The sequence below is a fragment of the Brasilonema sennae CENA114 genome (assembly GCF_006968745.1).
GTDB classification, from domain to species: Bacteria; Cyanobacteriota; Cyanobacteriia; order Cyanobacteriales; family Nostocaceae; genus Brasilonema; species Brasilonema sennae.
The window spans coordinates 3,711,030-3,941,715 of record NZ_CP030118.1 but is presented as its reverse complement, the minus strand read 5'-3'; the positions used below and the strand labels follow the sequence as shown (position 1 = coordinate 3,941,715).

Here is a 230,686-nt window from a genome sequence, read left to right as displayed (position 1 = left end):
TCCTGGTAAGATGTCGTGAAAAATAGTTGCCAATTCATGATGGGCAGTTAAAAGCGGTAAACCAGTAGCCAAACCTAAGCTAACTAGCAACCACCAGGGCTTATGTTTATGGCAGAGTTTGTGAATAACATAGTGGCTTGCAAAAGCTAGGTAAGCTGCCAAGATGTAGAGGAAGTTGAAGTTATTGTTATCTCGAGTAGCCAACATTGCTACAACGAATATCACTGTGACAATGCCCGGAACAAGGAAACCTTTCTGATGTAAATCTACCCTTCCTGAGACGACAGGAAATATATCGCTGATACCAACAAAGCTAATCTGTTCACACTCAAAAACGAATTCTGGACCCTTGCGACCAAGTTTGATCTGGTCATGTACTTGCAAAATTTGAGAACCTTGTAAGCGCTGACCATTAATATAAATACCATTACGGCTTTCCAAATCGGATATTTCCCATTGAGGCAGATCACTGGGAGAACCAGACGAGAGGGGGGAAATTTTTAAATGCTGACGGGACACTTCCTGGTATTTCGTGGAATCTAAAACAATGTCACAACAACTAGCATCTCGTCCAATTACTATTGGTTTATCAGATAAAACTATGTTCTCAGTTTGTTGCGACTCACTTTCTATACTAGAGTTTATTTGTATTAAAAAGCATTTGTAACGGTGAAGTCCTGCCATGAAATTACTCCTAAAGTTGTGTTTTTTATCAAGAAAAATGCTACGGCAACGTTGTTTTTTTGTTTGAGAACCTCAGAAAGATTTGCAACCACTATATACTTTGATAACTTAGGTATTAACAAAAGTTTGATGATCACAGAAGTTAAGCATGAAGAAGCTTTTCTTCTGTATTCTTAATAGGTGTAAGCAAAGTTATTTTATGCAGAAGTAAGGTTAGGCTCACAAACTAGAAGTCTGTAGATAGACAAACTGCAAAGCGTCCAAACTGGAGCAATCCAAGCCGGACGGGTTGCAAATGATGTGAATGTCGTCTTGGTTGTGCCAAACCTGCCGACAAAGCTAACTTGTCTGAATGCATAAGTGGGTGCATTTGTACAGTGCTTAAGTCCTAAGTTAAACCAGGAATGTTGACCAACAACCAACAATTAACAACTTACACCAGAATTTGTTTATACTGGAAGCAGTAAGATTTAAGAAATTTTAAATTTTACTCACAGCTTGCTTATGCTATGTATTATAAGTCGTCGCGCTCAGTTTTCGGCAAGTCATCGCTATTGGTTGCCAGAACTGAGTGAAGCAGAAAATATTCAGAAATTTGGTGCTTGTTCAAGATTTCCCGGATATGGACACAATTATGTCTTATTTGTCTCCCTGGTTGGAGAATTGGATGAATATGGCATGATTCTCAACTTGTCCAACGTCAAACACGTTATTAACCGAAAAGTGACGAGTATACTGGACTTTTCCTATCTCAACGATGTATGGTTAGAGTTTCAACAAACTCTACCCACCCCAGAAAACATTGCACGGGTAATTTGGCAACGACTAAAACCTGATTTACCTTTAGTGCGTATACAGCTTTTTGAGCATCCCGAACTTTGGGCTGATTATTTAGGAAACGGCATGGAAGCATACCTCACACTCAGCACTTATTTTAGCGCCGCCCATAAGCTAGCTCATCCTCGTCTTAGCGGCGAAGAAAACTTCAAGATTTACGGTAAGTGCGCTAATCCCAACGGTCATGGGCACAACTATCATTTAGAAGTGACTGTAAAAGGGGAGATTGATCCACGCACTGGGATGATTGTTGATTTGGGCGCTTTGAATCAAGCTATAAAAGAGTACGTTATTGAGCTATTTGACCACAGCTTCTTAAACAAAGACGTTCCATACTTTGCTGAAGTTGTTCCCACTGCTGAGAATATTGCACTTTGTATCAGTCAACTGCTGCGATCGCCCATTCAGGAATTAGGAGCGACACTATACAAAGTAAAATTAATGGAAACTCCGAATAACTCCTGTGAAATTTATTGCACTGAGTCAGATTCAAACTCAGTCAATGCTGCACAAAATCAACCTGTGTTAGTACGCTTGTAGGGAGTCAAGATTTGTTCACAAGTATTTGAAAGGGGCGCTTTAGTTTCACTAGTACAGCGCGGCGTAAATAAGCATACCATTCAAAATCTCTGAAAAGCTTACACTCTATTCATTTTGAATTTTGAATTTTGAATTCCGCGCAGCGGTACTAGTCGCCCCAATTCAAGCTTATTCCACAGCAAAACCCGATAGCTGACGCATTTTCGGTGTATGAAACTCAATAATATCATGTCCGGAAAAATACTTATCATATAGCAGGGAGCAGGGAGCAGGGAGCAGGTGAGACAGCGCTGCGGGAGGGTTTCCAACGCCAGATACCAAGTGAGGGAAACCCTCCTATGGCACAAAGTGCCACGCTGCGCGAACAGTACTGGCTCCTCCGCAGGCGACTGCGAATCCGAAGGGGAGCAGGCTGGGAATTGTCCCGTGGTTTCCATGTTTTCTCATTAGTTGATGTCCTAATCTACCTGGCAACTGCTATATCTCATTTTTCTTTTTTCTTTTTTTGAATTTTGAATTTTGAATTTGAGCACGATCGCCACTTGTCATGAGTCCACTTCAAAAAGGGCGCGAGGAAGTCCTGACTGGCGAAGAATAGACTGTAAAGTGCCAGTACGTAGCTTATCGTGAGCAGGGACAGGAACAGTTATTGTTGAGTCTTCTGTTTGCAATTGCATAATTATATGACTACCACGCTGGCGTACTTGTACAAAGCCATGCTGCTCTAGAATTTTGCAAACTTCTCCACCAGAAAGAACACCTAGCTTACCCAACGCTCACCTCTAAGCGTGTCACAAAAACCTCTGTATGCAGTCGTTCTTGGATTTCAGCAGCGGCTGCTGTTTCAAAGAATAGCTCTAACGCTTCAACTAAGTTATCCCGTGCTTCCTCAATTGTGCTACCTTGACTCGCGATATCAAGTTCAGGACAAAGCGATACATAGCCATCTCCCTCGCGCTCAATGATTGCGGTGAGTTGTTTTGTTTGTTTCATTTTTTGTCTGGTGGTTAAGCCAACCAATTTGCGAAAATAGAACCACTCCCAATTAATGATTTGGGATTGCGATTTCGCAAGTATTATATATCCTTTTTTTGATGGCGTTATGACAAGTTAGCTGATAAACAGTAATTAAGTTGGGGGCTATTTGCTTGGGTTACTCACGTGCTGAACGTCGCAAAGAGGTATAAATCACCCATGCTACAAGTCCAAAACCAGCATTTAGCAATAAGCGGCTAAGTATAAATGACACAACATCACGGTCAAAAAGCTGAGATATATTCAACAAGCTCAGACTTTTGACTAAAAGAAATAGCCCAAAAAGAGCATTTCCAGCCAGCAACAAAGCTAACAGCACTTTGATACGTTGTTGGAAGCGCTGTTTAGGTGTGTATCCAGAGATCAGCATGATTGGAAGTTCGCCTTGCACCCTTCGCAGTAACTGCTGTAGTCGCCAAAACATCCACAACAGAAACGGGAACAAGCCATAATTGAGCAAATTTAGTGGTATTGGATAGCGATCGCTCATAGATAGAACATTTACTAAACCATGACAAATCACAGCATTGAGCCAAGCAGCAGGCAAAAACTGCCGATATCCATACAAAGAAATGTTTTCGCTAATACATATTGCCAGGACATACCCCCAAGGGGCAGAAAACATGGCATGAATTGGTGTGCTGATAATTCGCTCAAAAATTGGTGCCGTGTCGTGAGAAAGGTAAATCCAATTCTCTTGGGCAGTGAATCCAAGGGCAACCGCTATGGTAAATAGAAAAACAGAAGTGGGGCGAAATCGGTATCGAGGTTGGAAAAGGTAAGTTGGGACAATCACCGCTACCAGCTTACAGGTTTCTTCTACAGGACCGACTTCTATAAGTTGTCGCACAACAACACCTGGGAAAACACGCTGCATTCTTTCCCAGTCAACAACATTGTTGGCGACTGTTTCAAAAACCCCTTCCAACGCCAGAGCAAGAATACCAGATATTGCTCCTAACACAAAGAAAAACAGCAGCCGCATCAAAGAAGGGGCAGAAGGGATGCGGTAATAGTAGTAAAGCAGAAGTAGTAGCGGTGGTATGACTGCGCACAACAATTCCATGTAGGAACGTAGCATTTACGTCTTTACGCTTGAGCAATAATAGTGCGGTGACGGGGACTGTTAGGAGTGATGGTGGGAGTTTTAAACCCCGCCTCTACAATCACTTGCTCAATATCCAACGTAAAATATTCATCAAGATACGGTTCAGTGCTTTTGAGCAGCGTCAAAATGTAAGGCGGCATCTTCTTGTAAATTTCAGATTTGGGATTCATATCCATAATTGCCAGATGTCCACCCGGACGCAGTAGGCGTCTGGCTTCAGCAAAAATCTGTTGAGTTGCTGCTTGAGGCAGTTCGTGGCACATCAGAAAAATGGAAATTAAATCAAACGAGGCATCTGGTAGCCCAGTAGATTCAGCAGCCGCATGAATCCAGTTAACATTAGCATGGTGCTGCTCACTACGGTAGTGAGCAACGGCTAAGAAGTAGGGAGATAAGTCTAAACCCGTAATTTTGGCATCAGGATAAACTTTTTGTAGAGCAAAAGTACTCAAACCCACACCGCATGCCATGTCTAGAATGTCTTGTGGTTCTTGGGGAATTTGCTGTTTGATGATCTCATGGTAACTTTGGCGCAGCATGGGATCACCCTTTGCCCCAGCATCCCGCCAAATTCCAGCGTGGACGGTGCGGGCAGCAACTTCAAATTCCAACGCAGCTTCCCAACTGAGATTTCCTGTTTCGTAAGCGTGGAATGGGCGGAAGTAGTATTCTGGGTAAGTAACTTGGGGATTTTGTACTTTAGCGAAGTCAGCTTGCCAATTACGCGCTTGTAGGGTTTGTGCTTCTTCGAGCCAATTCACCCCTATTTTCTTAGCGCGTTTAATCATCATTTGCCTAGCTTGATGCTTGGCTAAACTGGCTAAAGGCTTGATTGCCAGAACGCCATTTACAAAACGCGAAGCTAATCCAGGAGTATTTTTTACAGCCGTGTTCATCACTAATGTTGATCAAATGAATTGTCTACCTTTGCAATCAGGAGAAAGCCTGTCTATATGAATCATATTGCAGAAGTATGTATTTAGAAGTGAGAACCACCAGATCAACACCAGATGTACACAGGTGAATTACCAGTCCTCCTAATTCCCATTTTTCGGCTTGAGTGCAAGCAACATCTCAACTTCGGTAGTTGTTTTGTCGGGGCTAGTAGCGGTCAAACCCAAACCACGAATGGAACTTATGATCGCACTTGTCTCGGGAGTCATCGGCTGCTGTTGTGCAGTGGCAAGACGATTTAACAGAGGTACGGTTTTGTCCATATCTAAGTAAAAATATCCACCGTTAGGCCTTTGGAGAGTGCTAGTAACAGCTTTGAAATTGTTGCTACCTTGTAAAGACTCACCTTTACGATCTGCTAGAGTCTCAGCTATAGGACCACCAATAGTGACAAATACGGAGTTATTATCTAGCCACCCGTGTGCTAATAAAGCTCCTTGTTGAGGAATCAGCCATTCTGTGACTTCTTTACCGCCGATGTTTCTTTTTGCTACATTGACTGATTGTGCTTTAACAAAGTCATCCAGTTTGTTGAGAGTGCTTTGAGCCATTTTGCGATCGCTTGTGTGGAAAACTAACGCTCCCCCAAAACCAATCTGCGCCAACACACCTTGATTTGATGGAATAGCAGCAAAACCGAATTCTCCATCCATCCACCCGAAAATTTCTTTATCCAGGTCAATATTGACTAATTTCAGTTGCGATCGAGCTTGTTCAAGCGTAAGCTTCAACTCAGGAGTATCTTTTGATTGTTGCACAAGCGCTGACCACCAGTTGCTGATCCCTTTTCCGCTCAACATGGCGATTGTATCAGCAGGAAATTGAGATACCACATCAGCAGAACTGTTTTCATACTGATATTTGACCAATTCTGGGTCTAACTTGGCAATGGCTTTCATCCGCACACCCGTATTATCAATTCCTACATTCGCCACCATAGATTTCATCTGCTTTAACTGCTTCATGCTTTCTGGAGAAATCGGCGTGGCGTTCGGATTTGCGGTTATTAATTGCTGTACCATGCTGCGATAATCCGGTACATAAATTTGCGCCAGGGTGTTGTCTACATTGACACCTCTTGTTAACATATTGTTTGCACCTTCTTTACTTGCAAAGGAAGGTTCACCTTTGTAAGTGTCAATTGCGTGCTCTACAGATTGCTTTTCCGGAGCAATGACAACATAAGTCGTATTTAAAACAGCAGTATAATTGTGATCATTCTTACCAGTTGTTTCTATGATTTTTTCGCCTTTGTAGTCAGTTTCCTCTACTTTGACTTCTTTTTGTGCCTTCAATTTATTAGCAAAATTCAAGGCACCCAATTTATCTTTGATTCCCACTACCACCAAAATTTTAGGTTCCTGTGCTGCTTGCAGAGTATTCTGTGCAACAGGTTTTGCTGGACTTGAGGGTAGCATGGCAACCATAACACCACCAACCCAAGGTTTTAAATCTTGTTCGTAAGAAATATTGCTATCAGTAGACAGTTTTTTCTTGAAGTTCTCCAAATTTTGTGCGACTATCTGTTGTGCTTCAGGAGTGCCAAATTGCTCTAACTTTGCCCAAACTTTTGGCTCAGTAGAAATGTAAGTTGCCAAAATTGCTTCATCTGGCACGATTTTAGCAGCGCCCAAAACATCAGAAATATCTCCAGAGGGACCACCCTTCAAATACATATACGCTGCTATTCCTCCTGCCACAACTACGGCAGTACTAACAGCAGGAATTATAAATTTTGACCGACTTTCGGGCATTGTAAATGTTCCCTTTTGCTCAACGAATTATCCTAGATCTTAGTAAGAATGTCATTGTGGATTTTGCGGATTCACTAAACAAGGCTGCACGCTATTTATCACGATTTAGTGATCAGATTGTCAATCGGAAAAAATATGAGTATAATAGCGATCTAAGTAGTACTTCAAAAGCGTCAAGAACAAATCCACAAATGATATTGTTCTTTATCTGAAAAATATATACCTTTTGGTGGTAACAAGCTATTCTAAGCTATATAAAACCATCAGGATATTATTACAGAATTTAAATTGCTTAGGGGCAAAACACTGTATGTTCAATGACAACAGTGTACAAAATGTTTAGGGTGTATCCTAAGTTGACATAGGGATAACACGCGATCAAGCTGTTTTTCCTTACAACATTCATAAGGAATTTTCAGGGTTACCAAGATTCAGTAAACATCAATGTCACAACATTTTTTTGATACAGAAAAAACACAGTATAAAACTTTTGAGTTACCTGGGGCAAAACCGCATTACAATCCAGATCATCCGGGACTTGTAGAGCATATTTTTTTAGACCTCAGTTTGGATATCGTTAACAAAAAATACCAAGGTCGTTGTAGCATAACACTTAAACCAATCCGCGACGGTATTGACCGTTTAAATTTAGATGCTGTCAACTTAGGTATCGAATCAGTACAAGTGGATGGAAAAACGCAAAACTTTGACTACGATGGACAACAGTTATCTATCCAACTCGAACCACCTACACAAGTTGACAAGTCCATTGTCATTGCGATCGATTACTCAGCAGACAAACCACAACGCGGTTTGTACTTTATCCAAAGCGACAAACACTATCCTCATAAACCCTCCCAAGTTTGGACTCAAGGAGAAGACGAAGACTCCCGCTTTTGGTTCCCTTGCTTTGACTACCCTGGACAACTTTCTACTTCCGAAATTCGCATCCGCGTCCCCAAACCCTTGATAGCAATTTCTAACGGGGAACTTATTGCTACAGATGAACTTGGTAACGACAAAATCTACCACTGGTCACAGCAGCAAGTTCATCCGACCTACTTAATGACTTTAGCAGTTGGTGATTTTGCCGAAATTCGTGATGAGTGGAACACAATACCCGTCACCTACTACGTTGAAAAAGGTCGCGAAGAAGATGCCAAACGTAGTATGGGCAAAACTCCGCAGATGATAGAGTTTTTGAGCGAAAAATATGGCTATCCATACCCTTACCCTAAATACGCTCAAGTCTGTGTTGACGACTTCATCTTTGGAGGAATGGAAAATACATCTGCAACACTGTTAACCGATAGATGTTTGCTAGATGAAAAAGCAGCATTAGATAACCGCAACACAGAAAGCTTGGTTGTCCACGAACTAGCGCACCAATGGTTTGGTGATTTGTTGGTGATTAAGCACTGGTCTCATGCTTGGATCAAGGAGGGGATGGCTTCTTACTCCGAAGTTATGTGGACAGAGCATGAGTACGGTGCTCAAGAAGCCATATACTATCGTTTACAGGAAGCTCGTAGTTATTTAGCTGAAGATAGTAGTCGCTATCGCCGTCCAATGGTCACTCATGTTTACCGGGAAGCGATTGAACTTTATGACCGTCACATCTACGAGAAAGGGTCATGTGTTTATCACATGATTCGGACCCAATTGGGCGAAGAACTGTTTTGGAAAGCAATTCAGACATTTGTACGGGATAATGCCCACAAAACTGTGGAAACAGTTGATTTACTACGGGCGATTGAAAAAGCAAGTGGGCGCAATCTGTTATTTCTTTTTGACCAGTATGTTTATCGCGGTGGTCATCCTGATTTTAAAGTCGCTTACTCCTGGGATTCTGATACCAAGCTGGCTAAGATAACCGTGACTCAAACTCAAGCAAGTGTCGGAAATAACAGCGATTTATTTGACTTAAAAATCCCTATCGGTTTTGGGTACGTCCAACAACCAGACTCCGAGACTTCCTCTTTGACTGCTTCACAGACTAGATCTTGTGACCTTAAAACTTTTACAGTACGAGTGAATGAACACGAACAAAGCTTCTACTTCCCTCTAGAGCAAAAACCTCAATTTATCAGCTTTGATGTGGGGAATCACTACCTGAAAACGGTGTCTCTGGAATACCCACTACCAGAATTGAAAGCGCAGTTGGAATTTGATCCCAACCCTATCTCCCGCATCCTAGCAGCGGAAGCTTTGGCGAAAAAAGGCGGTAATAAAGCCCTAAAAACGCTGTCTGCTGCACTCAAAAATGAACCCTTCTGGGGTGTACGCGTCGAGGTGGCTAAACAACTCGCAGAAATCAAGCTTGATCAAGTCTTTGATGAGTTGGTTGTTGGTTTAAAGGATGAGAGTTCATACGTGCGCCGTGCTGTGGTGGAAGCACTTGGAAAGGTCAAAACTCATGAAAGCTATAAGGTGTTGAAAGAACTGTTGGAGGTAGGCGATCCTAGCTACTATGTAGAAGCCACAGCAACTCGTGCTGTAGGAGTCATAGCGGCTGGGACAACAGAAGATAAACCAAAGGAAGCAAAGGTAATCAAGCTGCTAAAATCCGTTTTGGAAGAGAAGGCGGGTTGGAATGAGGTCGTACGCAGTGGTGCGATCGCAGCTCTTGGCGAACTCAAAACCTCAGAAGCCGCTTTAAATCTCCTCATGGAATACACCCACCTTGGTGTACCACAACCCTTGCGTTTAGCCGCAATTCGTGCTCTTGGAAAGATTTCTGTTGGTCAAAATAGTGCGAATGTGGAACGGGTTTTAGAGCGATTGACAGAAATTTCCAACGAAACATTCTTTTTAACTCAAATAGCAGTAGTCGCAGCCCTTGGACAAATGGAAATCGCCAAAGCAATCGGAATTTTGCAAGCTTTGGCTGACCAAACACCAGATGGGCGCGTACGTCGCTACGCTGAGGAAGAGATTTCCAAGGTGCAAACCAACATTGGTTCCGAAAAAGCGCTTCGTCAGTTACGTTCTGAACTTGACCAACTTAAACAACAAAACCAAGAACTCAGAAGCCGCTTAGAAAACTTAGAAGCAAAATCTAAGCCGTAACAGATATAACAGCGCTTCAGTGTTTACTGATTCTATGGGGTAGCCAATATTGCTTACTATTGACCACTAAACCGCAGATTTGGTGGTCAATACTTTGAGTGGGAGTTTGAATTCTCCACTCATGCTCTGACCTTCACAATAACTGCTTTGAATATTTCTGCTTTCTTCAAGCATCTTTTCACATTTGGGCGTAGACAGAGTTCAAAACGTCCTTTTTTTTACAATTAGATTTATTAAGTTGCTGTAAATTTTGTCTTCTTTTTTCATAAGTGTATAAAGAAAACAGCATACCATAATGTTGATAGCAGTCGTGTAAAATTTATACAATCATTATAAAGATTTGATAAAGTTCAGATTTTTGCAGTAAAAATTGGCTTCAGAAATATTACTATTTGATAAATGTAATTCAATTTAAGTGTAAAAATCACATAGAAATTATGTACCTTTTTTGAAGGTAAAAAACTTTTTCTGTGTTTGTACGGCAGTGGTTATAAATCTTACAATATGCCAAGATGATACTGATATCTCAGCCACTTGATTATGACTATTGGAGGAATACAAAAACGCTCAAATTCTTTAGTGTGTAGGAGGATATATTTAAAGTTTTTGAGTGCTTTTTGACAATTGAAAAACATTTGATTTCTTGTACAAAAGTTGTGCAGGGTAGTCCCCATGCGTAAACCTGTTATCACGATATTTTACCAATTTAATCCTTGGAACGCCACAATTGGAGGTATACAAACACTCATAAATACATTCATCAAATACGCTCCCAGCCAGTTTGAGGTAAAACTCGTAGGAACTAATACTGATCCAAAAAAGCCTGTTGGTAAATGGCAACAAGCAGAATTTGCAGGTAGAGAAATTGCTTTTTTGCCCTTATTTACACTGGAAGATGATAACGTCCGAAGCTTAATTCCAACAACCCTAAAATATACAGCAGCTCTTTTAGGGCATCGTTTTGCTTCCGACTTTATGCATTTTCACAGGATAGAGCCAACAATCGCAGCTCTTAATTGGCAGGGGGAAAAAACTCTGTTTATCCACAATGATATACAGACGCAAATGCAAGCTGCTGGTAATAAAAAAGCTATTCTTTGGCGAAGATTTCCAGCTGCATATTTTGCATTAGAAGGTCTGTTAGTTCGCCAGTTTAGCCAAATTCTCTCGTGTAATACTGATGCAGCGCAACTATATAAGCAGCGTTATCCTCGCTTGCAAGACCGAATTGCGTACATCAAAAATTCTTTTGACAATGGAATTTTTTACCCGTTAAGAGAAGATGAACGAGAAATTAAAAGGCGAGAACTGGCGTCTCGGCTAGGTGTGGATGAACAGACTCGTTTTATTTTATTTGCTGGGAGGCTTCATCCTCAAAAAGACCCGATTCTGCTAGTACGTGCGTTTGCTACTTTAAACGAGCCTCATATTCATCTACTTGTAGCGGGGGATGGCGAGTTAGGAGTAGAAATGCGTGCGGAAATTGCAAGACTAGGACTTGTAGATAAGATTACGATGCTGGGAGCAGTGACTCAAAGTCAACTCGCAGAGCTTCATCGTGTCTGCAATGTTTTTGTCCTCAGCAGTGCATACGAAGGTCTACCTTTGGTGGTTTTAGAAGCGCTTGGGAGTGGGACTCCAGTCGTCACGACTCAATGTGGTGAAACCCCAAAATTACTAACTGCTGAGAGTGGGGTTGTTTGTTCCCAACGAACGCCTAGCTGCATAGCAGATGCTTTACGGAAAGTGCTTCTACATCCAGGAGATTATCCGACAGAATCTTGCGTGCAGACTGCGAAGCCTTATGCAGCTAGTACGGTTGTTGAACAGGTTTACAGCGAAATGTTAAATCGCTGGGAACAGCGTAATAGCATTGCTCTTCCGGTCTGAACACAACGTGATATCAAAACAAAAACTAGGAAAGAAACAAAGACAAAAAATTATAGTTATCAGGGAGAGACAATGCTTTTTTAGAGTTCAGAAATTGAAACAGAGAAACAGAGATTTTTTGTGTTCCCATCTTCTGTATTCTTGTTGTTTTATGTGTTACAAAATGTAACTTAATTTCGATTTGTACATACTTTTCCATCGCAAAACAAGCACGGCTTAACTAGTATGAAAATTGCTGTCATTGGTGCAAAAGGTCTACCTCCCAAACAGGGCGGCATTGAGCATTACTGCGCAGAAGTGTATCCTCGTATGGTCAAACAAGGACACTCTGTTGATTTATTTGCCCGCTCCTCTTATACGGACAGTTCCTGGCAAGACCGTTACGACTATCAGGGCGTCCAAGTTATCTCCTTACCTGGTTTCGGTTTAAGAGGAGTGGATGCTTTTGTGACGTCAGCACTAGGAGCACTAGCAGCTTCCACCACAAAATACGATATCATTCATTTTCACGCTCTTGGTCCATCTCTATTCACTTGTTTACCAAAACTTATCAATAGTGCAAAGGTTGTCGTAACCTGTCAAGGTTTAGATTGGCAACGTGCTAAGTGGGGGAGTTTTTCAACTCGCGTGATTCAAATGGGAGAGAAGGCTGCAGTTCGTTTCGCTCACGGACTGATCGTCGTGTCTAATGTCCTCCAAACCTACTTTTCACAAACTTATGATCGGGACACAGTCTACATCCCCAACGCCCCAGCCAGGTATGGTGAATCTGATCCCAATTTTGGTTACGGTACTCAATTAGGTCTTGAGCAAAAGCGCTATATTGTCTTTTTGGGTAGACTCGTACCAGAAAAATGTCCTGACTTGTTAGTTGACGCCTTTAGTGCTTTGAATCCTCCTGGATGGAAACTTGTTTTAGCTGGTGGTGTGAGCGATACGAAATCATTCACTTCACAACTATTACAAAAGGTCGCAAATAATCCAAATATTGTCTTTGCAGGCGAACTGAGGGGACGACGTCTTTGGGAAATTGTCCGAGGAGCAGGGTTATTTGTCCTTCCCTCTAATCTAGAAGGACTACCTCTAGCAATGTTAGAGGCGATGGAGGAAGAGATACCAGTTGTTGCAAGCGACATCGCACCTCACAAGCAATTAATTAGTGGAGGTCGCGGAAAATTGTTTGAAGCTGGAAACCTCAACTCTTTAACTCGCACTTTAAACTGGGCAATAGATCACCCAGAAGAATTAAGAGCAATGGCTGTACATGCAAAAAAACATGTACAACTGAATTACAGCTGGGATCACATCACGAACGAAACCCTAAAACTCTATACAACACTTATTACCTCCCCCGAACCAGTACGTATTTACCAACAAAACCAAACTGGACTTGCGGAGGTTATGGGGAAAAAATAGTGGTTTGTCATTTGTGATCCTACAGCACCAAGTAAGTTTCCAACTGGACAGCAACTGGTCAGATTTGTCCAAAAGGAGGCGCTTTGTGACCTCTTAGGCGACTGGTGAGTAAGGCGTGGCGTCAGCCGGCGCTGATCGCAGCGTATACTGTAGAACTTACGGCACACTTGTGTCGTAAGTATAGGGTGAACTCAACCAAGTTATTTGTTCAAATTTTCATGAGTCATGAGTTATGACTCATGACTCATGAAATAAGGGAGAAAGATGTTATGGAAAAAGGAATATCAAGTGTACTAGCAGTGCTGACGCGACGAAGTATTCCCGCAGTCGCTGCATTTGTTGCTGTGATTGGTGGGGCGATCGCATATCTTTCAGTCACCCCAAGTAAATATGAAGCTTATGCGCGACTGATGCTGGACGACAAAAGGGTGAGTGTCTCAGAATTAGGTCGTGATCTCACTCAAGTCTCTGCAAACGCACCAGGAATTAGTCCCTTGGCTGATCAAGCAGAACTGATCAAGTCGCAACGTGTTCTTGAACGAGCGATCGCGATTGCTTTTCCCAAGACTTACGGTGATTTATCTAAAAGTCCTGTATCAACTACAGAACTTGCTCGTAATTTAAAAGTTAAAATTGTTCCCGCAACGAATATTTTGGAACTAAGTTATCAATCTCGCGATCCTCAGCTCGCAGCGAAGCTACTCAACGCCATTTCTCAAGCGACGGTTGAGGACAACACAAAAAGTATTGGTCTTGAGGCTACAAAGGTTAAGCAATTTTTGGAACGCAAACAAGTACCCGAGGCGGAAAATAAGCTGCTACAAGCTGAAGCGCAAGAAAACAAATACAGAAAATTGAGCGGTATTGTCTCTGTTGAAGAACAAACAAAAAGCTTGGTGGAAAGTATAGCAACTGTAGAAGACCAAGAGCGTACTCTCTCGGCTCAACTTCAAGAGATCAAAGCGCGAGATGCATCCTTGCAGCAAGTTACCAAAAGTACAAACCTGAACAACGCCTATTCATCCGTTCGCAGCGGACAAGACGAAGAAATTAAGAAACTGCGAGCTAAGTTATCAGAACTGGAAAATAAAATCATTGAAGCTCGTTTGCGCTTCACAGATGATCATCCAGCTGTGGCAAACTTAGTTGGAGAACGGGATGCCTTGCGTGCAGTATTATCAGAACAACTGGGTCGCGTATCCTCAAAAAATCAAAGCGACTCCACAAATAATTTCGCTGGTGATCAACTCTCTCAAGATTTAAACTCCAAATTTATCCTCAATAGAATCGAAGAGTCTGCAGTTAATGATAGGGTGAAACTTCTCCAGCAAAAGAAAGTTGAACTCCAGAATCGTCTGGCTCAACTACCCATGAAACAGCAACAACTCACTGTACTAACCCGCAAACGGGAAGAAGCCGCAGTATCTTTGAAGTTCCTCCAAGGCAAACTGGAAGAAGCACGGCTGACAGAAGCACAAAAGGTGAGCAACATTCGTACGATCGAAAATGCTGTTGCACCATCATCACCATCTGAACCCAAACAGAAAGTGGTATTAGCACTTGCTGGTGTGTTTGGAATAATGCTAGGTGTTGGCGTTGTGTTACTTCTAGAGGTGATGGATAATACACTACGCGATCCTGCCGAAGCCGAAGAACTACTACAGCTACCATTGCTAGGAATTTTACCACGTTTACCCGCTAAAACGCTTGTTCTTGACCCAGCCAGTCAATTCTTAGATAATATGGAGTTGATTGAACCTTACCGCACACTCTTCAAAACTTTAGAGTTTCGCAAATCGGAACAATTGCGGGTGATTGTTGTCAGTAGTACTATATCTGGAGAAGGTAAATCTATAGTCGCATCACACCTTGCTGCTGTTGTAGGTATGCTATCTTGGCGAACATTGATTATTGATGCAGATTTGCGAAGACCTTCCCAGCACACACTGTTCAACCTAGCCCCTGGTCCAGGGATTACCGATGTGTTAGAAGGAAATGTATCCTTGCTGGATGCTGTGCAGCCAACAGATATTGAGAACCTAGATGTATTGACTTGTGGCAATCAACACGCCCGTCCCTCGCAATTGCTAGAGTCAGTCGCGATGAAATCCTTGATGGCAGAAGCATCTGAAAATTATGATTTAGTTATAATAGATACACCACCCTTAACTGCTTGTGCGGATGCATTAACATTAGCTCAAGAAGGTAATGGACTTATGCTGGTTGCACGTCCAGGCTTCACGGATAAAGAAGTTCTCTCAAGATGTGTACGGGATTTAACACAAAATCGGATCCCTATCCTGGGAGTCGCGGTGAATGGAATGACACATTTGACACAAAGTTACCGTTATCCTAGTTATCGTTACCGACCTCGATTACCCAAATCTCAGAAGCAATTGATTGGTGCAAGATCTGAGACTAGAGATTCTGCGAACAGTATGAGGCAGAGGTAGTAATGTTGACCAAACAACGCTTGGGTCCTTCTTCTCGTCTGGGACTCTTAATTGGGTTAGCAGGTGTGGTAGTTGGTTTGGTAACAGGATTCTTGATCGGAAGTACCAAACCTCTTTACTTGGGCTTAGCTTTGGGTGCAATACCATTTCTTTTTTACTTTTTTACTAGCTTTGAACAAGTTGTTCTCGGACTTTTAGTTTTACGTACCTCTCTAGATCCTTTCTCTGGGCAACAACTACCAGCGATGTTTGCTCTTGGGTTGGATGTTCTGACTTTGCTTTATGTAACAGTAATGTTATTGAGAAGGCAAACTGTACAGACTGACCGCTTTTTGTGGTTTTTTGCTGGCTGGGTTCTTTTACAAGGCTTGTGGGTGGTACTCCTGTGTTTGGGAGGGTTGGGATTAGCTGCTGGGTATTTGTCAGACAGCATCCGTGAATGGATTCGTCTTTTTTCGTGGTTGATGGTTTATCTGTTGGTGATGCAGCTCAAAGACCGAATTCCTCCTGAGAAAATGATCTCTGTGCTGTTCTTAGCTTTGGTAGCACCGCTCGTGGTAGGGTTGATGCAGATGTTCATACCTTCTGTCTTACCCGCTTTTCTCTCAGCGCAAAACTATGATAGTGATTCATTAGCATCTGAAGGTTTTCGCATCAAAGGGACGATTGGTCACCCTAATGGGTTTGTCACTTTGCTGTTACTATTTATTGGTTTAACCTGGTGGAAACTCAAGCAATCAAGACAAAGCTTTGTGTGGTTATTGTTGCTAGGTTTACTAGCATTTTTTTATGTGAGTACTAAGGCATTATTTGGCTTGATGATGATTGCTACCTTTGTTGTGGTTTTAGTTGCTCCGAAATTAAGCCCAGTAAACCTCATAGGTGGAGTTTTATTTGTAGCGCTTGTCCTGGGACTATTTGCCAGCACCGAGTTTGGACGAGAACGCCTAAGTTCACTCGCCAATACACCCCTACTCAATCCAAATATCGATGTGTCGCGAGCTATTCTACTTTCACAAAGCGATAACAACAGTTTTAACTGGCGAATTTCCCAATGGTATACATTGCTAAATGCTTGGCGTCTGCATCCCTTTTTAGGTTACGGTTTGGGATTGAGTATCAATGTATCTACTAATAGGTTGCTTCCTCACAATGATTATGTCCGAGCTTTAGTAGAAGGTGGGATACTTGGTTTTGTAACTTTTTTAGTGTTTATTGTGGCTCAAGGTGTGCGTCTTATCCAGCTTATGCGATCGGCACCACCTGGCAGCGCTCAACGTGAGTTATGTTCAGTTATGTTCGCTATTTGTCTAGCTATCCCTGTAGGAATGATTACAGAAAATATCTGGAGTCATACAACTCTGTTTTTTTATTGGTTCACTTTAATGGCAGTCGCAGGCTGGAACTGGAATGAACACCCTGTAGAGAGCAGTACTACTACCGCTTCGCGGAATTCAAAATTCAAAATTCAAAATTCAAAATGCTTATGATGTAAGTTTTTCGTTGATTTTGAATGGGTGCTTTATTTCCGCCGTCGTGTACTACGTTGATCCGTTCTCCAAAGCGTTTTTACTGATGATAAAAATTATGGCTTGGAAACTTTAGAATTTATGTCAGCGAAAAGACTAAATCTTATTCAGGTTTATCGAGGGTTGGCAGCAGTACTTGTAGTACTTGCCCATACAGATCTCATATATAACCAGAATTTGAATCAAAACTTTTTATTTAAGATAACCACTTTTGGAGGGTCAGGAGTGGACTTTTTCTTTGTCTTAAGCGGTTTTATCATGTTTTATATTCATCAGAAGGATATAGGTCATCAAAACCAATTAGGAACATTTTTGTTTAAACGCTTTACACGCATCTACCCGCTTTACTGGGTTGTCTTAACAAGTAAAATCTTTGCATCTTTCATATTGTTTGATAAATCTAATATCAAGGATATTGGTATTGGAGAATTTATCAAAGCTTTTCTGCTCTTTCCCCAAGACAGACAAATTCTTTCATCAACCTTTCTTGGAGTGAGTTGGACACTCAGCTTTGAGATTTTCTTTTACCTTATGTTTGCACTCTTGATTGCGTTGAAACCTCAGTTTTCTTTTCCGATAATTATCGCTTGGTTATCAGGCGTATTTTTTCATTTTATTGGTATTCTTCAATTACCTCAAAATAACATATTACTTCAATTTGTATTTTCGGAGTTAAATCTGGAATTTGTTTTAGGTTGCTTCGCTGCCTATGCTTTGTTAAGCCAAAAAATTAGTAATGGAATACCATTTATATATGTAGGGATTTTTCTGTATACGTTATCAGCTATCGATTATTTCTACAAATTTTTAGGAGTATCATCTGTTATGACATTCGGCATTGCTTGTACACTTCTTGTTGTAGGTGGTGCTTCTTTGGAACTGAGAAAAACTATTAACGTCCCTAATCTTCTTTTATTTTTAGGCAATGCATCATACTCTATCTATCTAGCACATGGTTTTTTCATCAACCAGATAACGAAAGTTTTGAAGAAATTACCATTTAATATTTTTCAAAACCTGGTATTCGCAGATGTGTTAGGATTTCTTTTTGCAATTATAGCTATCATTTGTGGATGTTTGATATATTTATATATCGAAAAACCATTACTCACATTTTTCAAGCCAAAAGCAGTGACAACCTAGCCTAAATCAGTTTCTATAATTTATTTTATAGGATTATTATTTTATTTCTACTGAACTAGGTACAGTTAAAAGTTAAGCGTTGCCCTTAACTAGTAAATTCATAAACAAAACCGGATTCCTATATTGTCTATAAAATCGTTTAAGAATGACCACAAAAACTATTAGTCCCATCAATAACACTCAATTAAGTAAAAGAGGTGAACGATCCTACCGAGTTGTCTTAGTCCATCCCAGCACTGGAGTTAACTGGAGTGGTGGATCAGAAATTGTGGCGATTGAACTGACTCGTCGTCTGAGTTCCTACTTTGAAGTCGAACTGCTTAGTGGCGCTGATTGTGGACCTTTTAGCCACCCCATTCCATGTATTCCCCGTTCTCATGCTTATCATGCTGTGCGTCACCCTCTGGTTGCTCGACTGATGGGTAAATTCTCAACTCCTGAGATTGTGGTGGAACATCTAACGAGTTTTTTTCCTTGCTTACTCCACTTGCTTAGACATCCTGCTGACCTCATTTTTCCTCACAATGATTATGGTGGATTGGCAATGGCTGCTTGTGTCAGAGCGCTGACGGGGACGCCGATACTTTTTACTGAACACAATAGCTCAAATGCAGAGGGAAAATGTTTGCAGCGCAATCTTCGTTTTCGTCCAGATCATCTTGTTGTGTTGGATGAAGCGACAGCAGCATTCGCCCATAATTTGAAACCGACGCAACGAACAAGTGTGATTCCCAATGGTGTGAATCTTGAGCGATTTACACCAAAAGGAACAGCGATTAATCTTGATTTACCAAAACCAATCGCCCTGTGTGTGGCTAGTTTAAGCCGGAAGAATCATAAGCGAGTTGAACTAGCCATTCAAGCAGTAGCTAGCTTAAGCGAGGTTAGTCTTTGTATATGTGGAGATGGACCGGATCGCGCATACTTTCAAGCGCTGGGAGATCAGTTGCTGGGATCGCATCGGTTTGCGATTCGGACTTTCCCCCATGATCAGATGCCTGAAGTTTACCGCAGTGCGGATGTCTTTACACTCCCTTCCATTAACGAGCCATTCGGGCTTGTTTACTTAGAAGCTATGGCTAGCGGGTTACCCGTTGTCGCTACTGACGATGAAATGCGGCGATATCTTGTTGGTGAGAGTGGTATTCTATGTGATGTTACCAATATGGATATTTACACAACTGCTATCAAAGACGCGCTGAGTGGTGACTGGAGTCAACGTGCTAGACAGAATGCTGCTCGCTTTAGTTGGGATGCGATCGCATTACGTTATCGCGATCTGATTTTAGAAATGATTTTGCAGTCCAAGAAAAAAGTGTCGTTATCAACTCATTAAATACAAGAGGGTCATATGCCGAAAGTTTCTGTGATTATTCCAGCTTACAATGCTATGGCTTACCTAAAAGAAACTGTGGAGAGTGTGTTCAAGCAGACGTTCACAGATTTTGAAGTCTTAATTGTTGATGATGGAAGTTCTGATGGAACAGTTTCCTGGGTTTCTCAAATAAAAGATCCACGAGTTCGACTGATTTCGCAGCAGAATCAAGGTTCATCTGGAGCACGCAACACAGGAATTTCTGCTGCGCTTGGAGAGTATATCGCGCTTTTGGATGCTGATGATATTTGGGAGCCAACCAAACTGGAAAAGCAAGTGCGATATCTAGAAGAAAACTCATTAGTTGGTTTGGTAGATACATGGACAGTTTTAATTGACCAACAAGGCAAGTCTACAGGAAGAGTTGTTGTTTCTCACGCAGAGGGAGACGACGTATGGAAGCAGCTTGTTCAGTTTAAAACAGTATGCGCTTGTGATAGTACACCTTTGATTCGTCGCAGTTGTTTTGAAACGGTAGGGTTATTTAACCGAGAATTACCATTTCTTGAAGATTTAGATATGTGGATTCGCCTTGCTTCGCGATATCGTTTTGCAGTTATAAAAGAAGTCTTAGTTCGCTATCGCCAATATCCAGGTAGTAAGTCTACAAATTGTCAAGGAACTTTGGAAGCTTTTCGGACAATTGTTGAGAAAGCTTTTGAGTCAATTCATGCAGATTTATTACCTTTAAGAGAAAAAGGATATGGTCGGATTTCTCTCTACTTAGCTTGGAGAGCGATCAATAATAAAGATTATGAACAAGCTTGGCAGTTTAATCGTCAGGCGATCGCTCATCATCCACAACTTATTTTTTCTTGGGACTTCATCCGCCAAATCATAGCTTTGACACTCTTGAAAACATTTGGGCATCAAACCTATGACAAAATGAAAACAGTTATTCAAATATTGCGCCGAAACACATCAACGGATAATGGACAATGGAGAATAGGAAATAATTAGTAGTGAGTGAGGGAGTGAAGAAGTTAGGGAGTGAGAGACAAACTTTGAGTCTTTTTTTTCTTCCTTCTTGCCATACAATTCACCTCTTGTGTTTTACCTTTAGTTAGTTGAAAAGAATTAATGTATTCACAAAAAAAATAAAAATATGCCAAAAGTTACTGTTATTATTCCGGCATATAATGCCATGAAATATCTCCCACAAACAGTGGAGAGTCTTCTGAATCAGACACTCACAGATTTTGAAGTATTAATTATTAATGATGGCAGTTCAGATGGAATTGTTGAATGGGGTTCTCAAATCACAGACTCGCGAATCAGACTGATTTCCCAAGAAAATCAAGGCACAGCTGCGGCAAGAAATAAGGGAATTGTTGAGTCGAAAGGCGAATATATTGCCTTTTTGGATGCTGATGATATTTGGGAACCAACTAAATTAGAAAAACAAGCCCAATGCTTAGATGATAATCCTTTGGTAGGTTTGGTAGACTGTTGGACAGCTTTTATAGATGAGAATAGCAAGCCCACGGGTTTAGTCATGAGGAACGATACAGAGGGTGATGTCTACAAGAAAGTTGTAGAATCATGTGACAGTCCTGTTTGCTGTGGAAGTTCACCAATGGTACGTCGTTCTTGTTTCGACATCTTGGGCTTGTTTGACCGGGAGAGTTACATTGAAGATGTAGATATGTGGATACGTATCGCCACTCGCTATCACTATGGAGTAGTCAAAGAACCTTTAGTGAGGTATCGCCAGCACCCAAACAACAAATCAAAAGATTGTGAATCAATGTTAAGAGGTTTTCGCCAGTTAATTGAGAAAACCTATAGCTCTTTGCCCACAGATATTTTATACCTCAGACCGAGGAGTTATGGTCGATTGTATGTTTTTTTAGCATGGAGAGCTATTGATACAAAAGATTATAAACAGGCTTTTCATTATACTCAGCAAGCGTTTGCAATGTATCCTCAACTAATTTTGAAACCGTGGTTTACTCGCCTAAATATAGCGATCGCAGTCATGAGATTCCTTGGACCTGATGGATATGAGAAAATACGGTCTTTTAATCGCAGTCTACGTCGAGGTTTGTTCGCTCGTGCAACATAAAGAAGAAAGAATTCGGAATTTAGAATTCGGAAGAAAATTGTCCGACTATTTTTTGAGTTAACTAAAGAACCTTTTAATTCATCTTTTTAGGATAGCCTGAAAAGATGAATTCTTTGCAAAAGAAAAGTCCAACTTATTTATTTTTGGAGTTGTTGTGGGACTTCGTAGTAAAGTCATCAAGGGTGGAGCCTTGATGGTCATACGCCAAGCTTTGGGTATCTTACTCAGTTTAATTGGCGTATTATTCATCACTAAAGTGATTGGGCCGGCTCAATATGGACTTTATGGAGTGAGTTATGGAATTGTAAGTTTTCTTGGTGGTTTGGGTATATGGGGCTTGGATGTTTATTTACTACGTAAAACATCTAACCCAGACCAACAAGATTATAACCAAGTTTTTACTCTGTTGCTGTGTATTAGCAGTGTCTTTACACTCACTCTTGTATTAGGGCAACACATTATTGCCCAGATGCTGAACGTTCCAGAATCCGCACCACTGTTGGCAACTTTGGGTTTAACGTTACCTCTTTCGCTGTTAAACCTGCCTTTGACAATCAAACTGGATCGAGACTTAAATTTCCAGCGTGTTGCCTATATCGAGTTAATCAGCCAAGTTAGCTATTATGTAGCAGCTTTACCCCTGGCACATTACCTAGCACCTAAAGAACTTGGTGCTTGGGCACCTGCTGGTGGTTTGTGGCTGCAGCAAATCACTATGGTTTTACTAACTGTCTTTAGTACTGATCTGCGCCCACGCTTATGCTGGAAACCCAGTTTAATACGGGAGATGTTGGTATATGGTTTGAGTTACTCAAGTTCAACGTGGATTTGGCAATTGCGATCGCTCGTCAATCCAGTTATTGTAGGACGTTTTGCTGGGCTTGAAGCTGTTGGTTTTATCGCTTTAGCGATTCGCATAGCAGAAATGCTGGCTTTTGCCAAGTCTGTCACCTGGCGTTTGGCTATGGCGGCGCTTGCAAAATTAGAGAATGATCCACTTCGTTTACGTAAGAGTATTGAAGAGGGAATGCGTCTACAAGCACTAGCTGTTGGTTTGCCAATGGCGGCTTTTGCAATAGTAGCACCTGTTATATTACCAGTCGTTTTTGGGAAAGTTTGGACTCCACTGCTGCAAGTTTTTCCGTTGATTGCAATTGGCTATATTGCTAATTCTATTTTCAACTTACATTCGTCAGTCCTTTATCTGTTGGGTAAAAATCTTTCGGTCACTTGGTTTCATACAGCACACATAGTACTTTTTGCCGGAAGTGCCTTTTTACTTGTACCGTACTTAGGGATGGTTGGTTATGGCTGGGCAGAAATAGCTGCATTAGGCAGTTATATAGTTATTCATATATTTATAGCAAAAGAGATAGGTAGTCCAAATTACACAGTAGCTCTTGGATGGGTGACTATATCGGTTGCTGTTCTGATTTTGAGTACAGTGAATGAAACAGTCCGTTACCTATCTTGCGTGCTGCTGCTGCTTCCGCTGCTATCAAGTAAAGAGAGAAACAGCTTGATTGGCTATTTTCAAATACTGAGATCTTAGAGGCGATTTGTAAAGTGAATTGATGTTAAGGTTGTATAAATATGGGAATTATTGAACCTTTAAAAGACGGGTTTTTAGAAATTATCCCAGAAGGTGAAGGCAGCGATTATTGGCATATTGCTGCAATCCATATTAATGGAGAAGTTTTTTGTCCTAGCCCCCGTATTTATCCTTCAACAAATGTTGCGTTCGCCAAAGCACGACGAATTTTTTATTGGATATATAATCATCAAATAGAAACTCAAGGCTTGGGATGCTATTGCGAGGAGTTAAAGATAACCTTGTGGCGTCAACCCAAATTGCATGCTAACCAAACTGACATCTTGCACCTGGTCAAACAAATGTCAAAATCATGACATATTATTTGACTCCGTTCTCATCCGCCTAGGACTGTAAGTCCCAGGCTGCATACGCTAAGTCCATTGAAATGGACTGAAAAAGCTAGAACTGATTTTTGAGTAAATATAAACACTGTTTCATATAAGTATTAGTAATTTACTCGTAATGGTGCAAGATCTCAACAAAGGCAAATCTAGCAAATTAGTACACTGGAGATTAGCTCAGCAAGGATAATAAAAATGCAAATTTGTCAAGAACTCTCCCTTCCAAACATGGGCTGCGGAACTTGGGCATGGGGTAACCGACTGCTTTGGGGATATGACGAAAGCATGGATGACCAGTTACAAGCCGTCTTTAACCTTTGTGTGAGCAACGGTGTAACTTTATTTGATACGGGTGATTCTTACGGAACTGGGAGATTGAATGGGCGAAGCGAGTCACTCCTGGGACGATTTTCTAGAGAATATCTCGGTTCAGGCAAAGAAAATATTTGCATTGCAACCAAGCTTGCTGCTTATCCTTGGAGATGGACACGCCAATCAATGGTGTCGGCTTGCAAGTCATCTGCCAAGCGGCTGGGAAAAAATGTGGATTTGGTACAAATGCACTGGTCTACGGCGAATTATGCTCCTTGGCAGGAAAGAGGACTTTTGGATGGTCTTGCTGACCTTTATGAGCAAGGACTCGTCAAGGGTGTGGGCTTATCCAACTATGGACCAAAACAACTCAAACGGGTACATCAAAGATTTGCAGAACGAGGAGTTCCAATCGCGACTTTGCAAGTTCAATACTCGCTGCTGTCCACGTATCCCGTTACCGAATTGGAAGTTAAAGATGTTTGTGATCAGCTTGGAATCAAACTGATTGCCTACAGTCCTCTTGCATTAGGGCTGTTGACAGGAAAGTACTCCCAAAAAGGTCCTTTTCCAAAAGGCATTCGAGGTTTGCTGTTTAGACAGATGTTACCAGGAATCAGTCCACTTTTGGCAAGCTTACGAGAGGTGGCTCAATCTAGAAACAAAACTATGTCACAAGTAAGCATAAATTGGTGTATTTGTAAAGGGGCTATTCCCATTCCTGGCGCAAAGAGTGTGGAACAGGCAAAAGAGAATATTGGTGCTTTGGGTTGGGAACTAAATTCTGGTGAAATAGCAGAGTTGGATCAAGCGGCTGCAAGTGCAGACAAAAAAATGGTGCAAAATATTTTTCAAACTCGATAAAATGTTGCCAGAAATCTCGCAAGATAGTTTATATGCTCAACAATGAACAGTGAGGAGTGAACAGTGAACAGTAAACAGTGAAAACTGGTAACTGGTAACTGGTAACTGGTAACTGGTTTGAGCATGATAGACGTGGTTCGGGGGCATGAAGTGGCTCAAACTCAAAAGAATACGCACCAAACGCAGGGACAAGAGATTTATCCAGAGGACTTTTCATGGTCTTTTTGGTTTGCTTTGCCACTCTACCCCTTTGGCAAACGGCGGACTATTCGCAAAGAAGTTCTCAAAGATACAATTTGGACTTTTGACCAGCTTCAGGGCATTTTCTATGTTGTCGTGCCGATTCGCATGACCATTGTTAAGTTAGATGAAGGGGGACTGCTCGTTTATGCACCTGTCGCGCCGACGAACGAGTGTATTCGCCTTGTCAATGAGTTGGTTGCAGAACACGGCGATGTTAAGTATATCATTCTGCCAACTGTCTCTGGTTTAGAACACAAAGTCTTTGTTGGTCCGTTTGCGAGATGCTTCCCAAATGCACAGGTTTTTGTTACTCCTAAGCAGTGGAGTTTTCCGCTGAATCTTCCACTTAGTTGGTTAGGCTTACCCTCCAAACGCACTCAGCTACTCCCAGAAGACAGTAGCCAAACTCCCTTTGCTGACGAGTTTGACTATGCAATGCTAAGTCCTATTGAGCTTGGTCCTGGTCGGTTTGCGGAAGTTGCGTTTTTTCATAGGCGATCGCACACCTTACTCGTCACAGATTCAGTGGTTTCTGTACCAGAAGAACCACCGGCGATCGTCCAATTAGATTCATACCCCTTACTGTTCCACGCCAAAGACAAAGCGTCTGACATAGTTGAAGACAATCCAGTAAATCGCCGTAAGGGATGGCAACGTATTTCGTTGTTTGCTTTGTACTTTCGACCAAGTATGGTAGAAATTATGCAATGGGGTGAGGTATTTCGTAACGCCTTTCAAGCACCGGAACGTTCCAAGAAAGCTTACTTTGGGTTGTTTCCCTTCCAATGGAACTCAGATTGGAAGTCCTCATTTGATGCACTGCGAGGGAATGGTCGTTTGTTTGTCGCACCAATTTTACGAACTCTCATTCTCAACCGCGCACCAAAAGAAACTATCAACTGGGCTAATAAAGTAGCGAGTTGGAATTTTGAGCGAATTATTCCTTGTCATTTTGACTCACCAATTCAAGCACAGCCGCATCAGTTTCGACAAGCATTCTCCTTTTTGGAAGAGTCTTCTGGTAAAGGGTTCAGCAGTAGCAGTGATTCTTTACCAGAGGAGGACTTTAAATTACTCAAGCAACTCGATAAAGGTTTAAATAAGTTTGGTATTTTACCGCCAGCGAAGGAGTTGAAATAAGTCGTATGTAGGCATGATTGTCATAATTCATTATTCGTCATCTTCTTTTTGAAACAATTCAAACAAACCAATTGTGCCGACAAAAAAAGTATAAGTGCCATATTGTAGTGGCGTCTTTTTTCTTGAAGGTGCAAAAAAAGCTGCGACAACTCCTTCAAGGAAATGGATTGTGACTGCAAAACGTTCAATCCAAAAAACTGGATTCAGGCTGCTTGGTACTTTCGTGTTAGTTAGGACTGCATAAATATTCCATAATTCCAATCCAATTGCACTTGTTATGAGAACTGTAGATAGAACTTTTACAAAGGTAAAAATATTGTTGTTTTGATAGTTTAATTTCATGGTATTTACTAGGAATTTGGTGTAAATTACTCTTAATACTCGCTGAAGTTATGAGCGGTTAATGCCTATTATCTAATATGTGGTTCAATTAACTGAAAAAACTCTAACTCAGATCTTGCACCTTCCCGTAAGTACGCCTTGAACTTCAGTTCAAGGCTGATAATCAAAGTCCGTTAAAACGGACTGGAATGTATATTAAGTAAGCTTTAGCTTACTTGAAGCTCTGAGCCAATAAATTTATTTATTGGCGGATCCAAAAGCTGGTGCTAGATCTTAGTTAAGCGATGAAAAGAGGTGAGTGTGTCAACAAGTCAGAACCCAATAGGGCAGCTTTTGTTAAAATCGCTCCTTCGCTTCCTGATTGGAAAAAACAAACTGCAGTTTTATGAAACAATAGATTGGCAACACCAGAGCGATTGCCTACGGCAGAGCTACGCTTAACGCTTCCGACAACCAAACTTAATTTATCCACATTATTACAGCAGTCAGAATTTTCACGGTATACAAGGCGGGTACCTTAATTCTGTAGCAGCGATAACATATGATCCAGTCACTGCATTTGCTTCGCCACCAAATGAAGCGTGGATTCGTCAGCAGTTAATTGGTGTTATTAAGAATCAGCCAAGGAAAATTCTTGATCTTGGTTGCGGCACAGGTTCGGCTACATTGATGTTAAAGCAAGCTTTTGGGCAAGCGAACGTTATTGGATTGGATTTGTCTCCTTATATGCTAGTCGTGGCGGACTACAAAGCGCAGCAAGCGGGGTTAAATATAGAGTGGCTGCATGGACTAGCGGAAGCCACAGGTTTTGAAGAAGCTTCTTTTGATTTGGTGACAGCTTCCTTTTTATTACACGAAACACCACCCAAAATTTCTCAGTTAATTTTGCGAGAATGTTTCCGCCTTCTGAAACCAGGAGGACAATTGATTATTTTGGATGGGAATCAAAAAAGGCTGCGTCATGCGAAATGGTTGATCAAAATCTTCAAAGAACCTTATTCCACAGTTTATGCTGCAGAGAGTGTAGACGATTGGATGAAGGCGGCTGGATTGGAAGCAGTGCAAACAGAATATGTTGGTTGGATCAATCAAGTTACGAGCGGTATTAAAATTAATTAATGCCAATCACAGCTAGACTCCTTTTTATGTTTGAACAACAACCAGAACATGTACGACTTCATATTAAAGAGTTAGCCACACAAGCCTCAGAAAAATCAGAGCCATCCGCATGGTTTGATGTCTTATATGTCGAAGCTAAAGGTGATGCGGCGCAAATTCCTTGGGCAAAGTTAGCCCCCCACCCCTATCTGCAAGATTGGTTGACTACTCATGCACCATCTGCAGCTCAAGGGCTAAGGGCGCTGGTAATTGGCTGTGGCTTGGGAGATGATGCAGAAGCTTTAGCAAAGCGAGGGTTTGAGGTAACTGCCTTTGATATTTCCCCCACAGCTATTGCCTGGTGTCAGCAGCGATTTCCCGATTCGACTGTGAATTATGTAGTTGCAGATTTGTTGGCAATTCCCTCACAATGGCATCTTGCCTTTGACTTGGTTTTTGAATCTCGCAATATCCAAGCTTTGCCCTTGAATGTGCGCTCAAAGGTTATCTCCTCAGTCGCCTCTGTTGTTGCGACTGATGGAACGCTGTTAGTGATTACTCGTTTTCGGGAGACAGAAGCCGAACCCTCTGGTCCGCCTTGGGCATTGTCAAACTCCGAACTGGCACAGTTTGAAAATTTGGGATTACACCAACGAGAGCGTCTTCTGTTTTTAGCGTCCCAGGAGACTGACGTTAAACACCTGCGGATTGAATATCATCGCAAGAAAATAATCTAGGACGCTTACAGCGTAAGACTTTTACCAAAAATCCTCATTTCAGGCATTCTGGAACGAATAAGGTGAAGCGATCGCCTTTGTTATCTGACAACTGGTATTCCAACAGACAAGTTTCATCAAGTTCATAGGCGCGTTACATCCATACGCATTACCTCACCCTGCCCTGTCGGGCATCCCTCTCCGAACTCCGGAGAGGGAAAGATTTTAGCGAAGCTAAAAGCGAGGGTGAGGTCGAGCCGCAAGTTGCTATCATACGTATCACCTCACCCTGCCCTATCGGGCATCCCTCTCCTTAATAAGGAGAGGGAAAGATTTTAGCGAAGCTAAAAGCGAGGGTGAGGTCATTGAGCCGCAAGTTGCTATCAGTAGAATTTGGGTTACCTTTAAAGTACCAAATCAATAGTTCAGTAGATTGCTGATGACTCAGGAAGAATTGCTGCGGGTAATTGAACAAGCGGCGAGTGAGGGAGCGATGGAACTCGACCTCTCCGGCAATGATTTGACAGTTTTACCGCCATCTATTGGCAAGTTGACTCAACTCAAAAAACTGATTCTCGGCAAATATAAGTATGATGACGAGGGCGATATTGTTGGTACTATCGGGAATAACTTGAGTACTTTACCTGCAGAAATAAGACAGCTTCATCATCTTGAAGAACTTCAGGTTGTTGCCAATCGTTTAAGCAGTTTGCCACAGGAATTTGGACAACTCACCAACCTGCAAACGCTCCACCTCAGCAACAATCAACTCAGCTCACTGCCAGCGGAATTTGGACAACTTACCAACCTACAAACGCTCGACCTTTGGGACAATCAACTGAGTGCACTGCCAGCGGAATTTGGACAACTCACCAACCTGCAAACGCTCGACCTCTACTACAATCAACTCAGCTTACTGCCAGCGGAATTTGGACAACTTACCAAGCTGCAATCGCTCAACCTCAGGAGCAATCAACTGAGCGCACTGCCAGCGGAATTTGGACAATTCACCAACCTGCAATCGCTCAACCTCAGCAGCAATCAACTGAGCGCACTACCAGCGGAATTTGGACAACTCACCAACCTGCAAACGCTCGACCTCTACAACAATCAACTCAGCGCACTGCCAGCGGAATTTGGACAACTCACCAACCTGCGATCGCTCAACCTCTACTACAATCAACTGAGTGCACTGCCAGCGGAATTTGGACAACTCACCAACCTGCGATCGCTCAACCTCTACTACAATCAACTGAGCGCACTGCCAGCGAAATTTGGACAACTCACCAACCTGCAATCACTTGACCTGGGTAGCAATCAACTGAGCGCACTGCCAGCGGAATTTGGACAACTCACCAACCTGCAATCACTCGACCTGGGTAGCAATCAACTGAGCGCACTGCCAGCACAAATCAGGCAACTGACAAAACTTGAAAAATTGGATCTTCGTGGAAATCCAGTCCCCATTCGACCTGAAATTTTGGGATCGAAAAAGTTGTCAGAAAATCCAGGCGATGTGAATGAAATTCTCAATTTCTATTTCCGCCTGCAAGATCCAAATGAAACCGAACCCCTTTATGAAGCGAAATTCTTGATTGTTGGCGAAGGGGGCGCTGGGAAAACTTCCTTAGCTAAGAAAATTGCAGACGAAACTTACGAACTCCAGTCGGATGAGAAATCCACTCAAGGTATTGATGTCATCCAGTGGAACTTCACACAGCCCAATGGACAACCCTTTCGCGTCAATATTTGGGACTTTGGCGGACAGGAAATCTATCATCAAACTCACCAATTTTTCCTGACAAAGCGTTCTGTCTATGCCTTAGTTGCCGATACTCGTAAGGAAAACACAGATTTTTACTGGTGGCTCAAGGTTGTTGAACTCTTGAGCGACAATAGCCCAGTTGTGATCATCAAAAATGAAAAACAAGACCGGAAGTGCGAAGTCAATGAGCGGCGATTGCGAGGAGAGTTTACCAACTTAAAAGAAATTCTAGCAACCAACTTAGACGGTAATCGCGGTTTATCAGAAATTAAAAACGCCATTGAGAATTACATCAGCAGGCTTCCCCACGTCGGCACACCTTTGCCAAAACTCTGGGTGAGAGTCCGTTCAGCCTTAGAAAACTATTCCCGCAACTACATCAGCCTTGAAGAATACCGCACCCTTTGCCGAGAGAATAAACTAACTGACCGTGAAGATATGTTGCGCCTTAGCCGCTATCTGCATGACCTCGGCGTTTGCCTTCACTTCCAAGACGATTCTACGCTCAAACACTATGTCATCCTCAAACCGGAATGGGGTACTACTGCTGTCTACAAAGTGTTGGACAATGATACCGTCAAGAAAAATCTCGGATGTTTTACCCAGGACAATCTTGCCGATATTTGGAAAGATGGCGAATATGCGCAGATGCAAGAAGAACTACTGCAATTGATGATGCGGTTCAAACTCTGCTATAAAATTCCCAATCGTCCTGACAATCGTCCTGACACCTATATTGCACCTCAACTACTTTCCGCTAATCAACCCGACTACACTTGGGACGATACCAACAACCTGATTTTGCGCTACAAATACGAATTCATGCCCAAAGGTATCCTCACCCGCTTCATCGTTGAGACATACCCTTGGATTGATGAACAAAAACTCGTCTGGAAAAACGGCGTTGTTCTCAACAAAGACCAAACCCGTGCCGAAGTTATTGAAAACTATAATCAAAGGGAAATTAAAATTCATGTCGCCGGAAACCGCAAGAAAGAACTGCTAGCAGTTGTCACCCACGAACTCGAAAAAATCCATCAGTCTTTTGAGCGTTTGGAGTATGAAACTCTTGTTCCCTGCAATTGCGAGAAAAAATCTAAAGGTAGTCAGACGCCCCATTATTACACCTTAAACGTTCTGCGCGATTTTTTTAACGACCGTGAGTACCTAATTCAATGTCAGAAAAGCCGTCAAATGGTAGATGTCCGAAAGTTGATTGATGATGTTATGAACCAACCATTCGATGCAGATAGGGAACTCAACTCGCAAGCAGCACCGTTGCAACAGGAACTGGAACAGGAGAAAAAAGCATTGTTGACGCCAACCAGAAACCTCGTTTTCATCAGCTATAGTCATAAAGATCAAAAGTGGTTTAACGATATCAAAATTCATCTAGAACCATTAATTAGAGAAAAGAATTTGCAACTGTGGGATGATACCCAAATCCAGCCTGGTGCTGTGTGGCGAGATGAAATTGCCGAAGCTCTCGCTGCTGCAAAAGTTGCTTTATTGCTGGTTAGTCCTGATTTTTTAGCATCAAACTATATCAGTAAAAATGAATTACCACCTCTATTAGAAAACGCTGGAGCAGGAGTCACAATTGTTTGGATACCGTTGCGTTTTAGCAACTACAAAGAAACAGCAATTGAAAAGTATCAAGCAGCGCACTCTACTGATAAACCATTGAACGCCATTCCCGCAAATAGACGAGATAAAGCTTGGGTAGAAATCTGCAAGAAAATCAAAACAGCAGCGAACCTTTAGTGAGTGCGATTTAGTTAGTGCGATCGCCCCTTAATCACTACTATTTGTTTGTCCTTTTCTTCCTGCTCAAATTCAGCAGATATTGACTGAATTTCCTCTGGTGCAATATTTGTCTGCTCAGATACAGAGCGATCGCTTTCTAATTTACAGTCCAACCATACCTTCCAGTAGATGAGCAAGTCCCTAAAAAACGCTATCACACGATAAGTGCTAGTAGGTAAGATTGTTATGCATGAAATTTCACCGCAGAGCGTGCAAGCCGCACAGAAACACGCCTTGCAATCAATTGAGCATGGTAAATCGGTAGAAGAGGTTGGTAAGCGGCTGCAAACCAACGACCAAAATAAGCCGGAAATCGGTCAAAGCATTGAAGCGTCTGGAAAAACTATTCAGAAGCAGGCGCAGGAATCTTTGGAAAAGGCACAGCAATTAAAAGATGATCCTTCGGTGAAAGTATTTTCGGAATCTGCCCAGGCACATATAAATGCTTCTCAAAATCATATTGAGGCTGTTAAAGTATTTCAAAAGCAAGTGCGAACTCATTTAGATGATCACAAGCGCAGTAAATCCAACCATGAATAAACAGTGCGATAAGCCTCTGGTTTGGAGAATTCCTTACCTGCGCTTAACCTTCACCGCCCTAGACTCCACTGTGAACGCTGGAACGTCTTGCAGTTCAGTTTCACTCAAACTGTATTGTTCACAAACTAAGCTTAGACGAGTCCCTGTGATTTTAACAGCATTGACCGAATGAGTCAGATCGCCTTGAAAATACAGTAGCATGTTAGATCGTGGTTTAATCTGCCCGACTTGCTGTTTGTGGCGGCGCAGCACGAGTTCTCCGCCTTGCAAGTTTGGCGGTACTTGCACATAAAGAACACTAACCACCACAGGAGGCTCAATCGTTTTGCAGTAAGATCGCAAAGAGCGATCAATATGCGGATCGACGCGGGAGCCTTCTTTGAGCAGCAGCGGGTTAAGATAGAAAGCGTTGCAGTTCGGCTCTAGCGCCTGGTCGAGATAGGGCTTGAAGAAAGGAAAGCGCCGTTCCACTTCCGCAATTTCGCAACGCTGGAATACCACAGAAAACCCCTTTGTGTCAACAAAGTCGCGGTTAAGGTTGTTGGTTGCAAAATAGGGGGACGCTAAAATCTCTCCTCGCAAGTCGTTGAGGTAAGTGATTGGGAAGGCGTCTTGGTGCTGAGAAAAGTAGTTCAAGTGTTCAAAAAGTTTAGGAGTTTCAAGGTGATGAGGCAAATGTATGGTATTGGGTAAGAGCGGCGGTGATACGATCAAGGCAATTGTGTTCTACTGATATGCATCAAACCTTTATCCCTGGCATTACTCCACCTACAGTACAGTCTCAACCTTCCTGGTGGTTTGCGTTTGTTGGCAATAAATTGCTGGTTCGCTCCGAAGGAAACGTCAGCCAAATTCCCAATTTAATCAGTTTAACAGAAATTGGCTTGACACATGTGCGAACTCAATTCCTTGGCACCCTGGATGGTCAACCTTGTTACTCGGCAGAATTGCCCAAGGATGCGATTGTCCCCGATGGGATGGTCTTGCAGGGATTGCGCGAATTATACGGAACATTAGATGAACAGTTATATGCATTAAGTGGTCGCGCGATCCAAATCCTGGAATGGGATCGCACTCACCAATACTGCGGGCACTGTGCGACTCCCACAACCCAATTATCCCATGAGCGTGCCAAACGTTGCCCCAACTGTGGATTAGTGAATTATCCTCGCCTCTCGCCTGCGATTATCGTTCTCGTTTCTCGGGGTGAAGAACTCTTGTTGGCTCGCGCCCCTCGGTTTCCGCCAGGGATGTACAGCTTGCTAGCTGGCTTCGTAGAACCAGGAGAATCGTTAGAAGAAACGGTGGTGCGCGAAGTCCGGGAGGAAGTAGGAATTGAGTTGAAAGATATTCGCTATTTTGGCTCGCAACCTTGGCCATTTCCCAACTCACTTATGATTGGATTCACAGCCACTTATGCAAGTGGTGACATCGTCATCGAACCGCAAGAATTGGTAGATGCTGCCTGGTTTAGTAAACACAACTTACCACAAGTTCCTCCTAGGTTGAGTATTGCCCGGAAGCTTATCGACTCCTTTGTACTTTGAGCAAGTCCCTATCGCTCTTGTATGACTCTGGAGAGTGAATAATTGGGGCGACTGGAAGTCGCGGCTACACAAACAAAGTCCCTTCGGGTTCGCCAGTCCTGCCAAGAGTTGTGCCTTGCGGAGCCAGTACTGCAGGAGGGTTTCCCTCACTTGGTATCTGGCGTCGGGTTCCCCGCGTTGTGGCAACTAGCCCCGAAGGGGGCGCTACGCAAACGGAGAGGGTTTCCCGACAGAGGGATCTGGTCTCACCAGATGCCTGCGACGGGAAACCCGTCTATGTCCTGCGGACACGCTACGCTATCAGCACTGGCTCCGCAACGCACTGGCTCTCCAAAGCTCGGAGAGGGGAGCGTTTGCGGAAGCTTATGCGGGGTGAGGTGACGACTGTATTGCACCGAAGTGAGAACCGCTAAGTAGGTCGGTACAAATAAAGTTAACTAGTCAAGGCAGTCATTAGTCATTGGTCATTAGTCATTGTAAGAATTTCAGCGTTTTCACATTTCGTAACATAGTTCAGTTTATTCTTACCTACCTACTTATAACCTAAAAATAAGGTCTCATATTTAATCTGACGAGAGTAATAAAAGAGCGCTATAGCGTTCCGCCACGCTGAGAGGATTTTTCTGTTCCCACTCGCTGCTCAAACATTCAAAATTATCAATTCAAAATTCACGCATTAAGAATTTTTTTGGAACTTTGAATTTTGAACTTTGAATTGTTTTGTTCCCTGTTCCCTCTTAATAATGATTCAAACAATTATTGTTTATGTGATCATTGGGCTGATTATCACTGGGATTTTAGTCAGTCCCACCTTAGTTAAACAAAGAAGAAACCGTCTTAAACATCGTCCTTTTCCCCCACTTTGGAATGCGATTATTGAAAACAATCTTCCCATTTATCTGCATCTTTATTGCTTCTTCCCTGTTAAGCGTTAAGCGTTAAGCGTTCCCTGCCCTGACGAGTTAGTTCACCAAATCAAACCGGATTCCTATACACTGCAAATTATGATCGTCGCACAGATAAATCCATCAAATTCGCCAGCTTGTAAACAATCCGCGCACCGACATTACCATCCCACTCAGCATCACCAACTTCGCACAGATCAAAACCAATAATTTTTCTACCACTATTTACCAATTCACGAAACAAACAAAAAGCTTGCTCTAATTCCAGTCCACCCGGAACAGGAGTTCCTGTACTTGAACAGTATTTTGGATCTAGACCATCTACATCAAAGCTAATGTAAACATATTCAGGCAAATGAGTGATAATTTCTCGACACAACTCCATCCAAGTCGTTCCCGAATACAGCTTTTGTTTCATGGCTGGGTCATAATAAGCGACAATTCGACCATGAGATTGGTTAATCATTTGCACTTCATCATGACAAATATCACGCAAGCCTACCTGAACTAACTTGGAAATTTGTGGTAGCTTCATCGCATTGAACATGATGGACGCATGGGAAAACTCAAATCCCTCATAGGCGTCGCGTAAATCTGCGTGTGCGTCTATGTGCAAAATGCCATAGTTTGCAAAGCGTGCTGCTAATGCTTGGAAGTAACCTAAGGGTGAACTGTGATCCCCACCAATCACAGCAACTCGTTTACCATTTTCAATTGCTTGCTTAGACTGTTCAAACAACCATTGATTTACCTGTTGACAAGCTTGATTAATTTCTGCTAACACAGGTGTTAAATCTGGTGTATCTGTCAGGGGTTTACCTTGCTCAAGTCGCTCGATAATTTTTGCCGCTAAAGTGCGATAATATTCGTTCTTCTCTAAAATATCCTGAGGAATTTCTACCATGAAAATTCCCTGTTTCCATCCATCAGGATTATCGAAATCGAACAAATCCACTTGAGCCGACGCATCCAGAACTCGCTGTGGTCCTTGGGCAGTGCCTGCGCCATAGGAAACGGTCACTTCCCAGGGTATACCAAAGATAATCAGGTTTGCAGACTCGTAATCAAATGGTAAAGCAAAAAGGTTGCCATTAATTTGACCTATGCTACTGGGATTGTACTCTTGGAGTTGATGGCTCATGTGGGTAGATAAAACACCGCTTAGTGGACACCTGCACTATTGTAGCGAACCATAGCTTATGGTATCTTGCTTGTCAGACGCAGCCTAGGCAATGTGGCTATCCACAATTATTAAGGTAGCGGGCGCCAAGAGCCTTGCCCTTCTTCGCCTAGAGACTTGGGTCTAAACGTGTAAAAATCCGGCAACCTATGCCAACTGATCGCTTGGCAATACGCCTTTATGCGTCTGTTACTTTGCGCAATCACCCTGATAATAGGTTTTGCACAGGGTAAACCCTGAGCGGACTTGTGCTGAGCGTAGTCGTTCGCGTAGCGTCTGGTGGAGGAGATAGCAGCCGAAGGGTACTTCTCCTCCATAGTGCTGCCCCTAAAAATCCGATCGCCTTTATTTGTTTGCCAATCGCTTATGTCTCGTACCAGGTCAGCCATCAACCTTAATATTATTTTTTCGTCATTCTATAACTATATCTTAAGGAAGACAGAAAACAAGCATAGTAAAACTTATGACTATACACAATATGTTAGTGGACGTGACTATATATTTGAATCGACTGATAATCAGACAATAGGTTATATGACTGGAATTCGTGCAGGTGTCCAACGCGGGGATTATATCATTTTATGTAACAGTTCTAATACTTGTCGATATCAAGTTGAGGACATTGATTACTATTCTGAACCACCCGATATGTGGATAGCCTTACTTCAAGAAGTTGACTTTGAATAGTAGAGATTTTCATTTTTCCAGGATTTAAAGCCGAAAGCCCACGACGCGTCTTTCCATATGCGCACTAGTATATCATGTGTGTGATATTGTCAATATATTGAAACTCTATCGCTTTATGAGTAGAGTTCTCCTAACTCTACCAATTCTGAATTTTGACTCCTTTCATTGAACTTTAAAATTCTTTCTCATGAATTCCAAAGCAAAGGTGAGAATTTATTTTTTCATAGAAAATACAAAAGCCATAATTATGTCGGGAAACATACAGTTTTTTTTGAAATAGAGAGACTCTTTTGAGTCATTGCAAAGATTAGATATATCAACTGACACATACTTAACAGTATTGTGTTGTTTTTATGAACTTTCGGAAAAATACTAGCATGTTATTGTAGAAAATATCGTAGAATATCAGGTAAGCATTCGTTGAAATAAGCATATACAAACTTGAGTTCAATTAAGTTTGTTGAAAAAGCCATCTACCACTTCAGATAAAAAATCCAGTTTGTGATCTAGATTATTGCATGTTTTGAGACCAGGGACAATTTATAAGTAGGTAGCCACAAGTAAACCTAACTACGTAACAAAACAAAAAGAGGTCAAAACTATTGCGATTGCGCTTCTATTGCGGGAAGCCCTCTCCGGGGTCTACGTTCCACTCGCAATAATATACTGAAAAAATTTCCCGCTTACCTACTTAACAGTTAAGACTGTGATAGTTTTTATTATCAGAGTAAAGCTTTGGAAACTCAACCAATTGGTATAGTTCGAGTAGTCTAGTAGACAAGTAAAACCCTATAAATAGGATAGAGTTAGTTACTGTGTGTCAATCACTCATCTTGATTATTTCAAGTTGCATAAATTTTTAATAATTAATATACCTCTTGAGAGATTTCCAGTGTATTTACTGATTTGAAAATCAATTTCTAAAAATAACTTTTTGAATAAGATCAAGCATCTAAAGGAAATCCCTGTAATCATGACCTCAAAATCATTGAACTACAAGATCTCAGAGTCGTCGATAGTAGTAGCTGCTGTAGAGCAGATATCGTCAGATCTTGGTGGCGAAGCAGTCATTCTGAATCTCAGATCAGGAGTCTACCACGGACTCAATGAACTAGGAGCAAAGATTTGGAACTTCATTCAGCAACCCAAGGCAGTGAAAGATATTAAACACAAGCTTCTGGAAGAATATGAAGTAGAACCAGAAGTTTGTATGAGAGATATTTTGGCACTGCTGGAAGAATTGAAAGCTGTAGAGCTAGTTAAAGTTAACAATGAAACAGTTGCGTAACTTTCTGAAACTTTCTGGGAGCGATCACTCTCTTTTAGCAATCACCTTTATCTTGCTAGGGGCAATTAGGTTGGGGCTGTTTTTTCTCGCCTTTCGGAATTTACTAAAGCTCTTGCAAAAGATAAATCAGCAAAATATTCGTTTCCCATGTTCGACTCAGAAAAGTCAAATTTCTGTAGGCAAGATTGTTTGGGCTGTTAACGTAGCAACACGCTATACGCCTGGTGGGGCAAAGTGTCTGGCTCGCGCCTTGACGACTCAGTTTCTCATGAACCGCTATCATTACTCGTCTGAATTACGTATAGGTGTTGCTAAAGAACAGGGAGGACAATTAGAGGCTCACGCTTGGATTGAGTATCAGGGATGGGTTGCGATCGGCAATCTTCCTGATCTCTCACGCTTTATCCCAATGCCATCTCTCGAAGGAGTCAAGCTATGAGCGGAATTATGGGAATTTACTGCCTGGATAAGCGCCCTGTAGATCGGGAAGATCTAGGACTAATGGTTGAAGTCTTGGCTCACCGGGGACCTGATGGTGCAGATATCTGGGTTGACGGATCTGTCGGTTTAGGGCACCGGATGCTGTGGACAACACCAGAATCTTTGCTAGAAAAACTGCCATTAGTTAACCAGACAGGTGATTTAGCAATTACTGCAGATTGTCGAATAGATAACCGGGATGAACTTATCCATGTGTTACAATTTGATAAGTGCCCATCCGAAAAAATCACGGATAGCCAGTTAATATTGGCGGCTTACGAAAAATGGGGTGAGTCCTGCCCAGAACATCTTTTAGGAGACTTTGCGTTTGCGATTTGGGATCGGCACAAGCAATCCCTGTTTTGTGCTCGCGATCACATGGGTGTTAAACCCTTTTACTATTACCATCAACCAGGTAAAATCTTTGCTTTTGGTTCTGAAATTAAGGGACTTTTATGCCTGAAGGAAATACCGCATAGGCTAAATGAAGTAAAGGTAGGCGACTATCTGGCATCCATATTTAACGATAAGTCCAGCACATTCTATCAAGATATTTTTCGTCTTCCTCCTGCCAGTTGCATGACGTTGAGCGCCAAGAAAATGCAAATTCGCTCCTACTGGTCACTTGACTATTGCCGTGAGTTGCAATTAGGATCAGATGAGGAATATGCCAAAGCATTACGTGAAATCTTTGCTGAAGCAGTGCTGTGTCGTTTGCGTAGCGCTTTTCCAGTTGGTTCTCATCTTAGTGGTGGGATAGATTCCTCTTCTATTACCTGTATGGCACGGCAATTGCTGATGGAAGAAGAAGAAAATCGCCAATTGCACACTTTCTCCAATATCTTTGATGCAGTTCCTGAATGTGATGAGCGCCCCTTTATTGAGGCTGTTTTGGCTCAGGGGAATATAGTTTCTCATTATGTTCATGCTGATAGGCGGGGTCCTTTATCAGATTTAGATCAAATTTTTCAATATCATGATGGAGCGATTCCTGCACCTACACATTTTTTGGTTTGGGGATTAAATGAAGCAACTCACAAAGAGGGGGTTCGTGTTGTTTTAGATGGCTTTGACGGTGATAATACCTTGTCTCATGGCGAAGCTTATCTGACTGAATTGGTCAGAAAAGGACAATGGTCAACTTTCGCAAAGGAAGTCGATGATTTACACAAGCTTGCTAGTGTTTCACCACGTAAAATTCTTCAATACTATGCTTTTACGTATCTCGAAGAACTGGCACGCTCTGGGAGATGGGTTACTTTTGCCAAACAAATCAATCAGATCCTGCAATACTTTAACGTCTCACGGCGATCGCTTTTCCTGCACCACGGCTTTAAGCCTTTGCTTCCTCAACCAATACGACAGGCTTGGCAATTGCTGCGCGGACACAATCAACCAGCAAATAATGACCGCAACCAAATCGTTAAGCGTAAATTTGCCAAGCATATCAGTCTCAAAAAGCGTATTCAGGTTCTCAAGAATTCACAGTCTAATCAACCCCTTACTGAAAGAGAACAGCATTGGCGGGGTTTGACTTCGGGCGTATTGACACAAGCCCTAGAAGTATCAGATCAGTATTCCGCAGCATTTTCCATTGAGACGCGCCACCCTTTTATGGATAAGCGTTTGATTGAGTTCTGTTTGTCTCTACCACCTGAACAAAAGTTTCGCCAAAGTTGGTCTCGCTTTATTATGCGTCGTGCCATGTCAAATGTTCTACCAGAACAAGTGCAGTGGCGTCGCAGCAAAGGCGATATGAGTTCCAGCTTTTTGTATGGACTATTGGAACATAATCGGGAGCATTTGGATCGAGTGATGCAAAATCATTTACATTCCATCACTGATTATGTGGATGTCAAAGCCCTACGTAAAATCTATGAAGAATTAATATCTATAAAAGACATTAAGTCCTCTGAAAGCGTAACAGACTTACTGTTCTGGCAAGTAGCCATGTTGGCTTTTTGGCTAGATCACACCCAACTCAAACAATAGAATTAGTTGGAAGTATAAATTACGCTCAATCTTTATACGTACTCATATTGAAATTGGGTGCATCTACCCAAATACACAATACTTCACAACAGGATTGAAAACAATGAAAAAAACTTACGAAGCCCCTAGACTTACCAATCACGGTAACGTGAGCGAGATCACAGCTTTTAGCTTTAATTCTAGTGCAAAAGATACCTATTTTGGACCGCCAATGGCTAGTGTTCCTCTTCAAAGTGGTACTGGTTCACTTGATGGTTGTGTCAAAAATAGCAGCGGGCAATGTATCTAAGAAGCAGCTTTAGAGTTCAAGGTATGCTGTAGCATCCTTTACAAGGAATAAGCCAGTCATTAACGCCCTTGCAACTCTAAGTCTTCTTTGTTGAAGCTAGTTTCTCCTAAGGGAATAGCTATGAAGATTCATAGCTATTCCCTTAAATTCTTCCCGAACAACCAAAAAGGTGACTCAAAGGTGTTTGCTTACTCTGCCTATAATCTCTGTATTCATTCAAAATTGGCTTTTCCTGAATTGATGCCCAGTGAACTAATACCAGAAATTACCAGGCAACAGCCAGATGTAGTCATTTCCAAGGGGCAGATCGGTGACTTTGAAAATGAAGCTGCTAATGGTGGCTTAAGGCTAGTAGGGTTTTTAAAGTTAGAAAACTCAACAGTAGGAAGGTTTTTGGTAGAGTTAGGACACAAGATTGTTGTTGAACCAGACCCAGGAATTGATGAGGATTTACTGCGTCCTTTTATTCTCGGACCAGCTATTGCAGTACTGCTCAGGCAACGAGGACTGCTTGTTCTTCACGCCAGTAGCATTGCCGTGAAAGGTGGAGCAATAGCATTTTTAGGTCATTCTGGATGGGGTAAGTCAACGCTAGCCGAAGCATTCCACACTAAAGATTACAGTATCCTCACGGATGATTTGATGGCTGTCAAGATGGATACTGACCAACCCATCGTATTTCCAGGATTTCCCCAGATTAAATTATGGTCTGATGCAGCCACTTCTTTAGGGCATACTCCGGAAAATTTGCCCCTACTACACTCAATGACGGAAAAGCGGGTTCTCCGCTTTTCCGAAGGTTTTTGCCAAAAACTGCTGCCGTTAAAGCGTCTTTACGTGCTCGACAAAGGAACTAAACACACCATTGAACCGTTGCATCCTGCAAATGCTTTCATGGAGTTGGTGCGCTATTCCCGCGCTGTCAATTTATTACAAACTCCAGACTTTACCAAGACACATTTTGAGCAGTGCCAGAAGCTAGTTAAGCAGGTACCTGTGTGCCGACTGCAACGGCAATTTTCTTTAGATGCTCTTCCGGATTTAGTGAAGTTGATAGAGGAAGATATTAAAGAGGGTGTTTACACTAGCTGAACTGTCAAAAATAACTTTTTTCCACAACCTGACTTTAGATTCAACACTAGCAGCGGCTATTTAACCTATTAATATTTTGTTTTTGTAGAAAAATAAACTATGCAAGCAGGCAAAATATTAAAACAAAAACTCCAAAACACATTACGCTTTTTGCCTGCATTGCGCCTAGTTTGGCAAAGCAGTCCCAGTTGGACGATCGCTCGCGTCGTCCTCTTGGTGATCCAAGGCATACTGCCTTTACTAACAATCTATCTCGCTAAACTCATCGTCGATACGGTCGCTGCCAGCCTCAACACAGCTGACAAAGCAGCAGCCTTTGGTCAGGTATTATTCTTAATTGTCCTAGCAGGTGTAGTCACCCTAGTCACTACGCTTTGCACCTCCTTAACAGAACTGGTCAATACCGCCCACTCGCAGCAGGTGAGTGACTATATGCAAGGTATTCTCCAGGCTAAATCAATAGAAGCTGATCTAGAATATTACGAAAATCCCCAATACTACGATACTCTGCAACGTGCTCAACAAGAAGCTCCTTACCGCCCTCCCCAAATCCTGAATCGTTTGGCACAGGTGGGACAAAATAGTATTTCCTTGCTAGCAATGGTTGGCTTACTGTTGTCACTTCATTGGGGAATTGCCTTAATGTTATTTGTTGCTGGTCTCCCCTCTATGCTAGTAAGGGTAAAATACACTCGTGTTTTGTACCGTTGGCAGCGTAAAGTCACACCTCAAGAACGACAGTCGATGTACTTAGCTTGGATGCTGACATCAGACCAGTTCGCTAAAGAAATTCGCTTGTTTAATTTAGGCTCCTACTTCAGTCAATGGTATCTGCGTATCCGACGGCAAATATATAAAGAAAGCCTAGTCATTTTCACCGCACGTTCTCTGGCTAACTTTGCTGCTCAAGCTGTAGCAGCAATTTTAATGTTTGCTGTCCTTGCCTTCATCGTCAATCAAGCTATCCAAGGTGTCCTCAAACTAGGGGATCTGGTCTTGTATTATCAAGCATTGCAACGTGGACAGAACGATATTAAAGGTCTATTGAGTAGTGTGTCTGGTTTGTATGAAGACAACCTATTTCTCGCTAACCTTTATGAATTCCTTGACCTGAAACCCAAATTGGTTGAGCCTTTACATCCTGTGCCTATCCCCCGACCGATGCAAAGTGGCATTGTTTTTAATCATGTCAGTTTCCAATACTCTACCACTACCCGTCAGGCACTTAAGGATATTAACTTGATTATTCGACCAGGGGAAGTCGTAGCATTGGTGGGAGAAAACGGTTCCGGCAAAACTAGCCTCATTAAACTCTTATGCAGATTATACGCTCCAACCTCTGGAAGTATCACTATTGATGGCATTGACCTGGGCCAATTTAAAATTGCAGAATTACGTCAAGAAATTAGCGTGATTTTCCAAGACTATGCTAAGTACCACTTCACAGCTCAAGAAAACATTTGGTTAGGTAACATCGACTTACCACCGCACCGTGAAAGCATAATTGCTGCTGCCCGTCGTTCTGGTGCTGATGATGTTATTACTCATTTACCTCAAGGTTATGACACCATCCTGGGCAAGTTATTTGAGCGAGGAGAAGAACTGAGCATTGGTCAGTGGCAGAAAATAGCATTGGCAAGGGCATTTCTCCGGGACTCTCAAGTGATTGTTTTGGACGAACCTACTAGTGCGATGGATCCCAAGGCTGAATACGAGGTGTTTGAAAAGTTCCGCCAACTGATCAAAAATCAAGCTGCTATCCTGATTAGCCATCGCTTATCAACCGTCAAAATGGCGGATCGTATTTATGTGATGGCAAACGGTTCAATTGTCGAAAGTGGAACTCATGACGAATTGATGCAGTTGGGCGCTACCTATGCCCACTTGTTTGAAACCCAAGCCCAACAATATAGATGAAAACTCTATGTGGCAAGAAACCCTCTCTCAACTTAGTGAAGCAGAATCACCACTTTCTAAGTCATTACCGAAAATCTATAGCATTCCGATTGCTGCCGAAGCCCTAGCTCATTACAGTCGTGAACTCCAAATAGCTGAACCTGCTGAGGCATTGTGTAGGTTAACTCAAGCCATTGCCTGTAGTCCTAGTTGGGCAGAAATGCCTCCAAGCGTATTGATTGCTCGACCGACTCCCGAACCTGTACTTGCGGTGTTGGGCTGCTTTGATGAAGTTGCTAAATTCCGAATTTGGACACAGTTGCAAAGCTTGAATCGGGATCTAGCTCGGATGCGCTATGTTAGCTATGGTCAAGCTGAGCTAGACTGTCAGCGCTTGGCTTATCAGTTAATTGATCGCTTTGGTCATGAGGAACTGAAACGCTTTCACTTCACCGGCATTCCTCGCGGGGGACTGATTGTACTGGGTATGCTGGCTTATTGTTTAGGACTCACGAGTGAGCAATTACAGCCACCGAAATCGCCGGATGTGCCTTGGGTGGTAGTGGATGACTGCGTGTATACAGGATCGCGATTCTACGGCTTTGTGCAATCCCACTCGCAGCAGAAGATGATCTTTGCCCATCTGTACTCTCATCCTGAGTTGCGTTCGCGCATCATAACTTGTGAACCTCACGTCCTTGCTTGTGTGAGTGCACACGATGTTTATGACTACGCACCTGAAGAATTGGGCGATGATTACCAAGCTTGGCAGAAACACTCGCTCTTCAACCTTAGCGGTTTCCGCTATTGGGTTGGAAAAACTGACCATGTGTGTTTCAGTTGGAATGAGCCAGATCGCTTTTTTTGGAACTCTATTACGGAAAAAATCGAAGGTTCCTGGTTGCTTCTTCCAAAAGACGTTTGCTTGAAAAATCAATTTAAGGGTGCTTCCAAGCTTCTGAATGTGCAAATTCAGCCTGGGGCAACCGGATCCCTCAAGCCTGCGGCACAGGTTGTCTTTGGTCAGTATGGGGAGCAAATTGTGATTGGCAACCTTGAAACACAGCAAAGCTTTGGACTAACTGATTTGGCTGCTGATATTTGGTTAGCTATTGTTGAGCACGGCAATTTGGAAGAGGTCATAACAGTGTTATTAAAAATCTACGACATTAATGAAACCACGCTACGCTCTGATGTGGATATTTTTATAGATCAGTTGTACGCCGAGGGTTTGCTAATTAAATTGGATGATCGCTAATTCAAAATTATGCTCCTATCTTTACCCTTAAGCAAGCTTATACGCAAATATTGAAAAGCCAAAAATAAGATACACCTATTACAACTTATTAATGAAAATGCAAACTTTACCAAGACCATATATCAGGAATTTCGAGACAAATATTCGCCCCGAAATAGAGCTACTTCTTTGTTGCGTCCGCCCACAGGTTGATGATGCTATTAGCGAACGCATCAAATCCTTGGTTAAAGAAAACATTGACTGGCAATACTTAATCCAAATAGCACATGGACACGGTGTCATACCCTTAGTGTATACCCGCCTCAATGCTGTCTGCCCAAAAGCTTTGCCCGACTCCGCTTTGAACCAGCTACGTAGTCTTTTCGGTGCGATCGCTGGGCGTAACTTGTTTTTGACTGGAGAACTCATAAAACTCCTAGAACTTTTGAAGGAGCAAGGGATTATAGCAGTACCTTATAAAGGGCCAGTTTTAGCTACCTTAATATACGGTGATGTAGCTCTACGGCAATTCGGTGATTTAGATATTATTGTCGAAGTGCAAGATATTTTTGCAGTCAAGAAATTGCTGCTTGATCAAGGATATCGACCCAATGTTGAAATGACTCATGCAGAAGAAATTGCTTATCTGCAAGCTAAAACTGAGCATACCTATGACTTTATTCACGATGACAAAGGAATTTTTTTAGAAATTCATTGGCGAATTGCACCAAAGTACATCACTCCCATCGAACCTAAACACTTGTGGCAAGACTTGGAACCATTCTCATTGGCTGGCACAACTATATCCTACCTGCCCCTAGAAGACTGGCTACCAATTTTATGCGTACATGGGTCTAGACATATGTGGGAAAGGCTGTCATGGCTGTGCGATATTGCTACACTCCTTCACAAACACCCAGATCTAAATTGGGAAAAAGTCTTCAAACAAGCTAGCACTTTTGGGTGTAGACGGATACTGTTTTTAGGGCTTTTCTTGGCACATGATCTTTTAGGAGTTGTCTTGCCTACAGAAATTTGGCAGCAGGTAAAAGCTGAACCGATGGTAAGTGCGATCGCCCCCCGAGTATACAATCAACTTTTTGATCAAGTCAGGACTTCCGATAGATTTCTGGGTAGAACTCTCTACCATATTCAGGTGAGGGAACGCTTGCAAGATAAAGTTCTTTACATCCAATCTTTCTTCCACTGGTTAATGAGTGGGAATGCCTCAGTTTAATGTGAGTTCAAAGCATCAAACATTATGGCTGATAAATTCTACAAATATAGTGTAGGGGGGTAAGGTATATTCTGATTTATTGTACTAATTAATTTAAAAGCAAAAATAGAAAATAGAAAATTTATAATCGATGAAACGACGATTTTTTTTGCTAAGTGCAGGTACATTAACATTCTCACAACTGCTTGTTAACTGTGCTGAAAACAACCAGGCAACCCCAATTAACCAGTCGCCAAAAGATTCAAGTGGTAAGCGAGAGCTTAATAAGTTTCGCAAGAACTTGAATAATTTTCCTAATGAAAATATTTCTTATCCAGCTGATGCTGGAGTGATTGACGTCATGAAGGACTATGGCGCTCGCGGAGATGGAAGGACAGATGACACTACCGCCATTCAATCTGCTATTAGCGCTGCTGTTGGAACGAAAAGGATAGTATATTTTCCAAAAGGAACATATTTGGTTTCAAATACTATTTCTGCAAAAGATACTAATGGAGTTTGGCGCTGCCGCCTAATTTTACAAGGATACAACAAACAAAATACTATTATAAAATTGAAAGATAATTGTCCCGGTTTTACAGACTCAAAGAACCCAAAAGATGTTCTGCAAACTGGGAGTGATAATCCGATTGCTCAAGACGGTCCTCAGGCAGGAGGAGGTAATCAAGCATTCAATAACTCTGTTTTGAATTTAACTATTGATATTGGAATAGGTAATATTGGTGCAAGAGGGCTAGAGTATCTTGCAAATAATCAAGGAATTTTAGAAAATGTCACTATAAAATCCTCAGATCCTAAAATGTTGGGAGATATAGGACTTGCTATGATTCGCTTTGGTCCTGGTCCATGCTTGATTAAAAATGTCACAATAATTGGATTTAATTACGGAATATATGCTTTTGGGATGGAGTATGGATTGACTTTTGAAAATATCGCAATTGAAGGGCAGCGAGTAGCAGGTATATATAATAATGGACAAGTTATGGCGATCCGCCGATTAATTAGCTACAACGAAGGAACTATTCCAGTCATTAAGCTTGATGGCGCAGGTTTTCTAGTTATGGTAGATTCTGAATTAATTTGTTCAGGAAATACTAAAAATTCAGTTGCTATTGATAGTGTGGGTGATAATTCAGAATTTTTCTTAAGAAATGTAAAAACCTCTGGTTACCGAGTTGTAAGCATAACAAAAAGGAGACAGTCTGAGAAGACAGAAAATCCTATGATCGAGTATTCTTCACTACCTGTCAAACAACTGTTCTCCTCAACTCGAAAAAGCTTGAATCTTCAAGTAAAAGAAACACCAAATTACTACAATAACAACTTTTCAGATTGGGCTTTTGTTGGTCCTCCAACAGGAGGAGATGATACCTCCAATATCCAAGCAGCACTAAATTCTGGTAAACCTGTTGTCTACTTTAAGTCAGGGCTTGGTTATTTTATAAGTACAAAATTAGTGATTCCATCAACAGTCAAGAAAATTGTTGGTATGAAAGCAACTATACTTTTTTCTAAAAACAACACTTACTTTAGAGACAAGAGTAAGCCAAAAGCGCTATGGGAAGTAGTTGATGGTAGTGATTTGTTGGTCATTGAAGCCCTAGATTGCACTATTTTTAATACCAATACTGAAACAGCGGGTTGTTATTTTATGCACAATAAATCCGCTAGAAGTATCGTGCTTAAAAGGATTCCTGCGGGATACGGTGCTTACAAAAATGAAACGCCAGCATCAGGTGTACCACTTGGCGAGCTTTATATAGAGGACTATTCTGGAACTATCAGAATTAACGTTCCTCAAAAAGTTTGGGTGAGACAATTTAACCCAGAGAACTTTGAAGATGGGTACAACGCCAAGGTCACAAACAATGGTGGAGATCTCTGGATTCTTGGTTTCAAAATAGAAGGACCTGGTTCCGCCATTGAAACAAATAATGGTGGTCGCACCGAAGTACTAGGCGGGGAAATATACGCCTCAGGATATGTTCCCCCTGCTGGAAAGGCTTGCTTCCTTGTCAATAATTCTTCTGTCAGCTTTTCTGTTGGCACTTCGGGTGTAAATCAGTATCCAGTAATTGTCAGAGAAACAAGAGGCAAAGTTACTAAGAATTTGAATCATCGTGATTTGCCATCTAGAGGTGGTCCCTCTGTTGCCTTACCATTGTACTCAGGGCAAGTAACGCGAAAAAAAGGGATGAAATAAGTTTGGGCGATCGCTCGCACTCGACTCCCTAATGTCAAGTTTTCTGTCAAATCTACTACTTTCTAGACATTGTTTAAGGGGTGCTGATGTGCTTGTCGAGCCAGCCGCCGCTCATGCCATTGTAGACTAATCAAAATAGCCACAGTAAGGGTTTGACCCGCCTCTTCCATCTGAGTGAAAATCAGACCAAAGACAAACAGAGTCAGCGTCAAAAATTTGCAAAAATCATCCACACAAACACGAGACCATAAGACATAGCCAAGATACAGATAAGCCCCTAGACCTAAAAACCCTAAGTCTCCCCAGACGCCAAGCCAGCTAAATAAAGGCATAAACATTGAAGACTCCTTGGCAAGCCAACTTGCATACACTTTATCCCAGACTTCTATACTCACAGGATGAGTTGTAGCCCCTAGCGGACCTAATAGACTCCAATAATCGCGGAAAAACCACCCTCCTAACCGTCCCACGGTATGACCTGGTCCAAGACCAAACAACCAATTTAAGGGTGACTTATAGTAAGAAACAATCATGGGAACTGCTGCCATTTTAGTCCTAACAGCCTCACCATCAGGACCGTAAAGTTCTGTTCTGCTAAACCAATATTTAAATGCTTCCAAGCCTTCTATTTCTAGGTTTTCCATGCACCAATAAAAACCTATAATAAACAAAGTAAAAATTATTATATACATTAGTGCTTTGCCAAAATCATTGTATTTAAAAAATACCAAAAGCATCCAGGCTACTACAAATACTATTAACACCTGCTTGGAGTCGGAAATTAATAATTGCCAAAACGCAAGGAGTAACAAAAATCCTCGTATCCAAATAGAGACAGTCTTAGCGTTCAGCAAATAATACAAACCAACGGCTAATGAAACGGAGCAAGATACATAATTGCCAGCGCCTGACAAATAAAAAACACCTTGAACAGCGTCCTGGGGAGTGTATTGGGCAACACTAATCTTACCCATATCTATCAGAGGTTTCTGAATTAAAGCTACTAATAGGTTAATTAAGGCAGAACCTAGCAGCCAAGCTCTCAACTTTTGAAAACTTGCTGGCGTTAAGGGTATACAAATTATCGTCAACAGCATCAAAAAAGGCTCACAAAGTATCATGAAATCCAAGAATACATTAATCGCACCTGCCTTATTCAAAAGCGCACTGGTAAGTATGACCCCAAGAAAGATAAAACACGCAGTTATAATTTCCCATGTAGTTGCTATTTGCTTGCTATCCTTGGTTCGGGTCTTGGTTATCGCAACTATGAGAGCAAATGGAACCAACAAAAAATGTGCAAAATTGATGACTTTAGGGACACCTGCTGCACTAATAATACGGGGGTAGAAAATACTTATAAAAGCAATTATTATGAGTGATAAACTAGTAAGGTATACTTGTTTACGTGGTTTCCAAAAATGTTGATTTATAGAGTTTTTTGTATTGATCATTCTTAGGTTTCTATTCTTTCAGAAAAGAACTGCATGAGTATTTTTACTGGTTTATAACGAAAAGTTAACTTATTGCTCACTCTAGTAATTATAATTATATTAATGTGGAATAAAAGTTGATATATTGATATGCGGCATTTGATTTGGAAAAAGAATAATCGGGATATTTATAATCAGAATCAGGCTGAGCTAGGCATTGAATAATAGCTTGTGAAAGATTTTCAACGCTATCGTTTTGTAGTTCAAAATAAGTGCAGTTAGAGGAGCCTATTTCTCTAAAGATAGGAATATCTGAGCAGACTACTTTACATGAAAGATATAGTGCTTCAGCTAGTGGTAGGCAAAAACCCTCTGTAGAAGAAGGCACTACTAATAGTTCACAGTTTTGATATAGCCAACACAGTTCATCATCATCTATTGATGAAAGCATTAGCACGCGCTCTTCTAAAGAAAGTGTACGGATTTGATGACAAATGTTTTCTGTTTCAGGTCCAGAACTACCAACGAGAATCAGCTTAGTTGAATCTTTTAGCTGATTATTTTTTAATAACAGAGAATATGTCTGTATTAAGATATCTAAATTTTTGTTCTTACGATGCTGAGCAACGGCAAGTAAGAAAGGAGTATTAATACTACTTTCTATATTCTTGGGTACTCTTGGTTTAATCTGACTAAAATCTACATAGTTATAAACGACAGTAGTTTTTTTCCGTTGCTCAATGTGGGGGAAATAAATTTTTAGGAATTCTAGTGTTTGTTTGGAAACGCAGGAAAGTCCATCGCTATTGTTGATGCACTGTTTCAAAAATAACTGATTGAAGATAACATTTGGGTAGCCAAAGTTTTCTGGGTATTCATAAGGATATAGGTCATGAATAGTGGTCACGACTGGACAGGGAAAAAGTGAGCGAAGAAATGGAAGTGGAAATGAAAGATGGACGATATTAGAATGGAGTTGTTTGGCGAGTTTTGGTAAACCAAATAAAAACCAGAGATTTCTTGAAACTGAGCTATTTTTAATGTCTACGCTCAGTAAATTAATTTTTTGTGAAGACAGATTAAAAGTTTTTTCAAAGTAATCTTTTTGCCATGCTCCTACAACTAAAGTAACTTTGGTTACTTGGTCGGTATCAACAAGACATTGAGCAAGATTTACAGCGTGTCTGCAAACGCCAGTCGGTTTTGTAGGTCTGTGTAAAGCAGCAATTAGGATATGCATATTAGGGCGTTATTTTTAAAATTTGAATGTACTTAGCGATACGCCTTTGGCGTCTGCGTTCCGCGCAATCGCAATTCAGGCTGCTTCGTTATTTTTTCTTTCTGGGCTACGATTTCTTCATAAACCTCAGCCAAACGTTCTCCCTTAACTTGCCAACTAAAAGCCTCTGTTGTTAACTTCTGTCCGGCTTGACCCATACGTAGGCGTAGTTCTGGGTCTTTAGCGACACTAATCATTGCTTTAGACAAGTCATCGACTGCCTGATCCGGATGATTTGCAGAAATTTTGAAGCCAGTTTCCTCAGTAACCTGCAAAGCTGGTCCTCCCAAGTCCAGACAAATGACCGGACGCCCTGTTGCCATTGCCTCCATACACACCAACCCCCCAGAATCGTGTAAACTGGGATGAACTAGCACATGGCACTCGCCTAGCTTTGCCAAAGTCTCCTCACGGGGTAACTCGCCCCAGAACTTTACCTGTTGAGCAATTCCTAAATCTTGGGCAAGAGTGTGAAGGCGATCGCGTTCCGAACCGTCTCCCAAAATCCAGTACTCGGCATTAGGCAGGTTTGCCTGGGCGAAGGCACGCAGTCCCAGATGAAACCCTTTCCAATGCAACAGTCTACCGATGCTAATAAACCTTACTGGCAAAGCGTCTGGCATCCCGTACTCAGCAAGATTGGCTATTTCTTCCTTCGTCAGCCCTATCGCAGATAAAACCTCCACATTACTGACACCCATTTTGTACAGTCGCTTAGCCGTATCCTCAGTTGTAGCGCTAACGACAGCACTTTTTTTAGCAGTCAGATGCACAAACGGATCAAGTTCCCCTAAAAAGCGAACAAAGTCCCTCATAATTTCGTAAGTCTTTGCACGCCAGCTAAAATCTCGCCAAAACTCTTTTGGCGCAGATTCGCCGCCACCAACAGGTCCCCACACAAAAGGAACTGGCAGCAGTGAAAGAAAGCTAGGATTTGAATACTTGACAAAAGTAACGTGCTGTGCGACTTCAAAGCCGATTTCACGATGTAGACGGCGGGCTACAAAGTATGCTTGGATCTGCCAAAGATAGTAGTGGATTTGCATCGCACCGCTTGACCCCCAGCGCCAGAGGCTACCCAAGATGGGAAGATTGAAATATACGAAGTGTAAGTTAGGCACTGGGTTGCGGGCTAGCTCGGCTTCAATTGCTTCCCCACTTTCGTCAAATCGAGTTAAAACCCAAACTTCGTGATATTTAGCGACTTCCCGAACAACATTCCAGCCCACGCCGCGCTCAGATCCCTTGCCTGGTTCACACGAGTAGGCGGACATCAGAATTTTCATATCTAGAGCGCCTCTTTAAAATAGATTGAACAATGAAAAAATTAAGTTTTACTATAAAAACACTAGTGCAAGATTTTTTTAGCGATTAAGTTTTAGCAACTCCTTTAAATTCCTTACAAGCCTGAACTTTCTCATAAATTTCAGCAATTTGTTCTCCTGCTTTTTCCCAGGTAAACAGTTTAGCTCTTGCAAGTCCTTTGTTGACTAATTCCTGATAGGAATCAGGATGATTGTGAAGATGACACACTGCATCTGCAATTGCTTGATAGTCGTTTGGATCAACTAATACTCCCGCATCTCCTACTACTTCAGGCATGGCTGAAACCTTGGAGGTAATAACTGGAATTCCACAAGCCATTGCCTCTAAAAGGGTTATGCCAAATCCCTCATGGAGTGAAGGTGCTATTAACATATCAGCGGCGTTATAAATTTGAATTAGGGTAGATTTATCTGGCTTGCCTAAGTAGCTGATATGATTTTCTAGCCCTTGAGTTTTGATGAATATTTTTTGTTCATCTGTAAAGTCTGCACCCACTTTCCACAAGTGGATAGACAAGCCTCGCTGCTGCAAAGTTTCTATGACTTTAAGAATGGTAGAGAGATTTTTACGCGGATGATTGGAGCCTACATTTAGTAAACAAACTGTTTCTGGTGAAATTCCATATTTTTGCCGTAAAGACTCAGCTTGTTCTTTGGGTAATGGTTGAAATGCGGCTTCAACTGCATTAGGTATTACAGAAATACGTGCAGGTTCAATATCCATTATTTGAGTCGTATCTTTGGCTGTTGCAGAAGAAACAGCGACGACATGATCGGCGTACTTCATACCTTTGACAGCATGTATCCACATACCACGACTGAGGAAGGGCAGTTCCACTGAACCTTGAAGATTATCGTGAGAGTAAAAGTTGACGAGATCGTGACAGGTGACGACAACAGCTTTATTTTTCTTTTTTAACCAATAAGTGATGTGCGCCTCGCTGGGGTCGATGATATGAAAAATATCTGCAACTTGCTGCTGCACTTGTTGAGGAAAGCGCCAGAAACGTTCGTAGTATTTCCAAACTCTGAGTAACAGAGAACGACTTTTTCTGTCAACAGGTTGCGGTTTGAGATCAACAATCTCCCAGTTTGGTCGGACAGATCGCAGTCCTGAAATTATGTTATCGGCATAGACATCCATGCTAGGTTCAGGCATCATCCGCGCAATCACTACACGCATTGGTAATCTTTTACCCTCAAAACATCATCAAAGCTAGATTTAAGACACTGCTATATGAGCTTTTCATGTCTCATCGCATATGCCGCATTGTTTGGCTCCAGTAATTTTTGCCATAGGTTAAGCAACCGCTCTGCAATCCGTTCGTGCGTGTAATGCTGATACACTCTGGTCATGCCATAGCGTCCAGTTTCTTCGCACCACTGTTGATCGCGGATCATGCGCTCCAATATTGCCGCTAGTCCCTGAGCATCTCCTTCTGGAAAGACTAAATCGGTTCGCCCAATCACGTTGGGAATTTCGCCAGAATTAGAACCAATGACTGGCACACCCATTGCCATTGCTTCAATTAGCACATGACCAAACTGCTCTTTCCAAGTTGGGGAAGTTCGTGAGGGCAAAACTAGGACATCAAATTTGCTGATTTCTTCTGGGGCTTTGTCGTGGGGTACTGCTCCTTGCCAAGTAACTAGATCGGCAATCTGGTGAAGAAGCGCCTCTTGTCTGAGAGTTTCTTCAAAAGAACCAGAGCCACAAAGGATGATTTGGCAGTTGAGTCCTTGCTGTTGGAGTTGGCGGACAGCTGCAAATATGACATCAACGCCTTTTTCAGGTACTAACCGCCCCAGGAAACCAATGTGAAATTTATCTTTGTGCTGGTGCGATGGCGATCGCCTATCCGGAGTAAATAATTGAGTGTCTACTCCCATCTGAGGCATGACTTCCACTAACCCAGTGTAACCCCATTGACGCAGCAACTCCGCTCCATCACGATTGCCAGCAATTATCAGCTTTGCCGTACTCATGACAAATTGGCGCAGCCAACGGCGCGGAAGCGGAAGTTGTCGATCCATGTTTTCCCAACCAAACACGACTAAGGGTGTCTTGGTGAGTCGGCTCCAAATTGCTAGCTCAAGCGCACAAATAGAAAAAACTTCTTCCTCTACCTGTACCACGTCTGGTCGAAAGTCGTTGAGTACTTGCCAAATTTTCCAAGGCGCGTAAATATGAGCGCCGCCTCGACCTGGAAAAAGGACAGGTGCTGAATAAGTTTTGATATTGGGGTAGGGTGTCTCTAGTGGAAGTAGGCGATTCCACTCCAATGCTTTCCAGTTGCTAGGAGCAAGCAAACCGACTTGTGCTTTGCCAGTTCGGGCGAGCGCCTCAAGCTTTCCCTGGTTCACACCAACAACATAGGCGTGGCTGACAAACAGTATGCGTAGGGATGAGCTGGTCATTATAGCTTCTCTCCTGTTATGAACGCTGACCTACCAAAGGGTCTGACTGCACAGAATTAACTGGCTTGTAGCGGGGTGCAGATATTTTTTTCCCTTCAATAATGACAGCTTCATCAGTTCGACTAGAGCGTTCAATTGCTCGCACATCCTCTATCTCACTTTCAAAAGCCTGTCTGCTAGCAACCTCAAAGCCAATTTCAGACATAATCCGTAGTAACGCTGGAGTGTCATACATACACTTATGAGGAAATCGAATAAATGGTGCTAGTTTCCGCTTTAGCGCCCCATCACGAGGAGAATCATAGCTCACATAAAGTTCATCAAGCATTTCGTCGGCAGCGATTTCACCTTGCGTATACTTGTTGACAATAGCTCTCAAGTCTGGCACGATAATCCGAATAATGCCATTAGGCTTTAAGACACGGTGGCATTCTTTTAAGAAATGTTGTCCTTCGGTTTTAGATAGATGCTCCAGAGTATGAGAGCTATAAACTACATCGACTGAATTATCTTCCCAAGGAAATTTCTTCCTCAGGTCGTGCATAAAAATTTTATCTGACCAGTCAAAGTTGATAATTTTGAATGTTTTATTGATTATAGAAAAGACTGGTAGCTTTGCGATCCAAGCACCTAGTGCATAGTCTACATTTACCCAGCCACTTGGAATATGAGAACCACAACCAAGATTTAATTTGAGCATTTGATATATCCCTTTTTGCTAAGAGAACATTAGATGTGTGACGGTGGATTAACCACGTATAAAACTTGCAGTTAAGTTTCGCCTAAATAACCATCTGGCAAAACTCTTAAGTCGGCTTGATCCATACACTAGGTTAAAAAAGGCTGCAAAAAACGCGTTTGGTAGATATTCACCCCATTGCACCAGCCACTTTTGAGGTAAAGAGTTAAAGTGGGTGTGAAATCGTGGGTTAGCAACTAGGTGCTGATGAATTTCTTTTCTCTCTATTTTGGATTTGTTTGTCAGACGGGCATGCAAGTAGCGAGAGTTGGACACTAGCACGCTGAACTTTAAATCGGTTAGCTTTTGTGCGATCGCTGCACCATAAACATTTGTTACAAACAGTTTCTGTTCTTGGTGAACCCGCTCCATAATAACTAAATCTTTCTCCAAAAAATCTGGTGTCACGCTGACTAGACTTGTTGTGTTTGCTCCATGCAAGCGAAACTTACTTAGTACCTCTGGTGCTGCCCCAATCGCTGTGATTAATGGAGCGAAACGGAATATAAGACTGTCTGCATTGCGCTTAAATGCTTCATTGAGTGGAAATATTAAGTCAGCTACTTCGCGTCGGACACTCAGTGCAGAAGCTGGAGGTATATTGTCAACTAATCCACCATTTACCAAAGCAGACGGTGCCAGCCAGCCTGAAGCTAAACGCTGGAACATCGCAGTAGGTTTTATGAAGTTCCCTTGGAAATCAATCTGAATAACATTGTGAATAGCAAAGCCACACTGAGGATCTGACCGAAAAACCTCCAGAGTCTTTTGCAGCTTGTTATCAATCCAGACATCATCTGCATCCAATAGGCAAATGATTTGACCTTTGCTTTCCCGGTATGCTGCATTTAAGGCGGTAGCTACACCACCATTTGGTTTTCGTACTAGCTTGATTCGGGAATCTTTTTGAGTATAGTTTTCGATGACTTCACAAGAGTTATCGGTAGAGCCATCATCACAAACTATGATTTCATAATTGGGATAAGTTTGGCAAAGTACGCTTTCGAGAGTTTCGCTGATGTATCTGGCGTAGTTGTAGTTAGCAATCAACACTGAAACCAACGGTGCATCTGAAAGTGGCGAAAGGTCTATGGGTTGAAGTTTCTTATCTTGCAGTTCTTGCATACTTAATTCTTTTTTTAAAAATAATTACCCGACTTTTTACTCGCTTAGCAGTTTTGCAGAATGCATAGCTGGTTTTCTTGCAAATAGGGACTTGACAAATTGCTTCAGGGGACTGACTCCATACACCTGATTAAACAACAGTGTAAAAAGCGCATCTGGTAAATTCCATTGGAATAGCCACCTTTGAGGTTTGAACCAGCTAAATTCAGTACTAAACTGTGGGTGTGAGATCAAATGCTGGTGTACTTCTCGGCGTTGTTTGCGTGAGATACCTTTAAGGCGAGCAAGCAAGTAGCGATACTGGCAAATTGCTAAGCTATACCGCAAATCCCTTAATTTGTCTGCAATTTCCGTACCATAAACCTTTTTCAGAAGCTGTTTTTGTTCCTGATGGATATGCTCAAGGGCAGAGAGCGATCGCTCCATACTATCTACTGTTATGGGTGCTAGACTTGTAGTATTTGCTCCATGTAAACGAAACTTGTTTAACACTTCTGGCACAGCCCTGACTTCCGTCACAAGTAAAGCCAGAAAAATGATCAGACCATCTACATGGCGCTTCATTGCTTCGTTTATTGGAAATATCAGACTAGCTATTTCCCTGCGAATACTAAGTGCAGAAGCAGGAGGAAGATTTTCAATGAAACCACCATTTTCTAAAACATCTGGTGCCATCCAGCCTGAAGCTAACTGCTTCATCATAGGCGTTGGTTTTATATTTTTCCCCTGCCCATCAATTTGAATGACGTTATGAATGACAAAACCGCACTTGGATTGAGATTTCAGTTTTTCTACTACCCTTTGCAACTTTGTAGGCATCCATAGATCATCTGCATCTAGGATACAAACAATTTCTCCTTTGCTTTGTTGATATGCTGCATTTAAACCAGAGGCGATACCTCCATTCTGCTTACGGATTAATTTAATTCTGGGGTCTTTTTGAACATAGGTTTCGATAACTTCACAGGAGTTATCGCTAGAGCCATCATCACAAACTATAGCTTCAAAGTGTGGGTAGGTTTGGCAAAGTACGCTTTCTAAAGTTTCACCAATGTATCTGGCGTAGTTGTAGTTTGAAATCAACACTGAAACCAATGGATTTTCAGGAAGTAGAGGTAGTGCGATCGGTTGCAGCTTGTTAGTTTGTAAATCTTTCATAAAACCTCGTGGGATGTGTGGAAATTCAGAGGCTTTAGCCCTGGGTTAGTAACATTTACTCTCTGGCTAATATTGATCGGCTACGGCGGTAAGTAGGTGGGCAAATACTGCATAACCTGCTCACTCACTGCGCTACTTCTTTCTCAAACAAGCTCAAGGCTCGTAACGCTGCCTGATCCATGTCGTAGTATTTATACTCGGCAAGGCGTCCAGCAAAGATAACTGTACCGTTAAGTTTCTCCACCTCTTTCAAGTAGAGGTCATATCGGTCGCGGTTTTCCTCACGCGGAATCGGGTAGTAAGGGTCATTTTTACCTGGTACGTATGCCTGGGGATACTCCATGACCAAAGTTGTTTTGGGTGAAGTTTGCCCCGATAGATACTTTTGTTCGGTGATGCGGGTGATGTCGTATTCGTTGGGGTAGTTAACTGTACCTACTTCCTGGTAGTGTTCTTGATCTAAGGTGTCAAATTGAAAGCGCAGGCTACGATAAGGTAGCTCGCCATACATATAGTCGAAGAAAGTATCAATTGGACCAGTGTAAACCATCCGGTTGAATTTGATGTCGTTAATGACTTCCCGGTAGTCCGTTTGTAGCAGTATCTTGATATTGGGGTGAGCCAGCATCTGGCGGAACATCTCGGTATAGCCGTACTTTGGCATCGCTTGGTAAGGATCTTGGAAATAGCGATTGTCTCGGCTGATGTAAACTGGAACGCGTCCTGTCACACCGCGATCAAGTTCCTCTGGTTTGAGTTGCCACTGCTTAGTTGTGTAACGTAAGAAAACGTTCTCGTAGATGTAGTTAGCTAAAAACTCTAAATCTCCACTAGCGCTTTCACGCAACTTGAGAATCGGTACTTTGACGCCAAAACCGAAGTGTTCTAAGAGTTGTTCCTCTAGTTTTTCAGCGTAACGGGGAGGAAACAGCGCGTAAAGTGAATTTAAATTAAATGGGATAGGAACTTTCTTACCTTCCACTACACCAAGCACATGGTGAAAATAGTGTCGCCACTCGGTGAATTGGGATAAGTAATCCCAAATTTTTTTGGATTTAGTGTGGAAGATATGGGGACCGTATTTATGTACTAAGATGCCATGCTCGTTGTAGTAATCGTAGGCATTGCCGCCGATGTGGTCTCGCTGGTCTAAAATTAGTACTCTCTGCCCTAGTTGATTGGCGATTCGCTCAGCTAGCACACAGCCTGAATATCCGGCCCCGACAATTAACCAATCAAATTTCATGGTTTACACTCCCTTGTAAGGACAGTTGAGGTTCAAAGGAAAGTTGAGGTTCCAAGGAAAGTTGAGAGTATATTTCTGGTAAATACTCTTTCATTGCAGGTGTTTGCGGTCCAAATGAAAAATGTCCAGCAAACACGTTGTGAATAACAATCATTGCTCTCGACAGTTGTATACAGTCTTTACATAGATATGCTTCATCCATACCTAGCCCGCCTTGTTTTAATGGAGTTCTGAAGCCACCTATTTCTTGCCAAAATTCTTTTTCAAAAAGAATGGCACCAATGCTGAAACGATGTGGAGATGGTGAGTATTTGAAAGGTTGGGAGGCAATGTAATGGGCTACTTTATCAAATGGTAGGCTCTTTTTCCATAAGTACTTGGCTGCTTCTCCATCATCAGAAGCCTTAATGCCGCCAGCTGCATGCTTCAATTCGCCAAATTTAGCTTTGTATTCATCCTCAGCACCGATAAATTTGAGAAAATTGATGTAGGAATAACCATTAACATTCAGTAGCGGAGCACAAAAACCTGGGTCATATAACCCCTCTTTTTTGACAGATAAATATCCTTCTAGGATTCGTTCAAAAAAGTTTTCTGATATAAAAACATCCTCATCTATTTTATAGATCCACTTGGCTTGTGTATGCTTGGCGATCGCCAAGTTCTGAACTAGTGAAACTTTGTTAGTTTTTGTGTACAGATAAGACCAGCCATTAACTGCTGACATTTCCGCTAGTTCTTCAGAATATAACCCAGAGGAGAGGATACAGACATCAATATCAGGTGGAACAAACTTGGCAATTCTTGTCAGAGTCAGCGGATACAAAAAACTTTTGTAACCAGCAAGTACAATCAAAAGGCGATCGCTTTTCTTACTTCTGTCAATGAAAGTATGAGAACCACTAAAATTTAGCCACTCAATGCTTTTTTTGTGCAGGTTCCCACCTGCTGTGGACATCACTTGGGATGACCAATCGCGAAGGTTCAATAGTTTTTTTACTCTGATAGCAAATTTGTCTGTCACATATCCCTCCCTAATCCAATTTGTCTAGACTTCAATAGCTGGTTGATATAGGTGCTGATGCATTCGAGCTACAAACGACTGATACACTGACTCAGGGGAGAGTCTTTTGGCAACGTCATCACACCTGTTTTTTGAATTTCAAATTCCTAAATAAGTTGGTTCATAAATTTTTTTTAGCCTGTATTTGCAATGGTCACAATGACTATTTATGTTCATGTCAAGTGTCCACTAGGCGCGAGGCCGGTTCAGTCTCTGTTTTCGCTCTTATACTACGCTTTAGCCTGCCTACTATGACCCTTAGATTATGAGTGGCATTAAGTATGTTTGGATTAAGGACTATTCTAAAAAGAGGATGACTTCTGGCAAGTGAAGCTGGAAACCAAACACCCTTGAATGGTTGACTACCAAAACTCAGCAGTTTCAAACAATTAACAAAATTGTAAGCAGGTGCTAGTTCATAGAGTACTTTTTCGCCCTGATCGTCAGCAATTAAAAAGGAACCGAATACTTTTGCCTCTATAGGAGAAGGATCATAAACAAAAGATTCTATTAATAGATCACTAGCTCTGAGAAACTGATCTGTTGCACAATTGCTATCACTCAGATTTGTTGTAAGCTGCTGTGCAAACTCAACACCAGCATTTTGAAGGACATATAGCCCCCAGTTGATTGCTTTTTCATTTTTCTGATAACGCAGGATGGGGACATACTGATTATCAGATTGTTCATATCTCATTGTGCCACCATGATCTGCGGCAACCAAAAGCTCGAATAAGTGTCTGTATTTAGAAATATGGTGGCGATCTGGTTTTTCTACATTATAGAATGCTAATAAATGATCGCTTCCGAGCGCTTTTGCCTGCTTTTCTAGAGCAAAGTAAAACCCATGAACTCCTGATTCTGGATAGAGTCCAGCGCTTCTCAATAATTGACTGAAGGAACGCTGGGCGCGCCCAAGCCAGCCGATATCAACAATGGCAAAAGATAAACCATCGCCTAATTTTTCCTGACGGAAATAACCAATTGCCTTCTCACGATAGACAGCAGATGTCGAGAGAATCAGTTCTATTACCTGTGGATCGCGAAAAGCTTGCTCAAGTTGGCTGCGTTCTTGACGACTAAGATTAAGATTCCACTTGGATGGAGGAAACTCAAACCGAATCAAAACATCTTCGATTTGCTGTGGTGTCAGGTTCACCCGCTCACAAACCGAATGAACCGATAAAAACGTCGTGCTATCTAAAATCCAACCCAGTTCGGCTTCACCAATCTCCATCAATGAAGGGGCGTGCCAAGCTTGCCGCGAGCCATACAGGTAGCGACAATCGATATCGTACCCCCAGTTCTGACAAATCACTTGTGCAATCTTGTGGAGAATCTGCCCATCTCTAGCAACAAAGTAGAGTCTTTCAATTCCTCTTTTTTTGGCTGACACCAAGCACCAGTAAACGAAGCCAAACAAAATTGGCGCAATCACGTTGGCTGTTGTATCCCAGATAATTTGCTTGTCTGAGCTAGTTTCTTTTGAATGCAAGCGGGTAAGTTTAGTAGCACCAGCTAGCTGCGAGCGAAATTGCAAAGGTAGCTGGGAGTCATGTGCAATCAGTTGTTCGTATCGATTTAGGTGGCTTGGCATGAAGGTTTCACCGACTAGCTTTTTGTATCAAATAACTACAGGCTTAGTGTTTATGTCTATTAGACCTCTCAAAAATGGCTATGAAACCTTTACGGCGCTTGCACTAAAAATCGATTTTTGGAGAGGTCTATTCAAGTAGTACTGAGGTGTGGAGCCAGAATTAAGCAGGCTCACTGAGTTGCTTGAGTAAAATGCCGCGTCTTAACTTACCCCCAATGACCCTAAGATGATGAGTCATGTTCATTGTTCTTTCATTCATAAATATTCTGAAAATCGGATGACTTCTTGCAAATGATGCTGGGAACCAAACGTTCTGATGAGGCTGTTTACCACGAAGTATCAACCTAAAACAATCAATCAAACTGTAAGCAGGTGCCAGCTCATAAAGTTTATTTTCACCTTGATCTTCAGCCATCAAGAAAGAACCAAATACTTTTGCTTCCTGGAAAAAAGGATTTTGAACAAATTCTTCGATTAACACATTAGTTGCCCTGATAAATAATTCGACTGGACAGTCTTGCTCACTCAAATTGGTTGTCAACTGCTTGGCAAATTCAACAGCGGCATTTTGAAGGACATACAGTCCCCAGTTGATTGCGGCTTGATTTTTTTGATAACGCAGAACGGGAGTATATTGATCGCCCTGTTGTTCATATCTGGCTGTGCCACCATGATCTGCGGCGACAAACAACTCGAATAGGCATCTGTATTGGCAAATGCGATCGCGATCGCCAACGGGTTTGTCTCCATCATAAAAATAAGTGAGTAACTGGTCGCTAGCAAATGCTTTCACTCGTTTTTCTAGAGCAAAGTAAAATCCATGCATACCTGATTCTGGATATAATCCCGCACTTTTTAATACTTTGCTAAAAGAACCCAGCGATCGCCCAGTCCAACCAATATCAACAACTGCAAAAGGCAAACCATCACCAATCTGTTCCTGACGGAAATAACCAATTGCCTGTTCACGATAGCTAGTAGCAGTCGCCACAATCAACTCCACTACCTCCGGTTCACGAAACGCTAGCTTGAGTTGATTACGTTCCTGACGACTGAGATTATGATTCCACCTGAATTTCGCAAAGCCAAACCGTGCCAGCACATCTTCAATTTGCTCTGGCGTGATGTTCACCCGCTCACACACCGAATGCACTGACAAAAAAGTTGTATCATTAAATATCCATGTGTATTCGTCTTCACCAACTTTCATTAATGAAGGTGCGTGCCAAGCTTGCCGCGAACCATACAAATAGCGACAATCAATTTCATATCCCCAATTTCGACAAATCTCCTGAGCAATTTTGTGGAGAATTTGTCCATCCCTGGCAACAAAGTAAAGTCTTTTAATTCCTCTTTTTTTGGCTGACACCAAGCACCAGTAAACGTAGCCAAACAACATCGGCGCAATCACGTTGGCTGTTGTATCCCAGATAATTTGCTTGTTTGGACTAGTTTCTTTTGAATGTAACCGAGTAAGTCTACTCATTCCAGCTAGCTGTGAGCGGAAGGGCAAAGGTAGCTGGGAGTCATTTGCAATAATTTGTTCGTATCGATTTAGGTGGGTTTGAGAGATAGGCTCAACTCTAACCCCCTGTTTTTTTGCCATTTTCACATCAGAGTGTAAGTTGTCTCCAATATGATTTAACTGCGAAGCTTTGACTGACTCCTTTGCTAGACAATGTTGAAATAATTTACCATTTGCCTTGCTGACACCTACTTCGGATGAGACATACAAACAGCTACCTGGTGTCCAGACATTATTTTCTTTGAGGAAAGTCCGAATCGTTTCCTCAGATAAATACATATCAGATATGTAGATGACCCGCTCATTTGCTTGCTGTAATGCTTGTATTCTTTTTTGAATGGCGGGTACCGGACGCAAAGAAGCCAACTCTAATGCAATTTCTTTGTGCATAGCTTGTTGCGCTTGAGTTGTTGACCAACCCAAAAAACCAGCTAATTGTTGGTAGATTTGTTCTACAGTCACTTCTCCGGTTTTCGATGCAACTCTTGCTGCGCTTTCTGCTTTTATCCGCATCTGCTGCCAAGTGTCTGCTGATATTTCGATTAGTTTTTGTTGCCTTAGTTGTTTTCCCAATTCCCAAAATAAGTCTGTTGGTTTTGCCCAAACCCGAATTAAAGATGTTTCAAATACGTCGAATGAGTAAACTGTCTTTTGCATGAGAATTTCACCAATTTTTTTAGGGTATTCAATCAAAAGTGCAAGGCTTGATTTATTTTTTTCTTGACAGTTTGAGTTAGGAAAACTGAGTGTATGGAGATTTGTGATTTAGTTATGAAACATACTGCTAACAGAACTTTCTTTGTGAATGCGGAAGATTGTCTCACCGATGAGATTAGCGACAGATAAGACTGTCAATTGTGGAAAGCGGTTCTCGTCCACCAGGGGAATGGTATTTGTAACGATAACTTCTTCAAAGTAACCGCTTGATAGACGTTCATGGGCAGGAGGTGAAAAGACTGCATGGGTTGCACAAGCATAAACTTGCCGTGCACCTTCCTTGCGAAGTAGTTTTGCCGCTTCAGTTATAGTACCTGCTGTGTCTATCATGTCGTCCACAAGAACAGCCGTTTTACCTTGCACCTCACCAATGAGATTCATAACTTCAGCAACATTGTGTACCTGACGACGCTTATCGACAATGGCAAGCGGTGCATCGTTGAGTTGCTTGGCAAATGCTCGTGCACGCCCTACTCCGCCCACATCAGGAGAAACGACAACGATATCAGAAAGTTGCTTGCTTTGCAGGTAATCTAGCAGGATAGGAGAGCCGTAGACATGATCTAGTGGAACGTCGAAGAAGCCTTGAACTTGAGCAGAGTGCAAATCCATCGCCAGAACGCGATCAGCACCCGCTTTGGTAATTAGGTTTGCTACTAGTTTAGCCGTAATTGATTCCCGTCCAGCTGTCTTACGATCTGCTCTGGCATAGCCAGAGTAGGGCAACACTGCTGTGATTTGCCTTGCTGAGGCGCGACGACAGGCATCAATCATGATCATCAATTCCATGAGATGATCGTTGACTGGACGACAAGTGGGTTGAATCAGATATACGTCGCAACCTCGGATTGATTCCAGAATTTGGATATAAATCTCTCCATCAGCAAACCGTTTACAGACTGTAGGAGTCAGTTCCATGCTCAGATATTGACCCACTTCCTGAGATAGTGGGAGATTGGCTGAGCCAGAAATCAGGCAAAGACGGTTATTCTCAGAAGTAATTGAGGTCGTGGTTGAAAGTGTTAGAGTTGGAGCGAAAATCATATTACTCCTCCAATATGTTTCCTGTAAGGCAATGCTTGAGCGAACTGTACTGTAGAGATCGTAGTGTAGAGAGCATTAATATGTTGTTTAAACTCATTTAGTTAGCATCAGATATATTTTGTTTAAGTTTGAGGAATTTCATATCAAAATTTAAAGCTCCGTATAACACATATCGAGCTAAGGCAATTAAATAAACTTTAACAGAAGATTTACTAGGCTCCAGCCTTAGGCTCCAGCTTGCATGAATTAAACTACTTTTCCACAATTTTTTCTTTGCTAAATCTAAGTGTAAGAAACGAGCTAGCTCTGTAATCTCGGAATATTTATTATCATTAAGTTCCTCTCGAAGTTTCTCTGGCAACTGACGCATACACATATCAATTGCATCCTTACACTCTTGAATATTTTTACCGGTGAGGATTAGACGACTCGTATCACTTCCTGAATGAATCCGATAATAAGCGACTTGCCTATCTAGAGTTACCACTTTGCCATAAAGACCTGCTCTGAACCACATTTCCCAATCAGCAGTATGGAAACGTGGTTCATAGAAGCCACCAATCTGCTCATAGACTTTACGAGGTACAACCGCAGCAGGTGTTTGAATTACGTTTCTCACAGCCTCTATTTTTAGGAAGTCTACTACAACTCCGTCTATATTGGAGAGTAGCGGCTCAATGCGGATCTGCTCATTTTTTTCATTTACAAAAATTGCTGGGCTAATAATTAAGGTTACATCCGGATGCGATTGTATGAGACTTTCGTAGGATGAGTAAAAATTTGGTGCAACGAAATCATCACCATGAAGTATGTGGACAAACTGTCCTACACTACGCTGAATACAGGTGTTGAAATTACGAATTGCACCTACATTTTGAGGTTGACGATAGAAAGATACTCGTCCTTTACCAATTTCTCTAACCACTGCTTCTGGGTCATCTTTGGTTGAGCAATCATCGATAACCTCAATTTGCATATGCTCTGATCCTAAATCTTGAGATAAAACACTCTCAAGAGTTTGAGCAAGATAATTAGCGCAATTGTAAGTGGGAATCATTACAGACCAGAACGGTCTGTGAACTTCTTCAGGTACAGAATAAATTTGAGGATATTTTATTTTTTTGATTTGTTTTAACTGCATCATAATAATTATTGGATAGACATTCACAAATACTAACTAATTTTCACCAGATACTATAATTCTGGGAACTTCCATATCCCAAATTACTGGAAATTTGCGACTTACTTCATATGTAAAAGATTCTGGATACCATCCATAAGCAAACCATCTGCCTTCTTCATCTTGAATAAAGTTCGTTCCGTATAAACCAGTTTTTTCACTACCAGGCACAAAAATAAATTCTGAGGAACGCATAAAAGAGCCTTCAATTGTGTCACAAGTATAACAATAAATGCATGAATCACTTAAATCTAGATGGTTGTAGTAGTTTATTGCTTTTGGGTTTATAGTATGCATCCATGCAGAGAAGAAAAGATAGTATTTTCCATTTTTAAATATTATCTGGGGTCTCTCAAGTTCATAAAAAATGCCTTCATCAAGTTCATTAAGTTGAGGATAGAGCAATGGTTGAAGTAATTTATAAGGTCCTTCGATAGACTGAGATACTGCAAGACCTACACAACCACGATAAAGTGGATGACCCTTGGGAACTACGGCGGAAAAAATGAGATAGTACTGGTTAGTGAGATGACATTTAAAGATATATGGATCTCGACACTGACGATGCTCAAGAAGGCAACCAAAAGTTGTACAACTTCCGTAAATATTATTATCTGGAACTATTAAAACTTCAGAACTTTTATGCCTTTGCCAATTATAGCAATCTTGTGAAACAGCAAGACCAATAGTTTCCATTAGCAGATTTGGAGCTTTAGGCGATGCAGAGTAGAATAGATAAAACTTATCATTTTCCTGAACGCAAGAACCAGCTAACATCCTACCATTTCGCCATTCACACTTATCTGGCTTCAAAGCGTAATTTTTCAATGACCATCTCTTCAAGTCTTTAGAAACAAACTGTAGAATTATTCCCTCTGACCAAAATGGTTCATAAAATGCTAAACTAGCTAAGCTGAATAATATATACTCGTCACTATTTTTCACAATCCAAGGATCCCAGATCCTAATCAGGTGGCGCTTGTTAAGTAAATAGAGTATTCTAATCACAAACACAGGATATTTTTCAAACAACCAGCATATAAAAAATTGACGTTTTTTTTGAATTATTGCCCTAATTTTTGCTAGATTTTTATTCATATCATTAATAACCATAGTTTCGGATTTGCCATTTGTGTGTCAATTATAAATAAATGTACATATTTTACACTTCCTTTATTTAAATAGAGAAAATAAAAAATCCTTTAAAAGGATACCGTCAAATTTTCATCTACCAATAACCACTTACTTGTATGCCAAAGCATTCCACCTGTACCGTTTTTAGGTGGTTCTAAATAGACAATTTTTAACTGAATCAACTCATCATCAAAGAAGATAGCATCATGTTCAGACTCATTCCTAACACCAAAAACAATTTGATACTCACCAGGAGCCAATGATGGCAGATTAAAATCCGTATCAATTATTACTTTTCCTGATAAAGGCTTTGTAAATTTGAACTGTTGATCATCTAGGAGATGTGAAGTGAAGACTTTTCTACCTTCATCATCTACTAAAAAGAAACCAGGGTTGATTCTACTTACCTTCTCAAAAAAATAGAATTCAAACCTTAATCTATAGCTTTCTCCCCATGCATACTCATAAACCTCTTGACCTTTATCATTTACCCAAAAGGGGCGCTTCAGTTCAAATCTGCCGCAATTTGAGCGCATTACCGCTCGGAAATTTGAAGTTTTAGCTGCTGATAAATAAGCGCTTGTAACATTATCAATGTCTCCTTCACTGTAAACTTGACCACGCTGAAGCATTATTCCCTTATTACAATATGTTTTTATTGCACCCAAGTCGTGGCTAACAAATAGAACTGTTCTACCTTCTTTCTCCGAGATATCTCTCATTTTTTGCATACATTTTTTCCGAAACTCGCTATCTCCTACTGCTAACACTTCATCTAGGATCAAAACCTCTGGCTCTAAATGAGCAGCAACAGCAAATGCCAAACGCACATACATACCTGATGAATACCGTTTCACTGGCGTATCCAAAAATTTTTCTACTTCTGCAAACGCCACAATCTGATCAAAGTTGCGTTTAATGTCCTCCTTGCTCATGCCCAGAATTGCGCCATTGAGAAAGACATTTTCTCGACCGGTTAACTCTGGGTGAAAACCTGTGCCTACTTCCAACAGACTTGCTATGCGTCCTTTAATCGATATCTTTCCATTGGTCGGCTCCACAATCCGGCTTAAAATCTTCAATAAAGTCGATTTTCCTGCACCGTTGCGACCTATGATACCAACCCTGTCGCCCTGCTTGATTTCAAACGAAACATCCTTCAACGCCCAAAACTCTTCACGGGTAGGCTTAGATGTCTTCTGAGCAGGTTTCAGTAATTTCTTACCAAGAGACTTTGTCCCATCTGTGATCTTGTCACGCAAAGAATTATAGCTACCACTTCCTCCTGTCTGCTGGTGACTGAGAACGTACTTTTTACTGAGATTTTCAACTCTAATGGCTGTATCCGACACCTTATCCACTCCTCGCTAAATTACGTCAGCAAACTTGCGTTCCGTTTTACGGAAATACCAGATTCCGCTCCACAGCAGCACCACCACAAAAGCAACAGATAGCGCAAACCCTGGTAAATATATCTGCGATTCTCCGCCCAAAATCGCCCAGCGGAAACCGTCGATCACCCCTACCATTGGGTTGAGCGAATACAGCAGCAGCAACTGTTCAGAAAACCGTTGAGCAATAACCTTGCTGCTAAACCCCACAGGTGAAACATAAAGCCCAAACTGAACAATAAACGGCACAATGAAGCGAAAATCTCGATACTTCACGTTCAATGCTGCTAACCACAACCCTGCTCCAATTGACGCTCCAAACGCAATCAAAATAAATATTGGCAGAGTTAGAATGCGCCAGTCTGGCACAAAGTTATACCATGCCATCAGTGCCAGTAAAATCATCCCAGAAACCAAAAAGTCCACGAAGCTGACAATCACTGCACTCGTCGGCACAATCAACCGGGGAAAGTAGACTTTGGAAACCAGGTTAGCGTTATTAATTAAGCTGTTGCTGCACTCAGTCAGCGCACCAGAAAAAAACTGCCAAGGCAACAGCGCTGAATATACCAAAATTGGGTAAGGTGCATCACCCTCAGATGGAAGCTTAGCTATATTGCCAAATACAACTGTGAACACAACCATTGTCAAAAACGGTCGGATTAGTGCCCAAGCGAGTCCGATCGCCGTTTGTTTGTAGCGCACTAAAATGTCACGCCATGCAAGAAAGTAGAACAGTTCCCGGTATGTCCACAGGTCTTTCCAGTACTGCTTTTCAGCCCGACCTGCCTCGATTGTGAGTTCTTTTGTGTTCATCTACTTACCTGTATATTGCATTAATCGAAACAATGCGTGGTTGCAGCCAAAAGAATGATTTGAAAATTCAGAGAAAACACTGTTGTTATTCCTCTTATTACTTCTTTACACACACCCTAATATCAGGAAGTATTTGTATCTTTTTTACGTCTTCATCTAATCTTTACAATAGATTTGGCATAAAATTTCTGGTAGTTCTCGCACAGCAATGTAGAACAGGCAATAGCGCTAATTATCAAATTTCTTAAAAACCTTATGAACCAAGCACCAACTCTAAATTTCTTTGCCAGCTAGGTAAAGCTAACCCAAATGTACGAGAGATTTTCTGAGTATCTAACGAGGAATAAGCTGGTCGAGTTGCTGGCGTTGGATATTGTTGTGAGGAGATTGCTAGCAAGTTCTTTAGCTTGTGCTCACTGCGTTTGGAGTCAAATTCAAAAATCGCTTTTGCAAAGCCATACCAACTTGTCTGACCACTAGCAGTGAGATGATATATCCCACTATTTTTGTTCAAAAAACCAATCAAATCCTGTGTTCCTTGAGAGAGAATTTGTGCTGTGAATTCTGCAATCATCCGGCTCCAAGTTGGTGCTCCCACTTGATCATCTACAACTTTTAGCTCTTCACGTTCCCGTGCTAATTTTAGCATCGTGAGCAAAAAGTTTTTACCTCTCAAGCCATAGAGCCAACTTGTTCTTAGAATCAAATGAGGCACACCAACTGCTTGAATTGCCTTTTCACCAGCTAGTTTTGTTTTTCCGTAGATATTTTGCGGCTCAGGTTCGTCTTGCTCTGTGTATGGTGTCGCTTGATGACCGTTGAACACGTAATCTGTAGAATAATGAATCACTCCTGCTCCCAACTGCTTGGCTGCTTCTGCAATGACACCTGGTGCAGTTCCATTGACAGCCATTGCTAATTCTGGTTCTGACTCTGCCTTATCCACAGCAGTGTATGCAGCTGGATTTACAATTAAGTCAGGCTGAACTTCACGAATCACATGACGAATGGTGTCCGGTTGAGAAAGATCCATGAGTAGACCACAGGAGGAGATTTCACGTCCCACAGCAATCACTTCTCCAAGAGTCATCAAAGTTCGCTGTAGTTCCCAACCAACTTGACCTGTGCTTCCTGTTAAGAGTATTCTAGTCATGCAAACACTTCAGCCTCTTTCAGTCGTTGACCGGCTTTATCTTTAGCAGAAAGAATGGGTTCTTCTTTGAGGGGCCAGGCGATGTTCTGGAGGGGCCAGGCGATCGCTAAATCTGGGTCATTCCACAAAATGCTACGTTCATACTCTGGCGCGTAATAATCTGTTGTTTTGTAATGTGTCTCAGCATATTCTGAAAGCACCAAGAAGCCGTGAGCAAAACCTGCTGGTATCCATAGTTGCTGCTTGTCCTTGGCGCTCAGATGAACCCCTACCCATTGACCGAAATATTTAGAACTCATCCTCAAGTCCACAGCGACATCAAATACTTCACCAACTACAACTCTCACCAATTTGCCTTGAGGTTGCTTAATTTGATAATGCAGACCGCGTAATACGTTCTTAGCTGAACGAGAGTGATTGTCTTGTACAAAGTGTTCTACAAAATGAGCCTTCTGTTGCCAAACCCGTTCATTGTAACTTTCGTAAAAAAAGCCACGCTCATCTTCAAAAACTCGTGGTGAAATCACTAATACATCAGGTATTTCGGTCTGTATAACCTTCACAGTCCTACCCTCTCAGTTTCTGCGTTCTTCCTTCTTGCAAGTCATTAGCTGATTTTACCTTGAGTCGTACGGATATCATCATTGATCATATCCATTAGATAACGCCCATAGCTGCTTTTCACTAATGGTTTAGCGAGCTGATAGAGTTGGTCTGCATCGATATATCCTTGGCAGTAGGCAATTTCTTCAATACAAGCTATTTTCAAGCCTTGTCGTTGTTCCAAAGTTTGAATAAAGCTAGCAGCCTGATGAAGAGATTCATGAGTACCCGTATCTAACCAAGCGTAGCCTCGACCTAAAATTTCAACTTTCAGTTGCCCTCTGCGGAGATACTCTTGGCTCAAATCAGTGATTTCTAGTTCATTCCGGGCTGAGGGTTTAAGTTGAGATGCAATTTCACAAACCTGAGCATCATAAAAGTAAATACCTGGTACAGCATAGTTAGACTTGGGAAACTTTGGCTTTTCCTCTAAACTCATGACTTGACCTGCTGCATCAAATTCAACCACTCCGTATCGCTCTTGTTCAGCGACTCGATAACCAAAAATCAGTCCCCCCTCACGCAACTGAGCCGCACGAGTGAGTACATCAACTAGACCATGTCCGTAGAAGATATTATCACCTAAAATCAGACATACGGGGTTGTTGCCGATAAAATCTTTACCTAGGATGAATGCCTGTGCTATTCCTTCAGGCTTTGGTTGCTCAACATAGCTAAACTTAAGACCCCACTGGCTACCATCCTGTAGAAGTTGTTGAAACAACGGTAGGTGAGCAGGTGTAGAGATGATGAGAATTTCACGAATCCCAGCTAACATGAGAGTAGACAAGGGGTAGTAAATCATTGGCTTATCGTAGACAGGCATCAGTTGTTTGCTGACCACTTGAGTCAGTGGATACAACCGTGTACCAGAACCGCCAGCTAAAATTATGCCCCTCATGCTTAACTGCTCCTCAGGTATTTCAGGATTTCGCTTTTGTTGATAAAACTGTTTCTCTGTCTCCGTAGTTCTCCTGAATCCAACTTTGGTAGGCACCAGATTGCACTTGCTCAACCCACGTTAGATTGCTTAAATACCACTGAATTGTTTTCAACAAACCACTCTCAAAATCCTCCTTTGGTTGCCAGCCCAACTCTGTGCTGATCTTACTACAATCAATTGCATATCTTCGGTCGTGTCCTGGGCGGTCTTTGACAAAAGTTATCAAACAGGAGTGACACAAACCTGGTTTGGGAGCTAATTCATCGAGGATTGCACAAATTTTCTCAACGACTGCTAAGTTTGTTTGCTCATTATTACCACCAATGTTATAAGTCTCTCCAATAGAGCTATTTTTTAAAACTAGGTAAAGAGCTTCGCAATGATCCACAACATACAACCAATCTCTGATATTCTGTCCATCACCGTAGATTGGTAAAGGTTTCCCGTTTAAAGCATTGAGAATGATTAGAGGAATCAGTTTTTCGGGAAACTGGCGTGGACCATAGTTATTGGAGCAGTTGGTGATTAAAGTGGGGAGACCATAGGTGTGATAGTAAGCTCTGACAAGATGGTCAGAACCTGCTTTTGATGCAGCATAGGGACTATTAGGAGCATATGGAGTGTCTTCCCGAAATGCTGGATCTGTTGGACTCAATGTGCCGTAGACTTCGTCTGTAGACACATGCAATAAACGGAACTGCTCTCGCTTTTGCAAGGATAATTTTTCCCAGTAAGCTCTGCTAGCTTCTAGAAGTTGGAAGGTTCCTACTACGTTTGTTTGAATAAAATCCTGAGGACTGAGAATTGAACGATCAACATGGCTCTCAGCGGCAAAGTTGATAATGGTGTCTGGTTGGTACTGCTTTAGAACATGAGGTATCAGTTCAATATCACCAATGTCTCCACGAACAAAATGATATCCTGAATCATTCTGCAAATCTTCTAGATTTTGAGGATTGCTTGCGTAGGTCAGTTTGTCGAGATTGATAATATTAGCCCAAAGTTTTTTTCTAGCTTTCAAGATGAAGTTAGAACCGATGAAACCTAATCCACCAGTCACTAAAAAAGTTTGCATCTTCCTAGTTTGTTGTTGATTACAGCAGTTTTCGCAAGTTAAAACTTTGCTCGAAAACTCTGTTTTACATACATAGCTTAACTTTGGGCAACCGAAATCGCTACAAAATTCCATCAACAATGGGTTGATTTTTTACATTTGTAGCTCCCGTGACGATAAAGTAGGGTGCTTATACCAGTTAAAAAAAAGAATGCAACAGATGAAGCCAAAGCCACTCCCCAACCCTCACGTTAGTCGGCACAACGGGCGTGAGGGTGCGCCGTCTTCGCCAGTGGGGTATCTGTCGCAAACATTTTTTAAAATGGTATTGCTTCCTACTTCATCATGGCAGTGTCGGCACTCACCACTTCAGGGTATGTCCTACAGCCCTATGCCCGAAGGGCACGGCTGCAAAAGTGTCTGAGCAGAAGATACAGAACACTCAGGAAATTTTTATGACTAAAGTCTCCTGGTACTACTTTGTGTTGTATTCTGAAACCCACTGTATAAATCGTTCGCTATGGATTAACAGTGAGTATCACATAATAACTAAGTTCTTCTTACCCAGTCACAATGTCTGCTAGCAATGAACTTTGTTATTGAAAAGAATGAATCACTTTAATATCACCACACTCACCAATCTACTAATCTCTCCATCCTAAGTATCGTTCACGAATATGGAATGGTGTACTGATCAACGAAGTTGAAGTCAATAGTTGCTTAAAAGCCAACCAAAGAAATGGTGGAATAGTCTTGGTATAGCGTTTGCAAAGGCGACGGGGTTCTTGTATCCATCGATAAAGCCATTCCAAACCAGAATCCCGCACCATGCGTGGTGCTCTTTTATGGAGACCTGCATAAACTGGGAAAGCACCACCCAGCCCAACCATGACTGCTTGAATTCTGTCCTTGTGCTGCGCCATCCAATTTTCTTGTTTGGGACATCCTAAACAGACAAACACCAAACCAGCTCCGCTGGAATTGATTCTTTCGATAAGTGCTTTATCTTCTGTTGGTGTCAGGGGACGAAAAGGCAAAGGTTCCATCGCTGCAATATTCAGGTTGGGAAATTCCTGAGTTAACCTTTCTCTCATCTGAGAAAGAACCTCTGTTTGAGAACCCATAAAATAAACACTGACATTCGATTCTTGAGCAAGCGCACACGATGCCTGTAGAATATCGATTCCTGCTACGCGGTCTTGGTATTTTACCCCCAAAAGTTTCATCATCCACACCACAGGCATACCGTCAGGAGTGACGAGGTCTGCATTCTTCAGTACAGTACCAAAGTCTGGATTCCAATATGCCTCCATTAGCATATGTACGTTTGCAACACATACAGTTTTACTTTCATGTGCGATCGCCCATCGCAACATTGTTCGTATCTGATCATCTAAGCGTAAGGCAGTAATCGGAAAATCTAATACTCTTTGAGTCGGTAGAAAAGCTCTTCCTACCATAAGTCACTCCTTGTGTCTAACAGAGAACAAATCATCTTTACGACCATCCCAAACTTTGAAGTGTATCAGTCTATCTCACTTGACTGACTCATTTCAACTTTTAGTACACAGTCGAAAGTTAACACATGGAGATGCAGTAGCTTTTACTAGAAATCGCCGACTTCCCTGGTATGAATTTATTTACATTAGCCTGTATTTTACTTTACTCTAAAAATCTACTTCTTTAAGCATATTTTATGAAACTTTACATTAACTTTATATCAAAATTACATTGATTTTATATTTTTTTCTATTAAAAAAAGAAAGATTTGATGAGTACATATATTGAAATTTGCTCAGCAAAATCACAGACAATCAAAAAAACAAGAGCTAACACTGAATCAGGAAAACTAACTGTGATTTTAAATACATTTTCTTTGCTCTAAATCGAGCAATTCTTACTTGATCAAGTTAATAGAGTCTTATTTATCGTTCAACTTTGACACCTTATGTAGCCTGCCGTGACAAACTATGTTGTCTTTGCTAAGAAATGAAAAAATCAGGGGGAAGATTAAATTTTCTTCCCCCTGTCTTTGCTTTTTCTTTTTTCCTTGTTTTCTACTATCTGCTTGATTGTCTTTTTCGAGTTTACTGCCTTCTTTAAGTCTTTTCCGAAGCATTTGCTGTTGTTTCTTAACTTGTCTCTGCCTTGCAGAACCCCCTCTACCTTTGTCATTTCTACCTTCTTGCCGAGGAGATTCCCATCTTTTTAGTCGCATATTGCTCATCCTTTAATAACTTGACAAATAAAATAAGATTGAAATAATGAAACCTCTGTTAAGACCAAGAAATAAGCTAAATTTTTAGATTTATTTATATTATTATATAACACTTCATATTTATTCGATCTTCAAATTCAATAAATATCACTGGAAAATTGATATATATTATCTAAGTAGCAACGAAGCGATCGCAGAATTTATCTTTTAAGTTTTTTTAGCTTGACCTACTTAAGCACTACAGTTTACACAATTTTTACACTATATATCATTCTTCACTATGTCTTAACGGTTATCCGGAATTATATCTATATATCCACACAAAAAACACATAAAAATATCTAATCCACTTCATTCTTGGCATAAAAGGTTGTGACTATGCATACACTGAAGTTGCCAGCCCTAATTTGGTTTAAAGTGATCTATATTCTGCACCTATACATGTACATAATATCAAATTACTATGAAGTCTGGCATTATCGATTACCACAACCTGTCCGGGTTCAAGTGTCGAAAGCAAACAAGTTTCCAGCCAGGTTTCAAACAGTATTCGATTACACACTCCAACAAAAGCGAAGGGAGCTATTAAATTTTGCTTACATAGTTCTGCAATCATGTTTACCCCCCCTCACGTCGCCCTGATTTAAGTGCATGAAAGCGCTGCCCTTTTTGATTCCAACCATAATCATACTTGAGAGCGGTGATCCATCCCAGACTCATCGAGGTATAAAATTTTATCTGGGGGTAGTGTGGACAACTGCTCTACAAACGCCTGCTGTTTGCCTTCATCGCGCTCACGGTAGCCGTAGATCTTTTTTTTCGAGTGAAGCCAATTTTCTTCAATGCCGGTGAGACTGTGCATTACAGCGGTTTTCAGTTGAGTAGACTACAAATATAGTAAAATAGAGGGGCAGTAAAAATACTCATAAGTAAATGCCTGCTCCTTACTCAACGGATGTACGCCAACGTGTGATTGATGCTTATAATGCTAAAGAAGGGTCGGTTCGACAACTCGCCGACCGATTCAAAGTGAGTTTATCGTTTGTTCAACGTTTGATATGTCGCAATAGTTACACAGGACAAGTGACTCCGAAACCTCATGCAGGTGGTGCGATTCCTAGCCCCTAAGAGGGGCGCTACGCAAACGGAGAGCTAAGCGCCAGAGGCGCACGCTACGCGAACGCTTAACGCCAAAATAACGGTTGAGGACTTACCAACAGTGCAGCAGTTAGTGGATCAACAACCGGATGCCACATTGTCAGAATTATGTGAGCGTTTGGCGAAACACAATGGGATTCAAGTCAGCGTACCGACCATGCATCGTGCTGTTCAACGGTTGGAGTTAAGCACTAAAAAAAAACACTTTATGCCAGTGAGCAAGACAGCCCACGAGTTGAACAAATGCGCTTTGAGTATCGGGATTGGGTGTTGAGCGTTGATCCACATAATTTGGTATTTGTAGATGAATCAGGTCTAAAGTTGGGAATGACCCGGCTATATGGGCGTGCACCACGTGGTGAGCGGTTGTACGACTCTTGCCCCAGAAATCGAGGAAAAAATATATCATTAATCGGGGCACTGAGTGTGGATGGACTTATTGCCACCATGAGTATTGCGGGTAGTGTGAACACCAACGTATTTGTAACCTACGTCCAAGAGGTTTTGGCACCTCAGTTGTGGGTGGGAGCCATTATAGTGATGGATAATTTGTCGGTACACACTGCTGCGGTAATTCAAGAGGTGATTGAAGCTGTTGGTGCAAGGGTAGTGTTTTTGCCTCCTTATTCACCGGATTTATCCCCAATTGAATTGTGCTGGTCAAAACTCAAACAGTGTTTACGTACTGTAAAAGCGAGAACTACTGAGGCACAAAACCCACGCTTTAACGCAGATTATTACTAAGCAAATCTCCTCTGATGATGCTTGGGGTTGGTTCGCTCATTGTGGTCTATTCATCTGAAAACCGCTGTAAGTCATCAAGTTCGATAGATTGGATGACCTTTTGAGGAAGGTCGTAACTGTAGGCTTTGGACATATAAGAATGCGATAAGCAGGAGGCTTGACACTACTTTGTATCGCACTCTACAGGATAAAAAAAGGGACTACTTCTAGTTTCTGATCAAACCGCCTTGGCGGTTGCTATATCTTGCGATCACTTGCATTTACTGATACTTTTAACCCTGACATTTTCTGACATCGAGTACAACATCTAGATTTTTTGGTTTCCAATTGTTGTGGTTTCCGTCTATATGGTGTAGATGTACTCGTTCTTCACTTGTACATTTTAATGCACAATATCCACATGTATGGTTTTGCTTTTTGAGAGCTTTAGAGGTTTCTCCGTCGTAGAGCTTACTATTGCGTTCGCTCCAGTACGTTAGGTCGCCGTCGTAGGGTGATTTATTTCCTTTAAAATTGACGTGTTTATTTTCGGAGTAAGAAACCTTGGGAAATGCGATTTCAATCAGTTTATTGGTTGATTCTCCCGTTTGCTTTGTTTCTTTATTGAACACTTTCCACGTTCTGTGATTTAACAAGCAAAGTGAGAATTTTGAGGAATCCATATTGCAGAACTTGTGGTAGTTTCTCCATCCTCTAACTATTGGTGCGAGCTTTGCAGCTTTTACCTTAGCGCCATAATTTGAGCTATTAACGATGGCTTTTACCTTATGACGAAACTTTTTATAGTTATCCACTCAGGGAGTACATCTAAATTTTCCGTTGCTTTGCACTCTAAAATGCCACCCAAGGAAGTTAAATCCATCTGTCGTTGCGGTTAGTTTTGTCTTTTTCTCACTTACCTTTAACCCTCTTGCTCCTAAAAACTGGCTTGTTTTTTCAAGTATTTTTGTTGCATTGTCTTCGGGTTTTAAAATTATTACCATATCATCGGCGTCTCGCACAGATTGGTGAATATTTTCTATTCCGTGGAGGGCGATGTTAGCTAATAGTGGGCTTACCACACCACCTTGGCATGTAATCCATTTCAGGATACGTTTCCGTGTGCCCCACGGTACGCGGATTACTCCAAAAACTTTTTAATTTTCGACAATCGCTTGAAAATCTTAGCTGTTTATCGAGTTCTCGCTGCTCGTTACCCCTAAAATTCCTAACTCAAAATGTGTCTTAACTGTTTCACGATGTTAGAGGAGTTTCACCCCGGCATTTTGATTATAACAAGTTTTGACTAAAGCCGTCGTAGAAGGACGGAGCTTTAAACCCAGTTTTTTGGTAAAAAACCGATAGTGACCGTTGAAGAAAAGCAACAAGGGTGTTGCGATATAGCGCAACACCCTTTTGTTGTTAGTTGAAATCAAATCCTGGCATCGAGCTATTGTCGCAGACAGCTACCCACCTACTATCGTCGCCGCTGCAGCGTTTCACACCTGAGTTCGGGATAGAATCAGAGTGGTTCCACCGCGCCATTGACACCAGGAAAACCTTGGGGGAAATTCAAAATTCAAATCTAGTTGATTTTGAATTTTTTCAAACCCTGAAGACTGCACAGAAACGCGATTAGCAATTGTTGTTGAAGTCAAGCCCTCGGTCTATTAGCATGGGTCGGCTGAACACATTACTGCATGTACACCTCCCACCTATTAACAGGTGTTCTGCCTGTGACCTTACTGGCTAATGCCATGAGAGTACTCATCTTGAGGTGGGCTTCCCACTTAGATGCTTTCAGCGGTTATCCGCTCCGCACATGGCTACCCAGCGTTTACCGTTGGCACGATAACTGGTACACCAGCGGTGCGTCCCTCCCGGTCCTCTCGTACTAAGGAGGGCTCCTCTCAATACTCTTACGCCTGCACCGGATATGGACCGAACTGTCTCACGACGTTCTGAACCCAGCTCACGTACCGCTTTAATGGGCGAACAGCCCAACCCTTGGGACGTACTTCCGCCCCAGGTTGCGATGAGCCGACATCGAGGTGCCAAACCTCCCCGTCGATGTGGACTCTTGGGGGAGATCAGCCTGTTATCCCTAGAGTAACTTTTATCCGTTGAGCGACGGCCATTCCATTCTGTGCCGTCGGATCACTAAGACCGTGTTTCCACCCTGCTCGAGTTGTTGCTCTTGCAGTCAAGCTCCCTTATTGCCTTTACACTCAAAGCACGATTTCCAACCGTGCTGAGGGAACCTTTGTGCGCCTCCGTTACCTTTTAGGAGGCGACCGCCCCAGTCAAACTGCCCACCTGAAATTGTCTCCTTTCCGGATCACGGAAACGGGTTAGAATCCTAGCTTCGCCAGAGTGGTATCTCACTGTTGGCTCCACACTCCCCACAAGGAATGCTTCAATGCCTCCCACCTATCCTGCGCAAGCCAAGCCCGGACCCAATTCCAGGCTACAGTAAAGCTTCATAGGGTCTTTCTGTCCAGGTGCAGGTAGTCCGTATCTTCACAGACACTCCTATTTCGCCGAGTCTCTCTCCGAGACAGTGCCCAGATCGTTACGCCTTTCGTGCGGGTCGGAACTTACCCGACAAGGAATTTCGCTACCTTAGGACCGTTATAGTTACGGCCGCCGTTCACCGGGGCTTCGGTCGCCAGCTTTACCTTTCGGCTGACCAGCTTCCTTAACCTTCCGGCACTGGGCAGGCGTCAGCCCCCATACTTCCTCTTACGAGTTGGCGGAGACCTGTGTTTTTGGTAAACAGTCGCCTGGGCCTCTTCACTGCAACCCACTCACGTGGGCACCCCTTCTTCCGAAGTTACGGGGCTATTTTGCCGAGTTCCTTAGAGAGAGTTATCTCGCTCCCCTTAGTATTCTCTACTCCCCCACCTGTGTCGGTTTCGGGTACGGGTACTGAGCTTTCATCACATTCACAGCTTTTCTTGGCACTAACATAACTACACGACCTCCGTAGAAGTCTCCCAATCCAGTCAGGGCGTAGCTTACTTTCATGCGCACTGCAAATGCTCCCACTCAATAGTCAGGGATTGTTGACCCTGTGTCCATCGACTACGCGTTTCCGCCTCGCCTTAGGTCCCGACTAACCCAGAGTGGACGAACCTGGCTCTGGAACCCTTGGGGTTTCGGGGTATTGGATTCTCACCAATATTTTCGCTACTCAAGCCGACATTCTCACTTCCGTTTCGTCCACACCTGCTCGCCGCTAGTGCTTCTTCCTAATACGGAACGCTCCCCTACCAGTTCAGTTCTCAGTTACCAGTTAACAGTTATTACAAACTTTTGGTTCATTCATAACTGATAACTGATAACTTTTTACTAAAATCCACAGCTTCGGTACATCGCTTAGTCCCGTTCATTTTCGGCGCAGGAGCGCTTGACCAGTGAGCTATTACGCACTCTTTTAAGGGTGGCTGCTTCTAGGCAAACCTCCTGGTTGTCTGTGCACTCCCACCTCCTTTGCCACTTAGCGATGATTTGGGGACCTTAGCTGGTGGTCTGGGCTGTTTCCCTCTTGACGATGAAGCTTATCCCCCACCGTCTCACTGGTTGTGTGTACATCTGGTATTCTGAGTTTGTCTCGATTTGGTACAGCTTTCGCCGCCCGCACCGAAACAGTGCTTTACCCCCAGACTATAATCACAACCGCTGCGCCTCAACACATTTCGGGGAGAACCAGCTAGCTCCGGGTTCGATTGGCATTTCACCCCTAACCACACCTCATCCGCCGATTTTTCAACATCGGTCGGTTCGGACCTCCACTTGGTGTTACCCAAGCTTCATCCTGGACATGGTTAGATCACCCGGGTTCGGGTCTAAAAACACTGATTCGCGCCCTCTTCAGACTCGCTTTCGCTTTGGCTACAGTTTTTCACCTTAACCTACCAGTGCCTTTAACTCGCCGGCTCATTCTTCAACAGGCACGCGGTCATCCGTTGAATCGGACTTCCACTGCTTGTGGGCGAATGGTTTCATGTTCTATTTCACTCCCCTCATTGGGGTTCTTTTCACCTTTCCCTCGCGGTACTGTTTCGCTATCGGTCACACAGTAGTATTTAGCCTTACGAGATGGTCCTCGCTGATTCACATGGGATTTCACGTGCCCCATGCTACTCGGGATACAGCTAGTATCTTTTTGTTTTTGACTACAGGACTCTCACCTTCTCTGGTACAGTTTTTCGCTGCTTCGTCTAACATAAGGATTCCTTGTTGCTGTCCCACTACCCCAAAAAGCAAGCTTTTTGGTTTAGGCTTTTCCCCTTTCGCTCACCACTACTTAGGGAATCTCTTTTGATTTCTCTTCCTCCAGCTACTAAGATGTTTCAATTCGCTGGGTTGGCTCTTTCCTGTCTATATATTCAACAGGCAGTTCTTGGGGTTGCCCCATTCGGACATCTCCGGATCTATGCTTGCTTCCAGCTCCCCGGAGCGTTTCGTCGGTCACCACGTCCTTCTTCGCCTCTGTGTGCCTAGGTATCCACCATTCGCCTTTCATTGCTTGACTACAAACAATCATTGCTTTTTGCTTGGAGTTTTAACTGTTAATAACAGTTAACTACCTGACATTTTTCGCGTTTCTATGCAGTTTTCAAGGTTCTTTTGCTGGAAATACCCCAGCATTCTTGCTTTCAATCACAAGATGCTGAATCTTATCCAATTCTATATACTCTTAATAAGCTAATACAAGAGTTATTAACTAAAAAACTAACAAAATTAAATCTGTCATTCAGAAATAACAATTTAGTTTTTCTAAGAAGTTTACAGTTAGACAACTTAGGTGAACCAATAATAGTTTGAAAGCTTGCACTATTGACTAATGAACGACCTCGGGATAGCTTTTGAGTTACTAGCTATTAACTAACTGTTTCTAACTATCTCAAAAGTGGGTCTCCCTAAAAAGGAGGTGATCCAGCCACACCTTCCGGTACGGCTACCTTGTTACGACTTCACCCCAGTCACCAGTCCTACCTTCGGCGTCCCCCTCCTCGAAAGGTTAGGGTAACGACTTCGGGCGTGACCAGCTTCCATGGTGTGACGGGCGGTGTGTACAAGGCCCGGGAACGAATTCACTGCAGTATGCTGACCTGCAATTACTAGCGATTCCTCCTTCACGCAGGCGAGTTGCAGCCTGCGATCTGAACTGAGCCGTGGTTTATGGGATTTGCTTGCTATTGCTAGCTTGCTGCCCTTTGTCCACAGCATTGTAGTACGTGTGTAGCCCAGGACGTAAGGGGCATGCTGACTTGACGTCATCCCCACCTTCCTCCGGTTTGTCACCGGCAGTCTCCCTAGAGTGCCCAACCGAATTGCTGGCAACTAAGAACGAGGGTTGCGCTCGTTGCGGGACTTAACCCAACATCTCACGACACGAGCTGACGACAGCCATGCACCACCTGTGTTCCGGCTCCCGTAGGCACTCTTCCGTTTCCAGAAGATTCCGGACATGTCAAGCCCTGGTAAGGTTCTTCGCGTTGCATCGAATTAAACCACATACTCCACCGCTTGTGCGGGCCCCCGTCAATTCCTTTGAGTTTCACACTTGCGTGCGTACTCCCCAGGCGGGATACTTAACGCGTTGGCTACGACACTGCCCGGGTCGATACGGGCAACGCCTAGTATCCATCGTTTACGGCTAGGACTACTGGGGTATCTAATCCCATTCGCTCCCCTAGCTTTCGTCCCTCAGTGTCAGTTATGGTCCAGCAGAGCGCTTTCGCCACCGGTGTTCTTCCTGATCTCTACGCATTTCACCGCTACACCAGGAATTCCCTCTACCCCTACCATACTCTAGTCACTCAGTTTCCACTGCCTTTATCTGGTTGAGCCAGATTCTTTGACAGCAGACTTGAATAACCACCTGCGGACGCTTTACGCCCAATCATTCCGGATAACGCTTGCATCCTCCGTATTACCGCGGCTGCTGGCACGGAGTTAGCCGATGCTGATTCCTCAGGTACCTTCAGTACTTATTCCCTGAGAAAAGAGGTTTACAACCCAAGAGCCTTCCTCCCTCACGCGGTATTGCTCCGTCAGGCTTTCGCCCATTGCGGAAAATTCCCCACTGCTGCCTCCCGTAGGAGTCTGGGCCGTGTCTCAGTCCCAGTGTGGCTGGTCATCCTCTCAGACCAGCTACTGATCGGTGCCTTGGTGCGCTCTTACCACACCAACTAGCTAATCAGACGCGAGCTCATCTTCAGGTGATAAATCTTTCACCGTTAGGCACATCCGGTATTAGCAATCGTTTCCGACTGTTGTCCCGAACCTGAAGCCAGATTCTCACGCGTTACTCACCCGTCCGCCACTAAGTTCCGAAGAACTCCGTTCGACTTGCATGTGTTAAGCATACCGCCAGCGTTCATCCTGAGCCAGGATCAAACTCTCCGTTTTGATTCTGAGTTTATCAAGGCTCCGGAAACTAATTTCCGAAATCTTTGCTTATGTGTTTCGTAGTTTCACTAATCAGTGAAACTGCTAATCTATTCTTTGAATCACGAGTCTTAGTGCTTTAGACTTTCAAACTATTTATTTTTCTTTGGTTCGGCGTGTCTTTGTTTTTGACACTTTATTTAAGATAAACTCTAAATTTTCTTTTGTCAAGGGGTTTATCAAACTTTTTCTTGTTCCTTTCGCTAGTGGTCTGGCAAGCCAACTTTGCAGACCATCCACCACTTAATACTTTTAGGTGCAACTGGCTTACAGTAAGCTTTTCATAGTCCAGTGTGTTTACTTTGGTTGTGACGGTAGCTTTAGTGCAGATTTTTCCAGACTGGGAAGCTAGACTGTGTGGCTCCTATAAATCAATATTAGGACTTAGGCACACTGTAAGTATTCTTGGCATTTTTGGCGTCTTTGGGATTGCTAGTTAACCATAGGGGCGATTTTTGCCTAAGTCCAGAATATTTTTAGTGATTTGTGCTTCAACATAGCTTACTCATCACAAGCTACCCATCTCCGCATTTTTGAGTTTCAAGACAAAAATCGCACTGTTAACTTACTTCTGGTCTGATCTAACTTTTCCTGGGTCGTCGTAGTCTCTTAGAATTTATCGGTCCTAAAACCTTGTTAAGGGCACGCAATTGTTCAGCTGTACCCATAGCTATCAGAACATCTCCTGGTACAAAAGCTGTTTCAGGAGTGGGACCACCAATGAGTTCACCACTAGCGCGGCGGATCGCAAGTAACAGTGCTCCAGTTTTGGCTCGCAAGTTTGCCTCTCCTAAAGTTTGACCTACAAAAGGACAGGTCGCAGGGTCTAGCAAAAATTCCTCCATATACAATTCTCTGTCTGTACCAGATATAATGCCATCAACAAAATCCATGACCTGGGGTCTAAGGGCTGCAGCTGCCATGCGCTTGCCTCCAGTTATATAAGGAGAAACTACAGCATCCGCACCAGCACGTTGTAACTTTTGCAAAGCTTCCTCTGTACTGGCGCGCGCGATCGCCCGAATTTTCGGATTAAGCGTTTTCGCGGAAAGAACTACATATAAGTTTTCTGCATCTGAAGGTAATGCCGCTACGATACAAACCGCCCGATCAATGCCAACTTTCCACAAAGTTTCATCCAATGTGGCATCTGCTTGATAGACTATGTAATCTTTTTGTTGAGCTATTTGTACAGATTCGAGATCAGAATCAATAATGACAAAAGGAACATTTTCTGCCCTAAATTCTATAGCAATTTGGCGACCTGTGCGGCTAAATCCACAGATGATATAATGCTGCGTTAAGGATTCCATCAAGCGCCTCTGTTGTCGTATTCTAATTCCTTGTTGAAAGTAGCCTTCAATAATAGCTTCTGTAAATCGGTTGACAATGTAACCAATACTAATAACACCCATCAAAATCAAGGCGATGGTAAATAATCTTCCTCGTGGTCCTAGCGGTCGGATTTCACCGTAACCAACCGTAGATAATGTGATAACCGTCATGTAAGCTGCGTCTTCCCAAGACCAATCCTCCACAAACTTGTACCACAAAGTGCCAATGAAAAAGACTCCGGCAAGAGCTATCACCCCTGCTTTTAACTCTTTCTGGATACGTTGGTATTTTTGTTCAAGTGTTGAATACACGGTTTTTTTCCATTGCCACTCGTTTGAGAATATCTGAGTGCTAGCTTAAGATGAGGTTTGTAAGAAGATTTTTTTCAAGATTCTCATAGAAACTAGTATCCAACGGTAGGATAAAAAATTTCAGGAGTAAGTAGTGAGCATACAAACTCTGATTTCACAAGCGACGACTCCGTCTAGCCCCTTTGATACCGATAGCTTCAATCAAGTTGTCATGTCCACCTATGCACGGTTTCCCATAGCCTTAGAACGGGGTGCTGGATGCCGTGTTTGGGATACACAGGGGCGAGAATATCTTGACTTTGTAGCAGGTATTGCCACTTGTGCCTTGGGACATGCCCACCCTGCATTAATTGAAGCAGTAACACAACAAGTACAAAAACTACACCACGTTTCTAATTTGTACTACATTCCTGAGCAGGGGGAATTAGCAAAGTGGATAGTCCAGCACTCCTGTGCTAATCGCGTATTTTTCTGCAACTCCGGGGCAGAAGCCAATGAAGCTGCGATTAAACTGGCTCGCAAATACGCCCATACAGTGCAACAAATTGAAAAACCAATCATTTTGACCGCACATGACAGTTTTCACGGAAGAACTTTGGCAACAATTACCGCCACAGGTCAACCGAAGTATCAAAAAAACTTTGAACCTTTAATGCCCTGTTTCCACTATGTACCCTACAATGACATAGAAGCAGTGGAAGTAGCGATTAGCGAACTCGATGAAGGTGATTATCGCGTAGGGGCAATTTTGATAGAACCATTGCAGGGAGAAGGCGGTGTACGACCAGGAGATATTGCCTACTTCCAAAAGCTGCGGCAGATTTGCGATGAAACTGGTGTTTTGCTGATTTTTGATGAAGTGCAAGTCGGCATGGGGCGCACCGGTAAGTTATGGGGTTACGAGTGTCTTGGTGTTGAGCCAGATATCTTCACGAGTGCCAAAGCCTTGGGCGGTGGTATCCCCATCGGGGCAATGATGTCCAAATCATTCTGTGATGTTTTTCAACCAGGAGAACATGCGAGTACCTTTGGCGGAAATCCTTTTGTCTGTGGAGTTGCCCTGACAGTGTGTCAAACTTTAGAGCAGGAAAATATTTTACAAAACGTAGAAGAACGGGGTGAACAGCTGCGAGTTGGTTTGCAGGCGATTGCAGCAAAATACCCCAATCACATTAGCGAAGTACGCGGCTGGGGTTTGATCAACGGTATGGTATTAAATGCACAAATTGCCCTAACAGCAGCAGACGTTGTGAAAGCAGGAATCGACGAGGGCTTATTGCTTGTTCCCGCAGGTCCTAAAGTCATTCGGTTTGTGCCACCGTTGATTGTGACAGAAAAAGAAGTTGAGGAAGCATTGCAAGCTGTTGACAGGGCAATGGCGAGTGTCACAAAAGAATGAACAAGAAAAATGGTGGCACTGATGAAGTTAGTAACCTTCAACACTAACAGAAATCTGTCCTCAATAGATATACGTGTAAAAACCTAGCGTTTGGACGCTTGTTAGTTTCAGCTTCGAGTAAGGCTTGAGCCACGTGATTAAAAAAAATCATACGTGGTTTTTAGGGGAGAGAGATACGCTGACGTATACTCTCTTACCCAACTAATCATAAGTGGTGAATCACATGCTTAAGTTAACTCAACCAAGCTAAATTGCGATTCTGGCAACATCAAAATCTTTTATCCTAGTAATAACTCCAGTGCTTTTATTGATGGTATGGAGATATTTAGGTGACTCATATCTTCGAGCACCTAGGGCGAACAATTCGTTTGATGAAGAGCAAACCAAGCCACTGAAGCCACTATTCCAAGGTTGAGCGTTAAAGGTTAGTGGGGTTGTTTGGTTTTTGCTATTTATTTGTAACAAACTTGTTGTGCCTTGGCGATCAACACTAATCCCATAAAGATTTCCATCTGGACATTCAGCGACAGTAGTAACCCGCACATTTCCAGATAGTTTATCTTCATCTGTAATTTGGCCTGTTTGAGAGTTAATACTCACTATACTCATGGGGGATGTACCATTTCTTTTGCCGACTAAAGCACCCAGAGAGCCGTTTTTACGGGTGAACAAGTCAATAATCGTCTCTTGCTTTTTGAGTGCTGAAATCGTTACAGTTTTTGGAGAAGCACCCAAAACAAGGAGGCGAGTCAATTGATCGGCTCTGTTGTCTGTTGTACTAGTAGTGGCTACTACCTGTGTGCCATCTTTTAAAATAGCGAAACCAGTTATTTGGTCAGCGAACTCCAGAATAGGTGGGCTTGTCAGTATCAGACCACGGTTTAAAGACCGGACAACAAGAGGTTGGCTAGTGGATAGAGCAATAACTTTGCTAATAGTTTGCTCTATATTTTCGGTACTCTCTATTTCAGGAGTTGCTAAATCATCAGTGATGGTAGAACCAGCAACCAAACCTAAGATGTCTGAACTCGGCGTTTGTGCCAAAGTTTTGTTTACGAACGTTCCTACGGTAGCCACTACAGTGGTGGCGATCGCTGCCTGACCAAACTGTCTGCGTGTTAACTTCAGGTTCATATTTGATGCTTACAATTATTGCGTCTGAGTTATCGAGTCAGGAAAAAATAGTAGATTGCGCCCTTATTAATTGTTAATTCCAGGCTTAGGCTCTTGCGTGTTTATCATTTGCTATGAGCCATGAGGCAACTATATTAACTGAATCCAACGTGCTACTGATGGTACGTTATTGTTGTTAGTAATAAACATCATGTAGTATCCAGGTGGTGCCAGGTTACGGTTACTTGTTGCCGTAACGCTGAGAGAACTGTTAGTTCTAGAGTTAATTGGTAAGTCTACTAGCCGTTGTTCGGTGTCTAGACCATGAGTTGTTGCCATTGGTCTAATTAAATGAACCCACTTGATGCTTGCAGCTTGGGGTGTCTGGATCGTGATTCTTCCGCCGTATCCCACTAATTGAGGAGCGCTTTGAATAGTAGGTCGTGTTTGTGACATGTAAGCTGGACTATAAATTTCTATTCGCGATTCATAAGAACCACGCTCAGGGTTTCCCCCAGCTGTCACAACTCTGCCATCTGGCAGAAGCAGCGCCACAGAATGATAGACACGACCGTTAACATTTGGTGTCTCTACCGCTGTCCAAGTATTTGTTGCTGGATTGTAAATCTCTGCTGGCAGCGTTGATTGTCCTATATCCTCGTTCATTCTGCTGCCATTACACACAAACACCGTGCGATCAGGCAACAATACTGCATTGTGGTGCATTCTAGCGTTGAGCAGAGAAGGTGCTGCAGTATAGGTGGGGCTACTAGGATTGAGATTGATAATATTAACGCGATTAGTTGCCATGCCACTATCATTGCCGCCACCAATAATCATCACCTTTTGGTCTTGAGCTGGTGGTAGTAACACACTGGCCGATTGGTTGCCGTAATCTGACTGTTGCAACCCAAACACCGACTGCTCTGTAATAGGTCGATTGAACCTACTAGGTAGGGTCAGAATAGTTGGTGAGAGACCATTGTTGCCTCCGAGTTGAGCACCGGAATAGAAAATTTTGCCAGTACTAAGTAGAAAAAGGTGCGCGTAGAGCGCGAAACTACTAGTGGGTTGTGAAAAAATCGTCCAACTACTACCGCTAAAAATTTCTGGGTTTGTGTCGAGATTGCCATTTACATCAAGACCTGAGATAGCAAAGATTCTACCGCTACCCAACGTTAGTACGGTAGGATACCAGCGACCTCTATTCATTGATGCGACTCGTGTCCATGCCTGAGTTCTGGGATCAAACGTAAAAGCAGCTGTCTCTCCAAAAAACGGGTCATACTGTATGGTACCGCCGGCAACCAGCAGCTTACCGTTGGATAGGAACGACTGAGCAGCACAGAAAACGTCTATGGGATTGCCAGCATTATCCAGAGGGATCTTTGGACGTAAGAAGGTACCGTTACTTACATCCCATAAAGCTGCACCAAGAGCCGAATTTGCTACATTGTTCGGATCATTACCCGAACCTGCAAAAAACAAGACTTTACCCGTGTTCAGTAAAGCGGCATGAACCGGATTAATTGGACAGTTATACGATAAAACTTGCCAGGGCATTGTAGTGAGATTTTCCGCTAGAGAAAAAGGACAAGTAGGTACACAGTAATTAAGTAGATTTCAACTTATTGCATATAGGAGCAATAGGCAGCATTAAGCATCAAAGTTGTTATAATTTATTGCAACTTTGAATTTGTCTCGCAACACAAGTTACCAGACACTTAGAAAAGACATTATTACCCTGATAATCTAAATATTTTTATCTTCAGGATTACCACAACTGACTTATTGCACTAACAGCCAGAACTTTATTTCTTAAAAATTGGCTAATTTGAAATATAGCTGCCTCAAAAAAAAGGGACAAGCTAATTTGAAATTAGAAACTGCGGAATGGAATTTTTACGTATTCCTCGTACTCCCCGTAGTCTTTAAGTATTGCACCCTTTAACGTTGCATTTTGCACTCCGCACTATTTGACTTTTGCACGTTTTTATGCAGTATTCCAGACTCTTTCACACTACACTTTTTCACTTTGGACTCCATATTACTGAAGATTTTCTATCAAAGTGTATCAATTAATCATTAAAATTTACTTCTACCAAATTGTATAGCTGAATTAACAATATTTAATTTGGTATTCGAGAAATTAAATATTAGGGAAGAAAGAAAGTAGTAACTTATTAACCAGTCAATACTCAATGAAGAAAATTTAAGTATTTGTCATAAAAAATTTAAAACCTCAGCAAATCTAGAAGTTGTTAATAAGTCAATACTACATTAAAAGAATTTAAAGTTTTTTCATACAAACTTTAAATTATCTAAAAAGTAAAGTATTGATTCTATTACGAATTAGTTAATGTGTCTGTCATTCTTTGCAGCTTTCTCCCCACCTCTTCCATCGTGTACAAGAATGTGAAAAAGCGCAGTAGCTCATTGATGGGAAAATCTGTATATCGAATAGCTTGTAAATGATTCAATTGCGCTGATGCATTGGTGAGAGCAACTTCCATATTTGATAAACATAAATGAGATTGATGCGACTTAACAGCGTGTGCCAAGGCGAACATGGCACTTCTAGTTTCCTGTGCCAGTTGGGTCAGTTGAGGTGAGAGCATATGCCAAAATGTATCGTGCTCTCGGGCAAGTACAGTATGTTCCATTGTCAGGATATGCTCCCAAATCCTTCGGACTAAAAACTCCCAAGCTTCATTGACTTGCTTTTCTGGCGGTTGGCGTGTTTGTCCCTGTCTAACTTCTTTCCATAGCTGCCGTCCTTTCTGTAATGAACTAATAATATTGGCTTTTATCTCATCGGCTTTGGAACGCTGATAATTTCCTGTTAATGCACCGTCCACAACCAATCCGTAAAACTCCTCTAAAGCCACCAAGGTTTGTGACAGACAACGCCTCAGTTCTATTCCCGCAGAAGCAGGAAAGATCAAATTATTTACCAACAGTGCAACAAAAATCCCCAACAGAGTTTCTAGAAACCTGCCCCAAGCGTAGAGCCAGGGAGACTGGTTGTGACTCAATATAACAATTGCGGATAAATATCCCGCCAACTTCGCCGTCTCATTGAATTTCCAGTAGTTAGCCAGAAGTATAGTCACGAATACACTGATTCCCAATGACCAAGGATTGCTACCTAGGGTAATGGCAAAGATGGCTCCACCAATGGCACCAATCGCTGTTCCTATTAACCGCTGAATTCCCAATGTCAAAGTACTGCCATGGGTTGATGACATCACAATAATTGCAGCGATGACTGCATAAAAAGGATACTCCCATCGCAAGCACTGAGCAACGACCAAAGAGATCACAGATGCTATTGCCATTTTCAGTGCCATTTTGGCTAGTATCCCATCGGGAGAACAAGCCCAATTGTTTAATGCTGTGATGATTTGTCTCGGGGATTTGTGTTGACTTGTACTTTGGTTATCTGGAGGAGGAAAGGTCTTATGGGGTTTTACCATATTTATGAAGGGCGAAGTGGCTGCTGGTTTTTTACATTTCCACAGGATGCTGACCGTAAAATGGTAATGCTTCTGACCAGTTAGGACATTTCCCTTGTTGCCAATCTAAATATGCTAGTTGCAATACACTTGTGACTGTCGCTCCTAATCCGGATTCTGCTTTAATAAGTTGATAAGTGGTATTCCAGGTAGCTAATTTTTCTTGCCAGACTTCAGGTGTCATGAGGGTATCTGGCAATAAGCTGGTAAGTCCAGAAATATTTGGTGTCGATTGATAAATAGCACCGAAAACTTGACCGCGTTGAGCAGGCATTTCCACAGCAATGTCGCTTTGTGATCTTACCCCCGGTTCGGTTTCCATTGACACAGAACAGAAGTGAAAAACTTGTGAATAAGCTACAGCTGCCAAAGTAGAAATAGCAAAGACAGGAAGACCTAACTGTTGCCCCAAAGTACGGGCAGTAACAACCCCAATACGAGTCCCAGTAAAACCTCCTGGTCCTTTTGCGACGGCAAGAAATGCCAAGTTTGCCCAAGTTTGGGGCTGGATAAACTCAATTAAATATTGATGCAAATGACTTGATAATTCACGATCTAAATACCAAACTTGAGAACGTATGTCTCCTACAAAGTTACTTATTACCAAACCTAGTTCACGAGTTGTGGTATGGAGTGCCAGCCCGTATTTTGTTGGTTCAAGATGTTGTAATTCAGTGGTCAAAGCTTGTTCAAATAATGGTTAAAAATATAATCACATAGACAGATGCGACTACCACAAAAAATAGCAGTAGCCGCGTTAAAGACACAACAGAATCTATAATCAGGTTGGTACTAACTCACCAGGACGCAACTTCGACCACTTACCCGTTTCCCGCTTAAAACTGAGACAGCCTACAACGTCCCATTCCATTTCAATCATATCTTCCTGTGTACGGATATTGACATTGATGGAAGGTTCATTCGGCTCAAAATTTGGTATTTCGGTCAAGTGGGGTTGTTGGTGCTGAGTTTCTACCGCATGGTAGGTGAGACAGGTGTCTACATAGTGGCAATTTACACAAACACACATAATTGAACCAACTCCGGGGACCTTTATTGATAATCTAGCTTAAGCACCATTGTTATTCACTAGTCGCTGGGTTTATTTTTATTACAATGAACGGTTCAGTTCCTTCTCTGCTGTCACCAGAAAATTGGCCATTTAGTTTGGAATTCTTGCCACAAGCAGCTTACATAGTAGGTGGTGCTGTGCGAGATGCTATTTTGGGAAAAACTCGCGAATATCTGGATCTAGATTTTGTTGTCCCATCAGACGCTGTAAAAGTAGCCCGCAAAATAGCGACACACTACAAAGCAGGCTTTGTTTTATTAGATCCACAAAGGCAAATTGCTCGTGTTGTGTTTCCTAACGCTACAGCAGACTTTGCTCAACAGGAGGGCGAATGCCTAGAAACAGACTTGCACAGGCGAGATTTCACAGTAAATGCGATCGCATATAATCCTCACACTCAAGAAATCATTGATCCCCTGCAAGGTTATCTAGATTTGCAACAGCGTCTTTTGCGAATGATATCACCTGCTAATTTAGTAGACGATCCATTACGATTAATGCGGGCATATCGGCAAGCAGCACAACTTGGTTTTACGATTGAGCCAAATACCGAAGCTGAAATTCGTTCTTTAGCATCACATATAACAATAGTTGCCCCCGAAAGAGTCCGGGCAGAATTAAGTTATATGCTAGTTAACGCTAAAGGAACTCTTTGGATTACAAAAGCATGGGAACATAATTTACTTGTCCCTTTCTTTAAATACGCGACAAAAGAAAGTGTAAGTTTATTAACAGTGCTTGACAAAGTTGCTTTCCAACTTGCCCAAATGTGGCAGCAGTTTGGGGTAGAACTTGATCAATACATACGGGATACAGTCAAAACCACTTGGTTGGGTGTTGCAAAACTTGCAACTCTAGTCAACTCAGAACCCAAAATAGCAGAAATAGAGTTGATGGAATTAACTTATAGCCGTGCTGAAATAAAAGCGGTAAGCACCGCTTTAACGGTCTTACCGCAATTAAAAAAGCCTCTAATGTCTTTACGAGAACAATATTTTTTCTTCCAAGAAGCGGGATCAGTTTTCTCTGCCAGTGTTGTTTTAGCACTAGCAGATGGAACATCGTTAGAGGCGCTTACACCATTAATCACCCGCTATCTTAACCCTGATGATCTGGTCGCTTATCCCATACCACTATTGAGTGGTAGACATATTATGTTAGCACTGAATATTCCAGCTTCGCCACTAGTTGGCAAACTTCTTACTGAAATTGCAGTAGCGCAGATTGAGGGCAAGATTTCCACAGCAGAACAAGCTATAAAGTTTGCTACTAGGTTGTTAGGTAATGATTGAAATTTCCTTAGAGAAAAACGGACTTAAAGTCTTTTGTCAAAATCTTCTGTAATTATGGATACAGTGGGGTCTTATCTATTCCTCCAACTTGACTGAGAGGCCAAAAGCGAACGATCGCACGTCCAATAATATTCTCACGCGGAACAAGACCCCAGCAACGGCTATCATAGCTACTATTGCGGTTATCGCCTAACACTAAGTATGAGTTCGGGGGTATCGTGACTGGTTGGGATAGGAAAGACGGTTGCGGGCCTGATGTACAAACATCAACGACTGTACGCTGTGTCGGTGATAAATACTTGTCTTCTGAAAGAAGTTTGTTATTTATATAAACTTTACCATTCCTGAGTTCAATCTTTTCTCCCGGTAAGCCAATGACACGCTTAATAAAGGCATCTTGGTACTGTTCTCTTTGTAGTTCTTGCGTAGGAGAAAATACTACAATGTCACCTCGTTTTGGACTAGAGACTTTATAACTTAATTTATCGACAATAATCTTATCTGCCTCCCACTGATTTGGAGATCCATGCAAGGTTGGTTCCATTGAACCAGAAGGAATCCAACGAGCTTCGGCAACAAATGTGCGAATTCCTAAGGCTAGGACTATGCTTAAGATCACTGTCCTACTAAGTTCTGCGAGCCAAGAATTATTGGGTGCTTGGTGACTAGAGTTATTTTTAGACACTTGATATGCTGTGAAATTACAAAAGTAATGGCTTTGGTGCAGGTGATTCACTTGCCTCAGCAGGGATGCTGTATTTGTTTATCTTACACTTTGCAAATTAGGTGTTAGGGTAATGTGGTCATCTTGAGGGAGTTTATTTATTAAAATTTATAAAGTTTTTGTTACGAAAAACACAAAATGCCTGCAAAGAATCCAACTAAGTTTAACCTATATAAATAGTTATCTGTCACGCTCAGTTCTTTTTTTAACGCAGTAGATTCATGTCATCTCCTACCAGTTTGCTGATTCGTCGCGCTCGAATAGTTTTACCCAATGGTGAATCGGTTGTTGGGGATGTGCTGACAAGCCATCGCACAGTAGTCGAAGTTGCACCAGAAATTTCCACCACAACGCCAACTATAGAAATTGACGCACAAGGGTTAACTTTGTTGCCAGGAGTAATTGATCCACAAGTCCATTTTCGCGAACCAGGGCTGGAACATAAGGAAGACTTATTTACCGCGAGTTGTGCTTGTGCCAAAGGGGGAGTCACTTCCTTTTTGGAAATGCCGAATACACGTCCTTTAACAATTACTCAGCAAGCTCTTGATGATAAGCTACAACGAGCCTCACAAAAGTGCTTGGTTAATTATGGCTTTTTTATTGGGGCAACGACAGACAACTTGCCTGATTTGCTTTTGGCAAAGCCAGCTTGTGGAATCAAGATTTTCATGGGTTCAATGCATGGACAATTACTAGTTGATCAAGACGCTGCACTGGAAGCTATATTTTCTAAAGGCGAACGTTTGATTGCTGTTCATGCTGAAGACCAAGCCAGAATTAATGAACGTCGCAAGGAATTCGCTGGAACTCATGATCCAGCCGTTCATTCCCAAATTCAAGATAATCAAGCAGCGCTACTAGCAACTGAGCAAGCATTAAGACTTTCTAAAAAATATCAACGTCGTTTGCATATTCTGCATATGTCAACTGCAGAAGAAGCAAACTTGTTGCGTGAGGATAAACCAAGTTGGGTGACAGCAGAAGTGACACCCCAGCATTTGTTGCTTAATACCACTGCGTATGACAAGATTGGTACCTTGGCGCAGATGAATCCGCCTTTGCGATCGCCCCACGATAATCAAGTCCTTTGGCAAGCTTTGCGTGATGGCGTGATTGATTTTATTGCCACAGATCATGCACCTCATACAATAGATGAGAAAGCTCAAGAGTATCCAAACGCTCCCTCTGGGATGCCTGGTGTAGAAACTTCTCTACCTTTGATGTTAACCGCTGCAATGCAAGGACAGTGTACCGTAGCTCAAGTTGTTCACTGGATGTCACAAGCGGTAGCCAAGGCATATGGTATTCCAAATAAGGGGGCGATCGCTCCTGGTTTTGATGCCGATTTAGTTCTTGTAGACTTGGACACTTATCGTCCTGTGTTACGCGAGGAATTATTGACCAAATGTGGTTGGAGTCCTTTTGAAGGCTGGAATTTAACTGGATGGCCTGTACTAACTATAGTAGGTGGTCAGATTGTATATGAAAAAGGCAAGGTAGATACAAAAGTGCGGGGTCAAGCTTTAACTTTTAATCATTAGTCAAATTATTCTGCTTTGCTCTGTAGAATTAAGAGAAAGACTGTTTGTTTCTGCCTACTACTTGTCGACTTTTAGCACTTTTGATACTTATACTGAAAAGTTTTCAGTTTTTGCAATACAACCGGGATTAGGATTACGAATGTCCGTGTTAACCCCACAGCTGCATCTATAATCGTTAGTTATCAACCAGGTGTGATTTTAGATCAGCACATGCGAACAGCCAGAGGCTTGATGCTGCGCGTACGCATCTGGTCAATCTTAGTGACGTTCTCCCCACCGCGTCGCGGATGGGGCTTCTACAAGTCGCCTTGTAGAAATTTCCTGCTAAGCCCTTCGGGCACGCTGCGCGAACATTGGTGAACCAGCGATAATTAGATTTGCATCCTCTTATCCCCGGGAACGATACCTCCACAGGCAGTTTAGAGACTTCGCTCCTGACATACCACGGAGTCTTGTTATGTAGCGAATCCAAATGAATTCTATGTTTGAGTTACGTTTCCCAACGTTTGCACTGTTCACCTACAAAGTAGTCCGTTTGTGTCAAGTGGTTGGTCGTCACCAATGCTGCCTCACTAGAGCTTCTAATTGCTACGGGCATTTATATGCTACCACGCCTGTTCTAACCATTCCGGATACGTTGAAAAATGTTCGGACATCCTTTGAGGATGTACCTCATATTTTTCCCGCTATCCATCCCCACTGCACGGTGGATGGGGAATTCCGCCGAACTGCGTTAAAACTGCGCCAAAGATAGTTTTGCCACCCGAAGTAACAACAAAATCTGTTATGAAAGCTATCTTTAATGCTCTGATTAACCTAATTGACAGTACACAACATCAACCAAGCGCTTAACACTATTATGTATCGGGTACTCTCTAGCGCTAAAACCATGATCCAGAGACTAAAATCTGACCATGTTTGTCTTGCCTAACAAGCGATGACGATTGCGTTCTCCTCATGGAGATGGTACACAAACCGCACTGCCTTATGCTTGAACTTTCTGCGGTCTAAAGACACCCAAAAAGTTTAAGATTGATATCATTTCCGGTTAATGTCCCACCAGTCAAATTTTAATACAATTTGACTAGAATCAGCTAAGTAGAAAAATGGGTACTCATCATAATAACTTCCTCAATCAAAATCCTTTAGTTCGGGCAATACACACTGCTGTAAAAGGAAGAGCTAGATATAAGGTAAATGGGCTTTATCGTTCGGAAGCTCTCAAAAGATATCTTGAATTGCGATTATCGGAAGAGAAAGACGTTAAACAAGTGCGTGCCAATCATGATACAGGAAATGTTCTTGTTCTTTTCCACTCAGATTTAAGTGCAAATGCTATAGCCTGGCTTCTTGAAAAAATTGTCTTGGATTACACAAAACAAGGCAGAAAATTACCTCTAAGGACATCTTACATAAGCATAGCGCCAGAAGAAGCAATAATATTACCTATAAACAAAAGAAAATTAAATAACTTGACAGTTGGTGCTCAGAAACAAGAAAGCACCCAAACGCGTGTCAAAAAACAATTAGAGCAAGCGGGCAGTCAACTTATTTTAACATCAGGAACAACTGTGTGCACTCTTGTTTTATGCACCGGACTGCTACATAGATATGGTCTTGATGAACGCATTTTACTAGCAATTCAGAAGCTGCATACGCCACTTCTTGATCGCATTATGGTTGGTATCACTTTTCTTGGCCAACCAGTCGTTTTGCTGTTAATTTGTTTGGGATTGAGAATAGGACTACAGCGTTATAATCGTCGCACTCAAGCAACTACCTTGAGCATAGCTGCAATTGGTGCTATGGGTTTAACTTTTTTCCTAAAACGGCTGTTTGGTAGAGCACGTCCCGACTTGTGGGACTGGATTATTAATGTAGGTCATCACAGCTTTCCTAGCGGTCATGCAATGGGGTCAATAGTGATTTATGGCTTTGTAGGCTATATTTTGGCAAAGGAATTTCCTCAATGGCGAGAACAAATTTTGGCCTTGACCGTTGTCTTAATTGTTGCAATAGGTTTTAGTCGGCTTTATCTTGGTGTACACTGGCCCAGTGATGTAGTAGCTGGCTATGCGGCAGGTTTAGTGTGGTTGATTGTCTGTATTAAAAGCTTGGAACTATGGCAAAAATTTCAGTCATCAGGTAAAGATCTACACACAATTTTCGGACTGAGAGATTCACACAAAGCTGAAAAGGTACAGATTACATACGCCTAGTAACGATTTCTTCACTAAGAACGCAATTATGGGGTGTAATTTCCATTTGCCGAGTTTTTTCATCTCCATAACTCAAGCGTACACTGAGATAGCTGTCTGGTTTATAGGGCATACGTTCCGCCCACTCAATCGCGACAATTCCTGGTGTAACTTCAATGCCTTCCCAGTAGGTTTCTAAGTTTAATGCGGGGACTTGATTTGATTCCAAACGGTATAAATCCAGATGGTAAAGGGGAAGACGTCCCTGTGTGTACTCGTTAATCAGGGTGAAAGTTGGGCTGACTATTGGATCAGTAATGCCCAAGCCTTCCCCGATCCCTTGTACTAATGTCGTTTTGCCAGCACCTAAATCACCTTCTAGTAAAATCACATTACCAGCATTTAGTGATTGAGCAAGAGTTATTCCAAGCTTTCGCGTCGCGGTTATATCTGCCAGAAAAATTCTCATCATCACTCACCCCCCCCTTGGCTTAATTCAAAATAACGACTATGTCCTACACGCAATTTACAGCTTCTTTGTAGAAGGTGCTAAATTAAAAATTATTTTTGTTGGTGCAGCTTGTTCCTAAGAACTACTCTAAATCAGTGAATTCGTTTCAGATCAGGTTTCTAGCTATAGACTGTTGCTTAGGACAACAATCAATTCACAATGTACGCGCTTTAAAGGCGTGTACCCCTGGCTTGTGCTAACGAGTTTGGCCACTACTATAAATCCCCAACTAAAAATGTCTTTTATTTGGAATTTTGAATTCTGAATTTTGAATTGTTTAGATGCCCTCCACTGTACCACCGCCACAACACTCGTGCTAATTGTTGAGAGTTATGACGCACGCAACCTGTTTCATCTTCATGCATCACGTTAGCTATCACAATTCGGCGTCCCAACTGAGCTATGGCTTCTCGATCTAAGAAAACAGGATGGGAGTTTTGTTGAGCATACCGCGTCAGTGCGAGTTCGCTAGGAGATTTTTTGTGTACCAGTACGGCATTAAATAGTGGTCTACCACAAGCAGCATCAATCGCCCTAATGTGATCAGCAACAGTGTATCCCTGAGTTTCTCCAGGCTGTGTCATTATATTACAGATGTAAATGCGTGGTGCGTCCGAGGCGGCGATCGCATCAGCAATTTCTGGTACTAACAAATTGGGAATGACGCTGGTGTAAAGACTACCAGGACCCATAATAATGTAATTAGCTTCTTTGATTGCCTTGATAGCTGCTGGCAAAGCTGGCGGATTTGCGGGGATGCAGCCAATTTTGACAATACTACCACCCGCTTCGGTAATTTTAGATTCCCCTTCTATATGGCGACCATCGGCTAACTCAGCCCAGAGGCGCACATCGCTGAGGGTTGCTGGCAAAACTTGTCCTCGAATTGCTAGGACTTTAGAACTGGCGGCGACACCTCTTTCTAAATCGCCAGTAATGTCACTCATCGCCGTCAAGAACAAATTGCCAAAACTGTGACCAGTCAAACCATCCCCAGCTTTAAAGCGGTACTGAAACAGTTCTGTCAGTAACTTTTCTTCGTCAGCTAATGCTGCTAAACAATTACGAATATCTCCTGGTGGTAGCACGCCAAATTCCTGACGTAATCGCCCTGAAGAACCCCCGTCATCAGCCACAGTGACAATCGCGGTAATTTTGGCGCTGTAAACTTTGAGACCTCTAAGCAATGTGGAAAGTCCCGTACCACCACCAATGACTACAATTTTTGGTCCCCGGTACAATCGGCGATGTGCCAGCAACACATCAATGAGATCCTCATCACCTTCTGATCTGAGTACCTGAGTAATTGAACTTACTGTCCGAGTTTGTCCCCACAGAAGCAACAACAAGCCGCCTACTATCACCAAAGGACCGCTGATGTAATACGGTACAATATCGGTGATCACTCCCAGAATGCGCCTCAAAAACTTAATTGCCCAAAAAATTGGCGTTAGCCTAATCCAGATAGCTAATCCCAGACTTGCTAATATCATGCCTCCAAGACTGATGAGCAACCATCGTTTTACTGATAGTCCAGGGGACAACCACTTGAACCACTGGTTTACTCGATAGGAAGTGCGACTGCGTGACTGCTTTTGCAGCGCTTTAAGGGCAAGTCTTAGAAAACCAATTGACATACCTGATTTATAGCAGTATTACTAACAATGATTAACAGAAAATGTATACCACCTGGTTGAAATTCGGATGTGGAATTGTTACAGTTTTCAATCCTATTGGACTAAAGGTACATAGTCTAAATTGCCAGTATACCGAGTTAATAGGCTTTGTGGTCAAAAAAATAACAAGTCAATGGAACAGCGAATTTTAGGAATAGATCCGGGACTAGCAAGTTTAGGATTTGGGGCGATTATATGCCAAAAAAATCAAGACAGGGTGCAAGAAAATTCACTCAACCTACTCGACTTTGGTGTTATCAATACGCCAGCCAATACAGAAATTGGACAGCGGCTATGTACGTTATACGACGATTTACACACCCTGATCAAAGAATTTCAACCTGAACTGGTAGCAATAGAGAAATTCTTCTTCTATCGTATGGCAAATACCATCTCCATTGCTCAAGCGCGGGGAGTGATCATGTTAGTTTTAGGGCAACATGAATTACCAACAGTAGAGTTCACTCCTGGCCAAATTAAGCAAGCGTTAACCGGATATGGTAACGCTGAGAAACAGGAAGTTCAGCAAGCTGTGGCGCGGGAATTGAATTTAGAATATATTCCTCATCCAGATGATGCAGCTGATGCATTGGCTGTCGCGCTGACAGCATGGTTTCAGATTTAGTTGTCTTTTGCGAAAAATCAGGCAAGTCTAATGTAGAACTGAAAACTCAAGGATAGAGTGTTTCATCTTTAATTCGTTTTTTCTTTCGCCCCAGATCTTGAAGTTAAGAGACTGAGGCCTTAAAACAATGCCTGATTTGTGCTTGTGCACTAGATCTGATAAAGGAGTTGTATGAAGGTTACTTTTTAACCAGATTCGCCAGTAAAATATCTGTGAACCACAGTTTTGGCAATCTTTTAGGTTATAAAGATTATTCAAATTGTTGAGCTTGAGAAGAAGATTCAAACTTATATCCGACGCCTCGTACAGTTTGAATTAATGCTGGTTGGCTGGCATCAATCTCAATCTTCTTACGAATTTGACCGATATGGACGTCTACAACTCTTTGATCGCCGACGTACTCATAGTCCCAAACCTCCTGAATCAGTTCAGAACGCCGCCAAACTCGACCAGGATGGCTAGCTAAAAAATGCAACAGGTCAAATTCCAAAGCAGTTAAAGGCACTGGTTGAGTGTTAAGCGTAACTTCCCGCCGTACGGGGTCAATCATTAGTTTTTCAAATACTAACCTCTTCTGTTCTGCTGTAGTAACAACACGCTGACGCCTTAAAATGGCTGCTACTCTTACTTCCAATTCCCCTAGACCAAAGGGTTTGGTCAGATAATCATCAGCACCTTTAGAAAAGCCGCGAATCTTGTCGGCTTCGTCTGCACGACTTGTTAACATCAGTACAAAAACTCCATTACGGCTTTGCATCTCTTGGCAGAGGTTAAATCCAATCACGTCCGGTAAATTTACATCTAAAATTACCAAGTCTGGGTTAAATTGCTCAAACAGCGCTAGAGCTGTTTTACCATCTTCGGCAGATTCTACCTGATAGTTTTGCCTAATTAAGAAGCGTTGGATTAAGTTCCGAACCGCAGGGTCGTCATCAACTACAAGAATCTTGGCAGGAGCCATGACCATCACTTTGCACAAAAATTTATAGGATAAAGCGCGAATTCCATCAAGAAAATGGTTTTCGCATTGGAGACAATATGTATCTACAAGGCCAAGGTATGATTTCCCTGATTATTTAAATACTAGTTTAATCAGGATTATCCACAATTAGGGCGTAAATATTTTGGTAATGCTGCCCATTGCTCCAGTATTTGACTTTTTTGTCAATTTTGTGTCCACAAAGCAAATCCTCTAACCTTAGCCACAACACCTGGTTCAACTCGGACACAAGCTTATCCCAGATGTGCGATCTTAAAACCCTTTAATTTTAAATCGAGATGTGACTTCATGGCACGAGAAAGCAAAAGACTCTTATTTACAACTCACGTTTAAGTGCTGTAAATTGTTGAACCTGAAATACAAGAGATTTTTTCATCGTAAAATTGGCTTTTAGGTATTTTTTGCTTAAATTCTAGAGTAAAGCCCTACTTAATCAACGACATGAGGGGATACACGGAGCTATGCCTATATGTTAAAGTGGCTATAGTTAAAATTAGCAAACTAGTGTGGCTTGCCTGTGTTAATATCCGGGTGAACTATACGAATTGACCTAAACCAATGTTTAGGTCAAGATAAAAATATAGTATTTTTTGTTTAGCAAAACATTGCCGCTGACTTAGGCTAAAGTAATAAACTCCCATGAGTGACGATCACAATCCATACGAAAAACTTGGGCTATCAGAAGATGCGAGCTTTGATGAAATTCAAGATGTTCGCAATCATCTATTGGAGCAACACAGTGGCGATGCTAAACGTCTGGAAGCCATAGAAGCTGCCTACGACGCAATTTTAATGGAGCGCTTAAAGATGCGCCAGGAAGGCAAAATAAAAGTGCCTGAACGCATCCGATTTCCAGAGCGTCTAGTGCCATTGCTTCCAAAAGAAAGTCAAACTCCTCGCCAACAGTCACCAGCGTGGTTGCAACGCATTCTAGATAAGCCAACATTAACAGATACTTTGTTGCCTGGAGCTTGGTATGTTGGATTAAGTGCAATTAGCGTTTTTTACCCAGCTGGTAGCGATCAAGTATTGCAATTAACATTAGTCCTAGGGGTGTGTATCAGTATTTACTTTCTTAATCGTAAGGAAAAAAAGTTTGCTAGAGCGGTTTTGTTAACGCTAGTTGGTCTGACTACAGGCTTACTTGCAGGAGGGTTGGTCGCCACATGGCTTATTCCTCAAGTACAGATTATGAATGTGACAGCAAATCAGTTTTCTACTATAGTCACATTCGTCCTATTATGGTTAATGAGTAGCTTTTTAAGGTAAATTGGTTTTTGAATAATAGGTCGTAAAGAACAGATTTCTTAATCCAACTCCAGTTCAGCTTGTTTGTTGTCGGGTTGTTTCTAGAGCTAGATTTACAGCAGAACTAAGATCCTGGACAATAAAATTTGGCTTGTAAAGTTGTAGTTGAGAGCGATCGCGAATGCCACACTCCACAGCTATCATCTTAATGTTGTGTTTTGTGGCAGAAATGATATCAGCTTCTGTATCCCCCACCATCCAGATATCCGTGGCAGGGGGGAGTTCTTGTATTGCCCGTTCCATCAACAAAGGTTTATCATCAATGTCACGGGTTTTGACATAGTCGTTACTTAGGCAGTAACAACGATTTTCTGGGAAAAATCTCCTTAAATCGTGTTGGTTAAAGGCATAATCTAATTCCCGAAATCGACGCATTGTCATAACTGCTAAATCAATTCCTGCCTGTTCTATTTTTAATAAAGCTTCTACAGCGCCAGGAGCTAAGCTGTCATAATGAAAGTAAGGTTCTGTGTGCACAGTTTTTCGCCGCAACTGAGAAAATTCTTCTGCCTGCGCTTCATCTAAACCAGAAATCATACCAATTTTTGTTTCAGAAACGCGCGATCGCTTCAACTGCCAGAATTCTGCTTTTCCTAATTGTTGTACCTGTTGGTTTGGACGTTGGATTTCCTCCAAGCAAAATTGGTAAACACGGTAGTAGCGCTCAGAAACGTCAATAATAGGACCATCAAAATCTGTAATTAGTCTTAACATTTTTAATTAAAATGTAATGTTTACTTACAGAATATCCCAAATCATGGTGTTTTATGCGCTTGAAAAATTGATCAGTCAATTTTAGATTTCTAATATGTCATATCAAATCCGCTTGTATCGGAATTACTTCTCCTTCCTCTCCACGCCAGTCACCTCTGTCGGGAAACCCGTCATTCGCGCTGGATCCTCAGCGTCCTCTGCGTCTGGAGCGGTTTTTTAATCATTCAAATGCTACCGGATTTTATATCCTACTAAATTTTAAGACCAGTCATGAAATTGAGAAAAATGAGCCTGCCAAACTACTTAAGCCCCAGAGGCGCATCCTAAGCTTAGCCTACCGGATCACTAAGGGTCTTGTGTGAACAGCCGACTCATTTTTTGAACATTTCATCCCAGACTAGCGCGTTTGATTTGTTCATTTTCAATTGCTGCAAATAAAGTCCGAAAATTACCTTCACCAAAACCTTGAGCTTGGTACCGACGCTCAATAAACTCAAAGAAAAAAGTCGGCTGTCCAAAGATAGGCTGGGTAAAAATTTGCAATAGTACAGGAGTTATATTCTTGTTCGAGTTAAAACAAATTTCTTCTTTCCAATCTACCAAAATTTCCTGTCCAGCAATAGTATCCAGTTCGTCGCTCGTAATGGGAAGTCCTTTTCGCTGTCGAATTTGTGAGTAGTAGTCTTTAGGAACTGGGAGTAACGATAAACCAGTAGCACGGAATTCGGCTATTGCATGAACTATATTGCGTGTTCGTAAAGCGATATGTTGAATTCCTGATCCTCGGTTTAGGTTCAAAAATTCTTGAATTTGAGAATTGGCTGAACCTGGCTGATTTATTGGCAATTGTACATCACCGTTACCCGAAACCATGACCTGGCTATGCAAGCCAGAGCGAGATGTTTGAATATTAAACCTCTGCTGTCCCTGAAAATTAAGGATATTTTCGTACCAAGCCACTGCATGCTCTAAATCACCTGCGTTTACATTTAGCACGATATGGTCAATGCCGGTAAACCAAGAAGATGAGGAGGAAAACAGGGAAGGATGTTTTTCTACACTGCCACACCCTTTGATTATCTCACTCTGTGTTTCTCGCTGTTCTGTCCCCCTTTTGGTTTCTATCAACGTATGTGTAAGGGAACCCCAAGCAGCTATTTTGCTGCACTTAATATATTCCTGACCATATTCGTATTGCTGGATGGGTTGCAGGATTTTCGCCCCGTGGACTCTGGCAAGGGAAATAATTTCTTCTAAATTTTCAACACAAAAAGCAACATCTGCCACACCAGCCGGGTGGTGGCGCAAAAACTCAGCCACTGGACTGGTGGGTAATAAAGGGGAAGACAGTAAAAAGTAGATTGCACCACTTTTGAGCACTTGCGTGCAGGTGTCAAAGGTATTATTCTCCCCAGCTTTCCAACGAATGTTGTCTACCTTTTCGAGAAAAGTTGGAAATACGGCAGAACTTTTCTCGACTACTTGAAAACCCAAATGGCGTACAAACCAATCGCGCCACACTTTGGCATCTTCGACATAAAAGTGAACGTGATCAATTTTCATGCTCTTTGAAAATCCAGCACAATTGTTTATCTGTTTGTAAATTTTGCCTCTTTTAGTGGATTTTCAAGTCATTCCTAAGCAAGAATCTGGCTGGTTTCTTTAACACAAGTGAGGAATGAAGACTCATTGAGCTTTGTCTGGGTTAAATACTTGTGGAGGTACATCAGAACTGCCAACACCATCTTGTTCAGTTTGAAGTTTTGGAGAATTCGCCTGTATATTTTGTAAATTTTCTTTTAGCTGAGTTTGTAGCCAGTGTTCAAATAGTTCGTTGAGCAGTCGCTGTCGCATTTCTTCATCTAACTGAGATGGCAAAAGCTTTTCTAGACGTACAACCACAATCCAATCCCCCAAAGGTGTTGGTGGTAAAAGTTGACCAGGCTGAACTGATGCCAGCATATTTGCCAACACTGGATGGGGAACTCCCAATTCCACTGGACCGATTAAGCCACCTGTTTGAGCCTCAGGACCTTGAGAATACTCGCGAGCGAGTTCGCTAAAAGACTGTTCTCCTTCCTGAATTCGGAAGTAAAGCTCTTGAGCGATACAAATATCTTTCACCCGAATCAGAGAATAAACAACCCGATCTAACTTTGCTTTACGCTGAAGAAAGTAGGACTGTGACTTATCTGCCCAAGTGCTTCGCTTGAAGTTTTCTAGTTTGATATTACGTGTGGCTAGATAGTCCACTTGTTCACGGTTTAGACCACGAATTTGTAACCATGCTTGCAGGTCATCTTCAGAATTCAACTGATGCTGTTGGTAGAATTGCTTATATGCCTGAGTATTTTCTTCTGCTGTCAGAGTATGGTTAGCGATCGCATTATCGACAATAATCTCTCGCATCAATTGCGGCAGTATTCCGTACTGCTTCAGTAGGGGAATGAGTTCGTTGTTGTTAATGGCGCGATCGCCTACTTGTAGAACTGGAATCATAACCTCCTAACTGTTATTACTACTTTAGGCTAAATAGAGTCAATAAACTCTTCAGGTTTTTTCAACATATCTTAATAATAGTATTTCTAGTTTAACTATACTGACTATTGACAAGTAACTTTATATCTGCTTCGGTTTCCCATCTATCATGAGAGTGATCGAAACAGAGGTTATAGAAAAATCGCCCCCAGATTCGGTGTGAGGGCGAATGAAAGTGGAAGAAAAATAAAAGCCTCAGTTATGATTTTGACTAGATACTCAGATTTGGCTGTGACCAATTCTGAGTTCCTAGCAAGTCATGACCTTCGCTAAGTAACGTGTTGTTGTTAAGTCCAGCAAGACCTACACGCGGATCAAGGCTAAGAGGTTTTCCTAACCCTAGGAGGATAATTTCATCATTGTCGATCGCAGGTGGTCGTCCCACAGAGAAAGGATAGTTGTTGTCATTGGCAACTAAGATAGTATTTTGATCAATCACCAGCACATTTTCGATGGTTTGGAATGGGAAGGTGAACTTTGTGCTGCCATCTTGATTTAAGTCATTTGGATCTTGAATGTTGAGTAGATCTGCTACTTCTTCTTTTGCCACATATCCATTGACATCTTTTTGGGAGAAATCAACCTTATATATTTTCTTGAATTGGGCGGTATCTGCTTGTCCGTTATCACGCTCAATCACTAGGTATTCGTTATCGTTGACAACAGTCAAGTCACCAATTGCATTAGTGGGATTTTCCAGATGGTAATAACCAACTAAACCCTCATACTGTTTACTGGCAACATCAAACTTATGAATTCGTAAGGCATCGTTGGGATCACCAAGAACCGATCCCTCTAATAGGGGATACAGTTTGGTTTTGTCAGGGCTAATTGCTAAGCCTTCAAATCCCTTCGAGCTGGCAAGGTTAGATGGGGCAAGATTTGCGAGAACATCGGGGTTGTCAGGTGATCGCACAAACTCACCAGTAATTTGGTCACGGACTTTGTCTCCGGTACCAGGGAAATCAGTGAAGTAGCCATCCACCCCTAACTTAATAAACTGCTGGAACTCCAGTTCTGGGTTTTTGTTATAATCTGCTGCCAGGTACTGACTTTCATTACGGAAGGTGTAGGGATGTACCAGCAAACCCGCAGCATGGGCATCTTGTATCAGCGTTGTTGGGGGTAAAGTGTTTTTATCTGCGTCGTTGAGGAGTCCATCTCGATTAACATCATCTGCTTTGCCATCACCATCAGCATCAACACCTTTAACCGAGACAATCATCCGCTTCCAGGGACCAATCCCATCCGCGTATGTGGCAACTTCTTTCAAACCCTCAGCAGTGCGTAGGTCACCATAAGTTCGAGGATCGCCACTCACCACAAAATCGTAAGGCTGCTTCTCGATCAGTGTACCGTCGAGCTTAATATCTTCTGCATCCAATAATTGGACCAGCGGTACATCTATTTTCTGGTTGAGTTCTTTTAGATTCCCAACTTCAAACGACTGGATAAAAACCCGACTTGGATCAGTGAAATCATTTTTCTTCAGAGTCTCAACCAATGGTTCTTCCAAGGACAACCCGACAGAATCGTGGTAAGTAGGGTGCTTGGTTTCTGGGTAGATGCCAATTTTACGACCTGTTTGGGTTTCTACCTGCTTAACCAAATCAATGATTTCTTGAAACGTAGGAATTTCAAACTGACCATTATAGGATTGATCCCGGAAGGAAAGACGTTCTTTTGCCCGCAGGGTCTTAATTTCTTCCAAGGTGAAGTCGTCAGCAAACCAACCTCTTTCGGTCACACCGTCAATAACTTTAGTCGTATAACGATTAGTAAACTCTGGTCGGCTTGCTACATCAGTGGTATCCGTTATATTGACTTCATGGCGAGCAATCAGTACTCCGTCCTTAGTTGATACCAAGTCTGGTTCAACAAAGTCAGCCCCTCGTTCAATCGCTAATTTGTATGATTCTAGGGTATGCTCTGGACGTTCACCACTAGCACCTCGGTGACCAATCACAATCGGAGGTTGACCATTTAAGGTATTGAGTTTATAAAAGTTTGGCGTGGAAATCGGAGCTTCTAATAATTTACCTGTCTGATCAACGTGCAATAGGTAAGGTCCAAATTCATCCCCAATCCAGATACTTCCATCAGAACTTAAGACAAAAGATTCTACATCAAAATCTGCACCTGTTAGCAAACGATCTGTAGTACCTTCGTTAACGATTTTGAATGGAACTTGTTTATTTGGGTCAGATAGCTGAATAAAATTTAGAACCTCAACACGACCGTCACCCCCTTCTGTACCTCGAAAACTGGGGTTAAGCTGATAGATTCGTAACAAAAAATCAGCGCTGTTGCTCTTTGCCCCAAAACCATTGTCAGGGAGGAACCAATAATTGTTTTTGTCGGCAAACTGTACAGCACTGAAGCCTTGGACAGGTTGTCCTTGAAAAGGTACTGTTCTGCCATTAGTATTGCCTGTAATAAACTTTCCAGAAGATGAACCTTCAGCAAATGTATCTGCTGGTAGTGAAGCAAATCCTTTGAGTGTTACGTTTGCCATAGTTTTTCCCTAGTTTGTCGCAACTTATATTTTTTAGCGGTAGATATACTATGTGTTTGGAATTAGGTTTTGATTGACAGCACAAAAACCAGATTTCCTTTCTTGTTTCCCATAGATGCTTATAGGAAATAGCTGACAAAAATCTGTCAAGAGCAAAATGTACACAAAGCAAAAATTTACATTGTGTACATCTCTATCGAAGTTCTCACATATAGGTTAAGAAGAAGAAATGCTTTGATTAAAAGTATTATTTTTATCTACATATGGCAGTTATACTCATCCCTCTGAATGAGTGAGAAGTTTATATCAAGTTTGGTTCAACACCTATAATGTAGGTAGATTAAGCTATTAGAACTAAACTCAACACTTGAGTCTAGTTTCTAAAAATAGCAATATTTTCACGATTTTACGTTGAAACGCGACTTAAAGTTGTGGATATCTTAATATCAAATGTCTTTGAAAGTGAGGAGCTAGCTTATTATCCAACAAAGAAAATTATATTCAAGTCATAAGCTTGTGAAATTCCTTGGAGATATAACTAGATGAGGGTAACAAAATACTTTCAAGTTGTTTGACACAAACTAATCAATTTTTTGAATTTGCTTAAACTCCTTATCCAAAACGTCCAGAAGTGTAGTCACGCGTACGAGAATCAAGAGCATTGCCGAAGATTTGATTTGTTGATCCAAATTCAACCATTTGACCAATTCGACTTTCATCAGTGCTGAAGAAAGCGGTGAAATCAGAAACGCGAGCGGCTTGCTGCATATTATGAGTAACAATTGCAATTGTTAGTTCATTGCGTAAACTATGGATGAGCTCCTCAATTTTCATTGTTGCTATTGGATCAAGAGCCGAACAAGGCTCATCCATTAAGAGAATTTTTGGTTTAACTGCTAAAGCACGAGCAATACATAGACGCTGTTGTTGACCACCAGAAAGCCCTAAAGCTGATTTCTGTAGTTTATCTTTTACTTCATTCCAAATAGCAGCACCTCGCAGAGCATATTCAACTATTTCATCTTGTTCTGCTCTCGGACGCCATCCAGCAATTTTTATACCGTAAACGATATTATCGTAAATGCTCATCGGAAAAAGGTTTGGCTTTTGAAAGACCATACCTATTTGGCGGCGTAGCCGATTTAGGTTAACACGAGAACTGTAGATATTTTGACCATAAAATTCTACGCTGCCATCTACTTTTACTGCTCCTTCTAATTCACTAATGCGATTAAGGCATTTAATGAATGTAGATTTACCACAACCGCTAGGACCAATAATTGCGGTGACTTGGTTTTCGTAGACATCCATTGTTACGCCTTCTAGTGCTTTGGAAGTTCCATAGTAGAAGCTAAGGTTCTTGACTTTGATTGCTGGGTTTAATTTACTCATACCATGTTAAATATTACAAAAATAGTTGACAAAATTACTTCAGTTGTGATTATACATTTCTCTTTCTTATGAAAATACGAGAGAGAATACTGATTGACATAATTATCCCAACTAAGACAACAGAAGCAGTCCAAACCAATGCTGTTTTTTCTGGCGAGGGATCGTTGTATAAGTTAAAAATTAACACCGATAGGGAAGCTGTTGGACCCAATAAGTCGCTTGACCAATCTAAACTGAACAAAGCAGTAAAAATTAAGGGTGCTGTTTCACCTGCCGCACGAGCTACGGCTAACAAAACCCCTGTGGTAATTGTGGGAATTGCTGCTGTGAGAACAACGCGCCAAGTCGTCTGAAAACGAGTTCCTCCCAAGGCAGCTGAACCGAGACGTACAGAAGTGGGAATAAGTTTTAGGGCTTCTTCTGTTGTTAATACAATCACGGGGAGCATGAGAACTGATAATGCAAAACCACCGGCGATCGCACTAAATTTCTTAGTTATTAATACAATAACAGCGTAAGCAAAAACACCGACAACAATCGAAGGAACTCCAGTCAGAATAGAGGCGACAAAGCGAACAGTACGACCAATGCGACTTCCTTTACCAATTTCTGACAAAAATATGCCTGTCATGACTCCAGTCGGAATACTGAACAGCGCCGCAATGGCTACCATTTCTAAGGTACCAACAATCGCATTCCCAAATCCATCGTTTATGACTGATGTTACAAACATAGATGGTTTAATGCTTGTTATACCCCTTCCGATAATTTCCCACAGCAATGACAGTAAAGGAATCAGGGCTATAGCTGAAAGCAAGAATGCTATCACAGTCATGCCATTGTTAAATATCTGCCTTATGGGTGGTAGAGGACTACATATCTCTGCTGCCACTGATTTATCTATCTCAGACTCTTGATGACTGGTCATATTCCTTACGCTTTTAGAGGTTCATAATGATTTGCAACTTCCGCATCTTGCTTTAGAAAGAGAATACGTAGGACATTCTACCAGGATTTGACACTTGTTATTTGTGTTCCCAGTATCTTGAAAATAAGCTTTCTATTTGGTCTTACCCCCTACAAACTGCACAACCACTAAAGCACAAATATTGACAACTAAAGTCACAACAAATAGGATCAAGCCCAAATATGTTAAAGCACCAACGTGCAATGGATCTTGAGCTTCAGCAAATTCATTGGCTAGTACAGAGGGAATTGAGTAAGCTGGATCAAGTAGTGAAAGACTCACCTGAGCCGAGTTACCAATCACCATAGTCACGGCCATTGTTTCTCCTAAAGCTCTTCCTAGGGCGAGCATTGCTGCACCCACAATTCCAGAAAATCCAGCAGGTAATATTACCCTAAAAATAGTTTCCCAACGAGTAGAACCCAGAGCCATTGAGCCACTGCGTAACTCTTTAGGAACAACTAATAAGACTTCACGACTAATTGCTGCCATCGTCGGCAAAATCATAATCGCAAGAATTATGCCAGCAGTCAACATATTGAACCCAGCAGGACTTGGTGTATTAAATAGTGGTATCCACCCGAAGATGTTGGATAGCCATGTTTGTAGAGGTACAAAACTTGGAATAAAAACGTAAACGCCCCACAAACCAATAATGACGCTGGGAACAGCGGCTATGAGTTCTACGATAAAAGCTATGGTTGTGCGTGCTGAAGCAGGGATAAAATTTTCACTCGTGACTAGGGCTACTGCTATCCCTACGGGTACGGCAAATAACATGGCGATCGCGCTGCTAACCAAAGTGCCATAAATATATGGCAAGGCACCAAAAACGAGATTACCTGTATCCCATTGTTGATTCCACAAGAACCCTAGTCCAAACTTATTAATAGCTGGAAGAGCTTTTTCAAAGATGATCCAACTCATCCAAAACAGGACAGTAACCGTTAGGGCAGCAAACGCATAAACTAGCCACGTAAATCCTTTATCTATCCAGAAATTTTTACCACTGCTAGCTGTTATGTCTATACTTTCATCAATCAAACTAGGTTGATTGTTATTAGCAGGTTCAGATGAATTTGCCATTACGAATCAGAAAATTGAAGAAGAACTCAGTTGTAAGAACGCAGAACTCAGAAATCTTGAGTATGTGGATACCGAACCCCAACGAAAGTGAACACTTCCGTAGACGGTGGGGATTTAAACTCTTACTCATCAGCCCAGTCGTACAGAAGTTTATTCTGACTTCTGACTCAGGAGTTGCTGAGTTCTTTTTTGTTAAATTATGTTCATGATTTTGGAGTGGGCAAATAGCCCACCCTGATAGAGGAAAAAGTGTCAGATGACACATTATTTGATCGCGCTGTTCACTGTCTGTATGACTTTTTGAGCCACAGGATCTGGAATACGAGTGTAGTTTAGGTCATCATTAATTTGTTGACCATCTGTTAGTACCCAATTCACAAAGTTCTTGACAGCTGTTCCTTGGGCTGCATTGGGATAACTTTTATATATCAACAACCAGGTTAGACCAACGATAGGATAACCCTGTGTTGGATCGTCAACAAAAACGCGGAAGTTGGCTGGAAAACTTACAGTTGATAAAGCTTGGTTGGCAGTTTGTAAAGAAGGAGCCACAAATTGTCCTTGTTTGTTCTGAATTTGTGCTACTTTGAGCTTATTTTTCAGAGCAAATTCATACTCAACATAACCGATAGCACCTGGAGTGCGAGTGACTGAACTTGCTACACCTGGATTACCTTTTGCTTTTATAACATTTGGGATAGTCCAACTTGGAGATTTACTGGTGCCAACTCGTCCCTTAAAATAGGGACTTATAGAAGTCAAATGGTTGGTAAAAATGAAAGATGTACCACTACTATCAGCGCGAACAACAGCTTTAATCGGCTGACTTGGTAGATTCACACCAGGGTTATCAGCTTTGATTTGAGGATCATCCCACTTGGTAATTTGACCAGAAAAAATAGCTGGTAGTGTCTTGCGGGACAATTTGAGATTATCTATTGGAAGATTGTGAACAACTGCAACAGCACCACCTGCGGTAGGTACTAGGATAACACCATTTTTTACTTTACCCATCTCCGCATCAGTCATCGCAGAATCACTAGCACCAAATTGAACAGTGCCAGCAATCACTTGGTTAACACCAGCACCGCTACCAACGGCTTGATAGTTAACTGTTAGGTCTGGATATTTCTTTTTGACTTCACGAGCATAACGTTCGTAGAGTGGAGCGGGAAAAGTTGCTCCTGCACCATTAAGGGTTTCTGCTTGGGCGATCGCCCCAAAAATCGCTCCAAAACTAATAGCACCCGTAACAACTGAAACACTAACTACACGACTCAAAACATTAGTTGAAAATGTCATATTACCCCGTTATTAATAAGTAATTTTGTGTTGATTAACAATGACGCAAATAACCTACTATACTAATGGTTAACAAAAGGTTAAATGAACAGAAAAATAAATTTAAATATTCCTCAACATCTGTTTAAGACGTTTTAAAATTTTATTCAATCAAGACTGACTCTGATCCGTGAAGTCAAAGTCTCAGAGTTCAAAAGCAATATCAAACTGGCTGGTGTTCCCACCCCAGATTTATCGTTAACTCTTGATTTTTGTTGATGTTACTTTCATCAAGCTTAAAGGACTAATAACATGCACAGTCCATTGAAATTTTCCTGCGCCAGATTAATTTGCTTTTTATCATCAACATAGACTATCAAATACTTTTCTATCGTCTTTACTGAAAAACTTACCAATCAAAACTAACAACTCGTTAAAAATCAAGAATAACGATCAATACAGTTCAGATAAGACTAAAACTGTTATCAAAACGTCAATGTAGAGACGTTGCATGCAACGTCTCTACACGTGTGCTTCGCTATCACCGACAATCCTTAACTGAACCGTATTGGAATAACAATAAGTATTATTTTTAGTAACAAAAAAAGAACATTTCCAACTTATAAGAAAAGTCGAAAATCTTGTTCTTCACGTAAGCGCAAGCACACGCAATCATGCGTTAGCCGTAAGGCTTGCCATAGGCATACAAAGCAGCGTCTGGGGAGGAGATACGCGTAGCGTGCCACCAGGGCTTATGATTTAGAATTGCTATACTCACTGTTCACTATTAGTCTGAGTGTCTGTTTGAGTGGAAGGTTCATGCCAGAATTGCAAATAAATGAGTTCTAAATCATTGCCAATTTGAGAAAATAAATCGATTTGTCGCACTCGCAAATAAAGAAAAATTCGTATAAAGAGAAAGGCAAAAACTGTAATAGCTATAGCAGTTGTAGAGCTAATTAGTGCTTGAGCAAGACCAGGTGTAACTTTAGAGAAATCAGTAAGATTGAAAGAGTTAGTTTTAAGGTTAGTGAAAGTGTTGATTAAACCCTCAGCTGTACCTAATATACCTAGCAAGGGGGCGATTGCCGCCACGCTTTTCAGGACTATATCACCTTTACGCATTTCTACGAATTCTTTATCACAAGCGGCTTTGATTGCCAAATGAAAGGTTTCAGGAGAGGGTTTTTTGAGTCTAAGAGGTTCTACTAAAAACCTGCCAATGGCTAAAGTCTGAGAACTTTCTGCAATTTCTTCTGCTTCTTTTAAATCTACCTTTGCTGTTGTCAAAACCTCACGCACGACCTGTTTTTCTTGAATGATTAGCCTGAACCAGAACCAACTGCGTTCCAAGATGCATACCGAAGTGACTATAAATAAGCCCAACAAAGGCCACATAACAAGACCGCCTGCTAGGAAGATGTCGTATGCTTGGGTCATATTTTCATCAGGTAAACGTTTCTTGGTAAAAATTAATGCATATCTTGGTTAGAATATCCGAATTTCTTATTTTTGTTAATAGTCAAAACATGAAAAGTGGCGATATGCACAAGCTAAAGCGTCCGGCTTATCGCCCCCCAGGAATACTGCAAACTCTGTTTGCATTGCCCCTAGCGAAGCTTTGTAATTATCATTGAACAGTTACTGCCGCTTCTAATTCCAGGGCTTTAATCAGGGCAGACGCATTTTCTTCTCCCCATCCTTGGTTAACCGCTGCTTTGATAGTTTCTCTGACAATTGCGGCAGCAGGCGTGGGAGAATTCAAATCTTGGGCAAATCGAGCAATCAAATTCGCATCTTTGAGCATGTGCTTTAATGCAAAACTTGGTGTAAAATTGCGCTCCACTAGCATCTTGCCCATGCCGTCAAAAATCGGAGAGCGAAAATCCACCACATGCAACACATCGAGAACGTCTTTTGGATTCAGTCCGGCTTTAGTCGCCAGAACCATTGCTTCTCCTAACGCTTGGATTTGAGTTGCCACAATCGAGTTACCGATGAGTTTCATCGATGTCCCTTTGCCAGTGTCGCCCAGGTAATGTATCGTTTCGCTTAACGGCTCTAAAATTGGTTTGACTTGCTCAAATACGTCACGCTTGCCACCAACGACAATCCACAATCCCCCGGCAGCAGATTCGTTTTTACTGCCGAAAACGGGAGCATCGAGAAATTCAACTTGCTTTTCGGCATAAGCTGCGGCTTGGCGGCGGGAGGTGTCAGGATGAACTGTACTCATGTCGATCCCAATTTGTCCGGATCGCACGTTCGATAAAATGCCATCTTGCCCAAAGACAACTTCTTCAACCGCGTTGTCATTGGCTAGGCAATACACAATCGCCTCAGCATTTTCAACGGCTTTTGCAGGTGTTTGAGCTTGCGTTGCACCTTGTTCAACCAGAGGTTTACAGGATTCTGGGTTACGATTCCAAACTGTGACATCATAACCCGCTTTCAGCAAGTTCGCTGCCATACGACTGCCCATGATGCCAAGTCCTAAATATGCAATGCGTTTCATAATGATGTCTTACTTGAAGGAAGTTTCCAACTATACTTATGGCACAGACAAGCGTGTCAACCTCAACTTGTTTGTACCCTCCCTTCACATCATCGAAATTTTGAGGATAAAATCATCTTCCAATCGATAGACTCAGCAGCAATCAAGACCAGCGTAGCAGTGAATCCTCTGGCCTTTTTGTGAAAATGCATCGAGTGAAGTGACACAAGATTTGATTTTGAGGAGATATGCGTAACTCACACCTGCGAAATTGCGATCGCTGTTTCGGCGTTGCAGTTTATGAGAGATGCGATCGCCCCCAGAGGGAAGCTTTGCACCATCACACTTGGTCTGAATAGTACATCTGTACATTTAAAAACAATCTTATCATTTAGCATCTTCAACCAATTGTTGCTACTCTTAAAGCAGGAAATTACGATTTCTTCACAGATTTATATCTTAAGCCTAAACTTCATGCTATGCTCATCGAATTTAGTGTCGGCAACTACAGATCGTTTAAGGAGCAAGTCACCTTTAGCATGGTGGCAGCTAACCTTGTTGCGCAAGACAAAAAGCTTGATGAAAACAATGTTTTTGAAGTAGATGATGATTTAACACTACTTAAAAGCGCTGCAATATACGGCGCAAATGCAAGTGGGAAAAGTAACCTGGCTAAAGCTTTAAATTTCATGAGATGGTTCATGGTTAATTCTTCTAAAGAGACTCAAAGCACAGAAAAAATTAGTGTTGAGCGATTTAAACTCAGCACTGAAACCGAAGCTAAACCATCTTTTTTTGAAATAGTATTTTTAATGGATAGCAAGAGATATAGATACGGATTCGAGGCAACTCGTGACAGAGTTGTCTGTGAATGGTTATTTTATGTTCCTAAATCAAGAGAAACTAAACTTTTTGAGCGCAAATTAGACGATATTAGTATTTCTAAAACATATAAAGCTGATGGTATTCAGGAGAGAACAAGACATAATGCTCTCTTCTTGTCTGTATCTGCTCAATTTAATGTCAAAATTGCAGAAAAAATCTTAGATTGGCTGACAAACAGTATCAATGTTGTCTCTGGAGGTGATATAGGTAAAGGATACACAGTTAGTTGTTTAATAAATAACGAAAAGAAAGATGAAATTCTTCAGTTGCTCAAAAAATTAGATTTGGGATTTGGCGATATAAAGGTAGAACAAGTTGAGGTTACTGTTGATTCTTTGCCTAGTGAATTGCCTAATGAAATAAAAAACTTCATTCTAAAAAATGGGGGGGCAAAAGCAACATTAATTCAAACACTGCACCAAAAATTTGATAATCAAGGAAATATTCTATCTACAGAACTGTTTAATTTAGATGTTCAAGAGTCTGAAGGAACTCAAAAAGTTTTTGCTTTAGCAGGACCTCTTGTTGACACACTAAAAAATGGTAAAGTTATAATCATTGATGAATTTGATGCTAGAATTCATCCTTTGATCAGCCGTGCCATTGTTGAATTATTTAATTCCAATGAAACAAATCCAAGTAATGCTCAATTAATATTCATGACTCACGATACCAATTTGCTTAGTAATAAGCTTTTTCGTAGAGATCAGATTTGGTTTGCAGAAAAAAATAGATATGGGGCAACAGATTTGTACTCTCTAGCAGAATACAAAGTACGAAACGATGCATCATTTGAGAATGATTATATTAAAGGTAGATATGGCGCAATTCCATATATCGGAAGTTTAAACCATCTCATCGACTCTCATGCCTAGAAAAAAGGAAAACTCTCGTGGATATCACCAACGAAAAGTTAATACTAGGGAAATCAGGCAGAGATTCTTGATCATATGTGAAGGAGAGAAAACCGAACCTAACTACTTTAGGAGTTTTCGTGTTTCCAAGAATGTCGCTGAAGTAAACGTGCACGGTTTAGGAAAGAATCCCAGCAAATTAGTTAAAAGCGCAAACGAACTAAATAACCAAGATGATTACGATCAGGTTTGGTGTGTTTTTGATCGTGATTCTTGGACTGTAGAAGATTTTAATAACACCATAAAAAATGCAGAGACTCAAGGATTTAAAGTAGCTTGTTCTAATGAAGCGTTTGAACTATGGTATGTCCTACATTTTGAATTTCTCAATACAGGTATTCCTCGAAATGATTATAAGAAGAAGTTAACTTATTTACTGGGGCGACCATATAATAAAAATAGCGATACGATTTATGATGAGCTATTTGAGAAGCAATCTATTGCTATTAAAAATGCTAAAAAACTTCTGAAACAATACGAACCTCACAATCCAGAGAAAGACAATCCGTCAACAACAGTGCATCTGTTAGTGCAGGAACTCAAGAAGTTTATGCAGTAATCATACATTCTCGGCGTCTAGCATTTAGCGCTAAAGAGCCAATTAATATCCCGTTAACAAGTTCACGCGTTCCTGCAAATACTAAAGCATCAAATCATTTTGCCTGTTTGTACCGCTTGGTAAATCAACTGAAATCAAATGTAATCGCTATTGATCGATAGCAATTGTTCATAATCTTTTGGTGTGTCAATATCAATATCTCCCTGCGCAAAAGGAAGAGAAAATACTAGTGTCACGTTATTGTTAATAACTTTTTTTGCTCCTGAAGTTCCTTGTAATTCAGCAAGCTTGTAAAAAAATCTTTTACTAAACAAAGCAGGTACGCCTAATGTTCCTGCATATTCGCAAGCGATAATAGGTTTTTTGGTTGAATAATATGCATCAACAAGTTGATTAATAATTTGGGGTGAAAGAAATGGTTGATCACAAACTACAATAACTACTGCTTCAATGTTTTGTGAAAGATTATGCAAAAATTGAATTGCGCTATTGATGGAAGTGCTCATTCCACAAGCCCAATCTAAGTTCTCAACGATGCTCACAGGAAGGTGATTGATTTGGGGGCGAATCTGTTCTGAGTATGCTCCAAGTACTACTACCACAGGTTTACAAACCGAAGCGATCGCAATTTCTGTAATGTATTGCACCAAACTTCGTTTTTGGTAGAGCAATAGCTGTTTCGGTGTACCCATGCGAGTAGATGCACCCGCAGCAAGAATCATAATGGCTATAGTTGATTTTTCAGTTTCTATTTGCTCAGTCGTAGAGTCCATAAATGAAAATTATGTCAGCAAGTAGCAGATTAGATTCTGGGAGTTAGCAAGGGGTTAACTCAGATCTTGCACCATACTTTTCGTCCGCCAAGAAATAAATTTCTTGGCTCAAAGTCCAAGTCCGTTAAAACGGACTAAAATAACTTACGCAGTCCGTTTTAACGGACGCGTGTTTATGAGCCACGAACTTGAGTTATGGGCGTACTCAGTCCGAGGTGCAAGATCTGAGTTAAGGGAGAAAGGGAAAGGAAAAATATAAAACCTTTAACCTTTAACCTTTGACCTTTACCCGACTTTTACAAGAAGTTTATTAAAGTTACTTTCATCATATTGGTGAATTGGTTGATTGCGATTTCTTAAAAAACCACCATTATGATTTTTGAGTACTGCTTGAATTTCTGCAATGATAGCGATCGCAATTTCTGCTGGTGTTTCTGCACCGATATCAATTCCTACAGGACTGTGCAATCTTTCTAATTGTTCAGTGGTACAAACTATTCCTTGTCCTTCTAAATCTTGCAGCAATTTTTCTGTACGATGCTTTGGCCCTAAAACGCCAATGTAGCGTGCAGGAGATGGTAGCAATGTTTTCATAATTTCCAAATCATCAAGGTAATTATGTGTCATGACCACAGTCACTGTCCCAGTATCTATAAATACCTGTTTTTCTAGAATCTCTCGGCGGCTAAGAATCACCTCACAAGTCATTGGAAATCGCGCTCTAGTTGCCTCGTTAGCCCGACAATCAACTACAGTAACTTGCCAACCCAATGCTTCCGCAAACTGTGCTACGGGTACAGCGTCATAACCTGCACCAAATATCACTAAGGGTGTAGGTGGTTGGATGACTTCAATAAAAACTTCTGCACTGCCAAAAGGTAACTGATAGTTGTTCACGCTGGACTTTTGATTGACAAGCGCTGCTTGGGCATCTGCAATTAAAGATTGAGTTAAATTTGCATCTTCAATGTCGGTGATAATTTTACTGTTTGGATACAGCAGTAAGCGTGAGCCTAGTTTTAGATCAACTGCACCTTCTGAAGCAAAGACTGTCGCTATAATACCGAGATGTTTGTTATTTAGACACTCTTTTATAAAAGCGATCGCATTCGGTGTGCTTTCGTTTTCCAGACGTTCGATCAGAACTTGCACTACACCGTTGCATCCCAAACCAAAGCCCCACAGAATATCCTCAGAGGCGGTGTTATCGTAAGTAACAACAATCGGTTTGCCGTCTGCCATGCGTTGGCGGGTATACTCGAACACATCGTTTTCCAAACAACCAGCGCTAATTGTTCCCACTATCTGACCTGTACCTGTCATTAACATTTTGGCACCAGGTCGGCGGTAGGTTGAACCTTGAGTTTTAACTACAGTCGCCAGGAAACTAATATCACCACTTTTTTGACTAGACTCGAAGGCTGTTAAAATTGCTTGTAATTCGTTCATTTGTATTGCTTATTCTTTTAATACAGTAGGGTTAAGTAGATAATGTCTACCTACCTGCGCTTTTACGAATCGCTATAAGAACACTATTTCTGCGCTTTTTATCAAGGCATTAATTTGTCAAGGTAACATTCTTTCAGGTACTTGCTCGACCAGGGTTGAGCTACTTGGGGATTGATATCGGCGTGCTTAATCAAGCACAGAGTAAGTGGATCGATATTCAAGGCGATCGCTAATTCCTCCATTGCTGATTCTAACGCGAACATTCCACAAGCTTCGCCAGGGGCACGCATAAAAGTTGGCGTGTTGTATCGGACGCTATCGCCCAATTCCTTAAAGCTCAACGGCAGCAATTAATCTCTGATGCAGTTATCCTTGCATTTGCTGATTGCTCGCACGCTCCAACTCCTGATCTTCCCAGGAAACTCGATCTTCTAAAGGTTCCAAGTGAGTTGTAATGTGGGTTAAAGGCAACACCCGAAGAATAGCAAGCTCAATAGCCTCGCACAAATCATGTCCTTGTTGCACTGTCCAAGATCCAGGCACAAGAACATGGAAGGAGACAAAGCTGCGGTTTCCAGCGGTGCGGGTTCGCAAGGCATGGAACTGGATGTGCTGGCGTTTGTACTCGTTAAGGATGCTTTCAATTGCGTCAATTTCTTCTTTAGGTAAAGCTGCATCCAGTAATGCGCTACTGGTTTCGCGTAGCAAACGAAATCCTGTCCACGTAATATTTGCTGCTACTATCAGTGCGACGATTGAATCAAGCACGAAAGCGCCTGTTACCTTGACGAGGAAGATTCCAACTACCACACCACCCGAAGTCACCACATCGGTAAATAAATGGTGAGCATCAGCTCTGAGTGTAATGGAACGCAAGCGTCGCCCTGCCCGTAGCAAGACAAAGGCAACAACGCCGTTGATTGCGGTTGCAAATAGAGAGAGTGCCAAGCCCAAGCCCAGCTGTGTTAACGGTTCTGGATGCAACAAGCGTCCCCAAGCTTCAACAGCAATGCTGATGGCAGCTACTACAATCAACGCACCTTCAGCACCACTGGAGAAGTATTCGGCTTTAGAATGCCCAAAGGCGTGTTCGGCATCGGCTGGTTTAGCAGCATAGGTCAATGCCCACAGTGCTATCAATGCTGCCACGAGATTTACAATAGACTCAATAGCATCTGAAAGCAGCCCCACTGACCCCGTTAGCAGGTAAGCGCCAAACTTCAGGGCAATGGTGACGATCGCCGCTGCAATCGACAGGAAAGCGTAGGAGCGGGCTGTTCGACTACTCATCTCGGTCACGAATGTAACTACAGTGATTGCGACCTAACAGTACCAAATTCTACTTCAGTCGTCATCAGCCCTGAGACTTCTACTGATTCTCAAAAGAAACTAAAGTATATCATTGCCGCGTATGAACTTTTTGCTCATACTGGTCATGTAGCGATCGCCGATGGTGTGATTGAGCTTTCATCGTTTGTGCGATCATCGCATTTTCTATCTACAAAAGCTTGTCTAGTGTAATTGGCAAATCCCGGATGCGCTTGCCTGTTGCATGATAAACAGCATTGGCGATCGCCGCCGCAACTCCAGTTATCCCTATTTCACCAACTCCTTTGACTCCAAGCGGGTTGATATGAGGATCGTTTTCATCAACGAACAACACCTCAATAGGCGGAACGTCTGCATTCACTGGTACATGATACTCTGCTAAATCTGCATTTACAACACGTCCCCGATTAGGATCTGTGAGTGTGTGTTCCATCAGCGCCATCCCGATCCCATAAACAATCCCACCGATGAGCTGACTGTCGGCTGTTTTGGCATTGAGTATACGTCCAACGCCAAAGGCACCAACCCAGCGCGTCACCCTAATTTCACCTGAATCAGGGTTAACTCGCACTTCGGCAAACTGTGCGCCGAAAGAATGCATGGAATACTTCTGTTTTTCCTCTCCAGGTTTGGCATCTGCACGCGCTTCAATCATTTTCATCTTATGTCGTGCCAAAATTCCTGCATAAGTTTCACTTTTGGACGATTTATTTTTTAAAAACAAACTGCCATTTTCAGCAATAACATCCTCAGCATTTGCACCATACAGCGGTGATGCTTGATCGGCTAGTGCTAGTTGCAAAAGCTTACTGCGAGCTTCATTTCCCGCCAAATGCACCGCCGTTCCTACACTAGCAGCTGTTTGTGAGCCACCAGAAACGGGAGTTTCTGGCATATTCGTATCGCCCAGTTCAAAGCGGATTTTCTCAACTGGTAAACCAAGTGCTTGCGCCGCCACTTGAGTCATGACGGTATAGGTTCCCGTGCCAATATCCTGTGAACCACTGCGGACAAGGGCTGTACCGTCTGCCATAATTTGGGTGATCGCCGATGCTGGAGAACGATTCGTGGGATATGTCGCCGTTGCCATTCCCCAACCAATCAAATAATTACCGTCTCGCATCGAACGGGGCTTGGGATTACGCTTTTGCCAACCAAACCGTTGTGCACCTACTTTATAACATTCTCTCAGTGATTTGCTTGACCAAGGTAATTTGTTGCTAGGATCAACCTCAGCATAGTTACGCAAACGCAATTCTATTGGATCAATGTTAAGTTTGTAAGCCAGTTCGTCTATTGCCGATTCTAAGGCGAACGAGCCTGAAGCTTCGCCAGGGGCACGCATGTAGGTTGGTGTTCCCTGATCAAGCTGAACTAGACGGTGGCTGGTTTCGATATTTGGGCAAGCATAGAGCATGCCTGCGCTTTTACCAACCGGTTCGATAAATTCATCGAAGGTTGAAGTTTGCGACGTTCCACTATGTCGCAGTGCGGTTAATTTTCCGTCACGGGTTGCGCCCAAAGAAACCTGTTGAATTGTCTCTGGTCGAAAGCCAACAGGACCATACATCTGTATCCGTCCCAGCACCAGCTTGACTGGGCGATTCACCTGGCGTGCCGCCATTGCTGCTAGAGGTACGTGCGACCAAGCCGATCCTTTGCAACCGAAACCACCGCCGACATAGTAAGACATCAGGCGGATATTTGCTGGCTCAATTCCCAATGCTCCGGCAATTTTTTGTTGAGCCGAAAAGATTCCCTGAGTCGCATCATATACTAACAATTGATTGCCTTGCCAAACTGCGGTTGTGGCATGAGGTTCCATCGGATTGTGATTTTCCACCGGGGTGGTATAAGTTTCCTCAACGCGGACAGCGGCTGTCGTTAATGCTTGGGCAACATCGCCGTGAGATTTGTCAGGTGGCTCGTTTCTAGGAATTTTCCCTCCAGGTACATATGCCTTGTCGAGGTTATCCTTCATATGTATGGTCGGTTTTTCTTCCTGATAGCGGACTTTTACGAGTGAGGCGGCGTGCATTGCTCGTTCAAAAGTATCTGCAACCACGATACCAATATGCTGACCACTATAAAGCACAATGTTATCTTGCAGCAGTTGCAACTTGCGACCACCACCCTTTTCGCCTGAAGCTTTCGGCGCGTTGAGGTGGGTAATCACTGCTAGCACACCTGGTACTTGCTCCGCAGCCTTTGTATCAATTTGGGTAATTTTACCTTTGGCGATCGTGCTTTGAATTGTCACCCCATAAGTCATTTTTGCTACCGGAAACTCAGCCGCATAGCGTGCGCCGCCAGTCACCTTGAGATGTCCATCGACTCGGTTAACCGGTTTGCCGATAACTCCATTTTTATCCCCAGTATTCACGCCATCCCTCCCACCGTGAAGAGCGCCCGAACAATTGTACGTTTAGTCAGTTCTACTTTAAAGCCGTTGTATTTTTGCGGTTTAGATCCAGCGACAGCTGCATTCGCCGCCGCTTGAAACGTTGCCTCGTTTGCTGGCTTGTTGACGAGCAATTTTTCCGCAGCGTAGGCACGCCAGGGCTTTGTTCCTACCCCACCGAGGGCAATGCGTGCTGAACGAATGATCCCATTTTGAATATCTAATGCAGTTGCAACCGATGCCATTGCAAAGGCGTAGGAAGCGCGATCGCGGACTTTCAAATAGTGCGATCGCCTCGCAAACGGTGAACCAGGCAAATCAACGGCAACAATTAACTCTCCGTGTTGCAGAACTGTCTCCCGTTCTGGTGTCTCGCCCGGTAAGAGGTGAAAATCAACCAGCGGAACACTGCGCTCTCCCTTTGAACCTCGTATCTGTACAACGGCATCAAGTGCTACCATTGCTACAGCCATATCAGAAGGATGAGTGGCAATACAGCGATCGCTGCCGCCGAGAATCGCGTGAATCCGATTATGGCCCTCAATTGCGGGACAGCCAGAACCGGGAACACGCTTATTACAGGGAAACGCAGTATCGCGGAAGTAGTAGCAACGAGTACGTTGTAGCAAATTTCCGCCCACCGATGCCATGTTCCGCAGTTGCGGCGAAGCCCCAGACAGCAACGCTTCTGACAGCACAGGGTAACGCTCGCGAATCATTGCATCATAAGCAACGTCGCTATTACGTGCCATTGCTCCAATTCGTACACCGTTGTTGTGCATTTCTATCTTGCTTAGGGGGAGTGGGTTAATGTCAACCAACTGTTGTGGTGTCTGGACATTCAGCTTCATCAAATCGATTAGGCTAGTTCCCCCTGCCAGGTATGCGGCTTGCTCCTGTGGACTAACCAATGCTACAGCATTGTCCGCTCCTCCTGCTTTCTTATAGCTAAACGGCTGCATCCTTTTTTCCCTCTAATACATCGCGCACAGCATTCACGATATTTGGATAAGCACCGCAACGGCAGATATTGCCACTCATCAGTTCCCGAATATCAGCATCAGATTTAGCGTGTTTTTCGTTCACCAAACCCACCGCCGAACAAATCTGTCCCGGTGTGCAGTAGCCGCACTGAAACGCATCGCGAGCAATAAACGCAGCTTGCATGGGATGTAGATTTTCTCCTTGTGCCAGTCCTTCGATAGTTGTGATTTTTGCGTCAGTGTGCATAATAGCAAAAGTCAGGCACGAGTTAACGCGCCGCCCATCAACTAATACCGTACAAGCACCGCACTGACCGTGATCGCAGCCCTTTTTCGACCCAGTCAGATTCAGACGTTCACGCAGCACATCAAGTAGTGTTACACGAGGTTCGATTTTTAGCGCGTGTTCTGTTCCATTTACACGCAGTTTGATGTCAACAAAACTACTCGGATCAGGGGATATCGCTGATGGAGGACGAGACTGAGGCTTTGATTGAGCCAGGGTCTTCGCTTTGAGACTCTCCACCATAGTTCCAAATGTGGTTGCGATCGCAAACTGACCAAACAATCGGCGTTTTAACCTCAGCCTCATATCTACATCTTTAAAGTTGTAACTGTAGCTCGAATGCTAGAAAAAATATCATAGTAAAATATCTGTCTACAGGTTGAAGTTAGCCCTAGGACGGAGTAAGCGTCTATTCATTCAGCTTACTCAAAGGCTTCTAAAATTGCTTGTAACTCGTTGATTAGGTATGCTTATTGTGTGGGGTCGTTATTGACCTTGACAATCAGTTTGCCAAAGTTTTTCCCCTGTAGTAAACCGATGAAGGCGTGAGAGGCGTTTTCCAGACCCTCTACAATGTCTTCTTTATACTTGAGCTTACCTTCGCGCAACCACTGAGAAACATCGTTTAAGAACTCTGTTTGACGGTGTTGGTAATCTAAAACAAGAAAACCTTTGATTAAAGCACGTTTAATCAACAAGGGCATCAAATTAGGACCAGGGGGAGGATTTTCTGCGTTATATTGTGAAATTAAACCAACTAATGGTATTCTTGCCCCAAGATTAATCTGCTGCAACACAGCTTCTAAAATTGCACCAGCCGTATTGTCAAAGTAAATATCAATACCATTAGGGCAAGCATCTTTTAGTGCTGAACTCAGTTCTTGAGTTTTGCGGTTTATGCAGGCATCAAAACCCAATTCTTTCACCGCATAATCGCATTTCGCGTCACTCCCAGCCACCCCTACAGCCCGACAGCCTTTTATTTTGGCAATTTGACCAACTATAGAACCGACTGCACCAGAAGCAGCAGAAACAACAACCGTTTCACCAGCTTTGGGTTGCCCAACATCAAGCAGAGCAAAATATGCGGTCATTCCGGGCATCCCCGTTATGCCCAACGCATAAGAGATCGGCGCTTGATTTGGGTCAAGCTTACGTAAAGTTTCCCCTTTCGATACGGCATAGGCTTGCCAGCCGTCATAACCCAGCACAAAATCTCCAGTTGAGAATTGGGGATGGTTAGATTTGATCACTTGGCTAACTGTGCCACCGACCATCACGGATGCCAACTCCACCGGGGCAACATAAGATTCGCGATCGCTCATTCGACCGCGCATATAGGGATCGAGGGACAGGTAGATCGTACGGTTAAGAACTTCGCCTTCCCCTGGTTCTGGTATTGGGTTTTCCACCAGGGCGAAATCACTCTCTTTTGGTTCTCCAACTGGGCGGGTTTTAAGTAAAATTTGTTGGTTAGTTGAACTAGTCATTCGTTCTTCGGAGCCTGTTTGCTTGATTTTCTTCTCTTGATAGCACAACCTGCCGCCAGTTCTTCTTCAATCTTTGCATCAATTGTTGATTTGGAAATAGCCTGGGGCGATAAGCGGGAGGACTTCGGCCTGAGCGCTCAGTCGTTAGCGCAGCGTGCGCTTTGCCCATACGCTTGACGCTACGCGTATCGACATTATTGCTACCTAATATCTGGACTTTAAAGGTACTGATCTGGGTGATAATCAAGAAGCAAGCATGAAAATTTTTACTGCTACTTTTCCTTTTTAAAGTTCAAGCAAGCAGAAGTATTGTAGAGTTATTACTCCAACTTGCCCTCTCTGTCATAAATAATATAAGAGAACGCTTCACACTTCTTAAATATTTATTTTTTGGAACAATGGCAAGAGATTTACGGGGATTTATCAAACTTCTGGAAGAAAGAGGACAATTACGGCGAATTTCCGCCCTGGTTGACTCAGATTTAGAAATTGCTGAAATTTCTAACCGAATGCTGCAAAAAGGTGGCCCCGGACTCCTATTTGAAAATGTCAAAGGCGCTTCTTTCCCTGTGGCGGTAAATTTGCTGGGTACAGTGGAACGGATATGCTGGGCAATGAATATGCAGCATCCACAGGAGTTGGAAGAATTAGGGAAAAAGTTGGCAATGCTGCAACAACCAAAACCACCCAAGAAGATTTCTCAGGCGGTGGAGTTTGGTAAAGTGCTGTTCGATGTGCTGAAGGCGAAACCGGGACGAGATTTTTTCCCTGCTTGTCAGCAAGTGGTGATTCAAGGTGATGAGTTGGATTTTGAAAAGTTGCCTTTGATACGCCCTTATCCTGGTGATGCAGGCAAGATTATTACGCTGGGACTTGTAATTACCAGGGACTGTGAAACAGGGACACCAAATGTGGGTGTGTATCGCCTGCAATTACAATCAAAAAATACGATGACTGTTCATTGGTTATCGGTGCGGGGTGGGGCAAGACATTTACGCAAAGCGGCAGAACGTGGGAAAAAATTAGAGGTGGCGATCGCCCTCGGTGTAGATCCCCTGATTATCATGGCAGCTGCCACACCAATACCTGTAGATTTATCAGAATGGTTATTTGCTGGACTTTACGGCGGTTCTGGCGTACAGTTAGCAAAGTGTAAAACAGTAGATTTAGAAGTCCCAGCAGATTCAGAATTTGTTCTCGAAGGAACAATTACACCAGGGGAGATTTTGCCAGATGGTCCTTTTGGGGACCACATGGGTTATTATGGCGGCGTGGAAGATTCCCCTCTGATTCGCTTCCAATGTATGACGCATCGCAAAGACCCGATTTATTTAACCACATTTAGCGGACGTCCACCGAAAGAAGAAGCGATGATGGCGATCGCACTCAACCGCATCTACACCCCGATTTTGCGACAACAAGTTTCAGAAATTGTCGATTTCTTCTTACCAATGGAAGCTTTGAGTTACAAAGCGGCGATTATATCTATAGATAAATCATATCCAGGACAAGCGCGACGCGCAGCTCTTGCTTTTTGGAGTGCTTTGCCACAGTTCACCTACACTAAGTTTGTGATTGTCGTAGATAAAGATATTAATATCAGAGATCCGCGTCAGGTGGTGTGGGCAATTAGTTCCAAAGTTGACCCCACACGAGATGTGTTTATTTTGCCCAACACCCCATTTGATAGTTTGGATTTTGCCAGCGAGAAGATTGGTTTAGGAGGAAGAATGGGAATTGATGCAACAACCAAGATTCCCCCGGAAATCGAACATGAATGGGGTGCGCCTTTAGAGTCAGATCCAGAAGTGGCAGCAATGGTTGAGAGGCGTTGGGCGGAGTATGGTTTAGGTGATTTGCAGTTGGGAGAAGTCGATCCGAATTTGTTTGGTTACGACGTCAGGTAGTGCCTGCCTTACATCCCCACCCTGTGGAAGGATGGGGAATTACCGCAAAAGGTTAAAGCTTTGGTTTTCTACTACAAACTAAGCCTTTATTAGCAGTTGTCGGACTCAAAAAAAGGCGTTGTTTCCTTGTAAACAGTGTGCCAGATATCACAAAACAATTCATGGTTCATCAATTGCAAGTCTTACTGAAAGCCCTGATGCAGAGAATAAATTTCTACTTAGCACTGATGAAATAAAGTTTCCAGATAAACCCGTGCAGCACGGCGATCGCTATCTCCATTTTGAAGTAAAAACAAGGACAGTGCTGCTGTCAACACACGGTTTTGATCCCAGTCTGGATGTGTTTCCAAGTAGTTTTTCAGCGATTCATCAAGTGTTTCAGGGATTTCTGTAAATATGCTAACTCTTGGATTCATAAGATTCGTCTCCTTTAAAGTTCTCTAATAGAGGTAACTTGCTTCTAGTAAGCCATAGTGCATTTTCTTGACAAAACGGGGGACTTCCTTGACAGTTTGGCGGGTTCTAATACGAAGATTATTGCGATTATTCTCAATCAATCGCCAAACTGGGCAAAGTTTACTCGTTAGACAAGTAGATTTTTTAATGGTTGTCCAGTTTTGTCGAGACTTTGCCCAACCCTGACCTTGTCCCATAATCTTTAGCAAAAGTTTAGGTAGATTTACACAGCAGTTTAACGGACTAAAAAAGCAAGTCGCATCATTTTGCGTTAAAAGGGGGTGGGTTTGTCAATGCTGCCAAATGTTACGCAGAAATTTTTCAGAAATAAATCTTTACGAAAAAACCAGGTTTGCCACTACTTTTCTTTACAGAATTTAATATTAACTCAGTAGTATTAGATGCTCACTTGCAACACAAAGAAATCCACAGTAAAAAACTAAAAGCTTGTTACATAACTAATCAACTGTGGAAAAGTCCGCAAGTAGCTGTGGAAAGTCTGTGGAATCAGTGAGGAAAATTCTACTCAATGATAAGAATTACAAAAAATCTGAATTTGAACTGTAATACAGAGGATGAAACGAAAAATCAATTTTAAAGATGTCAAATTAGTACATTTCTAGCGATTTTATGGCTAAGCGACAGGCTTTGTGTTACCAAAAGCTCAAGGTTTTTGGCAATTACTCATGATATATTTTCTGCTCAACTAACTGTACTAGAGAGCGCGCCTTGAGTAAAACCTAGTTTTTTCCCCCTGCAACAGACCGCCAACCCCCTTGCTATCGGTTTTGTTTCAAGCTTAAAGTTAAGCGCGTTAGAGGGGTTGTAGAAATCATTTCCGGCGCTGTTGCAACTTCTGATAAACTGCCTTCAAATCAACTTTATGATGAGCTAATGCCACAAGAGTGTGGTACAGTAAATCAGCAACTTCAGAAGCAATACCATCTGGGTCATCATCCTTAAAAGCCATGACCACCTCAGCAGATTCCTCACCAATTTTCTTCAAAATCTTGTTATCGCCCCCTGCAAGTAACTTACAGGTGTAAGAGTCTTGTTGTGGATTATCGCGGCGCTCGCAAATCACAGCAAACAATTGCGACAATGTATCTCCGGGTGCCGGCACAATACTTCCATCCACTTTGTGAAAACAACTGCGCTCACCCGTGTGGCAGGCTATATCTCCTATCTGCTCTACCCCCAGCAAAATCGCATCACTATCGCAGTCGTAACGCATAGTTTTCACTTTCTGGATATGCCCTGAAGTTGCTCCCTTGTGCCATAACTCCTGCCGGGAACGACTCCAAAACCAAGTTTCACCTGTTTCCAAAGTCTTTTGTAGCGACTGTTGATTCATCCAGGCCATCATCAAGATAGTGCCATCCAGATAATCTTGGACAATTGCTGGCACTAAACCCTTTTCATCGTAACGAATTCTTTCAACCGGGATGGTGTCGTGTGTTAAATGCAAATCGGAAGAAAACATACCAGTCGCTTCGTTTTTTCAGAAATAGTTCATGGGTTCACGATACCATTCTAGAGATTGGATCTGGTATGTATTTTCTAACTCATTACCGAACTTCCAGCTTTTAAACAAAGTTTTTATACATCGCCGATTGCATTTTAACTGCACTCAACGCTACTTGGTGAGCTTTTGGTGCCTCACCGTACCAATGAATGGCCGAGTTAAAAGCAGCTCGGTACAAATCTTGGTATGCTTCCGAAAAACGAGTGCGGATGTCTAAAGGCAAGTCTTGGTTGGACTTGTATAACATATTGTTACTTTCTAGGTTCAGCTATTTAACTAGGTATTTTACTAGGATATGAATTTCAGACGACATTTACTCCTATCCTAGGATAGAGCTTTTTATTAACCACTCTAGGAGATTATCTTGGTAAATACAACTATTAAAACTACAAAATCACAAGAAATCTTTGCTGCTGCCCAAAATCTTATGCCAGGGGGAGTCAGTTCTCCCGTCCGAGCTTTCAAATCCGTGGGCGGACAACCGATTGTTTTTGATCGAGTTAATGGCGCATACATTTGGGATGTGGATGGTAACCAGTACATTGACTATGTGGGAACCTGGGGACCAGCTATTTGCGGTCATGCCCATCCTGAAGTGATTGCAGCACTGCATCAAGCCTTGGAAAAAGGAACGAGCTTTGGTGCGCCCAGCTTGCTAGAAAATGTACTAGCAGAAATGGTCATCGATGCCGTTCCTAGTATCGAAATGGTAAGATTTGTTAACTCCGGCACAGAAGCTTGTATGGCAGTGCTGCGTTTAATGCGGGCTTTCACAGGACGCGATAAACTCATTAAGTTCGAGGGCTGTTACCACGGTCACGCCGATATGTTCTTAGTAAAGGCTGGCTCTGGTGTCGCCACACTTGGTTTACCAGATTCTCCTGGCGTACCCAAATCGGCTACCAGCAATACCCTAAATGCTCCTTTCAATGACCTAGAAGCTGTCAAAGCCCTGTTTGAGGAAAACCGCGACCAAATTGCTGGTGTGATTCTAGAGCCAATCGTTGGCAATGCTGGGTTTATTCCCCCTGATGCGGGTTTCCTAGAAGGTCTACGAGAACTGACCCAAGAACATGGGGCATTGTTAGTGTTTGATGAGGTTATGACGGGTTTCCGAATTGCTTACGGCGGCGTACAGGAGAAGTTTGGCGTCACCCCTGATTTAACAACTTTAGGCAAAGTTATCGGCGGTGGTTTGCCAGTAGGAGCTTACGGCGGTCGTCGCGATATTATGTCAATGGTTGCTCCGAATGGTCCTGTGTATCAAGCTGGGACTCTTTCTGGTAACCCCTTAGCAATGACTGCTGGAATTAAAACACTCGAATTGCTGCAAAAACCAGGTACATACGATTATTTGGACAGTATTACGAAAAAGTTAGCCGATGGCTTGCTGCAAGTTGCCAAAGAAACAGGTCACCCAGCTTGTGGAGGTCAAATCAGTGGGATGTTTGGTCTATTCTTCACCAATGGACCAGTCCATAACTACGAGGACGCCAAAAAGTCTGATACAAGTAAATTCGGACGCTTCCACCGTGGAATGTTAGAACGAGGGATTTATCTGGCACCATCTCAATTTGAGGCAGGGTTTACTTCTATTGCCCATACCGAAGAAGATATTGAGCAGACTCTAAAAGTAGCACGAGATGTGATGTCAAACCTATAAATTGAATACTCAGCACTGAGGAGAAAAAATTGGGGACTAGGAATTGTCTTTCCTAGTCCCCAATCCTTAATTCTTAGTACTTTTTTAACAACCGCAGCCGCCATGACCGCAGCCTTTCATAGTCTTATGCCCTTCTGCACACGCTTCTGAGCAGTAGTATTGATCATCTTTTTTAACCGCATTCTCTAGTGAAACAATACACAGGCAAGGTTCACAAGCGCATTTCATCTGGGTTACGGTAGTCATAATTTTCTCCTAACTCGTTGTAAGTTGAATAATAGAACAGATGAATATATATTCAGGCTTTTTGATATTAAAACTTAACAAAATCCCTTTGGGTGGTCAAAAGGTTGCAACGATGGGATATACCGGAAAGCTTCCAGGAGCGGTTTTATACAAACAGGACTTACGCAAGGAAAACGTAGTTGTGTCATTGCGACGTAAGGAAGCAATCTCACAATTTTGTTTTTTCGTAACTCGTGTGTAATATCAAGTCCGGATAATTAGTTGTCATTGCGAGCGTAATGAAATGAAGTGTATGCGCAAAGCGCACGCCCAGAGGGCTTTAGACGTAAGGCGTGCGGTAGGCATACAAAGCAGCGCCCAAGGGGACACGCTGCGCGTTCGCTCTTAGCGTGCGCTTTGCGCTTACGCTCCATTCGCAATGACGAATTATAAGTAATTGAGCGAAAATAGTATACTTTGTAACACTAAAGACTTTTAAGCATTTTGTCTTGGACGTGGATTAATGGTCCATGATTGGATATCTAAGAAGAGGAGAGGTTTGAGCTTCACTTACTTGTCTAAAAAATAAATATAATATTTGGCATTTTTGTCAACTAACAAAAGAGGAATCAATAATATACAAGCATAAGTAATGCTTTGGGATATCATCGACAATTCAAAATCTCCAAATACTCCCCTTTGTCTAGCTTCCTATGGTACATTTACTTATAAGTTTAAAGCGCATTTTTTGATTCAGGCATAGACTCATTTCAATAGTAACCATATGTCAAATCCTGCTAGGTGTAATACCACGCAGACCATAAACCGTATCCACCTTGGGAACCTGCGTGGTGATGTGTTTGGTGATCTAACTGCTGTAATTGTTTCCCTTCCTCTAGCACTGGTCTTTAGTCTTGCTTGTGGTGCTGAACCTGTGGCTGGACTTTATGGTGCAGTCTATGTTGGTTTTTTTGCTGCCTTTTTTTGAGGCATGCTAACGTCTGATTTCTGAGTTGACGAGACCGAAAACCGTAGTGATGACTAGGACCGTGATCAGTCTAACGGTGGCAGGGTATAGGTAAAGTGTATGTAAAAAGCAGCCTTTTATCTGTCCTCAATGCCTCAGAATAATAAAACTATTAATCATAAATAGTCTTTTTTCTGAACAGTAATTACGACTAACCCTTACCCAACAGGCAATTCCCGTGTTAGAAGCATGTGTATTAGCAACAATATTGTGTGGTTTTTTCGGGATCATCTTAAAAAAGAACCTGGTCATGAAAATCGTCTCTATGGATGTCATGAGCACAGGGGTTATCGCCTATTACGTGGTGATTGCATCGCGAGAGGGCTTGTTCACACCAATTATTTCAAGTGTCAAGAATGTGGCTTACGCCGATCCGGTTCCCCAGGCGGTCATATTGACAGGGATTGTGATCGGCTTTTCGATTCAGTCCTTAATGCTGGTTGGTGTTATGAAGCTGGCACGGGATAATCCGACATTGGAAAGCAACGAGATCGAGAAGAACAATATGCCATGAGTACCATTACGATCGCCTGGATTGCACTACCATTTTTTGTGGGGTTCACCATTTATCTGCTCCCCAAGCTTGACCGATATCTCGCACTCTTGCTGACTCTGATTTCGGCTGCATATGCGTTGCAGCTATTTGTCGAGCCATTGCCACTGACACTACAGTTACTGGATAATTTCGGTGTCACATTATTGGTCGATCAGTTAAGCGGCTACTTTATCTTGACCAATGCGCTGGTAACGGCTGCGGTCATCCTCTACTGTTGGCACAGCGGTAAGACGGCTTATTTCTATGCCCAGACCATCATATTGCATGGCAGCGTCAATGCCGCGTTCGTCTGTTCCGACTTTGTGAGTTTATACGTGGCGTTAGAAGTCAGCGGTATTGCTGCCTTTCTCCTGATTACCCATTCCCGATCCGACCGATCAATTTGGGTTGGTTTGCGCTATCTGTTTGTCAGCAACGTGGGAATGCTTTTTTATCTGGTGGGCGCAGTGCTGGTCTATCAGGCACATCATTCGTTTAGTTTTTCAGGTTTAGGTGTGGCACCTCCAGAAGCGCTTGCCCTGATCTTTTTGGGACTATTGACAAAAGGGGGGGTCTTTGTATCGGGATTGTGGTTACCGTTGACTCACTCCGAATCGGAGACGCCAGTGTCGGCATTGCTGTCGGGAATTGTGGTCAAAGCCGGTGTCTATCCGTTGGTGCGTTGTGCTCTGATTGTCGATCAGCTTGATCCGATCATTAGAATCTTCGGAGTTGGAACCGCACTTCTGGGAGTGTTCTATGCAGTCTTTGAAAAGGATACCAAGCGAATGCTAGCGTTGAGCACGATTTCGCAGTTAGGCTGGATTCTCGCCGCACCGGGCGTGGGAGGCTTTTATGCGCTTGCGCACGGACTGGTCAAATCGGCGCTCTTTCTGATAGCGGGTGCCTTACCGACCCGAAACCTCAATGAGCTGCAACACAAGCCGATCAATACCGCAATCTGGATTGCCCTGGTCATTACCAGCCTCTCGATTTCGGGTTTTCCCTTGTTCGTTGGCTTTGGGGCTAAGATGTTGACCCTGAAGAATCTCGTACCCGCTCAGGAGATCGTCATGAATGTTGCGGCGGTGGGAACGGCGATCGTCTATGCCAAATTTATATTTCTGCCGCTTGGGGGACAAGGGGATGTAAAGCCTGGTTTCTGGACAGCGGTGATTTTCTTGATCGGTGGGCTGATTGCGGCAAATGTTGTGTATTACGAGGCGTATACCGTTGCGAATATCGTGAAATCCCTGGCAATCATCGGCGTTGGATGGTTGGGGTATTTTTTGATTTTTCGACGCTCAGTACTTAAGCTGCCGCGTGTACTTGAGCAATTTGACCATCTGATCGGTGTGATGAGTCTAATGTTGCTCCTGCTCTTCTGGATGGTAATGGCATGATTGGATATCTGAATCTGATATTACGATTGGCTATCTGGTTTCTGCTCACCGCCAATCTGAGTGTAGCAAATATCATCATTGGCGTCAGCATCGCACTTCTATTGCCGGGACGCCCCAAAACGCCAGGAGCGTTAAAGGATTGGTTGCGGGCACTGGGTGAGGTCATCGTGGCGATTGTGCAGGCGTATGTTGAGGCATTGGAAATAATCATCCGTCCGCATAACCACGAAGATGTCGTTATGGAACGAGTCAAACCACAACGGACGCCCGGACTCATATTCCTGGATATATTCCTGATCACCTTTACGCCCAAGACTATTGTCTTGAAATACCACGAAGATGGCTGGTACGAAGTACATCGGGTGCGACGGAGGAATGACTAGAGGAAAAAGGTATGAACCTGATACTAATTGCAATGATTCTGGCTCTACTCATACCCTTCTACGAGGCTTGGAAGGATGATGATATCTGGCAGACGATGTTGGCATTTTCAAGTATCGCGAGCAAGACATCAATCATGATTTTGGTTGTATCCGTCTTGCGGGATGATTGGATGATCGGTGTTACAGGGGTAATCATCCTGAGCGTAGGTAATGCCGGATTAATGTTGTTGGCACAAGTCCTTAAACGAATCAATGAAGTATGATTAACGTGCTTAGTTATATCTGTATAGGTGTCGGAATCTTCTTCTGGTTTTGGGGAACCTTTCCCTTACTGGGCAAGCGATCGGTATTATTTAAGCTGCATAGTCTTTCAGTTGCAGATACTCTTGGATCGATGAGTATCATCATCGGGCTGCTCCTGAAGAGACCGAACGAATGGCCGCTGCTCATCCTCGGCCTCATCTCCTTGGCAATCTGGAATACAGTCCTGGGGTATGTATTGGCATACTGTTCTAGTAGTGGGGGTAACTATGAATGACAATGATATCTATGTCATAACCGCCCTGCTGCCGTTGTCTGCGTTGATGGTGGTACTTCAGGTCAATCCATACCATGCCCTAGTCATCCAGGGAATACTGGGAGCGGTGGCGACATTGATATATGCGGTTTTGGGGGCGGCGGATGTTGCTTTGACCCAAGCATTGATGGGTACCCTGCTGGCGATTACGCTGTATGCGATCGCCGTGCGTTCATCCCTAGTCATGCGTCTTGGAGTGCTAAAAAATACACCAACAGATTCTGTACAAGACGACAAAGCCAAACGCCGTTTTGGGCAACTCATAGATGACTTACGAACAATTTTCGGCAAACGCTATATGCGTCTTGAGCTAGTCCCGTACACGAACACACAAACCTTACATCGAGCGCTGATGGACAAAGAAGTCCATGCGACCTGTGCCCCCCGCTCGCCATCAGAACACGATAACCAAGACGACGCAGCGTATGAGACCGACAAGGAACCATTACATACCGCGATCAGAGTCCGACGCATTTATGACATCATCCAAACCGAAGTTTCGTCACCAGGGATAATCCTGATCTATGTAAATGTACCAGACTCAGGGGAGGAACATAAATGAAATGGGTTTACATTGCAGCGGGGATAGCGCTGTTCGTCAAAATGCTGCTCATACCCAATCCGGAAGGGGACTCATCGCATATTTCTTCTATCGTCGAAGCGGTTGTACAAGATAGTGGGGTACCCAATGCGGTTACGGCTATAATTCTTAGGAATCGGCTGTTTGACACTATCTTTGAAGTGGTGGTATTCACGATTGCGGTAATGGGTGCCCATTTTCTGCTGGCGAATGAAAGACCGTTCTGCGCGATTTATCAGTTCACCGATCAACCCTCCATTGTGATGGCGCGTCTGGGAGCGACTATTGCGGCGTTGGTAGGTATTGAGCTAGCGATTCGGGGACATCTGAGTCCGGGCGGTGGTTTTGCGGCTGGGGTGGCTGGTGGAACGGCGATCGGACTTGTTGCGATTACCTCATCAACGGAGTGGATGCAGGCGATCTACAAGCGCTGGAACGCCGCTACATGGGAGAAGGTTTCGGTTCTTGTTTTCATTGTCCTGTCGGTTGTAACGCTGGCTGGAGTGGAACTACCCCATGGAGAGTTAGGCGCACTTTTCAGCGGCGGGGTTATCCCCCTGCTCAACATCTTAGTCGCAGTAAAAGTCGCGTTGGGATCGTGGGCGGTTATTTTGGTTTTTATTCATTATCGGGGATTGTTGTGAGAGATGGGAGGTGAGCGCTTTGGTGATCACACTTCAGCAGAACTCGCAACTTGGGTTAGTTTGGTGGGTGGAGCGATCGCTCCACTCACCAAACAACAAATAATTAATAAAAAAAATGAATGTATAGCTTCTAATAGAAGCTAGGGAACGCTTAACAGGGAATGCTTAACAGCGAAGAAATGCTTAACTCGTCAAAAAGTTTGAAAGTCTCGTAATCTCCATATTTTTTCATGAGTTCATGTCTTAATCTACCTGGCAACCGCTATAATTTAATCACAGATTTTCGTAGGATCAGGGCAAAAGACAGCCTCAAGCCCGTTGTCTATCTACCTCAAAAGCGCTGTAAGAAACTGGTTTTAAAAAACACTAAGTTTCTCAAATCGTTATTATTGGGGACTGTAACGTTGTACAATCGGCGCTCCTCCAAGTTCTTCCAAGTCAACAGCTTTAAACAAGCTCGTCCAATCTTTAGCTAACGTATCAGTGTCCGAAGGAGTGCGGCGGAGTTCTGCTAAATTTGTAATCGCGTCGTACCAAATATTATTAGCAGCATAGATCTTATACTCCTCTGATTTTGCACTCTTTAATTGCTGCTGAAGCTGGGGAGTTAGGGCCACTCGTTCCAGCCATGCGTCCACAAAAAAGTACTCAGGTTTTTTTTGCGGATCACCACAATAAACTCGGAAGAACCAGTGATATTTTAAGTTTTTCTTGAGAGCATATTGTGAATTTGGCGGTAAGCTAACACCTATAATGCCTGCTTTTGGTGGCAATGTTAGAGGAGTTCGATAAATATCATGACCTTGTTCATCCTGAAGGACAAACTCCCCAGAACTCAAGTTTGTGGGTAATTCAGGCAGATAAACCCAAAATGTTGGATACTCAGCAACTGTTGTTCCCAAGAACGATTTGTTATTTTTTTCTTCACCAGGTACTATAGCAGTCACAGGTTTTTTCAAGCTTGGACATCCATCACGACGACTTGTCCCTCCTCGCCGACGACCTTTGGGGTCACCGTTATCAGGAAATTTCTGGGCAAAAAGGTTTGGTGTGTGAGTGATTTTATTCTGGAATGATTGTTCTGGGTTTGCTTGCACTTGTAGTGGGTTATTCATAAGCCCAAGACTTAGCAAAAGGATACTACAAGCTAGTTGATAGTGTCTTTGAAGTAATTTATTTTTGCTCATATTCGAGAGTTCCAACGTTTTTTGCTGTTGCTAGCATGGGTGGACGCTAGTATCTTCAACACAACCGCACAAGACACTAATGCTAATGTTGAGGGGACGAGTGGAATCCACCCCGCTTGAGTAAATATACCAAAGCAGATACCAAAAAGTATCAACAGCGCTATGGCGATCGCTAATCCTATATGAAGTGGCTGTAATATTCGCCAAGATATAATACCGCCCACCAATGACCAACCCCATACCCACAAGGCTTCCAACCATTGCGACCACCACCACATCAGAGGTCTACCATCCAAAACAGCACTGAGAATATGGCTGACCATGTGCGCTTGTAAAAATACGCCTGAGGTTTGCTTTTCTTCATCTGGGGCGTTAGCAGTGTATGGAGTTTCCCAATCATCAGGAGAACTGGAGGCGATGACGCCAATCAGAACGATGCGATTCTTCACTGACTTGTGCAATAACTCAGGAACAATCTCCTCATTCAGAAGTTCTTTGAGAGAGATTTTTTCCGCAATGTTAAGCAGAGAGGGTAAAGAACGATAATTGAGCAGGATTTGATATCCTGATGCATCCACTCCTTGGTAGCCGCTTGTATGCGATTGTAAGCGCTGAAAAACAGTGTCTCCTATTTGCAAATTTTTGTCGGGATTAATATCCCATTTCATACCTTGTGCATTTAAGTAGTGCTGTGCTAGCTGAAAGCTCAAAGCATATTGTGCTGCACAAGGAGATTTTAAAGGAGGGGTTAATTGGACAAGTTGGCGACGAAGAACTCCATCTGTGTCAGCCACAAAATCACTAAAACTAATGCGTTCTTTTGAGACTTTAGGAGAAGCAGGAGTCCCATCAGGTGCACCATCATTAGGAGCAGAAACTTTGCACACTGTAAATATGCGCTTGTCTTGCTGCAAGACTTCGCTTAATTGTGGATAATTAGGATCAACGGGGAAATCACGATAAATATCTATACCAATAGTTGCTGGTTGATATTGCTTCAGTTTTTGCAAGAGTTGACTGAGTGCTTGGTCTGATAATGACCAACGCATATTCATTTTTTTGTTGATTTGATACTGAATATCCGCTTCATCAATAGTAACTATTAATAAACGCGGGTCTGGCTTTTCATTAGGCGATCGCAGATGCATTAAATAGTCATAAGAATGTAGTTCCCAAGGTTGTAGCATCCCCAAATGACGCACCCCTATAATACTGCTGGCTACTAGAACACTTGCTAGCAGAAGGGTAGAGAGACGCTTGGCTGCAAGAATTAAGCGATGTCTATCTAAGAGATTCTGCTTTATTGTTCTGGAAAAAGAATAGGTTTTATCGGATGCAGAACCTTGTTTAGTTTCTGAAATCGCTACTGAAGAGCCTACCCCTCGATTCCAAACCATCGGCGGTTCAGCAGGATTTTGGCAAATCACGGGTAACCAAGTGGCGCAGGGATATTCTCCTTCTAATCCTTGGAGTCTTTCTCGTGCAGAACGTACCGCAGTATACAAAGACTCTCCCTGTGAAAATTCAGTAAGAAAATACTTTAAAAATTCTTGAGCGATGACGTTCGGTACTGGCTCACGCATGACAATAACTTGAGGAATATGTAATTCCTGTAGCTGCTGTGCCAACCCCAAACCATCACAAGAGTTAAAAATCGCCAAATATAATCCACGACTGATAGCTTGCTTCAAACCATACTTTAATTGGTCAAGAGTAATTATGTCTTTATGATTGAGTTGTAGGGAACCTTTTTCTTGAGTGCAAGAACTATGGCCCGCAAAAAAAAGAATATCCCAATTTTGTTGCCATAGCTGGTTATTAAACTCGTCTAACGTTGGCTCTACTAAAAATTTAATTTCTGCACCCGTTAGTAAAATCTCTAAAAAAATTCTATCCTGACTAATATCAATTTCTTGAGTGTTACCAAATATTGCTAGTATTCTAATTGTAGACTTTAGATTTATTTGACTTTTTTGTCGCTTTTGATACTCGGATGCACTTAAGGCAACTTCTGCAAGAGGGTAATCGTCAAAGAAATTCCACAGATGCCAGGGTAATCGTCGCAATACACTGTCATTTGTTTCTACAATGAAGCGAATCTCCTCAGATGGTTGGAAATGTGTGCGTAATTGTTGTTCAATTTTGCGAAATTCTACCGAATTGAGCCATCGGTTTAAACAGTTGTAGACTTGCTTGCATAACTCGTGAATCTCTACTTCAGAAATGTTAGTAACGCTATCTTCTTCAATTTCAAATGTATCGTCAATGTCGTCAATTTCCTCGACACCAAGACGTAAAAACGGACGGTAATAAAAAGCAGAATAAAGTGATTTCCAATTGCGATAAAGTTCAGGAATTTCTGGTGCTGCGGGCAAGCTAGCACTAAATTTCATTCGATAGATATTCTCTTCTTCCCCAATATATGCTGTGACAACGGGAAAACCTTCATATAAATTTCCTTGACCCAAATTTAAAACTACCAACCTATTCATAGGTGTCTGAGACATTCGAGCAAAAAAGTGTAAACTTTTACAGCTATTAACATTGATTCGTTAAACTTCATTTAAATTTTCTAATATATACTCAGCCAAAAATGCTACTACTTTATTCCTGTAGCTTTATGTGTATAAAAAAGCATATACGGATTAACTTTCTGGCTTTTTTACCTTACGGATTACCCAGTTGCTGTAGTCTATGAAACCCGAGTCGAGCACTGGCTCACTTTTGGCGCTCCCTAAACAATACTAATTATGTGTCAGTGCTCTTATATTTTGCATTCATCCGTACAAACTGTGAACAATTTAAAATTCGCGCCAGAAAATTACGTCCTTTGTTTTTACTTTACTCGAAATCTCACGAATGGCAGCCCTGACTCTTAGTCATCTAATTGACATGTTAATTTGGTAGATACAAAATGTCAGTCATGAGGATGCCAGCAAATATCAAGCTAATTACTATCAAACTTCACAACTCTTAAAAGATTCTACGTTAGTTCAATCTGAGAATATCATACAAGAGATTGAACAAGATGACAATTTGCTTATAGACTAGACAAGTAACGATTGATCTCATAACAACTGAATTTCTAAATCATGAAAAAAATTATTCTCTACTACAGTAGGAGAACTTACGATTGCGAAATGAAATAGATTGATTCATAATTCTTATCTTTAATGTGAAGATAGGAAAAAAAACTGATTGAGTGTGTAGCAAAGAGCATAGCCGCAAATAAAAAACAGAAGTCTTCTCCATGAGTAAATCAGTTGTTATTAACTTAGGACGCGGTGATTTAAACAACGGATTCCCAAATGTTACTGCTCGATTATGGTCATCAGGAAAATCCCTTGCACAGCAATTTATTGGTAGCTTACCCCCAACACCATTTTTAGTACAATTATTACATAATTGGCAGTCAAATTATAAAAATATCTGTGGTCGCCAACAGTTGCGTTCTTCATTGATTGAAGAAGATGACGAACTGGAAATTGACGAAGACGGCCTCACAAATGTTTCCGTTGTCAGTTTTGACGATGTGTGCCAAAAATTACAGGAAAAGATTAACGAGTGGCTCAAGTCTAGTGGATTTCTGAATATAGAACGGCAACTGCGATCGCAACTACAACCCACAGAAGAAATTCGCGTCATTATTGAAACCGATGATAACTTAATACGGCGATTACCTTGGCATCGTTGGGACTTCTTTAATGATTATCCCAAAGCAGAAATGGCGCTTTCCCAAACAGAGTATAAATCTCGGGAATTATCAAAATTAAAATTACATAGAAAGAAAGTTAGAATTTTAGCAATTTTAGGTAATAGCCAAGGTATCGATTTAGACAAAGAAATCAAGTTTCTTAATAGTTTAGAAGATGCAGAAATAATTTTTATTGTCAACCCCTCTCGTCAAGAATTTAACAATCTTCTTTGGCAAAATGATGGCTGGGACATCCTTTTTTTTGCGGGTCATAGTCAAACAGAAGGTGCAACAGGCAAAATTTATATTAATGATAATAAAACTAATAACAGCTTAACAATTGAACAGTTAGAAGAAGCTCTCAAAGCTGCGATTGATAATGGGTTACAACTAGCACTATTCAACTCCTGTGATGGGTTAGGATTGGCTAATGCGCTGGAAAAATTGAGTATTCCGACAGTGATTGTCATGCGGGAGCCAGTGCCAAATCTAGTAGCACAGGAATTTTTTAAGTATTTTTTAGAATCTTTTGCAATTCAACGACTGTCTTTATATTTAGCAGTTCAACAAGCACGCAGAAAGTTGCAAGGTTTGGAAGATGATTTTCCGGGTGCTTCTTGGTTACCTGTGATTTGTCAAAATCCAGCCGTGGAACCGCCGAGTTGGCTAAATTTAGGCGGAGTTCCTCCGTGTCCTTATCGTGGGTTATTTGCTTTTCGCGAGGAAGATGCTCACCTGTTTTTTGGGCGGGAACATTTTACACACAACTTGGTGACGGCGAGCAAAAGAAAGCCGTTGGTGGCGGTGGTAGGTCCGAGTGGAAGTGGTAAGTCGAGTGTGGTGTTTGCTGGGTTGGTTGCTCAGTTACGCCAGGACTCATATACTGACTGGCAGATTGTCTCATTTCGTCCAGGTCATAATCCTTTTGACGCCTTAGCAGGAGCATTGACTTCTAGCGTTGGCGAGGCTTTATTGCTTCAGTGTCTTCAAAAAGGTAATTTAAATAACAATCTATATCCTAAATTAACTGGTCGTCGCCTGATTGAATTAGAACTAGAAATAGCACTGCAACAAGATCACAAAGTTTTATACAAAATTATTGAAGGTTTTGTCCGGCAAAACCCGAAAACTCGTCTGGTTATAATAGCAGACCAATTTGAAGAACTCTACACTCTTTGCTCACAAGAAGAACGCCAAGGTTTCTTAGATGCATTACTCCATGCAGTTCGGTTAGCTCCAGCATTTACTTTAGTTATGACCTTAAGGGCTGATTTTTACGGATATGCCCTTTCTTACAGACCTTTTAGTGATGCATTGCAAGGAGCAGTCCTCAATCTTGGTCCAATGAACCGTGAAGAATTGCGATCGGCGATTGAACAGCCAGCCGCACAAATGCAGGTGAGACTAGAAAAGGAGTTGACAAAAAAACTAATTAATGATGTTGGGGAGCAGTCAGGACGTTTACCATTGCTGGAGTTTGCTTTAACACAACTGTGGTCAAAACAGACAGATGGGTGGTTGACTCATGCAGGCTACGAGGAGATTGGCGGTGTCGAGGAGGCTTTGGCTATCCACGCCGAAGCAGTGTATGCTCAGCTTGATGAAGCAGACCGAAGTCGGGCGCAGCAAGTGTTCATGCAGTTAGTGGGTTTGGGGGAAGGAATCGAGGCTACGCGGAGATTGGCAACTCGTGATGAGGTGAAGTCAGAAAACTGGGATTTGGTGAGGCGCTTAGCTGATGCACGTCTTGTGGTAACCAACCGCAACGAGTTATCGGGTGAAGAAACGGTGGAAATCGTGCATGAGGCGCTGATTAGAAGCTGGGGACGCCTAGAGGGGTGGATACAAGTTGATGGTGAATTTCGCTATTGGCAAGAGCAGTTGCGATCGGCAATTCGTCAATGGGAAAGTAGCGGTAGAGATGAAGGAGCACTACTGCGTGGAAAGCCACTCTCCGATGCAGAATACTGGCAGAGCAAACGCATAGACGAACTGAGTACAGGGGAGAGACATTTCATACAGCTTTCTTTAGCATTGCGGGATAACGAGCTAAATAAGCAAAAGCGTAGACGCCAACTTACTATCTTAGGACTCACAGGTGGCTTAGTGGGAGCTTTAATGCTGGCTGGGGTAGCGTGGTGGCAATCCCATAAAGCAAGCGTCAGCGAGATCCAAGCTGTGACCAAATCTTCTGAAGCATTGTTTGCCTCGAATAACAGATTGGATGCGCTTATACAAGCAATTACAGCGAAGGAGAAATTAAAAACAATAGGTACGGTAGATGCAAATATCCAGGATCGGCTTGAATCAGCTCTAAAACAGGCAACTTATACGGTGGTTGAACATAACCGCCTGATAGGGCATGGCGATAAAGTTAACGCAGTCGCCTTCAGCCCCAATGGTCAGCTCATAGCCACAGCAAGTAGTGACAAAACAGTCAAACTCTGGAAGCAAGATGGTACTTTGCTTAACACTCTCGTTGGACATAGTGATAAAGTTTATGGAGTAGCGTTCAGTCCTCAAAGTAATATCATTGCCACGGCAAGTGGGGATAAGACAGTCAAACTCTGGAAAGCCAGCGATGGTGCTTTGCTGACTACTCTCAAAGGACATAGTGATAGAGTTTACGGAGTTGCGTTCAGTCCTCAAGGTAATATCATTGCCACAGCAAGTGTGGATAAGACAGTCAAACTCTGGAAAACTAGCGATGGTAATTTGCTGACTACTCTCAAGGGGCATGGTGCTACAGTTTACGGAGTCGCTTTTAGTCCTGTTCGCGTAGCGTCCCCGCAGGGGTTTGGTCAAGTGATTGCCTCAGCAAGTTGGGACAATACAGTCAAACTGTGGAAGCTTGATGGTACTTTGGTTAACACTCTCATTGGACATAGCGATAAAGTGAATGCAGTCGCGTTCAGCCCAGATGGTCAACTGATTGCTACAGCAAGTTGGGACAAAACAGTCAAACTCTGGAAACGGGATGGCACTTTACTGACTACCCTTTCAGGACATAGCGATAGAGTTTACGGAGTTGCGTTCAGTCCTGATAGTGATACAATCGCCTCGGCTGGTTGGGACAAGACAGTCAAACTGTGGAAACGGGATGGCACTTTGCTGACTACCCTTTCTGGAAATAGCGATACTATTTGGGGGGTAGCGTTCAGCCCAGATGGTAAGACAATTGCTTCGGCAACTAGCGACAAAATAGTCAAACTCTGGAAGCGCGATAATATCTTGCTGACCAAGCTGAATGGTCATAGTGGTGGGGTTTATGGAGTCGCGTTCAGCCCCAAGGGTGAGATAATTGCCACAGCAGGTGACGACAACACGGTGAAACTCTGGAGAGCTAGCGACGGCACTCTGCTGACGACTTTAAAGGGACATAAGGCTGGAGTTTGGGCAGTAACGTTCAGTCCTGACGGTCAAACAATTGCCTCGGCAAGTAGCGACAAGACAATCAAACTCTGGAAGCGAGACGGCACTTTGTTGACTACCCTTAAGAATCATAGTGATGCGGTTAACGCAGTTGCGTTTAGCCCGGATGGTAAGATCATTGCCTCAGCAAGTGACGACAAAACGGTAAAACTACAGAAGCTAGATGGTGAGTCAGCGCTACAGGAGGGTATCCCTCGTACCGGCTCTGGCGAACCCCGTTCGCGTAGCGTGCCCTTTGGGCATAGGGGCACTTTGCTAACTACCTTGAGACATGATGATGAAGTTTGGGGAGTAACGTTTAGCCCAGATGGTCAGACAATTGCCTCAGCAAGTCGAGATAAAACGGTAAAGCTTTGGAAGCCAGATGGTACCTTGCTGACCACCCTTCCTACGGAACGCTACGCTAACAAAGGTCACAATAGCGGAGTTTTCGGAGTAGCGTTCAGTCCGGACAGTCAGACAATTGCTACGGGGAGTGAAGATAAAACGGTGAAACTGTGGAAGCGAGATGGCACTTTGCTGACTACCCTTCCTACGGAACGCTACGCTAACAAAGGTCACAATAGCGGAGTTCGGGGAGTAGCGTTCAGCCCCGACGGCAAAATGATTGCTTCAGCTAGTGACGACACAACGGTAAAATTCTGGAAACGAGATGGTACTTTGCTGACTACCCTCAACGCTCATAGGGCGATGGTTTGGAGAGTGGCGTTCAGTCCTGACGGTAAGACACTTGCTTCAACGAGTGACGACAAGACAGTGATTCTGTGGAATTTGGATCGTGTTCTAGATACAGATAAAGTCGTGAGCTACGCTTGCGATTGGGTCAAGGATTATCTGAGAACGAATGTACAGGTGCACCAGAACGTTAGCACGGCTCCTTTACAGGAGGCTCGCCGTTTCTGTAGTGGGGTTAAACCTCAATAGCTTCAAGCAACATGATTACATTTTCGGCATTTTTCTCTCCTTAGTGCATAAGTTAATTCTGCTTACACCTAATAAAGAGTGTAGAGGCAAAGCTCTGTTAGCTAAACTAACCTTCAGCTTTTTTGATAGAGCTTCATTCTACATAATCAAACTTTCTTCAATGCGTAAATCCTACGCTATTGTTGCAGTTTTGATGATCTTTTTGTGTAACTTTTTTGGAGAAAAATATGACTTTACTAGTTGGTAATCTTCCTTCTGAAGTAACTGAGGCAAATTTAAGAGAGCTTTTGAGAAAATTTGGCAGAGTCGGAAACATTGACATTTTTCCTGAAGCCAGTTTTGCAACAGTAGCAATTGAAGGCGAAGTAAATGAGGAGTCTGCTGTTGAAGAACTCAATGGCGTGGAAAACTTTGGGCAGATACTTAAATTTTTCAAATCAGATTTACCCGACCAAGTGGTAGGTGGAAGCCGCGATCCAAAGGGACCAGGAGGCTGAAGCAATCCCAAGTCAACCCCCACATTTCATGACGACGGAGGGGTACCAGCGCTAAAGTACAATCCAAACAGAGCAGACCGAAAGATGAATTAGGGTTGGTATTTTAATTTGATTTTACTTGCAGCTCTATTCGCCTTTTCGCGAGCCTCTTGAATATCACTTCCTTTAGCCAAAGCGACTCCCATTCGGCGATAAGGATGGGCATTAGGTTTACCAAATAGCTTAATGTCCACATCTTTTTCTGATAGCGCTTCGGCTACACCTGTATAAGCAATAAAATCTGATTTTTCCGTAGCTAAAATAACAGCACTCGCTGAATAACCCAACTGTTCTATATGAGGAATTGGCAATCCTAAAATCGCTCTCAAGTGTAATTCAAATTCGTTAAGATTTTGCGAAATTAATGTCACCATTCCTGTATCATGAGGTCTAGGGGAAAGTTCCGAAAAAATGACTTCGTCCTTAGTGACAAAAAACTCAACACCAAAGATTCCTGCCCCTCCTAATGCATCGGTGACTTTTGTAGCGATTTCTTGGGCTTCAAGAATCATTTGTTCTGAAACTTCTGCTGGTTGCCAAGATTCTTGATAATCTCCTCTTTCTTGCCGATGTCCGATAGGAGAACAAAAAATTGTCGGTGCATTCCACTGCTTAATTGTTAGTAAAGTAATTTCTATCTCAAAATCAATGAATTCCTCGACAATCACCTTTTGACTGTCACCTCTGGAATTGGCGATCGCATAATTCCACGCCTTCTCAACCTCACTCTTTTCTTTAACTACAGATTGCCCTTTGCCAGAAGATGACATCACAGGTTTTACTACATTAGCAAACCCAATTTCATCAGAAACTGCAACCGACTCTTCTAAAGTTGTCGCATAACCATACTTAGCAGTGCGAATACCTAATTCTTTATGTGCTAGTTCTCTGATTCTGTCTCGGTTCATTGTATAGTTAGTCGCGGCTGCAGTTGGTATAACTGTAATTCCTCGGTGCTCAAATTCCAAAAGTTTTTCTGTTCTAATTGCTTCAATTTCTGGTATGATGAAATCAGGCTGATATTTGCTAACCACTGCTTCCAAATCATCAGCACTTAGCATAGAAATAACTTCCGAACAGTCAGCAACTTGCATAGCTGGAGCATTAGCATAGCGGTCAACAGCAATCACATAATTGCCAAACCGTTTAGCAGCAATAACAAACTCTTTGCCTAGTTCTCCAGAACCTAGCAACATTAATTTTTGGGGTAGTTTCATCGAATTATTCATTAATTTTTCCTATTTATTTACAATTTCAAAAACTTTCTTTACTTCTTTTATACCTTTGTACTTCGTTATTTTAATCATCTTCTTCCAAATACTTGAATATAGCACCGCGAAGCCGTAAATCTTGGCGCTGAATTTTTGTCAATCCAATTCCTTCTCCAAACTCACACTCTTCTATAAGAGCACTTAACCATATAGTTTCATTCAGAGTAGCACCGTTCAAATTAGCATTTCTCAAATCTGCGTTTGTAAAATTGGCAAATATGAGGTCTGCATTCACGAAAGTACTTCCTCGTAGGTTTGCACTTGATAAATTACCACGGATAAAGTTGACTTCATCTAAAATCAAGTAAGATAAGTCTGCTGCCATTAAATTAGGGAATTTCAGCTGACTGGGATTTTTCAAAAACCGCATGACACAGGCTATATTGGCTTCATTAAGGCACATCTTGGTTAAAAAATCATAGCGGGCTATTCCAAGTTGCTTAAGAATTTCTAGACGCTGTTGGGGATTTTGTTCTAAAAACTGAATAGCGCAACTACGCAAGTTTTGAGTAGGAGTATGGAGCATAATCATCAAAATTTTGTAATCTTATCGATGTTTCAAATCTTTCTTGGCTAGTTCTTTTGTGCAGCTACTGAAAAGCTTTGCTATCATCAGTAGTGTGTTAGTGATAGATCTAACATATAGCAATCCTAAATGAGTTGTAAAAATTATTTTTTGAACGAACCGCCAAGTCGCCTTAGCGTAGCGTGCGCCTTAGCGCATAGGACGCCAAGAAAAGAGAAAAGAGAGAATTTTACGAATGATTTAGGATTGCTATATTAGCAGATATTTATGTCAATACAGTTGCTGTTAGTCGTATTTAAGATCCCCCAACAGAGTTAAAAAGGGGGCTTAGTTCCCTCCTTTTTAAGGAGGGGTAGGGAGGATCAACCCTTAAGTGAACTGTATTGATACTTGTGTAAAAATTCATGCGGGTAAGAATCAGTATGATTCGTAAAGTTAGGTAATTACAGAGTTTATTATTACAGTCACTATGAAAGGAATAATCAAACCGTATCAAATGAAAGGTCGTGTACTAATAATAGTAATCTTGTTTGGCATTATTTCACTATTCTGCTTCAGCTTTTTCGCTAAAGTTGTGAGAGTAAAATTTGTCGAAATTGATTTTGTACTTAAAAGATTAGAAATTCAAAAAGAAGCACAGGTAGAAATTCCTTATACTATTGCGAAAGTTGATGTACAAAGACGGTTAGGTTCTGATGTCAAACCTGATCCGAGATGTTTATTTTGGGCGACAACTGAAGTAGGTAGAGGCTGGACTAATGATTCTGAGGATCGTGATTTTTTCATAGATTATTATATACCTTTAAATAAAAAAGCAATGATTTGTACAACACCAGCCCTAGCAGCTGCACTCATTGCTAAGCGTCACGAAAAACCGCTTTTGTATAAAGTTTATCCAACAGAAGATGGTTTTCATGTTCGCATTGTTGAAGGTCTTTCAGAAGTAAGAGAACCTTGTAAAAACTGGACAGGGAATGTTGATTGTGCAGATCCTATATTGTCGCGACAGGGAGTTGTAAGGTATAAGCCGTAGAAGATAACACATGCAGCTTTCTCTCTACTGTGCTGCATTGAAAGCCATCTGCCAAAAATCTTTCTCGAATGTTGCTACTCTTAAAAAAGCTTCTTGTGCTTGCTGATGAACATTTTCTGAAGCGGTTTGCAACACCTCATCAGCTTGATGTTCTAGAAGTTTTACATATTCAGTAAAACCTGCATTTCCCCATCTGTCTGCAAACTCTGTGTATGGTTCAACCATGACTCCAGGCAATTGCCAACCTTGATTGTATGCTAATTCAATTGCCCAAAATGCAGTTGCTTGTACTGGATAAGGCATTGTAGCAAGAGTATGCATATATTCACAATATTGTATGCAGGTTGGTTGTTTTGCTACGTCGAGATTAAGCTCTCGTTGGGCGGCTTTTTCTTTAAACCAATTGAGTTCATCTTTCAGTGCTGCGAGTCCTGCTAGTATAACATCAAAATGATCTGGGGGTGCGATCGCCAACACTCGTCCCACCATGCGTGTGAAATCGACAACGAACAGATAATCTTGTACAAGCCATGTGTTAAATTGCTGGGGGTGAATTGTTCCTAATTTGCACTGCTCAATAAAGGTATGTACAGTTGCTTCATGCCAAGTTTGAGTATGGTTTTGTAAGAGTTGTTTGCAGGTCAGGTTCATTGTTAGTCTGTTTCTAAAATATACAATTAAGATTCAATCTCAGCTAATTCCATCCAACGTTCAGTCGCCTGATCAATTTCTTCCTTCAGGGTTTCCACCTGTTCATACAGTTTTTGTACTTGAGAGTAGTTACCAGGAGGAACATTCGCCATTGCTTTTTCTGCTTCTGCTTTTTCGACTTCCATCTTGGCAATTTTACCTTCCAACTGCTCAAATTCTCGCTTTTGCCAATTAGATAATCTACGCCGTTTTTTCGTTTCGGTTTCTTTGGGAGATGTTGTCTGTAACGTCTCTGTATTTTTTTGCTTTTCTTTAGTGTTACTTATCTGTTGCTGTTGTGCTTCTTCTGCTTGTTTATAATCTAGATAAACTGAATAATTTCCCGGATATTGTCGGATTTTTCCGCCTTCTTCAAAGGTAAAAATTGTATCTACGGTGCGGTCTAGAAAATAGCGATCGTGGGAAACGACAATCACACAACCGGAAAATTCTTCTAAATATTCTTCCAGTACGGCTAATGTCTGTACATCTAAATCATTCGTGGGTTCATCTAATATTAAAACATTCGGAGCACTCATCAAAACCCGCAACAGAAATAAACGCCGTTTTTCACCACCAGATAGTTTATGAATTGGGGCATACTGTTGATTACCAGGAAACAGAAAACGCTCTAACATTTGGGAAGCAGTAATTCTTGTCCCATCGGCAATTTGGAAAAATTCTCCTTCTTCTTTAATGTAATCAATCACTCGTTGATTCTCATTCAACGCTGATTGTAATTCTTCTGAATGCTGGTTAAAATAACCAATGTGAATTGTACCACCAATTTCTACACTTCCTGAATCTGGATGAACACGTTCTGTGATCATATCTAGTAACGTAGACTTACCAGCGCCATTAGAACCGATAATACCAATACGGTCTTCTGGACTAAACTCGTAGGTAAAATCCTTAATTAAAGTACGTCCGTTATAAGCTTTAGATGTATTATTTAGCTCAATAACTTTTTTGCCAATGCGACGACTGGGTGTAGAAATATCAACTTTACCCTGAGCTTGTTTAAACTCAGTTTCCTGCATACCGTGAACGCGTTCAATTCTCGCTTTTTGTTTCGTACTACGAGCTTTTGGTCCTCGTTTTAGCCATTCTAACTCACGCCGCAAAACACCTTGATGTTTGCGTTGACTACTAATAGCAGATTCTTCTGCTAATGCTTTCTTTTCCAAATAATATGAATAGTTACCTGTGTAAGTATAAATGTCTCCTCGGTCGATTTCGATAATACGATTGGTTACCTTATCCAAAAAGTAGCGGTCGTGAGTAATAAGAAAGAGTGCGCCACGATAGCGATTTAAATAACTTTGTAACCACTCAACAGAATTAGCATCGAGATGGTTTGTCGGTTCATCCATCAACAACAACTCTGGTTCTGACAGCAAGGCTGTAGCTAAAGCAATGCGCTTGCGATAACCACCAGATAAAGTCCCAACAACAGCATGAAAATCTGTAATTCCTAACTTTGAAAGAATGATTTTAGCATTTGTTTCCAGTTCCCATGCACCAACTGAGTCCATACGCTGCATTACAGAAGAAAAACGCGCCATCAGTTGTTTATCTTCTGGTGTATGAGCTAATTTATCAGAAATTTCCTCGTACTCACGCACCAATTCCATTTGTTCGCCGCTGTCAGCGAAAACCTGCTCTAAGACTGTGCGATGTTCATCTAAATCTGGCTGCTGAGGCAAGTATACAATTTTAGCTCCTGAATTTGCTAAAACTTGACCACTGTCAATCGGTTCTAATCCGGCAATCATTTTTAATAAAGTTGATTTCCCAGAACCGTTAGTACCAATTAAGCCAACCTTATCAGTAGCATCCAAGCTAAAGCTAGCATCTTTCAAGACTTCCTTGATACCAAAATCTTTTTTAACAGATTGTAGGGTGATAAGACTCATATCAATTTAAGTTTGAGATTTGAACTGCAGACAAACACTGATAAACGCAGATAATTATCTATTTTATCAGCGTCTCTATGCGTGTATCTTCAGTTACAATTATAGAGTGTGCTATGGTCAAAGGTGAGCAATGCCTATCCTAGTATTAAACAAATAAATCAAGGGGCAAATGCCCGTACATTTCGTTAATTCCACTTTGAGAGTAAGACTGGCAAGAAACTAATACACCCCGATGATGTCCTGAGTAAGAATCCAGATGGCATATACCATTTTTGCCGTTTAATTTAATGTAAACTGGACCTTCAATCTCAGGTAAATTGCTTGGTGGTTCATAACCAAAAGCATAGGAATATGTTTTCATCGCTAGTATTCCTTCCTCTGACGTTTCAGCACAAATACCTAATATTTGGTAATCAGAAATCTTAGCTAGCAAAACTAAAGCTTGACAAGTTAAGGTTTTTTCTGATGGCTTGAGGTTGGGAGGAATGTCTACACAGTTAAATTTATTGAGAATCTTTTTGGCGTCTTGAATAGTGAGATTACTCTGATTATTGCTTGACATAATTTTTTTATTATTCCTTGATGTTCTCTATCTGCTTCTTAAGTAGGGTACACACCCTGATTCAGGGTGAAAATTGTGATTAATCTTGCAAATTAGCGAAATTAAAGAGAAATGGTACACTATTTTTTGTATCACCACTCATAACGAGGACTTTTGGCATCTGAGCACCTCCACTCTTCCAAGATTCGATCGCTTCTTTTTGCAGAACCAACTGCCCACCTTGAGCTTTTAAAGTTTCGGCTAAAAGTCTTTGAGCTTCCGCTTTTCCCTTAGCACGGTTGATCTCTGCTTGAGCCTCTTGTTCAGCTTCTCGGGCTATATACACAGCTCTTTGTGCTCTTTGCTCTGCAATTTGTTTTTCTTCAACTGCTTTGGCAAATTCTGGGGAAAATGTTAAATCAACCACACTGGTATCTAACACAATTATTCCATATTTATCTAAGCGTTGCCCCAATGCAGCATCAAAGTCTTCTTTCAACTCATTTCTTTTTGTAATCGCCTCCTCAACTGTTCTTTTAGCAGCTGCAATTTTAAAAGATTCTTGGGTTTGAGGTGCAATAATTTTGTTGACAATATTTTCTAATGTTCCTTGTGTCCTTCTAATATCAACAACTTGTATAGGATTAATACGAAAGTTAATAGCAAATCTGGCAGATAGAGTTTGCAAATCCTTGGTTGAACTTTCTCCTGGAACCTCAAACTTTTGCACAGTCAAATCATATACATCTACTCTGGAAATGAAGGGCGGTATAACGTGAATACCCTCGATTAATGCTCCATCTGTGGCTTTCCCCAAGATACTAAGTACTCCTGCTTGCCCTGGATTTATAATAATAAAGGAATTAAAGCTAAAAATGACAAGTATTGCTGCCACAATTCCTGCGACTACAGTTTGCCAATTCCCGAATGACTGATTTTTCAACTCGTTATCTCCTTTGCATTTTCAGACAAATCTTGTTAATAGTGATACCTTACTCCCCACTTTTCGTGAGACACTTGGTAGTTAATTGTGGTAAAATTTTAGATTCACGCATCTACAAACAACTGTGGTTAAGGTATCCAAATCTCATCGGGCATCAAAAAGACAGACAAGCGCAGTAGGTGATCCTCAGATATCGTCTCCAAGTAACCCCTTCATGCGGCTGTTCAATTACGGACACCAGTATCGTAAACTAATCTGGCTGGCGACGATTTGTTCTATCTTGAATAAACTTTTTGATTTAGCACCACCTGCGTTAATTGGCGTCGCGGTGGATGTGGTGGTAAAGCAGCAAAATTCTATCATCGCTCAATGGGGAGTGAAAGATGTTTTTGGGCAATTTTTTATTATTTCGTTCCTGACTGTAATCATCTGGATACTAGAATCGGTTTTTGAATACGCTTACGAAAGGCTTTGGCGTAATTTGGCACAAGACATTCAGCATGATTTGCGTCTGGATGCTTATGAACATTTGCAAGAGTTAGAACTTGCATATTTTGAAGAACGCAGTACAGGTGGTTTGATGTCTATTCTCAGTGATGATATCAACCAATTGGAACGTTTTTTAAATGGTGGGGCAAATGATATTCTCCAAGTTGTTACAACAGTTGTCATTATAGGTGGTGCTTTCTTTATTTTGGCTCCTAGTGTTGCCTGGATGGCAGTATTGCCGATACCATTTATTCTTTGGGGTTCGTTTGCTTTTCAAAAATTACTCGCACCTCGCTATGCTGATGTCAGAGAAAAGGTTGGTCTTCTCAACTCGCGTCTTGTGAATAATTTGAGCGGTATTACTACTATTAAAAGTTTTACCTCCGAAGATTACGAAATTTCACGTTTAACAAAAGAAAGTGAGGCATATCGCCGCAGTAACGCTAAAGCAATTAAACTTTCAGCTGCATTTGTTCCCTTAATCCGGATGTTGATTTTGGTGAGTTTTACAGCATTATTGCTGTTTGGGGGAATTGCAGCAGCGAATGGCAAAATATCTGTCGGTACATACAGTGTACTATTATTTCTCGTCCAGCGGTTACTCTGGCCTTTAACAAGATTAGGTGATACTTTTGACCAATATCAAAGAGCAATGGCTTCCACAAATCGAGTGATGAATTTGTTGGATACTCCTTTGGCGATTCATACGGGAGACACACATTTACCGACTGATACAGTACGTGGTGAAGTGGAGTTCAAAAATGTCACTTTTGCTTATAAAGATAGGTTACCAGTTGTGACAAATCTATCTTTGCAGGTTCAAGCAGGCAATACAATCGCTATTGTTGGTTCTACTGGTTCTGGCAAAAGCACTTTGGTAAAACTTCTATTGCGATTGTATGAAGTGCAATCAGGAACAATGACTCTTGATGGAATTGATATACAACAATTAGAACTACAGGATTTGCGCCGTTGTATTGGTTTGGTCAGTCAGGATGTTTTCTTATTTCACGGTAGTATAGCAGAAAATATTGCCTATGGCAGTTTTGATGCTTCAGATGATCAAATCATCACAGCCGCTAAAATCGCTGAAGCACACGAATTTATTCTGCAATTGCCTCAAGGATATGAGACCATAGTCGGCGAACGAGGACAAAAGTTATCTGGTGGACAACGACAGCGGATTGCTATTGCCCGCGCCATCTTAAAGAATCCACCAATTTTAATTTTAGATGAAGCGACATCAGCAGTCGATAATGAGACTGAGGCAGCAATTCAGCGATCGCTAGAACATATTACTGTCAATCGAACAACAATTGCGATCGCACACCGTCTTTCCACAATCCGCAATGCTTCACGTATCTATGTCATGGAATACGGACAATTTGTTGAATCAGGAACCCACCAAGAACTACTGGACAAAAGCGGAGTTTATGCGAGTCTGTGGCGCGTGCAGTCAGGTTTGAGGTAAACTTTTCAAAAATCCAAAAGATATCCAAAATATAAAGTTACTATGATGTTTGCTTCCACCCAATCTCAATCATCAAACGACGAGTGGCGTCGCCAGTTAAATAGATTCGTCAAAGAAAATCAACAGGAATTAGCAGCACTGTCTTGGGGTTTGTGGTTAGAAAATGGTGACGGCAAGGGTACGATTGGTATTGATTTGCAACCAACACCACACTTTGTTTATTGTCCCAAAGAAGCCATAGAACAATTCAATACCACAGTTGAGAACAGACTTCAGGAAATTTTAGGGATTGTGAAGCACCATAAACCAGAAGTAGAAGTTCTCATGCTCGCAATTGCTAAAGACCAAGTCAAGTTAATTTATTTTGAACCAGAACCTGCACCACCAAGTTGTTATGAACGAGTTGGTAAAGATGTAGATACTGTATTAGAACATTTGGAACAGGTCTTGAGCAAGCAGTTTAACGCTGAACAATCAGCCCAGTAATCAAATTACAACATTGGGAAAAATCAAGGTCAATCAATTTTGGATTTAGGATTTTAGATTTTGGATTAACTCCACCGGCTTTGGCTGCGCTCAGCCCAAGCTAAAAGTGCTCTGGTTGGAGCGGAGCGAAACCAAGCCTAGATTTTTAAATTTACGATTTTGGATTAATTCCGTCCTTCTTGGACGGGGCTTGTACCCTTCGGCAAAGCTCAGGGCAAGCCGAAAATCAACACCAAGTACCTCTGTCGGGAAACAAGGACTATGGCACAAAGTGCCACGTTGCGCGAACAGTATTGGCTCCCCAATCTAAAATTTCAAATCTAAAATCTAAAATTGTTTCGCTCAGAAAAAGGTTACTATATGGGAGAATTCCATCTAAAATCTGTAGTAACTGGAACCCAGTATCGATGGAGCACACATGAATCGGCTAATCGAGAGTGTCCACCAAGACCTACTTCCTCGGTTCCAAATTGAAAGCGTAGATCCCCACGACCCAGTCAAAGTCCGCCATGTGCCCAAACCCTGGCAACTTCTTGGGGCGGGGAACTACGCCGCAGTGGTTTATCACCCAGACTACCCTGAGTTTGTGATAAAAATTTATGCACCCGGACGCCCCGGTTTTTCTGAGGAGGTAGAGGTCTACCGCCGCCTGGGTTCCCATCCTGCTTTCTCTGAGTGTCTGTATGCCAATGATGGCTTTTTAATCCTGAAGCGGTTGCATGGAGTTACTCTCTACGACTGTATGCAGCGTGGTCTACGGATACCGAAGCAGGTGATACACGACATTGACCAAGCTTTAGATTATGCCCGTAAGCGCGGTCTCCACCCCCATGATGTCCACGGACGTAATGTGATGATGTACAAAGGTAGGGGACTAGTTGTGGACATCTCGGACTTTCTGCATGAGGAGGCTTGCTCAAAGTGGGATGACCTGAAAAAGGGATACTACTGGCTGTACCGCCCCTTCCTCTCCCCGCTTGGGATACGGATACCCTACTTTGTCTTGGATGTTGTTCGCAGGAGTTATCGTTTCTTGATCCGCTTAGTTTCACGCCTAAAGCAACTCAAAAGCAGACGCTTTTAGCAGCACTAGTAATTTGCCAACCGAAAAATGCGCTTGTGAGGACTGGGGAAAGGAGAAAGGTTAAAGGCAAAGGGATTAAAAAACCTTGCCGCTTCGCCCCTAATCCCCACCCGACCATCCCCTTTTGGGCTTATTCTTTACCCCGCAGGCGTTCCCTTGGGGAACTACTAAAAGCCAGGACTTACGCACGGACAACGTAGCCATAATTGCGACCGCAGGGAAGCAATCGCAACCCATTGTTTTTAGTGGCCTGTGCGTAAGTCCTAAAAGCAAAAGCAAGAGTAATTATAACTAGTAAAGTGTTATATATAAAACCCACATTTATAAAAGTGCGGTTATGATTAATGAGTTTTTACGGTAGCAAAAATTACTTTTTATCCCAAAGAAGTTATATGCAATTGCACGGGCGGTGGTGAGCGAAGAGCAATCGCTATTTATACAAAAGCAACAGTTGGCACTTGTGACCTACTAGCTACGTCAACTATCTTGCTGTGCTAAGTCTGCTTTGGTTTTTCTGATGCAGTGACTTTATGCGCCGCTTTTAACGAACGACTACCAATTCATGGATTTCTTTAAGAACCACAAAAACTTGTAGGCTGGATCATGAGTAGATTGTATCACAAAAGTTACCAGTGGTGTGAGGTAGCTAATGTATTCAAGTATATGAAATTGCGTTTGATTCCTCAAGCTTGGTGGCGAATGTACAGATTACAACGTCATAAAGGACGAGTCCTCAAACGTCTTTCCCCATTGTTTTTTTTGGTATCATTTGTGACGGTACTACTATTAAACAGCCTTACCCCTGCCATCGCCCAAGAAGCAGCTCCCTCTGAAAGCATCCCGCAGCCACCCCGTCAGGAAATTCGTGGGGTTTGGATGACTAATAACGATTTTGACACCCTCAAGAATCGTGCCAAGGTACAGGATGCAATGAATCAACTCAGACGGCTGAACTTCAACACGATTTATCCTGTGGTGTGGAATTCTGGATATGTGATGTATCCCAGCGCGATCGCAAAAGGTGCAGGTATTCAGCCCTTTGTCTTACGAGGCTCAGATGGACATGATATTCTTGCAGATCTGATTGCCCAAGCACATCGCCAAAACTTGCTCGCAATTCCTTGGTTTGAGTTTGGCTTCATGGCTCCCCCAACGTCAGAACTGGCGTTGAATCATCCGGATTGGCTCACACAAAAACGGGATCGTAGCGAAACTTCGATTAGTGCAGCTGGTGAAGTTGCGTGGCTTAATCCCTTCCATCCAAAAGTGCAGCAGTTTATTACCGATCTCGTGCTGGAAATTGTCACTCAATATGATGTTGATGGCATTCAGTTTGACGATCATATGAGTTTGCCGTACGAATTTGGCTACGATAAATACACTGTTGCATTGTATAGTCAGGAAACTAAAAACAATCCCCCAGCTAATGCCCAAGATGCGGCATGGATGCGCTGGCGAGCAGATAAAATCACGGCGTTCATGGTACAACTCAATCAAGCTGTCAAAGCAAGAAAACCCAATGTGATTTTCTCTGTTTCCCCCAATTATTACGACTTTGCTTACAAGTTTCAACTACAAGATTGGCTCAGTTGGGTGCAGCAAAATATAGTCGATGAGCTGATTGTGCAAGTTTATCGTCCCAACCTTGCGAGTTTTACCACAACAATTTCTCGTCCAGAAATTCAACAAGTGCAGCAAATAATTCCAACTGGAATTGGTATTATGGCAGGATCCCAAAAAGGCTCAGTATCAATGCAGCAAATTTCATCCCAGGTACGGGCTGCTCAAGAACGTGGCTTGGGTGTGGCTTTCTTCTACTACCAAAGCCTCTGGAACTCTGCTCCAGAACCTGCCAAACATCGACAGGCTACATTTCAAACTCTTTTTTTGACTCCCGCACTCCGCGCTAGAGCCAGAATAGAATTACCTTTGAACACAACAAGTGCACAAGAACCGTAGCAATCCTAAATCATAAGCCGTTGCAGGCACGCTGCGCGCTCCGTGAACAACAAGATTCCCGACTCCTTTAAAAGTTGTTGGGAATCTCAACAGGCGCGATTTATGCGCAAAGCGCAGGGACTTTAACACAACTCAAATAGGACAGCTATTTTTCATAAAAGGTGTAAAATTTAGAGATTAGCAACAGGTTAAAAAGCAATTTTGACTAGTAAAAGAAAATGTGTTAGGCGTTGAATTACAGTTACGCTTTTTACTCAAAACGATCATGAATACTCAACCTTTATTTTCTATCATTGTTCCTGTATATCAAACAGAACGCTTTCTGGAGCAATGCTTAAGATCTCTAAAAAATCAGTCTTTGAGAGATTTTGAGTGTATTGTAGTGAACGATGGCAGCAAAGGAACGAGAATAGAAGATTGGTACAGAGATCAGGATACTGATTGGAAATCGAAACTGAGTATAGTCAATATAGAAAATCAGTTTCAATGTAGGTATATCTTTCATCAGATTGTAGGTGATGATCTAAGATTTAAATATGTTGAACAATCTAACAAAGGTGTATCTGTAGCCCGCAACACTGCTATAAAATTAGCAACAGGTAAACATATTGTTTGTGTCGATTCAGATGACTGGATTTTACCCAATCATTTGGACAATATTGTTAATGTAATTGAAAAGCAAAAAAACCAGCCTAACTTCACTTTTAGTTTGATTACTAGAGCCTACAACACGGGACGCACAATTAAACGTCCGATTCCACGTAGTTTCAATTTAGCAAACCTAACTTATTCCCATTTCGCATGGTCTTGGAACAGCGTTTATAGCCTGGACTTTTTACAGAAGTACGGGTTGGTTTTTGACGAAAAGTTAGGTTATGGTGCTCAGAACTTTTCTGGGGCAGTATCGGTTAAAAAGGAGGATGTTCTTTTTAGCTATGATCATTTTTACGCTCTACATAGAGAGTATAACCTAAAACATGTAAGGTTTGTGGATTACTTACAGACATATATGTACAGGGATGTTGCTAAAGCTGAGAAAAAAGCTTTAGATGATATGCTAAATGGTGAGCAAGCCTTTCTAAGGTATCTGCACAATAAGTACGAAAATGAAGATATTCCTCGCTCAGCAAAAATTGCTCTAGCCTCTCAGTATCCTGGCTAACCAGAATACTGGGCAATGCAAGTTGTAGAAGACCTCAGCATAAGAAAATGTCTCAAAAGTTTTAAATAACTGATTTTAATAACGCAAGTTGCTTTAATATCAAACGAATTATTGCGACAAAAATAAAAGCCTCTGAAGTTTGCTGTAAAATCCCTGCAGCGCTGTCTCACCGTGGGCGGGTTTCCCGACTTGAGCCATGTGGCATGGGAAATAGAGGATTTTCCTTGTGGTACGAGGTCTTATATCAAGTTCGCTTAATCACTTATAAATCCCGAAATTACCCCACCCGCGCTTCGCGCACCCTCCCCTTAGCAAGGGGAGGGTTGGGGAGGGGTAACACGAGGACTCCAATGATAACTAATCATCCGAACTTGATATTACACCCCTGCCCCAGAGGAAAACTGGGTAAGACCCCCACCAAATCTACAATTTGGTGGTTCTTAATTGGTGTTGGATTCTGTGCCCGCACCAATGACTCCCCCTACACCCTTATACCCTTATCCCCCTACACCCCTAGTTTTTGACTTTTTGCCTTCCCGACTTTTGCAAAAGGTTTAATGAAATTTCTTTGTTGCGAAAGTGCCTAAAAACAAGGGTTAAAGATTATTATTAGCCAAAATTGAGAAAACAAATCTATAGAGATACTTCGTCAATCAATTGACATAAGGTCACAGTACGCGATACATCATGATTCAAGGGTTACATGAGTTTCTCAAAATGCAAAGTTTTCTAAATTTTCCGTTGCATCACTACGAGGAGGGATAGACATGGATGCTAGTTTGATCGTATCCAACATTTTGAATCCGCCAGTTCTGTTTTTCTTCTTAGGCATGACTGCTGTTTTTGTCAAGTCGGATCTGGAAATTCCTCCCCCCGTGCCCAAACTTTTTTCGCTTTATCTGCTGTTTGCGATTGGGTTTAAGGGGGGAGTTGAACTGATGAAAAGTGGAATCACGACCGAAGTGCTTCTGACACTGCTCGCAGCAGTGTTGATGGCTTGTGCTGTCCCGATTTACACTTTCTTTATTTTAAAGCTGAAGCTGGATGTTTACGATGCAGCAGCGATCGCCGCAACCTACGGTTCTATCAGTGCTGTCACCTTCATCACCGCGAGTGCTTTTCTAACTGAACTTGGCATTGCTTATGATGGCTACATGGTGGCAGCTCTTGCTCTGATGGAATCTCCAGCGATCATTGTTGGTCTCATCCTGGTAAATTTATTTACCGTTGAGAAGGGCGAGTCGCGAGAGTTTTCTTGGCCAGAAGTGTTACGAGATGCGTTTCTCAACAGTTCAGTGTTTCTACTAGTCGGTAGTGTTCTGATTGGATTCTTGACCGGAGAACGTGGTGGGAAAGTGTTGGAACCCTTTACTCAAGGATTGTTCTATGGAGTTCTGACCTTCTTTTTACTGGATATGGGATTGGTTGCTGCTAGAAGAATTAAAGACTTGCAAAAAACAGGATTTTTCCTGATCTCATTTGCAATCCTGATTCCAATACTGAATGCAGCTATTGGGTTAGCGATCGCCAAATTCCTTGGTATGTCTCAAGGAGATGCACTGTTGTTCTCCGTACTATGTGCCAGCGCCTCTTACATCGCTGTTCCAGCAGCCATGCGGTTGACTGTTCCGGAAGCGAATCCCAGCTTGTACGTTTCTACGGCTCTGGCAGTAACATTCCCATTCAATATTATTGTGGGAATTCCGGTATATCTGTACGCAATTAATTTGTTTTGGAGCTAATAATATGCACCTAGTTAAAAGGATAGAAATTATTGCTAACTCCTTTGAGCTTGGCAAAATTTTAGATCGTTTAGATAAGTCAGGTGTAAACGGTCATATTGTGATCCGAAATGTTGTTGGCAAAGGATTACGAGGTAGAGCGGAAGATTTAGACATGACGATGCTCGATAATGTTTACATCCTCGCGTTCTGTGCGCCTGAGGAAATCAAGCCTGTTGTAGAAAACCTCAAACCTCTGCTGAATAAGTTTGGAGGCACCTGTTATATCTCCGATGTCATGGAGATTAGCTCTGTAAAATGTGTCGCGTCAATGTGAGGCAATCATGAACACAATGAAGTGTTTCATCACTTAAAAATAGCCGGCATTACAACCCATCCTTAAAGAATAGAGATACGATAAGCTACTGTTTGAAGAAAAATTTTTACTAACCATTAGAAAATGGAGAGATTTTTATCAACTGTTCAACCGATACACCAATACGATTCAGTTAAGGGTTAATCCTCCCTAGCCCTCCTTAAAAAGGAGGGAACTGAGCAAGCTTTTTTAGCTACGGTGTACACACATCTCGTTTCAAACCTCACCCTCGCTTGAATCGGCGCTAAAATCTTTCCCTCTCCTTGCTAAGGAGAGGGATGCCCGACAGGGCAGGGTGAGGTTCCGAACGCGAGTGCGTCTCGTAGAAGCCTAGTACAGCACGGCGTAAATAAACCAAGTATTAGACAGCTAACACTTTACCCTTATATGTCCACTGAAAAGGTTTAGCCATTGTTTTATTAAAGTAGTCGATAAATTCAAGAATTCGGGTTTTTAGGTCATCCTGACTCTTGAAGCTAGCACGCTGAAGTAACTTACGAACCAAAATACTGAACCAAATTTCAATCTGGTTGAGCCAAGAAGAGTGTTTAGGGGTGTAATGGAAAACAATTCGATGTGTTTTGTCACTTAAAAAAGCAGCACGGGATTTCATGGATTTGAGTATTCCCCTTTTTCCTTTAATACCCAGATCGATATTCAAACCTTCTTTTTCTGCAACCAAACGAACCAGCGATTCAGACTGATGCGTATTCAGACAATCCATGATTAGATGCCATTTTTTAGCATTGGGTTCACTTTCAATGATTCGACGAATATTGAGAACAAAATCAACTTCTGTTCGAGAATCTCCACAAGTAGGCTCGATAATCTTACCAGTAGCGACATCAAAATTAGCAATTAAACTCTGTGTACCGTGACGAATATACTCAAACTCCCTTCTTTCAACTTTACCAGGTCGCATCGGTAAATCTTTTTCTAGACGCTCTGTAGCTTGAATACCCGTCATTTCATCAATTGATATTGTACGCTCTGCGTTTTGATAACGTTCAATCGCACTTATGTATAAACCAGTAATATCTTCAACTTTTACGTCAAATTCTTCGTCCTTAGGGGGGGGTTAACCAGTAACTACTCTGGTGGGGTTTAAGTTCTGCCTCTTCTAGTAATCTTCCAACATGGCGGACAGATATGCTTTCAATAATCCCTTGCTTTATAATTTCGTCTGCTAGTTCTCTTGGTGTCCAATGACTTATTGGTCGTCCGTAGTCTTCGGGTTTTGAACATGCAAGGGCAAACAGTTTGATTACTTGCTCCATACTAAATTTTACTGGTGCCCCAATACGCTCCGAATCTCGTAGTCTCTCAAAAGTAGGCAACTTTTTATCGCTAGTTTTAAACCATCGGTTTCGCCATAAACGAGCCATATCCAGACTTATATTTAATGTTCGAGCAATTTCGCCATTATTTTTCCCCTCTGACGCTAGAAGAATTATTTTTGCACGTAGTACTATTTGTTGCCCTGTATTGTGTCGGTTTACCAACTCTTGCAGTTCTGAGCGATCGCCATCGCTTAAGTTTAATTGTTTTGGAGCTAATCCTGCCACATCCTAATTCTCCGCTTCTCAGCAAAAACTACTTTTAATCTAATTACTCATTCTCCCACAGTAATACCTGGTTAACTTACGCCGTGCTGTACTAGTGAAGCAATCCCAGTCCTTGCGATTGCTGAGTCCCAAGGGGACACGCTGCGCTAACGCTCCACTCCGTTACGTATGCCCTCCGGGCACGCTGCGCTAACGCAATGACAAACACGTTTTTGCAAAATTGGGATGCTCCCCTGTGCAAGTGGTCTAAATCGCAAATCATATATCTTAAATAAGAGATAAAGTTAATATATCTTGATGATTTTTTGTATACTGATCGCACACCGTTTACTTTAATAAAACTGAGAATATTCTACCCACCAAATAAACGTCCCCAAAAACCCTTCTTTTTATTCTTATAATTCTCTAAGTTTTCACGAAACAGCGTACGAGTAGGATCAAGGCGAACAGCTATTTCCAGTTCTGCGATCGCTTCTTCTAATTTCCCTTGATCGGACAGCGCAATCCCCAAATCATTGTGAGCATTTGCATGATATGGGTCGATTTGCAAGGCTTGGCGGAAAGAGGCGATCGCTTAATCGAGTTTGCCTTGATTTTTCAGCGCAATCCCCAGGTTATTGTGAGCATATGCATTATTTGGGTCGATTTGCAAGGCATTACGGTAAGAGGCGATCACTTCATCGCGTTTGCCTTGAAGCAACAGCACATTGCCCAGGTTAAAGTGAGCATATGCATAATTTGGGTCGATTTGCAAGGCATTACGGTAAGAGGCGATCGCTTCATCGAGTTTGCCTTGAAGCAACAGCGCATTCCCCAGGCTCAAGTGAGCAGGTGGCAAATTTGGGTCGATTTGCAACGCTTTTTGGTAAGAGGCGATCGCTTCATCGAGTTTGCCTTGATAGTACAGCGCATTCCCCAGGTTATTGTGAGCGAGTACAGAGTTTTGCTCAAGGCTGAGGACTGCTTTGTATATAAGCACTGCTTCCTCAAACTTTTTACCTTCGCATAAACGATCTGCTTCGTTGATCAGGCTTGTGACTTGATATTGGCGATCTTCGAGTTCTTGTGGAGTTTGTTTGGGGGGTGAGTAATTCGGGCTAGCAACTAATTGCGCGATTGCCTCCCGAATTCCGTTGATAACTTCTAAGAATGCTTTATCTCGGTCATTCCAGCTTTTTATCGGTTCGCGATTTCTCGGCAGTGGAGATAGTTTATCAATGGGAGGAGTTTCCCAATCCGCATAACGCAGTAACACTGGGATAACAGTAGCCTTTCCTGCTGCATTTTGCTCTAAAGCTCGTGTTACTTCAACTGTCCAGTGATAATCTGAAGCAATAAAATCTGGACTCACCAACAACAAGATAAGCCCAGCTTGGTTAAGATACTTATTAATTTCACCTTTGAATTCTTGCCCCGCGACGATTTTGCGATCGCTCCAACTAATAATAGTTTTTTCCCGCTCCAAAGACTTTAGATGCTTTTCTAACTCTTCGCGAAAGTCCTCATCGTTTTGGTGGTAGGAAATAAAAACTTTAATAGATTCTTCCATAAAGGGCATTATTTATATATATTAAGATAACTACACAAGCTTTTGCTCAATTTCCTCAAGCTGTTGCTCTAAACGAGTTAGTTCTGTTTCGCTTTCCTGAATTTGTTTCTCTAGCTTAAACTTTACCGCTGTATCTGTTTCAATCAAGTATGCTTGGCGCAGCTTACCTAATTTTGTGCTCACCAAATCATACTCTTGTTGCAGTAAAGCTTCTTGTTGCTTCCATCTGCGACGTTGGCTATCTGTTAATCCACCGCTCGTTATCGCTGGTGTAGTCGTTTCAGAAGCGGTTGAAGAGGTTTTTGACTTCACCATATCTTCAACTAATCTGCGAATTCCTTGAGCAATATTCAAAAAAGCTTCATCTTTGTCTTGCCAAGTTGTCACAGCTTTGGCATTTTTAGGGAGTGCTTGCAGTTTGGCAAAAGGTGCATTTCTCCAGTCTACTGGCTTGAGAATAATCGGAATCACGCGAGCTTCTCTTGCCTCATGTCGTTCCATTGCTCGCTGCATCTCAATATCGTAGCAGTAATCTGAAGCCAGAAAGTTAGCGCTCACCAGCAATAAAATGATATCCGCAGCGTTAAGATTGTCATCGATCGCATTTGCCCATTCTCCACCAGCACTGATTTCCCGATCATGCCAAGCTTCAATCACTCCCTGACGTTTCATCATGCTCAGATGAGTTGCCAAATCGTCTCGCAAAACTTCATCTTTATGGGAGTAGGAAAAAAATACTTTAACTGGATTGGACATATTTTTTAAATCTACTTTCTTGACTTCATGTAAGTAAGTGGGTTGAATTAAATATAAAATGTAGTGCGGGGATCTTGCCCGCGAGCGAGACGCTCGCACTACTGCTATCTACGAATTAATTACGCCTACCTACTTTTCTTGAGTTCATATAATAGTTTTCTCAACATAAGCATTCAGAAACACCAGTTGGTTCGCCATCTCTTTGGCTGACTTATCAGCGCCTTTTTAATCGTGTCTTCATCCAAATACAAGCGAATTCGGCTCACGATAGATTTCCTGCTTTATACTCAGCTTCGAGGCGACGACATTCCTCGTTGTAGGCTGCAAATTCGGCGTCAAGCGATTCTTTGTTGGCATAATAGTACGCCAATCCGCTATAAATCCCTGCAAGCGTCAAGTGGGGTTTATCTTCCAAAATTTCTTCAGGTGTGACACCTGCTTTAATCTCATTCACGATATACTGAACCGTAATGCGAGTTTCGGCGATGCGGGGACGCCCACCGCAAGTTCCCGGCGTACGGACAATTAATGTACTAATGTCGGTAATGGTTTGCATAGCTGGTTTGCTTTTTGCTTCCATAATTAAGAACTCTAGCACTTATCATAGAGGGGTTGAAACTCTATGAGCGATTGAAACAACAATCGTAATGCCAATAACTAAGGGTGTAGCTGTTTGCCTTAACTCCCAAGGCATTGGCTAACCAAATTGAATCAAGAATTTTTGCTAAATTTCCTACTCAAGATACTAGTTATTGATCTCCAAATGGGTGGATGATGTCTAACCGTCGCGATTGTTGTCTGGTACAGGCGATTACCTTTGACACTGCGCTTTGCGCTATCGCCCGTCGCTTAGCAAACCTATTAGTCTGATTGATTTGAGATCATGGCAGTTTATGAAAATCGAGAAGCGTTCATTCCCTACCGTCGCACCGATATTATCAAACTTTGCCTCCAAGATGGTCAGCTAAATGCAGCTGATGCTGAAAAGTTTCAAGATTTCTGCCAAATTCTATCCGCGTATTACCACTTTCGCTTTCACAAGACGCTGGAAATTATCAAAGACAACTACGTACCCTTCAATCCGAATGGAGATGTTCAACCACTCACTCAACCAACTTTTGACCAATACGACGAGATGGAGTCAAAAGTTGTTGATGCATTCAACCACATTTTAGAAAGAGCGAATTACATTCTTTTGCCTGAATCGATTGTACAACAAGCATTGGGAAATAAATCTCTGATTGATTTAAAAACTGATGTTGATTTCGAGGACTTTGAGCATTTCTGTTGTTATTCCCAAGGCGATATTGACACGAAAATTTCGCTTAAAAAGTTCTTCTTTTGGCAAGAAGAAAAGACTATTAATATTTTGGAACGAATTGTTTTACTCATTAAATTTAAAGAAGCGGCTTACTTTCGTGCCAAGAAAGTCAAAATAGAAAATCTGAACTTTACTCCTGGTAAAATCTATGTCTACTTTTACAAGAATATTCCAAAACTAGATATTGACTTGCTCTTTCCTAATGTTGTCACCAGTATGACTTGGAAAGACCGGCTATTATTTGGAATTCCTGCAATAGGGGCTGCAGTTCCCCTAGTCTTAAAAGCATTGCCGAATCTGTTATTGCTTATTACTGCAATTTTGTTAGTGTTTAATGCATCATCTTTAGTGGAATCGCTAGATGTAGAACAGGATAAGATCAGAAATGTCATGCCCATTCTAGTGGCAACGCTATCGTTGGGGATCGCACTGGGTGGATTTGCCTTCAAGCAGTACACCAATTACAAAAACAAAAAAATCAAATTCCAAAAAGATGTTACCGATACGCTTTTCTTCAAGAATTTAGCCAACAATGCCAGCGTCTTTCAGATGCTCATCGACATTGCTGAGGAAGAGGAGTGTAAGGAAATTATTCTAGTATATTACCATCTCCTTACCAGTCCGACTCCGTTGAATCCGAAACAGTTAGACTCTCGCATCGAAACTTGGATGGAGAGGAAGCTGGGCATCAGGATTAACTTCGATATCCACGGTCCCTTGAACAATCTAGAAGATATTCGTGGCAAAGTGATCACAAATGCCGAACAAGCAGACATTGCCCCTGAAATGCCTCTATTAACCTATGATAACGAGGGATTTTGCCATGTTCTCCCCTTGGAAGATGCTAGAGCAGTGATCGATTATGTATGGGATAATGCTTTCCTCTATAACGGGATAGCCTTTTGACAACATGATGGTTCTGCATCCGCTTTCAGATTTCATAAACTTCAATTCCCCAGTCAGTAACTCATCTCCTAACTATTGGTACGAAGGGCGTTGTCCTCAAACAAGCGAACTACTGCGACTACCCCGCACTCCTTTAATAGAGGCGATCGCCTACAATTTAATGCAACACCTTGCCACTGATAACCGTTATTCCTCTGAAGGAAAAATGTACGGGGTATTACTGATTGAACTACCGAATGGCGAACAAAAGATACTCAAAGCTTTCTCCGGTCTTCTGAATGGCGACAGCGTAGTTGAGGGTTGGGTACCGCCGATTCCGGGACGAAAGCAAGTTGCTTTAGAGGAAGCCAGCACACTATCTGAATTGGATGCTATTAAGCAGGAACTGATTACCCTTAAGCAACTTCCCGAACGGCTGCAGTATGAAACGCATACGAGTGAGTTTGAGTTACGCTTACAACAAATGAGCGATCGCCATCAAGATTGCAAAAACAAGCGTATCAAAAAACGCCAGATACTCTGCGAAACTCTGGCAGGAGAAACACTTCACTTTGCTCTTGAACAACTTAACGAAGAAAGCCGCCGAGAAGGAATTGAACGAAAGCAACTCAAACGCCAACGAGATGAAAAGTTGCAGCCGCTTCAGCAGTTGATAGCTACAGCAGATACGCGAATTCGGGAACTAAAACAACAACGTAAACAACTATCCCGCCAACTCCAGGCGCAGATGCACGCTGCTTACACCCTGATGAATTTCCTCGGACAATCCCTAACGTTGCAGCAATTAATACCAGGAGGTATGCCCACTGGCACTGGAGATTGTTGTGCGCCAAAGCTACTCCACTATGCCGCAACGCATCATTTCAAACCGTTGGCAATGGCAGAGTTTTGGTGGGGTTCCTCTTCTACTGATCAAGATAAAGTGCAAGGAGAATTTTACGGTGCTTGTGTAGAGCGTTGTCAACCATTGATGGGGTTTCTGCTGTCAGGGTTGTCTCAGAGGAAATCGAATGCAGATGTTAGCACAACTGAGCAAACCTCACCCTCGCTTGAATCGGCGCTAAAATCTTTCCCTCTCCTTTATAAGGAGAGGGATGCCCGACAGGGCAGGGTGAGGTTGGGAGAGAGTTTTGAGTCATTCGATGACTTGTGTGTACACCCTAGCCTTGATAAGGGGAGGGGAGACTACGACAGGGTGGAGTGTTTTTATAATGGGCAATTACTCGGATTTGACATTCTTTACGAAGATGAATGGTTAATTGTTGTAAACAAACCCTCGGGATTACTATCAGTTCCAGGTCGTTATTTTGACACTCAAGACAGTGTTCTGAGTCGTTTGCGTTATCTCCTACCGGATCGTGTCATCCTCAATGCCGTGCATCGGTTGGATCAAGAAACTTCTGGTATTCTTGTATTGGCTCGCAATCAACAAATTTATCGTCAGCTGAGTCAGCAGTTTCAGCAACGGCAGGTTCACAAAGTTTATGAAGCCGTGCTTTCCGGTTCGCTCACGACTGAGCAAGGTGTGATTGAATTACCACTATGGGGCAATCCTGAAAATCGTCCTTATCAGCAAGTTGATTGGCAATATGGAAAACCCAGCGTGACTCACTTTCAGATGATAGCAGTTGAGGGAAACTACACTCGCGTCGAGTTGACGCCACTAACAGGACGTACCCATCAGTTGAGAGTTCACGCAGCTGATGTCAAAGGACTTGGGGTACCTATTTTGGGCGATCGCCTTTATGGATGTGGTGCAGCCGCAAGTCGGTTACATCTACATGCCAGGGAACTTTGTTTTGAGCATCCGCAGTTGGGAAAAACCATTCATCTACAAGCAAAGACGCCATTTTAGCTTACACAAGCTTACAGAACTTCCCAACCCTTTTGTTTATATCCATATTCAAAGATTTCTGGATGCTGGATTTCTGCCAAAATCTCTAGAGAATCTACAAGTCGTGGTCCTGGACGATTGAAAAAGGAGTTACCATCAGTGATGTAAACTCTGCCAGTTTCCACAGCATGTAACTTTTGCCATTCTGGACGTTGAGTTAGTGGTTGAGCTTCTTGACGGGTGCGATTTAAATCAAAGCCACAGGGCATAAAGATGATGATATCCGGATTGCTAGAAATCAGGGTTTCCCATTTTAAGGTAGTAGAAGCCGAACCTGTGATGCTAAATAACGGTTCTCCTCCTGCTAAGGTTACTAATTCAGGAATCCAATTAGCAGCAACCATCAAAGGATCAGTCCACTCAATGCAAGCAACAGTCGGCAGGTGTTCTGTTTGGGAAAGATGTTGTGTTTTTTTGTCTACTATTTTTACCCGCGCTTGTAGATTTGCGATCACTTGCTGCGAATCTACCCCAAAAACGTTACCTACTCGCTGAATCTCATCCCAAATATCTTTAAGAACATTTGGCTGTAAGGAAATAATTTGAGCAGGGGTATTTGTAATGCTTGCAACTGCTTCTTCTACATCTTTTAGGCTAACAGCACAGACATCACATTGATCTTGGGTAACAATGTGAGTTGGTTGCAATTTCTCTAAAACATCTGTGTTGATTTGATAAATACTTAGGGCAGATTGCAACAGATAATTAACTTTCTCATGAATATCACCACTTGGGGCGTTGCTATTGATACGCGCTTGAGTACAAACAGGGCGGTTTTGAATTTCGGGGGGATAATCACATTCGTGTGATCGCCCAACGATTGCATCCGTCAAACCCAAAGCTGCTAATATTTCTGTGCCTCCAGGGATGAGGGAGACAATTCTTGCAGTGTCATTTGTCATTCACCACCTCCACGACAGCTGTTATATAGCAGGGAACAGGGAACACCCGAACGCTTAACAGACTTGAAAGTCTCTTGGTGACGGTGTTTTCTCATTAGTTCGTGTCCTAATCTACCTGGCGACTGCTATACTTCAATTTTTGCAAAATTATACAACTGTGGAATCTTTCTCTAGGTCAATGCCTAGAGGTTGCTGGAAAAATAAGGTTATATTTTAAAGAAGCATTCAGTATTTAGAATCAACTTTCCAAGCCAACGGGTGCTCACGACTATCAAAACTAACCGGAGTGGTATTATTCTAATAGAATTATACTGATGGAATTGATGGAATATTTGAGTTGATACAGCGCTTTTCAACAAGCGTCAAGTACACTACCCTACCCACCCTATAGGGTTCCCTCCCGTTGGCAAACAGAAGGTAAAACACACGACGTGCACTTGATTAAGTTGAAATAGCCTGTAAGTTAACAGGGGTGTATTGGAATTGTTAAATTCCTCATAGCTCTGCATGTGTAAGGGTTCGGGGAACAGTTTATACAATAAGAGCATCAATCAAAACGACTAACAAATAAATCTATCACTACCGTGCGCAAAGTAAGACTATTTATAATTTGTAATAATGAAGGTCGCTGATGGAACACCGAAATTCTTCACCACAAACACACAGGGTTACAGGATTAGAGGGACAAAAACCAGTTTCAGAGGAAAAGGTGACAGCTATCACTACTACAAACTCTGAAAGCGAAATTCAAAAACCTGTACCGCGATCAAAACGCAATGCGCTACCAAAAGTGATATTAGCTGTGTTGTTAGCCGGAGGGGCGATCGCTGCCGGAATTTACGCATTCCGAACATGGCAGTATAACCAGCAGTACGCAAGAAAGTATCAGGAAACTGATAACGCCTATGTCACCGCAAATGTTTCCCCTATCACTTCCCGCGTATCAGGAATAGTCACCGAAGTTACAGTTAATGATAACCAAGTGGTGTCTGCGAATGATGTATTAATGAAGATCGATAAACGGGACTACCTAGTATCTCTAACACAAGCAAAAGCATCTCTAGAACTAGCCAAGCAGCAAGCAGAGTTGGCACGAGAAAGGCTGAATAGAGATATTGTTAGTGCTTCCGCATCTAACTCAGATCCAGCAAACAATAACCAAGCAAAACAGGTTGCAACTAATGCTCAGCAAAGAGAGATACATCAGCAACAGTATAAAATAGCGCTAGCTGCTGTTGCCCAAAAGCAGGCAGATCTCAGAAAAGCGGAACTTCAACTGTCCTACACCGATATTACAGCGCTAGTTCCTGGAAAAGTTGGTAATAAAAGCGTTTCTGTAGGGCAGCAGGTACAACCAGGACAAACTCTTATCACATTAGTGCAGCCAAATCCTTGGATTATTGCCAACTTTAAAGAAACTCAGTTAGAAAAAATCCAACCTGGGCAAAATGTGACAATTACAATCCCTGCCTTCCCTAATCGCACGTTTAGCGGGAAAGTGGATAGTATGTCCCCCACTTCTTTTGGCAAGGTTGCCCTTCCCCCACAAGAAAATGCCACGGGTTATTCCAACCTTCCTCAGGATGTGCAACGAGTTCCAGTCAAGATAGTCTTTGAGCCTAAGAGTCTTCAAGGTTATGAATCTCGGATGACTCCTGGAATGTCAGCGGTTGCGGTTGTCGAAACTAATAACTCTCTTCCCGCCCAAAAAGCACCGAATTTAACTCCCGCCCAAAACGCACCGAATTCAACGAATCCCAAAGACACAAAGGATACGAAGAACACAAACGACACGAATACACAAGAAAAAAAAGATAATCAGACGAAGGAAAGATTGTAACAAATTCCTGTGTAAGCAAACTGCGTTTGAGACAAGGAGTGAGAGAGTAAGGGAGTCAGCTAAACTTAATATGAAAAATTTTCTTATCTCTCCTGCTCCCTTGCTTTTTCAAGCTACTGGTATAGTCAAATCAATTGACACCTGTGCCAATAGGTTTTCATAACCTTGCTTCCTTTACTTTCTCAATGTTGACAAGTCTTTCCATGCTTTCACGAAATTGCCTTGCATAAGGGCAGCAACTCCTGAAAGAACTCTGAATTCTGGTAAATTGGGATATTTAGCTAAACTCGGTTCTAAAGACTTTTCGGCTGTTCGTGGCTGCCAATTATATAATTGAACAAATGCTAGATAAGCGTGAGCGTAAGGATTTTCTGGATCTAAGTCAGTGACTTGTTTTAGAGATGCGATCGCACCATCCACCCGCCGCTGCAACACGTTTGCTAAAGCCAAAGCGTATGCCCAATCTCGGTTTTGAGTAAAATGTTGCAATCGATATTCTAAAGTCAGTCTTGCTTGTACCAGATAATCCTGAATTGGATCGTATTGATTAATACGTCCTACTTCATCAAATACTTGAGTCACAGCTTCAGTACCTTTGGGTAATTGAGCGCCTAAACTCTCTAACTGCGTTACTAAATCAAGTTCTGGTGCTTGTATGGCAGGGGCTTGAGGGTCAATTTGTAGTGTGACTTTTGGCACTGAAAGGGGATAACTTTCTCCTGATAGTCTGTTGAGATAAATCGCGTCTAGGGTATAAGTTCCGGGTGCTAGGGTAGAAGGAGGCAACATTGCCATCTTTTCAATCACTTGAAATGTTCTTTCAGGTTTTTTGGCACCAGGATGCATAGCTCCCATCGCGATACCATGATCGTGTATCCAACTATCAGTGTTAGGTATGATCTGACCATTTTTACGCCAAGTCAGCAGGACTAACCCGTGTTGTAGTTCATCCCAAGAACCAGACCACTCATAGCTTACAGGTATTGGTACTCCTGGGGGAGCTTTTTCTGGTACTATGACTTGTGATAGGGCAATTTTGGCTTGTGAGTTTTGTTGAGAAGTTTGTCTGACTTTTAGTGTTGGCGTTTGTTGATGATAAAGCATGAGTTGACTGTTATCAGGCAAATTCCAAGACTTATTGAGTTGAAAATTCCCGCCTTGCTCAACAGTCTTTACCATAAGAGCTTGAGCTTCTTTGACCGGTCCTTGATTACCTGTTTTCGTCACGAACCATGACAACGATCGCGCATCTTGTTCGACAAACTTTTTCCTGATTCCCACCTGACGTCCGTAAACTTGAAAGTTTTGTAGCGCCCCGTAGTAATTGAAATTGTGTTGGTTAACTTCTCCAGTTGATGGTAGTACTCCTAGAGTAGAACGCAAATACGGTTCTGTTTGGATAATTTGGCCAATAACCTGTTGATGAGGAAACTCTGCTTTCATGTAAGGATAATGCTCAGAGTTGGGACTCAAAACTTGTGTCATCCAACCACCAACAACACCTCCCACCGAAAACAGGTTGAGCAACATTAGTATAATAGCTAAACCAAAAGTACCCCAACGGACACGCTGTCCGAACAGACTGCGCCAACGCGTCAACCCATAAGCTAAAAGCACCGTCACCGCTGGTAAATAAGGCAAGACATAACGTTCATGCTTGTTCACATTCAAACATGAAAGAAAATATCCGCCAATGCAAAACACAAGTAACCATATCAGTGATGAGTTTTGCTGGTTTGGTTTGCTTGAAGGTATAGTTTCAAGTTTTGGATTTTCAGACGCAAATTTTGAACGCCCCCACCATATAAGTAAACTTACCAGAGGTACAAATAACAAAGGTAATGAAACTTGGTAAGGTAACTGATTCCAATAGTACATCCAAGATTCCAGCTTATCAAGACCAGGCTGACGTTCAGCAATAGCAGAATCAATTGTCGCCCGCTTACCAGAAGTGAGGATGATAAGCCAATTGGTACGATACCAAGGACCAAAAACTAACACCGAAAAACACAAACTACCCAGTAGTTGTAATAAGCGTCCCCAGCGCCGATGACGTAGTGCACCCACTCCAACCCAGACTATCGGCGTCAACAAAAAAAACAACGCCGTCTGCTTCACCATCAACGCCAGCCCCAAAGTTAAGCCGAAGGCTGCAGCCCAGAACCATTGAGTTGGGGGAGTTGGGGAAGTTGGGAAAGAAAAAGAAGCAAATACCCCCTTGTCCACTGTCATTCGCCAAACACTCAGGCAAAAGAAACTCAAAGTCACAACTGCTGCAAGCGGATAATCTAGCAAAAATTCTAAACGCAGCAGATAAAGAGCAGGTAAAATTTGGCATAGTGCAGCAGCCCATAAACCTACAGTCTCGCTAAATAGCACAGTGCCCAAACCATAGACTGAAGTTAATAAAATTGCACTAAAGAACAGCATCATCAGAGTTGCTTGATCTGGTCCGATGCCAAAGATATTCTGAACAATAGCTGTAACGATGTAAGTTAAAGGCGGTATTTTGGAAGACAACAGCCAAAAACTTTGCCACCACTCCTGGTTAAACCATTGGGGATTTTGTAACGCGTGCCAATAATTTAAACTACCAGTTAAATAGTCTGCTTGATCCCAAGCAGGGACAGAACGATCCAAAGCAAACCAAATGCGATCGCACAACGCCCCCAATAACCAAATTATCCCGAGTATGAGTAAGTTTTTATATTTATTCTGCTTACTTTTGTAATTGCTCATAATATTGGACAAGTGCTCATCGCTTCAACCTCACCCCTACCCCTCTCCTTATAAAGGAGAGGGGAGGAGAGTGCAAGGTTGAGGTATAGATGCAGTAAGTGACTAACCAGATTTGACATCATAGGTTCGTATTTGCGCTTAAGAACTACTGCAAGCCACCTACCTCAATCAGTTATCAGTTATCAGTTACCACTGTTCACTGATTTAATTTCTTCCTCATTGTCACATGACGAATGCCAGCCTCTTCAAAAACCTCCCCCTCTTCCTGAAAACCCAACTGTTGATGCAAACCCTTAATATACTCCTGTGCATGAATGACAACTTCTGGAATATTCTTACTCGCTATAACTTCCATTGCCTTTTCCATAATTTTCTTGCCAATACCATACCCTCTACCTACGGGTAAAACAGCAAGCCTTTCAATCTTCGCAGTCTTGTCATCCAAATATCTCACCCTCGCAGTTCCCACATACTCTCCATTTAAAGAAGCAATCAACTGCTGAGAAGTTTCATCTTGTCCATCAAAATCTAAATCAGGATCTAGACCTTGTTCTTCCTGAAAAACAGACTTCCTGATTGCTTGAATTGCTGAAAACTCCTGATACCAATCAGCAACTCTAACAATGACATCCTTCATTGAAATTCCTTCGCGCTCTTTGCGTCTAAGCGCTTCGCGCACGCTGCGCTAACGCGGTTCGATAATAAAATAAGGTGGGCAACGCTGCCCACCCTACTAACTTACTCTGGTTCTGTTGTCTTTAATTTTGAACTTTGAATTTTGCTTCGACTACGCTCAGCAACCATGAATTTTGAATTATTACTCCGCTCCCTCAATTGGCGCAAAACCTTGACGCTGAATATTTTCCGTCACCGTACGCGGTTCTGTGAATTGTAGCAGGTAATCTGGTCCCCCAGCTTTAGAACCAACACCAGAAAGCTTGAAACCACCAAACGGCTGTCGTGCAACGATCGCACCCGTAATGTTGCGGTTAATATACAAATTTCCGACTTCAAACTCATCCTGCGCCTTCTCAATGTGCGAAGGAGTTCTAGAATAAAGTCCTCCAGTCAAAGCGTAGTTAGTTCCGTTAGCAACTTCCAGCGCCTCTTTGAAATTCTTCACCTTAATCACCGCCACAACGGGACCAAAAATTTCTTCTTGGGCTATAACCCCATTTGCTGGTACATCCTTAAAGATAACAGGACCGATAAAATACCCATTATCCGGTGCTGGCATTTCCAAAGCGACTTTTGCTTCTGCCTTACCTTTTTCGATATACTCACGAATGCGATCGCGTGCATTTGCATCAATCACTGGCCCAACTTGCGTACTTGGTAACTCCGTCTCCCCAATATTGAGCGATTTCGTCGCTTCCACAAATCGCTGCACAAAGGTATCATATACCGGTTCCAACACTATCACCCGTGAACAAGCAGAACATTTTTGTCCACTGTAACCAAATGCCGATTGCACGACCCCAACAACAGCAGAGTCTAAATCAGCACTTTCATCCACAATGATGGCATTCTTCCCGCCCATCTCAGCAATCACGCGTTTCATATGCTTTTGACCAGGTTTAAGGATTGCTGCATCTGCATAAATCCGACAGCCTACCTCTTGTGAACCAGTAAAAGCAATTACATGAGTGTACGCATGATTCACCAGATAAGCACCAACTTGTGAACCCTTGCCAGGCACGTATTGAAAAACACCTTTAGGAAATCCAGCATCTACCAAAACTTCCGTCAGCTTCGCCGCAATCACAGAAGATGTTTCCGCTGGTTTGAGCAAAGTACAATTTCCTGTAACCAAGGCTGCAACCGTCATTCCTGTTGCGATCGCCAGAGGGAAATTCCAAGGAGAAATCACGACAGCAATTCCCCTAGGCTGGTAAATATAACGATTCGTTTCACCAGCAACGTCATAATTGAAACCCTGATCCAAGCGTTCCATCTCCGAAGCGTAGTAACGACAAAAGTCTATCGCTTCCGAAACCTCACCATCTGCCTCCCGTACTGGCTTCCCAACTTCCAAAACTATCCAAACCGAAAGTTCCGCACGGCGTTGTTCCATCAAATCAGCCGCTTTTCGTAATATCCCAGCGCGTTCTTTTACAGGTGTTTTACGCCAAGCAGGAAACGCAGCCTTTGCAGCTTGCATCGCTTGTTCGGCTTGTTCAACACTCAGAAGTCCTATCTTACCAACCACCTCACTAAAATTCGAGGGGTTGACAGAATCGACAACTTGTTGTGTCTGAACATACTCACCGTTAATTAAAGGCAGATAAGTTCTTCCTAATTGCTGACGAACATTTTGCAAAGCAAGATTCGCCTCATTCCTCTGCTCCTCCTCAGCATAATCTGTATCAGGCGCACCAACGAAGGATGAAGGATTTTCCGCTTGTCTGGTTGTTTGGTTGTCTACTTGTCCGACAACAGGCGGTGCTAATAATTCCTCAACGGGACGATTCTCCATATTTTGCCGCAAAAAGGAACTATTCGCAGTATTTTCCAGCAAGCGACGAATGAGATACGCCATTCCTGGAAGCAGTTCGCCATAAGGACAGTAAACTCGAACTCGGTAACCTTTATCAACTAACGCTTTTGCTAGTTTATCCCCCATACCGTAGAGAACTTGCATCTCAAAGCAACGGCGAGGGACATTTAAGCTTTGTGCTGTTGCTATAGCATGAGCTTGCGATCGCACATTATGGCTACCAATCGCAGCATACACATATTGATGATTTTCAAGCAATAATTCAGTTATTCTTTCAAAATTTGCATCTGTTGCGGCTTTATCGTTATAAACTGGCTGTTGCCAATGCTTCTGCTCTGCTTTTATAGTTTCTTGATCCCAATACGCACCTTTCACCAAACGAATTGTCAGCGGATAACCACGCTGTTTCGCCCAATTAATTAAGTTTTGTGTATCTTGTTCACTGTCGCGTAGATATGCTTGGATTGTCACACCAAGATCTGTACGAGAGCGAAACTCTTCTTCTATTAAAAGTTTTTTCAAAATGCTGAAAGTCAGGTCTTTGTATGCATACTGTTCTATGTCAAAATGAACAGAAGCACCAAGTTCCTTGGCACGACGTAACAGAGTGCGGATGCGATCGCTCACCCGTTCTTCACTACCTTTAGCATCCAACGGGTCAAACTGCGAATAAAACGCCGTTAACTTCACAGAAACTTGGACTTTTGGCAAACTTTGTCCATCAGCTTCGTCAATCAACCCAACTGGCGTCCAACTCTTCGATGCTTCCACCAATTGTTGCATCAAATCTAGATAGCGTTCCAAATAAGACTGAGCTTCTGCTTCGGTAATCACAGCCTCACCCAATAAGTCTACAGTGAAAGCCATTTTTTCCTTACGCAGTCGCTCAATTGTTTTCAGCGCCTGTTTAATGTTTTCCCCAGAAATGTATTTATGAGCTAATGTTTCTACGCCTGTGGAAACAGTTGTTGCTGCGACTTGTCCAGGCATAGAATCAGGATTAGCAAAACCCAGCATTCCCTTCAGAGCTGTAGGTAATTCCACTGATTCATCAGCCAGATATTCTTGTAAATGCGCTGCAATTTCTGGTTTACTACGTAAAGCAGGAAGAGTATCAATAAAGCGAAACAGTTGCACCCGTAACCCAGGATTGCTCATCGCCCAAGCTAACAACTTATCGTCCCAGCGCATCTGATCTCGCAGTGCACCAAAGAATGAACGATTTTCTTGTGTTGCGGCTAGAAGCTGTTTAGCGATTTCTTGGGTTTTGGCTTCGTAGGTGCTTGTTTGTACTTGTAATACCACTGATAACAAACTCCGTATTTGAAAGACAAGGCTTAATTGTATACAGCCTCTATCTTCTATTTTGACTTTTCCATTGTGCGAAGACCACTTCCTAAATTAGTAGTCCCGACTAATTCTGTTGACTTCTTAATCCAATCTGCCAAGCGAATTGAAAGTGCAACAATTGTCAAAGTAGGGTTAGCATATCCTCCTGTAGGAAAAACGGAGCTACCTGCTATAAATAAGTTAGAAATGCCATGAACTTGGCAATTTTCATCAACGACTCCCTGTTTCGGGTCAATATGCATTCGGGTTGTGCCCATATGATGGGCAGTACCAGAAGGTATACCAAGTTTGGGAAGACCTTCTTTGTATTCGATTCTATATTCACCTAACCCCGAACTAGCAAATTCTTGAGCTACGATTTTTTGAGAACGCTGAATGTTGAGGGCATTGTCAGTATCCCACCGCCAGTGAAGTTCTAGCTTTTGACAGCCGAGTGGATCTCGTTCTTTGCTCAACACAACTCGATTAGCAGGATTGGGCAATTGTTCCACTTGATGAATCACCTCGAAAACCTTAAACCTTTTTTGGTTGTTTGGCAATTCTGACCATCCGCCTCTGTGGAATCCATGCAGCAAGGACTGATTTTTAGTAGCAGCCAAGTAACTGGCAAGCATCACGTAATCAATACCACCAATGATGTTGACAAACTCTTTGGTGGAAAGCTGTGAAAATTTCCGATGAACAAGCGCTTGGGCCATTGCTTTGAATGACTCAATTGCCTTGAGTTGTCGCTTACTCGGTCGTGGGAACAGAACAGTGCTAATATTGACTAATTGCTCACGCCGCATAAGCTCTTGGGGGAGTTTGAAATAGCCCAACACTGGAACATCGTTCACACGACGTAGATCGTACAGAGACATTTTATTAAATAAGTTAGCGTCAGCAGGGATAAAATCGCCACCTTGGACTAAGGGATGATCCATAAAATATCTGCCGACTACATCGTGTTGGTTACCCAAACCAGCCATTTGCTGACGATTGGACATCAACAGTGTACGCGGATTTTCTAGCCCACCTTGGGCGAGTATAAACACCTTGGCAGCGATCCAAAACTGATTCCCCTGCAAAGAAGCAACCCGCAGACGAGTTGCCGTTCTCACAGACTCATTGGTTTCAATCTCAACTGCATTCAGGTTGAGCAAAACAGTAATGTTATCAGCTTTAATAAGTTCGTCGCGATACTCCTGGCTGAATACATTGCCACGTCCAAAGTGGAACACTGCACTAAGCATTTGCTGCTCATTTACCGGTAACCGCTTCGCTTGTTCGTTTTCCCATGTGTCAGGATCATAAGCAAATGGACCTGCTTGACAAACTGACTGGGCACGTTTGTAATAGGGTTCCAAGTGCGATCGCTCAATTGGCCAACCGCTGTAAGGTAGCCCGTCTCGCTTCTCAAAATCAATTTCGTCCAAAGGGGCATACCGCACACCCTTTTGCCCTTTACCAATCTTAATCGACCAAAGATTTGAATTGCCCCCGAACATTCGATGTCGGATGTCTTTGAGTGGCAAAAAGGGATCTCCAACAGTTGATGCTTCAGCAAGCGCTTGAGTTTGTGGATCAAACTCAAGTCCGCCACTCTCCACAAGGCAAACTTTTGTTTTATATCCAATAAATTCACGGGCTAGCGTGATTCCAGCTGCGCCTGCACCAACAATACAAACTTCAGTTTCAATAACTTGGTCTGCACAGATTAAACGAGCGTCTTTGAGCATATATAAGGTAGATGTCCGAAAAGGTACAATGGTTAGCGAATTTTTCAACGAATACCACAAAGTATACGTATGTAACTTTAAAGAGAATGACAAGATTTTTATAGATTATTCAATCAATTTGCTTCTCTGTGAATTTACACTTTGTCGCAAAAACGTAGCGATCATATGTCAATCCTGTGACGAAAATGTGACAGTTTCCCGAAGATTTGTTGAAAGATATATCACGCTTTGTGAAAAAGGTGTAAAGTTCAGTGACAATACTGTTGAATATTCGTGCTTTTGCTAGTTAAAGCTAGCTTATAACTTTGTCCTTAGGTGATTGGTCTGATAAAGTGGTTTACTATTAATGCTTGCTAATATAATGCTTGGTAAAAAAGCTCTTTATCAGACTAATGGAGATTTTGATTGTTGAAGATGAAGTTGAAATTGCTCGGTTAATTCAACTGTATTTGGAAAGAGAAGGATTTTCTTGTCGCCACTGTGCTGATGGATTAAGTGCGCTTCAAGAGTTTCAAGACTATTCGCCTCAGTTAATAATCCTAGATCTAAAGATTCCTGGTTTGGATGGACTGGAAGTTTGTGCTCGCATTCGACAGCAAGCAAGCTATAGTGATCCTTACATCTTGATGTTGACGGCTAAGGGTGAGGAAAATGATCGGATCATCGGTTTATCGACTGGAGCAGATGACTACGTAGTCAAGCCCTTCAGCCTAAAGGAACTCGTAGCTCGTGTGCGAGCACTCCTACGACGAATGCAAAGTGATACCAAGCAACATCACACTTATCGTACGCGACACTTTGTCATTAATATCAAGCAACACTCAGCCAGCCGAGTTCTGAGTACAAATGAATTGACTCCTTTAGACCTAACGGCTTTGGAGTTTGAACTAGTAGCAACATTTATGAGTGATCCTGGTCGGGTTTGGAATAGAACTCAACTGATTAAGAAACTTTGGGGTAGTGACTTTTATGGCGATGAGCGAGTTGTTGATACCCACATCGCACGTCTACGAAAAAAGATTGAACCCGATCCAGCTAATCCAACTTTTATTAAAACTGTGGTTGGAGTGGGTTATAAGTTTGACGACCAAGTTATTTAGGACCAATTGTGAGTAAGCTTAGCCTCCTATCGCGATTACTGTTGTGCAACATTATTGTGATGCTAGTCGGATTGAGTACCCCACTCATTGTGGACTGGTTGCTCTCGCACCAACTGTTTGGGTTGGACTTAACGCTTTTAGAAGGACGACAGTTTAATGTGGGTACAACTGCCAATGAGTTGATTGACAAGTGTGAGGTAGTCTGGAACCAAGGAGTTTGGTGGTCAATGCTTCTCGGTGCAACCGTAGCAGGTAGTTTGAGTTACTTGTTTGCTAAGCGGATTGTACAACCTCTAATTCAGATGGAGAAAATTACTCAAAAGTTTGCTGAGGGGAACTTGAGCGCGCGTGTACCTGAGAGTGAAATTCCAGAGTTGAACCGCCTTGCTATAAATTTTAACCGAATGGCATTAAACCTTGAAGGGGTAGAACAGCGCCGTCGAGAACTCATAGAAGATTTGACTCATGAACTACGTACACCGTTGACAATCTTGGAGGGTTCTCTGGAGGGTTTAGCAGATGGGGCGATTGAAGCAAAAGCAGAACTGTTTGAGCGATTAGCCAGAGAGACTGCCCGACTAGGTCGGTTGGTGAATGATACACAAGAACTTTCTAAGGCGGAGGCAGGATATTTACCCATCAAGATTCAACGGATTGATCTACACCCACTTCTGCTCTCCCTAATTAAACGGTTTAGTGATCAACTACTAGAAGAGGGTCCTGTGTTGCGTTTGGAGTGCCCACCCAATCCTCCCTTTGTCTGTGCTGATCCTGAGCGAGTTGAGCAGATTCTGGTCAACCTACTTGGCAATGCAGTACGCTACACTGTGAACGGTTCTATCACTCTGCGAGTTTGGAGCGAACCTCCGAAATTATGGATTGCGGTGATTGACACAGGTCATGGTATGAAAGCAGAGGATTTACCCTTTGTTTTTAATCGATTTTGGCGTTCTGAGCGCTCTCGGGAGCGTAACCCTGGTGGTTCTGGAATGGGTTTAGCTATCTCCCATCGTCTGGTTAAGCTGCACAGAGGCGAAATTTTAGTAGAAAGTGAGCTAAATAAGGGAACTACGTTTCGATTTTCGCTGCCTTTGGCATCATGAAGTAAACTACCCACACTGATTCGGAGTACCGAATACAGTCTGGGCTTTCAGTAGCCCTGAAGAGTCTGTACTGAGATTACAATACAAACCATTCGAGCCTCCAGGCTGGTTTACAGACAGCCCCAATAATGCAATCATCTTCGCTCGGTTCAAATCTGCATCACAGGACAACCCGCAATGACCGCATTTAAACTTCTTCTCAGAGCGCAAGCCAATGTGTAGACAGCGGTTACAGGTTTGACTTGTATAAGCTGGGGAAACAGCAACAACTTCTACCCCATCTTTCAATCCCTTGTACTCCAAAAATATTCGCAACTGATAGAACGCCCACGAATTGCTCCTACGGCGTTCTGTCTTGTTACGCGGTTTTTGGTTTGTCCTTTCACGGATACCAGTCAAATCCTCAATTGCTACAAGTGAGACAGCGCTGGAGGAGGGTTTCCCGACCTAGGCGACTGCGTAAGCGCAAGCGCACGCTAAGAGCGTTCGCGCAGCGTCTCCGCAGGAGATACCCGAAGGGTCCTTGTTCACTTTTGGCTTGCTGAATGATTGTTTTTGATATATTGTGTTTTACCCACGCTTGAAATCGTCTCTCACGCCCCGATATACGAACAACATTAGTCGGGAAGCGTTAAGTTTTTAACTCGCAATTCCTGAGGCAGCGCGTTGGACGGGTTTCCCGGCTTGAAGCGCCTGCCGTCTCGACGCCAAATCAAAGATTATGGCGCGAGCCTCCTTGCGCAAAGAGGTGAAAAAAAAGCAATTGCGATTGCATGAGTTTGCAAGCGCAGATCATACCTATCAATTGTTGCATCAAATCTAGATAAGTAGACCGACTGGAAGAAACTGAGTCGAGCCAAAATTAACTAGTTTTTTCCCAAGGTTTATCTTATACCAATTCACAAAAATCCTGATATAAATGGGGAGCAGGGGGCACCCGAGCACCCGAGCAGTGGCAAAGAATTAGAAACCAATCATTTGTATCAGGCCCAAGCGTGAAATGGTATAAGAGTGACTATCGCGAGGTAACGGCTAAACCGATGAAGTTACCTTTAGGTATGTCAGCGATTTTAGTTGCTGCACCGGTGGATAGGTCGATGGTGTAAAGAACTGAACCAGAAAGTGCATAGGCAGTATCGTTGCCTTGTCCATCTGTAAAGATGTCGAACCCGCCTATAGGTGCAAAGTTGACGCCGAGATTGCCTACCGTCCTGAGAGTACCATCATTGGGTGGGTTTTGCAGTACTAAGACGTCAAGGTTGTAGTCAATACCAAAAAGTTGAGTTGTCGTTGCTCCAGCAACCGATTTTGTGTAAGCTATCGCAGTAATGTTGGGGTCAATTCCGGTGTTGACATCGTCTACAGCATAAGCAAGGGGTTTATCGACATTAACTTGACCGTTATCGACATTGGTACGGAAATTTTGGTCATTGCTACCTACTGCTCTTAAACGGTCTGGTACGGGATTAAAGTCAAACCCTGACTGAAATCCTCCATTGAAGCTGCTAGATAGTTTACTGACAAACGTAGCCTGACCGTTTTCGGGGTTAATGGTGTATATGTTGTCAGTGTCTGTGACACCGTAGAGCAGACCGTTTGCTGGACGGAAGTCAATACCTTGTAAGTTGCCGTCAATTCCCTGAACTTCGATTCTTCTACCAGCTCCCCTCGAACCTATATTCACAAGAGTATTGTTGGAGGTTAAGCCAATGAATCTTAAGCCAGATCCTTTGCCTGTGATATTCATTGAGGGGTGATCAGTATTTTTAGTCCTGCCAACGTCAGCCGAAATTTTGTTAACACTCAAACCCATACAAGCGGTTAGTACAGCAACGACAACAGTAATGTTGCGCAAATTAAAAAGTTTTATTTTACACTTAAATGACAAGATTATGACTTTGATCCAGTAAATAACTTCCTTTTTCTATAAAGAATAATACTTGTAATTTACTGATAAATATACTTTAGAAGTATATGTATAAAAAAATAAGCCTTTACGAATACGTGATCGCTTGCCGATAGATTTGAACTTGGGAGAAAATCCCAAAGCGCGGTAGATAGTAGCAAGATCGGTCTGAAAAATTCCCAACTTCAAGCATTTTTGATTTATTTCCACAACCTTTCAATCGGATTGACTTCGGGTGTATGTGAATGGCTAATGACTAATGACTTCGATTTACCCCCAGCTTTTTGTAAAAAAGGAGCATCCCGAACGTGAGTGCGTCGTCTTCCGATTAGTTTTTACAGCCGGAGAATAAGTTAACTCTTGGCGGTTGATAACTTTCACGCTAACCTGTTGACAGCTTTGTTGATACACTTGAACTGCACAAGCCCGGTAAAACAGCGCGATGGTTCATATAAAGCGCGTACAACTCACGAACTTCAAATCCTTCGGTGGTACAACGTCTGTCCCCTTACTGCGGGAGTTTACTGTCATTTCTGGACCGAATGGTTCTGGGAAATCGAATATTCTAGACTCGCTGCTGTTTTGCCTGGGACTAGCCAGTTCCAAAGGAATGCGTGCTGATCGCCTTCCTGATTTAGTCAACACGACTCAAACCACGAAATCTCGTTCCGCTGTGGAAGCTTCCGTGACGGTGACGTTTGATTTATCAGACCATGAACTGGATGATGAATTTGAGGAAATCTCGCCTGTCGTCTCTATCGTTGAAGGTGAGGAAGTAGAGAAATCACAGGAAGCGCAGGAAGAAAAACAAGAAAGCGAGGATGATAGAAATCGCAAAGAAAAAATCCGTGCCAAACCAGGTAGCGAGTGGAGTGTCACCAGAAGGCTGCGAGTGACTCCGCAAGCAACTTATACATCGAACTACTACATTAACGGCATCCCCTGCACTCTCACAGAATTACACGAAGAACTAGAAGAATTACGTGTTTATCCGGAAGGGTACAACGTTGTTCTGCAAGGAGATGTCACCAGTATTATCTCGATGAACCCCCGCGAAAGACGCGAAATTATTGATGAATTGGCAGGGGTGGCGGCGTTTGATCGCAAAATCCATCAGGCAAAAGAAACTTTAGATGAAGTTAAGGAGAAGGAAGACAGCTGTCGTATTGTTGAGACAGAGTTAACTGGACAACGCGATCGCCTTTCCCAAGATCGCACCAAAGCGGAAAAATACCAAAAACTGCGGACTGAATTTCAAGATAAACAACAGTGGGAAGCAGTTTTATCTTGGCGTTCCCTGCAAGCACAGCAAGAAAAGTTAGCGACGCAAATTCAAATTGGCGATCGCACCTCCGGTGAACTCACAACTCAACTCACCACCCTCAATTCAGAAATTATCCAAAAAACCGCCGAACTTGAACAACTCAACGCCCATGTCAAAGCCTTGGGAGAAGAAGAACTTTTGGCGGTACAATCTACCCTCGCTACCCAAGAAGCAGAACGTAAACAGCTTCAGCGTCAACAAAAAGAATTAGAAACAGCCGCACAAGAAACCCTCAAGCGCCTACAACAAACTCAAGAGGAAATTCAACAGCATCAGCAAACCATAGAAAAATTGGCAGAACAACGGGATGTAGAGACGTTGCATGCAACGTCTCTACAACAGCAACGCGATGAGATACGACAAGAATTAGAAAACTCCCGTGAAGCAGCAGCAGAAATTGCTTCCGCCTCAGAAGCGTGGGTACAACAACAAACAGCCCTGAACCGCCAAATTGAAACTTTGTTGCAAACTGTTGAACCTCAACGTACAGAACAAGCACAACTCACAGAACGTAATAACCAACTCCAGCAGCAAATTCAAGAACAAACTCAACTCGTTCAAACTTTAGAACCTCAGTTAGCAGAAAAACAAGCTGAGTGTACACAAGTTGAAACAGAATTTAACACTTCTGGCGAACCGATTCAAAATTTAGCCGAAACGCTATCAGCTACAGAACAAGAACTACAAATCCAGCAAGAAACCCAAAAGCGCTTGTTGCAGGAACAACGAGAAAAACAACGCCAATTGGATAAACTAGAGGCGCAACAAGCAGCACAGCAAGAAGTTCAAGGAACCCAAGCCAGCAAAATTATCCTCCAATCGGGTATGCCGGGAGTTTGTGGATTAGTTGTACAGCTAGGACGTGTGGAACCCCGCTATCAATTGGCTTTGGAAACTTCTGCAGGGGCGCGTTTGGGACATATTGTCGTCGAAGATGACAGCATAGCAGCCGCAGGAATTGAACTACTCAAACAGAAACGTGGTGGGCGAGCGACTTTCTTACCGCTGAATAAAATTCAGGCTTCCAAATTTACCCAAGATTTTACGCTGCGATATGCGAATGGGTTTGTGGATTATGCTGTGAACTTAGTGAATTGCGATCACCGCTATAAAGATGTGTTCAACTACGTTTTTGGTAACACAGTTGTTTTTGCAAATCTCGCTGACGCACGTCAGCATATGAAACTTTATCGCATTGTCACTTTAGATGGGGAATTGTTGGAAACCAGTGGTGCAATGACTGGTGGTAGTACGAACCAGCGTTCATCGTTACGGTTTGGTACGACAGAAGCTGCAGAATCTGAGGAAGTTTCTTCTTTAAAAAGTCGGTTAACTGATATTGAGCGAATTTTAGAACGTTGTAGTTCAGCAATTCATTCTCTTTCTTCTCAAACAAAGCAACTCACACAACAGGTGACGGAAGCAGGACAAGCGCGGCGAGAACAACAACTGCGCTTGGAACAGTTACGCAAAGAAGTAAAAAGTTTGACGACGCAATTGGAAACAACGCGATCGCAGCTTTCGCAAAATACAGAAAAATTAATTACCGTCCAATCCCGTTTAGAAATTTTTGTTCGGGAATTACCTTCCCAAGAGCAGCAATTGCAACAACTGCGACACGCTTTGACTGAGTTGGAACAGTCCCAAACTCCCCAGGAGTGGCAACATATCCGGGCAAGAATAAAAAATCAAGAGCAACAATTGCAACAACGCGAAGCAGCCTTAAGGGAAGCAGAACAAAAACTCAAAGATTTGGAAAATCACCAGCAGCGATTGCAAGAAAAAATTACTGTTGGGGAACAGCGTATTGAAGAATACCATCAAGAGCAGATAAATCAGCAAAATCAACGTACAGCACTTCAATCTCACCACTCAACACTCAGCACTGCGATTTCTGAGACTCGCGCAGCTTTGAGTCAAATGGAACAAAATTTGGGAGAGGAGAAGCAAAAACGGGACGCAACAGAACAAGAATTGCGATCGCACACAATGCGTCAGCAACAGTTGGAATGGGAACTGCAAAAATTGCAAGAAACCCAGCAGACGCGCCGAGAAGAACTTGCTGTATTGCAAACCCAATTGCGAACGATGTCAGCGGAATTACTCAGCCCTTTGCCGGAAGTACCAGATAAAGTAAATTTAGAAGAATTGCAAAAAGAATTGCGCTCTCTTGCCAAACGCCTACAAGCAATGGAACCTGTGAATATGCTGGCGTTAGAACAATATGAGCGCACGCAAAAACGCCTTGAAGAACTCACTCAAAAATTGCAAACCTTAGAAGGAGAGCGTACAGAATTACTGTTAAGAATTGAGAATTTTACCACTTTGCGTCAACGCGCATTTAAAGAAGCTTTCGATGCTGTCAATGAAAACTTTCAATCAATTTTTGCGACGCTTTCCGAAGGCGACGGATACCTGCAACTCGACAATCCAGAAGATCCATTCAATAGTGGATTAAACTTGGTTGCACACCCGAAAGGCAAACCTGTACAGCGACTTGCTTCTATGTCAGGAGGAGAAAAATCTCTGACTGCATTGAGTTTTATTTTTGCTCTGCAACGCTACCGTCCATCGCCATTTTATGCATTTGACGAAGTAGATATGTTTTTAGATGGAGCAAACGTAGAACGATTAGCTAAAATGATTAAGCAACAGGCGCAACAAGCGCAATTTATCGTTGTCAGTTTGCGTCGCCCGATGATAGAATCAGCCGAACGCACAATTGGCGTGACTCAAGCCAGAGGAGCTTACACCCAAGTTTTGGGAATTAAGCTACAATCTGACAAAACAAGTGCTTGAGTTTTTGTTAATAATAGTGTATAGATAAACCGGATTCGAGATCAGGACTCGGTACAGGATGACCTCTGAACAAAGTATTAGACGTTCCGATATTTTAAACACCCAGGTAATCACTCGTGACAACGGCAAGCGATTAGGAATCGTGAGTCAAGTTTGGGTTGATGTAGATCAGCGAGAGGTTGTGGCGCTTGGCATGCGAGACAACCTGATCTCTATTTCTGGGGTGCCACGTTATATGTATCTCAACAGCATCAACCAAATCGGTGATGTCATCCTTGTGGATAACGAGGATGTCATTGATGACGTTGAGGTTGAGGCTTACAGCAACCTGATAAACTGGGAAGTTATTACAGAAACTGGTGAAGTCCTAGGGAAAGTGCGGGGTTTCAAATTTAATACCGAAACAGGAAAGCTTTACTCCATTGCCATTGCTTCTTTCGGATTACCACAAATTCCCGATCAATTCTTGAGTACCTACGAGTTCTCAGTAGACGAAATCGTCAGCACAGGTCCGAACAGATTGATTGTTTTTGAAGGAGCTGAAGAGCGGCTGAATCAATTAACTGTTGGTTTACTAGAGCGCTTGGGTATTGGTAAAGCACCGTGGGAACGCGATGCTGACGAAGAATACTCCAGCTACACTCCTCGTACAGTCACACCAGACAAGCAACTGCCAAGCGGAGTGCCATTAGAGCAACCTAAGCCAAAAATCGTTCGTACACCCGAACCTGTAGCGCAAGAATGGGATGAGGACTACTACGAAGAAGAACGTCCTCAGCGTCAAGTGATGAAAGCACGGCAGTATGAGCCAGTGCAGTACGATCAAGAAGATGAAGAAGACAACTGGAGTGAAGCAACAGGTAAAGACAAGTATCAAGCACAACCAAAGTATGACTCTGGTTCTTACAACAAAAAGCCATACGATGAGGATTATGACGAATACGACGAGGATTTAGCTCGTGATGCTTGGGATGATGAGCCACCAAAGCCAGTGAATATTCCCAAAAAAGTCAAAGAGAGACAGCCAGAATACGAAGAAGAGGGATATTAATTTGTACTTCACTTCCTCTACGGTATTAAGCTAAAATGTTCCCTCTGCTTTATAAGGAGAGCCAGTGCGTTGGCTCTCCTTCGCAGCTTTTGGGGGGAAGCGGAGGAACATAACGTGCCGCCCCGTTGTAGCACCTGGCGTGAGGGATGCCCGATAGGACAGGGTGAGATTCCAAGGGACTAGTACAGCTGCCTTGGAAGTCAAAAGTATTATGCAATAAGGTTTTTAAACCCCGTAAAAATCCTCATCTAAAATCTGCTTAACCGAAAAAGGACAAATCATCGAATATTCACTCTCTTGCGGTACACGAACCCCAAATTTAGCCAACTTATCCTCCTTAATTGCCAGCTTTCGACCATCTGGATAAGCTTTTTCCAAAGCTTCTACCAGATAGTTTTTAAGCGAAGGGGTATCTGCTAAATTATTGAGAACGCGCTGACGATGTTCAAGCACGGAACTATACCAACTTCCTTTCATCATATCAGGCACATCATGCTAAACCCTTAATTTGAGTAAATGCGCTAATAAAATAGTCAAATTACTTCTTAGCGTATTTTTTTCCGACTTACCCAAATCAACTAGTTCCTCAATCAAATGCTCAATATCCAGCGAGCCAAATTCACGATTCCGCAATTGTTCAACGGTTTGTTCAATCCATTGTTGCAAATCGCGATCATATAGCGTGTTAGACATTCTTGCGAGCGACTCCCAATCATTCTACGTTCCAGCTAGCCATTTCTAACCCAAACAAACTATTGACCCCTCTAGTTTACCAATCTTAATTCCTTACCCAGGCATAATTTATGAAAGCGATCGCCTTTATATGCTGAGCAATATTTTATGATCTCTAGTAAATAAAGAGCAGCGCATAACAGCAATGAATTTGGCAACGTTTGGGGCTGGTTGTTTTTGGGGCGTAGAGGCGGCGTTTCGTAAGGTGAAAGGAGTTGTTTCTACCTCAGTTGGATACATGGGAGGGCATTTTCCTAACCCTTCCTATCTGGATGTGTTATCAAGAATAACGGGTCATGCTGAGGTAGTACAGGTGGAGTATGACCCACAACACGTAAGTTATGATGACTTATTGGAGGTATTCTGGGATATCCATGACCCCACCACGCTAAATCGCCAAGGACCAGATCGAGGGGAACAGTACAGATCTGTTATTTTTTTCCATAATAGTCAACAGGAAGAAGCCGCAAAGCGATCAAAGGCAAAGCAACAGAATTCTGGTAGATTTGATAAAAATATTGTGACCGAGATTGTACCTCCGGGTGAGTATTATTTAGCAACACAAGAGCATCAGCAGTATTTTGAGAAGAAGGCACAACGTTAGATAGTCTTCACTGACTGGTGACTTCCAAAGGAAGAAAAATCGTTAGCACTTCTCCATGACGTGGGCGATCGCGAACAATAAGTTTACCCCCAATCGCTTGAAATAAATGCTTGGTTGCGTTAAGATTCAAACTTATCGTACCTGTTTCTGGTTGAAACATTAGCAGTTGACCCAAGGCTTTACGAATAGGTGGTGTGCATGGAGAGCATGACACCTTTCCATTCTCTCCCGCCTGAGTTAAGGGTAATAATTGTAACTTAAGTTGATCCCCAGCCGGAATAGCCTGTACTTGAATATGGCTACCAGCCGGTAAACTACGGGTAAAATTCTCCATCAAACCCGTGAGAACCCGATCTAACATAGCAGGATTACTTACCACAGTTGGTAAGTGCTGAGGTAAAATAACATCTATAGTTAAGTTTCGTCGATTGGCTGCTTGTTCCCAACGGGGAATACTCTGCTGCAACACTTGCTCCAGAGACATTGCAGTGAGTTGAGTATTTGTAGATTTTACAGTAGCAGATGTTTGTAGTTCTGCAGCTCTAAAGAGCAACTCCATACGATCAATTTGCTCGGTGCATTCATGATCAATAAGCTGCAAACGTTTGATCACATTTGCAGGTAACTCACGCTGTTTGAGAAGTAAACGAGTGATAGTGCGAATCGTTGTCAAAGGAGTGCGAACTTCGTGAGCAAAAGCCTGCAGTAGTTCTACATCAGGACGAGTATGCGCTTGTGATGACGCACCCAAAGACAAATGTGGCGAGGCTGGGAGGCTTTGTGCAAACTCTGAACGTACCGACGTCCCGACATCAGCGCTTTTTGCTATTTCTGTGTTTTCTTCTTGTTCTGGAAATTGTGTTAACAATAAACGACTAAACTCCATCACTAGGCGGTAATCCGGAGCGACGGTCGAATATTTATGTACTAACTGTTGTAAATCGGCAAACAGATCCGGATTGCTGACTACAACTCTTGCTCCCAGCGATCGCCATGCTAACTCAACCACCTCTGGCTCAAAAGAAAATGAAAAAGTCTTATTACCATCGATGTCTTCTGCTAAAACCAACACTAATCTGAATTGCTCGGTGAAAACCAAACAAAACTGCTCCCTTGCCAATGGATCTGTTGATAATACAGGTAAAACCGACTCACCAGGAGCAAATGCATCTGCTACAACCACATCAGGAGGCATTTGAAATGGCATGAGTGCCAAGGGGTTAAATGGCTTTGCCGTAAAACTGACAGTTTGCAAGTTTCCAGCCAGTCTTGAATCGCTGAAAACAGGTGCTGGAGCGGCTAAAACTAATCCTTGTGCAGCTTCTTGAGGTGAAGCGGTTGCTAAAATTTTTAATAAGAGTTGTTCTATGGCTGCTACGCTGACGCGCCACTGCTGTTGTGCTTTGGCTGATGAACACACAGGCACTGTTGATTGACTATTTGCTAAGACTTCGCTTAGACTTGGCAAGATCCATTTGTACACAAGTTTTTACCCCCTGAATAAAGACCGACCGACAGTGTCTTAGGCAGGCATCTACTACTATTATTTATGAGGTTATAAGTATTTGTTTGTTAATGAAAGTAGTATAACCGAACAATACAAGCGCAATTTCCCCTTGTAAAAACCAAAGATGTGAAATCAGGTTATGATTTTTCCAAATTTCTATTTGGGAAATAACCAATCCATTGATAGATAGCTAGCTTAACTTGCGGATGATGCAAGTTGGAACAAAGCAAGGCAAAACTGTAATATAAGCACGAAGCAAAGCAAAAGCTATATATTTGTGTGCTTTTTTTAGCTATTTAATGGAGGAGTGAAATGGCTTTAGGTAAAGATAATAAGCGTGCAGTCGGCGTTTTTTCTAGCCGTCGTGAAGCTGAGTATGCACTTACCGAACTCAGAGACGCTGGTTTTCCAATGAATAAGGTTTCTATCATTGCCAAAGATGCTGATCGTACCGGTGATATTGCTGGTGTCGAAACGCAAGAACATGTTGGTAACAAAGCTGATGAAGGAGCTGCTGCTGGCGCAGTAACAGGTGCAACAGTCGGAGGCATTACCGGTTTACTTGTAGGCTTGGGAACTTTGGCAATTCCTGGTGTTGGTCCTATATTACTCGCAGGTGAAATCGCCACAGCTCTGGCGACAACAGCAGCAGGTGCGGGAATTGGTGCAGCGGCTGGTGGGCTATTGGGTGCACTCGTTGGTTTGGGAATTCCTGAAGAACGAGCCAGAGTATACAATGAACGAGTATCCCGTGGTGATTATTTGGTGATAGTAGACGGGACAGATGAGGAAATTCGTGGTGCCGAAACTGTTTTGACAAACCAAGGTATTCAAGAGTTTGGTATTTATAATCCACCTGGTGTTGTAGATACTTACACAGATTACTCTGGCGGCGTTGTGAATAATCAGCCTCCAGTAACAGGCGCTGTGAATAATCAGCCTTCGGTAACAATTGTTGACAATCGGGATACAACTGTTTAGTAATTCATAAGTTATCATCAAAAAACTGCTTTGGTGTGCGCTTGCAAAGATTCGCTCCTGAACCTCACACACAAATTAACAGCACTCAGTTATCAGTAAATTCCCTTAATTCAAGTCTGGAGATTTCAAGAAATATTTGTTTAAATGTATCCATTCAGGAGACACTTAACCAATACAAATGTTTTTTGCATAAGTCAGTGATTTTTTCTTGTCTCCGTGTTTTAGATCAAAGGGTAACTGTTTGCTGTTAATAGCTACTTGTGTTCATGAATTTTTTGAAAATTTCAGTAGGAGACAGAAAATGAACAAGTTTATTCCATTGATCATTAGCGGTGTCATAGCTGTTGGTGCGTTTGGTTGCGAAACCCCTTCAAAAACAAGTGCAGATGCTCCCTCAGGGACAAATGAAAATGTTAATGCTCCAACGCAAGACACTGCTCAGAAAACTCAAGAAGACGCTACGGGTCAAGTTCGTAAAGACCAAATAGAGTCTGATATTAGAGCACGCGAACAACGTAATAACGCGACTGGTGGTGATGCCAAAAGAAGTGATAATGATTTAAAAAGCGAAGTTCGCGGCAAGTTAGAGGCGAATTTACCAGCCAGTCAGTTAACAGTTGATGCTAAAGAGGGTGCTGTAACAGTGGCTGGAACAGTTCCTACACAAGAACAACTCAATAAAATTCCCACTTTGGCACAAGAAATTAAAGGTGTCAAAAGTGTGAAGGTGAATGCAAAAGTTGCTCCAGCAAAACCTTGATCAAATACAAATAACAAACCTCAGTAAGAACTTTTGTTGTTCATAACCTGACGTCAGTATCTACCTAGCAAAAATTTCAAAACGAACGCTCGCATTCTTTAAGCAAATACAAGAATGCGAGCGTTTTCTACACCCCGACTCATCTGAATACACAAACAAAGAATTTAACCTCTAGAACACCGATTCATTAGGTAAAAAACAAGACTAATTAACCCTGTTTTAATGTCTTTTACAACCAAACATTTATTGTTGTAACCGAACTAAACCTAGTTTTTTCGTCATCGTTCCGATTACTGAATCGGTGTTCTAGTTTGTATGCGCCACTGCTTGTGATTAAGTACGTAAAGTACAATGATCAACAACACAAGCGGCGTTATTGTTGTTGGTTCTGGTACCTTCTTCACTTCCAGTCCCGGGGGAGTTACACCATGATTGGGCGGTACTTCAATGATTTGGTTGTTACCACCAGAACCACCACCACCGCCAGAAGGAAGAGAACCACCTCCAGAAGAACCAACTGGAGGTGCACTTGAGACGAGATTTGATCCGTTATTCTGACCAGAAGAACTATCTCCACCACCACCAAAGGCAAGAAGAAGTAAGGCTAACAGAGGAAGCAGCGCAAGCCATTCAGTTGGAAAAGAACTTGCTCCTTCTTGGGGGAATAAAGCAACTTCTGCAAGGCTGGGAGGAACCTCAAGGTTCATGGCTTCTGGATCTAGCGCTACTGGAGTGTCCCAGGAAACGACATCTCCAGCCAGAGTATCTTCACTCAACGAACTAATTGGAGGAATGCCAAGATTTGGACGTCCAAGTTCTGCCCCATCTGGTGAATACGGCATTGAGAGGTCTTTGAGAATTGTCTGTTTAAGAGACTCCTCATTTCCAGATTTCAACACACGCATCGAACTGGAAAGTTTTTCCGAGTAAAATTTGGTGAGTTCTGGCGCTAAACCCAAAGCTTGAATCTGCTGCTGTGCATCGGGAATTTTTGCCACCTCCTCAAGCAAGCGACGTCCATAAGAGTATTTAAAATCCAGTAAGCCATTACGGGGGTCAAGTGAGTTTCCACTTCCTTCAGGTGCCCAGTAAAAGTTTTTGGTAACTTCTCCCAAACCTTCTTGGGAACTTTGATTGACTGTTTGCCCAAGAAGATAGCGATACCCGTCCACGATACTGGGATTGTCGTTCTGCCAGAATGAGGCGTAAGGTATCTGAGTCAGATTAGGGTCATTTGCGTAAAATTTCGCAAAATTCTGGTAGTTTTGTTCCCCGCCAGCTGCTTGCATCAGCAACTGTTCATGGGTTGGTCCACCATTTGACTCAACTAACTTCTGAAACACTGCTCCTGCTTTATTACAAGCGGCACCAAATCCTACACTACATCCAGGAATACCTCGCATTTGGGTCAAATCTCTGCCCGATATCTGGTATTGGAGATAGTTTTGCTCAAGTCCTGGTTGAACACCATAGTTTCCAACTTTCAACTGAGCAGAAGCAGATTGAGATGTATTAACTACAGTTGCTATGGATGATAAAGTGACGGCGACTGTTTTAACTTTTGACTTCAAGGGATTTACCTCCAACAACTAATTTTTTATGCAGCTTATGAGACAGGAGAGGAAGATAAATTCTCAGGTGAGCGGATATTAATGGTGATTGCTGCTCCCTTGAGTTTTCCGCCTGTAACAGAGTGGTACATAACAACTCCACCGCTTGGTTGATCAAAGAGGTAACCACGATTAGAGAGTTGTACTTTTCCTTGTTTCACAAAAGAAAAGAAGGTATCTAGATATCTGCGTATACTTTCACGGTTCCCTTGACTTGCCTTTGTATGCTTTTCTATAAGCATCATGAAGAAGTCTAAGCTGCGGTTGTTTTGGCCTTCCGGGAGAATACCCCCATCTAGAAAAGAACTGGCTACAAGGTTTCCATTGACTTGTTGAACTTTAAAAAGGGTATAGTAACGTCCTTGCTTCCTAGAATCACTAACATAACAAGTCCAAGAACCATCTGAATTTTGTGTAAAACCTTGCTGCCCCAAGTAAGAAAGTGGAGAAGGACTTTCTTGACTGACTGCCGGAGGTAACAAATCTTCAACGGCATCGGAAGAGCAAATTCTCTGCGTCATTTGTTGTTCCGGAACTGTTGGAGTCTGTTGCGCTATTGCAAAGCAAGGTACAACAGCAAGCGCAGATATAGAAAGACTAAATGTAGTAAGTAAACGAGAAATTATATTCATGTTCTTTACATATAAGTTATTGTAAGAAAACTTTTGGTCAGAGGATATGTTTATTTCTTGAGCTGCACCTATATACAATTATTCAGACATTGTTTCCAGATTTAGATAAAGTCCCTATAAATCTTTAAAAAGAATCTATGAAAAAAATTATGAATCAAAATAATTAAATTGATAAATATTTTTTTGTAGAAATATGAGACGATAGCCAATTTTCCCCTTATTGACCTTTTTTTTTGAAAAAAAGACTTTTTGGAATTATTTTCATAAATGAAATTTCACAATTTTGAATGATACTTAAGTGTTTTCACTATTAGTATTGAGTGAAAAAGCCATATTATCAAAGATGATTTATGAAGTAAGTTTGAAGTTTATATAAACTTTCCGGACATTAGATTTTACAGACTTTGGGCTCTCTGGACAATGCCTTCCTTGTTCTAAATGTCTACAGAATATCCGTATATGAGTTATGTTAAAGTGCTCTACAGCTTGAAGATTGGCAGAAAACAGAAATTAGTTCTGTAATTTAAAGAGTCTATAGTTGATTCATGGCAGTTTTAAGTATAGTTACTATTGTTTTATTTGGTTTGCTTTGATAAACTTTTTGAAAAGTATACTAAGCAGATGCGTGTACATTTTGTACTATTCTGCTTTAAGTCAACAGTCTTGAGTTCTTTTAACCATTACCACTAACCTATGGCTTAGGCAGCGGTTGACCCCAAAGGTTTTTAAAGCAGCCTCTTGTGGAAAAGATACGAACAAGTACTCTTTGTTTAATTAACATCAGTGGACTAAGCTGCACGTCTTTGCCGGAAAACCCTAGTCAAACACTGGCTAACTTAAAAGCGGAAGTTGAGCATCTGTGCTTTTAAATGTTGACTCCCCGAATTACCCTTTTCGATCCCCGTTCACCGCTAGGCATTCCCGTAGGGTAGATTGCCGTAAGGCGTGCACCAGAGCAAGGGAGAAGAAATTATATTGGTAATCTTACACTCTTGATGGGAGTAATAAATTTCCAAGTTGTAGGCGTAACAGCTTATTAACTTAGTTATTATAATTTTTTACATAAAAATGTATAAATTAGTGTTGAAAGTTGTTATGATTCTTTTAAATTTGCTGAGAATAACTGTTAGTTAAATTATTTATATCAAGGATATCAAATATCATGCTGTGACCCTAATCACAATTTTACTGTGCACTTTGCATACTCACAAAAGGATGACAATCATTTTAATTTATTCAGTAGAACTATACGCTCAGCACTACTGGGTGAATACAGAAGTTATCAACTAACGAAGAATGAAGAGCGTTCTTCACTGGCTATCTGCTTTCGTTAATTGACTCATACCCTTGTTTTAACACTCCACAGGTATCACTCCAATTCTCCATAAACCTTATGATTGTTCGGTTTTATCTTATAGAACTTGATTTTTTAAAATGTAGAATTTTATGGGATAAACTCATCGTAGCTATGAAAAAAGTTTGGGATTTACCAAAATATTAAGTCAGGAAAAAAGCTCTGACTATTGGAGCAATGGTAGTATTATTATTGTTATATCAAGCAAGAAAAGATTAATTATATTAAGCTTACATACTGCTCAAAGCTTCTACCAATTTCTCAATATGAGTCAAGTTATGAGTTGCCATAATAGAAATTCGTATCCGACTCGTAGGAACAGTAGGGGGACGAATAGCAGGAGCAAAAATACCAGATGATTTGAGGTGTTGTGCAGCTTTGAGCGCATCTGCTGCACTTGATAATTCAAAACAGAGAATGGGTGATGAAGACGGTAACAATTTTAGCTCCGGTAGTTGCTGTTGTATCATCTGTTTGAGTTGGACGACATTCTGCCATAATTGAATGCGGCGTTGTGGTTCTTGCTGTACTATTTTTATGGCAGTCAGTGCTGCTGCCACATCAGCTGGAGAAAGTGCAGTAGTGTAAATCCAAGTTGGTGCGCGATTGCGCAAAAAGTCTATTAAGTTTTTACTTCCAGCTAAATACCCCCCTAGACTACCTAAAGCTTTACTCAAAGTGCCAATTTGAATCAACTGGCTTCCTCTACATCCAAAATGTTCTACACATCCAGCACCAGTGTTTCCGAGTACGCCAGTGGCGTGCGCTTCATCAATCAGCAGCATACAGCTAAATTCGTCCGCTATCTCCAACAGTGCTGGCAAAGGACACAAATCACCGTCCATGCTGAAGACGCTATCAGTGATGATTAAGCAACGTCGATAATTTTGCCTTTGTTGACTTAGCTTGGTTCTTAATGCCTCAACATCACAATGAGGATATTCAATGATCGTCGCACCACTGAGGATTGCCCCATTTTTCAAACTACAATGATTATACTGGTCAGATAAAATCAAATCGCGCTTGCCTACAATAGCACTGATTGCCCCTAAATTCGCTAGATAACCAGAACTAAAAACGAGAGCGTCTTGTGTTTGTTTTAGTAATGCGATCGCCCTTTCTAAATCTCTGTGTAATTCTCTATGTCCGCTGAGTAATCTAGAACCTGTAGCACCTGCACCAAATTCTTCGGTAGCGATCGTTGCTGCTGCAATTAGGCGCTGATCTCCTGCCAATCCTAGATAGTCGTTACTGGCAAAATTTATTACCTCCCGTCCTTCCAAAAAGACTGTTGCTCCTGGAAGACCATTAATTGTTTGTACTGAGCGATACCAGTCAGCACGGTGAATTGTAGCGAGGGATTCTTCTATCCAAGCGTAGGGGTCTGTGGGCACGGTAGAGAAGTGGGGGAGGTTGTTTTTCTTACTTTATACAATTAAGTTATACTTATTAAGTATAAAACAAATTTATAACTAAAAGTCGTACTATTGTGTAAGTTTATCTTTAAACTACTTGTATAGTAGTTCAAACAAAGTTATAAAAAAATGCAAGCCAGTGACTATGACAAAATAATCCACACTGCTTTCATGGTAAGCAAAGCCCGACAGTTCACAGATATTCCTTATGCCAAAGAGTTGGCGCAATTGGTCGAAACGCAAGGATTGGTAGAGCAATCTGAGTCACAAAATCAAGACAAAAGTGCTTTGCTGACTGCACGTGTGGAAGCTCGCTATAAAGCTATCAACCAAGTCATGGCTCAATATCAAATAGGGCAAGTTCTAGAACTAGCATCCGGTTTGCTACCGCGTGGTCTTTTCATGTCTTGTGATCCGAGCATCACATTTATTGAAAGTGACTTGCCTAAAATGATTCGTTGCAAACAGCAACTGATTGAACAACTTGTTAGGGAACGTCCCAATTTGCACTTTCTTTCAATTGATGCGACTAGCCGTCCAAGTCAGTTTTTAAAAAGTGCTGAACTACTAAAAGCGGGACAGCCAATCGTAATTTTGTGTGAGGGGTTGCTGACACATCTGAATATGGCAGAAAAACAACTTGTGTGTGCCAATGTTCGCGAGATGCTTCAACACTACGGTGGCGTCTGGATTACCCCTGACTTTATTCACACAGCTAGTCTAACCCAGTCACAAGAATTTGACCCTTCTTTACAGAAGCTCTTACAAACAGGTACTAACCTTACAGGCAGGTCTTTGGTAGATAATAATTTTGCAACACTTGAGCAGGCGCGTCAGTTCGCTTATGAGCAAGGTTTCTGTGTGGCAGAGTATAGTATGTTGAACGTGATGGATCAGTTAAGCTGCTTGAAAATCTTGGGCATTGACACAGAAGTGGTAAGGAAAATGCTTGCGCTTTGTTCTATCTTTGCGCTAACTCTGGATGTCGGTTGATTTTCAACGAGGTATCTCAGTCATAGACATGGTTTGAAGCAGAGCCACGATTGCATTCGTACCCAACACGTAGCGATTACCACTCATCCCGTAGAGTCCTCTGCATACAGAGTGCATCCCCTCTCCAAGTTAACCGTCCTACCAAGTCGGAGAAATCATAGTTAAGTTTTTGCTTTCCAGATGACGAAACCGGATTCAAAACAACAACAATGTTCACTTCTTGTGCCGCTAACTGCCTTGGAATATTAAGACTCAAATATCCTGATTCGTCAATCATAGCCGTAAATTTTAGAACTTCCATTGCCAATTGCTGACTCAACTGAGCACCTGATCCGCACTTATTTATTGTATTGCATTGTCTTTCTGTGCGGGCATCCGGCTTTTCTAGGACTGGGTAAAACATTGGACGAATGCGCCAAAAAGTACCACGGCTTTTGTCAACGATACAAACCCAAACCAAAACCAGCAAGCAAATCTCACTGGGGTAGTAAGCTGCTGGCTGGTCATAAAATAACCAGGAATAAGGGTAAGCACTTTTCCTCACCTGGTCAGTGTAGTTGACACTTTGGGGACGGTGCCAGGTATCGGAAAGTCCCGAAGTGGCTCAAGTGGTAAAGAAGTTTGTCCAAGCTAATAGAGCGTTTGACCATCGTTGCATTTTGGAGGTAATATAGGGGTTGACTCTACCAACTATCATGGTCGCACCCGCCTTCAATGCTATCGCACGGCGGCCATGCCTCCCCTGAGTGGGTAGGTACCCATCCCTCAGTAGGATCAAATAAACTATCCCTACTACTATATGAGGTACTACTATCGCCCCCCCGGGTAACTATACATTTACCATCTTTGAGCTCTTTAAAAAACAAATACAAAACATAAGCCCCACCAAAAACTAAAATCAAGGGCATAAAAACACCTCTTACTAAATACTATTAACTCTTTATATTATTTCAATGAGAAAGTCGACTCCACTTCACAACGATATAGTCCAAAAGGTATAAGGAAAGACCACGCGCTCCTTCAAATTCCTCACACCACACACTCATTCGCGCAACCGTGTTAGCGTAGCGGGGCGCAACCCCACTGTGCGGAAGTCAAAAAAAGGTCAATAAGTCTTTTTACTTAATCGCCTGCGCACACCTGTGCCATGATTTTTATGATATCATCCATTAAGTGCAAACTTAGCCAAAATCTAATTGGTTAAAAAGACGTAAAAGACCTTCAAAGTTTAATCGCTGTGCAAGATCCCGGTTGAGGCGAATCGCTCGGTCATAATGTCTTTGTCACTGAGCGTGCCCTACATATGGCTACTACTGACTATATTCAGTGCTCAGATGAGTGATCGCCTGTTTTATCCACTCTTCCACAAAAGCATCTTTAGGAAGTCCAATATCTTCACTGACGACATGCAAGGCATGACTCACCTCATTGGCAGTGTAACCCAATGCTAGGAGAGTCATTTGTACTTCTTCGATAATACCTGGTGCTGGACCGCCTGTGGCGACGAAGAAGCCTGCTGTCTTACGCCACTCTACTAACTTGCTTTTGAGTTCCAAACAAATGCGTTCTGCGGTTTTTTTGCCAACACCAGGGGCTTGAACAAGCAATTGAATATTACCTGTGATAATCGTCTGCACTAATTCTGCTAATTCCAAAGTGTCCAACAAGGCGATCGCTATAGCTGCACCAACACCACTAACACCTAACAAGTGGCGAAACACATCTCGTTCTCCTGGTGAACCAAAGCCATAAAGCAATGGTACCTCTTCTCGAATTTGATAATGGGTAAAAATCTGCACTTCACCTCCAGTATTTGGCAACTGCTGTGCCAGTCGTGCAGGGATTTGCAAATCATACCCAATACCATTGACTTCCAAAGTCAGAGTATGGCGGTGAACGCTATTGTCTTGGATAGCAGCAACAATGCCTTTGAGATAGCTAATCATTCTAAGAAACCAAAGTGTTTTAAACCTTCGAGTATTCCACCTGCACAAAAATTTGTTGCCAGGTAACGATAGTCGGCAGGATTTTGGTTATACCATTGAAGTAGCTCTGGGCGAGCATTTCCGACAATAATTCCTCTTTCACTGCCAACAGAGAATAAAGCAATATCATTACCAGAATCGCCACAAACAACCGTTACCTCTGCTACAAATTTCCACTTTTGGCGGAGAAACTGTACTGCCTGTCCTTTATCGCTTCCAGAAGGTACAATGTCAAGGTCTATACCGCTACTATAAATTAACTTTACGTCTAAACCAGATTTTTGCAACTCTGACTCCAGTTGGGGTAAAACCCTTTGTGCAACATCTTCTTGAAGGAGAAAACTCACTTTGAAGGGACGCTGTTCTGAGTCAGGTTGCGGAACTAACTCAGGAAAACCAGTCGTTGTTGATACTAGAAGTTCGCGATTCCAACCAGATGAAAGTTTTTCTGACCATTCTGAATCAGGAGTATCACTGCCGTCAAGATAAATTTCTGTTCCTACAGATAGAATCAGGGCATCGGGTTCTAAAAGATTTTTTTCATCTTTGATCTGTTGGTAAAGAAGAGGCGATCGCCCTGTGGCATAAACAATCTTACTACCGTACTCTTGGCGTGACTGTTCTAAGCGATCCTTGAGATCAAGCAGCGCCTTGTCGTCACCTACAAAAGTATTGTCTAAATCAGTTACGAATAGGAATTTAGCCACAGCAACCTCTTTTATTAGCTTTACCACCAAAAAAAAGTTTATGCTGATTTGGTACCAATCTCATCTGTCTTCAGATTTTAATAGGCAGCAAAGAACTATTGCTCCTTCAAAGTTTCAATTAACAAATCTACTTTTTGCTGTCGATCCTGCAAAAAACCTTCACATTGACGCAAAGACTCAACAGCAGCTGCAAATTGCTCAAACACTTCTTCTAATTCCAAATCACCCGCCTCAATGCGAGCAATAATTCTTTGTATTTCTGCAACCTTAGCTTCGTAATTCCAACCTTGATTCATAAAAAGTCTCCGTATCCTTTTATATTATGGCGATGGGGATAGCTTTGCTGCAGCATAGCGGCAGATCATCGCACAGAGTGCCGGCCCCTTTGGGGCGATCGCACTGTTCAGGGAATTAGAGTCTTCTCAATACGACGGTCGGGAATGAGCCACATGACTGCGACTATTATGTATAACAAACAGGCAAACCATGAGTTGACAAAAGCAAGTGGAATTGCCAGCACATAAAACACCAGTGATATTTTGCCCTTGAAGTCTCGACCGAGTGCGATCGCCAAAGTGGAATCTCTGCCATGATGACCAATCAGAGTACGGGTCAAGATTATGTAAGCTAACGCAGCAAACAACAATACCGTACCATAAAGGGCAACTGGTATAGCGGCGAAATGGTTCTCGCCCATCCACCCACTGACGAACGGGATTAGCGACAACCAAAACAGCAAATGCAGATTAGCCCAAAGGATAGAACCATTTACATGTCTGACTGCTTGTAACAGGTGATGATGGTTGTTCCAATAGATGCCGAGATAAATAAAACTAAGCACATAGCTCATAAATACCGCGATCAGCGGACGCAACGCCTTTAAATCATACCCATGCGGCACTTTCATTTCCAACACCATAATGGTGATGAGGATGGCAATCACGCCATCGCTAAATGCTTCTAACCTCCCTTTCCCCATCTGTGTACGCCCTCCTTTTTTGCTTACATTTCCAAACCGACAGAACTTCCAGAGTGAACTACGACGACGTATTTTGCTGGTTGAATCAATACGCTACTAGGCTCAAAATTTAACTGTTAATTGTTCACTGGTTTTTCCGTAACTTTAACTTTAATATCACCTTGACCCAACTGAATTAACAACTCTTCTCCCACAGCCAACTCAGCAGCAGAACGAGCGATCGCACCATTTTGCTGACGCACCACCGCATAACCGCGTTGTAAAACAGCTTTAGGATCAAGAGTCGTTAACTTTTGGCGCAACATTTCTATATGCTGCGTTGCTTGGTGTAATTGCATTGTTGTCGCACGCACCAATTGCTGACGCTTCCAACTGAGTTCCTGTATTTCCTGCTGTACTTGTCGATCTAACCGTAAGCGCCGCAGACGGTTTCGCTTTTCTTGCAGTTTGTTTTGTGCTGTTTCTAAACAAAAAGATACGCTTCGGTGTAAAGCAACAACTCGTTGCTGATGCTGATTATATAATTCTGCCAGTGCTGGAACAACCAACTCCGCTGCAGCTGTCGGTGTATGCACTGCAGCATCTGCCACCAAATCTACCAAAGACTCATCCCTTTGATGACCAATCCCAGTAATTACCGGAATGGAACAACAAGCAACTGCTCGCACGACTCGTTCATCATTAAAGCAAGCCAATTCCTCAACTGCACCACCACCCCTTGCTAAAAGTAGCACCTCAGCACGTCCATCCATCTCCACTCGTCGAATAGCATTCACTATAGATTCTGGGGCTTGCTCACCTTGGACTGTAGCGGGAGAAAAAAGAACGTATAAACCAGGATACCTTTGTTTGAGAGTTTTTTGAATATCGCCCCAAGCAGCAGCCGTGGGTGAGGTGACAACGGCGATTGTTTGGGGATTATGAGGAAGCGATCGCTTTGTTTGCGAATCAAATAACCCCTCAGCCTGCAACCGTTTTCGCAGTTGCTGATAACGTAGCGCTTGCAAACCAACCCCAGCGGGCAAAGCTTGCCAAACAGAAAGCTGATACTCTCCCCTTTGAGGATAAAGCCTTATACTACCTAAGATAATTAACTGCTCACCTCGAACAGGCATTTGTGCCAGTTTTGTCAATTGACTATTCCACACCACACACTTAATTGCAGCACCACCATCAGGATCTTGTAGCGTAAAAAATAACCCACTGCGATGCTGGCTGGCGCTGGAAACTTCTCCAGTCACCCAAACTCGTTGCAATTGTTCGTCTTGTTCTAGTAAAAAGCGGATATAGTCAGTTAAACCAGCGACTGAGAGGGCTGTTTCAGCAATCTGGTTGGAAGAGTTGTCGGATTTTATCATTGAAGTTTAGATAAAGAATCAAGGATATTCTCATTGTGGGAGAAAGTTGTGTTATATTGAATAAAGGTGAATAACCCGGAGCTAAAAACTCCGCCTTTTTGATACTAAGACCGCTTAGGCAACAAGGAGGTGATGCCCATGATAGAAAGTAGTACAATTATGGGTCATCAAGTTGCAGTTAGCCGGCTGTGTGCCGGGGCTGTTCTCTAGCAGTTAGCTCTAGTCTTTAATTAAGATTTAGATTAACTAATTGGCTAGGCTAGCTTGGAGTCCCTTCCGGCAGTCTGGTTGCAACTTGAAGACCCGCTACACCGCTCTAGTTCTAGGTCAACTGATCTAAAACTAGAGCGGATAGTTTTATGTAGAGTAATTGGAACTCTTCTATAATACTTACCGGGTACGTAATGCAAATTCCCTGAAGTGTAAACTCCAGTTATTCATCATCTTGACGCAAAGTGCCAAACTTTAATCGTCTTATCAAAACTACCACTAACAAGAGTCTTACCATCTGGACTAAACGCCACAGACCAAATTCTATTGGTATGCCCCGTTAGGCTGGCTATTTGCTTTCCCATTGCTACATTCCAAAGTTTAATAGTTTTGTCCCAACTACTGCTGGCAATAATTTTCCCATCTGGACTGACAGCGACAGACAAAACCCTATTAGCATGTCCTACAAGGGTGGTGATTTCTTTTTGTGTAGCAATTTCCCACAATTTGAGCGTCTTGTCCCAACTACCACTTATAAGGGTTTTTCCATCTGGGCTGAAGGTGAGGGAGGAAACAGCTTGAGAGTGACCTCTGAGGGTCTTAGTTGGCTTTCCTGTAGCTACATCCCATAAGTTAATGCTGCTGTCAAAATAGTTACCACTAGCAAGAGTCTTTCCATTTGGGCTAAACGCAACGGTGTTAATTACGTCACAACCACCTTTGAGGGTACGAATGATTTTACCGGTAGCCAATTTCCACAATTTAATACTTTGATCCCAACTGCCACTAGCAAGAGTTGAACCATCAGGGCTAATAGCAACAGTTTGAACTGAAGCTAAATGTCCTGTCAGAGTCCTGATTTGTTTTCCCGTATCCAGATTCCACACCTTGATAGTTCTATCAGCACTTCCACTTACAAGAGTCTTTCCATCAGGACTAAATGCAACTGAATTCACCCAATCAGAATGCCCTACTAGAGTCCGGATTTCCTTACCTGTATGCAGATTCCACAGTTTGATAGTTTTGTCTCCACTGACACTGACAAGTGTGTGTCCATCAGGGCTAACAGCAACAGCTAAAACTGAATCTGAGTGTCCGGGAAGGGTAAAGGCTTCAGAAAATTTTTCCAAGGGTGTTGTTTGAGGTTCACCATAGTGAGAGGATGCACTAATAGCAGTGTGGGAAGATTCAAAATACCAAATACACCCAAATCCTAAAAGTGCGATCGCCACACTCGTCAACACTTTAACTTTTGAATCAGTCATGTTCACAGAACCCTTGCAAGATCTAAAGTTGTGCTGCTCTCATATTGCTACCTTTGTGAAGTAGAGAGCATAATTTTGGTGTGGGAATATGTTTACTTAATGATTGAAGCGATTATATTCCAGATTTATGATCACGCTTTAACTTATTTCCTGTAGTGTTGACACCAGAAAAGCCTTAAAATCAAAAAACTTAAAGAGAGGTTTGCCAAATCCTAATAGTTTTATCGTTACCTCCACTGACAAGAGTTTTTCCATCTGAACTAAACGCCAGAGATTGAATCCCGTCGGAATGACCTTCAAGTGTGCGGATTAGGTGTCCTGTTGCCAAATTCCACAGTTTAATCGTCTGATCAAAACTGCCACTGGCGAGTATTCTACCATCAGGACTAAATGCAATAGAGGTCACTTTGCCAGAATGACCTTCAAGTGTGCGGATTAGGTGTCCTGTTGCCAAATTCCACAGTTTGATCGTCTGATCAAAACTGCCACTAGCAATTATTCTACCATCAGGACTAAATGCAACAGAGGTCACTTTGCCAGAATGACCTTCAAGTGTGCGTATTTCCTGTCCTGTTGCCAAATCCCACAGTTTGATGGTTTTGTCAAAACTACCACTGGCGAGGGTATTATCGTCGGGACTAAAGGCTACAGACCGAACTGAACTAGAATGTCCTTTTAGTGTACGTATTTCATCTGCTGTTGCCAAATTCCAAAGTTTAATGGTTTTGTCATCACTGCCATCGGCAAGTATCTTACTATCATGACTAAAAGCAAGGGTATTGACTGAGTGAGTATGCCCGTACATAGTGCGGATTTGTTGTCCAGTTGCCAGATTCCAAATTTTTATGGTTTTATCTTCACTAGCACTCGCGCTAAAGTATCCGTCTGGACTGAAGCTTATGAAATTAACTCTGTTGGTATGACCGCTAAAAGTGGAAATTTCTTGTCCGGTGACCAAACTCAACAGTTTAATTGTATCATCGCTATTACTAGCAATTGCCTTGTTATCTGGGCTAATAGCGACGGACAAAATTGAGTTGGTATATCCTTTGACCGTTGAAACTAATAAAAAATTTTCTGAAGCAGCCGACTGTGTACTATGAGAAAAAATCATTTCTCGATTTGTTGCGCTAGTGTTTTGCTGATTCCAACTAACGGATCTTGTCATTTCCAAACGATGGAATTGTCGATACCAAAATTCTCCAGAAGCAAATACTATAATCGCACTGCCACCCAACAGCAAATTTCTCAATGATAGATATGGTTTTGATATAGATTGCAGTTGAGTAATTGAGAATTTCCTAATGCGCTTTATTTGAGTTACGGGTGTTGATGGTGATTGTCTTTGGTGCTTGATGAGCAAATCACCAAGAACTTGATGAGCTGATTGATAGCGATGCTCTATGTCTTTTTGCAATAGCTTGTGGAGAACTTCTGTTAATTCTTCAGTGATTGGATATCTCAGGTACTGTTGCCAATCTTTTACCCAGCTATATCCAAGTTCTGTCCATAACTTAAAGGGGGAAACTCCAGTTAGTAAATGAAAGCAAGTAGCCCCAAGAGCGAACAAATCACTAGCTGGATAAGCAGCACCGTCCCTGATTTGTTCAATCGGGGAATAGCCTTGTGAACCAATCGAAGTCCCGATTTTCATCTGTGCTTGTGCTGTTAACTGCTTTGCAGAACCAAAATCAATCAGGACTAGATTTTTGCCTATTCCTGAAACCGCTGTTGTTGAGGATAAAGATGCTTGACGGCGGATAATATTTTGTGGCTTGATATCTCGATGAATCACTCCTTGCTCATGGATAAACTTGAGAACCGGTAGTAAATCTAGCAATATTTTTTTTATTTCACTACAGTTATACTTTTTTTTGTGTTGGAGTTCCGTTAACAAATTTTGACCATCAATAAACTGTTGTACCAAATACAGATATTTATCTTGTTCAAAGTAAGCTAAAAGCGTTGGAATTTGAGAATGTGTTCCAAGTTCTTGTAGCCGCTGAGCTTCTTTTTCAAACAATTCTATTGCTTTTTTTAGTGCCCAAGTTCCCTGGATTCTTGGTGCTAACTGCTTGACAACACATCGTTCATTTAATTTATCTACATCTTCTGCTAAATAAGTTCTACCAAATCCGCCCTCGTCAGAAAGAACTTTAATAATATGGAAGCGATTTCGTAGCAATGCTATCAGTGGAGTGCTGCACGTTCTGCAAAACTTTTTTCCACTGGCATTCACGGGATTTGAACAATCAGGATTAAGGCAGCAGATCATCATTGGTAGGCACGACTGCGTGATAAATTACGCTTCAGTTATTCCTTAAAAATTTCATGATGATTTATCCTTACTCTTATTATACAAAATGTCAATAAAATTCTAATATTTTTTATTATGATAATTTTACGTATTAGTATCAGTACTACGGTGATTTGTGTAAACAAAACTCATCTTTTGTTTCAAAACATAGTTATACGCATATCTACATAGAAAAGTTTATTAATTACTCAAGATCACAAGCTGCAAAGCATCGCAGCTAAGGAATCCGGTTTGATTTTGTGAATTGACTCGTCGAGCTAGGAAACGCTTAACAGTGAACAGTAACAACTGATAACTGCTCGCTGGTAACTGATACAACTTCATATTAAATTAGTATTACTTCAAGTGTACTTATTTTCATCCTTAGTCCTGAACTCAAAGTTCATGATCCACTAAAAACTCCAGTCAAATAATCTTCATCAATCTTTTTTCCTTTTACCCTTTTCTTTGGAATTATGACGCAGGATGAGTTATTGGTACTGATACATTGCGCGATGGCTGAGGGTAGGCGAGAGTTAGACTTGTCGGGACAGAAGTTGAGTGAGTTACCTGTAGAAATTGGTAAGTTCAAGCAGCTTGAGTCTTTGATTTTGGGAAAGAAGGTTGAAGGTTATGAATTCGTAGGAAACCGCCATCTCGAAAAAGTTTTGGGCAACAATTTAAAATTGAGCGATTGATTCCGCTTGCACGTAGTTGTGGTTTTGACATTAATTTTTCCAGGTGCAAGATCTGAGTAAGCATTTCCTCTTAAGCGTTAAGCGTTCCCTACGTCCTAATAGAGTTGGCGATAGCTATAGCAGAAAAAGTTTTACAGATACGCTACACGAACACAAGTGAAAAAAAGGGGTGTAGAGAAACCCCTAAACCCCTTTTTTTTACTTAAGGTAGTTCAATTGGAATCAAAGCATTTTCTGGAAGATAATCGCAGAAATGTCCTTCCTCCGAAAGCACCAAAATCAAGTGTAAGGGAGAATCTGGAGGAATTTGCAAATCTGCCCAAGGAACTGCCAATTCCAAACATTTGTTTAAAGCGACTTGAGCACGACTAGCACGCGGATACCATTGATTCTGCTCGCCAGCTTCTTGAAACTGAATCGATTGCGTTAACAAATTAATCTCCAAATGGTGGTGGAACAGATAATTCATTGGAGATGTATCCGGCACTTGTGCTAAGGGAGCAGGACTGTTGTGCATCGTTTTGTCAGGATAATACCACAGTAAATTCAATTCTGGTGGCACATCCTCCCCTAGTTTAATGGCTGTTTTGAAGTCTAAGCGCAAATAAAAATTCACATGATCCACTCCGTACCAAAGCCGTTGAATAGGACTGCTATTGTGCATTGTTCCGCGTGCGCCGCCAACTTCTATGCGTCCGGCTTTGTCCCAGTCTTGCTCATCGCCTTTGCCATCTATGATTGGATGAATAAAGCTTTTTGGACGAGAATTAGCGCTCGCCTCATGAACTTCTACAGGTTGGCGCAGATAAGGTGGTATCGGTTCATTTAACGCCTTATATATTCCGTACAAGTGCTCTCGAAATAACTGGTCAAACATCGCATCCTGATTAGAGGAATGCCCCGCACCGAACCACCAAAACCAATCAGAACCCTCTGCTGCATATAAAGCTTCCCATGCTTCAGGGTTGTTTTCTTCTGTTGCTTCTGGATGATTGGCTAAAGTTGCTCTGGCTTGGGTTAAGTAATCCCACGCGCGATTTTTAGCAGGATCGCCGATCCAAGTGGTAAAGCTACCATCTACCCAAGAACCACTGTGCAGTTGCTCTCCTGGGATAGTGGCTGTTGGCGGAAACTGTTCAAGAAATTCTGAGACGGTAACGAGTTTTATACGTTGTTCGTTGCTGAGGGTTTGATACAAAGCATCTAAGAAAGGTTTGCCATCTTGAGAATAAAATTCCCAGCAGTTTTCACCATCCAAGGCAATCGTTACTAACCAAGGTTGTTCGCTTTGTCTATCGCGTTGCATTCGGGCGATCGCCTGCAGATGCCCCACAAGATCCGCCGCTGCTTGTTTTGCTGGCATGGAACCGTACGTAAAGCCAATCAAATCTGATAATCTGTGGTCCCGAAAGACAATAGACACATCACCAGCTGGTGTTTGCAATCGGTATGGTTTGTACAGTAATTCCGGGTTTTGGACATTTCCCGCACCATCGCGGTGAAAAAACTGTTTGAGCGTGCTGCCCAACACTGTTTCATCTGAGCAAATCCACTTAAATCCTTGATTAATAATATCCGGCAATATCTCGGGGCTGACGGATTGTTCCGAGGGCCACAAACCACGTGGCGTGGTTCCAAATCTATCAATGTACAAATCCCAAGCTTTTTGCAGATGCCGAGGAATATCTTCTGCCCACTGAAACCGAGATTTTGGTAATGTCATATCAGGCACCGCGACACGACCAGAGTTAGTATCGGCTAGTAAGGGCAAGATGGGGTGAGTGTAGGGCGAAGTTGTAACTTCTAACTGCCCTGTATTCTGCATTGCCTTATGCTGTGGTATGATGCGGCCAAGAATTTCTCGCTGTTTTGAGTAAATTCGCTGGCGATCGCCCAAAGTAAAATTTCGACCCTGCTTTAACCAAGCTGCAATTTCTGGGTCATCCCAAAACATAGGGTCTATCCACGCGAGATTGTGCCAAGCTAACAAATCACTATAATCTTGCTCCTGCCAATTTGTGAAACACCAAGCTTCGCCTTCGTCAAGTCTTGTGTTATACAACTCGGCGTAACGGGGATGGGGGTCAATCAGATTGTGGTGATTACCGTCAAAAAAATGCTCTATGATAAATCGTTTGTGTTGGTCACAAAGCTGCTCAGTTGGTCTGAGGGTAAGTTCCAAATAAGGGTCAAAGGCAGTGCCAGCGATGTAATCTTCAAGCTGCAATATTAGCGATGGTACCAAATTGACTGTTTGGTGCAACCGAGGATAGCGCTCTAAAATCAGTATCAGATCGAGATAGTCCTTTGTACCATGCAAACGCACCCAAGGTAAATGATAATACTGAGAACCTGACTGCGCTTTGGTGGGAGATTTGTACAGCGGTTGATGTTGATGCCAAATGAAAGCGACGTAGAGAGGATGAGACATACTTGTGATCAGTAGATAGAGTGATGGGGAGATAGAGGGAGTGCGGGAATGAGGGAGTCAGACAGCGCGAATGACCGCTTTCCAACGCCAGATACCTGCACCAGGGAAACCCTCCCGCAGTACTGGCTCCTCCGTAGGCGACTGCGTAAGCGCAAGCGCACGCTAAGAGCGTTCGCGCAGCGTCTCCGTAGGAGATACGCGTAGCGTCTGGTGCAGGAGATACCCGAAGCGTCAGGGAAAATTCTCTCTCCCTTCTTTCCCTCGCTCTTGTTATCCCCCCGTCATATATTGTCTACATCACTTGCTCCACTTCTGCAATTTCCGGAATCATTTCTCTTAGACGACGTTCAATCCCCATTCTCAAAGTCATAGTGGAACTGGGACAAGAACCACAAGCACCTTGTAACCGTAGTTTAACAACCGGACCATCAAGTTCTACCAGTTCCACATTACCGCCATCAGATATGAGATAAGGGCGCATTTCATCTAAAACGGTTTCGACATTATCAGGTGTAAGTGCCAAAGTTGACATAGTTGTAAACCTCTTCCCAAAAATTTTGTTTTCCAGTGTCATTAAGACAATCCTAGATCTAATTCCAGTTTGATTGCTGGATTGTCTTTTTGTTTGTTGATGTGAATTCTAAGTTGCTACATTCTTACTTCATTACTGCACCAATTGCCAGGTATATTACCTATTGGTTCTACTCGTCTGCCCAGGTATTTGGCAAGAAACTCTTCTACTTGCGCTAAGAAGTGTCGCCGATTTTGCGGACGTGCAAAACCCTGTCCTCCGTGTGTGTAATGCAGCCCCCACGCATTTGGTCAAGAGTGAACTACCTATACCTACTAGCGTTCTGTTCCCCCCTATCTATGAACCTATCCCACGAATAAAATCCTTTAAATCCATATGTGGATAGTTGCAATGTCAAGAAAGGAATCAAAAGATATTTTGTGGCATTTCCATCGAACACTTAGAACACATATTTTATTTTACACAACAAAGAGTAAAGTTCTTGTTGGAACCTTGGGACTTAAATTTTAATTGATCTGCCTCGATTTTCTCGTTTTTCAGACTCTTTTTAGTATTTGGGGTCTAATTCCTCGTTTGCGTAAAGCAACACGTTTATATGAGTGAATTGTAACTTTTATCAGCCGCTAAGACTTTCACTTTTTTACGTCTTCTTTCTAATTTGAAAGTTTTATATTACTTGTGTAGTAGTGGTAATATTTCTTTTTTCTCGTTTCCATTGGCTGGAGTTGTGCAGTTCGCTAAAGGCATTCCATTACCCTTAGTAACTGGAGTTTAGACTAAAGTTGACTAGATGTTTGTAAGCCAATGTATTGGCCATATGATTATTTTTGACAAAAATAAAGAATAAAAGATGAAGTTTTAAAAACTTTATCCTTTATTCTCCTGAGTTGATGCACAACTGTAATTAAAGATAACTGTTTTGTTTGTGCTAACGGAACATACTACTTACAGAACTATCTTCGTGAATCCGCCAGATAGTTTCCCCAAGTAAGTTAGCTACTGACAGCACAACTAATTGTGGAAAGCGTTCGCCCAGCGACTTACCGGAAGCATCGGTTTCTGGGATTGGAATCGTATTTGTAACAATCACTTCCTCAAATAACCCACTTGAGAGCCGCTCAATTGCTGTTGGTGAAAACACTGCGTGAGTGGCACAAGCATAAACCTGACGCGCCCCTTCTTCACGCAGAAGTTTTGCCCCTGCAGCAATAGTACCAGCAGTGTCTATCATGTCATCCACAAGCACTGCTGTTTTGCCCTTAACATCACCAATGACATTTAAGACTTCGGCAACGTTGTGAGCCTGACGACGTTTATCTATAATCGCCAGTGGTGCATCGTTGAGCTTTTTAGCAAATGCCCTGGCTCGCGCTACACCACCAACATCTGGGGAAACTACCACTAAGTCAGGCAGTTCTTTGCTTGCTAGATAGTCCAGCAAAACTGGAGAACCATAAACATGATCTAGTGGTATGTCGAAATAACCTTGAATCTGAGCGGAGTGCAAATCCATAGCAAGAATACGGTTAGCACCTGCTTCTGTAATGAGATTTGCTACCAATTTGGCGGTGATGGACTCTCTTCCTGCGGTTTTTCGGTCAGCGCGGGCATAACCATAATAGGGAATGACTGCAGTGACTTGCCGTGCAGAAGCACGCCGGCAGGCATCGATTATAATCAGCAATTCCATCAAATTGTCATTGACAGGATTACAACCGGGTTGGATGAGATAAACATCACAACCCCGGATTGATTCTTGGATTTGAATGTATAGTTCTCCATCCGCAAATCGTTTGCGAATCATTGGTCCCAAATCCATGCCCAGGTAACGAGCAACTTCTTGGGACAAAGGTACGTTGGCAGAGCCAGATAACAGCCGCAGGCGAGTATTTTCAGCTAGTCCTGTTGCAATTGGCTGCACTTTTAGTGTTGCAGAAGTGAGCACAGCAGATCCTCGATGTGCATTCATGGCAATCTTATCACCACAGATTAGACAGCTTTAACCGAAAATAGTTATAAAAAATATACATAAGCTTTTGGTATGAGTTTTGTTAAAGCTTTTATCAAAACTTTAAACAAACCTCTATTAAACTACATTTTGTACATTCTCTAGCTCTTGCATAGAGAGACAATTGATAGCTTAACTGAATATTCTGTTTGTAAACCATATCTATCATTTAGATTTTTTGGCATGAATTGAAAAAAATCAACTCAATTGGATGTGTGTTTGGTAGACTTTCCCTTTTAACTACCTTATCAGTTGCTTTGCACAAGCATCAACACTTGGACTGTTGAATCTGAGGAAAGGTAAGCATAAATACTTAATTAATATTCGGTTCAGAGAACGTTAACACTTAATGATACTAGTTTTGATTGCAAAACGCGGAAATTGTTAGGCTTTTTTTAGTTTGTTATCAAACAATATCATTGCGGAGCTTGCGCCTTCCAATTTCCGTGATACTTGACCTGATAACTTTAGAGCACACAGGTAAGTTTAAAGAGTTGGGAAATCTGATAAAAGTTAAAACGGACATACTACTTACAGCAGATGCATGTGATAGGCGATACGCGTGGCATCAAGCGTATGCGCAAAGCGCACGCTGCGCGAACGATTGAGCGCTCACGCCGAAGTCCTCCGGCTTATCGCCTCCTTAAAGAAAGTTCAACCGACTCCCTCTGTCTGGAAACTATCCGTATCATAGTGAAGTCCTCCTCTGTTGCTATAACACTCAATTGATCAACGATGCAAGCACCGATTACAACTGACACTATATTGCAAAACCGTTACCGGATCACTCAAGTTTTGGGTCAGGGTGGATTTGGTAGAACCTATCTGGCACATGACCAGAGGCGCTTTGACGAACTTTGTGCAATTAAGGAATTAATTCCAATAGTCACCGAAGGTTATGCTTGGGAAAAAGCAAAAGAGCTTTTTGAGCGAGAGGCAGCAACTTTATATCAAATACAACACCCCCAGGTGCCTCAATTCCGCGAGAGATTTGAACAAGATCAGCGCTTGTTTTTGGTGCAAGATTACGTTGGCGGAAAAACATATCAGACTTTGTTGGATCAGCGTCAAGCTACAGGGAGTGCATTTACAGAACAAGAAGTATTACAACTTATACGCTCTTTGTTACCAGTCTTAGAATATATTCATAATCAAGGAATTATTCATCGAGATATTTCACCGGATAATATTATTCTGCGAGAAAGCGATCGCCTACCAGTTTTAATCGACTTTGGAGTCGTAAAAGAACTGGTAACGAAATTGAACTCTCCAGATAACGCAACGCCAGCAACCACTGTTGGAAAACATGGTTATGCCCCAACTGAGCAAATGCAAACAGGTCGAACATATCCCAGCAGTGACTTGTATGCACTAGCTGTTACAGCAATTGTATTGTTGACAGGCAAAGAACCCCAAGATTTATTTGATGAACATCAACTAACTTGGAATTGGCAACATTTGGTCACAGTCAATCCACACTTTGCCTCTGTGTTGAATCGAATGTTAAGTCAAAAACTGGGCGATCGCTACTTAAAAGCTCCTGATGTACTACAAGCATTACAAACTCCACAACAACCAAATGTTTTCACTTCAAATGTTTCCAAAGTACAAACAGTAGCCGTTGGTCGCCGCCCTGAACAAGCACAACCATCTGCCCCCAATACATCTAAGCCAGCCATTCCAACACAGGGTAGCCCTTCACTGTTAGATAATCCCTTGGCAGTTTTTGGAATTACTCTTGCTGTGATAATTATAACAGGATTTGGTTCATGGACTGTGGTCAGGTCCATCCGTACTAGCTCACAAGCTACATCAGAAAAAACAAATCCACAAACTTTCCCTTCACCTGTAATTCCCAATGGAACGACCTTAACATCTACACCTACCAACAATGAACCTGTTGTATATAATAAACCCCTAAATTTTGGTACATCTAACACTGCTAACGTTGATAGTATAATTAAAGTCAATGAAGTGGATCAGTATGTTTTTATTGCTGAAAAGGGGCAGCAGTTAACTGTATTGCTTAATCAACAAGGTAGTGTTTTACTCTCAATCTTAGGTGCAAATCAAGAACCAATTGACAATGCTGCTAAAGACTTTTCATTTTACCAAGGAACATTGCCTTTTGCTGGTAAATATACGGTTCAAGTACGTCCTGTGCCAGGACAACCCCAAAGCAATTATAGTTTTAGCCTCGGATTAGAAAATCCAGTCAGACGCAGATCTAGATCCACACCTACAGCCACTCCTACTCCCACACCCACCCCCACTCCTACACCCACTCTCACCCCCACCCCGACAGCCACACCTACTCCCACTCCCACAGCCACACCTACTCCCACCCCCACAGCCACACCCACACCCACTCCCACAGCTACACCTACACCTACAGAACAGCCGTCCACAGCTCCTGCTGTAGAACCACAAGATACGCCGCCTGCTAGTGAACCACCCAACTCTGTTCCTAATGAAACAGCTTTTCCATCAAGGTTGTAGAATTCAATGCAGAATCTGCATGAAAACTATGCAAAATATTTATAGAATAGAATTGTCAGCAATTTATGATAGTAACTGTGAGACATTAGTTGTTGGCTACTCATAACTAATAACTAATGACTGACAAGCTATTAAACACACTATTGATTACAGGAACAGATACAGAAGTTGGCAAAACTGTTTTAACGACAGTATTGGCAGCCTATTGGCAAAAATATCACTCTTCCGCCAGTATGGGAATTATGAAACTCATGCAATCGGGAGAAGGTGATTCCGAGTGGTATCAAAAAATATTTTCCTTAAATCAATCTCCCGAAGAACTCACACCTTTATATTTTCAAGCACCCCTTGCTCCTCCCATTGCTGCAGCAAGGGAAAATAAAACTGTAGATTTAGCAAAAGTGTGGCAAGGTTTTACAGCTTTGCGTTCGCGCCGTGATTTTATCTTTTTAGAAGCTTTAGGAGGATTAGGTTCGCCAGTAACTGATGAATTAACGGTTGCTGACTTGGCAGGAGAATGGCGCTTACCAACAGTGTTAGTTGTTCCAGTTAGATTGGGTGCAATAAGTCAAGCAGTCGCTAATGTGGCTTTAGCACGACAATCACGAATCAATTTAAAAGGTATTGTTTTGAATTGTGTTCAACCTCGAACAAATACAGAAATTGCTGATTGGACACCCATAGAATTGATGAAATCACTCACGCACATTCCAATTTTTGGCTGCTTACCTTATCTAGATAACTTAACTGATTTATCTAAAATGGCACAAGTAGCATCAAATTTAGATTTAGAACGATTGCTATATATCTAAAAAAGTGTGAAGAGTGAGGCAAGAAATACCTTTTGCAAAAGTTTAAAGCGTAAAAATAAAAGTACTTAGCTGTCATTTGAATTTAAAAAATGTAAAACATGGTTTCTACATTCCCGAACTCCTCTTGTGTTGATTTATCTCGTGTTCGACTCTCCATTCGTTCCCTGCAAGCGCAACTTGTGGAATGGCGGCGACAATTGCATCAAAAGCCAGAACTGGGTTTTAAAGAAAAATTAACCTCTCAGTTTGTCTCGCAGAAGTTACAGAAATGGGGAATTGAGCATCAAACTGGCATTGCTCAGACTGGTATTGTAGCTACCATCAAGGGTAACGATACTAGTACTCAAAAAGTGTTGGCAATTCGCGCGGATATGGACGCTTTGCCAATTCAAGAACTCAACGAAGTCTCTTATCGCTCACAACACGATGGGGTGATGCACGCGTGTGGACATGATGGACATACAGCAATTGCCCTAGGGACAGCATACTATCTTCACCAGAATCGAGACACTTTTGCTGGTACTGTCAAAATTATATTCCAGCCAGCAGAAGAAGGACCCGGAGGCGCAAAGCCGATGATAGAAGCTGGGGTATTGAAAAACCCTGATGTTGAGGCGATTATCGGTTTACACCTTTGGAATAATTTACCTTTGGGGACACTAGGTGTCCGCGCTGGTGCATTAATGGCAGCTGTAGAAACATTCAAATGTACAATTATGGGCAAAGGCGGACATGGTGCCATGCCCCATCAAACTGTTGATTCTGTTGTGGTTGCTGCCCAAATTGTCAATGCCTTACAAACAATTGTCGCGCGCAACGTCAACCCTATTGACTCAGCAGTAGTGACAGTGGGTGAACTTCATGCTGGAACCAAGAATAATGTGATAGCTGATACAGCCAGAATGAGTGGTACCGTAAGGTATTTTAATCCAGCATATGAAGGCTTTTTTAAGCAGCGTCTTGAGCAAATTATTGCGGGAGTTTGCCAGAGTCATGGTGCTAGTTATGACTTTAATTGTTGGTCGCTTTACCCACCAGTGATCAATGATGCTACCATAGCGGACTTGGTGCGCTCAGTTGCCGAAGAAGTCGTAGAAACGCCCTTGGGTGTTGTTCCTGAATGCCAAACAATGGGTGGCGAGGATATGTCTTACTTCTTACAAGAGGTTCCTGGTTGCTATTTCTTCCTGGGTTCTGCGAACCCTGATAAAGGATTGGCGTATCCACACCATCATCCTCGATTTGATTTTGACGAAACCATCTTGGCGATGGGTGTGGAAATGTTCGTTCGCTGCGTGGAAAAATTCTGTAATTGATAAAAGTAGATGGGTATTAATAAGTATTGAGTTCGATATCCAAAGATTCATCTCCCATGAAGCCGATCATCAACAGCACTGCGGAATTTCTGGCTGTCGCCCAAAAGCACGGTCTTCGACTGAACGCCGAAAACGTAGAACTCAACGCATCAGGAGTCGATTTCCTCGTTGCGTTCGCCACCGATGAGGACGGCATTCCATGGGTATTACGAGCACCCAGGCGGTCTGATGTCATCGAAAGAGCAGCCAACGAAAACCGGGTGCTGAATCTGCTGCGTAAGCACCTCCCAGTTGCCGTACCGGAATGGCGAGTGAACACAGAAGATCTGATTGCCTATCCCAGACTTGCCGGTACTCCAGCCGCCACCGTGAATCCGGTAGCCAAGAATTACGATTGGTACATCGACCAGCAGTCACCCTCCGTCACCTTTGTTGACTCGTTGGCTGGGGCGATCGCGGGTCTGCACACGATTGACCACGATGCGGCGTGCGAAGCTGGCGTTCGAGTGCTGCAGCCTGTCGAGGTTCGGCAGTCACTCGCCAAGAAGATGGATCAGGCGAAACCTCTGCTGCGAGTCTCGGACTTGGTATGGCAGAGGTGGCAGAACTGGCTCGCTGACGACACGTACTGGCCTAAGCACTCGGCACTGATCCACGGCGACTTGCACCCAGGGCACATGTTGGTTGACCAGGACCATCGGGTAACCGGACTGATCGACTGGACGGAAGCCGAAGTTGCCGATCCAGCGACGGACTTTGCCGCGTACTACGCCATTTTCGGTGAGTCTGCCCTTGCCGATCTGCTTCAACGGTACCAGGACGCTGGAGGTCGGGTGTGGCCTAGGATGCAGGATCATATCGTCGAACTGTATTGCGCTTGCCCTGTCGCGATCGCCATGTTCGTGCTGCTGACGGGTGACGACACCTACCTAGAACCGGCGCAGATGATGCTGTCCGCACATGAACAGCAAATGGCTGGTTTGGGATGAACTTTCTTCTATCGCGCTTGACATCATGGGTATTCTTAGTCAATACACAGTCGGGCGCTTTTTTGTGCTTTTTTCAACCCTGTCGAACTCACGTACTTTTATGTCTACCCATCTACTTAATCAATGAATTCTTCAACGTTAGATCCATCTGTCGCTTCGGCGATCGCAGAATTTGAAACATCCAATGCCCCCAGTGTTTGGTCAAATTTAGATAAAAACCAAGTGCTGACAGACATGAAAACGCGCCTTTTGGACGCCTTTCAAGTCAACCAAGGTCAACAACCGTTTTGTGGTCCTGCATCAATTTTATTTGAACTCGTTCGTAAACAACCCCTGCGCTACGTACAAATTTGTCGTAGTTTATTTGAAACTGGTGGTTTTCAAGGGCGAACTAGACGTATTGAAGCATCAAATAGGTTGCGTCAAAGTCGAGGCAGACTAAGAATGGGGCAAGCTGATTGGATGGTTCTAGCAACGTGCCGAGAATCAGAAAATTTGGTTTTTCCTGTTGAACCAGAAGCGCCCGATATTATCCGCAATATAGCTGGGATGACTAAATCTTGGGAAATGAAAGGATGGGCGCGGGAAGTTTTAGGCTATCGGAATGTCAAATACACCCACACTTATCTTTTTGGCGAAGTCGATGCTTTGAATGAAGCAGAAACAGTGATTTCTGCTGGTGGCGTTGCTTTTGCTTTGATTACCGCACAGGGTTTACTCGGTAACAATCCGCCACCCTTCCCTTATCCCACCCATTGGATCACGCTGTTGGGTAATATCTCGATTAAAAAGGGATTCTTCTGGAAACGCGATAGTGGTCGTATTAGTGTGGATGTTTATACTTGGGGAAGCAAGAGATACATAGATAAAGATGAGGATCGTTTTGAAGCTTATTTTTGGGGTATTGTCATGGGTTCGATGTAATACAACAGCAATTCCTGAGTGGCATACCCGAAGGGCATTGGACATTGCAATGCCCACCCCATACCACATCTGTATTTAAGTGAGTTGAAAAGCGCTATATCTGTTTGATTATCGATGATACGAAGGTGAGTGGTTACACTATACCATGTCTAATTCTCTACTATCTGCTTACGAAATATCCACAGAGTTTGTATCACCTCAGTTAAAGAGTTTTTTCGCGCTTCTTGCACAAATAAAAGGGGAACAACTGCTCCGATTCTGAACACAAAAGATACAACAAAGGCTGCTGGTAAACCACCTAATGAGGGATTTTGTGCAATCAAACCACCTATAGTTGTACCTAAAGCGCCACAAACTCCAGTAACGGCAGCAATTACTCCAAAATAAAGGGATTGTTGTTTGACAGGCGCAATTGCTAGCTGCATATTGTTGTTGCATAAATCAATTGCTGCCCAAATCCCTCCAAGTAACATGTGTAAAAGGGGTAACCACAGCCAAATGCCAAAGAAACTAACATCAATCGCTAGCCAAAATAAAGGTATGAGTGTAAGTACAATCCCCATTAATATCAAGATTGAACGGTTACCTATTTTGTCTGATAACTTGCCCCAGAAAGTCAGCATCACCAGGTTTGCCGCCCCCTGAAAACTGGCGTAGAGTGCCACAACACTCACATCTAAATGTAAATTATTTAACATATAGAGCGGGAAATAAGGAGTACTCAAGTTAATGGCAAACATTTGGAAACTGAAATACAACAGAGACATCAAGAAATTAGAGTTATTTAAAATACCTTTTATCGCACTCGAATCCGGTATAGAATCAGTTGTATTTTCTATAGTTTCTGGCTGTGTATCAGTAGTTTGACTAGAATTATCAGTATCTCCAGAAATAGCATTTTTCACTAAAGAACCGAGGACAGAAGCGTGCTGCATCTGTGGATTGACGTCCACCTGGAAGTACTGACACCCAAGACCTATCAGACCTGATAGAGTCCCGAACACCACAAGCACTGCATAACCTTGTAAAGTTCCACCAGGCCATTTAGAGACAACTAGACCGGCTATTGGTATAAAAGTTAAAACAGTTAGACTGAAAGCACTGTTACGCAACCCAAAATACCTTCCTCGGATCTGTCGAGGGACTAAAGCTGCCATCCAACTCATCCACGATGGATGTCCTAATCCTTGTAACATATTGATTAACAAGATAATCACAAGTGTTAGAACTATCAATTGCTGAGAATTTATATATCCGAAGCTAAGGGCGGCGATCCCAATGGGTAGAAATAACCAGAGTATCCTCGCACTCACGTTTGTAAGGATCGAAAATCGAAAGCGACTGGTTGTGCGTTCTGATAGATACGCACCGAACGGCTGAATCAGATTCACCAGCATTGGAATGGAAGACAGCATTCCAATAATCACTGGACTAGCATTTAATTCCACCAAAAAATTAGAGAGTAAAACACCAGTGACAATGGTCAAGTATATTGATGTGAAGACACCATCTACAGTAGAGGCTCTGAGGCTGATACGAATAGCATTCTTTCTTAAAACTGAAGGGCTGAGTGTTGAGTTAGCAACAACAGTCGGTTCTGAAATTGCTATCTCGGGTATTATGGGGGCTAGAGGCGTAGCGGTTTCTAGCGAAATTGGTTCCATACTTGTCTTCACAGATGGGTCAAGTGGGGACTGTAACTTTTGTTCATAATTATTTAGTTATTGTAACTTGCATATCTCAACAAAAATTTAAATAAAGAAAAAATCAATCCGCAGTTACAGAGTCAAGATCTAAAGTGGCAGAATTTTTACTTGGCTGTGATCCGAACCAACGTGTCGAAATTTTTAAGACTAAAATTTTTAAGATCATTAGTAGCGATCTGCGCGCTGCGCAGCAGCGTTTGCGCAGCGCCCCCTAAGGGGCTAGCTATCGCCCAAAGGACAATACTCCCAAACAGAATTATGCTTTGGGCGGCTCTTTTTGGAAGCATCGCCCTCTTTGTTATTGGTTGTCAAAATCTACCTTTTATGAGCGTTTCCTCTGCACCAACCGCAGTCACTATCAAACTGGGCGGTTGGACAGCAAGTCCAGCAGAACAAAAACTCTTGAAAGAACTATTGCAAGACTTTGAAGCAAACCATCCTAATATTAAAGTCAGGCATGAAGTCATCAACGACCAATACATGGATGTCATAAAAACCCGCTTGGTGGGTGAAGCGGCTCCTGATGTATTCTATTTAGATGCTCTTGAAGCTCCTTTTTTCATGAGCCAGAATGTTTTAGAACCACTTGATGCGTATATAACTCCCGATTTTGAGGTTGCTGACTTTGAGGAAACACTACTCAGTAGCTTCAAATATTCTAAGCATATTTACGGCTTACCTAAGGACTATTCGACACTTGCTCTGTTTTATAACAAAAAAGCTTTTGCAGCCGCAGGCTTAACCATTCCACCATCAACTTGGAATGAACTGCGTGCCTACTCAAAGAAGTTGACCGTAGACCGTAACCGAGATGGCAGAATTGATCAATACGGTTTTGGAGAAATTCCAGAATTAGCGCGTCAGGCTTACAAAATCAAAGCTTTTGGTGGACAACTTGTAAACCAAAATGGTTATGCAGCATTTGCCAGTGATGCCAGCTTGCGAGGATTACAATTGGCGATAGACCAGTATCAAAAAGACCGCTCCTCATCTCAAAAATCTGATGTTGGCACAAATTCTGGCAGTGAAATGTTTGGTCAGGGTAAAGTCGCAATGGTAATTGAGGGGAACTGGGCAATTCCCTACCTCACAGAAACTTTTGCTAATTTAGAGTTTGCTACTGCAGAACTACCTACAATTAATGATAACAAAAATACGATGGTATTCACTGTTGCCTACGTGATGAACAAGCAAACCCAACACAAAGCCGAAGCTTGGGAACTTATTTCTTATCTCACAGGTAAACAAGGTATGACAAAGTGGACGAAAACAGGCTTTGCTCTGCCATCTCGGAAATCTGTTGCTCAGAAATTGGGTTATGATCAAGACCCCGTGAGAACTGCACTTGTGGCAGGAGTAAATTATGCTATACCTTGGCAAGTCGGTGAATATCCAGCAGCGATTGTAAACAATTTTGATAACCAGTTTGTTAGCGCTTTGTTAGGACAGCAACCACTACAACAGGCGATGCAACGAGCACAAGATGAAGCTAATGAACTGATTAAGGCGATAAGCCAGAGGACTTCGGCGTGAGCGCTCAGTCGTTCGCGCAGCGTGCGCTTTGCGCATACGCTTGACGCTCCGCGTATCGCTATGGAGTAAATATGAGTGAGTGGTATATGGCGGTTTGCAATTGGGTAAGGTACACAAAGAAATTATGAACCACTCATGGAACACAGATAAATCTGTACTTGATTTCTTGAGTACTATGCGTTTTGGCTTACGCTTGTGCAAAGTACTCAGTCCTAAAACACCAACCGCGACTATAGCTATTACAACACTTGGTTCAGGGACTTTTGCTTTTGGATCAACCCGCAAAACTTGCCCAACTCCAGGGCGATCGCCTTTATTTGCTACATAAACAGCACTATCAAGACCAATTGTCAAGGCTGTGGCAGATTCTAGTCCATTGCCACTAAGCAAAGTTGTACGAGTGCCATCTGGGGCGATTTGGATAAGAGAAGCATCTGTAACGCCCGACCATTGCGGTGCATTGGAATATTGTACGGTATACAAATTGCCTTGGGGATCAAATTCTAAATCACAGAGTTGGGTAAAGCCGTCAGCGTAGACTGTAACTTCACCATCAGATCCAACTCGAAATATCCGCGCTTTACCGACTGGAAAAGGAAAACCCGTGTATTCGCTGACGTACAAAGCACCATCAGGACCAAATGCGGCACCTGTCGGTACTGATTGAATTTCAACTTCCTCTGGAGTTTGACCTGGTGGTGGCGCGTCAGGAGGTAGCACTTGTCCAGGTCCAGGAGTTGGGAAGACAGGATTTGTTATTGTTTGCTTGGGAAGCACAGTAAAAGTCTTCAAATTACTGCCATCAAGTCCCACAGTTAAAATGTCATTGGCAGCCGCATCAATGACATAAGCAGTATTGCCCTTAATTGCCAGACCATAGGGGTTGCTAGCGATTTCACCGCTTGTATCAAGCACAACTTCCCCAGCAGCATTATTAGCCAATTCATATTTTGCAAAATCGCCAAGACTTGTTAACGAACCCGTGTTGAAATCTACTTTGTAGAGTTGTCCCCAACCGGGGGCATTTTCTGAAAAATCGCGGATGGTGGGATTACCACCATAACCGATGAGAAGGTAAGGATTTCCTGCTGCATCAAATTGTATATCTTGAGGATCTTCACCTGTAGCACCAACGGGTCTTAAGGCAACAGACGGCAACCGTGTAAGTATACGCTCTTGTTTGCCGTCCTTAACTCTTGTCACGGCACCACTTGTACCAATACATGAATCAAGACCTTCCAAACTAGGTCCGGGAATGCATCTGCCATCTCCTCCTACACCCGACTCTGTGATGTAGAGGCTACCATCAGGACCAAAGTTGAGACCCCTGACATTATCAAGACCCTCAGCAACGACACTAAACGATGCAGCTGTTGCTGGTTTAGTTCCAAAAACAACAGCAAAACAAAAAGTAACAGCTGCAAAGCTAAAAGCTGATTTAGAAAGTAGAGATAAACGCATACGGCAATCAGGCGTCAGAATTATATCGAGCTTTTTAACTGACTGAAAAAAACATCTACCGTAAGGATGGCAATGCGTACCAACCTCATATAGAGGCTTATTGTTTGAATATGAAAATCGTGTTTAGAAACTCTGTATTTTTAGTAACAGCGTATAAAATCTTGAAAGCGGAATGCAATGAATAATCTTTTGATAGGCTTGACATTTCTTTAAGTTTTGTTTAAGTCAAGCTTGGTTGAACTGCAACTGAATTGATACACAAGCAGTTACGATAAATAATCATGCATTACCTATCGCTACAGTCGGGATGGTGCCGGATGAGTTGGAGGTACATTTGTGTTTGAAGTCAGAAGGCGACAAACAAAGTCTAGATCGAACATCACACAAGACTTGGCTGGATACTTGTTTATGATGCCAACCATTCTGGTGTTGGGCACATTTGTCGTGCTACCCATTCTCTGGGCTATTTTTCTTTCTCTGCACAAAGTTCAACTTCTTGGCGCTATTAAGTATCAATTTGTAGGCTTTCGCAACTTCACGCGACTCATTGAAGATGAACAGGTTTGGATTGCTTTAAGAAATACAGCCCAATATGTTGCAATTGTTGTCCCGGCTCAAACTGTCTTGGCTTTAATTCTAGCAGTGACGCTCAACTCTGGTATTCGTGCCAAAAATTGGTGGCGTATCCTTTACTTTTTGCCGACAGTCACTTCATCGGCTGTGTTGACGCTGATTTTTATGTGGATTTATAACACGAATGGGTTACTCAATGATTTTCTTGCTTTTGTAGGGCTACCTACTTACAACTGGTTAGGAGATCCAGCCGTTGCCCTCAAAGGTATTATGCTGATGAATATTTGGTCAACAGCACCGTTTTACATGGTGATTTATTTGGCAGCGTTGCAGGATATTCCTCGTTCACTTTATGAGGCTGGATCGCTAGATGGAGCAAATGGCTGGCAGCAGTTTATTCATATCACAATTCCTATACTCAGACCAGTAACCTTTTTTGTAGTCACAATAGGAGTGATTGGCACGTTTCAATTGTTTGACCAATCTTATATTTTTTCTAACGGCACTGGTGGACCGAATAATGCTACTTTGACAATAGTTCTATTGATATATCAAGCTGTCTTTCGTAACTTACAGATGGGATATGCAGCGGCGATCGCCTTTTTACTCGCAGCAGTCATTATTGTTATCACTTTGATTCAACGGCGGTTTTTTGGAGGCTAAAATTTTTAAAGGAAACTTACTGAGCTAAAGCCATTCATGTCAAATAAGTTACACTTCAAAATGGAGGCAAACATGCTATTAAAACTGAAGCAATTAGAAGTTCCACCAGGACAGCGAGTGCTGCTAAAAAATGTTACATGGCAAGAATTTGAAACGATTTTACAAGAATTAGGTGAGCATCGTGCCGCTAGGGTAGCTTATGAAAATGGAATGCTAGAAATTATGACACCACTACCTGAACATGAGCGTAATAAAGAAAATATTAGCGATTTAGTGAAAGTACTCCTTGAGGAGCTAGACATTGAATTTATGTCTTTAGGTTCGACAACTTTCAAAAATGAATTAATGGACAAAGGCATTGAACATGACAACTGTTTTTATATCCAAAATGAACCAGTTGTTCGAGGCAGAGACAGATTAGACTTAACAGTAGATCCGCCTCCAGACTTAGCGTTAAAAATTGATGTCACTTCCCGCACTCACTCTAGTATCTATGAAGCATTAGCAGTACCCGAGTTGTGGCGCTTTGAAAAAGGAAAATTACAAATTAATGTTCTGCAAAATGGTAAATATATTTCGTCTACGTTTAGCCCAATTTTCCCTAATTTTCCTCTCCAGCAAGTCATTCCTGAGTATCTTCA

182 protein-coding genes, 3 rRNA genes and 9 pseudogenes (2 of these 194 only partly in view) are annotated in these 230,686 nt (G+C 42.4%); 83 read left to right on the top strand and 111 right to left on the bottom strand.

Features of this window, described 5'->3' with window-relative positions:
- A protein-coding gene (locus DP114_RS16750; protein WP_169268669.1) for a PrsW family glutamic-type intramembrane protease crosses the window boundary here: on the bottom strand, positions 1 to 684 show its 5' portion. The gene continues 594 nt to the left of window position 1, outside the view; 684 of the gene's 1,278 nt are visible here — the first part of the coding sequence; it begins with the start codon at positions 682 to 684; its stop codon lies beyond the left edge, outside the window.
- 504 nt (positions 685 to 1,188) lie between these two features.
- Between DP114_RS16750 and DP114_RS16745 the strand changes: the two genes are divergently transcribed.
- On the top strand, positions 1,189 to 2,061 hold the full coding sequence (locus tag DP114_RS16745; protein WP_171976637.1) for a 6-carboxytetrahydropterin synthase: 873 nt from the start codon (positions 1,189 to 1,191) through the stop codon (positions 2,059 to 2,061).
- Positions 2,062 to 2,606: 545 nt separating this feature from the next.
- On the opposite strand, the gene DP114_RS16740 is transcribed toward DP114_RS16745, so the two are convergent.
- From DP114_RS16740 to DP114_RS16720, 5 genes are all read right to left on the bottom strand, one after another.
- Positions 2,607 to 2,834: a type II toxin-antitoxin system HicA family toxin gene (locus DP114_RS16740; RefSeq protein WP_169266465.1), complete on the bottom strand. Its 228-nt coding sequence runs from the start codon at positions 2,832 to 2,834 to the stop codon at positions 2,607 to 2,609.
- The gene (locus DP114_RS16735; protein ID WP_169266464.1) at positions 2,827 to 3,054 is read right to left on the bottom strand and encodes a type II toxin-antitoxin system HicB family antitoxin; all 228 of its coding nucleotides are present in this window, start codon (positions 3,052 to 3,054) and stop codon (positions 2,827 to 2,829) included. Before DP114_RS16735 ends, DP114_RS16740 begins: the two co-directional genes overlap by 8 nt.
- A 160-nt stretch (positions 3,055 to 3,214) precedes the next feature.
- On the bottom strand, positions 3,215 to 4,177 hold the full coding sequence (locus tag DP114_RS16730) for a PrsW family intramembrane metalloprotease (protein ID WP_171976636.1): 963 nt from the start codon (positions 4,175 to 4,177) through the stop codon (positions 3,215 to 3,217).
- An 8-nt stretch (positions 4,178 to 4,185) separates the two neighbouring features.
- The gene (locus DP114_RS16725; protein WP_171976635.1) at positions 4,186 to 5,100 is read right to left on the bottom strand and encodes a class I SAM-dependent methyltransferase; all 915 of its coding nucleotides are present in this window, start codon (positions 5,098 to 5,100) and stop codon (positions 4,186 to 4,188) included.
- A 141-nt stretch (positions 5,101 to 5,241) separates the two neighbouring features.
- Positions 5,242 to 6,912: a DUF3352 domain-containing protein gene (locus DP114_RS16720; protein ID WP_171976634.1), complete on the bottom strand. Its 1,671-nt coding sequence runs from the start codon at positions 6,910 to 6,912 to the stop codon at positions 5,242 to 5,244.
- A 444-nt stretch (positions 6,913 to 7,356) separates the two neighbouring features.
- Here DP114_RS16720 and DP114_RS16715 point away from each other — a divergent pair, with 444 nt between their 5' ends.
- The 13 genes from DP114_RS16715 (at position 7,357) to DP114_RS16655 (ending at position 26,346) form a co-directional block, all read left to right on the top strand.
- On the top strand, positions 7,357 to 9,981 hold the full coding sequence (locus tag DP114_RS16715) for a M1 family metallopeptidase (RefSeq protein WP_169266461.1): 2,625 nt from the start codon (positions 7,357 to 7,359) through the stop codon (positions 9,979 to 9,981).
- A 672-nt stretch (positions 9,982 to 10,653) separates the two neighbouring features.
- Positions 10,654 to 11,871, top strand: coding sequence for a glycosyltransferase (locus DP114_RS16710; protein ID WP_171976633.1), 1,218 nt, complete (start codon positions 10,654 to 10,656; stop codon positions 11,869 to 11,871).
- Positions 11,872 to 12,096: 225 nt separating this feature from the next.
- Positions 12,097 to 13,287, top strand: a complete 1,191-nt coding sequence (locus DP114_RS16705) for a glycosyltransferase family 4 protein (RefSeq protein ID WP_171976632.1) — start codon at positions 12,097 to 12,099, stop codon at positions 13,285 to 13,287.
- Positions 13,288 to 13,556: 269 nt separating this feature from the next.
- Complete coding sequence (locus DP114_RS16700) at positions 13,557 to 15,740, top strand: GumC family protein (protein ID WP_171978220.1); 2,184 nt, start codon at positions 13,557 to 13,559, stop codon at positions 15,738 to 15,740.
- Positions 15,741 to 15,742: 2 nt separating this feature from the next.
- Complete coding sequence (locus DP114_RS16695) at positions 15,743 to 17,230, top strand: O-antigen ligase family protein (RefSeq protein ID WP_171976631.1); 1,488 nt, start codon at positions 15,743 to 15,745, stop codon at positions 17,228 to 17,230.
- Between the two features lie 102 nt (positions 17,231 to 17,332).
- Entirely contained in the window at positions 17,333 to 18,412 is a 1,080-nt protein-coding gene (locus DP114_RS16690; protein WP_246162561.1) for an acyltransferase family protein, read from the top strand.
- A 145-nt stretch (positions 18,413 to 18,557) separates the two neighbouring features.
- Positions 18,558 to 19,748, top strand: a complete 1,191-nt coding sequence (locus tag DP114_RS16685; RefSeq protein ID WP_171976630.1) for a glycosyltransferase — start codon at positions 18,558 to 18,560, stop codon at positions 19,746 to 19,748.
- Between the two features lie 15 nt (positions 19,749 to 19,763).
- The gene (locus DP114_RS16680; RefSeq protein ID WP_171976629.1) at positions 19,764 to 20,747 is read left to right on the top strand and encodes a glycosyltransferase family 2 protein; all 984 of its coding nucleotides are present in this window, start codon (positions 19,764 to 19,766) and stop codon (positions 20,745 to 20,747) included.
- Positions 20,748 to 20,892: 145 nt separating this feature from the next.
- Complete coding sequence (locus DP114_RS16675; protein WP_171976628.1) at positions 20,893 to 21,852, top strand: glycosyltransferase family 2 protein; 960 nt, start codon at positions 20,893 to 20,895, stop codon at positions 21,850 to 21,852.
- Between the two features lie 154 nt (positions 21,853 to 22,006).
- Entirely contained in the window at positions 22,007 to 23,404 is a 1,398-nt protein-coding gene (locus DP114_RS16670) for an oligosaccharide flippase family protein (RefSeq protein ID WP_171976627.1), read from the top strand.
- A 41-nt stretch (positions 23,405 to 23,445) separates the two neighbouring features.
- Positions 23,446 to 23,760, top strand: a complete 315-nt coding sequence (locus DP114_RS16665) for a hypothetical protein (RefSeq protein ID WP_211178556.1) — start codon at positions 23,446 to 23,448, stop codon at positions 23,758 to 23,760.
- A 222-nt stretch (positions 23,761 to 23,982) separates the two neighbouring features.
- Entirely contained in the window at positions 23,983 to 24,963 is a 981-nt protein-coding gene (locus DP114_RS16660; protein WP_171976626.1) for an aldo/keto reductase, read from the top strand.
- Between the two features lie 123 nt (positions 24,964 to 25,086).
- Positions 25,087 to 26,346: a DUF4336 domain-containing protein gene (locus DP114_RS16655; RefSeq protein ID WP_171976625.1), complete on the top strand. Its 1,260-nt coding sequence runs from the start codon at positions 25,087 to 25,089 to the stop codon at positions 26,344 to 26,346.
- Between the two features lie 30 nt (positions 26,347 to 26,376).
- On the opposite strand, the gene DP114_RS16650 is transcribed toward DP114_RS16655, so the two are convergent.
- Entirely contained in the window at positions 26,377 to 26,688 is a 312-nt protein-coding gene (locus DP114_RS16650; RefSeq protein ID WP_169266451.1) for a hypothetical protein, read from the bottom strand.
- A 300-nt stretch (positions 26,689 to 26,988) separates the two neighbouring features.
- On the opposite strand from DP114_RS16650, the pseudogene DP114_RS16645 reads away from it, so the two are divergent.
- The 3 genes and pseudogenes from DP114_RS16645 to DP114_RS16635 all read left to right on the top strand — a co-directional run bounded on the left by DP114_RS16645 (position 26,989) and on the right by DP114_RS16635 (position 32,031).
- A pseudogene (locus tag DP114_RS16645) lies at positions 26,989 to 27,807 on the top strand (class I SAM-dependent methyltransferase).
- A gap of 26 nt (positions 27,808 to 27,833) precedes the next feature.
- Positions 27,834 to 28,523 carry a class I SAM-dependent methyltransferase gene (locus tag DP114_RS16640; RefSeq protein WP_171976624.1) on the top strand — a complete coding sequence of 230 codons (690 nt, stop codon included), beginning with the start codon at positions 27,834 to 27,836 and terminating at the stop codon, positions 28,521 to 28,523.
- Between the two features lie 418 nt (positions 28,524 to 28,941).
- The gene (locus DP114_RS16635) at positions 28,942 to 32,031 is read left to right on the top strand and encodes a COR domain-containing protein (protein ID WP_172195227.1); all 3,090 of its coding nucleotides are present in this window, start codon (positions 28,942 to 28,944) and stop codon (positions 32,029 to 32,031) included.
- 14 nt (positions 32,032 to 32,045) lie between these two features.
- Here the strand turns inward: DP114_RS16635 and DP114_RS16630 are convergent, their stop codons facing one another.
- Positions 32,046 to 32,186: a hypothetical protein gene (locus DP114_RS16630; protein ID WP_169266448.1), complete on the bottom strand. Its 141-nt coding sequence runs from the start codon at positions 32,184 to 32,186 to the stop codon at positions 32,046 to 32,048.
- 73 nt (positions 32,187 to 32,259) lie between these two features.
- Between DP114_RS16630 and DP114_RS16625 the strand changes: the two genes are divergently transcribed.
- Positions 32,260 to 32,613: a hypothetical protein gene (locus DP114_RS16625; protein ID WP_169266447.1), complete on the top strand. Its 354-nt coding sequence runs from the start codon at positions 32,260 to 32,262 to the stop codon at positions 32,611 to 32,613.
- Between the two features lie 33 nt (positions 32,614 to 32,646).
- On the opposite strand, the gene DP114_RS16620 is transcribed toward DP114_RS16625, so the two are convergent.
- Positions 32,647 to 33,249: a 2OG-Fe(II) oxygenase gene (locus DP114_RS16620; protein ID WP_169266446.1), complete on the bottom strand. Its 603-nt coding sequence runs from the start codon at positions 33,247 to 33,249 to the stop codon at positions 32,647 to 32,649.
- 98 nt (positions 33,250 to 33,347) lie between these two features.
- Here DP114_RS16620 and nudC point away from each other — a divergent pair, with 98 nt between their 5' ends.
- Both nudC and DP114_RS16610 read left to right on the top strand, forming a co-directional pair.
- Complete coding sequence (gene nudC / locus DP114_RS16615; protein WP_169266445.1) at positions 33,348 to 34,160, top strand: NAD(+) diphosphatase; 813 nt, start codon at positions 33,348 to 33,350, stop codon at positions 34,158 to 34,160.
- A 743-nt stretch (positions 34,161 to 34,903) separates the two neighbouring features.
- The gene (locus DP114_RS16610; protein WP_169263801.1) at positions 34,904 to 35,095 is read left to right on the top strand and encodes a hypothetical protein; all 192 of its coding nucleotides are present in this window, start codon (positions 34,904 to 34,906) and stop codon (positions 35,093 to 35,095) included.
- A gap of 67 nt (positions 35,096 to 35,162) precedes the next feature.
- Here the strand turns inward: DP114_RS16610 and speB are convergent, their stop codons facing one another.
- Positions 35,163 to 36,206: an agmatinase SpeB gene (gene speB, locus DP114_RS16605; protein WP_171976622.1), complete on the bottom strand. Its 1,044-nt coding sequence runs from the start codon at positions 36,204 to 36,206 to the stop codon at positions 35,163 to 35,165.
- Between the two features lie 405 nt (positions 36,207 to 36,611).
- Between speB and DP114_RS16600 the strand changes: the two genes are divergently transcribed.
- From DP114_RS16600 to DP114_RS16555, 10 genes are all read left to right on the top strand, one after another.
- A complete protein-coding gene (locus tag DP114_RS16600; protein WP_169263804.1) occupies positions 36,612 to 36,932 on the top strand; it encodes a hypothetical protein in 321 nt (106 codons plus the stop codon).
- Positions 36,933 to 37,905: 973 nt separating this feature from the next.
- On the top strand, positions 37,906 to 38,220 hold the full coding sequence (locus DP114_RS16595) for a PqqD family peptide modification chaperone (RefSeq protein WP_169263805.1): 315 nt from the start codon (positions 37,906 to 37,908) through the stop codon (positions 38,218 to 38,220).
- Positions 38,204 to 38,659, top strand: a complete 456-nt coding sequence (locus DP114_RS16590) for a lasso peptide biosynthesis B2 protein (RefSeq protein WP_171976621.1) — start codon at positions 38,204 to 38,206, stop codon at positions 38,657 to 38,659. Before DP114_RS16595 ends, DP114_RS16590 begins: the two co-directional genes overlap by 17 nt.
- Positions 38,656 to 40,692: a lasso peptide isopeptide bond-forming cyclase gene (locus DP114_RS16585; protein ID WP_171976620.1), complete on the top strand. Its 2,037-nt coding sequence runs from the start codon at positions 38,656 to 38,658 to the stop codon at positions 40,690 to 40,692. The genes DP114_RS16590 and DP114_RS16585 overlap by 4 nt, the downstream gene beginning before the upstream one ends.
- Positions 40,693 to 40,795: 103 nt before the next feature.
- The gene (locus DP114_RS16580; protein WP_171976619.1) at positions 40,796 to 40,981 is read left to right on the top strand and encodes a lasso peptide; all 186 of its coding nucleotides are present in this window, start codon (positions 40,796 to 40,798) and stop codon (positions 40,979 to 40,981) included.
- A gap of 120 nt (positions 40,982 to 41,101) precedes the next feature.
- On the top strand, positions 41,102 to 42,073 hold the full coding sequence (locus tag DP114_RS16575) for a serine kinase (RefSeq protein WP_246162560.1): 972 nt from the start codon (positions 41,102 to 41,104) through the stop codon (positions 42,071 to 42,073).
- A gap of 99 nt (positions 42,074 to 42,172) precedes the next feature.
- Positions 42,173 to 43,990: an ABC transporter ATP-binding protein gene (locus tag DP114_RS16570; protein WP_171976618.1), complete on the top strand. Its 1,818-nt coding sequence runs from the start codon at positions 42,173 to 42,175 to the stop codon at positions 43,988 to 43,990.
- Between the two features lie 7 nt (positions 43,991 to 43,997).
- Positions 43,998 to 45,227 carry a PqqD family peptide modification chaperone gene (locus tag DP114_RS16565; RefSeq protein WP_171976617.1) on the top strand — a complete coding sequence of 410 codons (1,230 nt, stop codon included), beginning with the start codon at positions 43,998 to 44,000 and terminating at the stop codon, positions 45,225 to 45,227.
- Between the two features lie 91 nt (positions 45,228 to 45,318).
- Positions 45,319 to 46,443 (top strand): nucleotidyltransferase domain-containing protein, encoded by a 1,125-nt coding sequence (locus DP114_RS16560; protein ID WP_246162559.1) that lies wholly within the window; start codon positions 45,319 to 45,321, stop codon positions 46,441 to 46,443.
- Between the two features lie 130 nt (positions 46,444 to 46,573).
- Complete coding sequence (locus DP114_RS16555) at positions 46,574 to 48,646, top strand: glycoside hydrolase family 55 protein (protein ID WP_171976615.1); 2,073 nt, start codon at positions 46,574 to 46,576, stop codon at positions 48,644 to 48,646.
- A 62-nt stretch (positions 48,647 to 48,708) separates the two neighbouring features.
- On the opposite strand, the gene DP114_RS16550 is transcribed toward DP114_RS16555, so the two are convergent.
- The 24 genes and pseudogenes from DP114_RS16550 to DP114_RS35035 form a co-directional block, all read right to left on the bottom strand.
- A complete protein-coding gene (locus DP114_RS16550; protein ID WP_246162558.1) occupies positions 48,709 to 49,767 on the bottom strand; it encodes a hypothetical protein in 1,059 nt (352 codons plus the stop codon).
- 427 nt (positions 49,768 to 50,194) lie between these two features.
- The gene (locus DP114_RS16545; protein WP_171976613.1) at positions 50,195 to 51,319 is read right to left on the bottom strand and encodes a glycosyltransferase family 4 protein; all 1,125 of its coding nucleotides are present in this window, start codon (positions 51,317 to 51,319) and stop codon (positions 50,195 to 50,197) included.
- A gap of 32 nt (positions 51,320 to 51,351) precedes the next feature.
- A complete protein-coding gene (locus DP114_RS16540; protein WP_171976612.1) occupies positions 51,352 to 52,644 on the bottom strand; it encodes a glycosyltransferase family 4 protein in 1,293 nt (430 codons plus the stop codon).
- Between the two features lie 85 nt (positions 52,645 to 52,729).
- Complete coding sequence (locus tag DP114_RS16535) at positions 52,730 to 53,866, bottom strand: glycosyltransferase family 4 protein (protein WP_171976611.1); 1,137 nt, start codon at positions 53,864 to 53,866, stop codon at positions 52,730 to 52,732.
- Positions 53,867 to 53,916: 50 nt separating this feature from the next.
- Positions 53,917 to 55,101 (bottom strand): glycosyltransferase, encoded by a 1,185-nt coding sequence (locus DP114_RS16530; protein ID WP_171976610.1) that lies wholly within the window; start codon positions 55,099 to 55,101, stop codon positions 53,917 to 53,919.
- A 16-nt stretch (positions 55,102 to 55,117) separates the two neighbouring features.
- Positions 55,118 to 55,801 carry a class I SAM-dependent methyltransferase gene (locus DP114_RS16525; RefSeq protein WP_169263818.1) on the bottom strand — a complete coding sequence of 228 codons (684 nt, stop codon included), beginning with the start codon at positions 55,799 to 55,801 and terminating at the stop codon, positions 55,118 to 55,120.
- A 48-nt stretch (positions 55,802 to 55,849) separates the two neighbouring features.
- A complete protein-coding gene (locus DP114_RS16520) occupies positions 55,850 to 56,965 on the bottom strand; it encodes a glycosyltransferase (protein ID WP_171976609.1) in 1,116 nt (371 codons plus the stop codon).
- A 36-nt stretch (positions 56,966 to 57,001) separates the two neighbouring features.
- Entirely contained in the window at positions 57,002 to 58,123 is a 1,122-nt protein-coding gene (locus DP114_RS16515; RefSeq protein ID WP_171976608.1) for a glycosyltransferase family 2 protein, read from the bottom strand.
- Positions 58,124 to 58,247: 124 nt separating this feature from the next.
- Entirely contained in the window at positions 58,248 to 59,369 is a 1,122-nt protein-coding gene (gene glf, locus DP114_RS16510; protein ID WP_169263821.1) for a UDP-galactopyranose mutase, read from the bottom strand.
- Complete coding sequence (locus DP114_RS16505; RefSeq protein ID WP_246163248.1) at positions 59,359 to 60,393, bottom strand: hypothetical protein; 1,035 nt, start codon at positions 60,391 to 60,393, stop codon at positions 59,359 to 59,361. Before DP114_RS16505 ends, glf begins: the two co-directional genes overlap by 11 nt.
- A gap of 217 nt (positions 60,394 to 60,610) precedes the next feature.
- Complete coding sequence (locus DP114_RS16500) at positions 60,611 to 62,029, bottom strand: hypothetical protein (RefSeq protein WP_171976607.1); 1,419 nt, start codon at positions 62,027 to 62,029, stop codon at positions 60,611 to 60,613.
- A gap of 160 nt (positions 62,030 to 62,189) precedes the next feature.
- Entirely contained in the window at positions 62,190 to 64,211 is a 2,022-nt protein-coding gene (locus DP114_RS16495) for an HAD family hydrolase (protein ID WP_171976606.1), read from the bottom strand.
- A 108-nt stretch (positions 64,212 to 64,319) separates the two neighbouring features.
- Positions 64,320 to 65,315, bottom strand: a complete 996-nt coding sequence (locus DP114_RS16490; RefSeq protein ID WP_171976605.1) for a ribose-phosphate pyrophosphokinase — start codon at positions 65,313 to 65,315, stop codon at positions 64,320 to 64,322.
- 97 nt (positions 65,316 to 65,412) lie between these two features.
- The gene (locus DP114_RS16485) at positions 65,413 to 66,459 is read right to left on the bottom strand and encodes a glycosyltransferase (RefSeq protein ID WP_246163247.1); all 1,047 of its coding nucleotides are present in this window, start codon (positions 66,457 to 66,459) and stop codon (positions 65,413 to 65,415) included.
- A gap of 33 nt (positions 66,460 to 66,492) precedes the next feature.
- On the bottom strand, positions 66,493 to 67,608 hold the full coding sequence (locus tag DP114_RS16480; RefSeq protein WP_171976604.1) for a glycoside hydrolase family protein: 1,116 nt from the start codon (positions 67,606 to 67,608) through the stop codon (positions 66,493 to 66,495).
- 89 nt (positions 67,609 to 67,697) lie between these two features.
- Positions 67,698 to 68,981: an ABC transporter ATP-binding protein gene (locus DP114_RS16475; protein WP_171976603.1), complete on the bottom strand. Its 1,284-nt coding sequence runs from the start codon at positions 68,979 to 68,981 to the stop codon at positions 67,698 to 67,700.
- A gap of 15 nt (positions 68,982 to 68,996) precedes the next feature.
- Entirely contained in the window at positions 68,997 to 69,836 is an 840-nt protein-coding gene (locus DP114_RS16470) for an ABC transporter permease (RefSeq protein ID WP_171976602.1), read from the bottom strand.
- A 253-nt stretch (positions 69,837 to 70,089) separates the two neighbouring features.
- Positions 70,090 to 70,989 (bottom strand): dTDP-4-dehydrorhamnose reductase, encoded by a 900-nt coding sequence (gene rfbD / locus DP114_RS16465; RefSeq protein WP_171976601.1) that lies wholly within the window; start codon positions 70,987 to 70,989, stop codon positions 70,090 to 70,092.
- Positions 70,986 to 71,552, bottom strand: a complete 567-nt coding sequence (rfbC, locus tag DP114_RS16460) for a dTDP-4-dehydrorhamnose 3,5-epimerase (protein ID WP_171976600.1) — start codon at positions 71,550 to 71,552, stop codon at positions 70,986 to 70,988. Before rfbC ends, rfbD begins: the two co-directional genes overlap by 4 nt.
- Positions 71,553 to 71,596: 44 nt before the next feature.
- Positions 71,597 to 72,493, bottom strand: coding sequence for a glucose-1-phosphate thymidylyltransferase RfbA (gene rfbA / locus DP114_RS16455; protein ID WP_169263830.1), 897 nt, complete (start codon positions 72,491 to 72,493; stop codon positions 71,597 to 71,599).
- A gap of 22 nt (positions 72,494 to 72,515) precedes the next feature.
- Entirely contained in the window at positions 72,516 to 73,610 is a 1,095-nt protein-coding gene (rfbB, locus tag DP114_RS16450; RefSeq protein ID WP_169263831.1) for a dTDP-glucose 4,6-dehydratase, read from the bottom strand.
- A gap of 623 nt (positions 73,611 to 74,233) precedes the next feature.
- Positions 74,234 to 75,049 carry a WecB/TagA/CpsF family glycosyltransferase gene (locus tag DP114_RS16445; RefSeq protein WP_171976599.1) on the bottom strand — a complete coding sequence of 272 codons (816 nt, stop codon included), beginning with the start codon at positions 75,047 to 75,049 and terminating at the stop codon, positions 74,234 to 74,236.
- Positions 75,050 to 75,510: 461 nt separating this feature from the next.
- On the bottom strand, positions 75,511 to 75,807 hold the full coding sequence (locus tag DP114_RS16440; RefSeq protein ID WP_171976598.1) for a hypothetical protein: 297 nt from the start codon (positions 75,805 to 75,807) through the stop codon (positions 75,511 to 75,513).
- A gap of 463 nt (positions 75,808 to 76,270) precedes the next feature.
- Positions 76,271 to 76,665 (bottom strand): annotated as a pseudogene (locus DP114_RS35035) (transposase); the annotation flags it as partial.
- A gap of 75 nt (positions 76,666 to 76,740) precedes the next feature.
- Between DP114_RS35035 and DP114_RS34415 the strand changes: the two are divergent.
- The 3 genes from DP114_RS34415 (at position 76,741) to DP114_RS16420 (ending at position 77,709) form a co-directional block, all read left to right on the top strand.
- Positions 76,741 to 76,935 carry a hypothetical protein gene (locus DP114_RS34415; RefSeq protein ID WP_211178321.1) on the top strand — a complete coding sequence of 65 codons (195 nt, stop codon included), beginning with the start codon at positions 76,741 to 76,743 and terminating at the stop codon, positions 76,933 to 76,935.
- A 91-nt stretch (positions 76,936 to 77,026) separates the two neighbouring features.
- Positions 77,027 to 77,239 carry a hypothetical protein gene (locus DP114_RS34410; protein WP_211178322.1) on the top strand — a complete coding sequence of 71 codons (213 nt, stop codon included), beginning with the start codon at positions 77,027 to 77,029 and terminating at the stop codon, positions 77,237 to 77,239.
- Positions 77,209 to 77,709, top strand: a complete 501-nt coding sequence (locus DP114_RS16420) for an IS630 family transposase (protein WP_171976597.1) — start codon at positions 77,209 to 77,211, stop codon at positions 77,707 to 77,709. Before DP114_RS34410 ends, DP114_RS16420 begins: the two co-directional genes overlap by 31 nt.
- 272 nt (positions 77,710 to 77,981) lie before the next feature.
- Here DP114_RS16420 and DP114_RS16415 read toward each other — a convergent pair.
- The 5 genes and pseudogenes from DP114_RS16415 to DP114_RS16395 form a co-directional block, all read right to left on the bottom strand.
- Positions 77,982 to 78,830 (bottom strand): annotated as a pseudogene (locus tag DP114_RS16415) (reverse transcriptase domain-containing protein).
- A gap of 295 nt (positions 78,831 to 79,125) precedes the next feature.
- Positions 79,126 to 79,243, bottom strand: a 5S ribosomal RNA gene (gene rrf, locus DP114_RS16410).
- A gap of 95 nt (positions 79,244 to 79,338) precedes the next feature.
- A 23S ribosomal RNA gene (locus DP114_RS16405) occupies positions 79,339 to 82,225 on the bottom strand.
- 392 nt (positions 82,226 to 82,617) lie between these two features.
- Positions 82,618 to 84,108, bottom strand: a 16S ribosomal RNA gene (locus tag DP114_RS16400).
- The 16S, 23S and 5S rRNA genes sit together here, the layout of an rRNA operon.
- A 620-nt stretch (positions 84,109 to 84,728) precedes the next feature.
- A complete protein-coding gene (locus DP114_RS16395) occupies positions 84,729 to 85,793 on the bottom strand; it encodes a potassium channel family protein (protein WP_169263838.1) in 1,065 nt (354 codons plus the stop codon).
- A 133-nt stretch (positions 85,794 to 85,926) separates the two neighbouring features.
- Between DP114_RS16395 and DP114_RS16390 the strand changes: the two genes are divergently transcribed.
- Positions 85,927 to 87,192 carry an aspartate aminotransferase family protein gene (locus DP114_RS16390; protein WP_171976596.1) on the top strand — a complete coding sequence of 422 codons (1,266 nt, stop codon included), beginning with the start codon at positions 85,927 to 85,929 and terminating at the stop codon, positions 87,190 to 87,192.
- A gap of 246 nt (positions 87,193 to 87,438) precedes the next feature.
- On the opposite strand, the gene DP114_RS16385 is transcribed toward DP114_RS16390, so the two are convergent.
- From DP114_RS16385 to DP114_RS16365, 5 genes are all read right to left on the bottom strand, one after another.
- Positions 87,439 to 88,326, bottom strand: a complete 888-nt coding sequence (locus tag DP114_RS16385) for a hypothetical protein (protein ID WP_171976595.1) — start codon at positions 88,324 to 88,326, stop codon at positions 87,439 to 87,441.
- A 129-nt stretch (positions 88,327 to 88,455) separates the two neighbouring features.
- On the bottom strand, positions 88,456 to 89,868 hold the full coding sequence (locus tag DP114_RS16380) for a glyoxal oxidase (protein ID WP_169263841.1): 1,413 nt from the start codon (positions 89,866 to 89,868) through the stop codon (positions 88,456 to 88,458).
- A gap of 782 nt (positions 89,869 to 90,650) precedes the next feature.
- On the bottom strand, positions 90,651 to 91,781 hold the full coding sequence (locus DP114_RS16375) for an FUSC family protein (protein WP_171976594.1): 1,131 nt from the start codon (positions 91,779 to 91,781) through the stop codon (positions 90,651 to 90,653).
- Positions 91,782 to 91,812: 31 nt separating this feature from the next.
- The gene (gene tsaB, locus DP114_RS16370; protein ID WP_171976593.1) at positions 91,813 to 92,502 is read right to left on the bottom strand and encodes a tRNA (adenosine(37)-N6)-threonylcarbamoyltransferase complex dimerization subunit type 1 TsaB; all 690 of its coding nucleotides are present in this window, start codon (positions 92,500 to 92,502) and stop codon (positions 91,813 to 91,815) included.
- A 99-nt stretch (positions 92,503 to 92,601) separates the two neighbouring features.
- Complete coding sequence (locus DP114_RS16365) at positions 92,602 to 92,850, bottom strand: Ycf34 family protein (RefSeq protein ID WP_169263844.1); 249 nt, start codon at positions 92,848 to 92,850, stop codon at positions 92,602 to 92,604.
- A gap of 86 nt (positions 92,851 to 92,936) precedes the next feature.
- On the opposite strand from DP114_RS16365, the gene DP114_RS16360 reads away from it, so the two are divergent.
- Complete coding sequence (locus tag DP114_RS16360; RefSeq protein ID WP_171976592.1) at positions 92,937 to 94,184, top strand: tRNA nucleotidyltransferase/poly(A) polymerase family protein; 1,248 nt, start codon at positions 92,937 to 92,939, stop codon at positions 94,182 to 94,184.
- A 52-nt stretch (positions 94,185 to 94,236) separates the two neighbouring features.
- On the opposite strand, the gene lepB is transcribed toward DP114_RS16360, so the two are convergent.
- A complete protein-coding gene (gene lepB / locus DP114_RS16355; RefSeq protein WP_246163245.1) occupies positions 94,237 to 94,869 on the bottom strand; it encodes a signal peptidase I in 633 nt (210 codons plus the stop codon).
- A 260-nt stretch (positions 94,870 to 95,129) separates the two neighbouring features.
- On the opposite strand from lepB, the gene DP114_RS16350 reads away from it, so the two are divergent.
- From DP114_RS16350 to DP114_RS16340, 3 genes are all read left to right on the top strand, one after another.
- Positions 95,130 to 96,452, top strand: a complete 1,323-nt coding sequence (locus DP114_RS16350; protein ID WP_171976591.1) for a dihydroorotase — start codon at positions 95,130 to 95,132, stop codon at positions 96,450 to 96,452.
- A 472-nt stretch (positions 96,453 to 96,924) separates the two neighbouring features.
- Positions 96,925 to 97,206, top strand: coding sequence for a hypothetical protein (locus DP114_RS16345; protein WP_171976590.1), 282 nt, complete (start codon positions 96,925 to 96,927; stop codon positions 97,204 to 97,206).
- A 352-nt stretch (positions 97,207 to 97,558) separates the two neighbouring features.
- On the top strand, positions 97,559 to 98,671 hold the full coding sequence (locus tag DP114_RS16340) for a phosphatase PAP2 family protein (protein WP_171976589.1): 1,113 nt from the start codon (positions 97,559 to 97,561) through the stop codon (positions 98,669 to 98,671).
- Here DP114_RS16340 and tsaE read toward each other — a convergent pair.
- Both tsaE and DP114_RS16330 read right to left on the bottom strand, forming a co-directional pair.
- On the bottom strand, positions 98,658 to 99,119 hold the full coding sequence (tsaE, locus tag DP114_RS16335; protein WP_171978216.1) for a tRNA (adenosine(37)-N6)-threonylcarbamoyltransferase complex ATPase subunit type 1 TsaE: 462 nt from the start codon (positions 99,117 to 99,119) through the stop codon (positions 98,658 to 98,660). The genes DP114_RS16340 and tsaE overlap by 14 nt on opposite strands.
- A 284-nt stretch (positions 99,120 to 99,403) precedes the next feature.
- A complete protein-coding gene (locus tag DP114_RS16330; protein WP_169263849.1) occupies positions 99,404 to 100,798 on the bottom strand; it encodes a gluconeogenesis factor YvcK family protein in 1,395 nt (464 codons plus the stop codon).
- Positions 100,799 to 100,970: 172 nt separating this feature from the next.
- On the opposite strand from DP114_RS16330, the gene ruvC reads away from it, so the two are divergent.
- Positions 100,971 to 101,462 (top strand): crossover junction endodeoxyribonuclease RuvC, encoded by a 492-nt coding sequence (gene ruvC, locus DP114_RS16325; protein WP_171976588.1) that lies wholly within the window; start codon positions 100,971 to 100,973, stop codon positions 101,460 to 101,462.
- 250 nt (positions 101,463 to 101,712) lie between these two features.
- Here ruvC and DP114_RS16320 read toward each other — a convergent pair whose 3' ends face one another.
- The gene (locus DP114_RS16320; protein WP_169263866.1) at positions 101,713 to 102,423 is read right to left on the bottom strand and encodes a response regulator transcription factor; all 711 of its coding nucleotides are present in this window, start codon (positions 102,421 to 102,423) and stop codon (positions 101,713 to 101,715) included.
- A gap of 127 nt (positions 102,424 to 102,550) precedes the next feature.
- On the bottom strand, positions 102,551 to 102,691 hold the full coding sequence (locus DP114_RS16315) for a hypothetical protein (protein ID WP_169263851.1): 141 nt from the start codon (positions 102,689 to 102,691) through the stop codon (positions 102,551 to 102,553).
- Between the two features lie 410 nt (positions 102,692 to 103,101).
- On the opposite strand from DP114_RS16315, the gene DP114_RS16310 reads away from it, so the two are divergent.
- Positions 103,102 to 103,731 (top strand): CPP1-like family protein, encoded by a 630-nt coding sequence (locus DP114_RS16310; protein ID WP_171976587.1) that lies wholly within the window; start codon positions 103,102 to 103,104, stop codon positions 103,729 to 103,731.
- A 54-nt stretch (positions 103,732 to 103,785) separates the two neighbouring features.
- On the opposite strand, the gene DP114_RS16305 is transcribed toward DP114_RS16310, so the two are convergent.
- The 10 genes and pseudogenes from DP114_RS16305 to DP114_RS16260 form a co-directional block, all read right to left on the bottom strand.
- Positions 103,786 to 104,484, bottom strand: coding sequence for an HAD family hydrolase (locus DP114_RS16305; protein ID WP_171976586.1), 699 nt, complete (start codon positions 104,482 to 104,484; stop codon positions 103,786 to 103,788).
- 387 nt (positions 104,485 to 104,871) lie between these two features.
- Positions 104,872 to 106,047, bottom strand: coding sequence for a 4-hydroxyphenylpyruvate dioxygenase (hppD, locus tag DP114_RS16300; RefSeq protein ID WP_171976585.1), 1,176 nt, complete (start codon positions 106,045 to 106,047; stop codon positions 104,872 to 104,874).
- A 123-nt stretch (positions 106,048 to 106,170) separates the two neighbouring features.
- Entirely contained in the window at positions 106,171 to 106,983 is an 813-nt protein-coding gene (locus tag DP114_RS16295) for a peptidylprolyl isomerase (protein WP_171976584.1), read from the bottom strand.
- 250 nt (positions 106,984 to 107,233) lie between these two features.
- A pseudogene (locus DP114_RS16290) lies at positions 107,234 to 109,537 on the bottom strand (esterase-like activity of phytase family protein); the annotation flags it as partial.
- A gap of 612 nt (positions 109,538 to 110,149) precedes the next feature.
- Complete coding sequence (pstB, locus tag DP114_RS16285; protein ID WP_169263857.1) at positions 110,150 to 110,929, bottom strand: phosphate ABC transporter ATP-binding protein PstB; 780 nt, start codon at positions 110,927 to 110,929, stop codon at positions 110,150 to 110,152.
- A 49-nt stretch (positions 110,930 to 110,978) separates the two neighbouring features.
- Entirely contained in the window at positions 110,979 to 111,857 is an 879-nt protein-coding gene (gene pstA, locus DP114_RS16280; RefSeq protein WP_169263858.1) for a phosphate ABC transporter permease PstA, read from the bottom strand.
- A gap of 132 nt (positions 111,858 to 111,989) precedes the next feature.
- Positions 111,990 to 112,982, bottom strand: coding sequence for a phosphate ABC transporter permease subunit PstC (gene pstC, locus DP114_RS16275; RefSeq protein ID WP_171976582.1), 993 nt, complete (start codon positions 112,980 to 112,982; stop codon positions 111,990 to 111,992).
- 264 nt (positions 112,983 to 113,246) lie between these two features.
- A complete protein-coding gene (gene pstS, locus DP114_RS16270; protein ID WP_171976581.1) occupies positions 113,247 to 114,284 on the bottom strand; it encodes a phosphate ABC transporter substrate-binding protein PstS in 1,038 nt (345 codons plus the stop codon).
- Between the two features lie 753 nt (positions 114,285 to 115,037).
- Positions 115,038 to 115,703 carry a MotA/TolQ/ExbB proton channel family protein gene (locus tag DP114_RS16265; protein ID WP_169268856.1) on the bottom strand — a complete coding sequence of 222 codons (666 nt, stop codon included), beginning with the start codon at positions 115,701 to 115,703 and terminating at the stop codon, positions 115,038 to 115,040.
- A gap of 190 nt (positions 115,704 to 115,893) precedes the next feature.
- The gene (locus DP114_RS16260) at positions 115,894 to 116,778 is read right to left on the bottom strand and encodes an NAD(P)-dependent oxidoreductase (RefSeq protein WP_169268855.1); all 885 of its coding nucleotides are present in this window, start codon (positions 116,776 to 116,778) and stop codon (positions 115,894 to 115,896) included.
- A 518-nt stretch (positions 116,779 to 117,296) separates the two neighbouring features.
- Here DP114_RS16260 and DP114_RS16255 point away from each other — a divergent pair.
- The gene (locus tag DP114_RS16255) at positions 117,297 to 118,517 is read left to right on the top strand and encodes an AAA family ATPase (protein ID WP_246163242.1); all 1,221 of its coding nucleotides are present in this window, start codon (positions 117,297 to 117,299) and stop codon (positions 118,515 to 118,517) included.
- Positions 118,510 to 119,115: an RloB family protein gene (locus DP114_RS16250; RefSeq protein ID WP_169268852.1), complete on the top strand. Its 606-nt coding sequence runs from the start codon at positions 118,510 to 118,512 to the stop codon at positions 119,113 to 119,115. Before DP114_RS16255 ends, DP114_RS16250 begins: the two co-directional genes overlap by 8 nt.
- Before the next feature lie 134 nt (positions 119,116 to 119,249).
- Here the strand turns inward: DP114_RS16250 and DP114_RS16245 are convergent, their stop codons facing one another.
- The 8 genes from DP114_RS16245 to DP114_RS16210 all read right to left on the bottom strand — a co-directional run bounded on the left by DP114_RS16245 (position 119,250) and on the right by DP114_RS16210 (position 127,826).
- Positions 119,250 to 119,888 carry a nucleotidyltransferase family protein gene (locus tag DP114_RS16245; protein ID WP_169268851.1) on the bottom strand — a complete coding sequence of 213 codons (639 nt, stop codon included), beginning with the start codon at positions 119,886 to 119,888 and terminating at the stop codon, positions 119,250 to 119,252.
- A 285-nt stretch (positions 119,889 to 120,173) separates the two neighbouring features.
- Entirely contained in the window at positions 120,174 to 121,337 is a 1,164-nt protein-coding gene (locus tag DP114_RS16240) for an XdhC family protein (protein WP_169265600.1), read from the bottom strand.
- A gap of 101 nt (positions 121,338 to 121,438) precedes the next feature.
- Positions 121,439 to 121,627, bottom strand: a complete 189-nt coding sequence (locus tag DP114_RS16235) for a molybdopterin-dependent oxidoreductase (protein ID WP_169265601.1) — start codon at positions 121,625 to 121,627, stop codon at positions 121,439 to 121,441.
- 76 nt (positions 121,628 to 121,703) lie between these two features.
- Positions 121,704 to 122,627: a cation diffusion facilitator family transporter gene (locus DP114_RS16230; RefSeq protein WP_169265602.1), complete on the bottom strand. Its 924-nt coding sequence runs from the start codon at positions 122,625 to 122,627 to the stop codon at positions 121,704 to 121,706.
- A gap of 208 nt (positions 122,628 to 122,835) precedes the next feature.
- On the bottom strand, positions 122,836 to 125,049 hold the full coding sequence (locus tag DP114_RS16225) for a xanthine dehydrogenase family protein molybdopterin-binding subunit (RefSeq protein WP_171976580.1): 2,214 nt from the start codon (positions 125,047 to 125,049) through the stop codon (positions 122,836 to 122,838).
- On the bottom strand, positions 125,046 to 126,029 hold the full coding sequence (locus DP114_RS16220) for an FAD binding domain-containing protein (protein WP_171976579.1): 984 nt from the start codon (positions 126,027 to 126,029) through the stop codon (positions 125,046 to 125,048). Before DP114_RS16220 ends, DP114_RS16225 begins: the two co-directional genes overlap by 4 nt.
- Entirely contained in the window at positions 126,016 to 126,642 is a 627-nt protein-coding gene (locus tag DP114_RS16215; RefSeq protein WP_169265605.1) for a (2Fe-2S)-binding protein, read from the bottom strand. Before DP114_RS16215 ends, DP114_RS16220 begins: the two co-directional genes overlap by 14 nt.
- Before the next feature lie 164 nt (positions 126,643 to 126,806).
- The gene (locus tag DP114_RS16210) at positions 126,807 to 127,826 is read right to left on the bottom strand and encodes an NADP-dependent oxidoreductase (RefSeq protein ID WP_171976578.1); all 1,020 of its coding nucleotides are present in this window, start codon (positions 127,824 to 127,826) and stop codon (positions 126,807 to 126,809) included.
- A gap of 398 nt (positions 127,827 to 128,224) precedes the next feature.
- On the opposite strand from DP114_RS16210, the gene DP114_RS16205 reads away from it, so the two are divergent.
- Complete coding sequence (locus tag DP114_RS16205) at positions 128,225 to 129,733, top strand: UbiD family decarboxylase (protein ID WP_171976577.1); 1,509 nt, start codon at positions 128,225 to 128,227, stop codon at positions 129,731 to 129,733.
- Between the two features lie 218 nt (positions 129,734 to 129,951).
- On the opposite strand, the gene DP114_RS16200 is transcribed toward DP114_RS16205, so the two are convergent.
- The 4 genes from DP114_RS16200 to DP114_RS16185 all read right to left on the bottom strand — a co-directional run bounded on the left by DP114_RS16200 (position 129,952) and on the right by DP114_RS16185 (position 131,961).
- Complete coding sequence (locus DP114_RS16200; protein ID WP_169265608.1) at positions 129,952 to 130,149, bottom strand: DUF2811 domain-containing protein; 198 nt, start codon at positions 130,147 to 130,149, stop codon at positions 129,952 to 129,954.
- A 24-nt stretch (positions 130,150 to 130,173) separates the two neighbouring features.
- Complete coding sequence (locus tag DP114_RS16195; protein ID WP_169265609.1) at positions 130,174 to 130,386, bottom strand: hypothetical protein; 213 nt, start codon at positions 130,384 to 130,386, stop codon at positions 130,174 to 130,176.
- A gap of 635 nt (positions 130,387 to 131,021) precedes the next feature.
- Positions 131,022 to 131,672 (bottom strand): bifunctional phosphoribosyl-AMP cyclohydrolase/phosphoribosyl-ATP diphosphatase HisIE, encoded by a 651-nt coding sequence (hisIE, locus tag DP114_RS16190; protein ID WP_171976576.1) that lies wholly within the window; start codon positions 131,670 to 131,672, stop codon positions 131,022 to 131,024.
- Between the two features lie 103 nt (positions 131,673 to 131,775).
- Positions 131,776 to 131,961 (bottom strand): ChaB family protein, encoded by a 186-nt coding sequence (locus tag DP114_RS16185; protein WP_169265611.1) that lies wholly within the window; start codon positions 131,959 to 131,961, stop codon positions 131,776 to 131,778.
- A gap of 117 nt (positions 131,962 to 132,078) precedes the next feature.
- Between DP114_RS16185 and hemL the strand changes: the two genes are divergently transcribed.
- Positions 132,079 to 133,377 carry a glutamate-1-semialdehyde 2,1-aminomutase gene (gene hemL / locus DP114_RS16180; RefSeq protein WP_169265612.1) on the top strand — a complete coding sequence of 433 codons (1,299 nt, stop codon included), beginning with the start codon at positions 132,079 to 132,081 and terminating at the stop codon, positions 133,375 to 133,377.
- 84 nt (positions 133,378 to 133,461) lie between these two features.
- On the opposite strand, the gene DP114_RS16175 is transcribed toward hemL, so the two are convergent.
- The gene (locus DP114_RS16175) at positions 133,462 to 133,605 is read right to left on the bottom strand and encodes a metallothionein (RefSeq protein ID WP_465251449.1); all 144 of its coding nucleotides are present in this window, start codon (positions 133,603 to 133,605) and stop codon (positions 133,462 to 133,464) included.
- Between the two features lie 781 nt (positions 133,606 to 134,386).
- Here DP114_RS16175 and DP114_RS16170 point away from each other — a divergent pair.
- From DP114_RS16170 to DP114_RS16130, 9 genes and pseudogenes are all read left to right on the top strand, one after another.
- Positions 134,387 to 134,672: pseudogene (locus DP114_RS16170) on the top strand (SulP family inorganic anion transporter); the annotation flags it as partial.
- 135 nt (positions 134,673 to 134,807) lie between these two features.
- Positions 134,808 to 135,143 (top strand): cation:proton antiporter subunit C, encoded by a 336-nt coding sequence (locus DP114_RS16165; protein ID WP_169265614.1) that lies wholly within the window; start codon positions 134,808 to 134,810, stop codon positions 135,141 to 135,143.
- Positions 135,140 to 136,567 carry a cation:proton antiporter gene (locus tag DP114_RS16160; RefSeq protein WP_171976575.1) on the top strand — a complete coding sequence of 476 codons (1,428 nt, stop codon included), beginning with the start codon at positions 135,140 to 135,142 and terminating at the stop codon, positions 136,565 to 136,567. The genes DP114_RS16165 and DP114_RS16160 overlap by 4 nt, the downstream gene beginning before the upstream one ends.
- Positions 136,564 to 136,950: a Na+/H+ antiporter subunit E gene (locus DP114_RS16155; protein ID WP_169265616.1), complete on the top strand. Its 387-nt coding sequence runs from the start codon at positions 136,564 to 136,566 to the stop codon at positions 136,948 to 136,950. Before DP114_RS16160 ends, DP114_RS16155 begins: the two co-directional genes overlap by 4 nt.
- 11 nt (positions 136,951 to 136,961) lie before the next feature.
- Positions 136,962 to 137,213 (top strand): hypothetical protein, encoded by a 252-nt coding sequence (locus DP114_RS16150; protein WP_169265617.1) that lies wholly within the window; start codon positions 136,962 to 136,964, stop codon positions 137,211 to 137,213.
- Positions 137,210 to 137,488, top strand: coding sequence for a monovalent cation/H(+) antiporter subunit G (locus tag DP114_RS16145; protein ID WP_169265618.1), 279 nt, complete (start codon positions 137,210 to 137,212; stop codon positions 137,486 to 137,488). Before DP114_RS16150 ends, DP114_RS16145 begins: the two co-directional genes overlap by 4 nt.
- Complete coding sequence (locus DP114_RS16140) at positions 137,481 to 138,089, top strand: DUF4040 domain-containing protein (protein ID WP_171976574.1); 609 nt, start codon at positions 137,481 to 137,483, stop codon at positions 138,087 to 138,089. Before DP114_RS16145 ends, DP114_RS16140 begins: the two co-directional genes overlap by 8 nt.
- The gene (locus DP114_RS16135; RefSeq protein ID WP_171976573.1) at positions 138,086 to 138,751 is read left to right on the top strand and encodes a Na(+)/H(+) antiporter subunit B; all 666 of its coding nucleotides are present in this window, start codon (positions 138,086 to 138,088) and stop codon (positions 138,749 to 138,751) included. The genes DP114_RS16140 and DP114_RS16135 overlap by 4 nt, the downstream gene beginning before the upstream one ends.
- A gap of 3 nt (positions 138,752 to 138,754) precedes the next feature.
- Positions 138,755 to 138,895 (top strand): hypothetical protein, encoded by a 141-nt coding sequence (locus DP114_RS16130; protein ID WP_169265620.1) that lies wholly within the window; start codon positions 138,755 to 138,757, stop codon positions 138,893 to 138,895.
- Between the two features lie 242 nt (positions 138,896 to 139,137).
- Here DP114_RS16130 and DP114_RS16125 read toward each other — a convergent pair whose 3' ends face one another.
- Together DP114_RS16125 and DP114_RS16120 are read right to left on the bottom strand one after the other, a co-directional pair.
- On the bottom strand, positions 139,138 to 139,866 hold the full coding sequence (locus tag DP114_RS16125) for a DUF928 domain-containing protein (RefSeq protein ID WP_246163226.1): 729 nt from the start codon (positions 139,864 to 139,866) through the stop codon (positions 139,138 to 139,140).
- 68 nt (positions 139,867 to 139,934) lie between these two features.
- Positions 139,935 to 142,445: a CHASE2 domain-containing protein gene (locus DP114_RS16120; protein ID WP_246163223.1), complete on the bottom strand. Its 2,511-nt coding sequence runs from the start codon at positions 142,443 to 142,445 to the stop codon at positions 139,935 to 139,937.
- Between the two features lie 743 nt (positions 142,446 to 143,188).
- Between DP114_RS16120 and DP114_RS16115 the strand changes: the two genes are divergently transcribed.
- Both DP114_RS16115 and DP114_RS16110 read left to right on the top strand, forming a co-directional pair.
- Positions 143,189 to 147,988 carry an nSTAND1 domain-containing NTPase gene (locus DP114_RS16115; RefSeq protein ID WP_171976571.1) on the top strand — a complete coding sequence of 1,600 codons (4,800 nt, stop codon included), beginning with the start codon at positions 143,189 to 143,191 and terminating at the stop codon, positions 147,986 to 147,988.
- 227 nt (positions 147,989 to 148,215) lie between these two features.
- Complete coding sequence (locus tag DP114_RS16110; protein ID WP_169265623.1) at positions 148,216 to 148,485, top strand: RNA-binding protein; 270 nt, start codon at positions 148,216 to 148,218, stop codon at positions 148,483 to 148,485.
- An 89-nt stretch (positions 148,486 to 148,574) separates the two neighbouring features.
- Here DP114_RS16110 and purT read toward each other — a convergent pair whose 3' ends face one another.
- Together purT and DP114_RS16100 are read right to left on the bottom strand one after the other, a co-directional pair.
- Positions 148,575 to 149,753 carry a formate-dependent phosphoribosylglycinamide formyltransferase gene (gene purT, locus DP114_RS16105; protein WP_169265624.1) on the bottom strand — a complete coding sequence of 393 codons (1,179 nt, stop codon included), beginning with the start codon at positions 149,751 to 149,753 and terminating at the stop codon, positions 148,575 to 148,577.
- A 70-nt stretch (positions 149,754 to 149,823) separates the two neighbouring features.
- Positions 149,824 to 150,321: a pentapeptide repeat-containing protein gene (locus DP114_RS16100; RefSeq protein ID WP_171976570.1), complete on the bottom strand. Its 498-nt coding sequence runs from the start codon at positions 150,319 to 150,321 to the stop codon at positions 149,824 to 149,826.
- Positions 150,322 to 150,790: 469 nt separating this feature from the next.
- Here DP114_RS16100 and DP114_RS16095 point away from each other — a divergent pair, with 469 nt between their 5' ends.
- Positions 150,791 to 151,354: a hypothetical protein gene (locus tag DP114_RS16095; protein ID WP_169265625.1), complete on the top strand. Its 564-nt coding sequence runs from the start codon at positions 150,791 to 150,793 to the stop codon at positions 151,352 to 151,354.
- Positions 151,355 to 151,378: 24 nt separating this feature from the next.
- On the opposite strand, the gene DP114_RS16090 is transcribed toward DP114_RS16095, so the two are convergent.
- From DP114_RS16090 to DP114_RS16075, 4 genes are all read right to left on the bottom strand, one after another.
- Positions 151,379 to 152,005: a thiaminase II/PqqC family protein gene (locus DP114_RS16090; RefSeq protein WP_171976569.1), complete on the bottom strand. Its 627-nt coding sequence runs from the start codon at positions 152,003 to 152,005 to the stop codon at positions 151,379 to 151,381.
- 26 nt (positions 152,006 to 152,031) lie between these two features.
- The gene (locus DP114_RS16085; protein ID WP_171976568.1) at positions 152,032 to 153,960 is read right to left on the bottom strand and encodes an ABC-F family ATP-binding cassette domain-containing protein; all 1,929 of its coding nucleotides are present in this window, start codon (positions 153,958 to 153,960) and stop codon (positions 152,032 to 152,034) included.
- A gap of 145 nt (positions 153,961 to 154,105) precedes the next feature.
- Entirely contained in the window at positions 154,106 to 154,522 is a 417-nt protein-coding gene (locus tag DP114_RS16080) for a DUF1824 family protein (protein WP_169265628.1), read from the bottom strand.
- A gap of 79 nt (positions 154,523 to 154,601) precedes the next feature.
- Positions 154,602 to 155,444, bottom strand: coding sequence for a prohibitin family protein (locus DP114_RS16075; protein ID WP_169265629.1), 843 nt, complete (start codon positions 155,442 to 155,444; stop codon positions 154,602 to 154,604).
- 214 nt (positions 155,445 to 155,658) lie between these two features.
- On the opposite strand from DP114_RS16075, the gene DP114_RS16070 reads away from it, so the two are divergent.
- From DP114_RS16070 to DP114_RS16040, 7 genes are all read left to right on the top strand, one after another.
- A complete protein-coding gene (locus DP114_RS16070) occupies positions 155,659 to 157,404 on the top strand; it encodes an ABC transporter ATP-binding protein (RefSeq protein WP_318284505.1) in 1,746 nt (581 codons plus the stop codon).
- 42 nt (positions 157,405 to 157,446) lie between these two features.
- Positions 157,447 to 157,890: a beta-carboxysome assembly chaperone CcmS gene (gene ccmS, locus DP114_RS16065; protein WP_171976566.1), complete on the top strand. Its 444-nt coding sequence runs from the start codon at positions 157,447 to 157,449 to the stop codon at positions 157,888 to 157,890.
- A gap of 418 nt (positions 157,891 to 158,308) precedes the next feature.
- On the top strand, positions 158,309 to 158,974 hold the full coding sequence (locus DP114_RS16060; protein WP_169265632.1) for a serine/threonine-protein kinase: 666 nt from the start codon (positions 158,309 to 158,311) through the stop codon (positions 158,972 to 158,974).
- A gap of 663 nt (positions 158,975 to 159,637) precedes the next feature.
- Positions 159,638 to 160,933, top strand: a complete 1,296-nt coding sequence (locus DP114_RS16055) for a glycoside hydrolase family 10-like protein (RefSeq protein WP_216670004.1) — start codon at positions 159,638 to 159,640, stop codon at positions 160,931 to 160,933.
- A gap of 265 nt (positions 160,934 to 161,198) precedes the next feature.
- Entirely contained in the window at positions 161,199 to 162,095 is an 897-nt protein-coding gene (locus DP114_RS16050) for a glycosyltransferase family 2 protein (protein WP_171976564.1), read from the top strand.
- Between the two features lie 767 nt (positions 162,096 to 162,862).
- A complete protein-coding gene (locus DP114_RS16045; protein WP_171976563.1) occupies positions 162,863 to 163,837 on the top strand; it encodes a sodium-dependent bicarbonate transport family permease in 975 nt (324 codons plus the stop codon).
- Positions 163,838 to 163,841: 4 nt separating this feature from the next.
- On the top strand, positions 163,842 to 164,153 hold the full coding sequence (locus DP114_RS16040; RefSeq protein WP_171976562.1) for a P-II family nitrogen regulator: 312 nt from the start codon (positions 163,842 to 163,844) through the stop codon (positions 164,151 to 164,153).
- 400 nt (positions 164,154 to 164,553) lie between these two features.
- On the opposite strand, the gene DP114_RS16035 is transcribed toward DP114_RS16040, so the two are convergent.
- The 6 genes and pseudogenes from DP114_RS16035 to DP114_RS16010 form a co-directional block, all read right to left on the bottom strand.
- A complete protein-coding gene (locus tag DP114_RS16035; RefSeq protein WP_256379390.1) occupies positions 164,554 to 165,174 on the bottom strand; it encodes a transposase in 621 nt (206 codons plus the stop codon).
- Between the two features lie 85 nt (positions 165,175 to 165,259).
- A complete protein-coding gene (locus DP114_RS16030; RefSeq protein ID WP_169263472.1) occupies positions 165,260 to 165,757 on the bottom strand; it encodes a helix-turn-helix domain-containing protein in 498 nt (165 codons plus the stop codon).
- Positions 165,758 to 166,109: 352 nt separating this feature from the next.
- Positions 166,110 to 166,874 (bottom strand): annotated as a pseudogene (locus tag DP114_RS36335) (tetratricopeptide repeat protein).
- Positions 166,875 to 166,922: 48 nt separating this feature from the next.
- Positions 166,923 to 167,306 (bottom strand): annotated as a pseudogene (locus DP114_RS36330) (toll/interleukin-1 receptor domain-containing protein); the annotation flags it as partial.
- Between the two features lie 30 nt (positions 167,307 to 167,336).
- Positions 167,337 to 168,062, bottom strand: a complete 726-nt coding sequence (locus DP114_RS16015; protein ID WP_171976560.1) for a TIR domain-containing protein — start codon at positions 168,060 to 168,062, stop codon at positions 167,337 to 167,339.
- Positions 168,063 to 168,324: 262 nt separating this feature from the next.
- Positions 168,325 to 168,642 carry a DUF433 domain-containing protein gene (locus DP114_RS16010; RefSeq protein ID WP_246163220.1) on the bottom strand — a complete coding sequence of 106 codons (318 nt, stop codon included), beginning with the start codon at positions 168,640 to 168,642 and terminating at the stop codon, positions 168,325 to 168,327.
- Between the two features lie 303 nt (positions 168,643 to 168,945).
- On the opposite strand from DP114_RS16010, the gene DP114_RS16005 reads away from it, so the two are divergent.
- A complete protein-coding gene (locus DP114_RS16005; RefSeq protein ID WP_171976559.1) occupies positions 168,946 to 170,289 on the top strand; it encodes a TMEM143 family protein in 1,344 nt (447 codons plus the stop codon).
- Positions 170,290 to 170,293: 4 nt separating this feature from the next.
- On the top strand, positions 170,294 to 172,144 hold the full coding sequence (locus tag DP114_RS16000; protein ID WP_171976558.1) for an RluA family pseudouridine synthase: 1,851 nt from the start codon (positions 170,294 to 170,296) through the stop codon (positions 172,142 to 172,144).
- Between the two features lie 11 nt (positions 172,145 to 172,155).
- On the opposite strand, the gene DP114_RS15995 is transcribed toward DP114_RS16000, so the two are convergent.
- Complete coding sequence (locus DP114_RS15995; protein WP_171976557.1) at positions 172,156 to 173,085, bottom strand: cobalamin-binding protein; 930 nt, start codon at positions 173,083 to 173,085, stop codon at positions 172,156 to 172,158.
- A gap of 631 nt (positions 173,086 to 173,716) precedes the next feature.
- Here DP114_RS15995 and DP114_RS15990 point away from each other — a divergent pair.
- Positions 173,717 to 174,925, top strand: a complete 1,209-nt coding sequence (locus DP114_RS15990; RefSeq protein WP_169268286.1) for an HlyD family secretion protein — start codon at positions 173,717 to 173,719, stop codon at positions 174,923 to 174,925.
- Positions 174,926 to 175,099: 174 nt separating this feature from the next.
- On the opposite strand, the gene DP114_RS15985 is transcribed toward DP114_RS15990, so the two are convergent.
- The 4 genes from DP114_RS15985 to DP114_RS15970 all read right to left on the bottom strand — a co-directional run bounded on the left by DP114_RS15985 (position 175,100) and on the right by DP114_RS15970 (position 183,229).
- Positions 175,100 to 177,664, bottom strand: coding sequence for a phospholipid carrier-dependent glycosyltransferase (locus tag DP114_RS15985; RefSeq protein WP_171976556.1), 2,565 nt, complete (start codon positions 177,662 to 177,664; stop codon positions 175,100 to 175,102).
- A gap of 196 nt (positions 177,665 to 177,860) precedes the next feature.
- A complete protein-coding gene (locus DP114_RS15980; protein ID WP_171976555.1) occupies positions 177,861 to 178,301 on the bottom strand; it encodes a GNAT family N-acetyltransferase in 441 nt (146 codons plus the stop codon).
- Between the two features lie 180 nt (positions 178,302 to 178,481).
- Positions 178,482 to 181,466 (bottom strand): L-glutamate gamma-semialdehyde dehydrogenase, encoded by a 2,985-nt coding sequence (gene pruA, locus DP114_RS15975; protein WP_171976554.1) that lies wholly within the window; start codon positions 181,464 to 181,466, stop codon positions 178,482 to 178,484.
- Positions 181,467 to 181,522: 56 nt separating this feature from the next.
- The gene (locus tag DP114_RS15970; protein ID WP_171976553.1) at positions 181,523 to 183,229 is read right to left on the bottom strand and encodes a GMC oxidoreductase; all 1,707 of its coding nucleotides are present in this window, start codon (positions 183,227 to 183,229) and stop codon (positions 181,523 to 181,525) included.
- A 392-nt stretch (positions 183,230 to 183,621) separates the two neighbouring features.
- Between DP114_RS15970 and DP114_RS15965 the strand changes: the two genes are divergently transcribed.
- Positions 183,622 to 184,329, top strand: coding sequence for a response regulator transcription factor (locus DP114_RS15965; RefSeq protein ID WP_169268281.1), 708 nt, complete (start codon positions 183,622 to 183,624; stop codon positions 184,327 to 184,329).
- 59 nt (positions 184,330 to 184,388) lie between these two features.
- On the top strand, positions 184,389 to 185,432 hold the full coding sequence (locus tag DP114_RS15960; RefSeq protein WP_169268289.1) for a sensor histidine kinase: 1,044 nt from the start codon (positions 184,389 to 184,391) through the stop codon (positions 185,430 to 185,432).
- A gap of 6 nt (positions 185,433 to 185,438) precedes the next feature.
- Here DP114_RS15960 and DP114_RS15955 read toward each other — a convergent pair.
- Together DP114_RS15955 and DP114_RS15950 are read right to left on the bottom strand one after the other, a co-directional pair.
- Positions 185,439 to 185,852 (bottom strand): annotated as a pseudogene (locus DP114_RS15955) (zinc ribbon domain-containing protein); the annotation flags it as partial.
- A 595-nt stretch (positions 185,853 to 186,447) separates the two neighbouring features.
- Complete coding sequence (locus DP114_RS15950) at positions 186,448 to 187,287, bottom strand: DUF4394 domain-containing protein (protein ID WP_246163217.1); 840 nt, start codon at positions 187,285 to 187,287, stop codon at positions 186,448 to 186,450.
- Between the two features lie 493 nt (positions 187,288 to 187,780).
- On the opposite strand from DP114_RS15950, the gene smc reads away from it, so the two are divergent.
- Positions 187,781 to 191,461: a chromosome segregation protein SMC gene (gene smc / locus DP114_RS15945; RefSeq protein ID WP_171976552.1), complete on the top strand. Its 3,681-nt coding sequence runs from the start codon at positions 187,781 to 187,783 to the stop codon at positions 191,459 to 191,461.
- Between the two features lie 58 nt (positions 191,462 to 191,519).
- Positions 191,520 to 192,512 (top strand): PRC-barrel domain-containing protein, encoded by a 993-nt coding sequence (locus tag DP114_RS15940; protein WP_169264425.1) that lies wholly within the window; start codon positions 191,520 to 191,522, stop codon positions 192,510 to 192,512.
- Between the two features lie 225 nt (positions 192,513 to 192,737).
- On the opposite strand, the pseudogene DP114_RS15935 reads toward DP114_RS15940, so the two are convergent.
- A pseudogene (locus DP114_RS15935) lies at positions 192,738 to 193,205 on the bottom strand (DUF29 domain-containing protein).
- A gap of 184 nt (positions 193,206 to 193,389) precedes the next feature.
- Here DP114_RS15935 and msrA point away from each other — a divergent pair.
- Positions 193,390 to 193,848: a peptide-methionine (S)-S-oxide reductase MsrA gene (msrA, locus tag DP114_RS15930; RefSeq protein WP_169264423.1), complete on the top strand. Its 459-nt coding sequence runs from the start codon at positions 193,390 to 193,392 to the stop codon at positions 193,846 to 193,848.
- 7 nt (positions 193,849 to 193,855) lie between these two features.
- Here the strand turns inward: msrA and DP114_RS15925 are convergent, their stop codons facing one another.
- Complete coding sequence (locus tag DP114_RS15925; RefSeq protein ID WP_171976551.1) at positions 193,856 to 195,331, bottom strand: sensor histidine kinase; 1,476 nt, start codon at positions 195,329 to 195,331, stop codon at positions 193,856 to 193,858.
- 336 nt (positions 195,332 to 195,667) lie between these two features.
- Here DP114_RS15925 and DP114_RS15920 point away from each other — a divergent pair, with 336 nt between their 5' ends.
- Positions 195,668 to 196,336 (top strand): general stress protein, encoded by a 669-nt coding sequence (locus DP114_RS15920; RefSeq protein WP_169264421.1) that lies wholly within the window; start codon positions 195,668 to 195,670, stop codon positions 196,334 to 196,336.
- Between the two features lie 301 nt (positions 196,337 to 196,637).
- Complete coding sequence (locus DP114_RS15915) at positions 196,638 to 197,096, top strand: BON domain-containing protein (protein WP_169264420.1); 459 nt, start codon at positions 196,638 to 196,640, stop codon at positions 197,094 to 197,096.
- Between the two features lie 290 nt (positions 197,097 to 197,386).
- Here the strand turns inward: DP114_RS15915 and DP114_RS15910 are convergent, their stop codons facing one another.
- From DP114_RS15910 to bioF, 3 genes are all read right to left on the bottom strand, one after another.
- Positions 197,387 to 198,667, bottom strand: a complete 1,281-nt coding sequence (locus DP114_RS15910; protein WP_171976550.1) for a hypothetical protein — start codon at positions 198,665 to 198,667, stop codon at positions 197,387 to 197,389.
- A 35-nt stretch (positions 198,668 to 198,702) separates the two neighbouring features.
- On the bottom strand, positions 198,703 to 199,338 hold the full coding sequence (locus DP114_RS15905; RefSeq protein ID WP_169264418.1) for a hypothetical protein: 636 nt from the start codon (positions 199,336 to 199,338) through the stop codon (positions 198,703 to 198,705).
- 1,584 nt (positions 199,339 to 200,922) lie between these two features.
- Positions 200,923 to 202,086 (bottom strand): 8-amino-7-oxononanoate synthase, encoded by a 1,164-nt coding sequence (bioF, locus tag DP114_RS15900; protein ID WP_169264417.1) that lies wholly within the window; start codon positions 202,084 to 202,086, stop codon positions 200,923 to 200,925.
- Positions 202,087 to 202,236: 150 nt separating this feature from the next.
- Between bioF and DP114_RS15895 the strand changes: the two genes are divergently transcribed.
- Positions 202,237 to 203,100, top strand: coding sequence for a class I SAM-dependent methyltransferase (locus DP114_RS15895; protein WP_171976549.1), 864 nt, complete (start codon positions 202,237 to 202,239; stop codon positions 203,098 to 203,100).
- Positions 203,101 to 203,176: 76 nt separating this feature from the next.
- On the opposite strand, the gene DP114_RS35030 is transcribed toward DP114_RS15895, so the two are convergent.
- The 8 genes from DP114_RS35030 to DP114_RS15855 all read right to left on the bottom strand — a co-directional run bounded on the left by DP114_RS35030 (position 203,177) and on the right by DP114_RS15855 (position 211,879).
- On the bottom strand, positions 203,177 to 203,644 hold the full coding sequence (locus DP114_RS35030; protein WP_246163214.1) for a hypothetical protein: 468 nt from the start codon (positions 203,642 to 203,644) through the stop codon (positions 203,177 to 203,179).
- Between the two features lie 766 nt (positions 203,645 to 204,410).
- Entirely contained in the window at positions 204,411 to 205,046 is a 636-nt protein-coding gene (ruvA, locus tag DP114_RS15885; protein ID WP_169264415.1) for a Holliday junction branch migration protein RuvA, read from the bottom strand.
- On the bottom strand, positions 205,043 to 205,792 hold the full coding sequence (locus DP114_RS15880; RefSeq protein ID WP_169264414.1) for a sucrose-phosphate phosphatase: 750 nt from the start codon (positions 205,790 to 205,792) through the stop codon (positions 205,043 to 205,045). The genes ruvA and DP114_RS15880 overlap by 4 nt, the downstream gene beginning before the upstream one ends.
- Positions 205,793 to 205,887: 95 nt before the next feature.
- Complete coding sequence (gene xseB, locus DP114_RS15875) at positions 205,888 to 206,088, bottom strand: exodeoxyribonuclease VII small subunit (protein ID WP_169264413.1); 201 nt, start codon at positions 206,086 to 206,088, stop codon at positions 205,888 to 205,890.
- A 107-nt stretch (positions 206,089 to 206,195) separates the two neighbouring features.
- Positions 206,196 to 206,771 carry a TMEM175 family protein gene (locus tag DP114_RS15870; protein ID WP_171976548.1) on the bottom strand — a complete coding sequence of 192 codons (576 nt, stop codon included), beginning with the start codon at positions 206,769 to 206,771 and terminating at the stop codon, positions 206,196 to 206,198.
- A 116-nt stretch (positions 206,772 to 206,887) separates the two neighbouring features.
- Positions 206,888 to 208,129, bottom strand: coding sequence for an exodeoxyribonuclease VII large subunit (xseA, locus tag DP114_RS15865; protein ID WP_169264411.1), 1,242 nt, complete (start codon positions 208,127 to 208,129; stop codon positions 206,888 to 206,890).
- Positions 208,130 to 208,569: 440 nt separating this feature from the next.
- A complete protein-coding gene (locus tag DP114_RS15860) occupies positions 208,570 to 209,604 on the bottom strand; it encodes a WD40 repeat domain-containing protein (RefSeq protein WP_169264410.1) in 1,035 nt (344 codons plus the stop codon).
- Between the two features lie 190 nt (positions 209,605 to 209,794).
- A complete protein-coding gene (locus DP114_RS15855; RefSeq protein WP_171978211.1) occupies positions 209,795 to 211,879 on the bottom strand; it encodes a serine/threonine-protein kinase in 2,085 nt (694 codons plus the stop codon).
- Between the two features lie 497 nt (positions 211,880 to 212,376).
- Between DP114_RS15855 and DP114_RS15850 the strand changes: the two genes are divergently transcribed.
- Entirely contained in the window at positions 212,377 to 212,598 is a 222-nt protein-coding gene (locus tag DP114_RS15850; protein WP_216670003.1) for a hypothetical protein, read from the top strand.
- A gap of 202 nt (positions 212,599 to 212,800) precedes the next feature.
- On the opposite strand, the gene DP114_RS15845 is transcribed toward DP114_RS15850, so the two are convergent.
- From DP114_RS15845 to DP114_RS15835, 3 genes are all read right to left on the bottom strand, one after another.
- Entirely contained in the window at positions 212,801 to 215,029 is a 2,229-nt protein-coding gene (locus tag DP114_RS15845; protein WP_171976547.1) for a glycoside hydrolase family 57 protein, read from the bottom strand.
- 292 nt (positions 215,030 to 215,321) lie between these two features.
- Positions 215,322 to 215,552 carry a NifU family protein gene (locus DP114_RS15840; RefSeq protein WP_211178748.1) on the bottom strand — a complete coding sequence of 77 codons (231 nt, stop codon included), beginning with the start codon at positions 215,550 to 215,552 and terminating at the stop codon, positions 215,322 to 215,324.
- 937 nt (positions 215,553 to 216,489) lie between these two features.
- On the bottom strand, positions 216,490 to 217,530 hold the full coding sequence (locus tag DP114_RS15835; protein WP_169268522.1) for a ribose-phosphate pyrophosphokinase: 1,041 nt from the start codon (positions 217,528 to 217,530) through the stop codon (positions 216,490 to 216,492).
- 774 nt (positions 217,531 to 218,304) lie between these two features.
- Between DP114_RS15835 and DP114_RS15830 the strand changes: the two genes are divergently transcribed.
- The 5 genes from DP114_RS15830 to DP114_RS15810 all read left to right on the top strand — a co-directional run bounded on the left by DP114_RS15830 (position 218,305) and on the right by DP114_RS15810 (position 224,109).
- The gene (locus DP114_RS15830; RefSeq protein WP_172195225.1) at positions 218,305 to 220,068 is read left to right on the top strand and encodes a serine/threonine-protein kinase; all 1,764 of its coding nucleotides are present in this window, start codon (positions 218,305 to 218,307) and stop codon (positions 220,066 to 220,068) included.
- Positions 220,069 to 220,184: 116 nt separating this feature from the next.
- Positions 220,185 to 220,880, top strand: a complete 696-nt coding sequence (gene bioD / locus DP114_RS15825) for a dethiobiotin synthase (protein WP_171976545.1) — start codon at positions 220,185 to 220,187, stop codon at positions 220,878 to 220,880.
- Between the two features lie 98 nt (positions 220,881 to 220,978).
- Positions 220,979 to 222,196, top strand: a complete 1,218-nt coding sequence (locus DP114_RS15820) for a M20 family metallopeptidase (RefSeq protein ID WP_169268519.1) — start codon at positions 220,979 to 220,981, stop codon at positions 222,194 to 222,196.
- Positions 222,197 to 222,252: 56 nt separating this feature from the next.
- Positions 222,253 to 223,185 (top strand): macrolide 2'-phosphotransferase, encoded by a 933-nt coding sequence (locus tag DP114_RS15815; RefSeq protein WP_171976544.1) that lies wholly within the window; start codon positions 222,253 to 222,255, stop codon positions 223,183 to 223,185.
- Positions 223,186 to 223,308: 123 nt separating this feature from the next.
- Positions 223,309 to 224,109 carry a hypothetical protein gene (locus DP114_RS15810; protein ID WP_169268517.1) on the top strand — a complete coding sequence of 267 codons (801 nt, stop codon included), beginning with the start codon at positions 223,309 to 223,311 and terminating at the stop codon, positions 224,107 to 224,109.
- 149 nt (positions 224,110 to 224,258) lie between these two features.
- On the opposite strand, the gene DP114_RS15805 is transcribed toward DP114_RS15810, so the two are convergent.
- Positions 224,259 to 225,773, bottom strand: a complete 1,515-nt coding sequence (locus DP114_RS15805) for an MFS transporter (RefSeq protein WP_171976543.1) — start codon at positions 225,771 to 225,773, stop codon at positions 224,259 to 224,261.
- 300 nt (positions 225,774 to 226,073) lie between these two features.
- Here DP114_RS15805 and DP114_RS15800 point away from each other — a divergent pair, with 300 nt between their 5' ends.
- Positions 226,074 to 227,348, top strand: coding sequence for an ABC transporter substrate-binding protein (locus DP114_RS15800; RefSeq protein ID WP_171976542.1), 1,275 nt, complete (start codon positions 226,074 to 226,076; stop codon positions 227,346 to 227,348).
- Here DP114_RS15800 and DP114_RS15795 read toward each other — a convergent pair.
- Positions 227,271 to 228,809, bottom strand: a complete 1,539-nt coding sequence (locus tag DP114_RS15795) for a ScyD/ScyE family protein (RefSeq protein WP_171976541.1) — start codon at positions 228,807 to 228,809, stop codon at positions 227,271 to 227,273. The two genes, DP114_RS15800 and DP114_RS15795, sit on opposite strands and share 78 nt — an antisense overlap.
- 411 nt (positions 228,810 to 229,220) lie before the next feature.
- On the opposite strand from DP114_RS15795, the gene DP114_RS15790 reads away from it, so the two are divergent.
- Both DP114_RS15790 and DP114_RS15785 read left to right on the top strand, forming a co-directional pair.
- Entirely contained in the window at positions 229,221 to 230,045 is an 825-nt protein-coding gene (locus DP114_RS15790) for a carbohydrate ABC transporter permease (RefSeq protein WP_370469286.1), read from the top strand.
- Positions 230,046 to 230,117: 72 nt separating this feature from the next.
- Positions 230,118 to 230,686: the 5' portion of a Uma2 family endonuclease gene (locus DP114_RS15785; RefSeq protein ID WP_171976539.1), read on the top strand. The gene runs 91 nt beyond the window's last position; 569 of the gene's 660 nt are visible here — the first part of the coding sequence; its start codon is at positions 230,118 to 230,120; the stop codon falls past the right edge of the window.

Bases quoted from the DNA above. Each gene is read 5' to 3' on its own strand.
- DP114_RS15915 (WP_169264420.1), top strand. From the start codon at position 196,638: ATGAACAAGTTTATTCCATTGATCATTAGCGGTGTCATAGCTGTTGGT.
- DP114_RS16100 (WP_171976570.1), bottom strand. From the start codon at position 150,321: ATGCTCCATACTCCTACTCAAAACTTGCGTAGTTGCGCTATTCAGTTT.
- DP114_RS16080 (WP_169265628.1), bottom strand. From the start codon at position 154,522: ATGTCAAGCAATAATCAGAGTAATCTCACTATTCAAGACGCCAAAAAG.
- tsaE (WP_171978216.1), bottom strand. From the start codon at position 99,119: ATGAGAATTTTTCTGGCAGATATAACCGCGACGCGAAAGCTTGGAATA.
- DP114_RS16700 (WP_171978220.1), top strand. From the start codon at position 13,557: ATGGAAAAAGGAATATCAAGTGTACTAGCAGTGCTGACGCGACGAAGT.
- DP114_RS16540 (WP_171976612.1), bottom strand. From the start codon at position 52,644: ATGAAAATTCTGATGTCCGCCTACTCGTGTGAACCAGGCAAGGGATCT.
- DP114_RS15790 (WP_370469286.1), top strand. From the start codon at position 229,221: ATGCCAACCATTCTGGTGTTGGGCACATTTGTCGTGCTACCCATTCTC.
- DP114_RS16640 (WP_171976624.1), top strand. From the start codon at position 27,834: ATGTTTGAACAACAACCAGAACATGTACGACTTCATATTAAAGAGTTA.
- DP114_RS16195 (WP_169265609.1), bottom strand. From the start codon at position 130,386: ATGGGACAAGGTCAGGGTTGGGCAAAGTCTCGACAAAACTGGACAACC.
- DP114_RS16745 (WP_171976637.1), top strand. From the start codon at position 1,189: ATGCTATGTATTATAAGTCGTCGCGCTCAGTTTTCGGCAAGTCATCGC.
- DP114_RS15995 (WP_171976557.1), bottom strand. From the start codon at position 173,085: ATGACAAATGACACTGCAAGAATTGTCTCCCTCATCCCTGGAGGCACA.
- DP114_RS16135 (WP_171976573.1), top strand. From the start codon at position 138,086: ATGAAATGGGTTTACATTGCAGCGGGGATAGCGCTGTTCGTCAAAATG.
- DP114_RS16595 (WP_169263805.1), top strand. From the start codon at position 37,906: ATGACCTCAAAATCATTGAACTACAAGATCTCAGAGTCGTCGATAGTA.
- ruvA (WP_169264415.1), bottom strand. From the start codon at position 205,046: ATGATTAGCTATCTCAAAGGCATTGTTGCTGCTATCCAAGACAATAGC.
- DP114_RS16240 (WP_169265600.1), bottom strand. From the start codon at position 121,337: ATGAACGAATTACAAGCAATTTTAACAGCCTTCGAGTCTAGTCAAAAA.
- purT (WP_169265624.1), bottom strand. From the start codon at position 149,753: ATGAATAATTCGATGAAACTACCCCAAAAATTAATGTTGCTAGGTTCT.
- DP114_RS16045 (WP_171976563.1), top strand. From the start codon at position 162,863: ATGGATGCTAGTTTGATCGTATCCAACATTTTGAATCCGCCAGTTCTG.
- pstB (WP_169263857.1), bottom strand. From the start codon at position 110,929: ATGAGTAAATTAAACCCAGCAATCAAAGTCAAGAACCTTAGCTTCTAC.
- DP114_RS16345 (WP_171976590.1), top strand. From the start codon at position 96,925: ATGAATTCTATGTTTGAGTTACGTTTCCCAACGTTTGCACTGTTCACC.
- DP114_RS16230 (WP_169265602.1), bottom strand. From the start codon at position 122,627: ATGAGTAGTCGAACAGCCCGCTCCTACGCTTTCCTGTCGATTGCAGCG.
- DP114_RS16570 (WP_171976618.1), top strand. From the start codon at position 42,173: ATGCAAGCAGGCAAAATATTAAAACAAAAACTCCAAAACACATTACGC.
- DP114_RS16625 (WP_169266447.1), top strand. From the start codon at position 32,260: ATGCATGAAATTTCACCGCAGAGCGTGCAAGCCGCACAGAAACACGCC.
- DP114_RS15815 (WP_171976544.1), top strand. From the start codon at position 222,253: ATGAAGCCGATCATCAACAGCACTGCGGAATTTCTGGCTGTCGCCCAA.
- DP114_RS16250 (WP_169268852.1), top strand. From the start codon at position 118,510: ATGCCTAGAAAAAAGGAAAACTCTCGTGGATATCACCAACGAAAAGTT.
- rfbD (WP_171976601.1), bottom strand. From the start codon at position 70,989: ATGACTAGAATACTCTTAACAGGAAGCACAGGTCAAGTTGGTTGGGAA.
- DP114_RS16650 (WP_169266451.1), bottom strand. From the start codon at position 26,688: ATGAAATTAAACTATCAAAACAACAATATTTTTACCTTTGTAAAAGTT.
- DP114_RS16120 (WP_246163223.1), bottom strand. From the start codon at position 142,445: ATGTCTCAGACACCTATGAATAGGTTGGTAGTTTTAAATTTGGGTCAA.
- DP114_RS15855 (WP_171978211.1), bottom strand. From the start codon at position 211,879: ATGATCTGCTGCCTTAATCCTGATTGTTCAAATCCCGTGAATGCCAGT.
- DP114_RS15940 (WP_169264425.1), top strand. From the start codon at position 191,520: ATGACCTCTGAACAAAGTATTAGACGTTCCGATATTTTAAACACCCAG.
- DP114_RS16005 (WP_171976559.1), top strand. From the start codon at position 168,946: ATGGCAGTTTATGAAAATCGAGAAGCGTTCATTCCCTACCGTCGCACC.
- DP114_RS16130 (WP_169265620.1), top strand. From the start codon at position 138,755: ATGGGAGGTGAGCGCTTTGGTGATCACACTTCAGCAGAACTCGCAACT.
- nudC (WP_169266445.1), top strand. From the start codon at position 33,348: ATGCATCAAACCTTTATCCCTGGCATTACTCCACCTACAGTACAGTCT.
- DP114_RS16215 (WP_169265605.1), bottom strand. From the start codon at position 126,642: ATGAGGCTGAGGTTAAAACGCCGATTGTTTGGTCAGTTTGCGATCGCA.
- DP114_RS16530 (WP_171976610.1), bottom strand. From the start codon at position 55,101: ATGACCAGCTCATCCCTACGCATACTGTTTGTCAGCCACGCCTATGTT.
- DP114_RS15870 (WP_171976548.1), bottom strand. From the start codon at position 206,771: ATGGGGAAAGGGAGGTTAGAAGCATTTAGCGATGGCGTGATTGCCATC.
- DP114_RS16445 (WP_171976599.1), bottom strand. From the start codon at position 75,049: ATGGTAGGAAGAGCTTTTCTACCGACTCAAAGAGTATTAGATTTTCCG.
- DP114_RS16115 (WP_171976571.1), top strand. From the start codon at position 143,189: ATGAGTAAATCAGTTGTTATTAACTTAGGACGCGGTGATTTAAACAAC.
- DP114_RS16070 (WP_318284505.1), top strand. From the start codon at position 155,659: ATGCGGCTGTTCAATTACGGACACCAGTATCGTAAACTAATCTGGCTG.
- DP114_RS16220 (WP_171976579.1), bottom strand. From the start codon at position 126,029: ATGCAGCCGTTTAGCTATAAGAAAGCAGGAGGAGCGGACAATGCTGTA.
- glf (WP_169263821.1), bottom strand. From the start codon at position 59,369: ATGAAATTTGATTGGTTAATTGTCGGGGCCGGATATTCAGGCTGTGTG.
- DP114_RS16490 (WP_171976605.1), bottom strand. From the start codon at position 65,315: ATGATTTTCGCTCCAACTCTAACACTTTCAACCACGACCTCAATTACT.
- pstC (WP_171976582.1), bottom strand. From the start codon at position 112,982: ATGGCAAATTCATCTGAACCTGCTAATAACAATCAACCTAGTTTGATT.
- DP114_RS15830 (WP_172195225.1), top strand. From the start codon at position 218,305: ATGCAAGCACCGATTACAACTGACACTATATTGCAAAACCGTTACCGG.
- DP114_RS16565 (WP_171976617.1), top strand. From the start codon at position 43,998: ATGTGGCAAGAAACCCTCTCTCAACTTAGTGAAGCAGAATCACCACTT.
- DP114_RS16635 (WP_172195227.1), top strand. From the start codon at position 28,942: ATGACTCAGGAAGAATTGCTGCGGGTAATTGAACAAGCGGCGAGTGAG.
- DP114_RS16560 (WP_246162559.1), top strand. From the start codon at position 45,319: ATGAAAATGCAAACTTTACCAAGACCATATATCAGGAATTTCGAGACA.
- pstS (WP_171976581.1), bottom strand. From the start codon at position 114,284: ATGACATTTTCAACTAATGTTTTGAGTCGTGTAGTTAGTGTTTCAGTT.
- hisIE (WP_171976576.1), bottom strand. From the start codon at position 131,672: ATGTTTTCTTCCGATTTGCATTTAACACACGACACCATCCCGGTTGAA.
- DP114_RS16575 (WP_246162560.1), top strand. From the start codon at position 41,102: ATGAAGATTCATAGCTATTCCCTTAAATTCTTCCCGAACAACCAAAAA.
- DP114_RS16305 (WP_171976586.1), bottom strand. From the start codon at position 104,484: ATGTTAAGACTAATTACAGATTTTGATGGTCCTATTATTGACGTTTCT.
- DP114_RS16535 (WP_171976611.1), bottom strand. From the start codon at position 53,866: ATGCGTGTAGTGATTGCGCGGATGATGCCTGAACCTAGCATGGATGTC.
- DP114_RS16040 (WP_171976562.1), top strand. From the start codon at position 163,842: ATGCACCTAGTTAAAAGGATAGAAATTATTGCTAACTCCTTTGAGCTT.
- DP114_RS16110 (WP_169265623.1), top strand. From the start codon at position 148,216: ATGACTTTACTAGTTGGTAATCTTCCTTCTGAAGTAACTGAGGCAAAT.
- DP114_RS16485 (WP_246163247.1), bottom strand. From the start codon at position 66,459: ATGATGCAGTTAAAACAAATCAAAAAAATAAAATATCCTCAAATTTAT.
- DP114_RS16470 (WP_171976602.1), bottom strand. From the start codon at position 69,836: ATGAACACAAAAGAACTCACAATCGAGGCAGGTCGGGCTGAAAAGCAG.
- DP114_RS16150 (WP_169265617.1), top strand. From the start codon at position 136,962: ATGAACCTGATACTAATTGCAATGATTCTGGCTCTACTCATACCCTTC.
- smc (WP_171976552.1), top strand. From the start codon at position 187,781: ATGGTTCATATAAAGCGCGTACAACTCACGAACTTCAAATCCTTCGGT.
- DP114_RS16705 (WP_171976632.1), top strand. From the start codon at position 12,097: ATGAAAATTGCTGTCATTGGTGCAAAAGGTCTACCTCCCAAACAGGGC.
- DP114_RS16555 (WP_171976615.1), top strand. From the start codon at position 46,574: ATGAAACGACGATTTTTTTTGCTAAGTGCAGGTACATTAACATTCTCA.
- DP114_RS16675 (WP_171976628.1), top strand. From the start codon at position 20,893: ATGCCAAAAGTTACTGTTATTATTCCGGCATATAATGCCATGAAATAT.
- DP114_RS16580 (WP_171976619.1), top strand. From the start codon at position 40,796: ATGAAAAAAACTTACGAAGCCCCTAGACTTACCAATCACGGTAACGTG.
- DP114_RS16260 (WP_169268855.1), bottom strand. From the start codon at position 116,778: ATGAAACGCATTGCATATTTAGGACTTGGCATCATGGGCAGTCGTATG.
- rfbB (WP_169263831.1), bottom strand. From the start codon at position 73,610: ATGCAAACTTTTTTAGTGACTGGTGGATTAGGTTTCATCGGTTCTAAC.
- DP114_RS16500 (WP_171976607.1), bottom strand. From the start codon at position 62,029: ATGCCAAGCCACCTAAATCGATACGAACAACTGATTGCACATGACTCC.
- DP114_RS16480 (WP_171976604.1), bottom strand. From the start codon at position 67,608: ATGGTTATTAATGATATGAATAAAAATCTAGCAAAAATTAGGGCAATA.
- DP114_RS16440 (WP_171976598.1), bottom strand. From the start codon at position 75,807: ATGCGACTAAAAAGATGGGAATCTCCTCGGCAAGAAGGTAGAAATGAC.
- DP114_RS16680 (WP_171976629.1), top strand. From the start codon at position 19,764: ATGCCGAAAGTTTCTGTGATTATTCCAGCTTACAATGCTATGGCTTAC.
- msrA (WP_169264423.1), top strand. From the start codon at position 193,390: ATGAATTTGGCAACGTTTGGGGCTGGTTGTTTTTGGGGCGTAGAGGCG.
- DP114_RS15965 (WP_169268281.1), top strand. From the start codon at position 183,622: ATGGAGATTTTGATTGTTGAAGATGAAGTTGAAATTGCTCGGTTAATT.
- xseA (WP_169264411.1), bottom strand. From the start codon at position 208,129: ATGATAAAATCCGACAACTCTTCCAACCAGATTGCTGAAACAGCCCTC.
- DP114_RS16655 (WP_171976625.1), top strand. From the start codon at position 25,087: ATGATAGACGTGGTTCGGGGGCATGAAGTGGCTCAAACTCAAAAGAAT.
- DP114_RS16515 (WP_171976608.1), bottom strand. From the start codon at position 58,123: ATGAAAGATTTACAAACTAACAAGCTGCAACCGATCGCACTACCTCTA.
- DP114_RS16125 (WP_246163226.1), bottom strand. From the start codon at position 139,866: ATGAATAACCCACTACAAGTGCAAGCAAACCCAGAACAATCATTCCAG.
- DP114_RS16385 (WP_171976595.1), bottom strand. From the start codon at position 88,326: ATGAACCTGAAGTTAACACGCAGACAGTTTGGTCAGGCAGCGATCGCC.
- DP114_RS15990 (WP_169268286.1), top strand. From the start codon at position 173,717: ATGGAACACCGAAATTCTTCACCACAAACACACAGGGTTACAGGATTA.
- DP114_RS16060 (WP_169265632.1), top strand. From the start codon at position 158,309: ATGAATCGGCTAATCGAGAGTGTCCACCAAGACCTACTTCCTCGGTTC.
- DP114_RS16015 (WP_171976560.1), bottom strand. From the start codon at position 168,062: ATGTCCAATCCAGTTAAAGTATTTTTTTCCTACTCCCATAAAGATGAA.
- rfbA (WP_169263830.1), bottom strand. From the start codon at position 72,493: ATGAGGGGCATAATTTTAGCTGGCGGTTCTGGTACACGGTTGTATCCA.
- DP114_RS16175 (WP_465251449.1), bottom strand. From the start codon at position 133,605: ATGAAATGCGCTTGTGAACCTTGCCTGTGTATTGTTTCACTAGAGAAT.
- DP114_RS16600 (WP_169263804.1), top strand. From the start codon at position 36,612: ATGTCTCGTACCAGGTCAGCCATCAACCTTAATATTATTTTTTCGTCA.
- DP114_RS16545 (WP_171976613.1), bottom strand. From the start codon at position 51,319: ATGCATATCCTAATTGCTGCTTTACACAGACCTACAAAACCGACTGGC.
- DP114_RS16145 (WP_169265618.1), top strand. From the start codon at position 137,210: ATGATTAACGTGCTTAGTTATATCTGTATAGGTGTCGGAATCTTCTTC.
- DP114_RS16715 (WP_169266461.1), top strand. From the start codon at position 7,357: ATGTCACAACATTTTTTTGATACAGAAAAAACACAGTATAAAACTTTT.
- DP114_RS16730 (WP_171976636.1), bottom strand. From the start codon at position 4,177: ATGCTACGTTCCTACATGGAATTGTTGTGCGCAGTCATACCACCGCTA.
- DP114_RS16340 (WP_171976589.1), top strand. From the start codon at position 97,559: ATGGGTACTCATCATAATAACTTCCTCAATCAAAATCCTTTAGTTCGG.
- DP114_RS16495 (WP_171976606.1), bottom strand. From the start codon at position 64,211: ATGCAAAAGACAGTTTACTCATTCGACGTATTTGAAACATCTTTAATT.
- DP114_RS15835 (WP_169268522.1), bottom strand. From the start codon at position 217,530: ATGAATGCACATCGAGGATCTGCTGTGCTCACTTCTGCAACACTAAAA.
- DP114_RS15810 (WP_169268517.1), top strand. From the start codon at position 223,309: ATGAATTCTTCAACGTTAGATCCATCTGTCGCTTCGGCGATCGCAGAA.
- DP114_RS16245 (WP_169268851.1), bottom strand. From the start codon at position 119,888: ATGGACTCTACGACTGAGCAAATAGAAACTGAAAAATCAACTATAGCC.
- ccmS (WP_171976566.1), top strand. From the start codon at position 157,447: ATGATGTTTGCTTCCACCCAATCTCAATCATCAAACGACGAGTGGCGT.
- DP114_RS15985 (WP_171976556.1), bottom strand. From the start codon at position 177,664: ATGAGCAATTACAAAAGTAAGCAGAATAAATATAAAAACTTACTCATA.
- ruvC (WP_171976588.1), top strand. From the start codon at position 100,971: ATGGAACAGCGAATTTTAGGAATAGATCCGGGACTAGCAAGTTTAGGA.
- DP114_RS16255 (WP_246163242.1), top strand. From the start codon at position 117,297: ATGGTGGCAGCTAACCTTGTTGCGCAAGACAAAAAGCTTGATGAAAAC.
- DP114_RS16235 (WP_169265601.1), bottom strand. From the start codon at position 121,627: ATGCGTGCCCCTGGCGAAGCTTGTGGAATGTTCGCGTTAGAATCAGCA.
- DP114_RS16185 (WP_169265611.1), bottom strand. From the start codon at position 131,961: ATGTTATACAAGTCCAACCAAGACTTGCCTTTAGACATCCGCACTCGT.
- DP114_RS15845 (WP_171976547.1), bottom strand. From the start codon at position 215,029: ATGTCTCATCCTCTCTACGTCGCTTTCATTTGGCATCAACATCAACCG.
- DP114_RS16155 (WP_169265616.1), top strand. From the start codon at position 136,564: ATGATTGGATATCTGAATCTGATATTACGATTGGCTATCTGGTTTCTG.
- DP114_RS15905 (WP_169264418.1), bottom strand. From the start codon at position 199,338: ATGAATATAATTTCTCGTTTACTTACTACATTTAGTCTTTCTATATCT.
- DP114_RS16265 (WP_169268856.1), bottom strand. From the start codon at position 115,703: ATGACCCAAGCATACGACATCTTCCTAGCAGGCGGTCTTGTTATGTGG.
- DP114_RS16365 (WP_169263844.1), bottom strand. From the start codon at position 92,850: ATGTGTGTTTGTGTAAATTGCCACTATGTAGACACCTGTCTCACCTAC.
- DP114_RS16310 (WP_171976587.1), top strand. From the start codon at position 103,102: ATGAGTGACGATCACAATCCATACGAAAAACTTGGGCTATCAGAAGAT.
- DP114_RS16380 (WP_169263841.1), bottom strand. From the start codon at position 89,868: ATGCCCTGGCAAGTTTTATCGTATAACTGTCCAATTAATCCGGTTCAT.
- DP114_RS16330 (WP_169263849.1), bottom strand. From the start codon at position 100,798: ATGTCAATTGGTTTTCTAAGACTTGCCCTTAAAGCGCTGCAAAAGCAG.
- DP114_RS16735 (WP_169266464.1), bottom strand. From the start codon at position 3,054: ATGAAACAAACAAAACAACTCACCGCAATCATTGAGCGCGAGGGAGAT.
- DP114_RS16210 (WP_171976578.1), bottom strand. From the start codon at position 127,826: ATGACTAGTTCAACTAACCAACAAATTTTACTTAAAACCCGCCCAGTT.
- DP114_RS16090 (WP_171976569.1), bottom strand. From the start codon at position 152,005: ATGAACCTGACCTGCAAACAACTCTTACAAAACCATACTCAAACTTGG.
- DP114_RS16525 (WP_169263818.1), bottom strand. From the start codon at position 55,801: ATGCTCAAATTAAATCTTGGTTGTGGTTCTCATATTCCAAGTGGCTGG.
- DP114_RS16095 (WP_169265625.1), top strand. From the start codon at position 150,791: ATGAAAGGAATAATCAAACCGTATCAAATGAAAGGTCGTGTACTAATA.
- DP114_RS16360 (WP_171976592.1), top strand. From the start codon at position 92,937: ATGAACGGTTCAGTTCCTTCTCTGCTGTCACCAGAAAATTGGCCATTT.
- DP114_RS16695 (WP_171976631.1), top strand. From the start codon at position 15,743: ATGTTGACCAAACAACGCTTGGGTCCTTCTTCTCGTCTGGGACTCTTA.
- DP114_RS16375 (WP_171976594.1), bottom strand. From the start codon at position 91,781: ATGGTAAAACCCCATAAGACCTTTCCTCCTCCAGATAACCAAAGTACA.
- DP114_RS16590 (WP_171976621.1), top strand. From the start codon at position 38,204: ATGAAACAGTTGCGTAACTTTCTGAAACTTTCTGGGAGCGATCACTCT.
- DP114_RS16350 (WP_171976591.1), top strand. From the start codon at position 95,130: ATGTCATCTCCTACCAGTTTGCTGATTCGTCGCGCTCGAATAGTTTTA.
- xseB (WP_169264413.1), bottom strand. From the start codon at position 206,088: ATGAATCAAGGTTGGAATTACGAAGCTAAGGTTGCAGAAATACAAAGA.
- DP114_RS15960 (WP_169268289.1), top strand. From the start codon at position 184,389: ATGCTAGTCGGATTGAGTACCCCACTCATTGTGGACTGGTTGCTCTCG.
- DP114_RS16610 (WP_169263801.1), top strand. From the start codon at position 34,904: ATGATTCAAACAATTATTGTTTATGTGATCATTGGGCTGATTATCACT.
- DP114_RS15805 (WP_171976543.1), bottom strand. From the start codon at position 225,773: ATGGAACCAATTTCGCTAGAAACCGCTACGCCTCTAGCCCCCATAATA.
- DP114_RS16710 (WP_171976633.1), top strand. From the start codon at position 10,654: ATGCGTAAACCTGTTATCACGATATTTTACCAATTTAATCCTTGGAAC.
- DP114_RS15895 (WP_171976549.1), top strand. From the start codon at position 202,237: ATGCAAGCCAGTGACTATGACAAAATAATCCACACTGCTTTCATGGTA.
- DP114_RS16585 (WP_171976620.1), top strand. From the start codon at position 38,656: ATGAGCGGAATTATGGGAATTTACTGCCTGGATAAGCGCCCTGTAGAT.
- DP114_RS15800 (WP_171976542.1), top strand. From the start codon at position 226,074: ATGCTTTGGGCGGCTCTTTTTGGAAGCATCGCCCTCTTTGTTATTGGT.
- DP114_RS16000 (WP_171976558.1), top strand. From the start codon at position 170,294: ATGATGGTTCTGCATCCGCTTTCAGATTTCATAAACTTCAATTCCCCA.
- bioD (WP_171976545.1), top strand. From the start codon at position 220,185: ATGACTGACAAGCTATTAAACACACTATTGATTACAGGAACAGATACA.
- DP114_RS16725 (WP_171976635.1), bottom strand. From the start codon at position 5,100: ATGAACACGGCTGTAAAAAATACTCCTGGATTAGCTTCGCGTTTTGTA.
- DP114_RS15795 (WP_171976541.1), bottom strand. From the start codon at position 228,809: ATGCGTTTATCTCTACTTTCTAAATCAGCTTTTAGCTTTGCAGCTGTT.
- DP114_RS16720 (WP_171976634.1), bottom strand. From the start codon at position 6,912: ATGCCCGAAAGTCGGTCAAAATTTATAATTCCTGCTGTTAGTACTGCC.
- DP114_RS16320 (WP_169263866.1), bottom strand. From the start codon at position 102,423: ATGGCTCCTGCCAAGATTCTTGTAGTTGATGACGACCCTGCGGTTCGG.
- speB (WP_171976622.1), bottom strand. From the start codon at position 36,206: ATGAGCCATCAACTCCAAGAGTACAATCCCAGTAGCATAGGTCAAATT.
- DP114_RS16420 (WP_171976597.1), top strand. From the start codon at position 77,209: ATGCGCTTTGAGTATCGGGATTGGGTGTTGAGCGTTGATCCACATAAT.
- hppD (WP_171976585.1), bottom strand. From the start codon at position 106,047: ATGAAAATTGATCACGTTCACTTTTATGTCGAAGATGCCAAAGTGTGG.
- DP114_RS16050 (WP_171976564.1), top strand. From the start codon at position 161,199: ATGAATACTCAACCTTTATTTTCTATCATTGTTCCTGTATATCAAACA.
- DP114_RS16055 (WP_216670004.1), top strand. From the start codon at position 159,638: ATGAAATTGCGTTTGATTCCTCAAGCTTGGTGGCGAATGTACAGATTA.
- DP114_RS16665 (WP_211178556.1), top strand. From the start codon at position 23,446: ATGGGAATTATTGAACCTTTAAAAGACGGGTTTTTAGAAATTATCCCA.
- DP114_RS16010 (WP_246163220.1), bottom strand. From the start codon at position 168,642: ATGGAAGCAAAAAGCAAACCAGCTATGCAAACCATTACCGACATTAGT.
- DP114_RS16660 (WP_171976626.1), top strand. From the start codon at position 23,983: ATGCAAATTTGTCAAGAACTCTCCCTTCCAAACATGGGCTGCGGAACT.
- DP114_RS16160 (WP_171976575.1), top strand. From the start codon at position 135,140: ATGAGTACCATTACGATCGCCTGGATTGCACTACCATTTTTTGTGGGG.
- DP114_RS16200 (WP_169265608.1), bottom strand. From the start codon at position 130,149: ATGAATCCAAGAGTTAGCATATTTACAGAAATCCCTGAAACACTTGAT.
- DP114_RS16550 (WP_246162558.1), bottom strand. From the start codon at position 49,767: ATGATACTTTGTGAGCCTTTTTTGATGCTGTTGACGATAATTTGTATA.
- DP114_RS16295 (WP_171976584.1), bottom strand. From the start codon at position 106,983: ATGATTCCAGTTCTACAAGTAGGCGATCGCGCCATTAACAACAACGAA.
- DP114_RS34415 (WP_211178321.1), top strand. From the start codon at position 76,741: ATGCCTGCTCCTTACTCAACGGATGTACGCCAACGTGTGATTGATGCT.
- DP114_RS16520 (WP_171976609.1), bottom strand. From the start codon at position 56,965: ATGCAAGAACTGCAAGATAAGAAACTTCAACCCATAGACCTTTCGCCA.
- DP114_RS15860 (WP_169264410.1), bottom strand. From the start codon at position 209,604: ATGACTGATTCAAAAGTTAAAGTGTTGACGAGTGTGGCGATCGCACTT.
- DP114_RS15820 (WP_169268519.1), top strand. From the start codon at position 220,979: ATGGTTTCTACATTCCCGAACTCCTCTTGTGTTGATTTATCTCGTGTT.
- DP114_RS16685 (WP_171976630.1), top strand. From the start codon at position 18,558: ATGACCACAAAAACTATTAGTCCCATCAATAACACTCAATTAAGTAAA.
- DP114_RS15970 (WP_171976553.1), bottom strand. From the start codon at position 183,229: ATGCTCAAAGACGCTCGTTTAATCTGTGCAGACCAAGTTATTGAAACT.
- DP114_RS16085 (WP_171976568.1), bottom strand. From the start codon at position 153,960: ATGAGTCTTATCACCCTACAATCTGTTAAAAAAGATTTTGGTATCAAG.
- DP114_RS16140 (WP_171976574.1), top strand. From the start codon at position 137,481: ATGAATGACAATGATATCTATGTCATAACCGCCCTGCTGCCGTTGTCT.
- DP114_RS15980 (WP_171976555.1), bottom strand. From the start codon at position 178,301: ATGAAGGATGTCATTGTTAGAGTTGCTGATTGGTATCAGGAGTTTTCA.
- DP114_RS15920 (WP_169264421.1), top strand. From the start codon at position 195,668: ATGGCTTTAGGTAAAGATAATAAGCGTGCAGTCGGCGTTTTTTCTAGC.
- DP114_RS16205 (WP_171976577.1), top strand. From the start codon at position 128,225: ATGGCAAGAGATTTACGGGGATTTATCAAACTTCTGGAAGAAAGAGGA.
- pstA (WP_169263858.1), bottom strand. From the start codon at position 111,857: ATGACCAGTCATCAAGAGTCTGAGATAGATAAATCAGTGGCAGCAGAG.
- DP114_RS15850 (WP_216670003.1), top strand. From the start codon at position 212,377: ATGACGCAGGATGAGTTATTGGTACTGATACATTGCGCGATGGCTGAG.